The 182,322-nt window shown below is 68.0% G+C and carries 179 protein-coding genes, 6 pseudogenes and 1 riboswitch; of the genes and pseudogenes, 72 read left to right on the forward strand and 113 right to left on the reverse strand.

All coding sequences use genetic code 11. From position 1 onward, the window contains the following. Nucleotides 1-588, reverse strand: a pseudogene (locus DQP57_RS02945) (hypothetical protein); the annotation flags it as partial. Nucleotides 589-897: 309 nt separating this feature from the next. Here DQP57_RS02945 and DQP57_RS02950 point away from each other — a divergent pair. Further along, nucleotides 898-2,616 (forward strand): hypothetical protein, encoded by a 1,719-nt coding sequence (locus DQP57_RS02950; protein ID WP_112631565.1) that lies wholly within the window; start codon nt 898-900, stop codon nt 2,614-2,616. A gap of 3 nt (nt 2,617-2,619) precedes the next feature. Here DQP57_RS02950 and DQP57_RS02955 read toward each other — a convergent pair whose 3' ends face one another. Both DQP57_RS02955 and DQP57_RS02960 read right to left on the reverse strand, forming a co-directional pair. After that, nucleotides 2,620-3,648: an NAD-dependent epimerase/dehydratase family protein gene (locus DQP57_RS02955; RefSeq protein ID WP_112631566.1), complete on the reverse strand. Its 1,029-nt coding sequence runs from the start codon at nt 3,646-3,648 to the stop codon at nt 2,620-2,622. After that, nucleotides 3,645-4,421: an S-methyl-5'-thioadenosine phosphorylase gene (locus DQP57_RS02960; protein ID WP_240631659.1), complete on the reverse strand. Its 777-nt coding sequence runs from the start codon at nt 4,419-4,421 to the stop codon at nt 3,645-3,647. The genes DQP57_RS02955 and DQP57_RS02960 overlap by 4 nt, the downstream gene beginning before the upstream one ends. Nucleotides 4,422-4,504: 83 nt before the next feature. On the opposite strand from DQP57_RS02960, the gene DQP57_RS02965 reads away from it, so the two are divergent. After that, nucleotides 4,505-5,377, forward strand: coding sequence for a 1,4-dihydroxy-2-naphthoate polyprenyltransferase (locus DQP57_RS02965; protein ID WP_112631726.1), 873 nt, complete (start codon nt 4,505-4,507; stop codon nt 5,375-5,377). A gap of 97 nt (nt 5,378-5,474) precedes the next feature. Then, nucleotides 5,475-6,482, forward strand: coding sequence for a beta-ketoacyl-ACP synthase III (locus DQP57_RS02970; protein WP_112631569.1), 1,008 nt, complete (start codon nt 5,475-5,477; stop codon nt 6,480-6,482). Here DQP57_RS02970 and DQP57_RS02975 read toward each other — a convergent pair. Beyond that, nucleotides 6,479-6,862 carry a DUF4229 domain-containing protein gene (locus DQP57_RS02975; protein WP_430917771.1) on the reverse strand — a complete coding sequence of 128 codons (384 nt, stop codon included), beginning with the start codon at nt 6,860-6,862 and terminating at the stop codon, nt 6,479-6,481. The two genes, DQP57_RS02970 and DQP57_RS02975, sit on opposite strands and share 4 nt — an antisense overlap. Before the next feature lie 46 nt (nt 6,863-6,908). Between DQP57_RS02975 and DQP57_RS02980 the strand changes: the two genes are divergently transcribed. Next, a complete protein-coding gene (locus DQP57_RS02980) occupies nt 6,909-7,070 on the forward strand; it encodes a hypothetical protein (RefSeq protein ID WP_085977768.1) in 162 nt (53 codons plus the stop codon). Here the strand turns inward: DQP57_RS02980 and DQP57_RS02985 are convergent. The 7 genes from DQP57_RS02985 to hemL form a co-directional block, all read right to left on the reverse strand. Beyond that, nucleotides 7,067-8,374: a MinD/ParA family ATP-binding protein gene (locus tag DQP57_RS02985; RefSeq protein WP_112631571.1), complete on the reverse strand. Its 1,308-nt coding sequence runs from the start codon at nt 8,372-8,374 to the stop codon at nt 7,067-7,069. The genes DQP57_RS02980 and DQP57_RS02985 overlap by 4 nt on opposite strands. A gap of 61 nt (nt 8,375-8,435) precedes the next feature. Beyond that, complete coding sequence (gene ccsB, locus DQP57_RS02990) at nt 8,436-9,419, reverse strand: c-type cytochrome biogenesis protein CcsB (protein WP_112631573.1); 984 nt, start codon at nt 9,417-9,419, stop codon at nt 8,436-8,438. After that, nucleotides 9,416-11,065, reverse strand: coding sequence for a cytochrome c biogenesis protein ResB (locus DQP57_RS02995; RefSeq protein WP_165821744.1), 1,650 nt, complete (start codon nt 11,063-11,065; stop codon nt 9,416-9,418). Before DQP57_RS02995 ends, ccsB begins: the two co-directional genes overlap by 4 nt. A gap of 47 nt (nt 11,066-11,112) precedes the next feature. Then, the gene (locus DQP57_RS03000; protein ID WP_112631577.1) at nt 11,113-11,892 is read right to left on the reverse strand and encodes a cytochrome c biogenesis CcdA family protein; all 780 of its coding nucleotides are present in this window, start codon (nt 11,890-11,892) and stop codon (nt 11,113-11,115) included. Further along, nucleotides 11,889-12,476 (reverse strand): TlpA disulfide reductase family protein, encoded by a 588-nt coding sequence (locus DQP57_RS03005; protein ID WP_165821745.1) that lies wholly within the window; start codon nt 12,474-12,476, stop codon nt 11,889-11,891. Before DQP57_RS03005 ends, DQP57_RS03000 begins: the two co-directional genes overlap by 4 nt. Before the next feature lie 70 nt (nt 12,477-12,546). Continuing rightward, nucleotides 12,547-13,155 carry a histidine phosphatase family protein gene (locus tag DQP57_RS03010; RefSeq protein ID WP_112631579.1) on the reverse strand — a complete coding sequence of 203 codons (609 nt, stop codon included), beginning with the start codon at nt 13,153-13,155 and terminating at the stop codon, nt 12,547-12,549. Beyond that, nucleotides 13,155-14,504 (reverse strand): glutamate-1-semialdehyde 2,1-aminomutase, encoded by a 1,350-nt coding sequence (gene hemL / locus DQP57_RS03015; RefSeq protein ID WP_112631580.1) that lies wholly within the window; start codon nt 14,502-14,504, stop codon nt 13,155-13,157. Before hemL ends, DQP57_RS03010 begins: the two co-directional genes overlap by 1 nt. A gap of 197 nt (nt 14,505-14,701) precedes the next feature. Between hemL and DQP57_RS03020 the strand changes: the two genes are divergently transcribed. From DQP57_RS03020 to DQP57_RS03030, 3 genes are read left to right on the forward strand one after another with little or no spacing between them, the layout of a single operon-like run. Further along, nucleotides 14,702-15,097, forward strand: coding sequence for a nitroreductase family deazaflavin-dependent oxidoreductase (locus DQP57_RS03020; protein WP_112631581.1), 396 nt, complete (start codon nt 14,702-14,704; stop codon nt 15,095-15,097). Between the two features lie 10 nt (nt 15,098-15,107). Then, nucleotides 15,108-16,280: an enolase C-terminal domain-like protein gene (locus DQP57_RS03025; protein ID WP_165821740.1), complete on the forward strand. Its 1,173-nt coding sequence runs from the start codon at nt 15,108-15,110 to the stop codon at nt 16,278-16,280. Nucleotides 16,281-16,293: 13 nt separating this feature from the next. Then, nucleotides 16,294-17,214, forward strand: coding sequence for a ketopantoate reductase family protein (locus tag DQP57_RS03030; protein WP_112631583.1), 921 nt, complete (start codon nt 16,294-16,296; stop codon nt 17,212-17,214). A gap of 50 nt (nt 17,215-17,264) precedes the next feature. Here DQP57_RS03030 and DQP57_RS03035 read toward each other — a convergent pair whose 3' ends face one another. The 3 genes from DQP57_RS03035 to DQP57_RS03045 are packed head-to-tail and all read right to left on the reverse strand — an operon-like array spanning nt 17,265 to nt 21,173. Beyond that, a complete protein-coding gene (locus tag DQP57_RS03035) occupies nt 17,265-18,623 on the reverse strand; it encodes an amino acid permease (RefSeq protein WP_112631584.1) in 1,359 nt (452 codons plus the stop codon). A gap of 42 nt (nt 18,624-18,665) precedes the next feature. Continuing rightward, complete coding sequence (locus DQP57_RS03040; RefSeq protein WP_112631585.1) at nt 18,666-20,021, reverse strand: MFS transporter; 1,356 nt, start codon at nt 20,019-20,021, stop codon at nt 18,666-18,668. Nucleotides 20,022-20,027: 6 nt separating this feature from the next. Further along, nucleotides 20,028-21,173 (reverse strand): LLM class flavin-dependent oxidoreductase, encoded by a 1,146-nt coding sequence (locus tag DQP57_RS03045; protein WP_112631586.1) that lies wholly within the window; start codon nt 21,171-21,173, stop codon nt 20,028-20,030. 445 nt (nt 21,174-21,618) lie between these two features. Here DQP57_RS03045 and DQP57_RS03050 point away from each other — a divergent pair, with 445 nt between their 5' ends. Together DQP57_RS03050 and DQP57_RS03055 are read left to right on the forward strand one after the other, a co-directional pair. Continuing rightward, nucleotides 21,619-22,482, forward strand: a complete 864-nt coding sequence (locus DQP57_RS03050) for an alpha/beta hydrolase-fold protein (RefSeq protein WP_205869015.1) — start codon at nt 21,619-21,621, stop codon at nt 22,480-22,482. 51 nt (nt 22,483-22,533) lie between these two features. Next, complete coding sequence (locus tag DQP57_RS03055) at nt 22,534-24,657, forward strand: acyltransferase family protein (RefSeq protein ID WP_112631588.1); 2,124 nt, start codon at nt 22,534-22,536, stop codon at nt 24,655-24,657. A 258-nt stretch (nt 24,658-24,915) separates the two neighbouring features. Here DQP57_RS03055 and DQP57_RS03060 read toward each other — a convergent pair whose 3' ends face one another. Continuing rightward, entirely contained in the window at nt 24,916-25,602 is a 687-nt protein-coding gene (locus DQP57_RS03060; RefSeq protein WP_112631589.1) for an Rv0518 family GDSL lipase, read from the reverse strand. A gap of 90 nt (nt 25,603-25,692) precedes the next feature. Continuing rightward, a complete protein-coding gene (locus DQP57_RS03065; RefSeq protein WP_205869016.1) occupies nt 25,693-26,928 on the reverse strand; it encodes an acyltransferase family protein in 1,236 nt (411 codons plus the stop codon). A gap of 367 nt (nt 26,929-27,295) precedes the next feature. Between DQP57_RS03065 and DQP57_RS03070 the strand changes: the two genes are divergently transcribed. Beyond that, nucleotides 27,296-27,736 (forward strand): STAS domain-containing protein, encoded by a 441-nt coding sequence (locus DQP57_RS03070; protein ID WP_112631591.1) that lies wholly within the window; start codon nt 27,296-27,298, stop codon nt 27,734-27,736. Here the strand turns inward: DQP57_RS03070 and DQP57_RS03075 are convergent. From DQP57_RS03075 to DQP57_RS03105, 7 genes are all read right to left on the reverse strand, one after another. After that, a complete protein-coding gene (locus DQP57_RS03075; protein ID WP_112631592.1) occupies nt 27,720-27,980 on the reverse strand; it encodes a hypothetical protein in 261 nt (86 codons plus the stop codon). The genes DQP57_RS03070 and DQP57_RS03075 overlap by 17 nt on opposite strands. Next, nucleotides 27,977-28,522 carry a DUF3093 family protein gene (locus DQP57_RS03080; protein ID WP_112631728.1) on the reverse strand — a complete coding sequence of 182 codons (546 nt, stop codon included), beginning with the start codon at nt 28,520-28,522 and terminating at the stop codon, nt 27,977-27,979. Before DQP57_RS03080 ends, DQP57_RS03075 begins: the two co-directional genes overlap by 4 nt. A 13-nt stretch (nt 28,523-28,535) precedes the next feature. Then, the gene (gene hemB, locus DQP57_RS03085; protein ID WP_112631593.1) at nt 28,536-29,516 is read right to left on the reverse strand and encodes a porphobilinogen synthase; all 981 of its coding nucleotides are present in this window, start codon (nt 29,514-29,516) and stop codon (nt 28,536-28,538) included. Then, nucleotides 29,516-31,177, reverse strand: coding sequence for a uroporphyrinogen-III synthase (locus DQP57_RS03090; RefSeq protein ID WP_112631594.1), 1,662 nt, complete (start codon nt 31,175-31,177; stop codon nt 29,516-29,518). The genes hemB and DQP57_RS03090 overlap by 1 nt, the downstream gene beginning before the upstream one ends. Nucleotides 31,178-31,200: 23 nt before the next feature. Beyond that, the gene (hemC, locus tag DQP57_RS03095) at nt 31,201-32,148 is read right to left on the reverse strand and encodes a hydroxymethylbilane synthase (protein WP_112631729.1); all 948 of its coding nucleotides are present in this window, start codon (nt 32,146-32,148) and stop codon (nt 31,201-31,203) included. A 13-nt stretch (nt 32,149-32,161) separates the two neighbouring features. Continuing rightward, entirely contained in the window at nt 32,162-33,532 is a 1,371-nt protein-coding gene (locus tag DQP57_RS03100) for a glutamyl-tRNA reductase (RefSeq protein ID WP_112631595.1), read from the reverse strand. A gap of 124 nt (nt 33,533-33,656) precedes the next feature. Continuing rightward, nucleotides 33,657-33,926, reverse strand: coding sequence for a glutaredoxin family protein (locus tag DQP57_RS03105; RefSeq protein ID WP_112631730.1), 270 nt, complete (start codon nt 33,924-33,926; stop codon nt 33,657-33,659). A 59-nt stretch (nt 33,927-33,985) separates the two neighbouring features. Here DQP57_RS03105 and DQP57_RS03110 point away from each other — a divergent pair, with 59 nt between their 5' ends. The 7 genes and pseudogenes from DQP57_RS03110 to DQP57_RS03135 all read left to right on the forward strand — a co-directional run bounded on the left by DQP57_RS03110 (nt 33,986) and on the right by DQP57_RS03135 (nt 40,356). After that, nucleotides 33,986-34,294 (forward strand): WXG100 family type VII secretion target, encoded by a 309-nt coding sequence (locus DQP57_RS03110; RefSeq protein ID WP_112631596.1) that lies wholly within the window; start codon nt 33,986-33,988, stop codon nt 34,292-34,294. Beyond that, nucleotides 34,287-34,577, forward strand: a complete 291-nt coding sequence (locus DQP57_RS03115) for a WXG100 family type VII secretion target (protein WP_112631597.1) — start codon at nt 34,287-34,289, stop codon at nt 34,575-34,577. Before DQP57_RS03110 ends, DQP57_RS03115 begins: the two co-directional genes overlap by 8 nt. Before the next feature lie 4 nt (nt 34,578-34,581). After that, a pseudogene (locus tag DQP57_RS27415) lies at nt 34,582-37,119 on the forward strand (glycohydrolase toxin TNT-related protein). Between the two features lie 15 nt (nt 37,120-37,134). After that, nucleotides 37,135-37,767: a hypothetical protein gene (locus DQP57_RS26555; protein ID WP_133259218.1), complete on the forward strand. Its 633-nt coding sequence runs from the start codon at nt 37,135-37,137 to the stop codon at nt 37,765-37,767. 185 nt (nt 37,768-37,952) lie between these two features. Next, complete coding sequence (locus DQP57_RS03125; RefSeq protein ID WP_112631598.1) at nt 37,953-38,861, forward strand: HAD family hydrolase; 909 nt, start codon at nt 37,953-37,955, stop codon at nt 38,859-38,861. A 43-nt stretch (nt 38,862-38,904) separates the two neighbouring features. Then, nucleotides 38,905-39,426 carry an FAS1-like dehydratase domain-containing protein gene (locus DQP57_RS03130; RefSeq protein WP_112631599.1) on the forward strand — a complete coding sequence of 174 codons (522 nt, stop codon included), beginning with the start codon at nt 38,905-38,907 and terminating at the stop codon, nt 39,424-39,426. After that, nucleotides 39,427-40,356 (forward strand): cyclopropane mycolic acid synthase family methyltransferase, encoded by a 930-nt coding sequence (locus DQP57_RS03135; protein WP_112631600.1) that lies wholly within the window; start codon nt 39,427-39,429, stop codon nt 40,354-40,356. 71 nt (nt 40,357-40,427) lie between these two features. Here DQP57_RS03135 and DQP57_RS03140 read toward each other — a convergent pair whose 3' ends face one another. The 10 genes from DQP57_RS03140 to DQP57_RS03185 all read right to left on the reverse strand — a co-directional run bounded on the left by DQP57_RS03140 (nt 40,428) and on the right by DQP57_RS03185 (nt 48,165). After that, the gene (locus DQP57_RS03140) at nt 40,428-40,640 is read right to left on the reverse strand and encodes a hypothetical protein (RefSeq protein WP_112631601.1); all 213 of its coding nucleotides are present in this window, start codon (nt 40,638-40,640) and stop codon (nt 40,428-40,430) included. Between the two features lie 7 nt (nt 40,641-40,647). Beyond that, nucleotides 40,648-41,736 carry a lysophospholipid acyltransferase family protein gene (locus tag DQP57_RS03145; RefSeq protein WP_205869017.1) on the reverse strand — a complete coding sequence of 363 codons (1,089 nt, stop codon included), beginning with the start codon at nt 41,734-41,736 and terminating at the stop codon, nt 40,648-40,650. Beyond that, nucleotides 41,718-42,845, reverse strand: coding sequence for an SDR family oxidoreductase (locus DQP57_RS03150; protein WP_112631603.1), 1,128 nt, complete (start codon nt 42,843-42,845; stop codon nt 41,718-41,720). Before DQP57_RS03150 ends, DQP57_RS03145 begins: the two co-directional genes overlap by 19 nt. Nucleotides 42,846-42,896: 51 nt before the next feature. Next, nucleotides 42,897-42,998 carry a 30S ribosomal protein bS22 gene (locus tag DQP57_RS03155; RefSeq protein WP_003402602.1) on the reverse strand — a complete coding sequence of 34 codons (102 nt, stop codon included), beginning with the start codon at nt 42,996-42,998 and terminating at the stop codon, nt 42,897-42,899. Nucleotides 42,999-43,144: 146 nt separating this feature from the next. Beyond that, entirely contained in the window at nt 43,145-43,402 is a 258-nt protein-coding gene (locus DQP57_RS03160; protein ID WP_040629292.1) for a cell division/environmental response transcriptional regulator, read from the reverse strand. Nucleotides 43,403-43,540: 138 nt separating this feature from the next. Next, nucleotides 43,541-44,416: a pyrroline-5-carboxylate reductase gene (gene proC / locus DQP57_RS03165; protein ID WP_205869018.1), complete on the reverse strand. Its 876-nt coding sequence runs from the start codon at nt 44,414-44,416 to the stop codon at nt 43,541-43,543. A gap of 27 nt (nt 44,417-44,443) precedes the next feature. After that, nucleotides 44,444-45,286, reverse strand: coding sequence for a thioesterase family protein (locus DQP57_RS03170; RefSeq protein WP_112631605.1), 843 nt, complete (start codon nt 45,284-45,286; stop codon nt 44,444-44,446). Between the two features lie 24 nt (nt 45,287-45,310). Then, a complete protein-coding gene (locus DQP57_RS03175; RefSeq protein WP_112631606.1) occupies nt 45,311-46,153 on the reverse strand; it encodes a sugar phosphate isomerase/epimerase family protein in 843 nt (280 codons plus the stop codon). Nucleotides 46,154-46,168: 15 nt separating this feature from the next. Beyond that, nucleotides 46,169-47,152, reverse strand: coding sequence for a hypothetical protein (locus DQP57_RS03180; RefSeq protein ID WP_112631607.1), 984 nt, complete (start codon nt 47,150-47,152; stop codon nt 46,169-46,171). After that, complete coding sequence (locus DQP57_RS03185) at nt 47,149-48,165, reverse strand: Ppx/GppA phosphatase family protein (protein WP_007768252.1); 1,017 nt, start codon at nt 48,163-48,165, stop codon at nt 47,149-47,151. The genes DQP57_RS03180 and DQP57_RS03185 overlap by 4 nt, the downstream gene beginning before the upstream one ends. 119 nt (nt 48,166-48,284) lie before the next feature. On the opposite strand from DQP57_RS03185, the gene DQP57_RS03190 reads away from it, so the two are divergent. Next, nucleotides 48,285-49,079 (forward strand): hypothetical protein, encoded by a 795-nt coding sequence (locus DQP57_RS03190; RefSeq protein WP_112631608.1) that lies wholly within the window; start codon nt 48,285-48,287, stop codon nt 49,077-49,079. 68 nt (nt 49,080-49,147) lie between these two features. On the opposite strand, the gene DQP57_RS03195 is transcribed toward DQP57_RS03190, so the two are convergent. Then, nucleotides 49,148-49,378: a hypothetical protein gene (locus DQP57_RS03195; RefSeq protein WP_112631609.1), complete on the reverse strand. Its 231-nt coding sequence runs from the start codon at nt 49,376-49,378 to the stop codon at nt 49,148-49,150. Between the two features lie 350 nt (nt 49,379-49,728). Between DQP57_RS03195 and DQP57_RS03200 the strand changes: the two genes are divergently transcribed. The 3 genes from DQP57_RS03200 to DQP57_RS03210 are packed head-to-tail and all read left to right on the forward strand — an operon-like array spanning nt 49,729 to nt 53,716. Further along, nucleotides 49,729-50,151, forward strand: coding sequence for an MmpS family transport accessory protein (locus tag DQP57_RS03200; protein WP_276310812.1), 423 nt, complete (start codon nt 49,729-49,731; stop codon nt 50,149-50,151). After that, nucleotides 50,148-53,021 carry an RND family transporter gene (locus DQP57_RS03205; protein WP_112631610.1) on the forward strand — a complete coding sequence of 958 codons (2,874 nt, stop codon included), beginning with the start codon at nt 50,148-50,150 and terminating at the stop codon, nt 53,019-53,021. The genes DQP57_RS03200 and DQP57_RS03205 overlap by 4 nt, the downstream gene beginning before the upstream one ends. After that, nucleotides 53,018-53,716: a TetR/AcrR family transcriptional regulator gene (locus tag DQP57_RS03210; RefSeq protein WP_112631611.1), complete on the forward strand. Its 699-nt coding sequence runs from the start codon at nt 53,018-53,020 to the stop codon at nt 53,714-53,716. The genes DQP57_RS03205 and DQP57_RS03210 overlap by 4 nt, the downstream gene beginning before the upstream one ends. Nucleotides 53,717-53,737: 21 nt before the next feature. Here DQP57_RS03210 and regX read toward each other — a convergent pair whose 3' ends face one another. The 6 genes from regX to DQP57_RS03240 form a co-directional block, all read right to left on the reverse strand. Further along, nucleotides 53,738-54,421 carry a two-component sensory transduction protein RegX gene (gene regX / locus DQP57_RS03215; RefSeq protein ID WP_007768263.1) on the reverse strand — a complete coding sequence of 228 codons (684 nt, stop codon included), beginning with the start codon at nt 54,419-54,421 and terminating at the stop codon, nt 53,738-53,740. A gap of 49 nt (nt 54,422-54,470) precedes the next feature. After that, complete coding sequence (locus tag DQP57_RS03220; RefSeq protein ID WP_112631612.1) at nt 54,471-55,700, reverse strand: sensor histidine kinase; 1,230 nt, start codon at nt 55,698-55,700, stop codon at nt 54,471-54,473. 154 nt (nt 55,701-55,854) lie between these two features. Beyond that, complete coding sequence (locus tag DQP57_RS03225) at nt 55,855-56,604, reverse strand: phosphoglyceromutase (protein ID WP_112631613.1); 750 nt, start codon at nt 56,602-56,604, stop codon at nt 55,855-55,857. Between the two features lie 96 nt (nt 56,605-56,700). Further along, nucleotides 56,701-57,210: a YbjN domain-containing protein gene (locus DQP57_RS03230; RefSeq protein ID WP_112631614.1), complete on the reverse strand. Its 510-nt coding sequence runs from the start codon at nt 57,208-57,210 to the stop codon at nt 56,701-56,703. Beyond that, nucleotides 57,207-58,481 (reverse strand): D-inositol-3-phosphate glycosyltransferase, encoded by a 1,275-nt coding sequence (gene mshA, locus DQP57_RS03235; RefSeq protein WP_112631615.1) that lies wholly within the window; start codon nt 58,479-58,481, stop codon nt 57,207-57,209. Before mshA ends, DQP57_RS03230 begins: the two co-directional genes overlap by 4 nt. 59 nt (nt 58,482-58,540) lie before the next feature. Then, a complete protein-coding gene (locus DQP57_RS03240) occupies nt 58,541-59,818 on the reverse strand; it encodes an ROK family protein (protein WP_205869023.1) in 1,278 nt (425 codons plus the stop codon). Between the two features lie 236 nt (nt 59,819-60,054). Here DQP57_RS03240 and DQP57_RS03250 point away from each other — a divergent pair, with 236 nt between their 5' ends. Further along, on the forward strand, nt 60,055-60,804 hold the full coding sequence (locus DQP57_RS03250) for an SDR family oxidoreductase (RefSeq protein WP_112631617.1): 750 nt from the start codon (nt 60,055-60,057) through the stop codon (nt 60,802-60,804). On the opposite strand, the gene DQP57_RS03255 is transcribed toward DQP57_RS03250, so the two are convergent. Continuing rightward, on the reverse strand, nt 60,788-62,125 hold the full coding sequence (locus DQP57_RS03255; protein WP_112631618.1) for a L,D-transpeptidase: 1,338 nt from the start codon (nt 62,123-62,125) through the stop codon (nt 60,788-60,790). The two genes, DQP57_RS03250 and DQP57_RS03255, sit on opposite strands and share 17 nt — an antisense overlap. 71 nt (nt 62,126-62,196) lie before the next feature. Continuing rightward, a complete protein-coding gene (locus tag DQP57_RS03260) occupies nt 62,197-63,303 on the reverse strand; it encodes a UDP-N-acetylmuramate dehydrogenase (protein WP_112631619.1) in 1,107 nt (368 codons plus the stop codon). A 26-nt stretch (nt 63,304-63,329) separates the two neighbouring features. Here DQP57_RS03260 and DQP57_RS03265 point away from each other — a divergent pair, with 26 nt between their 5' ends. The 3 genes from DQP57_RS03265 to DQP57_RS03275 are packed head-to-tail and all read left to right on the forward strand — an operon-like array spanning nt 63,330 to nt 65,763. Then, nucleotides 63,330-63,854 (forward strand): DUF2505 domain-containing protein, encoded by a 525-nt coding sequence (locus DQP57_RS03265; protein WP_112631620.1) that lies wholly within the window; start codon nt 63,330-63,332, stop codon nt 63,852-63,854. Between the two features lie 35 nt (nt 63,855-63,889). Continuing rightward, nucleotides 63,890-64,723, forward strand: coding sequence for a carbon-nitrogen hydrolase family protein (locus DQP57_RS03270; RefSeq protein WP_112631621.1), 834 nt, complete (start codon nt 63,890-63,892; stop codon nt 64,721-64,723). Next, nucleotides 64,720-65,763 carry an LmeA family phospholipid-binding protein gene (locus tag DQP57_RS03275; protein ID WP_205869019.1) on the forward strand — a complete coding sequence of 348 codons (1,044 nt, stop codon included), beginning with the start codon at nt 64,720-64,722 and terminating at the stop codon, nt 65,761-65,763. Before DQP57_RS03270 ends, DQP57_RS03275 begins: the two co-directional genes overlap by 4 nt. A 23-nt stretch (nt 65,764-65,786) precedes the next feature. Here DQP57_RS03275 and deoC read toward each other — a convergent pair whose 3' ends face one another. The 6 genes from deoC to DQP57_RS03305 form a co-directional block, all read right to left on the reverse strand. Continuing rightward, nucleotides 65,787-66,464 (reverse strand): deoxyribose-phosphate aldolase, encoded by a 678-nt coding sequence (deoC, locus tag DQP57_RS03280; protein ID WP_112631622.1) that lies wholly within the window; start codon nt 66,462-66,464, stop codon nt 65,787-65,789. Further along, a complete protein-coding gene (locus DQP57_RS03285) occupies nt 66,464-66,904 on the reverse strand; it encodes a DUF2599 domain-containing protein (RefSeq protein ID WP_112631623.1) in 441 nt (146 codons plus the stop codon). Before DQP57_RS03285 ends, deoC begins: the two co-directional genes overlap by 1 nt. A gap of 4 nt (nt 66,905-66,908) precedes the next feature. Next, nucleotides 66,909-67,196: a DUF2516 family protein gene (locus DQP57_RS03290; RefSeq protein ID WP_067103121.1), complete on the reverse strand. Its 288-nt coding sequence runs from the start codon at nt 67,194-67,196 to the stop codon at nt 66,909-66,911. 87 nt (nt 67,197-67,283) lie between these two features. Further along, on the reverse strand, nt 67,284-67,898 hold the full coding sequence (hbhA, locus tag DQP57_RS03295) for a heparin-binding hemagglutinin HbhA (protein WP_112631733.1): 615 nt from the start codon (nt 67,896-67,898) through the stop codon (nt 67,284-67,286). A 271-nt stretch (nt 67,899-68,169) separates the two neighbouring features. After that, nucleotides 68,170-68,586 (reverse strand): helix-turn-helix domain-containing protein, encoded by a 417-nt coding sequence (locus DQP57_RS03300; protein WP_112631624.1) that lies wholly within the window; start codon nt 68,584-68,586, stop codon nt 68,170-68,172. 93 nt (nt 68,587-68,679) lie between these two features. Then, nucleotides 68,680-70,062: a DUF445 domain-containing protein gene (locus tag DQP57_RS03305; protein WP_112631625.1), complete on the reverse strand. Its 1,383-nt coding sequence runs from the start codon at nt 70,060-70,062 to the stop codon at nt 68,680-68,682. A gap of 167 nt (nt 70,063-70,229) precedes the next feature. Between DQP57_RS03305 and DQP57_RS03310 the strand changes: the two genes are divergently transcribed. Both DQP57_RS03310 and pcaA read left to right on the forward strand, forming a co-directional pair. After that, nucleotides 70,230-70,916, forward strand: a complete 687-nt coding sequence (locus tag DQP57_RS03310; protein ID WP_430917863.1) for a TetR/AcrR family transcriptional regulator — start codon at nt 70,230-70,232, stop codon at nt 70,914-70,916. Nucleotides 70,917-71,100: 184 nt separating this feature from the next. Beyond that, on the forward strand, nt 71,101-71,964 hold the full coding sequence (gene pcaA, locus DQP57_RS03315; protein ID WP_112631734.1) for a cyclopropane mycolic acid synthase PcaA: 864 nt from the start codon (nt 71,101-71,103) through the stop codon (nt 71,962-71,964). A gap of 60 nt (nt 71,965-72,024) precedes the next feature. Here pcaA and DQP57_RS03320 read toward each other — a convergent pair whose 3' ends face one another. The 4 genes from DQP57_RS03320 to DQP57_RS03335 all read right to left on the reverse strand — a co-directional run bounded on the left by DQP57_RS03320 (nt 72,025) and on the right by DQP57_RS03335 (nt 76,542). After that, nucleotides 72,025-72,885 carry a cyclopropane mycolic acid synthase family methyltransferase gene (locus DQP57_RS03320; protein ID WP_112631627.1) on the reverse strand — a complete coding sequence of 287 codons (861 nt, stop codon included), beginning with the start codon at nt 72,883-72,885 and terminating at the stop codon, nt 72,025-72,027. Between the two features lie 92 nt (nt 72,886-72,977). Continuing rightward, nucleotides 72,978-73,841, reverse strand: coding sequence for a 3-hydroxybutyryl-CoA dehydrogenase (locus DQP57_RS03325; RefSeq protein ID WP_112631628.1), 864 nt, complete (start codon nt 73,839-73,841; stop codon nt 72,978-72,980). A 352-nt stretch (nt 73,842-74,193) separates the two neighbouring features. Beyond that, nucleotides 74,194-75,480, reverse strand: a complete 1,287-nt coding sequence (aceA, locus tag DQP57_RS03330) for an isocitrate lyase (protein WP_112631629.1) — start codon at nt 75,478-75,480, stop codon at nt 74,194-74,196. Nucleotides 75,481-75,747: 267 nt separating this feature from the next. Then, a complete protein-coding gene (locus tag DQP57_RS03335) occupies nt 75,748-76,542 on the reverse strand; it encodes an acyl-[acyl-carrier-protein] thioesterase (protein ID WP_112631735.1) in 795 nt (264 codons plus the stop codon). Between the two features lie 160 nt (nt 76,543-76,702). Here DQP57_RS03335 and ramB point away from each other — a divergent pair, with 160 nt between their 5' ends. Together ramB and DQP57_RS03345 are read left to right on the forward strand one after the other, a co-directional pair. Beyond that, the gene (gene ramB / locus DQP57_RS03340) at nt 76,703-78,127 is read left to right on the forward strand and encodes an acetate metabolism transcriptional regulator RamB (protein ID WP_112631630.1); all 1,425 of its coding nucleotides are present in this window, start codon (nt 76,703-76,705) and stop codon (nt 78,125-78,127) included. Nucleotides 78,128-78,197: 70 nt separating this feature from the next. Next, the gene (locus DQP57_RS03345) at nt 78,198-78,758 is read left to right on the forward strand and encodes a carboxymuconolactone decarboxylase family protein (RefSeq protein WP_112631631.1); all 561 of its coding nucleotides are present in this window, start codon (nt 78,198-78,200) and stop codon (nt 78,756-78,758) included. Here DQP57_RS03345 and DQP57_RS03350 read toward each other — a convergent pair whose 3' ends face one another. Genes DQP57_RS03350 through exaC form a run of 6 tightly spaced genes read right to left on the reverse strand, consistent with a single transcriptional unit; the run spans nt 78,759 to nt 83,372 of the window. Further along, complete coding sequence (locus DQP57_RS03350; protein WP_112631632.1) at nt 78,759-79,040, reverse strand: hypothetical protein; 282 nt, start codon at nt 79,038-79,040, stop codon at nt 78,759-78,761. 10 nt (nt 79,041-79,050) lie between these two features. Beyond that, on the reverse strand, nt 79,051-80,448 hold the full coding sequence (lpdA, locus tag DQP57_RS03355; RefSeq protein ID WP_112631633.1) for a dihydrolipoyl dehydrogenase: 1,398 nt from the start codon (nt 80,446-80,448) through the stop codon (nt 79,051-79,053). A 49-nt stretch (nt 80,449-80,497) separates the two neighbouring features. Beyond that, nucleotides 80,498-81,073, reverse strand: coding sequence for a hypothetical protein (locus tag DQP57_RS03360; RefSeq protein ID WP_112631634.1), 576 nt, complete (start codon nt 81,071-81,073; stop codon nt 80,498-80,500). After that, nucleotides 81,066-81,344, reverse strand: a complete 279-nt coding sequence (locus tag DQP57_RS03365; RefSeq protein WP_205869020.1) for a putative holin — start codon at nt 81,342-81,344, stop codon at nt 81,066-81,068. Before DQP57_RS03365 ends, DQP57_RS03360 begins: the two co-directional genes overlap by 8 nt. A 19-nt stretch (nt 81,345-81,363) precedes the next feature. Next, entirely contained in the window at nt 81,364-81,849 is a 486-nt protein-coding gene (locus DQP57_RS03370) for a DUF779 domain-containing protein (protein WP_112631635.1), read from the reverse strand. Continuing rightward, on the reverse strand, nt 81,849-83,372 hold the full coding sequence (gene exaC, locus DQP57_RS03375) for an acetaldehyde dehydrogenase ExaC (RefSeq protein ID WP_112631636.1): 1,524 nt from the start codon (nt 83,370-83,372) through the stop codon (nt 81,849-81,851). Before exaC ends, DQP57_RS03370 begins: the two co-directional genes overlap by 1 nt. Nucleotides 83,373-83,438: 66 nt before the next feature. On the opposite strand from exaC, the gene DQP57_RS03380 reads away from it, so the two are divergent. The 4 genes from DQP57_RS03380 (at nt 83,439) to DQP57_RS03395 (ending at nt 87,317) form a co-directional block, all read left to right on the forward strand. After that, nucleotides 83,439-85,481, forward strand: coding sequence for a prolyl oligopeptidase family serine peptidase (locus DQP57_RS03380; RefSeq protein WP_165821741.1), 2,043 nt, complete (start codon nt 83,439-83,441; stop codon nt 85,479-85,481). 10 nt (nt 85,482-85,491) lie between these two features. Beyond that, the gene (locus tag DQP57_RS03385) at nt 85,492-85,803 is read left to right on the forward strand and encodes a hypothetical protein (protein ID WP_112631638.1); all 312 of its coding nucleotides are present in this window, start codon (nt 85,492-85,494) and stop codon (nt 85,801-85,803) included. Nucleotides 85,804-85,810: 7 nt separating this feature from the next. Further along, nucleotides 85,811-86,722 carry a crotonase/enoyl-CoA hydratase family protein gene (locus DQP57_RS03390; RefSeq protein WP_112631639.1) on the forward strand — a complete coding sequence of 304 codons (912 nt, stop codon included), beginning with the start codon at nt 85,811-85,813 and terminating at the stop codon, nt 86,720-86,722. 79 nt (nt 86,723-86,801) lie between these two features. Next, nucleotides 86,802-87,317 carry a DUF5078 domain-containing protein gene (locus tag DQP57_RS03395; RefSeq protein WP_112631640.1) on the forward strand — a complete coding sequence of 172 codons (516 nt, stop codon included), beginning with the start codon at nt 86,802-86,804 and terminating at the stop codon, nt 87,315-87,317. A gap of 278 nt (nt 87,318-87,595) precedes the next feature. Here DQP57_RS03395 and DQP57_RS03400 read toward each other — a convergent pair whose 3' ends face one another. From DQP57_RS03400 to DQP57_RS03410, 3 genes are all read right to left on the reverse strand, one after another. Beyond that, nucleotides 87,596-90,526, reverse strand: coding sequence for an RND family transporter (locus DQP57_RS03400; protein WP_112631641.1), 2,931 nt, complete (start codon nt 90,524-90,526; stop codon nt 87,596-87,598). Next, entirely contained in the window at nt 90,523-91,071 is a 549-nt protein-coding gene (locus DQP57_RS03405) for an MmpS family transport accessory protein (RefSeq protein WP_112631642.1), read from the reverse strand. Before DQP57_RS03405 ends, DQP57_RS03400 begins: the two co-directional genes overlap by 4 nt. A 72-nt stretch (nt 91,072-91,143) precedes the next feature. After that, on the reverse strand, nt 91,144-91,830 hold the full coding sequence (locus DQP57_RS03410) for a TetR family transcriptional regulator (protein ID WP_112631643.1): 687 nt from the start codon (nt 91,828-91,830) through the stop codon (nt 91,144-91,146). 110 nt (nt 91,831-91,940) lie between these two features. Here DQP57_RS03410 and DQP57_RS03415 point away from each other — a divergent pair, with 110 nt between their 5' ends. Beyond that, a complete protein-coding gene (locus tag DQP57_RS03415) occupies nt 91,941-93,680 on the forward strand; it encodes a cytochrome c biogenesis protein DipZ (protein WP_112631644.1) in 1,740 nt (579 codons plus the stop codon). A 9-nt stretch (nt 93,681-93,689) separates the two neighbouring features. On the opposite strand, the gene DQP57_RS03420 is transcribed toward DQP57_RS03415, so the two are convergent. The 3 genes and pseudogenes from DQP57_RS03420 to DQP57_RS03430 form a co-directional block, all read right to left on the reverse strand. Further along, complete coding sequence (locus DQP57_RS03420) at nt 93,690-94,544, reverse strand: hypothetical protein (protein ID WP_112631645.1); 855 nt, start codon at nt 94,542-94,544, stop codon at nt 93,690-93,692. Nucleotides 94,545-94,554: 10 nt separating this feature from the next. Then, nucleotides 94,555-95,073: a mycothiol transferase gene (locus tag DQP57_RS03425; RefSeq protein ID WP_112631646.1), complete on the reverse strand. Its 519-nt coding sequence runs from the start codon at nt 95,071-95,073 to the stop codon at nt 94,555-94,557. Nucleotides 95,074-95,083: 10 nt separating this feature from the next. Then, a pseudogene (locus tag DQP57_RS03430) lies at nt 95,084-95,454 on the reverse strand (VOC family protein). 46 nt (nt 95,455-95,500) lie between these two features. Between DQP57_RS03430 and DQP57_RS03435 the strand changes: the two are divergent. The 4 genes and pseudogenes from DQP57_RS03435 (at nt 95,501) to DQP57_RS03450 (ending at nt 98,965) form a co-directional block, all read left to right on the forward strand. Then, a complete protein-coding gene (locus DQP57_RS03435; protein ID WP_112631647.1) occupies nt 95,501-97,243 on the forward strand; it encodes an N-acyl-D-amino-acid deacylase family protein in 1,743 nt (580 codons plus the stop codon). A 38-nt stretch (nt 97,244-97,281) separates the two neighbouring features. After that, nucleotides 97,282-97,818, forward strand: a pseudogene (locus tag DQP57_RS03440) (PPE family protein); the annotation flags it as partial. A 139-nt stretch (nt 97,819-97,957) separates the two neighbouring features. Continuing rightward, the gene (locus DQP57_RS03445) at nt 97,958-98,353 is read left to right on the forward strand and encodes a pyridoxamine 5'-phosphate oxidase family protein (protein ID WP_112631649.1); all 396 of its coding nucleotides are present in this window, start codon (nt 97,958-97,960) and stop codon (nt 98,351-98,353) included. Nucleotides 98,354-98,401: 48 nt separating this feature from the next. Beyond that, complete coding sequence (locus DQP57_RS03450) at nt 98,402-98,965, forward strand: carboxymuconolactone decarboxylase family protein (protein ID WP_112631650.1); 564 nt, start codon at nt 98,402-98,404, stop codon at nt 98,963-98,965. Here DQP57_RS03450 and DQP57_RS03455 read toward each other — a convergent pair. From DQP57_RS03455 to DQP57_RS03470, 3 genes are all read right to left on the reverse strand, one after another. Then, entirely contained in the window at nt 98,954-99,778 is an 825-nt protein-coding gene (locus tag DQP57_RS03455; RefSeq protein WP_112631651.1) for an SDR family NAD(P)-dependent oxidoreductase, read from the reverse strand. The two genes, DQP57_RS03450 and DQP57_RS03455, sit on opposite strands and share 12 nt — an antisense overlap. 182 nt (nt 99,779-99,960) lie before the next feature. Further along, nucleotides 99,961-101,586, reverse strand: a complete 1,626-nt coding sequence (gene groL, locus DQP57_RS03460; protein WP_007768358.1) for a chaperonin GroEL — start codon at nt 101,584-101,586, stop codon at nt 99,961-99,963. 185 nt (nt 101,587-101,771) lie between these two features. Next, nucleotides 101,772-102,338 carry a TetR/AcrR family transcriptional regulator gene (locus DQP57_RS03470; RefSeq protein WP_165821742.1) on the reverse strand — a complete coding sequence of 189 codons (567 nt, stop codon included), beginning with the start codon at nt 102,336-102,338 and terminating at the stop codon, nt 101,772-101,774. 103 nt (nt 102,339-102,441) lie between these two features. Between DQP57_RS03470 and DQP57_RS03475 the strand changes: the two genes are divergently transcribed. Then, a complete protein-coding gene (locus DQP57_RS03475) occupies nt 102,442-103,356 on the forward strand; it encodes an SDR family NAD(P)-dependent oxidoreductase (RefSeq protein WP_112631653.1) in 915 nt (304 codons plus the stop codon). Here DQP57_RS03475 and DQP57_RS03480 read toward each other — a convergent pair. Continuing rightward, nucleotides 103,353-104,051 (reverse strand): M24 family metallopeptidase, encoded by a 699-nt coding sequence (locus DQP57_RS03480; RefSeq protein ID WP_112631654.1) that lies wholly within the window; start codon nt 104,049-104,051, stop codon nt 103,353-103,355. The genes DQP57_RS03475 and DQP57_RS03480 overlap by 4 nt on opposite strands. A gap of 29 nt (nt 104,052-104,080) precedes the next feature. Here DQP57_RS03480 and DQP57_RS03485 point away from each other — a divergent pair, with 29 nt between their 5' ends. The 3 genes from DQP57_RS03485 (at nt 104,081) to moeA (ending at nt 107,343) form a co-directional block, all read left to right on the forward strand. Continuing rightward, nucleotides 104,081-104,575: a cupin domain-containing protein gene (locus DQP57_RS03485; protein ID WP_112631655.1), complete on the forward strand. Its 495-nt coding sequence runs from the start codon at nt 104,081-104,083 to the stop codon at nt 104,573-104,575. A 603-nt stretch (nt 104,576-105,178) separates the two neighbouring features. Next, entirely contained in the window at nt 105,179-106,117 is a 939-nt protein-coding gene (locus DQP57_RS03490; protein ID WP_112631656.1) for an SDR family NAD(P)-dependent oxidoreductase, read from the forward strand. A 20-nt stretch (nt 106,118-106,137) separates the two neighbouring features. Beyond that, nucleotides 106,138-107,343, forward strand: a complete 1,206-nt coding sequence (gene moeA / locus DQP57_RS03495; RefSeq protein WP_112631657.1) for a molybdopterin molybdotransferase MoeA — start codon at nt 106,138-106,140, stop codon at nt 107,341-107,343. 6 nt (nt 107,344-107,349) lie between these two features. Here moeA and DQP57_RS03500 read toward each other — a convergent pair whose 3' ends face one another. Next, nucleotides 107,350-108,561: an MFS transporter gene (locus DQP57_RS03500; RefSeq protein ID WP_112631658.1), complete on the reverse strand. Its 1,212-nt coding sequence runs from the start codon at nt 108,559-108,561 to the stop codon at nt 107,350-107,352. A gap of 65 nt (nt 108,562-108,626) precedes the next feature. On the opposite strand from DQP57_RS03500, the gene DQP57_RS03505 reads away from it, so the two are divergent. The 3 genes from DQP57_RS03505 to DQP57_RS03515 are packed head-to-tail and all read left to right on the forward strand — an operon-like array spanning nt 108,627 to nt 112,392. After that, on the forward strand, nt 108,627-109,349 hold the full coding sequence (locus DQP57_RS03505; protein WP_112631659.1) for a phosphatidylserine decarboxylase: 723 nt from the start codon (nt 108,627-108,629) through the stop codon (nt 109,347-109,349). Next, nucleotides 109,346-110,209 (forward strand): CDP-diacylglycerol--serine O-phosphatidyltransferase, encoded by an 864-nt coding sequence (gene pssA / locus DQP57_RS03510; RefSeq protein WP_112631660.1) that lies wholly within the window; start codon nt 109,346-109,348, stop codon nt 110,207-110,209. The genes DQP57_RS03505 and pssA overlap by 4 nt, the downstream gene beginning before the upstream one ends. Continuing rightward, nucleotides 110,206-112,392 carry an AAA family ATPase gene (locus tag DQP57_RS03515; RefSeq protein ID WP_112631661.1) on the forward strand — a complete coding sequence of 729 codons (2,187 nt, stop codon included), beginning with the start codon at nt 110,206-110,208 and terminating at the stop codon, nt 112,390-112,392. The genes pssA and DQP57_RS03515 overlap by 4 nt, the downstream gene beginning before the upstream one ends. Here the strand turns inward: DQP57_RS03515 and DQP57_RS03520 are convergent. After that, nucleotides 112,366-112,962 carry a TetR/AcrR family transcriptional regulator gene (locus DQP57_RS03520; protein ID WP_112631662.1) on the reverse strand — a complete coding sequence of 199 codons (597 nt, stop codon included), beginning with the start codon at nt 112,960-112,962 and terminating at the stop codon, nt 112,366-112,368. The two genes, DQP57_RS03515 and DQP57_RS03520, sit on opposite strands and share 27 nt — an antisense overlap. Nucleotides 112,963-112,983: 21 nt before the next feature. Between DQP57_RS03520 and DQP57_RS03525 the strand changes: the two genes are divergently transcribed. After that, complete coding sequence (locus DQP57_RS03525) at nt 112,984-113,769, forward strand: DUF2867 domain-containing protein (RefSeq protein WP_112631663.1); 786 nt, start codon at nt 112,984-112,986, stop codon at nt 113,767-113,769. Beyond that, nucleotides 113,766-114,686 carry an SDR family NAD(P)-dependent oxidoreductase gene (locus DQP57_RS03530; protein ID WP_112631664.1) on the forward strand — a complete coding sequence of 307 codons (921 nt, stop codon included), beginning with the start codon at nt 113,766-113,768 and terminating at the stop codon, nt 114,684-114,686. Before DQP57_RS03525 ends, DQP57_RS03530 begins: the two co-directional genes overlap by 4 nt. Before the next feature lie 13 nt (nt 114,687-114,699). Here DQP57_RS03530 and DQP57_RS03535 read toward each other — a convergent pair whose 3' ends face one another. From DQP57_RS03535 to DQP57_RS03565, 7 genes are read right to left on the reverse strand one after another with little or no spacing between them, the layout of a single operon-like run. Further along, nucleotides 114,700-115,518, reverse strand: coding sequence for an enoyl-CoA hydratase-related protein (locus DQP57_RS03535; protein ID WP_112631665.1), 819 nt, complete (start codon nt 115,516-115,518; stop codon nt 114,700-114,702). Then, nucleotides 115,515-116,537 (reverse strand): TIGR03617 family F420-dependent LLM class oxidoreductase, encoded by a 1,023-nt coding sequence (locus tag DQP57_RS03540; RefSeq protein WP_112631666.1) that lies wholly within the window; start codon nt 116,535-116,537, stop codon nt 115,515-115,517. Before DQP57_RS03540 ends, DQP57_RS03535 begins: the two co-directional genes overlap by 4 nt. Nucleotides 116,538-116,564: 27 nt before the next feature. Next, nucleotides 116,565-117,203: an LON peptidase substrate-binding domain-containing protein gene (locus tag DQP57_RS03545; protein ID WP_112631667.1), complete on the reverse strand. Its 639-nt coding sequence runs from the start codon at nt 117,201-117,203 to the stop codon at nt 116,565-116,567. Beyond that, nucleotides 117,203-118,342, reverse strand: a complete 1,140-nt coding sequence (locus DQP57_RS03550) for a glutamate--cysteine ligase (RefSeq protein ID WP_430917828.1) — start codon at nt 118,340-118,342, stop codon at nt 117,203-117,205. Before DQP57_RS03550 ends, DQP57_RS03545 begins: the two co-directional genes overlap by 1 nt. Next, on the reverse strand, nt 118,323-119,003 hold the full coding sequence (sodC, locus tag DQP57_RS03555; RefSeq protein ID WP_112631669.1) for a superoxide dismutase[Cu-Zn]: 681 nt from the start codon (nt 119,001-119,003) through the stop codon (nt 118,323-118,325). Before sodC ends, DQP57_RS03550 begins: the two co-directional genes overlap by 20 nt. Nucleotides 119,004-119,024: 21 nt before the next feature. After that, nucleotides 119,025-119,501 carry a LytR C-terminal domain-containing protein gene (locus DQP57_RS03560; protein ID WP_112631670.1) on the reverse strand — a complete coding sequence of 159 codons (477 nt, stop codon included), beginning with the start codon at nt 119,499-119,501 and terminating at the stop codon, nt 119,025-119,027. Between the two features lie 19 nt (nt 119,502-119,520). Beyond that, nucleotides 119,521-119,829 (reverse strand): DUF3263 domain-containing protein, encoded by a 309-nt coding sequence (locus DQP57_RS03565; RefSeq protein WP_007768412.1) that lies wholly within the window; start codon nt 119,827-119,829, stop codon nt 119,521-119,523. A gap of 202 nt (nt 119,830-120,031) precedes the next feature. Here DQP57_RS03565 and DQP57_RS03570 point away from each other — a divergent pair, with 202 nt between their 5' ends. The 4 genes from DQP57_RS03570 (at nt 120,032) to DQP57_RS03585 (ending at nt 122,986) form a co-directional block, all read left to right on the forward strand. After that, nucleotides 120,032-120,625, forward strand: a complete 594-nt coding sequence (locus tag DQP57_RS03570; protein ID WP_112631671.1) for a peptide deformylase — start codon at nt 120,032-120,034, stop codon at nt 120,623-120,625. Beyond that, on the forward strand, nt 120,625-121,536 hold the full coding sequence (locus DQP57_RS03575) for an N-acetylglutamate synthase, CG3035 family (RefSeq protein WP_112631672.1): 912 nt from the start codon (nt 120,625-120,627) through the stop codon (nt 121,534-121,536). The genes DQP57_RS03570 and DQP57_RS03575 overlap by 1 nt, the downstream gene beginning before the upstream one ends. 38 nt (nt 121,537-121,574) lie before the next feature. Beyond that, nucleotides 121,575-122,381, forward strand: a complete 807-nt coding sequence (locus tag DQP57_RS03580; RefSeq protein WP_205869025.1) for an exodeoxyribonuclease III — start codon at nt 121,575-121,577, stop codon at nt 122,379-122,381. A gap of 131 nt (nt 122,382-122,512) precedes the next feature. Then, on the forward strand, nt 122,513-122,986 hold the full coding sequence (locus DQP57_RS03585) for a hypothetical protein (protein WP_205869021.1): 474 nt from the start codon (nt 122,513-122,515) through the stop codon (nt 122,984-122,986). 12 nt (nt 122,987-122,998) lie between these two features. On the opposite strand, the gene DQP57_RS03590 is transcribed toward DQP57_RS03585, so the two are convergent. Continuing rightward, nucleotides 122,999-123,265 (reverse strand): Rv1535 domain-containing protein, encoded by a 267-nt coding sequence (locus DQP57_RS03590; protein ID WP_112631675.1) that lies wholly within the window; start codon nt 123,263-123,265, stop codon nt 122,999-123,001. A 72-nt stretch (nt 123,266-123,337) separates the two neighbouring features. On the opposite strand from DQP57_RS03590, the gene DQP57_RS03595 reads away from it, so the two are divergent. Continuing rightward, nucleotides 123,338-123,613 (forward strand): hypothetical protein, encoded by a 276-nt coding sequence (locus DQP57_RS03595; RefSeq protein WP_112631737.1) that lies wholly within the window; start codon nt 123,338-123,340, stop codon nt 123,611-123,613. Here DQP57_RS03595 and DQP57_RS03600 read toward each other — a convergent pair. The 3 genes from DQP57_RS03600 to DQP57_RS03610 all read right to left on the reverse strand — a co-directional run bounded on the left by DQP57_RS03600 (nt 123,610) and on the right by DQP57_RS03610 (nt 128,621). Beyond that, the gene (locus DQP57_RS03600; RefSeq protein WP_112631676.1) at nt 123,610-127,491 is read right to left on the reverse strand and encodes a SpoIIE family protein phosphatase; all 3,882 of its coding nucleotides are present in this window, start codon (nt 127,489-127,491) and stop codon (nt 123,610-123,612) included. The two genes, DQP57_RS03595 and DQP57_RS03600, sit on opposite strands and share 4 nt — an antisense overlap. Continuing rightward, nucleotides 127,488-127,844: an STAS domain-containing protein gene (locus DQP57_RS03605; RefSeq protein ID WP_112631677.1), complete on the reverse strand. Its 357-nt coding sequence runs from the start codon at nt 127,842-127,844 to the stop codon at nt 127,488-127,490. The genes DQP57_RS03600 and DQP57_RS03605 overlap by 4 nt, the downstream gene beginning before the upstream one ends. 135 nt (nt 127,845-127,979) lie before the next feature. Beyond that, entirely contained in the window at nt 127,980-128,621 is a 642-nt protein-coding gene (locus DQP57_RS03610) for a PAS and ANTAR domain-containing protein (protein ID WP_240631670.1), read from the reverse strand. A gap of 174 nt (nt 128,622-128,795) precedes the next feature. Then, nucleotides 128,796-128,906: riboswitch (TPP riboswitch) on the forward strand. On the opposite strand from DQP57_RS03610, the gene thiC reads away from it, so the two are divergent. From thiC to DQP57_RS03640, 6 genes and pseudogenes are all read left to right on the forward strand, one after another. Beyond that, nucleotides 128,898-130,577, forward strand: coding sequence for a phosphomethylpyrimidine synthase ThiC (gene thiC / locus DQP57_RS03615; protein ID WP_112631679.1), 1,680 nt, complete (start codon nt 128,898-128,900; stop codon nt 130,575-130,577). (Overlaps the previous riboswitch by 9 nt.) 49 nt (nt 130,578-130,626) lie before the next feature. Next, the gene (gene thiD / locus DQP57_RS03620; protein WP_112631680.1) at nt 130,627-131,454 is read left to right on the forward strand and encodes a bifunctional hydroxymethylpyrimidine kinase/phosphomethylpyrimidine kinase; all 828 of its coding nucleotides are present in this window, start codon (nt 130,627-130,629) and stop codon (nt 131,452-131,454) included. 4 nt (nt 131,455-131,458) lie between these two features. After that, nucleotides 131,459-132,082, forward strand: a complete 624-nt coding sequence (locus DQP57_RS03625; protein ID WP_112631681.1) for an alpha/beta hydrolase family protein — start codon at nt 131,459-131,461, stop codon at nt 132,080-132,082. Nucleotides 132,083-132,148: 66 nt separating this feature from the next. Beyond that, nucleotides 132,149-133,399: an HNH endonuclease signature motif containing protein gene (locus DQP57_RS03630; protein WP_112631682.1), complete on the forward strand. Its 1,251-nt coding sequence runs from the start codon at nt 132,149-132,151 to the stop codon at nt 133,397-133,399. A 323-nt stretch (nt 133,400-133,722) separates the two neighbouring features. Continuing rightward, nucleotides 133,723-133,854: pseudogene (locus tag DQP57_RS03635) on the forward strand (MarR family transcriptional regulator); the annotation flags it as partial. A gap of 24 nt (nt 133,855-133,878) precedes the next feature. Further along, nucleotides 133,879-134,748, forward strand: a complete 870-nt coding sequence (locus DQP57_RS03640) for an LLM class F420-dependent oxidoreductase (RefSeq protein ID WP_112631683.1) — start codon at nt 133,879-133,881, stop codon at nt 134,746-134,748. A gap of 16 nt (nt 134,749-134,764) precedes the next feature. Here DQP57_RS03640 and DQP57_RS03645 read toward each other — a convergent pair whose 3' ends face one another. From DQP57_RS03645 to DQP57_RS03670, 6 genes are all read right to left on the reverse strand, one after another. Beyond that, on the reverse strand, nt 134,765-136,213 hold the full coding sequence (locus DQP57_RS03645) for a neutral zinc metallopeptidase (RefSeq protein WP_112631684.1): 1,449 nt from the start codon (nt 136,211-136,213) through the stop codon (nt 134,765-134,767). A gap of 254 nt (nt 136,214-136,467) precedes the next feature. Further along, complete coding sequence (locus DQP57_RS03650; RefSeq protein WP_112631685.1) at nt 136,468-136,848, reverse strand: DUF732 domain-containing protein; 381 nt, start codon at nt 136,846-136,848, stop codon at nt 136,468-136,470. 122 nt (nt 136,849-136,970) lie between these two features. Further along, on the reverse strand, nt 136,971-138,443 hold the full coding sequence (locus tag DQP57_RS03655; protein ID WP_112631686.1) for a M28 family peptidase: 1,473 nt from the start codon (nt 138,441-138,443) through the stop codon (nt 136,971-136,973). Then, nucleotides 138,440-139,930, reverse strand: coding sequence for a M28 family metallopeptidase (locus DQP57_RS03660; RefSeq protein ID WP_112631687.1), 1,491 nt, complete (start codon nt 139,928-139,930; stop codon nt 138,440-138,442). The genes DQP57_RS03655 and DQP57_RS03660 overlap by 4 nt, the downstream gene beginning before the upstream one ends. Nucleotides 139,931-139,983: 53 nt before the next feature. Then, nucleotides 139,984-140,409 carry a DUF2752 domain-containing protein gene (locus DQP57_RS03665; protein WP_112631688.1) on the reverse strand — a complete coding sequence of 142 codons (426 nt, stop codon included), beginning with the start codon at nt 140,407-140,409 and terminating at the stop codon, nt 139,984-139,986. An 18-nt stretch (nt 140,410-140,427) separates the two neighbouring features. Next, nucleotides 140,428-140,763, reverse strand: a complete 336-nt coding sequence (locus DQP57_RS03670) for a CD225/dispanin family protein (protein WP_112631689.1) — start codon at nt 140,761-140,763, stop codon at nt 140,428-140,430. Nucleotides 140,764-141,220: 457 nt separating this feature from the next. Here DQP57_RS03670 and DQP57_RS03675 point away from each other — a divergent pair, with 457 nt between their 5' ends. Beyond that, nucleotides 141,221-141,742 carry a serine/threonine protein kinase gene (locus DQP57_RS03675; RefSeq protein WP_112631690.1) on the forward strand — a complete coding sequence of 174 codons (522 nt, stop codon included), beginning with the start codon at nt 141,221-141,223 and terminating at the stop codon, nt 141,740-141,742. Between the two features lie 2 nt (nt 141,743-141,744). Here DQP57_RS03675 and DQP57_RS03680 read toward each other — a convergent pair whose 3' ends face one another. From DQP57_RS03680 to thiO, 4 genes are read right to left on the reverse strand one after another with little or no spacing between them, the layout of a single operon-like run. Beyond that, the gene (locus tag DQP57_RS03680; protein WP_112631691.1) at nt 141,745-142,512 is read right to left on the reverse strand and encodes an SGNH/GDSL hydrolase family protein; all 768 of its coding nucleotides are present in this window, start codon (nt 142,510-142,512) and stop codon (nt 141,745-141,747) included. After that, nucleotides 142,509-143,213, reverse strand: a complete 705-nt coding sequence (locus tag DQP57_RS03685) for a thiazole synthase (RefSeq protein ID WP_430917870.1) — start codon at nt 143,211-143,213, stop codon at nt 142,509-142,511. The genes DQP57_RS03680 and DQP57_RS03685 overlap by 4 nt, the downstream gene beginning before the upstream one ends. Before the next feature lie 55 nt (nt 143,214-143,268). After that, nucleotides 143,269-143,466, reverse strand: coding sequence for a sulfur carrier protein ThiS (gene thiS, locus DQP57_RS03690; protein ID WP_112631693.1), 198 nt, complete (start codon nt 143,464-143,466; stop codon nt 143,269-143,271). Continuing rightward, nucleotides 143,463-144,485: a glycine oxidase ThiO gene (gene thiO / locus DQP57_RS03695; RefSeq protein ID WP_112631738.1), complete on the reverse strand. Its 1,023-nt coding sequence runs from the start codon at nt 144,483-144,485 to the stop codon at nt 143,463-143,465. Before thiO ends, thiS begins: the two co-directional genes overlap by 4 nt. Nucleotides 144,486-144,661: 176 nt before the next feature. On the opposite strand from thiO, the gene thiE reads away from it, so the two are divergent. Beyond that, complete coding sequence (gene thiE, locus DQP57_RS03700; protein ID WP_112631694.1) at nt 144,662-145,333, forward strand: thiamine phosphate synthase; 672 nt, start codon at nt 144,662-144,664, stop codon at nt 145,331-145,333. Here thiE and DQP57_RS03705 read toward each other — a convergent pair. After that, nucleotides 145,305-145,937 carry an NUDIX hydrolase gene (locus tag DQP57_RS03705; protein WP_112631695.1) on the reverse strand — a complete coding sequence of 211 codons (633 nt, stop codon included), beginning with the start codon at nt 145,935-145,937 and terminating at the stop codon, nt 145,305-145,307. The genes thiE and DQP57_RS03705 overlap by 29 nt on opposite strands. Before the next feature lie 140 nt (nt 145,938-146,077). Here DQP57_RS03705 and glnX point away from each other — a divergent pair, with 140 nt between their 5' ends. Genes glnX through DQP57_RS03720 form a run of 3 tightly spaced genes read left to right on the forward strand, consistent with a single transcriptional unit; the run spans nt 146,078 to nt 150,665 of the window. Continuing rightward, entirely contained in the window at nt 146,078-147,397 is a 1,320-nt protein-coding gene (glnX, locus tag DQP57_RS03710; protein WP_112631696.1) for a protein kinase G-activating protein GlnX, read from the forward strand. Continuing rightward, nucleotides 147,397-148,374, forward strand: a complete 978-nt coding sequence (locus tag DQP57_RS03715; RefSeq protein ID WP_112631697.1) for a glutamate ABC transporter substrate-binding protein — start codon at nt 147,397-147,399, stop codon at nt 148,372-148,374. The genes glnX and DQP57_RS03715 overlap by 1 nt, the downstream gene beginning before the upstream one ends. After that, complete coding sequence (locus DQP57_RS03720) at nt 148,374-150,665, forward strand: serine/threonine-protein kinase PknG (protein WP_112631698.1); 2,292 nt, start codon at nt 148,374-148,376, stop codon at nt 150,663-150,665. Before DQP57_RS03715 ends, DQP57_RS03720 begins: the two co-directional genes overlap by 1 nt. A 94-nt stretch (nt 150,666-150,759) precedes the next feature. Here DQP57_RS03720 and DQP57_RS03725 read toward each other — a convergent pair whose 3' ends face one another. The 4 genes from DQP57_RS03725 to fgd form a co-directional block, all read right to left on the reverse strand. After that, a complete protein-coding gene (locus DQP57_RS03725) occupies nt 150,760-151,614 on the reverse strand; it encodes an endonuclease domain-containing protein (protein WP_112631699.1) in 855 nt (284 codons plus the stop codon). Between the two features lie 62 nt (nt 151,615-151,676). Next, complete coding sequence (locus DQP57_RS03730) at nt 151,677-152,840, reverse strand: acetate kinase (protein ID WP_112631700.1); 1,164 nt, start codon at nt 152,838-152,840, stop codon at nt 151,677-151,679. After that, nucleotides 152,840-154,906, reverse strand: coding sequence for a phosphate acetyltransferase (gene pta, locus DQP57_RS03735; protein WP_112631701.1), 2,067 nt, complete (start codon nt 154,904-154,906; stop codon nt 152,840-152,842). Before pta ends, DQP57_RS03730 begins: the two co-directional genes overlap by 1 nt. 23 nt (nt 154,907-154,929) lie before the next feature. After that, the gene (fgd, locus tag DQP57_RS03740; protein ID WP_007768513.1) at nt 154,930-155,940 is read right to left on the reverse strand and encodes a glucose-6-phosphate dehydrogenase (coenzyme-F420); all 1,011 of its coding nucleotides are present in this window, start codon (nt 155,938-155,940) and stop codon (nt 154,930-154,932) included. 97 nt (nt 155,941-156,037) lie between these two features. Between fgd and DQP57_RS03745 the strand changes: the two genes are divergently transcribed. After that, nucleotides 156,038-156,784 (forward strand): MBL fold metallo-hydrolase, encoded by a 747-nt coding sequence (locus tag DQP57_RS03745; RefSeq protein WP_112631702.1) that lies wholly within the window; start codon nt 156,038-156,040, stop codon nt 156,782-156,784. A gap of 260 nt (nt 156,785-157,044) precedes the next feature. On the opposite strand, the gene DQP57_RS03750 is transcribed toward DQP57_RS03745, so the two are convergent. The 3 genes from DQP57_RS03750 to DQP57_RS03760 are packed head-to-tail and all read right to left on the reverse strand — an operon-like array spanning nt 157,045 to nt 158,812. Then, nucleotides 157,045-157,545 (reverse strand): GNAT family N-acetyltransferase, encoded by a 501-nt coding sequence (locus tag DQP57_RS03750; RefSeq protein ID WP_112631703.1) that lies wholly within the window; start codon nt 157,543-157,545, stop codon nt 157,045-157,047. Between the two features lie 6 nt (nt 157,546-157,551). Beyond that, nucleotides 157,552-158,433, reverse strand: coding sequence for an SAM-dependent methyltransferase (locus DQP57_RS03755; protein WP_112631704.1), 882 nt, complete (start codon nt 158,431-158,433; stop codon nt 157,552-157,554). 7 nt (nt 158,434-158,440) lie between these two features. Further along, entirely contained in the window at nt 158,441-158,812 is a 372-nt protein-coding gene (locus tag DQP57_RS03760) for a DUF3054 domain-containing protein (protein WP_112631705.1), read from the reverse strand. Nucleotides 158,813-158,948: 136 nt separating this feature from the next. Here DQP57_RS03760 and DQP57_RS03765 point away from each other — a divergent pair, with 136 nt between their 5' ends. The 5 genes from DQP57_RS03765 to DQP57_RS03785 all read left to right on the forward strand — a co-directional run bounded on the left by DQP57_RS03765 (nt 158,949) and on the right by DQP57_RS03785 (nt 164,850). Further along, nucleotides 158,949-160,133: an acyl-CoA dehydrogenase family protein gene (locus tag DQP57_RS03765; protein ID WP_112631706.1), complete on the forward strand. Its 1,185-nt coding sequence runs from the start codon at nt 158,949-158,951 to the stop codon at nt 160,131-160,133. A 10-nt stretch (nt 160,134-160,143) separates the two neighbouring features. Beyond that, nucleotides 160,144-161,292, forward strand: a complete 1,149-nt coding sequence (locus DQP57_RS03770; RefSeq protein ID WP_112631707.1) for an acyl-CoA dehydrogenase family protein — start codon at nt 160,144-160,146, stop codon at nt 161,290-161,292. Continuing rightward, complete coding sequence (locus DQP57_RS03775; RefSeq protein WP_112631708.1) at nt 161,292-161,954, forward strand: TetR/AcrR family transcriptional regulator; 663 nt, start codon at nt 161,292-161,294, stop codon at nt 161,952-161,954. The genes DQP57_RS03770 and DQP57_RS03775 overlap by 1 nt, the downstream gene beginning before the upstream one ends. Nucleotides 161,955-161,959: 5 nt before the next feature. After that, the gene (locus tag DQP57_RS03780) at nt 161,960-162,586 is read left to right on the forward strand and encodes a hypothetical protein (protein WP_112631709.1); all 627 of its coding nucleotides are present in this window, start codon (nt 161,960-161,962) and stop codon (nt 162,584-162,586) included. Nucleotides 162,587-163,470: 884 nt separating this feature from the next. Then, complete coding sequence (locus DQP57_RS03785; RefSeq protein WP_112631710.1) at nt 163,471-164,850, forward strand: NAD(P)/FAD-dependent oxidoreductase; 1,380 nt, start codon at nt 163,471-163,473, stop codon at nt 164,848-164,850. Here DQP57_RS03785 and DQP57_RS03790 read toward each other — a convergent pair. From DQP57_RS03790 to DQP57_RS03810, 5 genes are all read right to left on the reverse strand, one after another. Then, nucleotides 164,847-166,073 carry an O-succinylhomoserine sulfhydrylase gene (locus DQP57_RS03790; RefSeq protein WP_112631711.1) on the reverse strand — a complete coding sequence of 409 codons (1,227 nt, stop codon included), beginning with the start codon at nt 166,071-166,073 and terminating at the stop codon, nt 164,847-164,849. The two genes, DQP57_RS03785 and DQP57_RS03790, sit on opposite strands and share 4 nt — an antisense overlap. Before the next feature lie 7 nt (nt 166,074-166,080). Beyond that, complete coding sequence (locus DQP57_RS03795; protein ID WP_112631712.1) at nt 166,081-166,521, reverse strand: rhodanese-like domain-containing protein; 441 nt, start codon at nt 166,519-166,521, stop codon at nt 166,081-166,083. 173 nt (nt 166,522-166,694) lie between these two features. Then, nucleotides 166,695-167,939 (reverse strand): formate-dependent phosphoribosylglycinamide formyltransferase, encoded by a 1,245-nt coding sequence (purT, locus tag DQP57_RS03800; RefSeq protein ID WP_112631713.1) that lies wholly within the window; start codon nt 167,937-167,939, stop codon nt 166,695-166,697. Between the two features lie 40 nt (nt 167,940-167,979). Further along, nucleotides 167,980-168,627, reverse strand: coding sequence for a PaaI family thioesterase (locus DQP57_RS03805; protein WP_112631714.1), 648 nt, complete (start codon nt 168,625-168,627; stop codon nt 167,980-167,982). Further along, nucleotides 168,624-169,922, reverse strand: coding sequence for an adenylosuccinate synthase (locus tag DQP57_RS03810; protein WP_112631715.1), 1,299 nt, complete (start codon nt 169,920-169,922; stop codon nt 168,624-168,626). Before DQP57_RS03810 ends, DQP57_RS03805 begins: the two co-directional genes overlap by 4 nt. Nucleotides 169,923-170,109: 187 nt before the next feature. Between DQP57_RS03810 and DQP57_RS26780 the strand changes: the two genes are divergently transcribed. Then, nucleotides 170,110-170,436, forward strand: a complete 327-nt coding sequence (locus tag DQP57_RS26780) for a hypothetical protein (protein WP_165821743.1) — start codon at nt 170,110-170,112, stop codon at nt 170,434-170,436. Nucleotides 170,437-170,996: 560 nt separating this feature from the next. Here the strand turns inward: DQP57_RS26780 and DQP57_RS03820 are convergent. From DQP57_RS03820 to DQP57_RS03835, 4 genes are all read right to left on the reverse strand, one after another. Next, on the reverse strand, nt 170,997-171,626 hold the full coding sequence (locus DQP57_RS03820; protein ID WP_112631717.1) for a hypothetical protein: 630 nt from the start codon (nt 171,624-171,626) through the stop codon (nt 170,997-170,999). 259 nt (nt 171,627-171,885) lie between these two features. Beyond that, the gene (locus tag DQP57_RS27100; RefSeq protein WP_240631665.1) at nt 171,886-174,660 is read right to left on the reverse strand and encodes a transglycosylase SLT domain-containing protein; all 2,775 of its coding nucleotides are present in this window, start codon (nt 174,658-174,660) and stop codon (nt 171,886-171,888) included. A gap of 361 nt (nt 174,661-175,021) precedes the next feature. Next, nucleotides 175,022-175,210 (reverse strand): hypothetical protein, encoded by a 189-nt coding sequence (locus DQP57_RS03830; RefSeq protein WP_112631718.1) that lies wholly within the window; start codon nt 175,208-175,210, stop codon nt 175,022-175,024. 1 nt (nt 175,211) lies between these two features. After that, entirely contained in the window at nt 175,212-175,823 is a 612-nt protein-coding gene (locus DQP57_RS03835) for an HK97 family phage prohead protease (protein WP_112631719.1), read from the reverse strand. A 38-nt stretch (nt 175,824-175,861) separates the two neighbouring features. Between DQP57_RS03835 and DQP57_RS03840 the strand changes: the two genes are divergently transcribed. Continuing rightward, on the forward strand, nt 175,862-176,053 hold the full coding sequence (locus DQP57_RS03840) for a hypothetical protein (protein WP_112631720.1): 192 nt from the start codon (nt 175,862-175,864) through the stop codon (nt 176,051-176,053). Between the two features lie 965 nt (nt 176,054-177,018). On the opposite strand, the gene DQP57_RS03845 is transcribed toward DQP57_RS03840, so the two are convergent. From DQP57_RS03845 to DQP57_RS03865, 5 genes are all read right to left on the reverse strand, one after another. Beyond that, the gene (locus tag DQP57_RS03845) at nt 177,019-178,641 is read right to left on the reverse strand and encodes an AAA family ATPase (RefSeq protein WP_112631721.1); all 1,623 of its coding nucleotides are present in this window, start codon (nt 178,639-178,641) and stop codon (nt 177,019-177,021) included. A 101-nt stretch (nt 178,642-178,742) separates the two neighbouring features. Then, a complete protein-coding gene (locus tag DQP57_RS03850; RefSeq protein ID WP_112631722.1) occupies nt 178,743-179,012 on the reverse strand; it encodes a hypothetical protein in 270 nt (89 codons plus the stop codon). A gap of 9 nt (nt 179,013-179,021) precedes the next feature. Further along, complete coding sequence (locus DQP57_RS27600; protein WP_112631723.1) at nt 179,022-179,219, reverse strand: helix-turn-helix domain-containing protein; 198 nt, start codon at nt 179,217-179,219, stop codon at nt 179,022-179,024. A 250-nt stretch (nt 179,220-179,469) separates the two neighbouring features. Beyond that, the gene (locus DQP57_RS03860) at nt 179,470-180,621 is read right to left on the reverse strand and encodes a tyrosine-type recombinase/integrase (protein ID WP_112631724.1); all 1,152 of its coding nucleotides are present in this window, start codon (nt 180,619-180,621) and stop codon (nt 179,470-179,472) included. A 244-nt stretch (nt 180,622-180,865) separates the two neighbouring features. Beyond that, a complete protein-coding gene (locus DQP57_RS03865; RefSeq protein ID WP_430917873.1) occupies nt 180,866-181,774 on the reverse strand; it encodes a histidine phosphatase family protein in 909 nt (302 codons plus the stop codon). Nucleotides 181,775-182,109: 335 nt separating this feature from the next. Here DQP57_RS03865 and DQP57_RS03870 point away from each other — a divergent pair. Further along, nucleotides 182,110-182,322: pseudogene (locus tag DQP57_RS03870) on the forward strand (peptidase M50); the annotation flags it as partial.

Genomic DNA, 182,322 nt, shown 5'->3' on the forward strand with positions numbered 1-182,322 from the left:
CACGCGCATGGTCGAGCCGTCGCGAAGCTCGTCGGCGACCCGGTTCAGATCCGGCGAGGCGCCCAGCAGATACACGTCCTGCGGGGCGTCCTGGTGGGCGCCGAGGCTGGCCATCATGGTGTGGAACGCGGCGGTCGCATCGCCGCCGGGGGCTTCGGCCAGCGGCTGGGTGGCCAGCACGGTCGGCGGCGCGTCAGGATCGCCGTCGCCCGAACCCACCATCGACAGCGTGGCCGTCGCCTCATCCATCACCAGCGCCGCGCCCGGTCGCCCGGCCGCGCGCATCAGGGCGGCCACCGCCTGCGACTCCGAGAGCACCGCCACGTTGTGGACGCCGGAATCCTCCAGGGCCCGCCGCAACCGGTCGGCGGCGGGGTGGTCGGTCCAGCACACCCGGGTGCCGACCAGCCGGTGGTTCTCGTCGGCCAGCAGCCGGTTCGTGCCGACCACGGTCTCGGTCAGCGTCCCGATCGGATTGCCGGCGAGGTCGACGACGGATTGGTCGATCACCTCCCCCTGCGCGCCCGGCCCGACGAGCGCCAAGCGGGCGACGGGGCCGGTGACCGCGACCCCCAAAACGACGTCCATCCCGCTTCTCCTTCACCCTGGCTACCCCGCAACCAGCATGTCCCGGCATCACTACACTTGCGATACCGTTGGCAGTGTCAGTCACTCAGGCGACAGGCTTTGCCTACTAGCGCAGCGTAACCAGCTTTTCGAACGACAGGACGGTCGCCGCGGAATCGTCTCCGCCCCAGCGGTCGCTCCCAGCCACTGCCACGGCATCCGAACGGAGAATATGTTCGCAAGCGAGCAGTGCACTTGGCTCGGCGGGGTGATTCCCGGCCGAACACCCGAAACTGCGCCACGAATGTCGGTCCTTGAATCCCTGGGGGCATGGTGAGCCAGAGCAGCGACGACACGCCTACCGGCCCCATCCGCGGTCAGGACGAGCAGGCGCCGGCGACCCGCATCATCCGCCCACACGCCACGGGTGGCGGCGTGCCGGCTCCCGCGGCGAGCGGGCGCTACCGGCACGTCGCCGGCGACCTGGCCGCGGTGGTGCTGCTGGTGCTCGCGCTGTTCCTGCCGTGGAACCTCTACTTCGGCCTGGGAATCCCGAACAGCAGCGCGACCTGGGCCGCGGTGTTGATCGCGGTGACGGTGCTGGCCGTCGCCGCCGTCGCCCTGGCGGGTTCCTGGCGCTCGAGCGGCGCGCGGTTCAACCCCGCGCGGGCCGCCCGGCTTCGCCTGGCGCTCAACGTCCCCTACCTGCTGCTGGTGCTCGGCTTCGTGGTGTTCGACGCGTACGAGACCGTCCGCCTGGGCGGCACGGTCAACGTGCCGGGCGGCGTCGGTCCGGGCGCGTGGGCCGGGGTCGCCGGCGCGCTGTTGAGCGCCCAGGCGGTGCCGGCCGGCGCACTGGCCGGACCGGTTCCGGCGGGCGACGAGTCCACCGGCTGGCACAGATCGGCGCGGGTCATCGGCGCGCTGTCGATGATCGCGGCGGTGCTCAGCTTCGGTTTCAACCTGTACTGGCGGGTGCGGTACGCCCTGCAAAGCACCGGCGGCGCGCAGGAATTCGGCAAGCAGAACATCGCGGTGATCGTGACCGCGGTGGTGTATGGCGTGGTGGCATTGGTCGCGGTCCTGGTCGCCTCCAGGTGGCTGCTGCGCAGCGCCCGGGCGAGCCGGCTGACCATCACCGCCCTCGGCGCCTCGACGCTGGCCGCCGGGATCCTGGTGTGGTTCTTGCCCGCCGGTCGTGACCTCGACGCGTTCCACGGCATCGCGCAGAACACGTCCACCGCCGGAGTCGGGTTCGAGGGCTACCTGGCGTGGGCGGCCGGGGCGGCGCTGTTCGCGCCGCGGGCGCTGTTCGGGCACCGCAACGCTTCGACGACGGAGGAATCCGCGTGGCGCGAGACCGCCCGAAATGGCTTGCTGCTGATCGCCATCTGGTGCGTGGGGTCGGTGGCGATGCGGATCACCGACCTGGTCGTCGGCGTGATTCTGAATTACCCGTTCTCCCGGTACGACAGCATCGTGCTGGCCGCGTTCGATCTCATCACGGCGGTGCTGGCGTTCTGGCTGCGCCGCAGGCTGGCCACAATGTCGGCGCGGATGGTCACGTCGCTGTGCGGGCTGGTCGCCGCGCTCAGCGTCGCCCGCGTGATCGTGGGCGTCGAGCTGGCGCCGCGGTTCGCGGACTCGCCCAATTCGCCTGCGCTGCACCCGGTTTACGGCAACAACCTGGCCCAGCAGATCACCAGCACGTTCGACGTGACGTTGTGCGGCCTGGCGCTGGGCATCCTGGTGGCGGCCATCGTCACCGGGCAGTTGCGCGGTCGGCGGCTGGCCCGCCGCGCCGCCCGCCGGCGCGCCGCCGCGGCGAACGCGGCGGCACCGACCACCCGGGTCCCCGTCCCCCACGTGGCGGGACCGTCGGCCGCGGCGACCACCCGCATCCCCAGCGGCGCCGGCGCCGACCACGAACCGCCGACCACCGAGATCCCGCCGCTGGCGGGCGGGCCCCGGATCTTCCGCGGCGACGACACCGGAACGCGGCAGATCGCCGCGCAGAAGCCGCAGATCTACCGTCCGCCGCAGGGCTAGCGCTCACCGCAGGGGCGCGAACGCGAATTCACGCAGCCCGTCCCCGGGCGTGACGGCCGCACGGAACCCCAGCACCTCGGCGGCCCGGGACGGGTCGGCGACGATGTGGCGCACGTCGCCGCTGCGGTACTGTCCGGTGACCACCGGGGACAGCGAGCCGCCGCGTGCGTCGCACAGCGCGCCGGCCACCTCCAAAATCGAAATGGGTTGTCCCGAGCACACATTGACCGCGGTGAACCCCTCGCGTCGCTGCATGGCCGCGACGTTGGCGGCGGCCACGTCGTCGACGTGGACGAAATCGCGCATCTGGCCGCCGTCTTCGAAAACCCTTGGCGGATCGCCCTTTTCCAGCGCCGAGCGGAAGATGGCCGCCACCCCGGAGTAGGGGGTGTCGCGCGGCATGCCCGGACCGTAGACGTTGTGGTAGCGCAGCGCCACCACCGAGGCGCCCGTGGCCTCCGCCCAGGCCAGGGCGTAATGCTCTTGGGCGGTCTTGCTGGCGGCGTAGAGACTTCGCGGCCGCAGGCAGGCGTCCTCGCCGACCAGGCGCCAGTCCAGTTCCTCCCCGCCGAGCGGGCAGCGGTGCTCGAAGGCCCCGGCGTCGAGGTCGGCGCGCCGCCGCGGCAGCGGATCCACGGGCCCGTGCCGCTCGCAGTGATAGCTCCCCTGCCCGTAGACCACCATCGACGAGGCCAGCACCAGGCGGCGCACCCCGGCGGCGAACATCTGGGCCAGCAGGACCGTGGTGGCCAGGTCGTTGTGGCCGCCGTAGGCGGGGGCGTCGGCGGCGTCCACGCCCGCACCCACCATCGCCGCCTGATGGCACACCACGTCCACGCCCGCCAGCAGGGGTGCCAGCGCGTCGGCGTCGCGCACGTCGACGCGGTGACATCCCCGCGGCAGCACCGCATTCGGGCCGTGCGCGGCGGGCAGCAACGCGTCCAGGGCGACCACCTCGTGTCCGGCCGCCCGCAGCGCGGCGTCCACCCGCGACCCGATGAACCCGGCCGCCCCGGTCAGCAGCACCCTCACGGCAGCTCGATGGGCAAGGTGACGCCCGCGTGCGGCAGGCAGTGCGTGCAGCTGCGCTCGGCGGCGACCCGGGCGATCGCCTGGCGCACCAGCGTCTTGAACACTTCGACGTTCTTCTCGAATTGCGCGAACACGTCGACCGTCTTCACGCCCTCGCCCGCGTTCACCCCGGCATCCAGGTCGGTCACCAAAGCGATTGCCGCGTAGCACATTTCGAGTTCACGGGCGAGCACCGCCTCGGGATAGCCGGTCATGTTCACCAGCGAGAAACCGGCCGAGGCGAACCACCGGCTTTCGGCGCGGGTGGAAAAGCGCGGTCCCTGGATCACCACCATGGTGCCGCCGTCGACGACGTCGGGCAGGCCGGTGACCGCGTCGCGCAGCGCCGGGCAGTACGGGTCGGCGAAGTCGACGTGGATGCCGCCGGAGTCGAAATAGGTGTCGGCGCGGCCGCGGGTGCGGTCGACGAGCTGGTCGGGCACCACGACGGCGCCCGGGCCGAGTTCGGGGTTGAGGCTGCCCACCGCGCACGGCGCGAGCACCCGCCGCACGCCGAGCTTGCGCAGCGCCCACATGTTGGCCCGATACGGCACGGTGTGCGCGGAGAATTCGTGCTTGGCGCCGTGGCGGGGCAGGAAGGCCACCTCGTGGTCGCCGATGGCGCCGACGGTGACCGGGGCGCTGGGCGGCCCGTAGGGAGTGTCGACGGTGACGTCGTGGGTGTCGGATCCGAAGAAGGTGTAGAAGCCGCTGCCGCCGATGACTCCGAGCATCCGACCATTGTGGTGCATGACGCCTCCGGCGATCGCCGGTGCGGGCGCGCGGGCCGCGGCCCGCGTCCTGGCAGGATGTTCGTGTGGCCAATTTCGGGCAGTGGATTTCGGGTGCGCGGCCGCGGACGTTGCCCAACGCGGTCGCGCCGGTGGTCGCGGGCACCGGGGCGGCGGCGTGGCTGGGGTCCGCGGTGTGGTGGAAGGCGTTGCTGGCGCTGGCCGTCGCGCTCGCGCTCACCATCGGCGTCAACTACGCCAACGACTACTCCGACGGCATCCGTGGCACCGACGACGACCGGGCCGGGCCGGTGCGCCTGGTCGGCTCGCGGCTGGCGGCGCCGCGCGCGGTGCTGGCCGCCGCGGTCACCAGCCTGACCGTCGGCGCGCTGGCCGGCCTCGCGCTGGCGCTGTGCAGCGCGCCGTGGCTGATCGCGGTGGGCGCGGCCTGCATCGCCGGGGCGTGGCTGTACACCGGCGGGTCGAAACCCTACGGCTACGCCGGTTTTGGCGAGATCGCGGTGTTCCTGTTCTTCGGGCTCGTCGCCGTGCTGGGCACCCAGTACACCCAGGCGCTGCGGGTGGACTGGGTGGGGCTGGTGCTGGCGGTGTCGATCGGGGCGTTGTCCTCCTCGGTGCTGGTGGCCAACAACCTGCGGGACATTCCGACCGACGCGCGCTCGGGCAAGATCACGCTGGCGGTGCGGCTGGGCGATGCCCGCACGCGGATGCTGTATCAGGCGCTGCTGGGGACCGCCGGGGTGTTGACCCTGGTGCTCATGGTGGCGACGCCGTGGTGCGCCGTTGGATTGGTGGCCACACCGCTGGCCCTGCGGGCGGCGGCGCCGGTGCGCGCCGGTCGCGGCGGGCCGGAGCTGATCCCGGTGTTGCGCGACACCGGGCTGGCGATGGTGGTGTGGGCGATCGCGGTCGCAACGGCGTTGGCCGTGGCTACCTAACGACGAGGCAAGGGCTACCCACAGTGCGGGCAAAGACCCCCGAGCGCGGCGCTTCTGGGGTACCTTTGCGTCTGCTCGGCGATAGCGGAGGACCGCAATGAACCAGATTGCCGCGACCAGCGGGCCCACGAACATCGGCTTGCTCAGCGTGGGGTCATACCGCCCCGAGCGGGTGGTCACCAACGACGAGCTCTGCGAGAACATCGACTCGTCCGACGAGTGGATCTTCACGCGGACCGGGATCAAGACCCGCCGGTTCGCCAGGCGCGACGAATCCGTCACCTCCATGGCCACCGAGGCCGGGCTGGAGGCGATCACCAAGGCGTCCCTCGAGCCATCCGACATCGATTGCGTCCTCGTCGCCACCAGCACCCATTTCACCCAGACCCCGCCGTGCGCGCCGGCGGTCGCGACGGCGTTGGGTGCCACCGGCGTGCCCGCCTTCGACATCTCGGCGGGCTGCGCGGGCTTCGGCTACGCGCTGGGCGTGGCGGCCGACATGATTCGCGGCGGGACGGCCGCCAAGGTGTTGGTGCTCGGTTCGGAGAAGCTGTCCTGCACCGTGGACATGACGGACCGGAGCAACTGCTTCATCTTCGCCGACGGCGCGGCCGGGGTGGTGGTGGGCGAGACACCCGACCAGGGCATCGGACCCACCGTGTGGGGCAGCGACGGCGCGCACGCCTCCGCCATCCGACAGGACATCGAGTGGATCGACTTCCTGGACAACCGCACCGGCGAGCGCCCGTACCTGCGCCTCGAAGGCAGCGCGGTGTTCCGGTGGGCGGCGTTCGAGATGGGCAAGGTCGGCCGGCAGGCGATGGACGCGGCGGGTGTGCGGCCCGACGAGATCGACGTGTTCCTGCCGCACCAGGCCAACAGCCGGATCAACGAGGTGCTGGCCAAGAGCCTCGATCTGCGCCCGGAAGCGGTCGTGGCCAACGACATCGAGCACACCGGGAACACCTCCGCCGCGTCCATCCCGCTGGCGATGGCCGAATTGCTGGCGACCGGCGCGGCCAAGGCCGGCGACCTGGCCCTGCTGCTCGGTTACGGCGCGGGCCTGAGCTACGCGGCCCAGGTCGTCCGGCTGCCGAGCGGCTAACCGCGCCCTGATTCTTGGTCGCCGCCCCCGTCGGGTGGCGCGTCGCCGTGCAGCCGGGCCTGGAGCAGTTCGCGCTCCCGGCGGCGTCGTTCCCCGGCGATCGCGAGCGCGGCGGTGGCCCGGCGGCGCAGCGGGGCGAACACCCAGATGCCCAGCGGCATCGCGATGATCAGCGCGAACAGCACGGCCACCACGATCGGGAACTGGCTGATGCCCGCCAGGCGGGCCACCCCGTAGATCACGCCGGTGAGCGCGGCCGCCAGCAGCACCCGCGCCGCCATGTACGCCAACACGGGCACGGCGACGCGGTTTTCGGCGCGTGGCGCCGCGCCCTCGTTCGGTGCGTTCCCGGTGCTGTCGTCGCTAGCTTCGTGTGACACAGGCTGAGCCTACGGCGCGGGTATATTCGCCCACAGGAGGTGTTGCGTGCTCTACCTGCTGCTCGTCGTGATTTTGGGGACGCTGATCTACGTTGGCTGGCGTGCTGCGCGATCGCAGGCCCATCGGCCGAAGACGCGCGTCATCGGGCCCGACGACGATCCGGATTTCTTGCGGCGGTTGGGTCACGGCGACAACAACCCGCGCTAACCCAGCACTCCCGGGTTGTGCTGGTCGCCGGGGAATCCGTCGGCGACGACGGCGGCCAGCTCGGTGAGCGCTTCGCGCGTCCCGCGCCGTAGCCGGTCCAATTCGATCTCGGCGCCCTCTTCGAGGTGCGGGTCGAACGGCACCAGCTGAACCGCCCGGCAGCGCCGGGAGAAGTGGTCGATCACCTTGTTCATGTCGACCTTGCCCGGGCGAGACTTCACCCCGTTGATGACCGCGATGGAGTTGCGGACCAGGTTCTCGTGGCCGTGGGCGTCCAGCCAGTCCAGCGTCGCCGAGGCGCTGCGGGCGCCGTCGATGGACGCCGAGCTGACCACGATGAGCGCGTCCGCCTTCTGCAGCACCGAGCTCATCACCGAGTGCAGCAACCCGGGCCCGCAGTCGGTGAGCACCAGGCCGTAGAACCGTTCCAGGATGTCGAGGATCCGCTCGTAGTCCTGCGCGCTGAACGCCTCGGATACGGCGGGGTCCGTCTCGGACGCCAGCACCTCCAGGCCGCTCGGCCCCTTGGAGGTGTAGCGGCGCACATCGCTGTACCGCTCGATGGTTCCGGCGTCGTGCAGCAGCTGGCGCACCGTCGCGGCCGTCTCCAGCGGGATCTTCTGGCTCAGCGTGCCGCGGTCGGGGTTGGCGTCCACGGCCACCACCCGGTCACCGCGGATCGAGGCGAAGGTGGCGCCCAGCGTCGCGGCGATCGTGGTCTTGCCGACGCCGCCCTTGAGCGACAGGAACGCCACCCGGTAGGAACCCCGCAGGGGCCGGTTCACCTGGGCGACCAGGTTGTTGTACCGGGTGGCCCGCGGGCTCTCGCCCAGGTTGATCAGCCCGCCGGACAGCTTGAACAGCAGCAGCCGCCATCCGTCGGAGGGCGGTGGGGCGACCGGCCGCAGCAACATGCCGGTGGACAGTTCCGGATACGGGGTGTGCGGCAGGCGCTCGGGACGCTGCGGCACCCCCTTGATCTGGGTCGGCGGCGCGTCCGGGCCGGTGTAGTAGGCGCCGTACGCCGTCGGGTCGACGCGCGGGATGCCGGTCACCGGCGTGGCGTCCCAGGGCGGCATCCCGCCCGGCCTGGGCGCCGGGGGCGGCGCGGCGGGCTGACGTTCGGGACCGGGGACGCGGCGTTCGGTGCGGAATCCGGCGAAGGCACGGGTGGGGGCGTCACCGCCGGAGTCGGCCTGCGGTGGGGCGGCCTCCGGCTGGTCCGTCGCCGACGGCGTCTGCGGGGGAATCTGGGTGGTCGGTTGTTCGGGCGCCCCCACGCCCGTCGTTGGATGCTCGGTCACTGCACTCCCCCTTGTCGTGCGTTTTTCCCGTTTCGTTCCTATTCGGGCCGGTTGTGCACCGTCACCCGACGCCCGCATACGAATGCAGGCCGACAGTGACCAGGTTAACGAAGAACAGATTGAAGACCATGGCCACGAACCCCGCCACATTGATCCAGGCGGCCTTGCGGTCCCGCCATCCCGCGGTCGACCTGGCGTGCAGGTAGGCGGCGTAAATCACCCAGGCGACAAAAGACACCGTCTCCTTGGGATCCCAGCCCCAATATCGGCCCCACGCTTCCTCGGCCCAGATGGCCCCGAAAATGACGCCGAAACCGAACACCGGAAAGGCGAAAATCGTCGTCCGGTAGGCGATGCGGTCCAGCGTCTGCGCGTCGGGGAACCGTTGCACCAGCCGGCTCAGCGCGCTGTGCGTCCCGCGGTCGGGGTCCGCCAGCGGCGACGTGCGCAGCAGGAACAGGATGCTGGCGATGCCGGCGACCAGGAAGACCCCCGACCCCAGGCTGACCACCGACACGTGGATGGGCAGCCAGTAGGACTGCAGGGCGGGCATCACCGGCGCGGCATTGGTGTAGAGCCAGCGACCGGACACCGTCAGCAGGATCAGCACCGGCAGCAGCAGGAAAACCCACAGCGGCCGGTATTGCGGGCGGCGCAGCACGACCGCCCCCGCGATCAACCCGCACAGGCACGTCAGGTTGATGAATTCGTACATGTTGCCCCACGGCACCCGCAGGGTGGCCAGGCCGCGCAGCACCAGGCAGCCCAGCAGCAGTCCGATGCCCAGGTACACCACGGCCAGCCCGGACCGACCGACGCGCTCGTCGATCGGGCGCTGGGTTGCCTCTTCCACCACGCCGGGGGTGGCGGAATCGGCGCTGACGGCGCCGGCCAGCACCCGGGCGCGCTGATCGGCGCGGCGCCCGCCGGCGTAGGCCAGCTCGAAGGCCAGCAACAGCAGCGCGATCACCAGCGCGACCACCGCGGACGTGAACGCCCAGTCGGAGTAGCGGGCCAGCTCGATGTTGACGTGCACCGTATTCATTTGACGTCCACCTCAGAACTCCTTTTGGACGCAGCGGGTGTCGCGTCGCCGTCCGACGCGGTGGGCGCGGCGCCGGCGCCTTGTAGCCCGGTCCGGGGGTACCTCCCGCTTGCGGGGGACAGCCGATCGGACAGTCGCTCGAACTCGTCGCCCCAGCCGGAGTTGTCGGTGCGCGCCAGGCCACCCAGTTCGACGTTCACCGTACCGGGCGACCCGCCGGCGTCGGGCGTCAGACGGACCCACACCCTGCGGCGGCGCACCAGCAGCGACACCACCAGACCGCCCATCATCGTGATCGCGAAGACGAGCACCCAGGTCTGGCCCGGGTCGTGCGAGACCTGCAGGTTGACGAACGGCACGGCGCCGTCGAAGCGGACCACCGTGCCCGCGGCCGGCCCCGCCTCGATCCGCACCGACTGTCCCGCACGCAGATTGACCCGCTTCTCCTTGGTCAGCCGGTGCTGCTCGATCAGGCGGGGGTCCAGGGTGAACAGCGACTGGGGCCGCCCGGTGTCCAGACCGGTGTCGCCCCGGTAGATGTCGACGGCCACCGCCGGGGCGTCCAGGGCCGGGAAGCGCGACGACAACAGCGTGCCGTCGAGCTGCTCGGTCGGCGCCAGCAGGCCCTGGATGGCGATTTCGTGGTTGCGGCGTTCGGCGGCGCCTGCGTAGCTGCCGGCGGGCGGGTCGATGCGCATCACGCCCGACGAGAGCAGGGTCTGCGGGTTGTCGGGCCGCCACTGCACGGTCGACGTGCGGATCTGCCCGTCCGGGAAGGTGACGCTGAAGGTGGGCGCGTAGCCGTGCCCCTGCAGGTACACCCGGTCGCCGCCGAGCCGCAGCGGGTGGTTGACCTCGAGCCGGTAACGCCGCCACTGGTTGGCGGTCAGGTCGTCGCCGGACTGGTAGGCGATGTGCGCGGCGAACGAGGTGGCCTGCCCCGAGGGCAGGTAGTGGGCCGTGAAGTCGTCGACCCGGATGCACAGCGGGTGCAGCGACGTGCCGTCGACGGTGTTGCCGGCCCGGAACGAGTCGAACGCGGCCGGTGAGGCCGAGCAGAAGCCGGGTCCGCCGTCGGCGATGACGATGACGTTGCCCTCGTAGCCGAACAGCTTGCCGACGGCCACCGCGACCAGCAGCCCCAGCAGCGAGAAGTGGAAGACGATGTTGCCGAATTCGCGCAGGTAGCCCTTCTCGGCGGACACCTCCACGACGTCCGGGCCGCCCCCCTCGTCGCCGTCGCGGTGCCGGATGGCGGTGCGCCAGCCGCGCAGCCGTGCGACCAGCGTGTTGGCCAGGCTGTTCAGTTCCTCGGCGCCGGCCTGGATCTGCTGACTGTGGTGCTTGGGCAGCCGGGCCAGGTTGCGCGGGGCGGCCACCGGGGTGGCCCGCAGGCTGCGGACGTGCTCGATCATCCGCGGGGTGAGGCAGCCGACCAGGGACACGAACAGCAGCACGTAGATGGCGGTGAACCAGAAGCTGGAGAAGACGTTGAACGCCTGCACCCGATCCAGCCACGGGCCGATCACCGGGTGCGCCTTCAGGTAGTCATCGACCTTGCCGGCGTTGAGGCTGCGCTGCGGCAGCAGCGCGCCCGGGATGGCGCCGAGGGCGAGCAGGAACAACAGCACCAGCGCGGTGCCCATCGAGGTCAGCGCGCGCCAGGTGTTGCGGGCCACGGCGAGAAGGCGCCTCAAATCGGCAACCTCACGTCGGACACGAACGCGTCCCGCAGCCACGAGACGAAGTCGTTCCACACCCCGGTGACCAGCAGCGCGCCGACCGTGATCAGCAGGACGCCGCCGAAGATCTGGATGGCCCTGGTGTGCCGGCGCAGCCAGCCCAGTCCGCCGACCGCGCCCGCCGAGCCGAACGCCAGCAGCACGAACGGGATGCCCAGCCCCAGGCAGTACGCGATCACCAACACGATGCCGCGCGCCACGCTGGCGCCGTCGGTGGCCGAGGCGACGGTGATCACGCCGGCCAGCGTCGGACCCAGGCACGGCGTCCAGCCCAACGCGAACACCGCGCCCAGCACCGGCGCGCCGACGACCGTAGTCAGCTGCCGCGGACTGAACCGGGCCTGGCGTTGCAGGGCCGGGATGAGGCCCACGAACACCAGGCCCATGACGATGGTCAGCACGCCCCCGGCCCGCTGCAGCAGCAGTTGGTTGGTGATCAGTGTGGTCGTCATGCCGAGGACGGCGACGGTGCCCAGCACGAACACCGTGGTGAACCCGGCGACGAACAACGCCGCGGACCCCGCGACCCGCCACCGGGCGCCCGGTGGGGCCTTGGTTGCACCGGCCGGCGGCTGTTCGTCCACCCCGACGACCGCGGCCAGGTAGGACAGGTAGCCGGGCACCAGCGGCACCACGCACGGCGAGGCGAAGGACACCAGCCCCGCCAGCAGGCACACACCGAGGGCCACCAGAAGCGGTCCGGCGGCGGCGATCTGGGTGAATCCGGTCATTGTTCTTGGGCCATCCGCTGCACCACCGGCCGCAGGTCGGTCGCCAGCAGTTCGCGCAGGAAGACCGCCGCGACGCGGTGCTGACGGTCCAGGACCAGCGTGGACGGGATCACCGTCGTCGGGTATTTGCCGCCGAACGCGATCAGGGTGCGCATCGCCGGGTCGTAGATGGACGGGAACGTCACCTGGCGGTCGTTGACGAAATCCAGCGCCGCCTGCCGGTTGTTGTCCCGGACGTCGATGCCGAGGAAGGACACCCCGGCGCCGCGGGTGGCGTCATACACCTGCTGCAGCTGGGTGACCTCGGCGCGGCACGGGCCGCACCACTGGCCCCAGATGTTGATGACCACGACCCGGCCCGCGAAGATCGGGTCGTCCAGCGAGAGCGTGTGCGCGGGGTCGGCCAGGTCGGGGCCGGACAGCGGCCCGGGGCGGCCCCGGCGCGACGGCGGGTCGTAGTAGATGTCGGTCTTGCCGCCGGGCGAGACGAATTCGAAGGTGCCGCCCTGGGCGACGGCGTCGTGCCCGGCGGAGCAGCCGCCGAGCAGGGCCGGCAGCAGCGCCGCCAGCACCACCCCGGCCATCGCCTGTGGTCGCAGGGCCAAGGCGCCACTCCTCCTCATCGCTTCGCTCTGCATCGTCGTCGGCGCGCGATCAAGGCGCCGCCGGTTCGCAGTACTCGACGTCGAGAAGCCGGTCGCCGTCGTAGACCAGGGTGGTCACCGACGCGAGCCCGCACTGCCGCCGCCGCGGGTCGTGCCACAGCCGGCGGCCGGTCACGTGCAGCCGCAGCGTCCACACCGGGAGTTGGTGGCTGACGCACACCACCTCGTGGCCGGCGGCACGGGCGCGGGCCTTGTCCACCGCCGTCTGCATCCGGGCCGCGATCTCGGCGTACGGCTCGCCCCAGGACGGCCGGAAGGGGTTGCGCAGTTGCCACCACACCCGCGGGTCGCGCCAGGCGCCGTCGCCCGGGCTGACGCGGCGGCCCTGGAAGAAGTTGGCCGATTCGATGAGGTCCGGGTCGGTGTCCACGGCCAGCCCGTGCGCGGCGGCGATGGGCGCGGCGGTCTCCTGGGCCCGCTGCAGCGGCGAAGCGATCACGGCGACGATGTCGCGGTGAGCCAGCGCGTCGGCCACCGCGGCCGCCTGCGCCCGGCCGTTCTCCGAGAGGTGGAACCCGGGCAGCCGGCCATAGAGGATGCCGGTCGGGTTGTACACCTCGCCGTGCCGCACGACGTGCACCCGGGTGCGCTCGGCCATCAGGACTTGCCCTCCTGTGCTTGCGCGGCGGCCCTGGCCGCGGCGGGCAGCGCGTCGGCGATGCGGTCGAACGCGGCGTCGTCCAGCGCGGTCGAGACGAACCACGCCTCGAACGCGCTGCACGGTGGGTACACGCCCGCGTCCAGCAGGGCGTGGAAGAACGGCGGGTAGCGCCAGGTCTGGGTGGTCCGCGCGGACGCGAAGTCCGTCACCGGCGCCTCGGAGAAGAACACGCTCAGCATGTTGCCGGCACGCGGAATCTGATGCGGCACACCGGCATTCGTCAGCGCATCGGAGAACAGCCCGGCCAGGCGATCGGCGTTGGCGTCCAGGGCCGCATACGCGGCGGCGTCGGCGCTGCGCAGGGTCGCCAGCCCGGCGGCCATCGCGACCGGGTTCCCCGACAGCGTGCCGGCCTGATAGACCGGGCCCAGCGGCGCGAGCCGCTCCATCACCTCGGCGCGCCCACCGAACGCGGCGGCCGGCAGCCCGCCGCTCATCACCTTGCCGAAGGTGAACAGGTCGGCGTCGACGGGATCGATTCCATACCAACCACTTCGGCTGACCCGGAAGCCGGTCATCACCTCGTCGATGATCAGCAGCGCGTCGTGCTCGGCGGTGATCGCACGCAGCGCCGCGTTGTAACCGGGCGCGGGTGGGACCACGCCCATGTTGCCGGGGCTGGCCTCGGTGATCACCGCCGCGATCTGATCACCGAACCGGGTGAACGTCTGTCGTACGGCGTCGATGTCGTTGTAGGGCAACACGATTGTGTCGGCCGCCGTCGCACCGGTGACTCCGGGCGAGGACGGCAACCCCAGCGTCGCCACCCCGGAGCCGGCGTCGGCGAGCAACGCGTCGACGTGGCCGTGGTAGCAGCCGGAGAACTTGACGACCTTGGCCCGGCCGGTGAAGCCGCGGGCCAGTCGCACCGCGCTCATGGTGGCCTCGGTGCCGGAGTTCACCAGCCGGATTCGTTCGACCGGCGCCACCCGCCCGATCATCTCGGCGGCCAGCTCGCTCTCGGCCGGCGTGGGCGCCCCGAACGACAGACCCGACGCGGCCGCCTTGGCCACCGCCTCGACGACGGCCGGGTGCGCATGCCCCAGGATCATCGGCCCCCACGAGCAGACCAGGTCCACGTAGCGGTTGCCGTCGGCGTCGGTCAGCAGGCACCCACGGGCGTCGGTGATGAACGGCGGCGTCCCGCCCACCGCGGTGAACGCGCGGACCGGGGAGTTCACCCCACCGGGAATGACGGCGCAGGCATCCTCGAACAACCGGGCCGAGGCCGCCGTAGCCCGGCGGGCCCCGGCGGCGTGCACGGTCGCCTGATCACTGCTTCCCATGACGACCAGTGTCCCAGCCCGCGCGCGACATTCCACTACAGGGTGTAGCAGACCGTGCTGAACGAAGCCGAGGCGGTCCCGGTGGCCGGTTACTCGGCGTCCTGCCCGCCGGCTTCCCGCGCCGCGATGAACTGGCGGCGCGCGGCCGCGCCGACAAGTGGGTTGTCCTGGCCCTGCGCCGCGAGTTGGATAGCCGTATGCAATTCCCACAAGGGCTTGCCCGGTTCAACCGGCACGTCACGAACCCGATTCAGCGGATGTGGGCCGGGTGGCTCCCGCCGTTCGGGATCGTCGAGCACGTCGGGCGGCGCTCGGGCAAGCCGTACCGCACACCGGTCACGGTGTTCAACATCACTGTCGAGGGCAAACCCGGGGTGGCCATCCTGCTGACCTATGGCCCCGACCGGGATTGGCTGAAGAACCTGAAAGCCGCGGGCGGCGGCCGACTGCGCACCAAGGCCAAGGAATTCGGCATCGCCGATCCGCGCGTGGTCACCAAGGACGAGGCCGCGGCGCACGTAACACGCAGGATGCGACCGGTTTTCGCGAGGCTGCCGTTCGAGCAGGCGGTGTTGCTCACCCGGACTTCCTGACTACCGGGTGATGCGGATCACGTCGATCGTCGAACGATCGGTCGGCCTGGACGGCGGTCGGCGCGGCGGGCCCGCCAACGCGGTGGTCGACTTCTCCCACCACACCGTCTCACTGGTCGCGGTGATCACCGACGTGATCCGGCGCGGACGGCCGGTGGTGGGCGTGGCGTTCGATTCGATCGGGCGGTTTGCCCAGGGCGGGATCCTGCGCGACCGGATGATCCCGCGGGTGCTGGCGGCCCGCCCCGACGAGCTGCTGCACGGCTCCGGATGTGTGGATCCCGCCGCGGTTTTGGCGTGCGCCGTGGCCGACGAGAAGCCCGGCGGCCACGGGGACCGGGCCGCGGCCGCCGCCGCCCTGGAACTGGCCTGCTGGGATCTGAACGCGAAACTGCGCGACGAGCCGGTCTGCGTGACCATCGCCCGCCACGCCGGACGGACGCCGGCGCCGTCGGTGCCGGTGTACGCCGCCGGCGGCTACTACTACGCCCAGGGCGGTGTCGAACAGCTGCGCCGGGAAATGCGCGGGTATCTCGACGCGGGCTATGACGCGGTCAAGATGAAGATCGGCGGCGCCCCGCTGGGCGAGGATCTCGAGCGGATCGAGGCCGTCATCGATGTCGTGGGCGACGCGGGCCGGGTCGCGGTGGACGCGAACGGCCGCTTCGACCGGGACGAGGCCACCCGGTGGGCGGCCGCGCTGGCTCCCTACGGGCTGCGCTGGTACGAAGAGCCGGGCGATCCGCTGGATTACGCGCTGAACCGGGCGGTGACGGAGTGCTACGACGGCGCGGTGGCCACCGGTGAAAACCTGTTCTCGGTGCCGGAGGTGACCAATCTGGTGCGCTATGGCGGGATGCGGCCCAATCATGATGTCTTCCAGATGGATCCGGGCCTGAGCTACGGGTTGACCGAATACCTCCGGATGCTCGACGTCGCGGCGGCCCACGGGTTCGATCGCGCCTTCGCGTTCCCGCACGGCGGTCACCTGATCAACCTGCACGTCGCGGCGGGGTTGGGCCTCGGCGGCTGTGAGGCCTATCCCGGCGTGTTCGCGCCGTTCGGCGGTTACCCCGAGGCCTGCGCGCCGACGGCCGGCCGGATCTCTCCGACCGACGCAGCCGGGTTCGGGCTCGAACAGAAGACCGGCCTGGCCGACCTGATCGCCGAGCTGACCACCTGACGGGAGAGTGCGGATGAAGATTGCGGTAATCGGCTGCGGCGCAATGGGTTCCATCTACGCGGCCAGGCTGGCCGCGGCGGGCAACGACGTGCTGGCCATCGACCGCTACCAGCCGAGCATCGATCAGATCGCCCGGCACGGGCTGCGGGTCACCGGCCCCGGTTACGACCAGGTGGTGCCGCTGCGGGCGAGCACCACCGCCCCTGCCGAGGCGATGGATCTGATCGTGCTCGCCGTGAAGGCGGCCGACGTGACAACCGGTGCGCAGCAAGCGCTTCCGATGCTGGAGGCAGCCACGCCGGTGCTGACCATCCAGAACGGCCTGGGCTCGGCGGAGACCGTGGCCGGCGTCGTCGGCCACCAGCGGGTCGTTGTCGGCATCGCCAGCGGTTTCGGCGCGGCCACCGTGGCGCCCGGGCACGTGCGCCACAACGCCATGAAGGCCATGCGGTTCGGGGCGTACTCGTCGCTGCCGCTCGCGGCGGTCGAAACGATCGCGAGGGCGTGGACCGAAGCCGGATTCGACGCGGCCGCGGTCACCGACATCGCCGCCATGCAGTGGGAGAAGCTGATCTGCAACGCCGCCTACAGCGCGCCGTGCGCGCTCACCGGCATGACTGTCGGGCAGGTGATGGACGACCCCGAGATGGCGCCGGTCAGCCAGGCCGCCGCCACGGAGGCGTGGACCGTCGCGCGGGCGTCGGGCATCGCCATCGCCGTCGCCGACCCCGTCGCACACGTCCGCGCGTTCGGCGCGCAGATGCCCGACGCGAAACCGTCGGCGCTGCTGGACCACGAGGCGCGCCGGGTGAGCGAGATCGACGTCATCAACGGCGCGGTGCCCCATCAGGGCGCCCGGGTCGGGGTTGCGGCGCCGGTGAACGCGACGCTGACCGCGCTGATCAAGTCGATCGAACGGCAGTGGCGCAGCTGAGCTTTGCCGCGGCCCGGACCGCTAAGGGCCACACCGGCGCGGGGAGGACCCTAATCCCCCGAAGCGACCCGGATGCGGCCGCGGGAGCGGGCAAGGAAGTACAGGCCGATCACCACCGCCCAGGACAGCAGGCTGAGCCATAGCTGGCTGCGCGCGGTGTGGTCGAACGCCATTTGCACCAGCACGGCGGTGATTCCGGCCAGCGTGAGCATCGACAGCACCGGGTAGCACCACATTTTCACCGTCAGTTTTTCGGCGGGTGTGCGGCGGCGCAGGATGATCTGCGAGCAGGCGATCAGCCAGTAGACGAACAAGACGATGGCGCCCGACGAGTTGAGCAGGAACAAGAACACCGTGTTGGGCGCGACCCGCGCCATGATGACGCATCCGAATCCGACGGCCGACGAACACAGGATCGCGACGTGGGGAACGCCGCGCCCGCTCAATCTGACCAACCGCATCGGCGCCTCGCCCCGCTCGGCGAGCACGAACAGCATCCGCGACGCGGTGTAGAGACCGGAGTTCAGGCAGGACAGGACCGCGGTCAACACCACCGCGTTCATCACCTGATCCGCACCGGCGAGCCCCATGTGTTTGAGCGCCGCCACGTACGGCGAGGCACCGAGTTCCACGGAGTCCCACGGCAACAGCGCCACGAGCAGGAAGACCGAACCGACGAAGAAGATCCCGATGCGCGCCACCACCGATCGGGTCGCCCTCTGGACCGCGAGCTGCGGGTCGCGGCTTTCCGCGGCCGCGACGGTGACGATCTCGGCGCCCACCATCGAGAAGATCACCACCACGATGGCGGCGAACACCGCGCCGACGCCATGCGGAAAGAACCCGCCGTGCGACTCCAGATTGGCCAGACCGCCGCGATGTCCCGGCACCAGTCCCAGCACGTACACCGTTCCCACGACCAGAAAGATCACGATGGTCGCGACTTTGATTCCGGCGAACCAGAATTCGAATTCGCCGAAGGACGACACGGAGAACAGGTTGGTGGCCGTCATCAACACCATCAGGCACAACGACAGCAGCCATAGCGGTGCGTGGAACCAGTAGTTGAGCACCTTGCCGCCGGCAACCGCCTCGAAGCCCACCACGATCACCCAGAAGTACCAATACAGCCACGCGACCGAGAATCCCGCCCAGCCGCCCAGGGCCTTGGCCGCATAGTCGGCGAAGGATCCGGTCGAGGGGTTCGCGGCAGCCATCTCGCCCAGCATCCGCATCACCAGCACGATGAGCAGACCGCACAGCGCGTAGGTGAGGAACGCGGCCGGCCCGGTGTCCTTGATCACCACTCCGGATCCGACGAACAAGCCGGCGCCGATCACGCCGCCGAGGGCGATCATGCCGAGTTGCCGCTGCGACAGTCCTTGGCGCAGTTGCGTATTGCTAGCCATGCCCGGACGCTAGCGGGCTTTGGTGCCCGCAGCAACAACGACCTACAGGTAGAGGTCGCGATCGCGGATCAGCGCCGTGGCGATCACGCTGATCACCGCCGTGGCAACCAGATACCCGCAGGCCAGCCACGGCGCACCGCCGACGGCCGCGATCAGCGAGGTGAGAATCATCGGCGTCACCCCGGACGCGTACACCCCGGAGAACTGGTAGACGAACGACAAACCGGTGTAGCGGGTGCCGGTGGGATACAGCGACGAGTACAGGGTGCCCTGGGCGCCGTAGAACACCGCGTGCACGACACCGAACACCAGGACCATCGCCAGCCCGAACCAGACCAAGTTCCTGGTGCCGAACAAGGCGAACGCCGGAAAGGCCGCCACGCCGTAGAGGGCGACACCGACCAGATACACCCGGCGTGCGCCATACCGGTCGGTCAATGCTCCCGACACGGGCAGCAGCACCGCCATCAGCAGGGCTGCGATCGTCACCACGACCAGAACCGAGACCTTGTCGAAGCCCAGGGCGCCGCTGGCGTAGCTGATTGCGAAGACGCCCCAGGTGTTGAACGCCGAACCCTCCGCCCAGCGAGACAACAACCCCAGCAAGGTGTTTCGCCGGGATCGGGGTTCACGGACGATCTCCCGGATGGGGACGGTGGACGCCGCCTCGAGCTCGCCCAACTCACGGAACGCCGGGGTCTCTTCGACCCGCAGCCGCACCACCACACCGATCGCCACCAGCAGCACGCTCAGCAGGAAGCCGATGCGCCAGCCGTAGGACAGAAAACGCGTCTGGCCCAGGACAACCTGCAGGAAGGCGAACACGCCGGTGCCCAAGGCCAGCCCCAGAGCCAACCCGACTTGCGGAATGGCCCCGTAGCGGCCGCGCCGGTCGCCGGGGCTGTGTTCGACGGCCAGCAGCACCGCGCCGCCCCACTCGCCGCCGAGCGCGAAACCCTGCAGCACCCGCAGGGCGAGCAGCAGCACCGGCGCCCACACCCCGATCTGGGCGGCGGTCGGCAACGCCCCGATCAGCGCCGTCGCGCCGCCCATGATGAGCATGGTCAGCGCCAGGCTGCGCTTGCGGCCGATCCGGTCGCCGATGTGGCCGAACACCAGTCCCCCGATGGGCCGCATGACGAACCCGACGGCGAAGGTTGCGAACGCCAAAAGCGTTCCCACCAAGGAACTCTCGTTGGGGAAGAACACCTTGTTGAATACCAGGCCGGCCGCGGTGGCGTACAGGAAGAAGTCGTACCACTCGACCGTGGTGCCCAGCAGGCTCGCCGCGACCACGATGCGCAACCGGCGGCGCCGCTGCTCGGTGGATTCATGCAAAGGCGGGTCCGCGTCGGGCGCCCGGCCGGCGGGCGCGGACGCGGGCAGGATGGCTGCCATGACCCGTTAGTGCGCCGAGGCGATCGCGAACGGCGTTCCCGCGACCGGGTGCGACTGGCGATTGGGGTGGCGCCACAACCCCATTCGCTCCAGAATCGGCAGCACGCCCTCGCCGAACCAGTAGGCCTCTTCCAGATGCGGATATCCCGACAAGATGAAGTGGGAGATGCCCAATTTGGCGTATTCGGACAGCCTTTCGGCGACCTCGGCGTGCGATCCGACCAGGGCGGTGCCCGCTCCCCCACGGACCAGGCCGACCCCGGCCCACAGGTTGGGCGCGACCAGCAATCTGCTGCTGTCACCGCCGTGCAGCTCCCGCATGCGGCGCTGGCCTTCGGATTCGCTGCGCGCCAGGCTGTGTTGCACCCGCTCGATGTCGGCCGGGTCGATCGCGGACAGCAACCTATCGGCCTCGGCCCACGCCTCGGCGGATGTATCTCGGCTGATCACATGAATCCGCAAGCCGTACTGCAGGATTCGGCCTGCGTCGACGGCCAGCCCGCGAATCCAGTCCAGCTTCTTGGCGACCGCGGTCAGCGGTTCGCCCCAGGTGAGGTACACGTCGGCGTGTTTGGCCGCGACCGGTCCGGCGGATGCCGAGGATCCACCGAAGAACACCGCCGGTATCGGGTCGGGCGGGTTGTTCAGTTGCGCACCCTCGACCTGAATGTGTTCGCCGGTGAAGGTCACCGGCTCGTTGGCGGTCCACAGTTGGCGCACCACGTGCAAGAACTCGGCGGTGCGGGCATACCGGGCCTGTTTGTCCAGGAAGTCGCCGTAGGCGCGCTGCTCGTGCGGTTCACCGCCGGTGACGACATTAAGCAGCAGCCGCCCGTCCGAGTGCCGCTGGAAGGTCCCGGCCATCTGGGCGGCCAGGGTGGGACTCAGCATCCCGGGACGGAACGCGACCAGGAATTTCAGGGTCTCGGTCGATTCGACCAGCATCGCGGTGGTCAACCACGCGTCCTCACACCACAATCCCGTCGGCGTGAGGACCGCTTCGAAACCATTGTCTTCGGCGGCCGTACAGATCTGGTGCAGGTATTTCAGTGTCGCGGGCCGGTTGCCCGACATCGGCGTGCCGTGCCCACCCGCCACGAGATTGCGCGAATCGCCGTAGGTCGGCAGAAACCAATGAAACGCGAGACTCACTTCACAATCCTCTTTCGCTCCGCTTTCGCCCTGTGCAGCAATCGCCCATCCTGCTGAAATCGCCGCCGGGAGGCGAGGGTTGAAACCTGCGAGATTGCATCCCCGTCCGGACACCGCGATCGGCACGGCGGCCCGCGGCACCGGACGCTGGGACGCCGACCTGGAGGCACCGGATCGACGCCGCGCGCGCACCGCATCTGGGCTGTCCCAGAAGGCAATACGATCGCAATGATTCGGCCGGCGGCAATCGGCGACATCGGCGCTACGATGACAACGACCCCGAGCGAGGCCGCAACCCGGCGCCACGATCGCCCCGGCCGGCGCGGACCCGACACGCGAAAAAGATCACCGCTTCGTGACCGGAAGGTCACGCCGGATCACACAATGCTTCCAATACGGCGTGGCTCGGCGGGTAATCCCCGGTCAGCGCGGCATCATTGCGATCATGCCTGACCTCACGCGCCGAGCGGTGCTCCGGATGGGCGCCGGTGGCACCCTCGGAGCCGCCGGCGTGCTCGCGTTCAGCTCCCTGCTGGCCCCCGGCCCGTCGCGCGCCGCGACGTTGCCGCAGGCTCCCGCGCCGTTCGAGCCGCCCACGGCGGGCAAGACCCTGCCGACCAAGCTGACCGGTTCGTTCGTCTCCGCCGCCCGGGGTGGCATCAAGACCAACTACGTGATCGCGGTGCCGCCGGGTCAGACCGGGATGCTGCGTCCCGTCATCGCCCTGCACGGCGTGGACGGCGACGCCAACCAGATGCTCGACATGGGCGTCCCGGACGCGCTGGCCCAGCTGGTCAAGGAGGGCAGGCCGCCGTTCGCGGTGGTCGGCGTCGACGGCGGCAACACCTATTGGCACAAACGGACTTCCGGTGAGGACTCCGGCGCCATGGTGCTCGACGAGTTGCTGCCGATGCTCTCCACGATGGGTTTCGACACCTCCCGGGTCGGCTTCATGGGGTGGTCGATGGGTGGCTACGGGGCGCTTCGCCTGGGCGCCAAGCTGGGGCCCGCGCGCACCGCCGGCATCTGCGCGATCAGCCCGGCGCTGTACACCTCGTATGCGACCAGCGCCCCCGGGGCGTTCGACAGCAACGACGACTTCGTGCAGAACAGTGTGCTGGGGCTGCCGGCGCTGAATGCGATTCCGCTGCGGGTGGACTGCGGCAACTTCGACCGCTTCTATTTCGCCACAAAGCAATTCGTCTACCAGTTGAAGACCCCACCGGCGGGCAGCTTCTCGCTGGGCGGCCATGACATCGCCTTCTGGCGAAGTCAACTGCCCGGCGAGCTGGCCTGGATGGCGACCTAGCCCACGCAGATGACACTTCGGGAGCGATCGGTCGCCAGCAGCCCACAACAGGTGGAGCGGCGGACCTCCCGAAGGGGATTCCGGCCCGACATCGAGGGATTGCGCGCCGTCGCGGTGATCGCCGTGGTGCTCTACCACGCCGGCGTCCCGGGCGTCACCGGCGGCTACATCGGCGTGGACGTCTTCTTCGTCATCTCCGGCTTCCTCATCACCGGGTTGCTGTTTCGCGAGGCGAGCGCCACGAATACCGTTGCGCTGGGCCGGTTTTACGGTGCGCGTGCCCGACGGCTGTTGCCGGCCGCGGCGATCGTCGGCACCATCACGGCGATCGCCGCGGCCGCGGTGCTGCCGCCGCTGCAGGCGCGCAGCGTGTTTCTCGACGGCATCGCCAGCGCCCTGTACGTCGGCAACTACCGGTTCGCCCTGCGCGGCACCGACTACCTGACCGCCGACGCGCCGTCGCCGTTCCAGCACTACTGGTCGTTGGGCGTGGAGGAGCAGTTCTACCTGCTGTGGCCGCTGCTCATCATCGCCACGGCCTGGGCGCTGCGTCGCATTCCACGCGTTCGCGCGGCCGCGACGCGCGCCACACCGTACGCGGTGGTCCTCGCGGTGGTGGCGGCGGCGTCGTTGACGGCGGGCGCGGTGTGGACCCGCACCTCGCCGTCGTGGGCGTTCTTCTCGCTGCCCACCCGCGCCTGGGAGCTGGCGGCCGGCGGCCTGGTGGCCCTGTCGATCCAGCAGTGGCGGCGCCTGTCGCTGCGAACGGCGGCGATCGTCGGGTGGGGCGGGCTGGCGTTGATCCTGCTGACCTGCACCCAGCTCAACTCCCACACCCCCTATCCCGGCACCGAGGCGCTGTTGCCGGTGCTGGGCACCGCGCTGATCCTCGGCGGCGGCGCCGTCACGGGCGGGCTCGGGCCCGGCCGCCTGCTGTGCCGCCCGGCGATGCGCGCGATCGGCCGGATCTCCTACTCCTGGTATCTGTGGCACTGGCCGGTGCTGCTGCTGATGCCGGCGCTGCTCGGCGAGCCCGCGGGGCTACCGGCCCGGCTGAGCGCGACAGCCGTCTCGGCCGGGCTCGCCGTCATCACGCTGCACTTGGTGGAAAATCCCGGCCGCTTCGCCGCCGCGCTGCGCCGGTCGGCGAAAGTCAGCCTGGTGGTGGCGGGCGGCGCGAGTGCCGCCACCGCGTGCGCATGCATGTTGCTGCTCAACGTGATACCGGCGCCGGTGGGCCACGGGGTGGCCGCTCCCCGCGCCAACATCATCGCCACTCCTCCGGCCAGCGTGCCCGCCGTCAGCCCGCAGGAAGCGGCGGTCCGTCAGGCCTTCGACCAGGCTCGGGTGGCGTTGGCGGCGGCCGTCGGCCTGCGGGCGGTCCCGTCGAACCTGGACCCGCCGCTGGCCAAGGCGCCCGCCGACAAGGCCGCGGTGTTCGTCAACGGCTGCGTGCGGTCCTGGCGCGATGTCGGGCAAAGCGAATGCGCGACCGGCGACACCGCCTCGCCGACCACCGTCGCCCTGATCGGCGACTCGCACGCCGCCATGTGGAATCCCGCGTTCGAGCAGCTCGCCGAGCAACGGCACTGGCGACTGGAGACGCTGGCCAAGGTGACCTGCCCCCTGCAGGACCTGCACATCGTCAGCCCGTATCTGGGGCGCGAGTACACCGAATGCGAACAGTGGCGCGCCCAGATCATGGGCCGGATGAACGCCGAACACCCACGCCTGATCGTGCTGGACATGAGCCGCCGCTACGGCGGAGACTTCGGCTTCACCTCCTACGACCCGGCGTGGATCGACACCCTCGGACGCACCGTGGCGCAGCTGCGCGGCACCGGCGCGACCGTCCTGGTGCTCGGGCCGGCACCCGACCCGCATTCGTCCGCGCCGGCCTGCCTGTCCGCCCACCTTGACGACGTAACTGCCTGTACGCCAACGAAAGTCGCCGCGGTGGATGGCGACGGGATCGCCGCAGAACAGGCGGTGACGGCCCGCAGCGGTGGCCACTACGCCGACCTGACCGACATGTTCTGCACCCCCGACCGGTGCCCGATCGTCGTCGGCAACACCCTGGTTTTCCGCGACGACAACCACGTGACAACCGAGTACGCGCAGTTGGTGGCACCGCTTTTAGGTGCACTCGCGGACCGCGCACTGACGAACGGGTGAAAAGCAATGAACTTCTCATGGCTGACCAACGTCAAATCAGTGAAGGGTTTTTGGAGGTCTTAGGGTCATGTCTCCGCTGTTGCTGGTCTGCATCGCAGTAGCCGCGCCCTTCGCCGGAATCGGCTTCCTGCATGTGCAGGACCGCTTGGAGCGCTGGGACTACGAGCGGCACGCGGACGACTGAGCCCCACGTCTGGGCCAAAGTCGCTGTGTCCTCGCGGGTTCAGCCTGCCCGGCAAGCCGCCCGCCACATCCGAGTCAGGTCGACAGCTGCGTGCGTATCAGCGGAGCGATCTTGTCCGCCATGTACTGATGCCCCGCGTCATTGGGATGCACGCCGTCCGCACCGATCAAATCGGGCCGGCCGACGAACCAGTGTTCGGCGATCGGATCGATGAACGTCGCCCCCGCCGCCCCGGCCGCAGCGCCGAGAATGTCGCGGATCAAGAACATCGAGGGCGGGACGTCGGCGGTCGGCCAGGGCGGACCGATCACCAGCAGCCGCGCCGCCGGCGCCAGCCGGCGCGCCAGATCCAAAGCGGCGTGCGTTTTTTCGGTCAGGTACCCGGGATCGACCCCTTGGTCGTTGCGGGAGCCGAAGAAGACCACCAGCGCGTCATCGGGCTGCACCGCCCTGGGGGTCAGATCCTCGAAGATGCTGCCGTGGTCCCCGGGCGTGCCGTAACCGGCCCGGCCTTCGGCCGCCACGCTGCCCGAGATCCGCGAACCGCGTGAGCCGAGCACCTGAAAAGCGCGCGACGTCCACGATCGAGAGCCCAGACCGCCCTCATCGGTTCCGGTGGTATACGAATCCCCCACCACCGCCACATGATTCAGCCGGAAGTCGAGCGTCAGTGTCTCGTAGGTGCGCACCTGCGCCGGGTATGCCAAGCCTACGCCCGCCAGAAAACTCACCCCAATGAGAAAGGTGGCCAGACGACTCACTCTCACCTCCACTGTCAACGGCATAGTCGGGTGCCGCCGCGTCCTCATCAAGTATTCCCCGTGAGTCGTGGCCGGCCGCTGAGGCGGCCATCACACCGCGCGGGCCGAAACCGCTTCCAGCGGACGGTCGATCGGATGCAGCTTACTGTTCGGCTCGCCGGGATCGCTTCTCGCGTTGATGGCCCTGACATCGACCATCTTGCGCATCCAGCGGCGGGCGGGCTCTTCGACGCCGTGATACAGCAGCACCGAGGCGCCCAGGGCGATCGCGAGCAGGCCGATGATGTTCCACTTCCACGGGTTATCCAGGGTGGGGAGCTCGAATTGCTCCACGGCCCATCCCCAGGAGGTGTGCACGAGCTCATGCACCATGTACAGGCAGAACGAGATCTTGCCGCCGTACACCATCACTCGGGTCGACAGCACCCGCGGTAGGCTTCCGAGCCCGACGGCCAGCGTTATCACCAGCGGAACGAACAACACGTCGACGACGCCGCCGCTGTCATTCTCCACGACCCCCGAGATCGGGTGCGCGCCAAACCAATACAGCACGCCCACCATCGCGGCCAGCAGAAGCAACGAGACGTATCCGGCGGCGCGGCGGCCGCGGTCGCTCAGCCGTAACCTGCGCACCGCGGCACAGGCCAGGGCGCCGGCGGTGAACTGGGTGACGATTCGCGGCAGCCAGCTCCACGGCGTGTAGAAGTGGCCGCTGGCGAGCAGCATCACCACCGGCGGCAGCGATGCCGCGAAGGCCAGGATCATCAGGCTGCGCGCCCTGGTCGCCTGTTTCATCCGCAGCAGCACCAGCACCAGGACGGCAAAGAGCACATAGGCCAGCCATTCCGCGCTGATCGACCAGGCCGGCCCGTCCCAACTCGAGTCGTCGAAGAACGGGACAAACCACAACTGCACCAACAGGATTTGGCGCACGTAGCTGATGGCGGTGAGCGACGCGGCATCCGGCGACGGCACATGACCGACGTGCAGGGTGAAGATCACCCACAGGGCGGCCAGGTGCAGGGTGACCAGGTACACCGGCCACACCCGGGCCAGCCGCAGCCACAGGAAATGCAGCGTCGCGCGGGTCGACCAGGACCGCCCCATGCGGTCGAGATAGTTGTACGTCAGCACGAACCCGCTGAGGATGAAGAACAGGTCGACGCCCTGGGCGCCGCAGTTGAGCACCGGGGCCAGGGCGTCGCGGAAATCGGGCGACACGTCGCCGAGCATCGGCCGGAAGTGGAACAGCACCACCCAGAGGGCGGCGACGATACGGAGCCCCGTCAGGGCCGTGATCTCGCCCCTGATCTCTACGCCCCGCACGCTGCTCTTCCCGTTTGAATCGTGGCCGTTCCGTCTCCCGCTACTTCGGCCGAGCGGGAAACCTCGCCTTTTCACAAGCCCCCCGACTAGAACCGGCAGCCTTGGCAGCCTAGCAGCGCAATCGTCGGCACGGGTGGACGGTTGTTGTGTGGCATACCGGGTTCCGGGGTACTACATGGGCCCGACGGCCCGCTGGGCGTTTGCTCAGCGCCCCATTCGGGGCGGGGCCGCCACCGCTTCTTAGCAAAGCGTTAGACGCGGCTTCCGGTCCCCTTAGGCTTGCGGCGTAACGTTTTAATCACACTTTGGTGAGCGTGGAGGCGCCCCCCGAAGCCGGCGCGAACGCCACGGAGAGTGAGGGGTCTGCATGACGGTCGCAGGCAACCAGACTGGCCACGACAACTGCGTGTTCGACTGCGACGGCGCACAGGTCCGGGCGCACTACCGCCACCTGGCGACGGTGGTGCACATTCGCGGCGAGATCGACGACGACAACGTCGACCGCCTCAGCGATCACATCGCGCGCTTCACGCTCGGAGAAAACCCCGTGGTGCTCGACGTGGCGGACGTCAGCGAATTTGCTGAGGCGGGCATCTCGCTGCTGTACGCGTTCGACGCCGATTGTCGCGCCGCCGGGGTGGATTGGACCCTGGTCGCCAGTTCAGCGGTGACCCAGGTGCTCGACGACACCGGTCACGACGCCAACTTCCCGATCATGCGCTCGGTTCACGAGGCGCTGCAGGACCGGGCCGACGCCATCGTTCTGCGCCGCCGGATGGCGTTGCCGCTCGTCAGAAAGCCGTCGTAGCGCGCGAGCGCGCGCGCCGCAGCCTGGCACCGCCGATGACCGCCAGCACCCCGGCCGTCGTCAACAACACCAGCGTCAGCAGCAGCAGCTGAGGGTCATAGACCACCGACGTGGTGGAGGGCTGCCCGTCCGCGATCGGCGCCACCGACACGGTGTGATGCGAGTGCCACCACGACAGCCCCGAGCACACGAACGCGGCGCAGGCCAGGCCGAGCTCGACGATCGCGCGGTAGCGGGCGTTCATTGCGCCGCCCCGGCGTCGTCGTCGCGATCCCCGTCGACGACGTCGGAGCCGGTCGGCTCCACCCGCTCCTGCACCAGGGGGGTCAGCGCGTCCCGCAGCTGACGGTGACGGCGCGCCCAGGCCTGGGCCGTGCGGTCGCCGGTGAGCTTGAGGCCGATGCCGACGCGCCCGCGCGGGACCCCGACCAGTTCGCCCAGGGCCCGGGCCGATTGCCAGCGCGCCAGGTCTTTCCCGGAGGCTTCGTGATTCTCGGGCTCGGGATACACCTTGACGATTTCGCGCACCAGAATCGTTTCGGTGCCCTGGCGCAGGGCGTCTTCGGTCAGCTCGACCGACACGTGGATCCGCGCGGCCTTCACCTGTATCCCCAGGAACGCCGAGACGAGCACCAGAAAGATCGCGGGGACCACCAGCGACACCGGGGCGCCGCTCCAAATTTCGATGAGGATCATCGCGACCGCCGCGAGCGGGCCGCACGCCAGCCACCACCAGCTAGCGCCGGGTTCGTAGAACAACGGCTTGGCTGCAGTGTCGCTGGTCATCGCAAGCCCCATCTCACGAAAGCCACCCTGCCGCATCCGCGGCCCAATAGGTGAGAACGATATCGGCCCCGGCGCGCCGGATGCTGGTCAGTGACTCCAGCGCCGCGGCGCGCTCGTCGATCCAATTGTTCGCGGCGGCAGCACAAATCATCGCGTACTCCCCCGACACCTGGTAGGCGGCGACCGGCACGGGCGAGACGTCGGCCGCGGCCGCGACCACGTCGAGATAGCCCATCGCCGGCTTGATCATCACGATGTCGGCGCCCTCGTCGAGATCGAGCTCGATCTCGCGCAGCGCCTCGCGTGCGTTGCCCGCCTCCTGCTGATAGGTGCGGCGGTCACCGGAGAGGCTGGAGCTCACGGCCTCACGAAACGGGCCGTAGAACACCGAGGCGAACTTGGCGGCGTAGGCCAAAATCGCCACGTCGGTGAAGCCCGCGGCGTCCAACCCGTCGCGGATCGCCCCCACCTGTCCATCCATCATGCCGCTCGGCCCCACCACGTGAGCGCCCGATTCAGCTTGCGCCACAGCGAGTTCCACGTACCGGGCCACGGTGGCGTCGTTGTCGACCCGGCCCCGGTCGTCGAGGACGCCGCAGTGGCCGTGGTCCGTGAACTCGTCCAGGCAGGTGTCGGCCATCAGCACGGTGGCCTCGCCGAGGTCCTTGGCCAGGTCCCGCAGCGCGACGTTGAGGATGCCGTCGGCGTCGGTGCCGGCCGACCCGATCGAATCCTTGTCCTCGTCGCGTGGCACGCCGAACAGCATCAGCCCACCCACCCCCGCGGCGACCGCACTGGCGGCCGCGCTGCGCAACGAGTCACGGGTGTGCTGCACCACGCCCGGCATGGACGTGATCGGCCGTGGTTCGTCGATGCCGTCGGCAACGAACATCGGCAGCACCAAATGCCTTGGCTCCAAGGAGGTTTGCGCCACCAATCGGCGCAATGCCGGGGTGGTGCGAAGCCGACGCGGGCGCTGCCGCGGGTACGACACTAGCGCCTGCGGCTCTTTTTGCGCGGCGGCGGCAGCGCACCCTCGGCGCGCAACCGCGCGGCGTGTTCGGCCAGCGCGTCGACCAGCGGACCAACCGCGGCGGTCTCGGGCTGGACATCCACCCGCAGACCGAATTCGGCTGCGGTCTCAGCGGTTTTGGGACCGATGCAGGCGATGATCGTCCGCGCGTGCGGCTTGCCGGCGATGCCGACCAGGTTTCGCACCGTGGAGCTGGACGTGAAGCACACGGCGTCGAAGCCGCCGGTCTTGATCATCTCCCGCGTCTCCGCCGGTGGCGGGGCGGCCCGCACCGTCCGGTACGCGGTGACATCCTCGATCTCCCAACCGCGTTCGCGCAGACCCTCGGCCAGCGTCTCGGTGGCGATGTCCGCACGCGGCAGCAGAACCCGGTTGACCGGGTCGAAAATGCTGTCGTAGGGCGGGAAGTCGTCGAGCAGACCCAGCGAGGACTGTTCACCGGCCGGCACCAGTTCGGGGCTGATCCCGAACGCCCGCACCCGGTCGGCGGTCGACTCGCCCACGCACGCGATCTTCACTCCGGAGAACGCGCGCGCGTCCAGACCGAATTCGCCGAACTTCTCCCACACCGCGCGCACCGCGTTGGTGGAGGTGAACACCACCCACTGGAAGCGGCCGTCGACCAATCCCTTGACCGCCCTTTCCATCTGAGCGGGGCTGCGCGGTGGCTCCACGGCGATGGTCGGCACCTCGATGGGCAGGGCGCCGTAGGACGTCAGGCGCTCGCTCATCTCGCCGGCCTGGTCCTTGGTCCGCGGCACCAGCACGGTCCAGCCGTACAGCGCCCGGCTCTCCCACCAGTTCAGCTTCGCCCGGCTGGCCACCGTCTTGCCAATGGTCACCACCAGCGGTCCGGTCAGCGGACCGGCGGGGTCGGTGCCGCCCAGCACCGCCGAGTCGGTCAGGCCGTGCAACGTGGTCTCGATCGAGCGCTGCTGGCAGGTCGTGCCGTGCGCGGTGACCACGCACGGGGTGTTCTCGGCGAGCTCGTGCTCGATCAGGGTGCGCGCCGCGTCGGCCAGATGCGACGACGTGGCCTGCAGGATCAGCGGACCGGGTGCGGCGGCCAGCGCCTCCCAATCCACCTGGGGGTCGCGCACGTCGGCGACGGTGTGCGAGGAGCCCAGCGGCAGCCCGGCATAGGTCGGGACGGCATCGGTGGGGGCCAGCCCGGGCACGATCTCGATGTGCAGGTGGCTGCGCGCGATGGCGTTCACCTCGGTGATGACCGCGTCGACCGTCAACGGGTCGCCGGCAACCAGCCGCACCACGTCCACGCCCGTCCGCGCCTCGGTGGTCAGCGTCTTGGCCACCTCGGCGGGGTCACCCAGCGCCGGGCGGATGTCCGGGCCACCGGAGATCACGGCCGGCTGAGCCTTGGCCTGGTCGGCACCGCCGTCACCGGTGGAGGCGGCGGGCTCCGCTGGAGCCGGGCCGGAAACCGGTGGCAGGTCTTTGCCGATCAGCGCCAGCACCGGCTCAGGCACGTCAGGGTCGGTGAACACCAGGGCGGCGTTCGCCAGCACCGTGGCGGCCCGGGTCGTCAGCAATCCCGGGTCACCCGGACCGGAGCCCACGTACGTGATGCGGCCGGGTGTCGGCTTACGCCCTCGCGTCGTCATTGTCGCTCCCACGTAACTCGCATTTAATTTCCTCGCGCCGGGTCTTGACGCGCGCCGCTCATCAGCTCTCGGGCACCCAGCTCGAACAGCTCGGCGGCTACCGAGAGCCCGAGCTCTCGTGCCCGGCCGGGACTGCCGATCCCGGACGCGCGGATCACGTCAGACCCGTCCAGCGCCGCCACGCATCCGCGCAGCGACAGCTCTTCGAAGATCCGGCCTTCCTCATCGATGGACTCGACCACTTCGGCGATCGCGCCCACCGGTGCGGAGCAACCGGCCTCCAGTTCGGCCAGCAGGGCTCGCTCCGCAGTGACCGACGCCCGCGTGTCGGCGTCGTCCAGTTCCGCCAGCACTGCCGCTAACCGGCTATCACCGGCACGGCATTCGACGGCGAGCGCGCCCTGAGCCGGTGCTGGCAACATCTGCACCGGCTCTAGCGTCTCGGTGACATCGTCGAGGCGACCGATCCGGGCCAGTCCCGCCCGGGCTACCACGATCGCGTCGAGATCACCACTGCTTACCCTGTTCAACCTGGTATCTAGGTTGCCTCGTAGGGGGCGGATTTCCAAACCGAGACCCAATGCTCTAAGCTGCGCGGCCCGCCGCGGCGACGAAGTGCCCACCAGCGAACCCGCTGGCAACTCCGCGAGCACCAGCCCGTCGCGCGCGACCACTGCATCGCGCGGGTCGTTGCGCACCGGTATGGCCGCCAGAGCAAACCTCGGGTCCTCTGCGGTGGGAAGGTCCTTGTGCGAGTGCACCGCGGCGTCGACACGGCCCTCTTCCATGGCCTCACGCAGCGCGGTGGTGAAGACGCCCACCCCGAGGTCTTCGATGGGCGCCGACGAGCGGTCCCCGGCGGTGGTGATGGTCACCAGTTCCGCCGGATGCCCCAGCGCGATCAAAGCGTCTCGGACCGTTCCGGCCTGGGTGGTGGCCAACAGGCTGCCCCGGGTGCCTATCCGGATCACGTTCGGCAATCGGCTACTCGGCGGTTTGCTGCGGAGTGCCCGCGTCGAATCCGCTTGCGATGACTGGCAATTCGCCCGCGGCCACGGCATCCACCGCGGTCTGGTCGAGCTCGAAGAGTTCGCGTAGCGCCTCGGCGTAGCTGTCACCGCCGGGCGCGCTGGCGAGCTGTTTGATCCGCACGGTCGGCGCGTGGAGCAGCTTGTCCACCACCCGCCGCACGGTGCGGGCCACCTCTTCGCGCTGGGCGCTCTCGAGCCCGGGCAGCCGGTTGTCGAGGCGCAGCAGTTCCGCTTCGACGACGTCGGCGGCGCGCTGGCGCAGCGCCGTGACCGTCGGCGTGACCTCGGCCATCCGCTGGCCGGCCAGATAGGCAGCAACTTCGGTGGCGACGATGTTGCGGGCGGCGTCGACGTCCGCGGCCGCGGCGTGCGCCGAGGGCTCATGCTGGACGCGGTCCACGTCGACCACCCAGACGCCGGGCAGGCCGGCCACCGCCGGGTCGACGTCGCGCGGCATGCCCAGGTCGCAGATCACCAGGGGGTTCGCCTCTTCGTCGCGGTGCCCGGCGGCCAGCGCGTGGTGCACGTCGGCCAGCGAGACCACCGGGGTCACCGCGCCGGTGCAGCTGACGACGAGGTCGGCACCGGCCAGGGTGTCGGCCAGCCGGTCCAACGGCAACGCGTCGGCCGGTATCCCGGTGTCGCGAATCTTGCGGACCAGGCGCTGGGCCCGGGACAGCGACCGGTTGAGTACGTGGACGTGCCCGATGCCCGCGCGGGAGAGGTGCGCCGCGGCCAGGGCGCCCATGGCTCCGGCGCCGACCAGGACCGCCTTCTTGCCGGACAGCCCGCCCAGCCGGCGTTCGGCCATGTTCAGCGCGACCGACACCACCGAGGCGCCGGCGGCGTCGATGGCGGTCTCGGAGTGCACCCGCTTGCCCACCGATAGGGCCCGCTGGGCCAGCTCATGCAGCACCCGGCCGACGGTGCGATTGGCCTCGGCGTCGGCGTACGCGCGACGGACCTGACCGAGCACCTGCTGCTCGCCGATCACCGCGGAGTCCAGGCCGCTGGCGACCGCGAACAGGTGCTCGACGGCGGCCTCGCTGTACCGCACGTACGCGTATTTGGTGAGGTCGGCCATCGACATGCCGGACTGTTCCGACAGCACCTGCCCGATCACGGCCAACCCCCCGTGGAACGCGTCGACCACCGCGTAGACCTCGACGCGGTTGCATGTCGACAGCACCATCGCCTCGGTCACCAGCGGCGACTGCAAAACCCGGTCGACGATCTTGCCCTGATCGGCCTCGTCGATGCTGAGTTGTTCCAGGACGGAGACCGGCGCACTGCGGTGCGAAACCCCGAAGAGCAAGACGCTCACGGCAGCATCACCTGGCCAGCTCCCTTGCTTCCTCCAGTAACTGAACTGCTGTCCACGGTAAACGTTTATCAGCTGGGCTACCAAATAATTGCCCGCCGCCGGCCGGCGGCCAGCTGCTGACCGGTCAGCGGGCGAGATCGGCCCGCAGCCGCGGCTCGTCGATCTCCCAGTAGCTGTGTTCGCGGCCGTCGAGCAGGATCACCGGGAGGCGGTCGCCGAACTCGGCCCGCAGCGCGGGATCACCCGCCGCGGCGGCCGCGTCGACGTCGGTCGTCGACAACTCGAAGCCCAACTCCGCGGCCAGTTCGACCAGCCGGGCGTGCACCCGCTCGCAGATGGCACAGCCGTCGCGGGTCAACAGCTCCACCTGTGGCCGGCCGGTCGCCTCAGTCATGGGCACCAGTGTGGCATCGGTGACTTGTGGGCCCATTTACCAGGCGTTATGTTCCGACTATGGCCGATGAGACGCTCCGGGTCGATCCCGTCGTGATGCAGGGCGCCGCCGTCTCGCTCGCCGGTGCGGCCGAGCAGCTTTCGGCCCAGCTGTCCCAGCTCGACGACCAGGTGGGCCAGCTGTTGGGCGGTTGGCAGGGCGCGGCCGGCACCGCGTACGGATCCGCGTGGGAGCTGTGGCACAAAGGCGCCCGCGAGGTAGAGCTGGGGCTGTCGATGCTGGCGCATCTGGTGGGCCAGGCCGGCGGGGCGTATCAGGCGAACGAGGCCGGATCCACTCAGGCGGAGCGGGCGGTGCGCGGTGGCTGAGGCGTTTCGGGTGGATCCGCAGGCGCTGGCCGATGCGGTGCAGCGGATGGCGGCTTTCCAACGCTATGCCGAAGACATGATCAACGAAATCGATTCGCGCGTAACGCGTTTGCACGCATCGTGGACGGGCGAAGCCGCGGCGGCGCACGCCGAGGCGCATCAGCACTGGGTTCGCGGCGAGGCGATGATGCGCCAAGCGCTGACGCAACTGGAGAAGGTAGCCACGACCGCGCACGGCAATTACACCGGCGCAATGTCGACGAATCTCGGCATGTGGTCGTGAATCCATGGCGCCGCTGGCGTGTGACCCGACTGCCCTAGACCGCGCCGGTGCCACGATCCTGACCACCGGCGTTTCCTTGGGCTCGGTGATCTCGACGCTGACCACGGCATTGGCCGGCACTGCGGGGATGGCCGGTGACGATCCGGTGGGCGCGGCGCTGGGCCGCGCGTACGACGGTGCTGCGGCCAAGGTGATCGAGGCGATGACCAGCACCCGCAATGGGCTGGCCAGCATTGGCGACGGGGTGCGGATGTCGGCGCACAACTATGCGCTGGCCGAGGCGATGTCGGACGTCGCGGGCCGAGCCGAAGGCCTGCCGACGCCGCCGGTGACCGCGCCGCTGACCGCGGCGGCGCATCCGCCGTCAGCCGTCGGCGCCGGAAGCAGCGCGCCAGCGGGTTGGAGTTGGGTCGCGCCGTATATCGGGATGATCTGGCCCACCGGCGATTCGGCGAAATTACGCGCCGCCGCGGCGGCATGGACGACCGCGGGCGCCAACTTCATGACGACCGAGTTCGCGGCCGGCGGCGGCACCATGGCCGCCATTGCGGCGCAACAGATTCCGGAGGGCGCCGCCATTAACAAGGCGTTGACCGACGCCTCGGGTGCCGCCATCAGCGTTGCGGCCCAATGCCAGACGATCGCGGCGCAGCTCAATAGCTACGCGGCCAAGATCGACAAGGTGCACGCGGCGATCCTGGACCTGTTGTCGCGCATCTGCGATCCGCTGACCGGCATCAAGGAGGTCTGGGACCTTCTCACCGACGAGGACGAAGACGAGATCAAGAGGATCGCCGACGACATCAAAACAGTGGTCGACAACTTCTCCCAGGAAGCCGAAACGCTGGCCGACCAGATCAAGGCCACCATGTCGGCGGCCGCCACCGCCGCAACGGATATGGCCCACTGAGCCGACAAAGAGTGGAACCACTTTTTGCACGGGACGCCGGTGGGCCGGGCGCTCAATCAGGTAGGCCAGACCGTCAAAGGTGTGGGCGTCGAGGGCTGCGACTTCCTCGAACAACTTGCGAAATTCAGCCCCAGCCGGCTCCAAAGCGATCCGGTGGGTTACGCCAAAGACGTCTTCGACATGGCCTCTGGGGCCGCGCCGCTCGTCGGACTGGGGCCCGACGGTGGACCCGGCGTCGCCGAGTCCTGGAAGGCCGTCGGTAAGGACGTCACTCATTGGGACGAGTGGGGCACGAACCCAGCGGAAGCGCTCGGGAAATCGCTCTTCGACGTGGCCACCCTGGCCTTGCCCGGTGGACCGCTCTCCAAGCTGGGAAAGGTCGGTCACGGCGCTGCCGACGCGCTGAGAGGTTTGAAGAAGCCGCCCGAGCTGAAACCCCCGACCGTTAAGCCTCCCGAGCCCGCCCCGGCCGCGCCCAAGCCACCGGAATCGGCCCAGCCGGCGCCAGCGCCGCCGGGCAAACCGGCACCCTCGGGCAAACCGGCGCCGGGACCCGCCGACGGTCCACTTCCGCACAGCCCCACCGAATCCAAGCCACCACCGGTCGAAAAGCCCCCTGCGGCCGAGCGCCCAAACCGGCCGCGGCGCCGGTAGAGCCCGCCGGTAAGGCCCCGGTGGCCGCACCTCCAGCGGACAGCCCGCTGCCCCATTCGAAACCGCCAGAACCGGTCCCCGCCCACGCGCCGGCGCCTCCCAGCGAACCTCCTGCGCCGGCTCCTCATGCTGGCCCGCCGGCAGGGCCCGCGCCGGCGGCTCCAGCGGCCCCGCACCTGCCGACGCCGCCTTCAGTCCCGATGGGCGGCGGAGCCCCGGCCGAAATGCCTCCCGGCTTAGGTGATGTGCCCCATGGCGGGGAACTCCCGGCCCACCCCGCAGAGCCGAATGGCGGAGGCCCGCACCCGGCCGGCGACGGCGGGGTGCCGCATCCACCCGGCGACGGCGGAGGCCCGCACCCACCAGGCGACGGCCATCCACCAGGCGACGGCAACGGTCACCATCCCCCCCGGCGACGGCAACGGACCGCACGATCCACATCCAGGCGACGACGGTAGTGCGCCCGGTGACCATCCCGACGGCGACGGCGGCGACCAAACGCATCCGAAGGCGCGGGATGTTTTCCCTGACGCTAAGGAATTCGGCGAGCTTACTGAAGGTGAATATCGAGAGCTCTTTGAAGACGAAAACGGTGCACTGAGGTATCCTGACGTTAATGACCCGGCAAAGCCCTACGCAATTCCTGGTACGGTTCGCGATTTAACCCCTGCTGACATTAAATCATTAGACGGCCAATGGTTCGATCGTATCGGGCATCCGGGTGGGAATTGGCTAGCTTTCGAAGGAACTCCCTATGAGGGCCGCGCACTTCCTCACACAAGTTTGGATAAAGATTATTACCGTTTTAAGGTCGATGCATCGGTGGGACTACCGCCAGGTTGGAAAATCGAGTTCTCGAGGGCAGCGCCCTGGTTTGGGCATCCCGGCGGCGAACCTCAATTTCTTATACTCGCACCGGAAGGAGAGCGTGCCGACGTTCAGACCCTGATGGATCGGTTCTTCTTGAATGAACCCTAGACACGAGGAGTCTTGATGGCAGATTTCATTGTCGATCTCACTACGTTTCCTAAATCTCTCCACAGAATTGTGAAGTGTTGGTATGTGTGGCAAGTCGTTCGTCTGAGGGGTCAAGGGCGTTACCCGGGTGACGCGCAGCGCGAGCCCAGGGGCCGCGAGACGCGCGAGGAGATATTTTGGGGACGTCGCCCGCCCCAGATGGTCAACCACAACGAATTGGCTTTGATTGACGTAGGCGACGTTTCTTATTACCTGACCTTTAAAGACGATTGCTACTTTATTGATAGCGAAGAGCGAGGTTCGCGGAAGACGTATTGGATGTTCAGGCGGTTCGAAGATGCTGAAAAATATCTTTTGTTCTTGATAAGCCAGATGAGTCGTCCCGGTCGGTATAATCAATCACCAGCCTTTCGTTGGTATCAGGAAGGCTTGGATCCGAGGGTAACGTTGAGTAAGCCTGATCCGGTTAATTTTCCGGGACGAGTTAGTTTAAGAGTTGACCAGGAAACTACGGATCGCGGATGGATGGGGCAAAATGATGCACCTGCGGGTTCTCATGTCTTAGTCATGACCTTCGAGGAACTCGATTCCGCCCTTCGCGAGGGCATTCCAGCGGATTGGTTCACCGTCAACATTCTCAGCGAGTAAGCGATCCGCAACGGGGCCTCGATCGTCGAAGGTGACTTTGGCGTCACACTCTGCGTCGAACGTGACTTAGCGTCACGCTCGCCGGCCCGGGACACGTCAACGCCCGCACGCCATCTGCCCGATAGGGTTGAAGACCGGGCACCCGCTGGGTCGCCAGGCACCACAGCGATCTAGGAGGTTTGGCGATGACTTCCTCTGACCCGGTCAACGCAGACCACGCCGGTTATGTTGATCCGGAGTCGCTGGCCGCGGACGCCAGCGCCGCGCGTGCGATCGAGGGCATGCAGGAAGCCGCCGCCTCCGAGGACCGCCCCCAGCCGCCGATCGACCTGACCGCGGCCGCCTTCTTCGACGTGGACAACACCCTGGTGCAGGGCTCGTCGGCCGTGCACTTCGGGCGCGGGCTCGCCACGCGCAACTACTTCACCTACCGCGACGTCGTCGGATTCATCTACGCGCAGGCCAAGTTTCAGATCCTCGGGACGGAAAACAGCAACGACGTCGCCGCCGGCCGGCGCAAGGCGCTCGCCTTCATCGAGGGCCGGTCGGTCGAACAGCTGGTCGCGCTGGGCGAGGAGATCTACGACGAGATCATCGCCGACAAGATCTGGCCCGGCACCCGCGAGCTCACGCAGATGCATCTGGACGCCGGCCAACAGGTCTGGCTGATCACCGCGACGCCCTACGAGCTCGCCGCGACCATCGCGCGACGCCTCGGCCTGACCGGCGCGCTGGGCACCGTCGCCGAATCGGTCGACGGCGTCTTCACCGGCAGGCTGGTCGGCGACATCTTGCACGGCACCGGCAAGGCGCACGCGGTGCGGTCGCTGGCAATTCGCGAGGGGCTCAACCTGAAACGCTGCACCGCCTACTCGGACAGCTACAACGACGTACCCATGCTGTCGCTGGTGGGCACGGCCGTCGCCATCAACCCCGACGCCCGCCTGCGCGCGCTGGCCCGCGAGCGCGGCTGGGAGATCCGCGATTTCCGCACCGCCCGCAAGGCGGCCCGGATCGGGGTGCCGTCGGCGTTGGCGCTGGGCGCCGCCGGTGGTGCGCTGGCCGCGCTGGCCTCTCGGCGACAATCACGCTGATAGGCTGCGCCGCGCAGGCACAATCGACGGAGGGCATAGCGCCATGACGACCCCCAAGGAAGCCGAAGGACTCATCGGCAGCCATTACCGCGCGCCGGATTACTTCGAGGTCGGTCGCGAGAAAATCCGCGAATTCGCCCGGGCGATCAAGGACGACCACCCCGCGCACTTCGACGAGAGTGAATCCGCGAACGCGGGGTACACCGACATGGTGGCGCCCCTGACGTTCCTCGCGATCGCCGGGCGCCGTGTGCAGCTGGAGATCTTCACCAAGTTCAGCATCCCCATCAACATCGCCCGGGTCATCCACCGCGACCAGAAATTCAAGTTCCACCGGCCGATCCTGGCGCACGATAGGCTGTACTTCGACACTTACCTCGACTCGGTGATTGAGTCGCACGGCACCGTGCTTGCGGAGATCCGGAGCGAAGTGACCGACGCCGACGGACAGCCGATCGTCACGAGTGTCGTCACGATGTTGGGAGAGTCCTCAAACCAGGAGGACGTCGAAGCTACCGCCGCGGCAGTGGCATCCATATCAGCAGGAAAGTTAGGGGCGTTGTAAATGACTGCTCAGGGGGAAACGGGAAGCACGCAACTCAAACCGCCGGTCGAAGCGGTCCGATCCCACTACGACAAATCGAACGAATTCTTCAAGCTGTGGCTTGACCCGTCGATGACCTACAGCTGCGGCTACTTCGACGAGAATCCGGACCCGCAGAATCTGACCAAGACGCTGGAAGAGGCGCAATACGCCAAGCGCAAGCTGGCCCTGGACAAGCTGAACCTCGAGCCCGGCATGACGCTGCTGGACATCGGCAGCGGCTGGGGGTCGACGATGCGGCACGCGGTGGCCGAGTACGACGTCAACGTCATCGGTCTGACGCTGAGCGAGAACCAGTACGCCCACTGCGTGGCCGAGTTCGACAAGATGGACAGCCCCCGCCGCAAAGAGGTCCGGATCCAGGGCTGGGAGGAATTCCCGGGCGACGTGCCGATCGACCGCATCGTGTCGCTGGGCGCGTTCGAGCACTTCGCCGACGGCGCGGGCGACGCCGGGTACGAGCGTTACGCCACCTTCTTCAAGAAGTACTACGACCTGCTGCCCGACGACGGCCGGATGCTGCTGCACAGCATCGTGGTGCCCAACGCCGAAGAGGGCAAAAAGCTGGGCTTGCAGGTGAACATGACCCTGCTGCGGTTCATCAGTTTCATCCTCAAGGAGATCTACCCGGGCGGGAAGCTCCCCCAGGTCGACCTGGTCGATAAGTACTCGACCGACGCGGGTTTCAAGATCGAGCGCCACCACTTCATCGGCAAGAACTACGTGCCGACCCTGACCGCCTGGGCGGACGCCCTCGAGGCGCACAAGGAGGAGGCGATCGCCCTGAAGGGGCAGGAGACCTACGACATCTACTTGAAGTACTTGCGGGGCTGCTCGGACCTGTTCCGCGACGGCTACACCAACGTCTGCCAATTCACCATGGTCAAGTAGTCGCTTGCATGCAGATGCGCCCGGGCCCCGTTCGTGGCCCGGGCGCTTTTTGTGGCGGGGATGCTACGGATTTAGTTCTTCGTTGCGTCGTACTCAGTACCAGAAACGTCGTCCCAGAATTTCGGTGAGACGTCCGTTTTGCGGTCCTCCGGCGCGACGGCGTCGACTTTGGCCTGGAACTCGTCGAAGCCCTTCCTGGCGCGGGCCAACTCCGATTCCGTCGGCACGGTCACGCCTGCCTCTTCCGGCGTCGAAAAAGTCTTGCCGGCCATCTCACTGCCCATGATGGGCTCAGCCGAAGAAGATGTTGCGACGGCCGGCGAGCAGCCGGTACAGCGTCTGCTGGATCGTCTCGCGCACCTGGTCGGTCAGCTCGAAGGTGACCATCGGATCGTCGGCGTCGGAGGCGGCGTAGTCGTCGGTGTAAATCGGTTCACCGAAGGTGATGTGCCATTTCGACGGCAGCGGCACCAGGCCGAGGGGCCCGGCCAGCGGGAACAGCGGCGTGATGGGGAAATACGGCAGCCCGAACAGCCGAGCCAGCAGCTTGACGTCGGTGAGCATCGGGTAGATCTCCTCGGACCCGATGATCGAGCAGGGAATGATCGGCGCCTTGGTCCGCAGCGCGGCCGTCACGAACCCGCCGCGGCCGAATCGCTGCAGCCGGTAGCGGTCCTCGAAGCGCTTACCCAGCCCCTTGTAGCCCTCCGGGAAGACGGCGGTGAGCTCGCCGGCGGCGAGCAATCGGTGCGCGTCCGTCGTGCAGGCCATGGTGTGGCCCGCCTTGCGGGCGGCCTCACCGACAACCGGCAGGTCGAACACCATGTCGGCGGCGAGCAGTCGCAGCTCGCGCTGCGCGGGGTGCTCGTCGTGCACGGCCACCGAGAGCATCAGCCCGTCGAATGGCAGCACGCCGGCGTGGTTGGCGACCACCAGCGCGGCGCCCTCGGCCGGCAGGTTCTCGATCCCGCTCACCTCGACCCGGAACCAGTTCCGGAAGAACACCCGCAGCAACGGCAGCACGATCGCGCTGTTGAAGTGCGGGTCGAAACCGAACTCGTCGACGCTGTAGTCACCGGTGATGCGCTGGCGCAGGAACCCGGCAACGGCGGCGACGCGCTGCGCCAGATCATTCAGCGGTGCATCGGCGGCCGCGGCGCCGGCGGCGCGGCGGTGTTCGTCGATCTCGCGAACCACCGCGGCGATCTGCTCGGCGGACGCGCGGCCATTCGGATCCGACAGCAACGAAGGATGTTGGCGAGCGGACTCCGCTCGTTGGTCTGCTCTCCGACGCGCCGCTACCCGACCCCGATTCGTATGCAGTGGAATGACATTCGCTCTGGTTTCACCCGCCACGATACCTACCTGACCCCACCCCACGGAATTGGATTTCGGCTACCCCAGCGCTGGGCCAGGGATATGGCGCGACCTTCCCAGGAGCGTACCCGATGTGGGTCGATAATGGGAGTCAGGCTTCGGCCGCGAACATAGTCGTCAAATGCTTCTGCCGTCGTCCATTTCGGTTGGAAGCCAAGTTCTGAGCGCATTCGGCTGGTATCCATGACGCGGCCATAACTCAAGTAATCAAACTGATCCCGACTGATCTCGTTGTAACGATTTGCGCGCCGCAACGAATCCAGGGCCCAGACGCCGAAACCCGGTACGGGCAAAGGAATCCGGCCGGCCCGCCGGATCGCTTGCGACAGCATGATGATGCCGTCGGCGCCGATGTTGAACGTTCCCGCCTTGCCGGCCATCGCCGCGCGCTCCAGCGCGCCCAGCGCGTCTTGCTCGTGCAGCAGCTGCAATCGCGCGTCGCGGCCGAACATGGTTGGCACCAAAGGCCCGGCCAGATAACGCGACAGCGTGGTGTCCATCGCCGGGCCGATCATGTTGGCCAACCGCAGGATCGTCACCGCGATGTCGGGCCTGCGCCGTCCCAATCCGCGCGCGTAGGCCTCGATGTCGAGGCTGTCCTTGGCGAAACCGTCGCGGAAGGGGCGACGGCTGGTGCTGTCCTCGGTGAACATCACCGGGTCGTGCGCGCTCGACCCGTACACCTCCGACGTCGACTTGAGCACCACCCGGCGCACCGAGGGCGCCTTCTGGCAAGCCGCGAACAGCTGCATCGCGCCCATCACGTTGATCTCTTTCAACGCGGCGGTACCGCCGGACCGCGGCGCGTAGGACGCAGCCGCCGCGTGCACCACCGTGTCGACGTCGCCGTTACGAATCACCTTGGCTATGAAGGGATTTCGAATGTCGGCGCGGACGAACTCGGCGCGCCCCATCCGGCGCAGCATGTCCTTGCTCGGGGCGATCGCATCCACCGCGATGACCCCTTTGATCATCGGGTTCTGCGCGAGCCGGGCCGTCAGGTACCCACCCAGGAACCGGCAGGCACCTGTGACCAGCACGATCTTGGGGTAATGCACCGTGTTGCCGGCGGTGTCGCCCGGCCCGGTGTTCTCCCCATTCGACGGATCCACCCGAACAGCCTAGCGGCCAGTCGAGATCGCGGCACTATGCCGCGGACGCGGTTACTTGCCGAGTTTTCTGCGCTGCACCCGGGTGCGACGCAGCAGCTTGCGGTGCTTCTTCTTCGACATACGCTTGCGCCGCTTCTTGATTACTGAACCCATGAACTCCGCTATCTGACCGTGACCTGCTTCAAAGATTGGACCCGGACACTTTACCCGGCGGAACGCACCGAACACCAAACCGGCGTCGGCCGATCGCCGCGCGACGGCGGAGCCTGAATGCCGCCCGCGAGCGGCACGGTTTCAGGTCAGCCGGCGTCGAAGTACGACGTCTCGAGCATGTCGTGGACGGCCTTGGCGTGCACCCGGAAGGACCGGCCCACCCGGACCGCGGGCAGCTCGCCGTTATGCACCAACCGGTACACCGTCATTTTGGAGACCCGCATCAACGCCGCCACCTCGGCGACGGTGAGGAACTGCGTCCTGCCCTGCTGGCTGTCGACGGAACTGGCGTCCCGTGGCTTACCTGCAGCATCTCGCGCTGATGGCCCGTTACTAGACGTCATCGCAACCCAATCGTGTCAGGCACGCGCATGCCAGCGGCTTCCCCTCCGCTGGCACCCACACGTGCTTACAAGAGGAGAATAGCGGGACTAATGGGGTTACTGGTACTGGTGGGGGACAATCAGTTCAAAAAACTTGGATTACTCTGATGTAATTCTTAGCTGCTCAGAGCGCATTTTTGCGGCCTGAACGGCCGCATCGACGGCCGCACGCAGGCCCCCTCGTTCCAGCTCACGCAGGGCGGCCGCGGTGGTGCCGCCGGGTGAGGTGACCGTCGCCCGCAGCTGCGTCGCGGTGGCGTCCGCCCGCAGCCCCGGCCCGTCGGCCTCCCCCACCTGCCGGTCGGCGTCCATGCGTTCCAGCAGCATCGCGGCCGAGCCCGCCATGGTCTGCGCGGTCAGGTCGGCGGCCACCTCGCGGCTCAGGCCCGCCGCCACGCCGGCGTCGACCAGGGCCTCCACCAGCAGGAAGAAATACGCGGGGCCGGACCCCGAGAGCGCGGTGACGGCGTCCATCTGACCCTCCGGAACGCTCAGCACCCCGCCGACCGAGTCGAACAGGGCCGAGACGCCCTCGAGCTGGGGCGCGGTGACGAACCTGCCCTTGGCCAGGGCCGTGACCCCGGCGCCGACCAGGGCCGCCGCGTTGGGCATGGCCCGCACCACCGGCGTCCCGGCCGGAAGCTTGGACTCGAAGTAGGTGATGGTGATCCCGGCCGCGACCGTGACGAACACCTGCTCGGCGGTGTCGCTCTCGGCGGCGCCGGCCGCGCGGGCGATCTCGGCCATCACCGACTCGACGTCGGCGGGCTTGACCGCGACCACGACGAACGACGCGTTCTCCACGGCGTCGGACACCGAGCTGATCAGCACCGAATAGGTGTCGGCCAGGTACTTGGCGCGCTCGGGAACCCGCTCGACCACCACCAGATCCTTGACCTGCCGGCCCGCCCGCAGCAGACCCGACAGCAGTGCCTCCCCGATGCTGCCGCCACCGATGATCGCGATTCTTGCCATGCCGGACAGCATCGCAGACCTCGCGCGCTAGCGAGCGGCAGGGACCAATGCCAGCTGGCGGGCCTGCACCACCAGGCGGCCCAGGCTGTCGACGACGGTGTGGTCCTCGTCGAACCAGTCGTGCCCGATCTCGGTGCAGGTCGCGATGATGCGCAGCCAGCCGTCGGCCGGCAGGCCGCGCAGAAACGCCGTCAGCTGGATCGTGGGCGCCCAGCCCGTCCGGTCCACGGCGAACGTCACCGGCGCCGACAGATCACCGCACATGAGCGCGAACAGCGCGTCCGGGGCCACCCCCCGGGGGCGCGCCCACATCTGGATCACCGGCGGGCGCCCGTCGCTGCGGGGCTGCATCGTCGACAGCACCGGCCGCACGTCGCAGCCCTCCCCCAGGTGCACGAGGCCGGCCAGCGGATGCCCGGGCCCGATCGGCTCGATGTCGTCCGGGGGTTCGGGCGCCATCACGTCGGCCACCGGGTGGGCCGACAGCAGCGGCCCGGCCGCACCGTCGACCGGATAAAGCTCGGGCTCGCCCAGGTTGACCACCGCGTGCACCGCGGTGCGATCCCCCTGGTTCAGCTCGACGTCGACGACGCTGATCCGCCGGCCGCGCTTGCGGATCGACGTCACCAACTGCACTTGCCCCGGATCGGGCGCCCACAAATAGCTCGCCGACACCGCGACCGGCTGCTGAACCGGTTCGGCGCCGTCCGCCGGGCCGCCGCAGACCGTGCGGGCGGCGTTGGCGCACAGCGCCAGCATGGCGCCGCCGTGCACCTTGGGGCCGATGGTCCAGCGCTTGTCGAGTTCGCCCTCGAACACGCCGGAGCCGACCTCCCGCAACGTCATCGCGGTGGTGAATAACGCACTCATATGTGTGGATTTCTCCTGGCTAGGTCAGCGCAGCAGATGCGTGCGGGCAAACTGCAGCGATTCGGCGAGCATGGTCTCGCGCTCGTTGGCCGACCGCGCGCTGGACGTCGACACTTCCAGGACGACGTGTCCGGCGAATTGGCTGGCGGCCAGCATCTGGCACACCTCGGCGGTGGGCTGGGTGCCGCGCCCGGGCACCAGGTGCTCGTCGGCGGGCAGACCGTTGCCGTCGCACAGGTGCAGGTGGACCAGGCCGCTACCCATCCGCTGGGCCATGTCCAGCGAGTCGGTGCCCGCCGTCGCGGTGTGGGACAGGTCCAGCGTGTAATGCGCGTGGTTGCCGTCGAGTGGGTCGTAGGAGGGCGCGAACGCCGAAATTGCCGGGCCGGGCCCGCCGCCGCGTTTGCGCATCCGTTCCAGGGACTGGCCGGCCCCGAACAAGCGGTCCGCCCGGAACGGGAACATGTTCTCCACCGCGACCAGCACGTCGCTGGAGGCCTCCAGCGCCGCCACCTGCTCGCTGAAGCCCTCGGCGTAGCGCCGCTGCCAGCGAAACGGCGGGTGCACGACCACGGTCTGCGCGCCCAGTTGTTCGGCGGCGCGCACACTGCGATCCAGCTTGGGCACCGGGTTGGCGCCCCACACCCGCTGCGAGATCAGCAGGCAGGGCGCGTGCACGGACAGCACGGGGACGCGGTAGCGCCGCGACAGCTTCTTGACGGCGGCGACGTCCTGGCTGACCGACTCCGCCCACACCATCAGCTCGACGCCGTCATAGCCGAGCCGGGCCGCGTACTCGAAGGCGGCCTCGGCCCGCAACGGGTACACCGAAGCCGTGGAAAGGCCGACTTTGATGGCAGGGCGCACTGTCTACGGTTGCCGCTAGCCCGATTGCAACGACAGCGCCAAGGGTCCCAGGGTGATCAGCGCACCCACCGCGACCGCGATCAACGTGCTGGCGATGTCCTCGGTCTTGCGGACCACCCGCACCCCGGCCACCAGGCCCAGGATGACCAGCACCGATAGCACCAGCGCCACCAGGCTGTTCCACCGCCACAGCTGGTCGAAGGCCACGAACAACCCGCCGCCGAACGCCACGGCCAGCATCGACTGCAGCACAACCACGCCACTGCGCCACAGCGCGTCGAATCTGCCGTGCTCCGGGTGAACATCCAGGTCCGCGTCCGCGTGCCGGTCCTCATCGAGGTCCTCGTGGCCCAGCACGCCGGCGCTCAGCGATCCCTCGGCGTCCTCGTCCTCGTCCAGCTCGGCATCCCCGGACCGCAAAAACGAGCGCACGTACGCGGAGTCCTCCAGCGCGGGTTCGGCCTCGCGCACTTCGGAGTCCATGACGTCCACGGGGACGTCGGCGTAGTGGTCCATGGGGTCGGGGCTCATGCCCTCGGCCCCGGAGGATTGCCCCGGCTGCCCGGTGCCGTTGCGGGACGAGCCGGGCCGGCCGGCGTCGGGCAACGGCCGCGGGTATTCGCTGCGCTCGGGCCCCGACGCCCGCTTGGGCTGCGGCGGCGACTTGGGCCAGCGCGGTTCGGGCTCCGACCAATAGGGGGTTTTGGGCTCGTCTGTGGTTACCGGCTCGGCGACGGCGTCCCGGGGCGCGGGTTCGGCCGGGGCGGGCTCGGCAACCTCGATCGTGTCGGTGGCGCCGTGGTCGGCGTCGTCGTCATCGCGGACCACCGGGATTTCGCCGGTGAGTTCGGCGACGGTCACCGAGTCGCTGTCGCCGCGCCTGCGGCGGCGCCGCCGGGTGACCGCCGGGGCGCCGATGGTTCCGTTTCTGGCCAGCAATTCGGCCACCGAGATGGGCCGAGTGCCGGGGCTCTCGGTCTCGGAGTGCGGTCCGGTCATGGTTTGTCGCCTCTCGATCGGTTCTGATTCCGATCAACTACCTGACCTCCAGCATTGCGCACCGAAGGCTCCATGAGGGCCGATCCGTCGGCTTCGCTGTCGAGTTTGCGCAAGATGAGACCTTCCCGTAATGCCCACGGGCAAATATCCACCGATTCGATCGACAGCGCTCGCATGCTTGCCTCCGCCACCAGAGCACCCGCAACGATCTGCGGTGCCCGCTCGGCGCTCACTCCTTCCAGTTCTGCCCGGTCAGCGGTCGTCATCCTAGAGATGAAAGATATGAGTTGCCTGAGGCCGTTTGCTGTGAGCGTCCGCTTGACCCGCGGTCCGGCGCCCGACGGCGCCGCGCCGGTGAGCCGCGCCAGCGACCGAAAGGTCTTCGACGTCGCCACCGTCAGGTCGGGACTACCCGCCTCCAGGATGTTCACGCTGGCTTCGGAGAGCTCGGCGTCGAGCCAGTCGCGCAGCATCGCCACCCGGCGCCGGCCGGGCGGGTCGTCGGGCAGCCACTCGCGGGTCAGCCGCCCGGCACCCAGCGGCAGCGACAACGCGACCTCGGGCTCCTCGTCCACGCCGCTGGACATCTCCAGCGAGCCGCCGCCGATGTCGAGGTTGATGATGCGGCCCGCGCTCCACCCGTACCACCGGCGCACCGCCAGGAACGTCAGCCGCGACTCGTCGACCCCGGTGAGCACCCGCAGTTCCACGCCGGTCTCCTTGCGCACCCGGCTCAGCACGTCGTCGGAATTGCCGGCGTCGCGGACCGCGGACGTGGCGAAGGCCATCAGCTCCGCGCAGCCCGAGCTGTCGGCGATCTTGGCGAATTCGTCGATGGTCGAGATCAGCTTCTCGGCACCGCGTTTGGTGATCTTGCCGGCGCTGTCGGTGGCCTCGGCCAGACGCAGGGTGGCCTTCGTCGAACTCATCGGCGTCGGGTGACCGCCCCGGTGGGCATCGACCACCAGCAGATGCACCGTGTTGCTGCCCACGTCGAGAACGCCCAATCGCACGTAAACAAACTAACGAAGCCTTCGAAGCGGTGCTTTGCGCGACCCGGTTAACCCACCGTGATCACGGCCATACGGGGCCCGAGTGTCAGCGGCTCGGATCGCCCGAATCGTGGTCTAACGTGGACCGCGTGGCGAATTCGCACCCCGCGCCGGGACAAGAGGTCGAGCTGGATTTCGCCCGCGAATGGGTGGAGTTCTACGACCCCGACAACCCCGAACACCTGATCGCGGCGGACCTGACCTGGCTGCTCTCCCGGTGGACGTGTGTGTTCGGCACTCCGGCGTGCCGGGGCACCGTGGAGGGCCGCCCGGACGACGGGTGCTGCTCGCACGGTGCGTTCCTGTCCGACGATGACGACCGCGCCCGCCTGGACGACGCGGTGCAGAAGCTGACCGACGCCGACTGGCAGTTCCGCGAAAAAGGTTTGGGCCGCAAGGGTTATCTGGAGCTCGACGAGCATGACGGCCAACCGCAGTACCGCACCCGCAAGCACAAGGACGCGTGCATCTTCTTGAACCGGCCGGGTTTTCCGGGCGGTGTCGGCTGCGCGCTGCACAGCAAGGCCCTCAAGCTGGGCGTGCCCCCGCTGACCATGAAGCCCGACGTCTGCTGGCAGCTGCCGATCCGCCGCAGCCAGGAATGGGTGACCCGGCCCGACGGCACCGAGATCCTCAAGACCTGGGTCACCGAATACGACCGCCGCGGTTGGGGTTCCGGTGGCGCCGACCTGCACTGGTACTGCACCGGCGACCCGGCCGCCCACGTCGGCGCCAAGCAGGTGTGGGAAAGCCTGGCCGACGAGCTCACCGAGTTGCTGGGCGCCAAGGCCTATTCGGAGCTGGCCGCAATGTGCAAGCGCCGCAGCAAGTTAGGGCTCATCGCGGTGCACCCGGCCACCCGCATCGCCGAGTAGCCCCGCACATTTCACGATCATCGCCGGTAAGCCGTGGAACTGCCGTACGCCTGACCGTCCTGGGTCGGTCAGCTGGCCATGCCGGCGAAGAACGCGCCGGTGATGAGGCCGATGATCATGGCCATGAGCACCTGCCCGAGAGCCGCGGCCACAAAGGTGGAGCTGACCCCCGCTATGAAGAGCAGCAAAAGCAGGCTTACCCACAGCCGGTGAGCGGTGATCAATGATCCCGCGGCGGGAGACGGACCGGCGATCGCCGCACGGTTCTGCCTTCGGATCATTGGCAGCCCCCAATCCATGAGTCACTCACAACATACCCCTCCGGTGACCTGAATCACAGCGGCGCCCGGAACGTTGCGCTCTGCGCCGACGGCGGCGGTTAACGCACGTATGGGGCCTTCGACAACCTCTCGCGGGCAGGCCGGTCGTAGAACCTCGGCGTACCCATCGCGCCGCTTGAGGCAGCCGTGGCCGGCGTGGGTGATGTCGTGCCCCCCGCGTTGGCGTGGCGTCCGTCCGTTATGGGGTAGGTTTTTTACGATCTCGTCAGGGAACCCGGGTTCCGTTGTGGCGGACGCGCGGCGACTCGATGCCAGGTGTCTTGAATGAACGAAGCGAAGGGGGCAGGGGGCATGCAGTGGTTTACCGGCTGGTGAAGCGCTTCTGGATTCCGATGCTTCTTGTGGTCGTGGCCGCGCTCGGCGCCTACGCCATCCTGCGGATTCACGGGTTCGGAGGACCGCGAGCGCCGAAGTCAGCGGAGGGGTCTGGGATTACCGCGAACTTCAACCCGAAGCACATAACGTACGAGATCACCGGGTCCGGTGGCACCGCGAACCTCAACTACCTCGATGAGAACGGTCAACCCCATCTCGTCGAAAACACGCCGCTGCCTTGGTCATTCACGATCGTGACGACGCTGCCGTCGATGTCGGCCAACATCATGGCTCAGGGTGACCGAAACGTCAGCGGCCTTCGATGCCGGGTCACGGTCGACGGTGACGTGCGCGACGACCGGGCCAGCACCGATTTGGTTAAACCGTTCATCTACTGCTTGGTGAAATCCGTATGAGCATCCAGCAATCGAAGCCCCATCGCCCGTTCTTGGGGCGGATGGTCCGGACCTTCTCGCTGCCGATCATCGTGTTCTGGGTGCTCGTGGCGATCGGCCTGGGCATGCTGGTCCCCTCCCTCGATGAGGTCGCGGCTAGCCGGTCGGTGCCCATGAGTCCGACCAATGCGCCGTCCTACCGGTCGATGCTGAACATCGGCAAGGTCTTTCAGCAGTACGACTCGGATTCTTCGGCGATGGTCGTGCTCGAGGGCAAGGACAAGCTCGGCGATTCCGCGCACAAGTTCTACGACGAGATCGTCGCCAAGCTGAAGGCCGATCACCAGCATGTGCAGAACGTTCAGGATTTCTGGAGTGATCCGTTGACCGCGGCGGGCTCGCAGAGTGTGGACGGGAAGTCCGCGTACGTGCAGATCTTCCTCAACGGCTCACAGGGCACTAGTGAGAGCCATGAGTCGGTAGCCGCTGTTCGTCAGATCGTCGCTTCGGTGCCGGCGCCGCCGGGCATCAAGGCCCACGTCGCCGGCAACAGCGTTCTCAACGCCGATACCAGCGTCGCCGGGCATCAAAGCATGGCGACGATGGAGTTGGTGTCGGTCGCCGTCATCATCGTGATGCTGCTCGCCATTTACCGCTCGGTCGCGACGATGCTGGTGTCCATGGTCATCATCGGCCTGGAACTCTTTGCCGCGCAGGGGGTTACCGCCACAGCGGGTTACCTGAAAATCATCGGCTTGACCCCGTACGCGGTGAGCATGGTAACCATGCTGGCCCTGGCCGCCGGAACGGATTATGTGATCTTCCTGCTGGGCCGATATCAAGAGGAAAGATCAAAGGGCCTAGATCGCGAAACCGCGTTCTATGTGTCCTATCACGGTGTCTCGCACGTCATTCTGGGTTCCGGCTTGACGATTGCCGGCGCCACCATGTGCCTGAGCTTCACCACGCTGCCGTATTTCAACACCATGGGTTTGCCTTGCGCGATTTCGGTCTTGGTGATCATCGCCGCGGCGCTGACGCTGGCGCCGGCGATGCTCACGGTGGGGTCCAAATTCGGGTTGCTCGACGCCAAACGTGACCTCTCGGCACGGGGCTGGCGCAAGGTGGGCACCGCTGTCGTTCGGTGGCCGATCCCCATCATTTTTGTGACCACCATGGTCGCCATCATCGGTTTCGTCAGCCTGCTGACCTATGTGCCGCAGTACAACGACCAGAAGTTCACTCCCGCCAACATGCCGGCCAACCTCGCCATGGGCGTCGCGGACCGGCACTTCTCCCAGGCTCGGATGAACCCGGAATTGTTGATGCTGCAGGCCGACCACGACCTGCGCGATCCCGCGGACATGCTCGTCATCGACCGGGTCGCCAAGAACGTGGCACACATGCGGGGCATCGATCGGGTGCAGACCATCACCCGCCCACTGGGTTCGCCGATCGAGCACAGTTCGATCCCGTTCATGCTCGGTGCGCAAAACGCCGGCACCCTGCAGTCCGCGAAATTCAACAACGACAACTCGGCTCAAATGCTCGAGCAGGCGGACGAGATGAGCAGGACGATCGCCAACATGGAACGCATGTACACCATCACCAAGGAGATGACCGAAACCACGCACAGCATGGTCGGCCGCACGCACGAGATGGTGGACACCACCAATGAATTGCGCAATAACATCGCCGATTTCGAGGATTTCTTCCGTCCGCTGCGCAGCTACTTCTATTGGGAAAAGCACTGTTATGACATCCCGATCTGCTGGTCACTGCGGTCGGTGTTTGACACACTGGACGGGATCGACGCACTCGCCGACCAAATACAAGGCCTCACAACCGATTTGGATCGTTTGGATCATTTGCTGCCGCAGATGTTGCCGGTGCTGCAGAACACCATCAGCTCGATGGCAAAAATGCGCGACTTCATGATCGCGACCCACAGCACCATGGCCGGCACCCAGGCCCAGCAACAGGAACTGGCCAAGGGCGCGACCGAGATCGGCCTGTACTTCGACCAGGCCAAGAACGACGACTTCTTCTACCTGCCACCGGATGTGTTCCAGAACCCAGATTTCAACCGTGGCCTCAAGATGTTCGTATCGCCCGACGGCAAAGCTGTCCGCTTCATCATCACGCACCAGGGCGACCCCGCCTCCACCGAGGGCATCGCCCACGTCCGGGACCTCAAAGGTGTCGTCGCGGACGCCATCAAGAACACCCCACTGTCCAATGCAAAGGTGTCCCTTGCCGGCACCGCATCGATGTACGCCGATATGCAGGACAGCGTCAAAACCGACCTGATGATCGCTGTCATCGCGTCGATGATCCTGATCTTCGCGATCATGTTGGTTATCACCCGCAGTCTGGTCGCAGCACTGGTGATCGTCGGCACGGTGGCCGCGTCGCTGGGCACCGCATGCGGGCTGTCCGTGCTGCTGTGGCAGGACATCCTGGGCTTAGGCGTCCAATGGATCGTGATCCCGCTCTCCATAGTGATCCTGCTGGCGGTCGGCTCGGACTACAACCTGCTCGTGGTCTCGCGCCTCAAAGAGGAGATACACGCAGGACTCAACACCGGCATCGTCCGCGGCATGGGGGCAACCGGACGCGTCGTCACCGCGGCTGGGATGGTGTTCGCGTTCACCATGATGTCGATGATCGTCAGCGACCTGCGCGTCATCGGCCAACTGGGTATGACCATCGGCATCGGCCTGATCGTCGACACGCTGATCGTGCGTGCGTTCATGACCCCATCGATCGCCGCGGCACTCGGCCGCTGGTTCTGGTGGCCGCTGAACACCTTCAAAATTGTGCAGAGGACGCGTCTTGGACGGCATTCCGACGACAGCACCGCGCCAATCCCGCAGGTCGCAACCACATGAATGCCACCCGAACGTCTGGCCGGCTGTCGACACCGTCGTCGACCGCCGGTCGACCCGAATGCCTGGCCGAATCCCAGTCCAAACTGCGCCAACGTACCGACGGGCGCCTGGACCGGTCGCGTGATCCCGCAATCCTCGACGCGGCCTTGGAAATGATCGTCGAACACGGCTACGACGCCACCAACATGAACGACATCGCCGCACGGGCCGGTGTCGGTAAAGCCGCCATCTATCGCCGCTGGTCATCCAAAACGGCACTGATCACCGACGCGTTGGTCTATTGGCGACCGGATCTATTGGACGACGACCCGCCCGATACCGGCAGCCTGTCGGGTGACCTGGAGGTGATCGCCGAGCGCGCAGCCCGCAACGACGACGGTCTGATCTCCAATGACCTGATCCTGCGCGTCGCGTTGGAAGCTGCTCAGGATCCCGATCTGGCTTCTGCGCTCGACGATTTGATTCTCTTCAAAGGCCGCCGGGTGATGTCAGCCATTTTCGCCCAAGCTGCCGAGCGCGGCGAGATACCCGGCGACCGCGATTGGTTACTTGTCGCCGATGTGATCGTGGCGATGGGCGTGCTACGGGCCGTGGGCGGACAGGCCGTCGACGCCAATTTCGTCCGGCAGGTCATCAATACGCTTGTGCTGCCGGCGGTCACCTGCCCGTCCACTGCTGGCCCTGATCACCAATAACTCGCCGGCGCTGCCGTCGGGCTAGCCTTCGAGCTTGTAGCCCAGCCCGCGCACCGTCACCAGGTGCACCGGGTTGGCCGGGTCGGCCTCGATCTTGGACCGCAGCCGCTTGACGTGGACGTCGAGGGTCTTGGTGTCGCCGACGTAGTCGGCACCCCACACCCGGTCGATCAGCTGTCCGCGGGTCAGCACCCGGCCGCTGTTGCGCATCAGATACTCGAGGAGGTCAAACTCCTTGAGCGGCAACGTGATCGTGTCACCGTTGACCGAGACCACATGGCGTTCGACGTCCATCCGCACCGGGCCGGACTCGAGCACACCGTCGCTGATCTCCGAATCGTCGTCACCGCCGCGGCGCAACACCGCGCGGATGCGCGCGATCAGCTCACGCGCCGAATACGGCTTGGTCACATAGTCGTCGGCGCCGAGCTCGAGGCCGACGACCTTGTCGATCTCACTGTCGCGGGCGGTCACCATGATCACCGGCACGCTGGACCGCGCACGTAGCTGCTTGCAGACGTCGGTGCCGGACATCCCGGGCAGCATCAGGTCGAGCAGCACGATGTCGGCGCCGCCCCGGTCGAACTCGGCGAGCGCGGCCGAACCGTCGGTCACCACGGTGGCCTCGAAGCCTTCCTTGCGGAGTAGGAACGCCAGCGGATCGGCCAGCGACTCCTCGTCCTCCACGATCAGCACACTGGTCATCGGCGCGATTCCTCCTCATCGCTACGCTCTGCATCGTCATGCGCGCGGGTCATCGACTTAGTTCTTCCTTTCGTTGTGAGCGGTTGGGCCGCACGTCGCGGCCCTGCGACTGCTCGGATTCACCATCGTCTTGATGAGACGCCTTTGCCGCCGGAATGGACAAAGTGAACGTCGATCCGGTTCCCGGCTTGCTCCACACGCCGATGCTGCCGTTGTGGTTGGCCGCCACGTGTTTGACGATGGCCAGGCCCAGCCCGCTGCCACCGGTGGCGCGCGAGCGGGCCTTGTCCCCACGGAAGAACCGCTCGAAAACCCGTTCCTGGTCTTCCAGGGCGATCCCGATGCCGCGGTCGGTCACCGCGATCTCGATGTTCTCGCCGCGGCGACGGCGGCTGATCGACACCGGCGAACCCGGCGGCGAATAGGCGATGGCGTTGGACACCAGGTTGGCCAAGGCGGTGACCAACAGAGTCTCGTCGCCCAGCACCCGCAAACCGCTGGGCGCGTCCGTGCGAACCTCGATGTCGGCGTTGTCGGCCCCCACCTTGTGCCGCGAAATCGCTTCGCTGACAACCTTGTCGACGTCGACCTCGATGACGTTGGGCAGCCGCTCGGCGCCCTGTAGCCGGGACAGCTCGATCAGTTCGGCGACCATGTCGCCGAGCCGGTTGGCCTCGACGAGCACCTTCTCGGCGAACCGCCGCACGGTTTCGGAGTCGTCGGACGACGCCAGCAGGGCCTCGGCGAGCAGGGCCATGGCGCCCACCGGGGTCTTGAGCTCGTGGCTGACGTTGGCCACGAAGTCCCGCCGGGTCGCCTCCATCCGCGCGTAATCGGACTGATCGTGGGCGAAGACCACGGCGAACCGGCGGTCTTCTTCGCTGAGCAACCGCGCCTGGCCGTGCACCGAGAGCCCCGACCGGCCACCCGACCGTTTCGCCGGCTGCAGGTCGAATTCGACGTCGACGCCGGTCAGCGCCTGCTGCGCCGCCTCCCAGGCCTGGTCATCGAGCTGACGGTCGCGCACCAGCCCCAGTTCCTTGGCCCGTTCGTTGAGGTAGACGACGTCGCGATGGGCGTCCACCACCGCCGCCCCCAGCGGCATCAGGGCCACGATGCGTTGCAGCATCTGCGCGACGGTGATCCCGGTCCATTCGATGCCGACGCGCTGGCGGCGTTGTACCGCCCGCGGTGATAGCCGGGTCCCGACCAAAACACCCGCGGCCAACGTCAGCGCGGACAAAACCCCGGCCAGCAACAGCGCCGAGAACACAGTCACATAGCAAATCCTACAAATCTTCCTGAACGCTGCCCTAGCGCAACGAGGCCAAAATCGGACAAGTCACACCCTGCGCAACAGGTGTTCCGCTCCCGTTCACGCGATGTTTGGCTAAATCGCCTTTATCTCGCCCAACGGCGCGTGCGCGCCGGGGTCAGGCCTGACCCTGGCTGGCAACGGCGGCGGCGCCCGCGGCGGCGGCCTCCGGGTCCAGATAGGTGCCCCCAGGAACGACGGGCCGCAGGTCAGCGTCCAGGTCGTAGCGCAGCGGGATGCCGGTGGGGATGTTCAACCCGGCGATCTCGTCGTCGGACACCTGATCGAGGTGCTTGACCAGGGCCCGCAGCGAGTTGCCGTGCGCCACGATCAGCACCGTCTTGCCGCTGCGCAGGTCCGGGACGATGACGTCGGTGTAATACGGCAGGAAGCGCACGACCACGTCGGCCAGGCACTCGGTGAGCGGCCCGCCACCGATGTCGGCGTAGCGCGGATCGGTGTCCTGGCTGTAGGTGCTGCCCTTCTCGATGGGCGGGGGCGGCGTGTCGTAGCTGCGCCGCCAGGCCATGAACTGCTCGTCGCCGTAGCGGGCCTTCGTCTCGGCCTTGTCCAGCCCCTGCAGCGCCCCGTAATGGCGCTCGTTGAGCCGCCAGGTGCGCCGCACCGGAATCCAGAGCCGGTCGGCGGCGTCCTGCGCCAGGTGCGCGGTCGAGATGGCTCGGCGCAGCAGCGACGTGTAGAGGATGTCGGGCAGCAGGTTGTTCTCGATCAGCAGCTCGCCGCTGCGCACGGCCTCGGTCCGGCCCTTTTCGGTGAGGCCGACGTCGACCCAACCGGTGAAGAGGTTCAGCGAGTTCCATTCGCTTTCGCCGTGGCGAAGCAGTACCAGCGTGGCGGTGTCACCCATGCCGGTCAGTCTCTCACGGGGTGGCTAAGGCGTCGCGAGTGTCACGCCAGAGTGACGCTGACCGCCGAGCGTCACGTCAGAGTAACGCTCGCGGAGCTAGTCCGAATCGTCGTCGATCAAGTGGGCGAACGCCTCCAGGTTCTTCAGCGACTCACCGCGCGACACCCGCCAGTCCCACTCTTTCTGGATCGACGAGCGAAAGCCCAACTCCAGCAACGTATTGAAGTCCGAATCCACCGCTTCGAGCACCTGCCCGAGCACCCGGTCGAGCTCGTCGGCGTCCACCGACGCCAGCGACATGCGCCCCACTAGATAGATGTCCCCGACATTGTCGAGCGTGTAGGCCACGCCGTAGAGGCGCCGGTTGCGCTTGAGCATGAAGCGGTAGACGCCTTCGTGGTTCTCGTCGGGCTTGCGGCACACGAAGGCCTCGACCCGCACGGAATGCTCGCCCACGCTGAGGATGGTGTTCGTCTTGAGCTTGCGCTCGCCGGGCAGCTCCACCACCAGGCCTGGCAGACCGCCATGTGCCCCAGCATGTTTCGAGTAGTTCAGCCCGCTGGCCTGCAGGGCATCCTCGATCACCTGGGTCACCGCTGGGCTCATGCTCCCACCCCGCGGCGCTCGGTGGTGTACTCGCGTATCGCGCGCCGATAGCTGGCCAACAGCGCGTCGGTGGTGTGATCCCAGGAGAACGTGGCCGCATGCGCGGCGGCCGCCCGGCCCATGGCATCGGCCTGCGGAGCGGGCAAAGCCAGCAGCCGGCCCAGCGCGTCCGCCCACTGCCCGACGTCGTGGCCCGCCACCAGAGTGCCGGTCACGCCGTCGCGCACGGCCACCGGCAGCCCACCGACCGCGGCGGCCGCCACCGGCGTCCCACAGGCCTGCGCCTCGAGGGCGACCAGACCGAACGACTCCGAATAACTCGGCACCGCAACCAGATTGGCGGCCTGGAACAACGTGGCCAGATTCGGGCGCGACTGTGGCGGCAGGAACGTGACCCGGTCGGTGATGCCGAGTTCGTCGGCCAGGCGGACCAATCCGTCCGGGGAGGCCAGGCCGCTACCGGAGGGCCCGCCGGCCACCACGATGCGCACCCCGGGCAGTTTCGCGGCCGCGCGCAACACGATGTCGGGCGCCTTGAGCGGCTGGATCCGGCCGACGAACGCGACGATGTCGTCTTCGAGCGGCAGCCCCAACGCGGCCCGGGCGGCCCTGCGGTCGCCCGGGCGGAACACATCGAGGTCCACCCCGGGATGGACGACGTCGATCCGGGGCGGGTCGGCGTGGTGAATCGAGATCAACTGCCTGGCTTCGTCATCGGTGTTGACGATCAACCGGTCCGACTCGTCGACGACCTGTTGCTCGCCGACGGTGCGCAGCGGCGGTTCGGGCGAATCCCCCTGCGCCAGCGCCGCGTTCTTGACCGCGGCCAGGGTGTGCGCGGTGTGCACCAGCGGCACCGCCCAACGGTCGCGCGCCAGCCAGCCGACCTGCCCGGACAGCCAGTAGTGCGAATGCACGATGTCGTAATAGCCCGGCTCGTGCGACGCCTCGGCGCGCAACACCCCGGCCGCGAACGCGCACAGCTGGGTGGGCAGGTCGTATTTGTCCAGGCCCTCGAAGGGGCCCGCCACCACGTTGCGCACCAGCACCCCGGGTGCCACCCGCGCGACCGGCGGGTCGGCGGAGGCGGTCGCCCGCGTGAAGATCTCCACCTCGATGCCCCGGCGCGCCAGGTGCCGCGCGGTCTGCAGCACGTAGACGTTCATGCCACCGGCGTCGCCGGTACCGGGCTGGGCCAATGGTGAGGTGTGGACCGCCAACACTGCGACCCGGCGCGGTTCGTTCAGCCGGAAAACGTCATCGTGGCGCACCCTGTCATCTTTACAGGATGGTTCGCCGGCCAGCCCACGCGCGCCGGACACCCGTCGCGTCAGGCGGAGGACTCGTCGCCGGCCACCTCGCGCAGCCGGGTGTCCAGCGCCCCGGCGCGCCGCATCGCGCCCAGCGGGTCGGCGTACAGCCCGGACAGCGAGACCGTTCCCGCGCCGGCCTCCTGCACCCGGTTGCCGAAGGCGGTGAGGCGGATGTCGCGGGGTCCGAGCACGGAGCGTTCCAGGAACGCCGCCTCCACCTGCGCCATCGCCTCGGGATACTCGGTGAAAGCCTGGCCGCCGACCACCAGTTCGTCGGGGTTGAGCATGTCGCGCAGCAACGCCACGGCCTCGCCGAGCACGCGTCCCCGCTCGGCGAGCAGGTCCTTGGCCTGCTGGTTGCCGGCTCGGGCCACCCGCAGCAGATCCGCGATGCCGGCGGCCGATCCGCTGGCGCGGTGGGTCGGGGCGAACGGCAGGATGCGCTGCTGACGTGCCGTGGCCACGACGGCTTCGTCGCTGACGGTGGACTCCAACTGGCCGGTGCCGCCGAGCAATTCGGACTGCGCCGGCAGGGTCGCGATGGTGCCCGGGCCGCTGGCCGGCACGTGCACCCGCCCGCCGATCACCAACGCGTAGCCCACGGTCTCGCGGGCGTAGACGTACAAGCTGGTCGGCGAGCTCGGCAGGAACCGCCGCATGCCCAGCAGCAACTCGGCGCCGGCCATGGCGTCGACGTGTGAGGCCACCGACACCGGCAGGCCGAGCGCATCGGCCAGCACCTGCCCGACGGGGGCCTGCCGCCAGCCCAGCCGTGGGTGGTCGACCTGGCCGGTGGCGCCGTCGACGGTGCCACCGATGGCGACCCCCACCCACAGCGGCCGCCGGCGATGCCAGCGCCGCAGGTAGCGGCGGGCGCTGTCGGCCAGCGTGGCCAGGGCGGGCCCGGCGGGGTTACGCGGTGTCGGGGTCTCGACCGTGTCGAGGGTGCGCCCGAACAGGTCGGTGGCCACGATGCTGGTGGTCCGGGCACCGATGTGGATGCCCAGCGTCACGAACGGCTCGTGGTTGACCTCCACCGGCACCCGCGGGCGGCCGATCGCGCCGGACACGGCCAGGTCGGCGCGTTCCCGCAGCAAGCCGGCTTCCAGAAGCGCGATGACCTGGCGGTTGACCGTGGCGATGCTCAGCGAGGTGACGCCGGCGATCACGTCGCGGCCGACCGGGCCCCGCAGGCGGACGGCGCGGAAGACGGAGGCCGCCGCCGAGTCGGGGATGTTCAGCGCCGGCGGCACGATCTGCCGCCGCACCGCGCGGGGGCCCTTGTGGCCCGGCAGGTGCCCGACGGCGCGGCCGGCCGAATGATGGGTATGGCTGAGGGTATTCGTGCTCACGAGTGTCCTTAGTTGTCCGAACTTTGCTGGCCGTCTCGGCCACACCTGGCTGGGTCAGGAGCGGCAGAGTGCGCAGCAACAACACACACCCGCCGCGCACAGACACGCGGTGTTGGTGGTGTTGGACAGGGCGCTGAGGAGCACAGGAAAAATCTAGCACGTTCATTAAGGTTGTTTCGATGGTTAAAACTGGCAGGAATGAACGCGTCGCAGTAATCACCGGGGCCAGCTCGGGGATCGGTGCAGCAACCGCCCGAATCCTGGCTGCGCAGGGCTTTCACGTCGTCGCGGTGGCGCGGCGAGAAGACCGGATTCAGGCCCTGGCCAGTGAAATCGGCGGTACCGCGATTGTGGCCGACGTCACAGACGAGGCGGCGGTCGAAACATTGGCGAGCAAAGTGGACCGGGTCGATGTCCTGGTCAACAACGCCGGCGGCGCCCGGGGCCTGGCGCCGGTCGCCGACGCCGACCTCGAGCACTGGCGATGGATGTGGGAGACCAACGTCATCGGCACGCTGCGGGTCACCCGTGCGCTGTTGCCCAAGCTGATCGACTCCGGCGACGGCCTGATCGTCACCGTCACTTCCGTTGCGGCCCTTGAGGTTTACGACGGCGGCGCCGGATACACGGCCGCCAAACACGGCCAGGGAGCACTGCACCGCACGCTGCGCGGCGAGCTATTGGGCAAGCCGGTCCGGCTGACCGAGATCGCCCCGGGCGCGGTCGAGACGGAATTCTCGTTGGTCCGCTTCGACGGCGACCAACAGCGCGCGGAGGCCGTCTACACCGGCATCACCCCGCTGGTGGCCGACGACGTGGCCGAGGTGATCGGATTCGTCGCCTCGCGGCCGTCGCACGTCGATCTGGACCTGATCGTGATGAAGCCACGCGACCAGGCCACGACCTCCCGGTTTAACCGCCAGGGGTAGCGGGGCCGGTGTCGGCCGGTGACGTCGACGTGGTCGGAGTGCCCGACAGGGTCGGCGCGTTGGACGGCGTGACCGGCGCGGTGACCGGGATCTGGGTTGACGGCGGGCGCGCGGTCGGTGGCGGCAGCGCCGACATGGCCACCCAGGTGTCCCAGTCCACGGCCCAGTCCCAGATGTCGCCGTCGGAGTAGGACAGCTGAATCGTGCTGCCGGTGACCTCGACCGGGTCGCCGTACATCGCGGACTGGAAGTACTGCTCGGCGTCGCCCGTCGACAGGTTGATGCAACCGTTGGTGACGTTGGTGTTGCCCTGGGCGCCCGCACTCGCCGGGTTGGCGTGGATGAACTCGCCGTTGTTGGAGATCCGGACCGCCCAGCGCTCGTGGACGTGGCTGTAGCCGGCGGCCGGGTTGGACATGTAGAAGTCGGCGTACTTCTCGCTGACCACGTGGATGCCGTTGCGGGTGACGTTGCGCGCCTTGTCGGCTTCGCCGTAGCTGCACGGGAAGTCCATGACCACGCCCTCGTCGCGGATCACCTGGATGCGGTGCGACGAGACCTCGGCCTTGACGACCTGCCGCCGGCCGATCTGGATGTTCAGCGAGATGTCCTCGGCCCCATAGGCGCTGTCGCCGAACGGCAGGCCGTACAGCTTGGCCTCGACATTGACGGTGGCGCCCGCCGGGTAGTACTCGCGGGTGCGCCAGTGTGCGCGCGCCCCGGCCGCCTCGTCGGGCAGCCAGGCCCAGCTGCCCTCGACGGGCGGGTTCGTGGTGACGGTCAGCGCCCGTTCGACGGCGGCCTTGTCGGTGATCGGCGCGTCGAACTGGATGATGATCGGCGCCGCGACCCCCACGGTCTGCCCGTCGGCGAGCTGGAAGGCGCCGCCGATCTTCTTGGTGGGAGACACCGTGGTGAACTTGCCGGCCACCGGGATCGCCTTGCCGTCGTGCCCAACGGCCGAGCCGCTCCACGTGTAGGTCTGGTCGTAGCCCAGCGGCTCGGAGGTCGTGTAGACGGTGCGGTCGGAGTTGAAGGCGCCGGCTACGGCCTTGCCCGCCGAGTTCGACAGACTGACGTGCTGGAACCAGCCGTCGCGCACCTCGACGCTGACCGGGGCGATGGGCACCACGTTCTCGGTCGCATTGGCCGGCTGGTACTTGAGCTGCGGTGCCGGCTGTTCCTTCTTCTCGGCCTGCTTCGCCGTCGTGCCGCCGCAGGCGGCCAACACGTTGGGGGCGAACACCCCCAGCCCCAGGGTCGCCAAAGCCGCACGCCGGTTGAACGGCCGCGGGGCGCTGGACGGGGTCACGAAAATCAAAGATACCGGGGAAAATCGGCCAGCCCGGCCACGACAAAACGGGGTCGGGCACGCGTCGGCGAAATTAGCGGCTACAGCCTGCAGCCGAGCAGGACGGGCTCGGGGACCAATGTGATGCCAAACACAGCCTGCACGCCGTCGCGGATGGTCCGGGCCAGCGCAATCACGTCCTCCGAGCCGGCGCCGCCGCGGTTGGTCAGCGCCAGCGCGTGCTTGGTGGACAGCCGGCACCGGGCGGTTGCCTCGTCCGGGTAGCCCTTGCCGAATCCCGCCCGCTCCACCAGCCAGCCGGCGGCCAGCTTGACGCCATCGGGGGCGGGGTAGTGCGGCACCGGCCCGTCGACGGCGGCGGCCAGCCGCTCGTAGGCGTCCGGCGCGACCACCGGGTTGGTGAAGAACGAGCCCACGCTCCAGGTGTCGTGATCGGCCGGGTCGAGCACCATGCCCTTGCGGGCCCGCAGGGCCAGCACCGCGTCGCGGACGGCCCGCGGGTCGGCGCGCTCGCCGCCGGCCACGTTCAACTCCGCGGCCAGCTCGCCGTAGCGCAACGGCGCGCTGCGCCCGGACGCGTCCAGCGCGAACTCGACTTCCAGTACGACGGAAGGGATGTCGAGTCCGCTGGCGCCGCCGCGTTTGAACACACTGGTGCGGTAGCCGAACCCCAGCTCGCCGCCCCGCACCCAGCGCACCTCGCCGCTGGCGCGATCGAGCACCCGGACGCGGGTGATGGTGTCGGAGACCTCGGCGCCGTAGGCCCCGACGTTCTGCACCGGGGTGGCCCCGGCCGAGCCGGGGATGCCGGACAGGCATTCCAGCCCGCCGAGGCCGTGCTCGATCGCGGTGACCACGACGTCGTCCCACACCGCACCCGCCTGGGCGCGGACCAGGTGGCCCTCGACGGTGATGCCGTCATTGGCCAGCCGCACCGCGGTCAGGTCGGTCAGGGCGTCGGAGATCACCAGGTTGGAGCCACCGGCGAACACCAGCACCGGATCGCGTTGCCCCCCAGCGGTTTCGGCGTCCAACCGGCGCAACGAGGCGATCACCTGCTCGCTGGTGGTGCAGGTGATCAGGCGGCGCGCGGTCGGCCCGACCCGCAGGGTGGTCAGTGGCGCCAGTGGCGCCGCGTAGGCCACCGCCGCGCCGGCGAACTCCGAACCGGCACCGCTGGATTTCATGGCCCGTAACGGTAGCCTGACCTGCTATGCCGCGTTCATTCGACTTGTCGGCCGATTACGACGGCAGTGTTGACGAGGTTCATCGCGCCTTCACCGATGAGGAGTACTGGCGGGCCAGGCTGGCCGGGTCCGGCGTCGACGTCGCCACGCTGGAGTCGATGCGGGTCGGCGGCGAGTCCGGGGACGAGGACACCGTCGAGGTCGTGACGCTGCAGGTGATCCGCAGCGACAAGCTGCCGGGCATGGTCACCCAGCTGCACGCCGGTGACCTGCGCATTCGGCGCCAGGAGACGTGGGGGCCGGTAACCGGCGGGGCGGCGACGGGATCGGTGGTGGGTTCGATCGTGGATGCGCCGGTGAACCTCGCCGGCACCGCGGTCCTCGAGCCCCTCGCAGAGACCGGCGGCGCCCGGCTGACCTTCCGCGCCACCGTCCAGGTGCGTGTCCCGATCATCGGCGGCAAGTTGGAGAACATCATCGGCGCCCGGCTGGCCGAACTGGTCGCCGCCGAACAGCGCTTCACCACGGAGTGGATCGCCAAAACGGCCTGAGGCCTTCGACGGTCGCCGGGCCTAAGCTGGCGCTCATGCGAATCGCCTTGGCGCAGATCCTCAGCGGAACCGACCCGGCGGCAAACCTGCAGCTGGTCGACGAATACAGCCGCCGGGCGGCCGACGCCGGCGCGAAGCTGGTGGTGTTTCCCGAGGCGACCATGTGCCGGTTCGGAGTACCGCTGGGGCCGGTCGCCGAGCCCGTCGACGGGCCCTGGGCCGATGGGGTGCGCCGCATCGCGGCCGCCGCCGGCATCACCGTCGTCGCCGGCATGTTCACCCCGTCCGGCGACGGGCGGGTGAAGAACACGCTGATCGCGGCCGGCACGGACGATCCCGGCCAACCGGACGCCCACTACGACAAGATCCACCTCTACGACGCCTTCGGCTTCACCGAATCGCGCACGGTCGCGCCGGGACACGATCCGGTGGTGATCACGGTCGACGGCGTTCGCGTCGGGCTGACCGTCTGCTACGACATTCGTTTCCCGGCGCTCTACACCGAGCTGGCCCGCCGCGGCGCCCAGGTGATCGCCGTGTGCGCGTCCTGGGGCGCCGGTCCCGGCAAACTCGACCAGTGGACGCTGCTGGCCCGCGCCCGCGCGCTCGATTCGATGAGCTACATCGCGGCGGCCGGCCAGGCGGATCCCGGTGACGCCGACGGATCCGGGTCGGGGGCACCGACCGGAGTGGGCGGCAGCCTGGTGGTCTCCCCCTTCGGTGACGTGGTCGCGTCGGCCGGGTCGCAACCGCAGCTGGTGGTGGCCGACGTCGACGTCGACCGGGTCACCGAGGCCCGCAAGAGCATCGCAGTCCTGCGCAACCGCTCGGACTTTGCTCAGGTTGATAGGGCAGAATCGGTCGGGTGACGAACCCACAAGGACCACCGAACCCGGACCCGTCGAAGTGGGCCCGTCCCTCCCACCAGGGACCCTTCGGCCAGCCGCCCACCGAGCGGCCGACCGAGCGGATCAGCACCGGCGGCCCGGGACACGTTCCGCCGCCGCCGCCCGCTCCCGGTCCCCCGCCGGGTCAGACCGAGCGGTTCGGCACCCCGCAGCCGAACATGCAGCAGCCCGGCTACCCGCCCCCGCCGACGCCGCCCGCCGGTCCGACCGAGCGGCTGGCCGCCCAACCCGGCGACGACGCGACGCCGGGAAAGAAGAAGCGCCGCTTCGGCCGGGACCCCGTCTCCGTCCTGCTGATCTTCGTCATCGTGTTCGCGCTGATCATCGCCGCGCTCATCGGGGCCGAGCTCTACGTGCGCCACGTCGCGGACACCAAGGTCGCCCAGGCGGTGGCCTGCGAGGTCAAGGACCAGGCGACCGCGTCCTTCGGGGTGACGCCCCTGATGCTGTGGCAACAGGCCACCAAGCACTACACCAACATCTCGGTGCAGACGGCCGGCAACAACATTCGCGATGCCAAGGGCATGAAGCTCTCAATCAACATCAACGACGTTCGCCTCAAGGACAACGGCAACTCGAAGGGCACCATCGGCGCCCTGGACGCCACCATCAGCTGGACCACCGACGGCATCAAGCAGTCGGTCCAGAACGCCATCCCGGTTCTGGGCCCGTTCGTCACCAACACCGTGACCACGCACCCCGCCGACGGGACGGTCGAGCTGAAGGGCATGTTGGACAACATCACGGCCAAGCCGGTGGTGTCGGGCACCGGGTTGCAGCTGCAGATCGTCAGTTTCAACGCGCTCGGTTTCACGATGCCCAAGGAGTCCGTGCAGTCGACGCTGGACGACTTCACCTCGAACCTGACCAAGAACTACCCGCTTGGGATCCACGCCGACAGCGTGCAGGTCACCGATACCGGTGTGACAAGCCACTTCTCGACGCGCAACGCCACCATTCCCACCGGCAACGACAACGATCCCTGCTTCGCCAACCTGTGACGGCGAGCGCCTAGCCGGACGGTTCAGCCCAGGCCGTCGAGCACTGCCCGGGTGCCCGACAGCCCCAGCCGGGTGGCGCCGGCGTCCAGCATCGCGAGCGCGTCCGCGGCGGAGCGGATGCCGCCGCTGGCCTTCACCCCGAGGCGTCCACCGACGGTCTCGGCCATCAGGGCGACCGCGCGCACGGATGCGCCGCCCGCCGGATGAAACCCGGTCGAGGTCTTGACGAAGTCGGCGCCGCCGTCTTCGGCCGCGCGGCACACCCGCGCCAGGGTGGGCTCGTCGGCGAGGGCCAGCAGCGCCGCCGACTCGACGATCACCTTGAGCACCGCGCCGCCGATGGCGCCGCGCACGGCCTGGACGTCCGAGCGCACCGCATCGATGTCGCCGGACAGCGCCGCCCCCACGTCGATGACCATGTCGATTTCGGTGGCACCGGACGCGACGGCCACGGCGGCCTCGTGCGCCTTCACCGCCGGCAGATGCTTACCCGAGGGAAAACCCGCGACGCTGGCCACCCGCACGCCGGTGCCGGCTCGCACCGCGGCGGGAACCATCGAGGGCGAGACGCATACCGCATAGACGCCCCATTCGGCCGCTTCGGCGACCAGGGCTGCCACGTCGGCGTCGGTTGCTTCCGGTTTGAGCAGCGTGTGGTCGACGCACGCCGCCAACTGCGCTCGGCTCGGTTGGGTTGCCATCAGAAGGATTCTTCCGGACCGCCGGGATTGCAGCCGGAGGCGACCATCTCGGCGTCGTCGACGACCGGGCGCCACGGCTCCAGGTTCCAGCTGAGCTTGCCGGGCTGGGCGAGTTCGGCGAACTGCCAGTGGCACAGGAACTGCGCGCGCATGCCGGGGCTGTCGGCGTCCGGGGAGGCGGCCAGCACCTCGCCCCAGGCCTCGTCGGCCAGGGCCGTGGTCGCGGGAATTCTCGAGGCGGCCCGCCCGGCCGGCGACGGGAACACCCGCAGGCTGCTGCGGCCCTGCCACTGCGCCCACTGGGTGTGGTCGATATAGGGCGGGGCCGCGGCGGGCGGGTCCACCGCGCCGCTGCCCGGATCGGGCGCGGCAACGGCGGGCGGCATCGGGCAGCGCAAAGCGACGAGCACCGCGACCGGCGCCGTCAGCAGGACCTTCATTCCGCTAGCGCGACTTACCTTGAATCTCAAGCAGTTTGGGCCGCACGTCGACCAGGTACACACCGGCGGCACAGGCCGCGATCGCCATGCCGAGCACGCCGAACACGAAACCCAAGATGGATGTCAGGGCGACGGCCCCTCCCAGGATCAGTAACCACACCGGCTTGGTCAGCTTCTCGGCGGCGGTATAGGCGTCGGGTCGTTGCAGCGCGGCATGCACGAATGCATAGATCGCCGTGACCAAGACGGCGATCTGCAAGACCAACATGACGGTTCCCACGAGGTGGCTCACGCCTTAAGCGTATGCGGGCACCCGCCAAAACGTCGACTCCGAGCCACCCGGAGGTGACTCGGAGCCGAACGTCGTGAAGTGTCGTGCTTACTTCTGGGTGACCTTCTTGGCGGCGGCCTTCTTGGCCGGAGCCTTCTTGGCCGGAGCCTTCTTGGCGGGGGCCTTCTTGGCCGGCGCGTTGACGGCCTTCTGAGCCTTCTTGGTGGCTGCTTCGGTCTTGCCGGGCAGCTCGATGCCGACCAGCTTGGCGGCGCGCTCGCCGACCGCGCGGGTCTGCGAGGCGACGGTGCCGAGCGCTTCCTGCGTCAGCTCGACGGCCTGGTCCACGTAGCCCTCGGCGCGCGCGGACGCGTCCTCGAAGGCGGTCTGGCTACGCAGCCGCTGCAGGGCCGCCTCGCCGCGCTCGACGAGCTCGTTGTACCGGCTGGTCGCGGCCTCCAGGTAGCCCTCGGCCGCCTTGCGCAGCTCCTCGGTGGTGAACTTGTCGCGCAGCTCGGTGAACTGGTCGGGCAGGTCCTCCTGCAGCTTGGTCAGGCGAGCGCGACGCTCCTCGACCCGGGTCCGGGTTTCGGCGCGGGTCTCTTCGGCGCGCTCCCGCAGGCCGGCGATCAGGTCGTTGACGGTGGCCAGGGCCAGGTCGGCCGCGCCCAGCGCAGCGAGCAGCGGGGCCCGCAAGTCTTCGATGTTCGTGTTTTCCGCCATGGTCTTTCCTTTCATTGCTTCTATCGGCGTTATTCGGTGTTATTAGCTGTCTGGTCGAGAAGTTAGGTGCAAACGTCTCCTTCGCAACTGGGGCCGCCAGTGTGGGGTGGGTCGTTCCGCAACTCAGCTGGAACCCGAAGGTCCTTTCCTTGGGGTAACCGCGACGGCCGGTCGTCTATACATCACCAACTCGCTACCGCGATGTGGCACGCCCGCTTTGTGGCGCAAAACCCCAGCGCAGTTGGTTACGGTGCCGGGTCAAGCGGGAGGGTCACTCGCAGTCGGATTCGGTCGGACACTCCTCTGGGATCGATTCGTTTTGCTGGGTGAACGATGAATAGATGTCGAGCAGAATTTGCTTTTGGCGCTCGGTGATCGCAGTGTCGGTGACGATCGCGTCCCGCACCTGACTTTTGTCGCTGGGCTCGAGAATCCCGGCGCGCACATAGAGAACCTCGGCGGAAACCCGGAGGGCCTTCGCGATCTGGTTCAGGACATCGGCGGAGGGCTTACGCAACCCACGCTCCACCTGGCTCAGATAGGGATTGCTGACCCCGGACTTTTCGGCGAGCTGGCGCACCGACACCTGCGCGAGTTCACGCTGGCTACGGATGAAACTGCCGATGTCGGAGGCCATGTCGGAGGCAGCGTTGGACACCTTGGCGGAGAGCTTCTCCTCGGGTGTCATGGCGTGCTCCTGGTCGTGACTGATCTTGACGCGGACCAGATTACTACAAGTGCTTGCTATTGCAAGCACTTGTTAGCACTGCTAGAAAATCCGCTAGATCAGGAGCTGCGCGACGGCATAGATCGCCAAACCCGCCAGCGACCCCACGACGGTCCCGTTGATCCGGATAAATTGCAGGTCACGGCCCACGTGCAATTCGATGCGCCGGCTGGCCTCCTCGGCGTCCCAACGCTCGATCGTGTCGGTGATGATCGCTGTGATCTCCACCCCATACTGCGAGACCAGATGCTGAGCCGCCCGGACCAGCCAGTTGTCGACCTTGTCGCGCAGGTCCGCGTCGTCGCGCAGCGATTCCCCGATGCGCACGACGGTGTCGGCGATCCGCGTGCGCAGGGTGCTCGACGGGTCGTCCACACCCTCGAGCACCAGCCGTTTCAGCGTCTTCCACGCGGTCGCCGCGGCGTTGGCGATCTCGTCGCGCGCCATCAGCTGCTCTTTGATCGCGTCGGCGCGGGCGATGGTGTCCGGGTCATGCTGCAGGTCGTCGGCGAAGTCGAACAAGAAGCGGGTGGCCGAGCGGCGCAATTCGTGGTCGGGGTTGCGGCGCACCTTGTCGGTGAAGTCCATCAGCTCGCGGTGGATGCGGTCGCCGACGAGGTGGTCGACGAAGCGCGGCGACCAGGTAGGTGAGTCGCGCTCGACCACCCGCTGGATGACCTCGCCGGCCTTCAGCGACCACTGAAAGGCCCGGTCGGCCAGCAGCTGGATCAGCGCCTCCTGCCGGTGCTCGGCGAGCAGCGTCGCCAGCACGCGCCCGACCGGCGGGCCCCACTGCGGCTCGGCGATGCGGCGCACGATCATCCGGTCGATCACCTGCTGGACGTCCTCGTCGCGGAGCAGTTCGACGAGCACCCGCAGCACCGTGGCCGTCTCGCTGGCCACCCGCTCGGCGTGGGCGGCCTCCGAGAGCCACTTCCCCAGCCTGCCGGACACCTGGGCGTCGCGCAGCTTGGTTTCCACCACCTCCGGCGACAGGAAGTTCTCCCGCACAAAGGTGCCCAGACCCTCGCCCAGCTGGTCCTTCTTGCGTTTGATGATCGCGGTGTGCGGGATGGGAATGCCCAGCGGGTGCCGGAACAGCGCGGTCACCGCGAACCAGTCCGCCAGGGCGCCCACCATCCCGGCCTCGGCGGCGGCGCCGGCGTATCCCACCCAGGCCCCCGGGCTGGCGTGCGCCTGGGCCCACCGGCAGGCGAGGAACACGCCGGTGGCACCGATCAGAAAACTCAGTGCCACCATCTTCATCCGGCGCAACGCCACCCTGCGCTGCGCGTCGGCCTCGGGATCGGCGCCGGCGAAGGATTCGGCCAACGATGCGCGGCCGGGGTGCGCGGCGGTCAACGGCGTCGCCGAATCGGGCCTCGCCGCCGGCGGGCCGGACGCTTCGCCTCGCACCGAGGCTCGATGTGCCACCACTCCATCATCTATCTTTCCCGCGAATTGGTGTGACGACACTGTTCGCGACGTCTCACCGACGCCCGGCCAGGCAAGAAACCGGACCCCTCACGCCGTAAGATCGGGGGCGTCTAGGGAATGGGAAATCGGCGACAGTGACAGAGCAATTCACGGCTGCGAGCGTCAAAATGGACGGGCGCAAGCGGCGCTGGCATCAACACAAAGTGGAGCGTCGTAACGAACTGGTCGACGGCACGATCGACGCGATTCGCCGACTGGGTGGCGCACTGAGCATGGATGAGATCGCCGCCGAGATCGGGGTCTCCAAGACGGTGCTGTACCGCTATTTCGTCGACAAGAACGACCTGACGACGGCCGTGATGATGCGGTTCACCCAGACCACCCTGATTCCGAACATGGCCGCGGCGCTGACGTCCAACCTCGACGGCTTCGACCTGGCGCGCGAGATCATCCGCGTGTACGTCGAAACCGTCGCGAACGAACCCGAGCCGTACCGATTCGTGATGGCCAACAGCTCGGCCAGCAAGAGCAAGGTCCTCGCCGACTCCGAGCGCATCATCGCCCGCATGCTCGCGGTGATGATGCGCCGCCGGATGCAACAAGCCGGGATGGACACCGGCGGCGCGGAACCATGGGCGTATCTGATCGTCGGCGGGGTGCAACTGGCCACCCACTCCTGGATGTCCAACCCGCGGATGAGCCGCGACGAGTTGATCGACTATCTGACCATGCTGAGCTGGAACGCCCTCAAGGGAATCGTCGAGGTCGGCGGATCGCTGCAAAAGTTCCGCGAGGAGCCCCACCCGTCGCCGATCGTGCCGCCCCGCGGGCTCGAGGGTGGGTCCGGCCCCTAACGAGGCGCGGGCAGCGGCCAGACCGTTTGGGGATTACGGCCGTTCCGTGTGAGGGTAGGACGCGCCTTGGCATGGCGACTTGCACCGTCGCAGGTATTAGCATGCAGGGGAGCGTCGGGGGACAAAACGGGGTTATTTGGTTGTCAGTCCCTGCCGCCCGCATATAGAAAGGCTCGTGTTCGACATGTCCGTGCAGCTGACGCCGCATTTTGGAAACGTGCAAGCCCATTACGACTTGTCCGACGATTTCTTTCGACTGTTTCTCGATCCCACGCAGACCTACAGCTGCGCCTACTTCGAGCGCGACGACATGACGCTCGAAGAGGCGCAGATCGCGAAGATCGATCTGGCGCTGGGAAAGTTGAAGCTCGAGCCCGGGATGACGCTGCTGGACATCGGTTGCGGCTGGGGGGCCACCCTGCGGCGGGCCATCGAGAAATACGACGTCAACGTCATCGGCCTGACCCTGTCGGAGAATCAGGCCGAGCACGTGCAGGAGTCGTTCGACCAGCTGGACACCCCCCGCACCAGGCGGGTGCTGCTCGAGGGCTGGGAGAAGTTCCACGAGCCGGTGGACCGGATCGTGTCGATCGGGGCGTTCGAGCACTTCGGCCGCCAACGGTACGGCCGCTTCTTCAAGATGGCCTACGAGGCGCTGCCCCCCGGCGGAGTGATGTTGCTGCACACCATCGTTCGGCCGTCGTTCAAAGACGCCCGCGCCAAGGGCATGAAGCTGACCCACGAAATCGTCCAGTTCTCGCAGTTCATCCTCGCCGAGATTTTTCCGGGCGGCTGGCTGCCGACGCCGCAGACCGTCGGCGAATACGGCGTGACCGTGGGCTTCGACCTGACCCGCGTCCAGTCGCTGCAGCTGCACTACGCCAGGACCTTGGACCTGTGGGCCGAGGCACTCGAGGCCAATCGCGAGCAGGCGATCGCCATCCAGTCCCAAGAGGTCTACGACCGGTACATGAAGTACCTGACCGGCTGCGCGAAGCTGTTCCGCGAGGGGTACACCGACGTCAACCAGTTCACGTTGGAGAAGTAACCGGCTCAGCAAAGCAATCAGCCCCGAACGGCTCACCGTTCGGGGCTGACGTGTCCCGCGTTACTTGACCAACGTGAATTGCCCCACATTGGTGATGCCTTTGCGGAAGAAGTTCTCGCATCCCGTCAGATAGTGCATGTACCGGTCGTAGACCTCTTGGGACTGAAGGGCGATCGCCTTTTCCTTGTTGGCCTCCAGATTGGCCGCCCAAATGTTGAGGGTTCGCTCGTAATGCTTCTGCAGCAACTGCACCCGCTCGACCGAGAAGCCGGCGGCCTCGCCGAATTTGAAAATGTCTTCCTGGGCCGGCAGCTGCCCACCGGGGAAAATCTCCTGGCCAATAAATCGCGCGAAGCGGATATCGTTCATCGTGATCGAAACGCCGCGCTCATATTGCTGTTTCTGCGTGTAGGTCAAGATGGTGTGCAAAAGCATCCGTCCGTCATCGGGAAGGATGTCGTAGGCGCGCTCGAAAAATGCCGAATAGCGCTCCATCTTGAACGCTTCGAAAGCGCCAATCGTGACAATCCGGTCGACCTTGTCCTCGAACTCTTCCCAACCCTGCAGGCGCACCTCAATGTTGCGACTCGTCGGCAATCCGGCCAGCATGTTCTTGCTGTACTCAAACTGATTGCGGCTCAGCGTGATTCCGATGACATTGACGTCATACTTCTCGACTGCCCGCTTCAGCGCGCCGCCCCAGCCGCAACCGATGTCCAGCAGCGTCATCCCGGGCTCGAGGTTCAGTTTTCCCAGCGCCAGATCGAACTTCGCAATTTGCGCCTCTTCGAGAGTCATGTCATCGCGCTCGAAGTAGGCGCAGGTGTAGCCCATCGTGGGGTCGAGAAATAACGCGAAGAATTCGTCCGAGACGTCGTAGATGGACTGCGACTCCTCGTAATAGGGCTCCAGTTTCGTCATCCTCGATACATCCCTTTCGTCCTATTTGTCGCGAGCATACTAACCGACGGCACGGCGGCCGGTCGGGGCGCGTCGCCGAAGTCGATGGCAGCTCAGTAGGAGTAGAAGCCCTGGCCCGTCTTTTTGCCGAGCCGGCCCGCCTCCACCATGCGCAGCAACAGCGGTGGCGGCGCGTAGTGCGGTTCCTTGAACTCCTCGAACATCTTGTCCGCGATCAGCTTCAAGGTGTCCAGACCGACGAGGTCGGACAGCCGCAGCGGGCCCATCGGGTGCGACAACCCGGCCACCACCGCCTTGTCGACGTCTTCGACCGTGGCAAAACCGGCTTCCACCATGCGGATTGCCGACAACAGGTACGGCACCAGCAGCGCGTTCACCACGAAGCCGGACCGGTCGGAGCAACGCACCACCTGCTTGCCCAGAACCGCGCTCGCGAATTCCTCGGTGCGCGCGGCGGCGGCGTCGTCGGTGACCAACGTGCTGACCAACTCGACCAGCGGCAGCACCGGAACCGGGTTGAAGAAGTGCAGACCCAGCACGCGTTGCGGGTTCTTGGTGGCCGCGGCGATCTTCATGATCGGGATGCTGGAGGTGTTGGAGGCCAGCACCGCGTCGGGATCGGTGATGACCCGGTCGAGCTCGGCGAACACCTGCGCCTTGATGGCGTCGTCTTCGATGATCGCTTCGATGACCAGTTGGCGGTCCGCGAGGTCCGCCAAGTCCGTGGTGAAGGTGAGCTTGCTCAATGCCCGGTCGCGCTCGCGCTCGGTCACCTTGCCGGCGCTGACGCCCCGTTCCAGCGACTTGATGATGCGGTTGCGGCCGGCCGTGATGAGGGCCTCGGTGGTCTCGAACACGGTCACGTCGACACCGGCGCGGACCGAGACCTCGGCGATGCCGGATCCCATCTGGCCGGCCCCGACAACCCCTACGCGCTGAATCGTTGCGTCACTCACTTGATCTCTCTCCGGTTCTCTCCGGTAACCCGTATCGTCTTGCACCGCAATAGGCCCCGCCCAGGATCAGCTGGGCGGGGCCTACGCTACTTCATCTCAATTTCGGGGCGCGGCTTGCGCCGAGGGCTCAGTGACGCAACCCGTCGGTTTCACCTCGTCCACGCGGGCCAAAGCCCGCTCGTCCTCAGTGACGCAACCCTCGGTTTCACCTCGTCCTCGCGGGCCAAAGCCCGGTCGTCCTCAGTGACGCAACCCTCGGTTTCACCTCGTCCTCGCGGGCCAAAGCCCGCTCGTCCTCAGTGACGCAACCCTCGGTTTCACCTCGTCCTCGCGGGCCAAAGCCCGCTCGTCCTCAGTGAAACTGGCCCTCTTCGGTGGAGCCGGTCAGCGCGGTGGTCGACGAGGTCGGGTCCACCGTGGTGGCGATGCGGTCGAAGTAACCGGCACCCACCTCGCGCTGGTGCTTGGTGGCGGTGTAACCGCGCTCCTCGGCGGCGAACTCGCGCTCCTGCAGCTCGACGTACGCGCTCATCTGGTTGCGGGCGTAGCCGTAGGCCAGATCGAACATCGAGTAGTTCAGGGCGTGGAAGCCGGCCAGCGTGATGAACTGGAACTTGAATCCCATTGCGCCAAGCTCCTTTTGGAACTTCGCGATGGTGGAATCATCGAGGTGCTTCTTCCAGTTGAACGACGGCGAGCAGTTGTACGCCAACATCTGGTCGGGGAACTCGGACTTGACGCCCTCGGCGAACTTGGCGGCCAGCTCGAGGTCCGGGGTGCCGGTCTCCATCCAGATCAGGTCGGAGAACGGAGCGTAGGCCTTGGCCCGCGCGATGCAGGGCTCCAGGCCGTTGCGGACCCGGTAGAAGCCCTCCTTGGTCCGCTCACCGGTGATGAACGGCTGGTCGCGCTCGTCGACGTCGGAGGTGATCAGCGTGGCGGCCTCGGCGTCGGTGCGGGCGATGACCACGGTGGGGACGTCGCACACGTCGGCGGCCAGGCGGGCCGAGGTCAGGGTCCGGATGTGCTGCTGGGTCGGGATCAGCACCTTGCCACCGAGGTGACCACACTTCTTCTCCGAGGCCAGCTGGTCCTCCCAGTGCGATCCCGCCACACCGGCGGCGATCATGGCCTTCTGCAGCTCGTAGACGTTGAGGGCACCACCGAAGCCGGCCTCACCGTCGGCGACGATCGGCGCCAGCCAGTTCTCCACCGAGGTGTCGCCCTCGACCTTGGCGATCTCGTCGGCGCGCAACAGCGCGTTGTTGATCCGGCGCACCACCTGCGGCACCGAGTTGGCCGGGTACAGGCTCTGGTCGGGGTAGGTGTGGCCGGACAGGTTCGCGTCACCGGCAACCTGCCAACCCGACAGGTAGATGGCCTTGAGGCCGGCGCGCACCTGCTGCACGGCCATGTTGCCGGTGAGGGCGCCCAGCGCGTTGATGTACTCCAGGTCGTGCAGTTGCTCCCACAGCACCTCGGCGCCGCGCCGGGCCAGGGTGGCCTCCTCGACTACGGTGCCTTGCAGGGCGACGACGTCCTCGGCCGTGTAGGTCCGGGTGACACCCTTCCAACGCGGGTTGGTGTCCCAGTCCTTCTGGATCTGTTCGGCGCTCTTGGGGGTGCCAACGACAGACATTGGGCATGCTCCTTCACGATCTTCACTACTGAGTTGCGGACGCCCCACCGGCGGTAGCTAGCGGCTCAACTTCGCTGGTGTGCTAACTCGAAGATGGCACAGCTCATAGGGGCCGGTCCACCCGTTTCAGTTGCCAATTTAAGCAACGGGACGGGCCGATTTTGCGAAGCTTGCGAAGTCGCGAACAAACTTAACCGTTTCAGAAGCTACCCGTCAGTAACCCCAAAGCCGCAGGTCACGCGCAATTTAACCGGGACGCTTGTCCTGTTAGCGAGCAAAGATCGCGGCGACGGCTTTCGCCTCGTCACCGACGGCATATGTGAGCGTTGTAACAGTGCGATCGGCCAGCCCGGGACCGAATTGTTCGGTGGATCCTGCCGGGTGAACGTGCGAGATGATCTCCAGCTTGTCGCCCAGCGCCACCGGCGCCTCGTGCTCGATGGTGATGCGCAACGGCAACTGCATCAGCTCCAGGTGGGAGGCCAGGTAGTCCTCGATGACGCTCCAGTACACGGAGTTGTTCATGTGGTCGAACAGGTCGATGTCGGTGACCCGGACCGGAAACTCGTGGATCTCGACCGCGTCGTCGCGGCTGCCCGGCTTCAGATACGACTTCCACCGCAGCCGGTCGACGGAGGTGGTCTTGTGCAGGCCGGCCAGGAAGTCGTCGGAGATGCGCGAGGGCATCTGGGTGTCGCGGTTGATGTTGATCCAGAAGGCTTCGGACTCGATGAGCCCGCCCTTGCGGCCGTCGATGCGGACCCGCATCTCGCACCACCGGTTCGAGGTGCCCGAACACCACCTGCGACACCGCAGCATGTCCTGGAATTCGATCGGGCGGATCACATCGACCATGGTGCGGCGGACGATCCACAGCGGGTGGGTCTCCTCGAAGCCCATCTCGCGCAGCTGGTCCTGCCCGATGTCCTGGATGTGCCGGCAGGCCGCGTCCAGCCGCAACCGGCCCGTGCGATCGATATCGGCCACCCGCAGCGGCCATTCGCGGTCGAACACGTCGGGGTGACCGTCGGGCACCGGCATCAGTTGTTTGTCCAGGCTCACGGCCTCGCTCCCCATTTCCTCCTCGTGGTCACCCCAGGCTAAGGCCTGCGGCCCCGGTCGCATCATGCCAACGGGGTGCGCCGAACACCAATCCCGGCGCGACTGCCACCGATGCCAAGTCTGCGAACCGCATCTTCGCATCGCCGGTAACCTCGGTGAAGTGTCCAAAACGTTCGTCGGGTCACGCGTTCGCCAGCTCCGCAACGAACGCGGGTTCTCCCAGGCCGCGCTGGCCCAGATGCTGGAGATCTCGCCCAGCTACCTCAACCAGATCGAGCACGACGTTCGCCCGCTGACGGTGGCCGTGCTGCTGCGCATCACCGAGGTGTTCGGGGTGGATGCGACGTTCTTCTCCTCGCAGGACGACACCCGGCTGGTCGCCGAGCTGCGCGAGGTCACCATGGACCGGGACCTGGACATCGACGTCGACCCCACCGAGGTCGCCGAGATGGTCAGCGCCCATCCCGCGTTGGCCCGCGCGGTGGTCAACCTGCACCGGCGCTACCGGATCACCACGGCGCAGCTCGCGGCGGCCACCGAGGAGCGGTACTCCGACGGCAGCGGCAGCGGGTCGATCACCATGCCGCACGAGGAAGTGCGCGACTACTTCTACCAACGGCAGAACTACCTGCACGAGCTGGACACCGCCGCCGAGGACCTGACCATCAAGATGCGGTTGCACCACGGCGATCTGGCCCGCGAGCTGACCCGCCGGCTCACCGAGGTGCACGGCGTGCACATCAACCGGCGGATCGACCTGGGCGACACCGTGCTGCACCGCTTCGACCCCACGACCAAGACGCTGGAATTCAGCAACCACCTATCGTTGGGGCAGCAGGTGTTCAAGATGGCCGCCGAATTGGCCTACCTCGAGTTCGGCGATCTGATCGACACTTTGGTGGAGGAGGGCAAGTTCACCAGCGACGAGTCACACACCCTGGCCCGGCTGGGGCTGGCCAACTACTTCGCCGCGGCCACCGTGCTCCCCTACCGCCAGTTCCACGACGTCGCGGAGAATTTCCGTTACGACGTCGAGCGGCTGTCGTCGTTCTACTCGATCAGTTACGAGACCATCGCGCATCGGCTTTCGACGTTGCAGCGGCCGTCGATGCGCGGCGTGCCGTTCTCGTTCGTCCGGGTCGACCGCGCCGGGAACATGTCAAAACGTCAGTCCGCCACGGGTTTTCACTTCTCCTCCAGCGGAGGCACCTGCCCGCTGTGGAATGTGTACGAGACCTTCGCCAATCCGGGCAAGATCCTGGTGCAGATCGCGCAGATGCCCGACGGCCGCAACTACATGTGGGTGGCCCGCACCGTGGAACGGCGCGCGGCCCGGTATGGTCAGCCGGGTAAGACCTTCGCGATCGGCCTGGGCTGCGAGCTTCGCCACGCTCACCGGCTGGTCTACTCGGAGGGACTCGACGTCTCGGGGGAACCAGGAACAGTGGCCACACCCATCGGCGCGGGCTGTCGGGTCTGCGAACGCGACAACTGCCCCCAGCGCGCATTCCCCGCGCTCGGCCGCGCACTGGATCTCGACGAGCACCGCAGCACGGTGTCCCCCTATCTGGTGACCCAACCGTGAACCCGCCGACGACGATGCAGAGCGAAGCGATGAGGCGGGGGCACCTCCCGCTTGCGGGGGAGAGCGGCGCATGAACGCCGTGTCGGACGGCCGCATCCCGCCGGGGCGGCTGCGCGAACTCGGGCCCATCAACTGGGTGATCGCCAAGCTCGGTGCGCGCACCGTGCGGGCACCGGAGATGCACCTGTTCACCACCCTGGGTCAGCGCCGCCTGCTGTTCTGGACCTGGTTGGCCTACGGGGGCCGGCTGCTGCGCGGCAAGCTTCCGACCATCGACACCGAACTGGTGATCCTGCGGGTCGCGCACCTGCGCACCTGCGAATACGAGTTGCAGCACCATCGCCGGATGGCGCGGGCGGCCGGCCTGGACGCCGAGCTGCAGGCCGCGATCTTCGCATGGCCGCAGCAGCTGGACCCGGTCGACGCCCGCCTGACCGTGCGTCAGCAGGCGCTGCTGGCTGCGACGGATGAGTTCGTCAAGGACCGGACCGTCACCGCCGAGACCTGGCGGGCGCTGGCCACCCATCTGGATCGGCGGCAGCTGATCGAATTCTGTTTGCTGGCAAGCCAATACGATGGCCTGGCCGCGACCATGTCAGCGCTCGAGATTCCGCTGGACCATCCGCGCTAGCTACAGGTAGACGTCGGCGAGGATGGCCAGCGTCAGTATCACGGGAAGCACCGGCAGCGCGAACGCGAACGCCGCCCACGGCCGCTTGCCACGCCGGCGCTGCCGCAATCCCCAGAGCGCGGCGACGATCCCCAGCACCACCGATGCCAGCAACACCAGGGGGCCCCACTGGCCCGCGGTCGAGTTGTCGCCGTTCGAAATGGCCAGCAGCCACAGGACATAACCGGTCGCCAGGCCACCGGCGGCACCCGCGACGGCATCAGGACGGACGACGGTGCGCATATCTCGTGGCTCAGAAATTGATCATGTGCCCGGTCAGGCCGTGGAAGCATTCCTGCAGCGCCTCGGACATGGTCGGATGGGTGTGCACGTTGCGGGCGAGCTCGGTGGCGGTCAGGTCCCACTTCTGGGCCAACGTCAGCTCCGGAAGCAGTTCGGAGACATCGTGGCCCACCAGGTGTCCGCCAAGCAGCTCACCGTATTTCGCGTCGGCGATCAGCTTGACGAACCCGCTGGGGTCGCCCACGCCGTGGGCCTTGCCGTTGGCGGTGAACGGGAACTTCGCCACCACCACGTCGTGGCCTTCGTCGCGGGCCTGCTCCTCGGTGAGCCCGAAGCTGGCGACGTTGGGCTGGCAGAACGTCGCGCGCGGCATCATCCGGTAGTCACCGAGCGCCAAAGTTTCTGCGCCGGCGATGGTTTCGGCAGCCACCACGCCCTGGGCCTCGGCGACGTGGGCCAGCTGCAGCTTTCCGGTGACGTCGCCGATGGCGTAGATGTGCTCGATGTTGGTGCGCATGTAGTCGGTGATCCCGATGGCCTTGCGGTCGGTCAGCGCGACGCCGGCCGCCTCGAGGCCGAACCCCTCGACGTTGGGTGCAAAACCGATGGCCTGCAACACTTTTGCGGCTTTGAGTTCCTGTGAGTTCCCGTCCTTGCTGACCACCACGGTCACCTCGGACCCGTTGTCTGAGATGGACTCGACTTTGGTGTTGGTCAGGATCTTGACGCCCAGCTTCTTGAACTGCCTCTCGACTTCCTTGGAGACCTCGGCGTCCTCGTTCGGCAGGGCGCGCGCCAGGAACTCGACGACGGTCACGTCGACGCCGTAGTTGCGCAGCACGTAGCCGAACTCCATGCCGATCGCCCCGCAGCCGGCGATGATGATCGACTCCGGCAGCTCCCGGGACAGGATCAGTTCCTCGTAGGTGACCACGTTGACCGACAGTGACGTGCCGGGGACCAGGCGGGTGCTGCTGCCGGTGGCGATGATGGCGTTGTCGAACGTGACGGTCTCCGTGCCGCCCTCGTTGAGCTCGACCGAGATCGTGTTGGCGTCGGTAAAGCGGCCGTAGCCATGGATTTCGGTGATCTTGTTCTTCTTCATCAGGAAGTGCACGCCGGCGACGCGGCCCTCGGCCACTTTGCGGCTGCGGTCAAAAGCGGCGCCGTAGTCGAAGGTCGCCTCGCCGCTGATTCCGAACGTCTTGGCCTCTTTGGTGAAGATGTGGGCGAGTTCGGCGTTGCGCAGCAGCGCCTTGGACGGGATGCACCCGACGTTGAGGCAGACGCCGCCCCAGTACTTCGGTTCGACCACCGCGGTGGACAGGCCGAGCTGGGCGGCACGAATGGCTGCGACATATCCGCCGGGACCGGCCCCGAGGACGACGACGTCATAGTGAGAAGTCACGAGCCCACCCTAGTTGGCCATGGCCCCCGACGGCCGCCCGGGCGAGCCGTCAATACGGAATGACGCCGACGAGACAGTGCCCCATTCGTTCGCAGTGGTAGTAGCCGTACAGGGGCGCCGCGGCGACCAGCGCGGCGAACGGGCCGGACATCATTGCCACCGAGAGCGCCGAGACCAGCGGCCGGCCTTCGGTCATCGCCAGCATCACCCCGCCGACGATGCACGCCACCACGTAGACCAGGACCACGAAGAGCGCCGCGGTCTTGTCGGCCGAGTGATACCACCAAGAGAACAACCCCAGCCCGATCACCGCCGCCGCGGACCACACGCCCAGCAGCACCAGGGCCAGCTTCCACCATTTGAGGTAGAGATATCGGCCGGGCACATTGATCGGTTGCACCGGTCCGGCGGGCTCGGGCGGCTCCTGCTCGCCGGCCTCCGGCGTGGGCGTCGCGCCCGCCGGTGCGGCGGCGGGCTCCGGCACGGGCACCGCGGGGTGCTCGCCGGTGTCGTCGTCGAAATCGGGCACCCAGGATTGGGTGCCGGTGTGCTCGGAGTCGTCGTCGGAGAAGTCCGGTACGAACGCCTCGGTGCCGGGGCTCGAGGCGTCCTTGTCGTCAGCCACCGGCGGTCACCCGCAGGGCGACGAGCACACCGAACCAGCCCGGCGCCACCGACAGCAGGAACGCACCGAGCATCGTGACCCACCGGCGCCCGGAGAACAGGATCGTCGCCAGCCCGGCGACGCTGGGGATGCCGACCACCGACGCGATGGCGAGGCCGGGGCGGACGCCGGCGTGCGTCGCCACGGTGCACGCCACGCCCGCCAAAAGTCCGACCGCACTGCCGATCAGCATGGCGCTGGCCAACACCCAGGGACGCGGAAGGGGGATCACTTTCTCGACTGTACTGCGGCTACCGGCGCGGGGCGCAGGTTCGAAACGCCGCGTCGGTCACCACCGGGCCCCGGGCCGGTGGGCGTTCACCGCGTTCGTAATCCGCGCCGGTGATCACCGCCGCGGCGGCCAGGGCGGCCTGTTCGTCGTCGCTGAAGACGCGGCCGCGGGACAGGAACCGCACCCCATCGGGGGCCTCCAGGCTGAACCCGCCCCCGCGGCCCGGCACCACGTCGATGACCAGTTGGGTGTGCTTGTCGCGATAGTGGGCGGCGTACTGCGGACCCGAAATCCATACCGGCACACCGTCTGTCCCGACGTCGAGGACGCCGAGCAACACGTCACGGTCACCGACCAGGAAATCGCCGAGCGGGTAACACATCGGCGACGACCCGTCGCAGCAGCCGCCGGACTGGTGGAACATCACCGGGCCGTGCGTGGCCTGCAGCCGCGTCAGCACCTCGGCGGCCGCGGCGGTGATGGCCACCCCGGCGGGACAAACCATCAGAAGAAGCCCTGCGCCTTCTCGGAGTAGGACACCAGCAGGTTCTTCGTCTGCTGATAGTGGTCCAGCATCATCTTGTGGTTCTCCCGGCCGATGCCGGACTGCTTGTAGCCGCCGAACGCCGCGTGGGCGGGATAGACGTGGTAGCAGTTCACCCACACCCGGCCGGCCTGGATGTCGCGCCCGGCCCGGTACGCGGTGTTGCCGTCGCGGCTCCACACCCCGGCCCCCAACCCATAGAGGGTGTCGTTGGCGATCGAGATGGCGTCGTCGTAATCGGCGAACGACGTCACGGTGACCACCGGCCCGAAGATCTCCTCCTGGAACACCCGCATCTTGTTGTTGCCGCTGAAGATGGTGGGCTGCATGTAGAAGCCGCCGGACAGGTCACCGCCGAGCTCGGCGCGTTCGCCGCCGGTGATCACCTTGGCGCCCTCGTCCTTGCCGATCTCGATGTAGGACAACACTTTTTCCAACTGGTCGTTGGACGCCTGCGAGCCCAGCATGGTCTCGCTGTCCAGCGGATCGCCCTGGCGGACGGCCTTGGTGCGGATCGCGGCCAGCTCGAGGAACTCGTCGTAGATGTCGGCCTGAACCAGGCTGCGCGACGGGCACGTGCAGACCTCGCCCTGGTTCAGGGCGAACATGGTGAAGCCCTCCAGCGCCTTGTCCTGGTAGTCGTCGGCCTTGGCCATCACGTCGGAGAAGAAGATGTTGGGGCTCTTGCCCCCGAGCTCCAGGGTGACCGGGATGAGGTTCTGCGAGGCGTACTGCATGATCAGCCGCCCGGTGGTGGTCTCGCCGGTGAACGCGATCTTGGCGATCCGGTTGCTCGACGCCAGCGGCTTGCCGGCCTCGGCACCGAACCCGTTGACCACGTTGACCACTCCCGGCGGCAGCAGGTCGCCGATCAGCGACATCAGGTAGAGCACCGAAACCGGTGTCTGCTCAGCGGGTTTGAGCACCACCGCGTTGCCGGCCGCCAGCGCCGGCGCCAGCTTCCAGGCCCCCATCAGGATCGGGAAGTTCCACGGGATGATCTGTCCGACCACCCCGAGCGGCTCGTGAAAGTGGTAGGCCACGGTGTCGTCGTCGATCTGGCTCAGCGAGCCCTCCTGCGCGCGCAGCGCCCCGGCGAAGTAGCGGAAGTGGTCGGCGGCCAACGGAATGTCGGCGGCCAGCGCCTCGCGGATCGGCTTGCCGTTGTCCCAGACCTCGGCTACCGCCAGCGCCGCGGTGTGCTCCTCGATGCGGTCGGCGATCTTGTTCAGGATCGCGGCCCGTTCCGCCGGCGCGGTCTTGCCCCACCCCGGGGCGGCGGCGTGCGCGGCGTCGAGCGCCTTGTCGATGTCGGCCTCATCGGAGCGGGCCACCTCGCAGAACGTCTGGCCGGTGACCGGGGTTGGGTTCTCGAAGTAACGCCCCTTGGCCGGCGCAACCCACTGCCCGCCGATGAAGTTCTCGTAGCGGGATTCATACGACATCAATGCCCCGGCAGAACCCGGACGTGCGAAAACAGTCATCTGCTCTCACCCCTCGTTCGGCTGTGTAATTCACCTCACACTACCGCCGACGCCACAATGGCTTCCATGACGTCGCAAGCACCGGCCGGCCCCGAAACCAATGACGATCCGTACCTGTGGCTCGAGGATGTCACCGGCGCGGAGGCGCTGGGCTGGGTGCGGGCGCGTAACGAGCCGACGCTGGCGCGCTTTCGTGACGAGAATTTCGAGCGGATGCGCATCGAGGCGCTCGAGGTGCTCGACACCGACGCCCGCATCCCCTACGTGGTCCGCCGCGGCGAGTACCTCTACAACTTCTGGCGCGACGCGGCCAACCCCCGCGGGCTGTGGCGGCGCACCACACTGGACAGCTACCGCACCGACTCCCCGGAGTGGGACGTGCTGATCGACGTCGACGAACTCGGTCGGGCCGACGGCGAGAAATGGGTGTGGGCCGGCGCCGGCGTCATCTATCCGGAATACACCCGCGCGTTGGTCAGCCTCTCGCGCGGCGGCTCCGACGCCTCGATCGTGCGCGAATTCGACATGGAGACAAGGGAATTCGTCGACGACGGATTCGATCTGCCGGAAGCCAAGTCGCAGGTGAGCTGGGCCGATCCGGACACCGTGCTGGTCGGCACCGACTTCGGCGACGATTCGCTCACCGACTCCGGCTATCCGCGGGTGGTCAAACGGTGGCGCCGCGGCACCCCCCTCGCCGACGCCGAGACGGTCTTCGAGGGATCCCGTTCCGACGTCAACGTGGTGGCGAGCGCCAGCCGCATCCCCGGTTTCGAGCGCACCCTGATCGGCCGGGCCTTGGACTTCTGGAACGAGGAGGTCTACGAGCTGCGCGGGTCGGAACTGATCCGCATCGATGCGCCCACCGACGCCAGTGTGAGCCTGCACCGCGAGTGGCTGTTGATCGAGCTGCGCAGCGACTGGTCGGTGGGCGAGGCCACCTACACCGCCGGGTCGCTGCTGGCCGCGAAATACGAGGAATTCCTCGCCGGCACGGCGCAATTGCAGGTCGTGTTCGAACCCGACGAGCACACCGCGCTGAACCACTACGCGTGGACCCGCGACCGGCTGCTCATCGTCTCGCTGGTCGACGTGGCCAGCCGCGTGGAGATCGTCACGCCCGGTGACTGGCGGCGCGAGCCGGTGGCCGGCATTCCCGCCGCGACGAACACGGTAGTCGTCTCCGCCGACGACACCGGCGACGAATTCTTCCTGGATTCCAGCGGATTCGACACGCCGTCGCGGCTGATGCGCGGAACCGACGACGGGCGCCTCGAGCAGATCAAGTCCGCGCCGGCGTTCTTCGATGCCGAAAACATCTCGGTGACACAGAACTTCGTCGCATCGCGGGACGGCACGTCGATCCCCTACTTCGTGGTGCGGCCCGGCGGCCCACAGGCCTCCGAGGGACCGGCGCCCACCCTGCTCTATGGCTACGGCGGCTTCGAATCGTCGAACACGCCGGGCTACAGCGGCGTGCTGGGCCGGCTGTGGCTGGCCCGCGGCGGAACGTACGTGCTGGCCAACATTCGCGGCGGCGGCGAATACGGCCCCGGCTGGCATACCCAGGCGATGCGGGAGGGCCGACACAAGGTGGCCGAGGACTTCGCTTCCGTCGCAACGGATTTGGTGGACCGCGGCATCACAAGCGTCGAGCGGCTCGGGGCGCAGGGCGGCAGCAACGGGGGCCTGCTGATGGGCATCATGCTCACGCAGTATCCAGAGCGGTTCGGCGCGCTGGTGTGCAGCGTGCCCCTGCTGGACATGAAGCGCTACCACCTGCTGCTGGCCGGCGCCTCCTGGGTCGCCGAGTACGGCGACCCCGACAACCCCGACGACTGGGCCTTCATCTCCGAATACTCGCCGTATCAGAACATTTCGGCGACACGCCGCTACCCGCCGGTGCTGATGACCACCTCCACCCGCGACGACCGGGTGCACCCCGGGCACGCCCGCAAGATGACGGCCGCACTCGAGGCGGCCGGTCATACCGTCTTCTACTACGAGAACATCGAGGGCGGCCATGCCGGCGCGGCGGACAACGAGCAGGTGGCGTTCAAGTCCGCGCTGACCTACTCGTTCCTATGGCAGATGCTCGCGCGGCCATAGGATCGTCGATGTGTCAGCGATCCAACGCATCGAACTCACCCTGCTGGCGACCGGGCTGATCTTCATCCTGGCCTCAGCGGCGCAGGCGCGGTACCGGTTCGTCAAGCACCGCAGCGCCGGACGCCGGTTCTACTGGGCGACCGCGATCATCGGCATCGTCTGTTTTGCGTTCGGGACGGGCCGGCTCTGGCCGAACGGCGTGCTCTCGGCGGCGGTGTTTGCCGCCATCATCGCCTTCTCGGCGTACCTCACCACGCCGTATCTCAAGATCGGCGGGCGCATCTACGCATCCTCACCGGAAAACCGTCAGCCCGACCCGTAAGGACGCTATGCCGACCCGTGACTTCGAGACGCTGCTGTACAGGACGGCCGGCCCGGTGGCCACCATCACGCTGAACCGCCCGGAACAGCTCAACACCATCGTGCCGCCGATGCCCGACGAGATCGAGGCCGCCATCGGCCTGGCCGAGCGCGACCCGGCGGTCAAGGTCATCGTGCTGCGCGGCGCGGGCCGCGCCTTTTCCGGCGGCTACGACTTCGGCGGCGGCTTCCAGCACTGGGGCGAGTCCATGATGACCGACGGGCAATGGGATCCGGGCAAGGACTTCGCGATGGTCAGCGCCCGCGAGACCGGGCCCACCCAGAAATTCATGGCCATCTGGCGGGCGTCCAAGCCGGTGATCGCCCAGGTGCATGGCTGGTGCGTGGGCGGGGCCAGCGACTACGCGCTGTGCGCCGACCTCGTCATCGCCAGCGAGGACGCGGTGATCGGCACGCCCTACAGCAGGATGTGGGGGGCATACCTGACCGGGATGTGGCTCTACCGGCTCAGCCTGGCCAAGGCCAAGTGGCACTCGCTGACCGGCCGCCCGCTCACCGGCGTGCAGGCCGCCGAGGTCGAGTTGATCAACGAGGCCGTGCCGTTCGAGCGGCTGGAGGCGCGGGTCGCCGAGGTCGCCGCCGAGCTTGCGCAGATTCCGTTGTCGCAGCTGCAGGCCCAGAAGCTGATCGTCAACCAGGCCTACGAGAACATGGGGCTGGCCTCCACCCAGACGCTGGGCGGCATCCTCGACGGCCTGATGCGCAACACCCCCGACGCGCTGGCCTTCATCAAGGCCGCCGAAGCCGACGGTGTGCGGGCGGCGATCGAGCGCCGCGACGGTCCGTTCGGCGACTACAGCCAGGCCCCGCCGGAGCTGCGGCCGGATCCCAGCCACGTCATCGTCCCTGATCGCGACTGATACTGAGATGCGCTAGCCAAATTCTGGCAGTGAGCTGGGAACTGTTCCCGGCCGGACAAAAAGTGCTACCGTAACTGCTATGTCTCGGCTGAGTACTGGCCTGCGTGCAGGCGCCGCGTTCCTTGCTCTGGGTATCACCGCTGCGATCTTTCCGTCGACCGCGGTAGCCGATTCCACGGAGGACTTCCCGGTCCCCCGCCGGATGATCAACACAACGTGTGACGCCGAGCAGATTCTGGCGGCCGCCCGGGACACCAGCCCGGTGTACTACCAGCGCTACATGATCGACTTCGACAACCACCCGAACGTCCAGCAGGCGACCATCGACAAGGCGCACTGGTTCTACTCGCTGTCCCCGCAGGACCGCCGGAACTACTCCGAGAACTTCTATGCGCCCGTGTCCGACCCGCTGTGGGTGGCCTGGCCCAACCACATGAAGATCTTCTGGAACAACAAGGGCGTGGTGGCCAAGGCCACCGATATCTGCAACCAATACCCGCCCGGCGACATGTCGGTGTGGGACTGGGCCGAGCCGACTGGTCCACCTGGGTGGCCAGGGCCGGTAAAGGGCAGGGTCGACCCGCCCCAAGGCTGAGGCCGGGCAATCGCGCTGACGGCGCCCGCAACCGATCGTTGTCCGGTGCGTCGCCCCCTGGTCTGCATTAGCGCACGAGCCGCTGGTCTTCATTGCGGTGGCGGGTTGTGCGTCTCGCGACCGCCGAGCTTCGGCCACTGCGTAAAGCCGGCGTTGCACCGACATAAAGGCGGACGCCGCATCGACACTTCTCGCCGCGAAGTGATTTACCCACGCCCACAAGCCGATCCGCAGTTCTTCACGCCGGCGGGAATCTCGACACTCGCGTGAGGTGAAGATCAGCGCGGCTGTACCACTCCGCCCGCCGGGTGCTCGTCGACGTCGTTGAGGATGAGTTCGCGCACGGCGCGGCGCGGCCCGTACGGTCGCAGCATGGTGCTGGCCGGCCGTGGACGCACGTGCTGCGGCCACCAGAACCAGCGCCCGAGCAAGGTGGCCAGCGACGGCGTCATGAACGACCGCACAATCAACGTGTCGAACAGCAGACCCAGCGCAATCGTGGTGCCCACCTGGGCCATGACACGCAACGGGCTGAACGCGAACGTCGCCATGGTCGCGGCGAACACCAGACCGGCTGAGGTCACCACCGAACCCGAACCGGCCACGGCGCGGATGATACCCGTCTTGAGTCCGGCGTGGATCTCTTCTTTGAACCTCGATATCAGCAGCAGATTATAGTCGGACCCGACCGCCAACAGCAGGATGATCGCCATGGCTAGCACCATCCAGTGCAGGTGGATGCCTAGGATGTACTGCCATAACAGCACGGAGAGCCCGAACGATGCGCCCAGTGACAGCAACACGGTTCCGACTATGACGAACGCCGCGACCAAGCTTCGGGTGATGACCAACATGATGATGAAAATCAACGTGGTCGCGGCGATTCCGGCGATCATCAGGTCCATGTTGGATCCGTCGCGCATGTCCTTATACGTTGCGGCGGTACCGCCCAGGTAAACCTTGGCGCCCTCCCACGGGGTGCCCTTGATCGCCTCGTGCACGGCCTGCTTGATTGGGTCGATGTGTTTGATACCTTCAGGACTCGCCGGGTCGCCCTCGTGGGAGATGATCAGCCGGACGGCGTGCCCGTCGGGCGAGATGAATTGTTTGAGACCCCGGGCGAAATCCGGGCTCTTGAACGCCTCCGGCGGCAGGTAGAACGTGTCGTCGTTTTTCGCTCTGTCGAAGGCGTCGCCTTCTGCGGTGGCGTTGTCGGACTGCGCTCTCGCCTGTTCGTTGAGACCCATGGTGGTCGCGTAGTTCGACATGATGGTGTCGAGGTTGCGCTGCTGGCTTTCGATCTGCGGCGGTATCAGCGCCACCAGCTTCGGCTGGATGCGATCTAGCTTGTCGAGGTTCGCGCTGAGCTTCACAATGTTCTCAGCCACCTGGTCGATCCCGTCGAGCGCATTGAAGACCGACCGGAGCGCCCAGCACACCGGAATGTCGTAACAGTGCTTCTCCCAGTAGAAGTAGCTACGAATCGGCCGCAGGAAGTCGTCGAAGTTGGCGATGTCGTCGCGCAACGCTTCCGTGATGTGCACGGTTTCTTTGGTGAGCTTGGTGGTTTCGTGTGTTGTGTTGCTGAGATCCTGGGTTACCTGCATCTGCTCATGCAGCGTTGCCATCGTCTTACGGAGCTCGTCCGCCTGCTTGAGCAGATTCGCCGCCTGCTCGTCCTGATAGTGCTGGGTCTGGATCCGCCCTGCGGCCTGGGCACTCATCTGAAACCCGAGGGTGCTGTGGTCGAGCGGCGTGCCCAGCGGCCGGGTGATGGTCTGCACTCGGCCGATGCCGGGGATGTGGAACACCGCCTTGGCGACCTTTTCCAGAACCAGGAAGTCAGCTGGGTTACGCAAGTCGTGATCGGTCTCGATCATCAACAGCTCTGGATTCAACCGGGCCTGGTCGAAGTGCCGGTCGGCTGCCGCGTAGCCGACGTTGGCGGGAGTGTCCGGCGGCAGAAAGTGGCGGGTGTCGTAGTCCGTCTTGTACCCGGGCAGCGCGAGCAGACCGACGAGGGCGATCCCAATTGTGACCGCCAGGATCGGGGCCGGCCAACGCACAACTGCGGTCCCGATTCGGCGCCAGCCCCGCGTCTGCAACTTTCGCTTCGGGTCCATCAGCTTGAAGAAAGTGGCAATCGTGAGCACCGCCGGGCCCAAGGTCAGCGCAGCGAAGACCGCGACCAGCATCCCGACGGCGCAGGGCACGCCCATGGTTTGGAAATATGGCAACCGGCAGAAACTCAAGCAGTACATCGCGCCGGCGATGGTCAGGCCCGAACCCAATACCACATGCGCAGTGCCATGAAACATGGTGTAGAACGCTTGTTCACGCGTCTCGCCCAACCCGCGTGCCTCGTGGTAGCGGCCTACGATAAAGATCGCGTAGTCGGTGCTGGCAGCGATCGCCAACAACACCAGCATATTGTTGGCAAAGGTGGACAGCCCCATGATCCCATAATTTCCCAGCGTCGCGACGACGCCCCTTGCCGCAGCCAACTCGATGAAAACCATGGTCAGCATGATCACTACGGTGCTTACCGACCGGTAGACGAACAACAGCATCACGATGATCACCAGGATCGTTACCATGGTGACTATTGCGATGCCTTTCTCACCCGCGTGGGACTGATCGGCGATCAGTGGACCCGCCCCGGTGACGTAGGCTTTGATCCCGGGTGGTGCGGGCACCGAGTCCACAATCTTCCGCACGGCTTCGGTCGACTCGGAGGCCAGGCTGCCGCCCATTCTGCCGGAAAGATAAACCTGGACATACGCCGCCTTTTGGTCGTGGCTCTGGGAGCCCGCGGCGGTCAGCGGATCACTCCAGAAATCCTGGACGTGCTGAACGTGCTTGGAGTCGCGCTCAACCCGCTTGACGATCTCGTCGTAGTAGCGGTGCGCTTCGGCCCCCAGCGGCTGGTTGCCCTCCAGCACGATCATGGCCGAGGCATCGGAGTTGAATTCCTTGAACGTCGATCCGACGTGCATCAACGATTGGAACGAGGGCGCATCCGTCGGACTCTGCGACACCGCCTGATGCTTGGAGACGACCTCCAGCTGCGGGGCCACGGTGTTGGTAACGAACACGATGCCCAACCACACCAGGACGATCGGCAGGGCCAGCCGATGTATCATCCGCGGCAGGAACGGCGGGATAAGCGGCTGGTCGACGCGCGGCGGAACCTCGCCCGGCTCGCTCATGCGGACTTGTCCAGGCAATAGACGAAGGCGTTCACGGTTTGGCTGGGATCTGATCGGTTCGGAGTCTTGATGACGTCACCGCTCCCGTCGTGTTTGTTCACCACGAACTGGCACGCGATCCAACTACCGTCTCCTTGCGCTACGAGGTTTGCCGGGATGCCGGGCTTCGTCGAACTCAATACTTTGCTCCAGGGCAAGGGAACGTTGAGGGCCTGCTGAGGGTGGGAGTTTTCGTCGAGGTAGTTGATGGTTGCCGTGCTGCCCGGTGGGCCCCAGACCTGAAGCGTGATGGTCTTGGCGTTGAACTCGTCGAGGACCTCGCCCGAGGTGCCACCACCGAACGAACCCTTGTGAACGCCGAAGACGCCGTGCAGCCGGTACACGACGAATCCCGACAGCGCGATTACAGCGGCGATCGTGAGTACCAGCCAGAAACGCGCCAAGAGCCCCTTTTTCCCAGCGCGCCGCGGAGCGACCTCGTTGCCCTCCCTACCCGCGGAGCCCTGCGTCATAAGCGGCTCCGTCGTCGGCTCAATCGTCCTCATAAGCGCTCCAAGTCCTCCCCGTATTCACCGTTGCAGTCCGCCAAGCCACAGCCCCCGGCCTCCCCTCTGCGTTCATTGCGACCCCGAGATGAGCCCGACGCACGTGGCGGTCAGCAAGCGAGTGAGGGCGGCTGCAAAATCCAGGTTCCACTCCGGGGGGACCACTCCCGGCTGCTCGGCATAGGCATCGTTGAGGCGCTCCGGCGGGTTGGCGACCTGCCACAGCGTGGCCGCCAGCGAGTACGCGGCCAGCAAGATGTCCAGCGATCCCGGACGCCCAAGCGCCGGCAGTGCGCACTCGATCGAGTCGGCGAGCGACAGCGTGGCGGCGGTTCTGATCCGTTTGACCTCGATCACCCGGTCAGCGTCCACCTCGTGTTCGAGGTGCAGGTGCAGGTTGGCCAGCAGGTCGCAAAACAGCGGGTCCTCAGCCAGGGCATTGGCCAGTGTCTCGGCGATTAGCGACGGCGACTTGGGGCCCGGCTCCGCCAGCTTCTCCGACACCGTGGTCGACCAGCGCACCCACCCCTCCGCGGACAGACGCAGCAGGACTTCCTTGTGCGAGGTGAAGTAGCGGCGGACGGCGGAGTAATGAATGCCGGCCCGGTTGGCGACGGCTGTCAGCGTGACCGAGGCGACACCGGCCTCGAGCGCCAGCGAGCGTGCGGCTTCCACGAGGGCCTCCGCACGTTGACGCTTCTTTTCCTCGGTGCGGGCGCGCTGGAATGTTAGTTGCGCCACCGGCTGAGCGTAACGCACGTTGTGTGATTTGCATAACGCACGTCCCGTGATTTGTGCGCGGGTCACAGCCGGGCGCCAAAACAGGTAAAGGTGTAGCCATGCTCATCACCCGGCGTCTCGAATAGCCCGTGCAGACCATCGCCCTGATCGGGTTTCTCGGCGGCCTGATCACCGGTATCTCGCCGTGCATCCTGCCGGTGCTTCCGGTCGTGCTGTTGTCCGGCATGGACAGCGGACGAGCCGGCGCGCGCGGCGTGAGGTCCGCGGCCCGGCCCTACCTGGTGATCGCGGGCCTGGTCTGCAGCTTCAGCCTGGCCACGTTGATCGGTTCCGCGCTGCTGACGGCGCTGCACCTGCCGCAGGACGCGATCCGGTGGGCCGCATTGGTGGTGCTGATACTGATCGGCGTGGGGCTGATCTTCCCGCCCGTCCAGCACCTGCTCGAGCGGCCGTTCGCGTATTTTCCGCAACGCCAAATCGGTTCCGGGACAGATGGTTTCGGGTTAGGACTGACGCTGGGTGCCCTGTATGTGCCGTGCGCGGGGCCGGTGCTGGCCGCCATCGTGGTGGCCGGCGGCACCTCGTCGATCGGCCCCGGCGCACTGGTCTTGACCGCGACCTTCGCCCTCGGCAACGCGCTGCCGCTGCTGGCCTTCGCGTTGGCCGGGCGGCGCGCCGCCGATCGAGTGGCCGCGTTCCGCCGACGGCAGCGCGCAATTCAGATCGCCGGCGGGATCGCGATGATCGTGCTGGCCGTGGCGCTGGTGTTCAACCTGCCGGCGATGCTGCAGCGCGCCGTGCCCGACTACACGACGGCCATGCAGAACAGGTTGGGCGCCAACGATATCGAGCGCAGCCTGGGCCCGGCCCCCGCGCAGCCCTCGACCCAGGGCGGGCTGCAGCTGAGCCACCCCGGCACCACCATCGACGGCGCGCTGAGCGACTGTTCGAGCGGTTCCGCCGAACTGCAGCAGTGCGGACCGGCCCCGGCCCTCACCGGCGTCACCGGGTGGCTCAACACCCCCGACGGCAAACCGCTGGACCCGGAATCGGTGCGCGGCAAGGTGATTCTGATCGACTTCTGGGCCTACTCGTGCATCAATTGCCAGCGCGCCATACCGCACGTGATCGACTGGTACAACCGGTACCGCGACAACGGGCTCCTCGTCATCGGGGTGCACACCCCCGAGTACGCCTTCGAGCGGGTGCCCGCCAATGTGGCCAGCGGCGCCGCGGACCTGCACATCACCTATCCCATCGCGCTGGACAACGACTACGCGACATGGAACAACTTCCAGAACCTGTACTGGCCCGCCGAGTACCTGATCGACGCGAACGGGCAAGTGCGGCATACCAAGTTCGGCGAGGGCGACTACGACGGCACCGTGAAGCTGATCCGCACGCTGCTCGTCGACGCCCACCCCGGTGCCCGGTTGCCCGCACCGGCGAACTCCGCCGACATGACCCCGCAGACCAGGCTCACACCCGAGACCTACCTGGGTGTCGGCAAATCCGGAAACTACGGCGGCACAGGGGATTACAAGCAGGGACCCGCCACGCTGAGCTACCCACCGAACCTGGCCGAAGACAAGTTCGCCCTGCGCGGTCGCTGGACGCTCGACGACCAGGGGGTCACGGCCGACGGCGACGACTCCGCCGTCCGGCTGAACTACACCGCGAAGGACGTCTACGCCGTCGTCGGGGGAACCGGCACCATCGCCGTGACCCGGGACGGCAAGACCACCACGACGCCGATCGGCGGGGCGCCCACGCTGCACCGGATCGTCGCCGACGACACCGCGCATCGCGATCAGTTCGAGATGCAGGTCAGCAAGGGCCTGCAGGTGTTCTCGTTCACGTTCGGCTAGCCGGCGGGCTCACGACTTCTTCGCGAGGCTGCCCAGCATGGCAACGACCACGCCGAGTGCGACCAAGGCGGCACCGGCGAGCAACGTGACGTTGAGCCATTGGCGCAGAACGGCTTCGGCGTGCCCGGCCATCACCTCGGCCACCGCCCGCACGTTGCCGGTGGTGTGGTTGAGCGCGGCATTCAAGTAACGCGCGGCGACCTCGATGCCCGCCCATCCGGCCGCACCGACGAGCAGCGCCGAGACGCCCAGGCTGCTCAGCGCCTTGCCGCGGCGGCGCGCGGCGGCCAGCGTGAGCAGCGCGCAGACACCGCACAGCGCCGCCGCACCCACGCTCACCCAGGGGCACCAGGTGGCCAACGGGCTCAGCCGTCCCTGCCGCAACGAGTGCGGCACCGAAACGGTCAGCGGGACAGTAATTTTCGCGGGCACCGTCACGTTGTGTCGGTTGAGCAGCGGCTGGATCGAGGGGTCCCTGAGCATCGGCGCCACGTCGACCGCCCACTGGTTGCCGTTGTCGGCGGCCGCCGGATCGCTGAACAGCCAGCCGTGAGCCGCCCGGTTCGCCCGGGCGAACAGCGGCGGAAAGTCCGGGCCGGCGGTGAAGGCGCCGGCCGCTTCGCGCACATCGGCAGTGTCGAGCGGGTAACGGCCCCCGCCATGCTCGGTGACCAGAGTCGTTGCCCGAGCGGTCAATTCGCCCGCCATGGCGGACTGCAGGGCCGGGTCGGTGGCCGCGCGCTGCGCCAGCGCGGCGTAGCCGTCGGCGTCAACCACATGCAGCTGCGTCCACGCCGCGGGGATCGCCAGCGCCAGCGCTAGCGTGGTGATGAGCCACAACAGCACGGTCGCCGCGAATCGCACCCCTGCGAATCTACGCAATCCCCCGCACGTACGCGGCCTGACCGAGGTGCTGGGCGCAGTCGTCGATGATGCTCACCAATCGCGCGCTGGCCGTCACCGGGGGATCCCAGTTGGTGTCCACGACGCGGGCCAGTTCCTCGGCGGTCACCCCGGCGACGTACTCGCAGGTGAGCTTGTGCACCGCGTGGTAGTAGCCGGACAGCAGGTCAGCGGGCGCCTTCACCTTGGCCACGTCGCCGGGCCCGTGCCCGTAACCGGTGTCGTCGCGCGGCAGGTCCAGCCCGAATCGGTCCACCCAGCCGTCGCGGAACCACACCTGCTCGACGGCGGCGACATCGGCGAGCTGGAGGTCCTGTATCCGGGCGCTGTGCCACAGCAGCCAGGCGATGCTGTTGGCGTCCGGGGCCGGCCGGTAGCCGGACACCTCGTCGGTCAGCCCCTCGGTGATCTCGTCGACGTGTTCGATCAGCCGGGTGAACGCGTCGCGCAGGAGCTCTTGCAACACGGCGGCATCGTCGGTGCTGGCCATGTTCGCGACACTACGGGAGGATCCCGTGGAAGACCGCTTCGACGTTGTTGCCGTCGGGATCGCGCACGAAGGCCCCGAAGTATCCGGGGTGGTATTCGGGCCAGAGCCGCGGCGCGTGCAGCGGCTCGGCGCCCAATTCGACGGCCACCTCGTAGAAGGCGCGCACCGCGTTCTCGTCGGCCGCCTCGAAAGCCAGGTGGACTTCCCGATTGGGCCCGCCCAGCGCGCCCGAGACCAGAACGTCGGCTTGCCCGCCCGCCCGTAGCCGATGGCGCGACCGACATCCAGCTGCCGGGAGAAGCCCAGCGTCCCCAGCACCGCGTCGTAGAACCGCTGAGATTTGGCGTAGTCGGCGCAGTTGATGCCCACGTGATCGATCACGGGAAGATCCTGGCACGAGTCAGCGCGACGGTCGTAGATTGTTTGGATGACTTACGACCTCATCATCCGCAACGGCACCATCGTCGACGGGTTGGGCGGTGAGCCGTTCGTCGGTGACGTGGCGGTGCGAGACGGTGTCATCGCGGCCGTCGGGAACGTCAACGGAGCGACCACCGCGCGGGAGATCGACGCCACCGGGCTGCTGGTCACGCCCGGCTTCGTCGACCTGCACACGCATTACGACGGCCAGTCCATCTGGTCGGAACGCCTGACGCCGTCCTCGGCGCACGGCGTGACGACCGTGGTGATGGGCAACTGCGGGGTCGGCTTCGCGCCCTGCCGGCAGTCCGACCACGACGTGCTCGTCGACGTGATGGCCGGTGTCGAGGACATTCCCGGCGTCGTCATGACCGACGGCCTGCCGTGGACGTGGGAGACGTTCCCCGAATACATGGACGCGCTCGAGTCAGGCAAGCGCGACATCGACGTGGCGGCGTATCTGCCGCACTCGCCGCTGCGGGTGTACGTGATGGGCCAGCGCGGCGCCGACCGGGAGCCGGCCACCGAGGACGACCTGGCCAAGATGCGCGAGCTGGCCAAGGAGGCGATCGAGGTCGGCGCGCTGGGCTTCGCGTCGTCGCGGCTGACCATCCACAAGACCGAAAGTGGTTCGCCCATCCCGAGTTACGAGGCCGCCCGCGAGGAGATCGAGGAGATCGCCCGCGGCGTCGTGGACGGCGGCGGCGGGTTGTTGCAGTTCGTCCCGGACATCCCGTCGGGCGGCTATCAGCCGGTGCTGCAGACGGTGTTCGACGTCGCCGAGGACGTCGGGTTGCCGGTCACCTTCACCCTCGTCGTCGCCAACTCCGGCGACCCGTCGTGGCCGGACGCCATCACGATGATCGAGAAGGCCAACAGCTCCGCCGACGGCGGCGATGTCCGCGTCACCGCGCAGCTGCTGCCGCGCCCGATCGGGTTGATCATCGGCCTGCAGCTGACCGCCAACCCGTTCGTCCTCTACCCCAGCTACCGCGAGATCGCGCACCTGCCGCTGGCCGAGCGGGTCGCCGAGATGCGCAAGCCCGAGGTCCGCGCCCGCATCCTGGCCGACAAGCCCGGCCAGGGGCATCCGATCCTGTACGTGGCTCAGATGTGGGACTGGATCTTTCCGCTCGGCGAGGACCCCGACTACGAGCCCGACCCGTCGACCAGCATCGGCGCCCGCGCCCGCGCCCGCGGCGTGGACCCGATGGAGGAGGCGTACGACCGGCTGCTCGACGACGAGGGCCGGGCCATGCTGTTGGTCGCGACCAGCAACCTGCAGAACAACTCGCTGGACACGGTCGGCGAACTGCTGCACCGCGACGACGTGGTGCTCGGTCTCGGCGACGGCGGCGCGCACTACGGGATGATCTGCGACGCCAGCTACTCGACCTACTTCCTGACGCACTGGGCCCGGGACCGCAAGACCGGACGGTTCACGGTGCCCGAGGCGGTTCGCGAGCTCACGTCGGTGCCGGCCCGCGTCGCCGGGCTGGGTGATCGCGGCCGAATCGCGGTGGGCTACAAGGCCGATCTCAACGTCATCGACCACGCCGCGTTGCGGCTGCACAAGCCGGTGATCAGCTACGACCTGCCCGCCGGGGGGCGGCGCCTGGACCAGACCGCCGAGGGGTATGTCGCCACGATCGTGGCCGGGCAAGTGATCGCCGAAAACGGCGTTCCGACCGACGCCCGCCCAGGCAAGTTGGTCCGTGGGCGCCAGCCCATCCCCGCAGCCTCGCGATAACGCCACCAAAAGTGGCATATACCAGCTAAGTTGGGTCCGTGACGAACCCGCATTTTGCGTGGTTGCCGCCAGAAGTCAACTCGGCACTAATTTTCTCCGGTCCTGGTCCCGGGCCGCTGCTTGCTGCCGCGGCGGCGTGGGACGGGCTGGCCGAAGAGTTGGCATCGTCGGCATCGTCATTTTCTTCGGTGACGTCAGATCTCGCCAGCGGGTCGTGGCAAGGCGCGTCGTCGACGGCGATGATGTCGGTCGCCAGCCAGTACGTGAGCTGGCTGTCTGCGGCGGCCGCCCAGGCCGAAGAGGTGTCACACCAGGCGTCGGCCATCGCGACCGCATTCGAGGTGGCGCTGGCGGCCACCGTGCAGCCGGCCGTCGTGGCGGCCAACCGCGCCCTGGTGCGCGCATTGGCGGCCAATAACCACCTCGGCCAGAGCACCGCGGCCATCGCCGACATCGAGGCCGCCTACGAGCAGATGTGGGCCTCGGACGTGGCGGCGATGTTCGGCTACCACGCCGACGCGTCGGCGGCCGTGGCCAAGCTGCCGCCCTGGAATCAGGTGCTGCAAAACCTCGGCTTCTCCAACACCAGCACCGCCGTGACGCGCCCGGCCAGCTCCGGCGCCGTCGCCCGCGGCTACACCTCACGCATCGCCGGGTTCTTGCGGCCCTCGGCGCCGCAGTAGCGCGCGGCAGCCGCGCCTATCCTGGAAGATCATGCGGACCAAGAAGAAGGTCGACCTCAAGGCGCTGGCCGATGCGTTGGCCGACTACCCGTACGCGTACCTGATCACGGTCGACGACGCGTACCGCGTGCACACCGTGACGGTCGAACCGCGGCTCGAGGACGCCACTCTCGACGTCGGACTCATCGGCGGCCGGACCCGCAACAACCTCGCCCGGCGCGCCGACGTGACCCTGCTGTGGCCGCCCGCCGAGCCGGGCGGCTACTCGCTGATCGTCGACGGCAACGCCCAGGTGACCGACGCCCGCGAGGAGACCGCCCGCCTGGCCGTGATCCCCACCCGCGCGTTGCTGCACCGCGACGCCGACTCGCCGGACGCGGCCAAGGGCTGCCTGCACGACTGCGTGGTGTTCTCGCTGCCGGCCTAGCGGCGATCGCAAGCGCGGCCGTCAGGCCAGGCCCGTACAGTCTCATCCGTGAGCCGCGTCGCACCGCTCGCTCCGCCCTGGAGCGAAGAAGATGCCACTGGCATCAACAGCTGGGGTCACCCCGACCGCACCTATGAGCCGCTGCTGTTGGTGCGTTGCCTGCAGCGCCATCCGGCGCTGGCCTCGCGGCTGCGCAAGCTCGGCGAATCCCTTTATGTCGCGGCGCTTTTGCCCGCCCGCACGCGGACCATCGCCATCTTGCGGATCTGCGCGCTGGTCGGCTGCGCATACGAGTGGGGCGGGCAGGCGGCGTTCTGGGGTCCGATCGCGGGGGTCAGCGACGACGAGTGCGACGCGCTGGTCACCGGCGGACCGGACGACCCGCGGTGGAGCGTTGCGGAGCGGACGCTGATCGAGGCGGTGGACGAACTCGAACGCACGGGCTCGTGGTCGGAGGCGACGTGGACCGCGCTGGGCCGTGACCTCGACGACGAGCAGCGCATCGAATTGCTCACGGCCGTCGGCTGGTATCGCACGATCTGCACGCTGTGCAATGCGCTCGCGCTTCCGGTGGAGGGCTGGATGCGGCCCTGGCCTGGGTCAGCGCGCTGAGCGGTCCCTGCGCAGGCTCGGATGCTGATTCTTCAATAGCGGCAAAAGGATTCGCCGCGGCATGAACTGAAACACGCGGGTGCTGACTTGGCTCGGCAGCCCGGGGATCACCGTTCCGCGGTCGTGCTCGAGCGCGTCGACTCCGGCGCGCGCCACCTCGCGCGACGGCTTCCACCTGAACTTCGGGAACGCGTCGGCGAAGTCCCGCTCGTCCATGCCGGCGCTCTGCACAAACTCGGTGCGCACCGGGCCCGGGCACAGCAGCGCGACGGTGACGCCGGTGCCGGCGAGTTCACCGCGCAGCCCCTGGGTGTAGTTGTTGACGAACGCCTTGGTGGCCGCGTAGCCGACCTGCCCCGGAAAGGGTTGGTAGCCCGCGGTCGAGCCGATGTTGAGGATCGCGCCGCGCCCGCGCGGCACCATCTGCTGGACCGCGCGGGTCGACAGGTCGATGACGGCCTCGACGTTGACCCGCACCTGCGCGATCTCGGCGTCGACGGGCGTCTTGGTGACCGAACCCATGGTGCCCATGCCGGCGTTGTTGACCAGGATGTCGGCGGTCAGGCCGCGGCGTCCCATCTCGTCGAGAAGGCCGGCGCGGGCGGCGGAATCGGCGACGTCGCAGGCGATCACCTCGACGCGCACCCGGCCGGCGAGTTCGTCGGCCAGCTCGCGCAGCCGGTCCTCCCGGCGGGCGACCAGTGTCACGCCGTGCCCGCGGTCGGCCAATTCGCGCGCGATGTCGGCGCCGATGCCCGATGATGCGCCGGTGACGACGGCGGTGCTGGCGGGTGAGGGAGTCGGAAGGGCCACGCGTTCACCCTAGAGCGCCGCGGGTTCGGAGCGCTCACCGCCGCCGAACGTGAAACTGGCCGCACGCTCGCCGTCGAACGTGCGGCTAGCTTCGCACTCGGTAAAGGCGGACCGGCAGTCGCAACGAAAAAGCCCGGCCCCTGATGGGGGGCCGGGCTTTTCCCGTACTTGAGTCGTCGGACTTAGAAGTCCATGCCGCCCATGCCACCGGTCGGGTCGCCCGCGGGTGCGGCCGCCTTCTCCGGCTTGTCGGCGACGACGGCCTCGGTGGTGAGGAACAGGCCCGCGATGGACGCCGCGTTCTGCAGCGCCGAACGGGTCACCTTCACCGGGTCGGCGACGCCGGCCTTGAGCAGGTCCTCGTACTCACCGGTCGCGGCGTTCAGGCCGGTACCGGCGGGCGAGTTGCGGACCTTCTCGGCGACCACGCCGGGCTCCAGACCACCGTTGAAGGCGATCTGCTTCAGCGGAGCCTCGAGCGCCACGCGGACGATGTTCGCGCCGGTCGCCTCGTCACCGGTGAGCTTCAGCTCGTCCAGCGACGGGGTCGCGTGCAGCAGGGCCACGCCACCACCGGCGACGATGCCCTCCTCCACGGCGGCCTTGGCGTTGCGGACCGCGTCCTCGATGCGGTGCTTGCGCTCCTTGAGCTCGACCTCGGTCGCGGCTCCGGCCTTGATCACCGCAACACCGCCGGCCAGCTTGGCCAGGCGCTCCTGCAGCTTCTCGCGGTCGTAGTCGGAGTCGCTGTTCTCGATCTCGCTGCGGATCTGGGCCACCCGGCCGGCGATGGCGTCGGAGTCACCGGCGCCCTCGACGATGGTGGTCTCGTCCTTGGTGACGACGACCTTGCGGGCCTTACCCAGCAGGGCGACGTCGGCACTCTCCAGCGACAGGCCGACCTCTTCGCTGATGACCTGGCCACCGGTGAGGATGGCCATGTCCTGCAGCATCGCCTTGCGGCGGTCACCGAAGCCGGGGGCCTTGACGGCCACCGACTTGAAGGTGCCGCGGATCTTGTTGACGACCAGGGTGCTCAACGCCTCGCCCTCGACGTCCTCGGCGATGATCAGCAGCGGCTTGCCGGCCTGGATGACCTTCTCCAGCAGGGGCAGCAGGTCCTTGACGGTCGAGACCTTGGAGCTGACCAGCAGGATGAAGGGGTCCTCGAGGACGGCTTCCTGACGCTCGGCGTCGGTGACGAAGTAGCCCGAGATGTAGCCCTTGTCGAACCGCATGCCCTCGGTGAGCTCGAGCTGCAGGCCGAAGGTGTTGGACTCCTCGACGGTGATGACGCCCTCGTTGCCGACCTTGTCCATCGCCTCGGCGATCAGGTCGCCGATCGACTGGTCGCCCGCGGAGATGGCCGCGGTGGCAGCGATCTGGTCCTTGGTCTCGACCTCTTTGGCCGACTTGAGCAGGGTCTCCGTGACCTTCTCGACGGCCTTCTCGATGCCGCGCTTCAGACCCAGCGGGTTGGCGCCGGCCGCGACGTTGCGCAGGCCCTCGCGGACCAACGCCTGGGCCAGCACCGTGGCCGTCGTCGTGCCGTCACCGGCGACGTCGTCGGTCTTCTTGGCGACTTCCTTGACCAGCTCGGCGCCGATCTTCTCGTAGGGGTCCTCCAGCTCGATCTCCTTGGCGATGGACACACCATCGTTGGTGATCGTGGGGGCGCCCCACTTCTTCTCCAGGACGACGTTGCGGCCCTTGGGACCCAACGTCACCTTTACCGCGTCGGCGAGGGCGTTGAGCCCCCGCTCGAGGCCGCGACGGGCCTCCTCGTCGTACGCAATTGTCTTGGCCATTGCGAAGTGATTCCTCCGGATTGGGGATGACACGTTCTGGCCGGGTGCAGTGCCCGCGACGGACGGCTAGGTGTCTCCCGCTTGGCGCGGCCCTGGCCTCACCGTCCCGACCTAGCACTCACTGGTCGCGAGTGCCAACGTCATTCTTAGCACTCGCCCATGTCGAGTGCAAGAAGCGGTCAGCCCTATCGCCCAGCGCGTAAACCGTCGACGACGACGTCGGTAACCCGCTCGGCCAACGCCGAGTTGTATGCCTCCATCGCCTGGCAGCCGACCATGATCGCCTTCACTTCGCGGACCCCGACATCCCGGCGCGCGGTGCCCGCCCGCTGCGCGGCTCGCAGCAGCTCGTCGAGCATGGCCAGGAAGGCGTCCTCGGCGTCGGGGGCGGCGGTGGCGATGTCGACGCCAAGCCCGGCCAGCGCGTCGGCCAGACCACGATCCGTCGCGCCCCACTGCAGCACCATCGACCGCAGGAAGGCGAAGAGCGCCTCGCCGGAGCCTTCGGAGTGCAGCAGTGCGCGGCCGTCGTCGACCAGCCGCTGCATCCGGTCCTCGATAACCGCCTGGAACAGCGCTTCCTTGGTCGGGAAGTGCCGGTAGACGGTGCCGGCCCCGACGCCGGCCCGGCGCGCGATCTCGTCGATGGGCACCGACAGGCCCTCGGCCGCGAAGGTGTCGTAGGCGACCTCCAGCACGCGCGCGCGGTTGCGCGCCGCATCGGCGCGTAACCGGCGTTCGGGCTGTGCCATCTGTTCATCACCCATCGGTTGACAAAGCGGGGCGTGCGTTCCGTATAGTCGGAGTCAACCGGAGCGCCCGCCCCGTTTACTCTACAAGTTCAAGGAGCCTGTCATGGCGAAGTGGACCACCGCGGACATTCCCGACCAGACCGGCCGGGTCGCCGTCATCACCGGGGCCAACACCGGCCTGGGCTACGAGACCGCCAAGGCGCTGGCCGCGCACGGCGCCCACGTGGTGCTGGCCGTGCGCAACCTGGACAAGGGCAAGGACGCCGTCGCGCGCATCACCGCCGAGAGCCGCGACGCCGACGTCGCTCTGCAGGAACTCGACCTCACCTCGCTGGAGTCCGTCCGCGCGGCCGCCGAACAGCTGCGCTCCGCACACGACCGCATCGACCTGCTGATCAACAACGCCGGGGTGATGTACACGCCGAAGTCGACCACCAAGGATGGCTTCGAGCTGCAGTTCGGCACCAACCACCTGGGCCACTTCGCCCTCACCGGTCTGCTGCTGGACCGGCTGCTGCCGGTCGCCGGCTCGCGGATCGTCACGGTCAGCAGCGTCGGCCACCGCATCCTCGCCGACATTCACTTCGACGACCTGCACTGGGAGCGCCGCTACAACCGCGTCGCCGCCTACGGGCAGGCCAAGCTGGCCAACTTGCTGTTCACCTACGAACTGCAACGACGGCTCGCCCCGCACGGCACGACGATCGCCGCCGCCGCGCACCCCGGCGGTTCGAACACCGAATTGGGTCGCTACACGCCCACGCTGCTGAAGCCCGCCGTCGACCTGTTCTTCTCGCGGATTGCTCAGGACGCGGCCATGGGCGCGCTGCCCACCCTGCGCGCGGCCACCGACCCGGCGGTGCTCGGTGGGCAGTACTACGGTCCCGACGGCCTCGGCCAGACCCGCGGCTACCCGACGATCGTGGGCTCCAGCAAGAAGTCGCACGATGCCGACCGGCAGCGCCGGCTGTGGGCGATTTCCGAGGAGCTCACCGGGGTGGTCTATCCCCTCGATTAACTGAGGTCGAGCAGCTGTTCGTAGAAGCCGCCGAAACCGCGTGCGCGATCGACGAGGTGGATCTCGAGGATCCAGTGACAGATGCGCCCGCGCGGATCGGTGCGGCGCATCGGCTTGGTCGATCCGGGCATGATGTACCACTGGACGCCCGGGCCGGCGATCTTCTTGTGCGGGAATTCGCCGATCAGGTGGCCCGCGATGCGGCTGCCCCAGTCGAAGCCCTCGGCGCGGGCCACGCCGACGACGTAGTCGAACAGCTCGGCGCCGGTGATCTCGGGATTGCTCGCGAAGTGGTCGCGGCCGGCCTGCCACACCCGCGGCAGCGCGTCGCGAACGGCCATCTTGTGCGGGTCGTCGCCGAGCACGAACGTCCGCCCGAAATCGGCCTCCCAGTCCTCGAAGATCGGCCCCAGGTCCAGGAAGACGATGTCGTCGTCGACGATCACCCGGTCCGGCGGGCGTTCGTGGAACGGCTGCAGCGTGTTCTCCCCGGCCCGCACGATCCGCCGGTGCCAGTGCCGCGTCACCCCGAACATCTCCCCGGCGAGGTCGTGGATCTGGTCGGAGAGTTCCTTTTCGGCCAGCCCGGGGCGGATCATGGCCCGCCGCTCGATCTCGTCGAACAGCCGCCCGGCCTTGTCCTCGGCGTCCAGCAGCCGTTGCACGCGAACGTCTTCGGCGCTCGATCCCTTCACACCGGCGATGTTATGCGCACACTGGAACCATGTCCCTCGTCGTGCCGCCCTACCCGCCAGCCCGCTACACCAAGGACGAACCGGAGATCAGCGCCTGGCTCAAGCGGGCCGAAGAGCCCCCCGACTACGAGACCACCGGGGTCAAGTACCACTACCTGGCCAACCAACAGGACACCGCCGGCGACTACGGGCTCTACCGGGTCGATATCGCCCCGGCCGGCGGCGGCCCGCCGGCGCATTTCCACCGCGCCATGTCCGAGGCGTTCTTCGTCCTGTCCGGGACGATGAAACTCTACGAGGGCACCCAGTGGACGGACGGCCACCAAGGCGACTTCCTCTACGTGCCACCCGGGGGCGTCCACGGTTTTCGCAACGAGGCGGACGAACCGGCATCGATTCTGATGCTGTTCGCGCCCGGCGCACCGCGCGAGGCATACTTCGAAGCCTTTGCGGCACTGGCGGATATGACCGACGACGAACGCCGGGAATGGTTCATCCGCCACGATAATTTCTGGGTGCAATAAACCCTGGCGTTAACCCGAAATTCGTTCCGCCGTAACGTTTCTGACGGTGACGCCGAGCGCGGGAACAGTGGGCGTAGGGTGTGTCCGTGCGAACGCGGAAGCCGTCGAAACGGGCTGCGGCCTGGATGCGGCAGAGGATCGATTGGTCGATGAGCGCCCCGGTGATGATCAGCCTGCGGATCAAACGCCCAAAACCCCGCAGCACACCGGACTTTCGGCCCCGCCCACCCACGCCCGTCGCCGTGCGGGAACGCAGCACCCGGGTCGGCGGCTATCAACGGGGCGGGCGAGGAGTGCGCGATCGCGCCCGGGCACGCCTGTCGCTCGCACCGGCCGCGATGACCCGAGGGCCGCGCGTACAACGCGCGCCGGGCCGCCGTTACGTCACGCCCCTCAGGTCGCCGTCGACGTAGCGCTGCACGTGGGGCGCGATCGCGGCGAGCGTGCGACTCCCCCACCCTCGACGAGCCCCACGAGCGCGTCGGATCCGGTGGAAATCGCCGTCCGGGTAACGGTTTTTCGCAAAGGACACGACACGCCGAACCGTCACAGGGCCGTCGCCCAACCCGACCGGGTCGACCGCCGATGAGTATGTTTTGGGCCATGGCTTCCAACGACACAGAGAACCGCAACTGGTCGGAGGGCGACGTCCCGGACCAGAGCGGCCGCGTCGTCGTCGTCACCGGCGCGAACACCGGCATCGGGTATGAGGCGGCCGCCGTGCTGGCCTACCGCGGCGCCCACGTCGTGCTCGCGGTGCGCAACCTCGAGAAGGGCAACGCGGCGCTGTCGCGCATCGTCGCCGCCAGCCCGCGCGCGGACGTCACGCTGCAACAGCTGGATCTGACCTCGCTGGACGCGATCCGGTCGGCCGCCGACGCGCTGCGCACGGCCTACCCGCGCATCGACCTGCTGATCAACAACGCGGGCGTGATGTGGACGCCCAAGCAGGTCACCCGGGACGGTTTCGAATTGCAGTTCGGCACCAACCATCTGGGCCACTTCGCGCTGACCGGGCTGCTGCTCGAAAACCTGCTGGTGGTGCGGGATTCGCGGGTGGTGACGGTCAGCAGCCTGGGCCACCGGCTACGCGCCGCGATCCACTTCGACGACCTGCAGTCAGAACGCCGGTACGACCGGATGGCGGCCTACGGGCAGTCCAAGCTGGCCAACCTGCTGTTCACCTACGAGCTGCAGCGACGGCTGGCGGCCAAGGCCGACGCGAAGACCATCGCCGTCGCCGCGCATCCCGGCGGCTCCAACACCGAGTTGGCCCGCAACCTGCCGAGCGTGTTCCGGCCGGTGAAGGCCGTGCTGGGGCCGGTGCTGTTCCAGAGCCCGGCCATGGGCGCGTTGCCGACGCTGCGGGCCGCCACCGATCCGGCCGTCGTGGGCGGGCAGTACTACGGCCCGTCGGGATTCCTCGAACAGCGGGGCCGCCCGAAGCTGGTCGAGTCCAGCGCCCAGTCCCACGACGAGGAACTGCAGCGCCGGCTCTGGGCCGTGTCCGAAGAGCTCACCGGCGTCAGCTTCCCGGTCTGACCCGGGACATAATGGCTCCGATGCGCTCAGTCGCCGAACATCAGCGGGTGGTCACCGAGTTGATTCGCCCCCGCCCGCCGGTCGCGGTCCCGCTCACCGAGGCCCAGGACCTGGTGCTGGCCGAAGACGTGGTGGCGCAGCTGGCGTTGCCGGTCTTCGACAACTCGGCGATGGACGGCTACGCGGTGCACGCCGAAGACATCTCGACCGCCACACCCGAACACCCGGTGGTGCTGCCCGTCGCCGAAGACATTCCGGCCGGGCGCACCGATCAACTGACGCTGCAGCCCGGCACGGCCCACCGGATCATGACGGGCGCACCGCTGCCCGCCGGGGCGACCGCCGTCGTGCCGGTGGAGGACACCGACGGCGGCGTGGACGTCGTGTCGATCCGCGCGCCGCGCGAGGCGGGCAGGCATATCCGGCACGCGGGCGAGGACGTCTCCCCCGGCACCACCGTGTTGAGGCAGGGGCAGGTCGTGACGCCCGCGGTGCTCGGCCTGGCGGCGGCGCTGGGAATCGCCGAGCTGCGGCTGATTCCGCGTCAGCGGGTGCTGGTGATCTCGACCGGATCGGAGCTGGTGACGCCGGGCACCGCGCTGCAGCCCGGGCAGATCTACGAGTCCAATTCGATCATGCTGGCCGGCGCCGTCCGGGATGCGGGCGCCGAACTGGTCGCCGTCGCGACCGCGGAAGACGAAGTGGCGCAATTCAGTTCGATCGTCGACCGATACGCGGCTGACGCGGACCTGATCATCACCAGCGGCGGCGTCAGCGCCGGCGCCTACGAGGTGGTCAAGGACGCCTTCGGCCGCGAGGGCGACCAGGGTGTGGAATTCGTCAAAGTCGCGATGCAGCCGGGCATGCCCCAAGGCGTGGGACGGGTGGCCGGCGCGACGATCGTCACGCTGCCCGGCAACCCGGTCAGCGCGCTGGTGTCCTTCGAGGTGTTCATCCGTCCCGCGCTGCGCCGGGCCATGGGTCTGCCGGACCCGGACCGTCCGCATCGCACCGCCGTGCTCGCCGAGTCGTTGACCTCACCGCGCGGCAAGCGCCAATTCCGGCGCGCGGTGCTGAGCGACGACGCCGGCACGGTCACCAGCTACGGGCCGCCGGCGTCGCATCACCTGCGGTGGCTGGCGTCGGCGAACGGGCTGCTGGACATCCCCGAGGACGTCGTCGAGGTGCCCGAGGGCACCCCGTTGCAGGTCTGGGATCTGCGCTAGGGCTCACTAGGCCGCGGGCGTGGCCACGTCGCGATGGAACTCGTCGGCCTTGTCGAAAGCCGGGGTGCAGCGGATGGCGATGCCGACGATCGCCATCATCACGGGAATGGTGACCAGCGCAGCCGACAGCCCCACCCGACCGGACAGGTGCCCGATCAGTGGCGGCCCGAGCAGATAACCCAGCCAGCCGGTCGCGGCCACGATGGCGATCGCCGATCCGGCGCCGCTCGCGCCGTAGGCCGCGCTGAAGGCGGTCGGCACCAGCAACGCCACGCCGGCGCCCAACGCCGCGAAACCGAGCACGCCGATCCAGGGGTTGGGGCTCGCCAGCATCACGCTCATGCCCACCACGGCCACCAGCGCCAGCGCGGGCAGCAGCCGGCGACTGGGCGCCCGCGCGTGCAGCCGCGGGGCGCCGAACCGGGTGACCACCATCGCGCCCGTGTAGGCGGCGTAGCTCACCGCGGCGACGCTCGGGCCGGCGCCGAGGACGTTGCGCAGGTAGTTGGCCGACCAGTCGGTGGCGGCGCCTTCACACAGAAACGAGGCGAACGACACGGCCGCCAGGATCGCCACCGTCGGCGTCAGCCACGCGCGGTTGCCTTCCGGCCGGCCCGACGGCGCCGCCCTCTCCGCCGCGTCGGGGATCAGGCGCCGGGTCAGCGTTTCCGCCACGATCAGGACGACCAGTCCGAGCGCCGCCAGCTGGACCGTCAGGCCGACGCCCGCGGTGACGCACCCCGCCCCGATCACCGCTCCCACCAGCGCCCCGACACTCCACATGCCGTGGAAGCGCGCCATGATCGGAGCCTCGGCGAGCCGCTCCACCGTGCCGGCCTGGGTGTTCATCGCGACGTCCAGCGCACCCTGGAACAGTCCCCACAGCGCCAGCGCCGCGAACAACCAAGCCCCGGATCGGGCCAGGCCCACCGTCATTCCGGCCGCCGCATAGCCGGCCACCGTGACCGGGATCAGCCGGTGGCTACCCCAGCGGGGCAGCGCCCAGTGGCACAGCGCGGTGGCCACCACCGATCCCAGCGGCGCACCGAACAGCGCCGTTCCAAGCGCCGCGTCGGAAAGGCCGAGTTCGGCCTTGACGTGGGGAATGTGGGCGGCCCAGGACGAGAACATCGTCCCGTGGGCGACGAAGACCGCCGTGACCGCGACTTTCGCCCGGCGCACTCGTACTGCCGGTCGATCGGCGCTGTGCGATTGCATGTCGAAGGTGGGCGTTCCCCCTGCGGGCCGCTACGAATCAGTCGCGGGCTCCGTAAGATGGCCGCGTGGCACGCCGCCCCCGCACTGTCGGCCCCTCCGCTCAAGACCCGGGCTTCAGCCCGCAGCATGCACTGGAATTGGTGCGCTCCGCCGTCCCACCGGTGCATCCGGCCGGGCGACCGTTCGTCGGCGCCGGGCTGGCGCTGGCCCTGGTCGGCCGCAGGCATCGATGGCTGCGACGGGCGGGCCTGCTGGCCGCCGGTGCCTGCGCGGGATTCTTCCGGCATCCCCCGCGGGTGCCACCCACCCGGCCGGGCGCGATCGTCGCACCCGCCGACGGCGAGATCTGCGTGATCGACTTCGCCGCCCCGCCCGCCGAATTGAACATGGGCGACGCGCCGCTGCCGCGGGTCAGCATCTTCCTGTCGCTGCTGGACGCGCACGTGCAGCGCGCGCCGGTCAGCGGCGAGGTGATCGCCGTGCAGCACCGGCCGGGCCGCTTCGGCTCGGCCGACCTGGCCGCCGCGAGCACCGAGAACGAGCGCACCAGCCTGCGCATCCGCACCCCCGACGGCGCGGACGTCGTCGCGGTGCAGGTCGCCGGGTTGCTGGCCCGGCGCATCATCTGCGACGCGCACGTCGGGGACAAGCTGTCGATCGGGGACACCTACGGCCTGATCCGGTTCGGCTCCAGGCTGGACACCTACCTGCCGCCGGGCGCCGAGCCGCTGGTGAAGGTCGGCCAGCGCGCGATCGCCGGCGAGACCGTGCTGGCCGAGCTGCCATGATCAGCAAGCCGCGCGGACGGCCGGCGGTCAACCTGCAGATCCTGCCGAGCGCGATGACGGTGCTCTCGGTCTGTGCGGGCTTGACCTCGATCCGGTTCGCCCTCGAACACCAGCCCAAGGCGGCCATGGCGCTGATCGCGGCGGCCGCGATCCTGGACGGGCTCGACGGGCGGGTGGCCCGCATCCTGGACGCCCAGTCGCGGATGGGTGAGGAGATCGACTCGCTGGCCGACGCCGTGAACTTCGGCGTGACGCCGGCGATCGTGCTCTACGTGACGCTGCTGACCAAGTCGCCGGCCGGCTGGGTGGTGATCCTGCTCTACGCGGTCTGCGTGGTGTTGCGGCTGGCACGGTTCAACGCCTTGCAGGACGACGGCAGTCAGCCGTCCTACGCGCACGAGTTCTTCGTCGGCATGCCCGCGCCGGCCGGCGCGATCTCGATGATCGGCCTGATCGGACTCAAGCTGCAGTTCGGGGACGGCTGGTGGACGTCACCGCTGTTCCTCTGCAGCTGGATCACCGGGACGTCGATCCTGATGGTCAGCAAGATCCCGATGCGTAAGATGCACGCGGTCGCGGTGCCGCCGAGCTGGGCGGCACCCCTGCTGGCGGTCTTGGCGATCTGCGCGGCGGCCGCCGTGCTGGCGCCCTACGTGTTGATCTGGGTGCTCATCGTCGCCTACCTGTGCCATGTGCCGTTCGCCATCCGCAACTCGCGCTGGCTGGCCGCGCATCCCGAGGCGTGGGATCACGAGCCCAAGCAGCGCCGCGCCGCGCGGCGGGCGATCCGCCGGGCCCAACCCAACCGCCGGTCGATGGCGCGGCTGGGCCTGCGCAAGCCGGGCAGGCGCCTGCCTTGAGTCGCTCCGGCGACGACGCGGGCCCGGCCCGTCAACTCACTCTGACCGCCCGGCTGAACACCTCCGCCGTGGACTCCCGCCGCGGTGTCATCCGAATGCACCCGAATGCCATTGCCGCACTGGGCATTCGGGAATGGGACGCGGTGTCGCTGATCGGCTCTCGGACCACGGCGGCGGTCGCCGGCCTGGCCGGCCCGGACACGCCGGTGAGCACCGTGCTGCTCGACGACGTGACGCTGTCCAACGCGGGCCTGCGCGAGGGAACCCCGGTGGTCGTCGGCGCGGTCACCGTCTACGGCGCGCGATCGGTGACGCTGGCCGGCTCGACGCTGGCCACCCAGTCGATCACGCCGGTCACGTTGCGACAAGCCTTGCTGGGCAAGGTGATTACCGTGGGGGACGCCGTATCGCTGCTGCCCCGCGACCTGGGCCCGGGCACCTCGACGTCAGAGGCCACCCGCGCGCTGGCCACCGCGGTGGGGATCAGCTGGACCTCGGAGCTGTTGACGGTCACCGGCACCGACCCCGAGGGCCCGGTGAGCGTGCAGCCCAACTCGCTGGTCACCTGGGGCAGCGGTGTTCCGTCGAGCGCCGGTGCCGCGTCGCGGATATCGGTCGAGAACGCCAGGCCGGAGATGGTCGTCGAGGAACTCAAGGGCACCCAGCCCCAGGCCGCCAAGCTGGTCGAGTGGCTCAAGCTCGCGCTCGACGAACCGCATCTGCTCAAGACGTTGGGCGCCGGCGCCAACCTCGGCGTGCTGGTCTCGGGCCCGGCCGGCGTGGGCAAGGTGACCCTGGTGCGCGCGGTCTGCGGCGACCGCAGGCTGGTCACGCTCGACGGCCCCGAGGTCGGCGCGCTGGCCGCCGAGGACCGGCTCAAGGCGGTGGCGTCGGCGGTGCAGGCGGTCCGCGACGGAGGCGGGGTGCTGCTGATCACCGACGTCGATGCCCTGCTGCCAGCCACCGCCGAACCAGTGGCATCCCTGATCCTCGGCGAGCTGCGCGCCGCGGTGGCCAGCGAGGGCGTCGCCTTGATCGCCACCTCGGCGCGGCCCGACCAGCTCGACGCCCGGCTGCGGGCCCCCGACCTGTGCGACCGTGAGCTGGGCCTGCCGCTTCCCGATTCCGGCACCCGCAAGGCGCTGCTGGAGTCGCTGCTGCGCAACGTGCCCATCAGCGACCTCGACCTCGACGAGATAGCCTCTCGCACACCGGGTTTCGTGGTCGCCGACCTAGCCGCGCTGGTGCGTGAGGCGGCGCTGCGGGCGGCGTCGCGGGCCAGCTCCGACGGCCTGCCGCCGGAGCTGAAACAGGAGGACCTGGCCGGTGCGCTGACCGTGATCCGGCCGCTGTCCCGCTCGGCCAGCGAGGAGGTCAGCGTCGGCAACATCACCCTCGACGACGTCGGCGACATGGCCGAGGCCCGCCAGGCGCTGACCGAGGCCGTGTTGTGGCCGTTGCAGCATCCCGACACCTTCGCCCGCCTGGGTGTGCAACCGCCGCGCGGGGTGCTGCTGTACGGGCCGCCGGGCTGCGGCAAGACCTTCATCGTGCGCGCGCTGGCCAGCACCGGTCAGCTGTCCGTGCACGCCGTGAAGGGCTCCGAGCTGATGGACAAGTGGGTGGGCAGCTCGGAAAAGGCGGTGCGCGAACTGTTTCGGCGCGCCCGCGATTCGGCGCCCTCGCTGGTCTTCCTCGACGAGGTGGACGCGCTGGCGCCCCGACGCGGGCAGAGCTTCGACTCCGGTGTCACCGATCGCGTGGTGGCGGCGCTGCTGACCGAACTCGACGGCGTCGACCCGCTGCGCGACGTGGTGGTGCTGGGCGCCACCAACCGGCCCGACCTCATCGACCCCGCGCTGCTGCGCCCGGGCCGGCTCGAGCGGCTGGTGTTCGTCGAACCGCCCGACGCCGCGGCCCGCCGCGAAATCCTGCGCACCGCAGGCAAATCCATTCCGTTGAGCGCCGATGTCGATCTCGACGAGGTGGCGGCCGGACTCGACGGCTACAGCGCGGCCGACTGCGTGGCGCTGCTGCGCGAGGCCGCACTGACCGCGATGCGCCGCTCCATCGACGCCACCGACGTGACGGCCGCCGACCTCGCCGCGGCGCGCGAAAACGTCCGTCCCTCTTTGGATCCCACGCAGGTCGAATCGCTACGGGCGTTCACCAAAGCTTTGTAGCACGGCCCGCGCCGACGCCGCCACGTCCTTTTCCAGCCAGGACGGCATCGGGTCGTCGTGCGCGTGACGCCGCACGACGGCGTAGGGCAGATCGGCCACCGCGCGCGCGACCGCGTCGACGGATCGCGGCCGGGAGTTCCCATAGAGTTCGCGCGCCAGCGTGGCGACGCGGTCGGTCAGCGGGGCGTTCATCTCGGCGAGTGTGTGCCGGAACGCCGCGTCCGGCTCGTCGTCGAGCAGGTCGCCGGGCCGGATCGTCAACAGCAGCCGGGCGTCCTCGGGCAGGGCCCGCGCGAAGCCGACGGCGGCCACGGCCATCGCGACGGCGGCCTCCATCGGGGTCTGGCCGTCGGCGGCCAGCGCCCGCTCCTGGAAGCGGCGCAGCGCGCGCAGCCAGGCCGCGGTGAGGATGCCGTCGCGGTTACCGAACCGGTGATACAACGTGCCCGCCGGTGCGCCACTGGCTTTCGCGATCGCGGCCACGCTGGCGGCTCGCGGACCGCCGTCGAGCACCAGCATTCGGGCGGCGTCGAGAATCACATCGGTTTCGTGCTTCCGCGGAGGGGCCATGATCTAGTACATTCCTTCTATATGGAACGATTACCCTATATCGATGAGCATGCCATAACCATCGACGCGAACCGCGACGACACGTGGTCGGCGCTGCTGCGGGTGATGTGCCGCGACCCGCACGACCCGTCGACGGTGCCGGTCGGCTTCACGCTGGACAAGGCCCGGCCGCCGGCGCGGTTCGCGCTCAAGGGCCGCCACCCCTTCGCCGTCTACCGGTGGGCGTTCGAGTTGGACCCCGTCGCCGGCGGCCGCACCCGCGTGCGCTCGGCGACCTGGGCGGCCTTCCCGGGCCTACACGGCAAGGTCTACCGGGTGCTCGTCATCGGCACCGGGGGGCACCGCCTCGCCGTCCGTTGGACGCTCAAACGCATCGCGGCGGCCGCCGAGCGGGCCGATTACACGGACGTCTTCGAAGTCCCTCTCCCGCAAGGCGACTCACGCACCGCCGAACAGACCTTCCGCGATGCGGTCGGGCGGAGCGGGGGCGGTGGCGTCGTCCCGTGGATCCACCGCCACGTGCTGAGATTGCGCCTCGGGCCGCATTCGTCGGCCGAGCACATCATCGGCTGGACGATCGCGCGGTCGGATCGCGACGAGCTCGTGCTGACGGCGCGCGGGCCACTCATGCTCGGCGAGTTGACGCTGCGCCGCCAGGACGGTCCGCGTGCCAGCCTCACCACTCGCGTGCAGTACTGCCGCAAAACCGCCGGCCGAACGGTCTGGGCTTTCGTCGGCCCGCTGCACCGGGCCGTGGCGCCGCGGCTGATGAAGCGCGCCGCGGTGTGGCAGCGTGTGCCGGCATGACCGAACGCCCGACCGCGCTGCAGATCGTCGACGGGGTCGACCTGTCCCCCATGACGTGTGTGATCACCGGCGCCTCATCGGGCCTGGGTCGCGAGGCCGCCCGGGCGCTGGCCGCCGCCGGCGCGCACGTCATCTTGGCCGCCCGCAACGCCGACGCCCTCGCGGAGGTGGCGCGGTGGATCGCGGCCGAGGTCGCCGGCGCGCGGACGTCGACGGTGCCGCTGGACCTCACGGCGCTGTCCAGCGTGCGCGCCGCGGCGGCCGCGATCGCCGAGATAGCCCCGGTCCTCGACGTGCTGATGAACAACGCAGGAGTCATGTTCACGCCGTTCGGGCGCACCCAGGACGGCTTCGAATTGCAAATCGGGACAAACCATTTCGGCCACTTCGAGCTCACCCGGTTGCTCATCCCCCAGCTCGCCGCCGCCGGCGGGGCCCGGATCGTGTCCCTGTCATCGGGCGGCCACGTGATGGGCGACGTCGACTTCGACGACCCCAACTGGGAGCGCCGCGAGTACGACAAGTTCGCCGCCTACGGGGCGTCCAAGACGGCGAACGTCCTGCACGCCGTGGAAGCCGACCGGCGCCTGCGCGGGGACGGAATCCGGTCCTACGCCGTGCATCCGGGCACCGTGGCCACCTCCCTCGCGCGGTACATGTCGCGCGCGGATTTCTCGCAGCTGCGCGCGCTCGCCGCCGAGAACCGGCCCGAGCCCTCCGACGGTTTCCTCGACTTCGTCATGCCCGAACAGGGTGCGGCCACCCAGGTGTGGGCCGCAATCGCCCCGGAGCTGGCCGACCGGGGCGGCCTCTACCTTGAGGACTGCCGGATCAGCGAGGCCGCGCCACACGCCCGCGACCCGCGGCGCGCGGCCGAACTGTGGGAGCTCTCCGAAAGGCTCTGCGCGACACGGTGACCGCGCGCCGGGTTCACGGATCGGGAAGCGGCGTCCACTCGCGGGACAGCCGCGCGGTGAAGTTCGGCGGCCGGTGCTCGAGGAACGCGGCGACACCCTCCCCGGCGTCGTCGCCGCCCATCACCCGCTCGTGCAGGGCGGTTTCCAGCGCGGCGACCTGTCGCGGCGTGTAGCGATGGATCGCGGTGTCCCACAGCAGGCGTTTGCACAGCGCGGCCGACAGCGGCGCGACGTTGTCCGCGATGTCGCGGGCCACGGTCAGCGCGTGGTCGAGCACCCGGTCGGCGGGCAGCGCACGGTTGGCGACGCCGAGCGCGGCGGCCTCGGCGCCGCCGAAGGTCCGCCCGGTCAACATGATGTCGGCGGCCACGCCCAGGCTGGTCAGCTGGGTCAAGGTCCAATGCGCCATGCAGTCGGGCAGCACGCCCCGGCGGACCTGCACCACACCGTATTTCGCGTCCTCGGCGACGATGCGGAGGTCGGCCTGCAGCGCGATGGTTAGGCCGATTCCGATGGCGTGGCCGTTGACGGCGGCGATCACCGGTTTGCGCAATTCGAAGGCGGCCGGCGTGATCGGCGACGCCGAGAACGCGCCTGGATCGGCGGGCGCATCGAAAGGGCTTGTGTCGCCGGAGAAATCGGCCCCGACGCAAAAGGCGCGTCCGGCCCCGGTCACCACGATGGCCCGCACGTCGTCATCGTCGTCGCACTCGCGGTACGCGCGGCTCAGCAGCGCGCCCATCTCGGCGGTGTAGGCGTTGAGGTGTTCGGGCCGGTTGAGGGTGAGGACCGCCACGCCCGAGTCGATGTCGACCGTCAGGTCCTCGCTCATGGCAGCGCGGGCACCCGGTGCAGGGCGCCGATCATGTCGGCGACGTCCGCGCGGCGCGGCGTGTAGCCGGGGAAATAGCAGCACACCTCGTCGGCGTGCGCACCGAACCGCGCGGCGATCTGCTCCGCGCATTGCTCGGGCGTGCCGACGATCCCGATCCGCGCGACCATCTCGTCGGTGATCAGCCGCCGCATGTCGGCGAAGCGGCCCTGCTTGGACAGCGCGTTGAGTTCGGGCTGCGCCTCGGCCCAGCCCTCGACCTCGAGCACGGGGAGGTAGGCCGGTGTCGAGCCGTAGAACGCGATCAGGGAAGCCACCCCGTTGACCGCGGCCTCCAGGTCGGACTCGTCGCGCCCGACGGCCACCATGGCCTGGGCGATGACCTGGAACTCATCGAACCTGCGCCCCGAGCGGCGCAGCCCCTCGGCGATGGCGGCCACGGTGCGGTTGGCGAAGTGGCGGGCGCTGTTGAACGGCATCACCAAGAGGCCGTCGGCGACCTCGGCGGCGGTGCGCGTCATCACCGGACCCAGCGCGCCCAGCAGCACCGGGGGCGGCCCGAACGGATTGGGCCCGGGGTTGAAGTTGGGCGCCATGATGGTGTGGGTGTAGAACTCGCCGCGAAAGTCCAATCGGGCCTGGCCTTCCCACGCGGCGAAGATCGCCTTGATCGCGGCGATGGCTTCGGCCATTCGCGGGGCCGGAGGTTCCCATCTACCGCCATAACGCTTTTCGATGTGCACCTTGATCTGTGAGCCGAGGCCGAGGCGGAACCGGCCGCCGCTGTAGAGCTGCAGATCGTACGCGGAGTGCGCCATGTGCAAGGGGCTGCGCGGCGGGGCGATCGCGACGTTGGTCATCAGGTCCAGGCCGGTCGTGCCTGCGGCGATCAGCAGCGGGAAGAAGACATCGTGTTGGCCCTCGAAGGTGAACAATCCGTCCGCGCCCGTCGCGGCGATCTCGGCGGCGCTTGCGGCCGCCTGCGCCGGCGAACCGCTGACCTGAAGCTGTACCTTCATGCACCGCCCTTCTGCGAAACCCGCCCGTCATTCGGAAAGCTGAAACTCCACCACTTCGGCGACCGCGTCCACGGCCTCGCGCAGCGCGGCGAGGCGGGCGGCGGCCGTCGGCGCGGACAGCACCGAATAGCGATCGGCCGTGCCGATCGGGATGCGAGATGCCAACGCGAGCAGGCGCTTTCCGGCCGGACCGCCCCGCTCGTCGCCCAGGATCACCTCGCGGCCCGGCAGCTTGATGTCGCGCGCCTGCGCGATCCGCTCGAACAGCGCCATGGCCCGGTCTTCGACGTCGAGCAGCTGGGCGTCCGAGACCGCGTCGCCGGGCTCGTCGGGCCACGGCGTGACCCTCGCCCGGGGGTAGGGCTCGTCGGGCAGCCATTCGATCACCCGGATTCGTTCCCCGGTCCGGCAATTCAGTGAATACCGGCCGGCGCCGTGGTCGACGCATTCGGTGATCCGCGACAGCACGCCGACGTCGCAGCGCGCATCGCCGCCGCCGACCTCACGCCCGCGCGAAATCAGGACCACCCCGAACGGCTCACCGGTGTCCGTGCAATGACGCACCAGCGCGACGTAGCGCGGCTCGAAGATCCGCAGCGGCAGGTCCTGGTCGGGCAGCAGCGCCGACTCCAGCGGAAACATGGCCAGCTCAAGGGGTTCCGTCATCAGATTTCCAGTTCGGCCACCAGCGCGTCGACGACCGCGCGCAGGTCGCCGTCATGTTCTTCGGCCACCCGCCGCTGCCGTTGGTAGGAGGCACCCTGGCGGGGTATGTCGGCCACCGCGGCCAGCTCGTCGACGCAATTCAGCTTTCTGGCCACCGGCTCCAGCCGGTTCAGCACGTCGTCGAGATCCTCGGTGACCAGTCGCTCGTTGCTGTCGGCGTCCAGGATGATCACCGCGTCCAGGCCGTAGCGCGCGGCGCGCCACTTGTTCTCCTGGTTGTGCCAGGGCGGCATGCTCGGCAACGACTCGTCGGCTTCGAGCCGGCGGTCCAGGTCGACCACCAGGCAATGGGTCAACGCGACCAGCGCGCCCAGCTCGCGCAGGTTGGACACGCCGTCGCAGATCCGCATTTCCAGCGTGCCCAGGTGCGGTGAAGGCCTGATGTCCCAACGGACTTCGTCGACATGGTCGATGATGCCGGTCTTCTTCTGGTCGTGGACGAAGCGTTCGAACTCCGCCCAGGTCTGGAATTGGAACGGCAGCCCGGCGGTGGGCAGCTGCTGAAACATCATCGCCCGGTTGCTCGCGTAACCGGTGTCCACGCCCGCCCACCACGGCGAGGAGGCGGACAGCGCCAGCAGGTGCGGGTAGTAGTTGAGCAGTGACGTCATGATCGGCATCACCTTGTTCGGCGAGGACAGGCCGACGTGCACGTGCACGCCCCAGATCAACATCTGCCGTCCCCACCACTGGGTGCGCTTGATCAGTTCGGCATAGCGCGGGGCGTCGGTGAGTTTCTGAGAGGTCCACTGCGCGAACGGGTGTGCGCCGGCACAGAACAGCTCCATGCCGCGATCCCGCACGATGCGGCGCGCGGGCCCCAGGGTCTGGCGCAGATCCTCCATCGCCTCGCCCGCGGATTGGCAGATGCCGGTGACCACTTCGACGGTGTTGCGCAGCAATTCCTTGTGCACACGCGGGTTTTCGCCGATCTCGGCGATCACGGCGGTGGCTTCGTTGCTCAGGTCGCGGGTGTGGGCGTCGACGAGGGCGAACTCCCATTCCACCCCGAGGGTCGGCCGCGGTGAACGGGCGAAGTCGATGCGGGAGACGGCCCGTTTAGCCTGCACCGATGACACCGCACGCCACCCGCTTGCCGGGGTCACCGGTGCTCATCGTCATGTCGTCCGGGCCCGGCGTGCCGCTGGTCTGGTTGGTGCGCCCCGATGGGGCATTGGCGGAGCTGGCTGCACCGGCGTGGATGATGATCGCGGTCTTCTGCCCGGTGAGCAGATCGTCCATCGCGAAGGCGTCCGTGGTCGTGACCAACATCCCGGAGCCGTCCTTGCGCACCTGCAACGAGGGCAGGGCCCCGCTGGCGGGCTCGCCCGCGTGCCCGGGCGCCTGGAAGTGGTCGCCGGCGGACAGGAAGTCGCCCGCCGCGCCGCCGGTCGGGGCGACCGAGTTGGGCTCGCACTTGCCGACCTGGTGGACGTGCACGTCGTGGAAGCCGGGCGCGAGCACACCGTTGGCGGTCGTCTCGATGGTGACGGTGGCATAGCCGTTGTTGAATTCGAACGTCGCGGTCGCCACCTGGGTTCCGTCCGGCGCCTTGAGGTGCGTGATGACGCTCGGCGCCGCCGCGGGCCCGGCCTCGGAGGCCTTGGCGCCCGACGGCGAGGGCGATCCCGTCCAGATCGCGGGGGTGGTGCCCGGCACCGACGACGCCTGCTGGGGCGACGAGCAGGCGCCTAACAGCACGACGCAACCGGCCAGTACCAACGCGGGCAGCTTGGGCATAGCCAGCAGCCTAGCGCGGAGTTAGCCCGCGACGAGGACGATGACACCCGGCGGCTCGCCGCTGAGCGCGGGAATTCGGGGTTCGACGGGCACGCCCAGGTTTTTGCCCACCGCGTCGGCGGTGGCGTGCTCGTCGCCGGCGTCGGTGTAGTACACCGTGGTGGCCGAGACGTCGGGCACGGTCATGTTGTCGACCTTGGTGACTTTGAAACCGGCGGAGGTCAGTTGGTCCTTGGTGCGTGCGGCCACACCCTCTTTCGAGGAGATGTTGTAGATCTGCACCTCGGCCTGCGTGCTCGCCGGCTTGGTGGTCGGCGACGCGGACGTGGAACTGCTGGCGCTCGCGCTGGAGGCCGGCGATGCCGAATCGTCGTCGGAGCTCCCGGACGAACCCAGAGCCTGCCAACCGAGCAGCAGGAAAATGACGCCGAGGAACAACAGCACCATCACCATGGCCCGTAGGGGCAGCCCAGTGGAGTCGGGAACTCGTTCTTTCATCGAGCCCTACTGTAACGAGTCAGGTCACCTCGAAGCCGAGGCGCCGCGCCGCGCGCGCCTTCTGCCTGCTGGCGCGCAGCCTGCGCAGCCGTTTCACCAGCATCGGGTCGGCGGCCAGCGCCTCGGGCCGGTCGACGAGCGCGTTGAGCACCTGGTAGTACCGCGTCGCCGACATCGAGAACAACTCTTTGATGGCGTCTTCCTTCACACCCGCGAACTTCCACCACTGGCGCTCGAAGGCCAGGATGTCGTGCTCGCGGCGGGTCAGCCCATCTGCGATCTCAGAGTCGTCCCCCGATCGATTTGCCCGCGCCATGGCGCTGTCCATATCGCTTCCCCTGGACCCTTTCGGCGAATTCCGAACTGCTCGAATGACTTGACTTAGCTAAGGGCGTGTTTCGGCGATAATTGAAACACGCGCCAAACCCTCAAGCCGTCATCCAGACCCGCGAGTCGGCCGATTGACCAAGATTGCCCAGACGCCGATCGCCGGCCGAACAGCTCGCGGGCGTGCGGTAGCTTAGCCGACCATGGCAGTCGTTCCGATCCGCATCGTGGGAGATCCCGTCCTGCACACCCCGACACAGCCGGTGCCGGTCGCTGCCGACGGTTCACTGCCGGCGGATCTGGCCGAGTTGATCACCAACCTGTACGACACCATGGACGCCGCGCACGGGGTGGGGTTGGCCGCCAACCAGATCGGGGTCGGGTTGCGGGTCTTCGTCTACGACTGCGCCGACGACCGGGGCCGCACCGACCGGCGGCGCGGCGTCGTCGTCAACCCCATCCTGGAAACCTCCGAGATACCCGAGACCATGCCCGATCCGGAGAACGACGACGAGGGTTGCCTGTCGGTGCCCGGCGAGTCGTTCCCCACCGGGCGCGCCAAGTGGGCGCGGGTCACCGGACTCGACGCCGACGGGACGCCGATCTCCATCGAAGGCAGCGACCTGTTCGCCCGGATGCTGCAGCACGAGACCGGGCACCTGGATGGTTTCCTCTACCTGGACCGTCTCATCGGCCGGCACGCGCGCAGCGCGAAACGCGCCGTCAAATCCCACAACTGGGGCGTTCCCGGCCTCTCCTGGATGCCCGGGGAGGGACCGGACCCGTTCGGTCACTGATGCTCTCGTGGCCCGAGCCCGGCACCCGGGTGACCGTGCGCTACCGCCGCCCGGCCGGTTCGGTGCCGCCGTTGACCGACGCGGTCGGACACCTGTTGGCGGTCGACCCGCTGGTGCGGGTGCGCACGAAGACCGGCGCGGTCGTCGAGTTCGCGCCGTCCGACGCGGTGGCGCTGCGGGTGCTCACCGACGCCCCCATTCGCACCTCACAGATCCGCGCGCTCGAGCATGCCGCCGGCGCGGCCTGGCCGGGCGCGGAGCGCACCTGGCTGGACGGCTGGCTGCTGCGCGCCGGCCATGGCGTCGATGTGGCCGCGAATTCCGCTGTGCCGCTTGATATTTCTGCCCAGGTGAGCACGGTTCCGGCCATCGTCGACTGGTACGAGCGCCGCGGCCTGACGCCGCGGCTGGCCCTGCCCGACCGGATGCTGACGCCCCCGCCCGGGCTGGCCGACGAGTGCACGGAACAGCTTGTCGTGCGCGACCTTTCCGAGGTGAGCGCCCCCGAGGCCGACCCGTCCATCACGTTGACACCGCTGCCCGATGACGGCTGGCTGCGCATCCACGACGGCCACGTTCCGGTCGACGTGCTCACCGCCGTCGTCGACGGGGAGCTCATGTTCGGCACGCATCGCGGCATCGCCGTCGCGCGCGCCGCGGTGACCGAGGCACCCGATGGCGCGCGGTGGGTCGGCATCTCGGCGGTGGGCTCGGTGGCCGGCGCCGACGAGCACGCGGCGGCGCAGCTGTGCGAGGCGTTGTTGGCGTGGGGCGCGAATCGCGGTGCGACGCGCGGCTACCTGCGGGCGCCCGACGCCGGCGTGGCGACGCTTGCCGGGGCGCTCGGCTTCCGGCTGCACCACCGCCGCCGCTACGTCCCGGTGCGCCCGGGCGTCTGGGATAGCGTCTAGCCATGCCCGAAGGCACGATCGACGCCGGCGACCGGCCGCTGCGGCTTGCCACCTGGAACGTGAATTCGATTCGCTCCCGGCTGCCCCGCGTCATCGACTGGTTGTCCCGCGCCGACGTCGACGTGCTGGCGATGCAGGAGACCAAATGCTCCGACAGCCAGTTCCCCACCCTGCCGTTCTTCGAACTCGGCTACGAGGTCGCCCATGTCGGTTTCAACCAATGGAACGGCGTGGCGATCGCCTCGCGCGTCGGTCTCGACGACGTGCAGATCGGATTCGACGGGCAACCCAGCTGGAGCAGCAAGCCCGAAGTCGCCGCGGCGGCGGAAGCCCGCGCCCTCGCGGCGACGTGCGGCGGCGTGCGGATGTGGAGCCTCTACGTTCCCAACGGCCGCGCCCTGGGCGACCCGCACTACGTCTACAAACTCGAATGGCTTGCTGCACTGCGTGATTCGGCATCGGGCTGGCTCCGCGACGATCCCACCGCCGCGATCGCACTGGCCGGCGACTGGAACATCGCCCCGCAGGACGACGACGTGTGGAGTATGGACTTCTACGCCGGCGCCACGCACGTCTCCGAGCCGGAGCGCCGGGCGTTCGCTGCCATCGTCGAGGCGCAATTCACCGATATGGTGCGCCCTTTCACGCCGGGCCCGGGGGTCTACACGTACTGGGACTACACCCGGTTGCGGTTCCCGAAGGGCCAGGGCATGCGCATCGATTTCATCCTCGGCTCACCGGCTTTGGCCGGCCGCGTGACGGACGCGCAGATCGTCCGCGACGAACGCAAGGGCAAGGCGGCCAGCGATCACGCGCCGGTCCTCGTCGATGTGCGGCGCGACTGACCGGGTCCCTCGCGCCCGGGCCGGGCGCAACATGACATCAAGCTCCGGCAAATTTTGATGCGGCTTCGCGTTGTCTGCGCGATGGCTTGGTGGCAGGCTTTAAAAGTCAGTAGCAAGAGCAGGGAGTCATCATGAGTGTCATCGGCGGAGCAGTCCGAGGCGTGAGTCAGGCGGTGAACCGCGCGGCGAACGCGACGACCGCGGCCGCCGGTGCCGTGGGCGGCGCAGCGGTCAACGGAGTCATCGGCGGCGTCACCGGGGCCGCCGAGGGAGTCAAGCGCGGCATGAACAGCGGCAGCCACTCGGCGCCCGCGGCCGCGTTGGCCATCGGCGCGCTGGGCGTCGCCGGATTGGTCGAATGGCCGCTGCTGCTGGCGGTCGGCGGCAGCGCGCTGCTGTTGCAGAGGTTGAGCCGCAAACAGGAGCCCGAACCGCGGGCGGTCAAAGCGAATCTGAAATCGGTGCCGGTGGATTCGGCGCCGCAGAAACCGACGCCGCAGGGATCCGCGCCCGCGAAAGCCGCGCCCGCCAAGGCCGCCAAGTCGACGGCCAAGAAGACGGCCGGACGCCGGGCGGGCACCACGCGGTTGCGCAGCACCAACTAGGCGAACCCGCGATCAGCCGATCGCCCGGCTGATCACCGCCGGGGCCAACTGCTGCGACGTCCAGCGCAGCACGCGATCCGGCTGATGGGCGCTCGGATCCGGGCAGACCGCTCCCCGCACCGCCCGGGAGGGCGACACCGCGCCGCGACGAGGCGCCCGATCGCTGTGCCGAATCTCGACAACCCCGACGCGCCACAACAACGCATAGAGTTCGACTAGCGGCACCCTCAGCACCGAAGCGAACGATGAAACTAACGGATCGCCCCCGGTGTCGGTCATCGTCGACATAAGTCCGACGGTGGACGCGCGAACCAGCGAGACGGGAAACCCTTCGTTACCGAAAGGCAAATGATGGCGGAAAAGAAGTCGCGGCGCGGCACTACCCAGCGCGAGGCGGTGGACAAGATCCGCGAGGGTGAGACCTTTGCGGTGAACCTGCCGGCGATCGGCCAGGTGGAAATCCCCAGGCCAGAGCAGTTGGCCTACTTCGGCGGGCTGGCGGCCCTGGCGGCCCTCGAACTCATCGACTGGCCGGTGGCGCTGGTCATCGCCGCCGGACACTTCCTGGCCAGCAACCACCACAACAAGCTGTTGGAGGAACTCGGCGAGGCGATGGAGGAGGCCTAGCCGGTCCGAGTCGCCGTGGCGCTTCCCGCGACCGCGCGATCGAACCGCAAGGTGACCCGGGTGCCGGACGCGGTCCGCAGCGTTTCGACGCCGTCGGCCAATCCGCTCATCAGCGTGAGCCCGCGTCCGCGGCGGCGGCTGCGCAGGCTGGCCGACGAATCGCCGCTCCACTGGCCCGTGTCGCTGACGGTGATCGTCACGGTGTCCTGATGCAGGAAGGCCTCGATGGACACCGTTTGGCGGGCATTGTTGCGGCTGCCGTGTTCGATCGCGTTGGTGACCGCTTCGCCGGTGGCCAACAAGATGTCGGTCTCGCGATGCGGCGCGACGACGATGGTGCTCAGCCATTCGCGCAACCGTTCGCGCGCGGCGGGAATCTGAGCCGGCGCGGCCGGCAGCACGGTGGCGAAACTGGCCCGGGCGAGGTGGCTCGGCCGCAGCGCGAGCACGACGACGTCGTCACGGTAGCCCGTCGGCGGGGCCATTCGGGACAGCAGTTCCGCGCAGATCGATTCCGCGGGCAGTCCGGCGCACTGCGCCGCCGCCGCCTGCAAACGCGCGAACCCGTCGTCGAGCGTCTCGCCGGGCCGCTCGATCAGCCCGTCGGTATAGAGCAGGATCAGCCCGCCGGGCGGCAGCTCCGCCGTCGCCGTGTGGCCCGGGGGCTGGTCCGGCGCATGGTGGGCGCCGGTCGCCGTCACCGTGACCGGGGCGCGGCGGCCGGACTCGAGGAAGATCGCGCGGCCGTCGGGCAGCACCAGCAGCGGATAGGGATGCCCGGCGCAGCTGTAGCTGACGGTGGCGCCTCCGCCGTGGCCGTCCGTGTCGATCAGGGCGTAGGCCACCGTCGCACAGCGCGCGCCGTCGACGCTGGCGCCGTATCGGTCCAGCGAACCCAGCACCGCGTCGGGTTCGCCCGCGGTGAGCGCCAACGCGGCGACCGCGGCGCGCAACCTGCTCATCACGATCGCCGCGGACAGGCCGTGGCCGACCACGTCACCGACCGATATCGCGATCCTGCCGGGGTGCTCCAGCGGGGTGACCGAATACCAGTCGCCGCCGACCCGCATGGCCTCCCCCGCCGGCTGGTAGACGGCCGCGACGACCGCGGCGGTGGAGCCGCGATCCAGGTCGAGCAGGTGCTCCTGGAAGTCGATGGCGATCTCGTGTTCGCGGGCCATCAGCCGCACTCGGTCCAGGGCCGCCGACGTCAGCTCGGTCACCCGCGCGAAGGCGTCGAGGTCGGCGGCCTCGAAATGGCGCGGCTGCGGCCACAGCAACGCCAGCACGCCTAGCATGCGACCGGACCCGTCCCGCAGCGGATGGCTGACGCAGGCGCGGATGCGCGCCGCGCTGTCCTGCACGGCGTGCTCGTAGCGCGGGGGCAGGTCGAACGTGTCGGCGACGATCATCGACTCGCCGGTGCGCGCGACGTCGGCGCCGATCAAGGGCGCGTCGAGCGCGACGACGTGGTAGCGGTCCCGAAACTCCGCGGGTAGGTCACCGGCGTATTCGAACCGCAGGTAGTCCTCGCCGTCGAGGACGCCGATCGCAACGGCACCGGCGTCACCGGAACCGAAGGAGGAGCCGAGCAGTGCGTCCATGATCCCGGCCACCGAGCTGGTGCCCTGCAGCGCCGAGTCGAGGTGCACTAGCTCCGAGGCCAGCCGCGACTGCGCCTCGCGACGCTGCCGGTCACGCTCGCGGCCCACCGCAGACAGCCTCGACGCCAGCCGGTCGATCAGCTCCTGCGATCGGAACGGCTTGGGCAGGTAGTCGTCCGCGCCACCGGCGTAGCCCTCGTTGACGGCCTCCGCGCCGGCCCTCGCGGACAGCATCAGGATCGGCGTCGCCGCCAGGTCCGGGTCCGCGCGAACGGCGGCGACGTATTCGAAGCCGTCGAGCCCGGGCATCATCACATCGGTGACGATCGCGTCCGGACGCAGGCTGCGGGTCGCGGCCAGCGCCGACTCGCCGTCGGCGACCGACACCGTCTCCCAGTGCGGCGACAACACCCGCTCGAGGTGGGCACGCATGTCGGCGTTGTCGTCGGCGATCAGCACCACCTGGCGGGTCATCGTCGGTGTGGCGGCGACGGGTTCGGCGACCGGCATTACCCACTGGCTAGCCTCGGCGACATACGGATTGGTCTCGTCCGGCCCCGCCGGCGACGGGTCGACGACCGCGCCGGAGGCCGATCGCGGCACGCGGATCGTCACGGTGGTGCCCTGGTCCACTTCGCTATCGATCTCGACCATGCCGCGGTGCAGGTCTACCAGCCCGCGGACCAGAGACAACCCGATCCCGGTGCCCTCGACGCTGCGGCCGCGAACGTTGTCGGCTCGGTAGAAGCGCTCGAACAGCAGCTTCAGATCCTCGGCGCCGATGCCGACGCCGGTGTCGCGCACCGCGATCACGCACTGCGCGGCCTCGGTGCGCACCCGCACCGAAATCGTGCCCTGCAGCGTGTATTTCACCGCGTTGGACAGCAGGTTGAGGACGATCGTCTCCCACATCGCCGGATCGACATCGGCCAAAGCCGGCGCGCAGTCCAGCTTCAACTCCAGCCCGGCGCGGTGACACAGCTCGGTGAACGACGACGCGATCTGCGCGGTGAGCGCGCCGACGTCGGTGCACACCAGCTTCGCGTTGGCCCGGCCGGCCTCGATGCGCGAAAAGTCGAGCAGCGAGTCGACCAGGCGCTGCAGCCGCCGCGCGTTGCGTCCCGCGGTGGTAAGCCGCTCCGCGAGAACGCTTTCCGGCTTCGCGTCCGACAGCGCGTCGTCCAGCGGTCCGAGCAGCAGGGTCAACGGGGTGCGGAACTCGTGGCTGACGTTGGTCAAGAATGCGGTCTTGGCCCGATCCAGTTCGGCCAGCACGTCGGCTCGGTGCCGCTCTTGCTCGTAGGAAACGATCGAGGCGAAGGTCGACGTCAACTGGTCGGCCAGCAGCTGGCAGAAACCCTGGAATTGGGCGTCCATGGGACGCCGGGGGTTGGCGGCGACCACCAGCGCCCCCGCCGTAGAGGCCTCCCCGAGGGGCACCACAAGAGCTTCCTGCGGGCAGTCGCCACCCAGCGCCTCTTCGATGGCGGGGATCGCGGCAGCCACGTCGTCGATCAGCTGCACCTCGGCCCGGGTCCGCGACGCCGCATCCCACGCGGTCAGCTGGGCCAGTTCGCCCGGCAGCAACGGCAGAATGGCGGGCGTCGCCCCGCGCACCGTGACCCTTCCCGTCGCGCCGTCGTCGGCGTACACGGCGATGAACGCCAGGTCGGCGGGCTGGCCGGCACAGATCCTGACAGCGACGCCGACCGCGTCGTCGATGCTGCGGCTCTCGACTATCGCGGAGGCGACCGTGTTGAGCAGGTGCAGGCGGCGCTCGCTCAGCACCCGCTCGGTGGTTTCGTAGGAGGGGCAGAAAATGCCGAAGGGCTTGCCGTCGCCGTCGATCAGGGGGCTGTAGGTGAAGGTGAAGTAGCGCTCGACGCGCCGCCCGGTGGTCACCATCGGCAGCATCAGGTCTCGCGACCAGGTCGCCTCACCGGTCGCGACCACGCCGGCGAGCATCGGGGCGATCGAATCCCAGATGTCCCACCACACTTCGCGGCCGGGCTGCCCCAGCGAGTGGGGGTGCTTGTCGCCCAGGATCTCGATGTAGGCCTCGTTGTACACCACGAACAGGTCCTCGGTGCCCAGCCACAGCACCAGCGGGAACCGCGACGCCAGCGTCGTGGCGACCGCCGCCCGCATCTCGCTGGACCAGCCGCTCGGCGGCCCCAACGGATGAGTGTCCCAGTCGTATTCGGCGAACCGCCGGCCCATCTCACCGCCCAACGAAACGGCAGCGGCCAGATCGGCCGGCAGTCGCGAGTTCATTGCGGTCGTCTTCGGTGCAATGCCGCGGACCGGGACGGGTAGATGTCGAAGACCCGGTCCAACTCGGTGACCTGGATAGGCCTAAGCACTTGGTCATGGTCGGCGACAAGCCGGACCGCGGTCCCGGCGGCTTTGGCGCCCTCATGACAATCGAGCACCACGTTCAGCGCCGCGCTACCGAAGAACTCGACAGCCAGCAGGTCGATCACCACCGCGCGCACCGGCTGCGTCGAGGCCAGCCCGAGCGCGGTGGTCAGGTGAGCGGCAAGCTCACCGACGTTACTGGAGTCGACATCGCCTTTGACGCTGACGATCACTGCGTCGTCGTTAGCCTCGTGTTCGACCGCCAACAAACTTCATGCCTTTCGCCGCAGCCAACGTTGGGATCTGCTGCCGCTAAGCCCGACGACGCGGCGTAGATGCGCGGTCGCGCATCGCAGATGACCCGAGAGTAACCCGTACCCGAACTGCCCGTTTGCCGATTCAGGTTACCCGGCGGGCTCGGCCGGAATCCTCTCGTGCGCGGTCAGCAGCAAATGATCGAACTGACTCTGCAGAGCGGCCGCCGGCACCGGCAGGGCGGCCACGTCGGTCAGCAGCTGCTTGGCCAGCGCCCGCAGCTTCACATTGGTCTCCTGCGAGCGCCACTGCAACACCCGGAACGCCTGCGCGGCGCTGACCCGGTAGACGTACATCAACACGCCCTTGGCCTGTTCGATGGCCGCGCGGCTCTCGAACAGGTCGGGCAGTGCCGTGTCGAGCACCTCCTGGCGGGCCTCGTCGAAGGTGTTGGTGAGGTCGATGTAGTAACCCGCGGTGCCCTGCACGGCGCCCGACTCGTCCAGCATGCGGTCGGCGACGACGATCGCGTCGTGCACCGCGCCGGCGGTGTCGATGAACCGGTGTCGGCTCGAGAACGACTCTTCGGATTGCAGGGCGTAGTCGAGCAACTCCTGCACATGCGCGCGATCGTCGGGATGCTTGTGCGACAGCAGCAGTTCGGTCGTCGGCTCGACCTCGCCCGGTTCGTAGCCGTGCATCCTGGCCACCTCGTCGGACCATTCCCAGCGCTGGCCGACGAACCAGAAGCGGAACGCGCCGATGTTCAGGTATCCGGGGGCCTGTTTGATCGGGTCGGAAACTCGGGCGCCGTCCCCGTTGGATGACGATTCCCCTGCTCGCCTGCGCTGTTGCACGTTTGCATTTTTCCACTAGGGGAGCGCCCTCGGCTACCGCCCCGGGTGAAAAGGCCGTCGCACCCTGCCGTGCGGTCGGCCGTGGGGGTAACGTCGCGTGCGGACCCATCCATACGACGCGGGAGCGCACGCCCAGTGCGCTGAGAGGACGGCTCGGGGCCGTCGACCGTACGAACCTGACCGGGTAATGCCGGCGTAGGGAGATGAAAAATGACTGACGTCCTTTCCGGAACCGCGTCGGGCGCCGCCTCGCCCAGCGTCGAACCGGCCGTCACGACCGGACCCATCTGGGGCAGCAGCAAGGCCTACCGCGAGGTCGAGGGACCGGGCGGGCTCACGTTGCGGGTGCCGCTGCGTCGGGTGCACCTGTCCACCGGCGACGACTTCGATCTGTACGACACCTCGGGGCCCTACACCGATCCGGAGGCGACGATCGATCTGACGGCCGGACTGCCGGCGCGGCCCGGCGTGGTCCGCGACCGCGGCACCCAGCTGCAGCGCGCCCGCGCCGGGGAGATCACCGCGGAGATGGCGTTCATCGCGGCCCGCGAGGGGATGCCCGCCGAGCTGGTGCGCGACGAGGTCGCCCGGGGCCGTGCGGTTATCCCGGCCAACCACAACCACCCCGAGATCGAGCCGATGATCATCGGCAAGGCGTTCGCGACCAAGGTGAACGCGAACATCGGCAACTCGGCAGTCACGTCGTCGATCGCCGAGGAGGTCGACAAGATGGTGTGGGCCACCCGGTGGGGCGCCGACACCATCATGGACCTGTCCACCGGCAAGAACATCCACGAGACCCGCGAGTGGATCCTGCGCAACTCGCCGGTGCCGGTCGGCACCGTGCCGATCTATCAGGCGCTGGAAAAGACCAAGGGCGACCCGACCGAACTGACTTGGGAGCTCTACCGCGACACCGTGATCGAGCAGTGCGAGCAGGGCGTGGACTACATGACGGTGCACGCCGGCGTGCTGCTGCGCTATGTGCCGCTGACCGCCAAGCGGGTCACCGGCATCGTGTCGCGCGGCGGTTCCATCATGGCGGCGTGGTGCCTGGCGCATCACCGGGAGTCGTTCCTGTACACCAACTTTGACGAGCTCTGCGAGATCTTCGCCCGCTACGACGTCACGTTCTCCCTGGGCGACGGGTTGCGGCCGGGGTCGATCGCCGACGCCAACGACGCCGCTCAGTTCGCCGAGCTGCGCACCCTGGGCGAACTGACGAAGATCGCGAAATCGCATGGCGTGCAGGTGATGATCGAGGGCCCGGGCCATGTCCCGATGCACAAGATCGTCGAGAACGTGCGGCTCGAGGAGGAGTGGTGCGAGGAGGCCCCGTTCTACACGCTGGGGCCGCTGGCGACCGACATCGCACCGGCCTACGACCACATCACCTCGGCGATCGGCGCGGCCATCATCGCCCAGGCCGGCACCGCGATGCTGTGCTACGTCACCCCCAAGGAACACCTGGGGCTGCCGGACCGCAAGGACGTCAAGGACGGGGTGATCGCCTACAAGATCGCCGCGCACGCAGGCGATCTGGCCAAGGGGCACCCGCACGCGCAGGAGCGTGACAACGCGTTGTCGACGGCACGGTTCGAGTTCCGGTGGAACGACCAGTTCGCGCTGTCGCTGGATCCGGACACCGCGCGCGAGTACCACGACGAGACGCTGCCGGCCGAACCGGCGAAGACCGCTCACTTCTGCTCCATGTGCGGACCGAAGTTCTGCTCGATGCGCATCACCCAGGACGTTCGCGACTACGCCGCCAAACACGGGCTCGACAGCGAGGAGGCGATCGAGGCGGCCATGTCCGAGGGCATGGCGGAGAAGTCTCGCGAGTTCGCCGAGCACGGCAACCGGGTGTATCTACCGCTGGCCCAGCAATGATCGCAAGCGCGGCGCAGCCGGGCGCAGCGGGTCGCTGCCATCTCGCCCTGTGAGTTTCCTGCCGCTGCCCGCGCCCGGGACGACGCCGCGGCGGGTGCTGACCATCGCCGGGTCGGACTCCGGGGGCGGCGCGGGCATCGAAGCCGACATGCGCACCATGGCGCTGCTGGGCGTGCACGCGTGCGTCGCGGTCACCGCCGTCACCGTGCAGAACACGTTGGGCGTGCAGAGTTTTCACGAGGTGCCCGGTGATGTCGTCGCCGGGCAGATCGAGGCCGTCGTCGGCGACATCGGCATCCAGTCCGCCAAGACCGGGATGCTGGCATCGCCGCGCATCATCGACACCGTGGCCACCACCTGGCGCGCGCTGGGTTTGTCGGTTCCGCTCGTCGTCGACCCCGTGGCCGCGTCCATGCACGGCGACGCGCTGATGGCGCCGGCGGCCCTGGATTCGCTTCGCAACCAACTGTTTCCGTTGGCGACGCTGGTGACGCCGAACTTGGACGAGGTGCGGCTGCTGGTCGACATCGACGTGACCGACGCCGAGTCGCAGCGGGCGGCGGCCAAGGCGCTGCGTGCGCTGGGCCCGCAGTGGGTGCTGGTGAAGGGCGGTCATCTGCGGTCATCGGATCGCAGCTGCGACCTGCTCTATGACGGCGCCGATTTTTACGAGTTCGACGCCGAGCGGGTCGCCACCGGCAACGACCACGGCGGCGGGGACACACTGGCCAGCGCCGTCGCGTGCGCGCTGGCGCACGATTGGCCCGTGCCGGAGGCCGTCGGGTTCGGCAAGCGCTGGGTCACCGAATGTCTGCGCGCCGCATACCCGCTGGGTCACGGCCACGGACCCGTCTCCCCGCTGTTCCGGCTCACGTGATCGCATGAACTTCGATCGGATCGCCGGCCTAGCGCACCAACCGGACGGTACGCCGGAGGGCGTGGTGGTGCTGACCCACGGCGCCGGCGGCAACCGGGATGCCGTTCTGCTGCAACAGGTTTGCGACGAGTGGGCGCAACGCGGCTGGCTGGCGGTGCGTTACAACCTGCCCTACCGGCGCCGCCGGCCCAGCGGGCCGCCGTCGGGTTCCGCCGCCACCGACCGGGCCGGAATCGTCGAGGCCATCGCGGTGTGCCGCGGCCTGGCCGACGGGCCGCTGATCGCCGGTGGACATTCCTACGGCGGCCGGCAGACGTCCATGGTCGTCGCGGCCGGGGAAGCAGCGGTGGACGTGCTGACGCTGTTCTCCTATCCGGTCCATCCCCCGGGCAAACCCGAACGGGCCCGCACCGAGCACCTGCCCGACATCACGGTACCGACGGTGTTCACGCATGGGACGTCGGATCCGTTCGGCACGCCCGACGAATTGCGCGCCGCGGCGGCGCTGGTCAGCGGGACGACGGCCGTCGTCGAGATCGCCAGTGCCCGCCACGATCTGCGGTCCAAGACATTGAACGTGCCGGCGCTGGCCGTCGATGCGGCGCTACAGCTGCTCGGCCGGAAATAGATGGCTTGACCTGAGCGGGGATCGCCGCGGGCCGAACTTGTCGGTGGTGGCTGCGATGATGGCGTCATGTCCCCGACCGCGAACGCAGCCAGCGTCGACGTGTCCCCGAAGGAACGTCTCGCGGTGCTCTTCGACGAACTGGCGGAGTTGAGCGGTCAGCGCAACGCGATTGATGGGCGCATCGTGGAGATCGTCGCCGAGATCGAGCGCGACGAGCTCTGCGGCCTCACCGGGGCGCGGTCGGTGCCGGCGTTGGTGGCATGGAAGCTCGGTTCGTCCTCGGGAACCGCGCACACGATCGCCACCATCGCGCGCCGGCTGCAGGAGTTTCCCCGCTGCGCCCAAGGCATGCGAGAGGGCCGACTATCGGCCGATCAGGTCGGCGTCATCGCCGCGCGCGCCGCTGACGGATCCGATGCCCACTACGCGCAGCTGGCCGCGGTGGCCACGGTCAACCAGCTGCGCACCGCGGTCAGGCTCGAACCACGACCCCAACCCGACCCCGAATCCCGACCCGAGGCCGAGCGTTCGATCACCCGGACCACCGACGACCAAGGGGCGTGCTACCGAATCAGGCTTCCGCACCTCGATGCGGCGAAGTTCGACGCTGCCTTGGCCTCTCATCGCGACGCGCTGATCGCCGAATGGAAGGCCGATCACGCTGACCACACCAGCGATCAGGCGCCACCAATGCCGAGGCTTGACGAGGCGTTTATGCGTCTGGTCGAGGCCGGCTGGGATACCGAGGCGGCCCGGCGCCCGCACGGGCAACACACCACCGTGGTCGTACATGTCGATGTCGAGCAACCCGCCGCGGCACTGCATTTGGGTCCGCTGCTCACCGATGCCGAACGCCGCTACCTGACCTGTGATGCCACGGCCGAGGTGTGGTTCGAACGGTCCGGAGAGCCCATCGGGGCGGGCCGGGCGACCCGGCTGATCAGCCGGCGGCTGCGCCGCGCGCTCGAGCATCGCGACCGCGCCTGCGTGGTCCCCGGCTGTGGGGCCACCCGTGGTCTGCACGCCCACCACCTGCGGCACTGGGAAGACGGCGGCCCCACCGAGTTGGCCAACCTGGTGCTGCTGTGCCCCTATCATCACCGGCTGCACCACCGTGGGGGCCTGGAGATCACCGGACCCGCAGACGCCCTCGTGGTCACCGACGACGCCGGCCGGTCACTGAGCCCGGGATCGCTGGCGCGCCCACCCACCACACCCCCACCCGCGGTGTCGCCGTGCCCCGGACCCATCGGCGAGCGCGCCGACTGGTGGTGGTACACACCCTTCCAACCCCAACCACCACCGACAACCAATTAGCCCGGCTATCGGAGCGTCGTAAACATTGGGGCGAAACGACATTCGTTCACCCCATCCGGCCGACCGCCACGTCACGCGCAATCGCAATCGCAATCGCAATCGCAATCGCAATCGCAATCGCAATCGCAATCGACGATTACCCGTGCGCCGTGATCCACGTCGGCCGCAACCGCTCCGGTCTCTATCCTAGGGTGGTGGCGTGGATGGTGTCAGCGACTCCGCGGTGGAGTGCAGCAGGCGGTGTCCGGGTGGTTCAGCCGGCTACGCCGTCGGCTGAAACCGAATGGCGTTCGGCGCCGGGGAGTTTCGCCGGCGTCTGCGGAAAGCGTGCCGAGCATGACCGGCGCGCCCGCGAGGAGTGGCTGGCCCGCGCCATCCAGGAGCGCTACACCGAGCGCGAGCGGCGCGTCATCGTCGACGCGTTGTCGCTACTCGAGCGCTTGACCGAGCAATGAGGACGCGAAAGGACGGCATCGGCAATGGAATTGGGATTGCATTTCATAGACTTCCTACCCGGAGACCCGGCCAAGCTGGGCCCGGCGCTGGCCGAGTCGGCCAGGGCGGCCGAACAGGGCGGCGCCACGCTGTTCACCCTGGCCGACCACTTCTTCCAGATGGAAGCCATGGGACGGGCGGAGGATCCGTTCCTCGAGGGGTACACGTCACTGGGATTTCTGGCGGGGCAGACGTCGCGAATCGACCTGAGCCTGTTGGTCACCGGCGTCACCTACCGATATCCGGGGCTGCTGGCCAAGGCGGTCACGACGCTTGACGTCTTGTCGCAGGGCCGGGCGATGTTGGGACTCGGCGCGGCCTGGTACGACCGGGAGCACGCCGCGCTGGGCTTCCCCTATCCGCCGGTCAGCCGGCGCTTCGAGATGCTCGAGGAGACGTTGCAGATCTGCCGGCAGATGTGGAGCGACAACGACGGCCCGTACGAAGGCAAGCACTATCAGCTGGCCGAGACAATCTGTGCGCCACAACCGATTCGGCGTCCCCCGGTGCTGATCGGCGGGGACGGTGAGAAGAAGACGCTGCGTCTGGTCGCGCAATACGCCGACATCTGGAACTCCACGGTGACCGAAGTCGACGCGATCAGGCACAAGATCGAGGTCCTGCACCGTCATTGCGACGCGGTCGGCCGCGATCCCGGCGAGATCCGCAAGACGGTCGGCTATTTCGTCGATCCTTTCGAGGACCTCGACGGCTATTTCAGGACCGTCGAGGGCTACGCCGCACTCGGCGTCAAGCTGGTCAACGCCGGCCCGTTCCCCGGCAATCCGGATCCGGTCGGCTTCGTTCGGCGCCTGGGCGACGAGGTGATTCCCCGGCTCGCCGAAATAGGCTGACCCGGTTGGTGCTCGGTTATCCCGGATAGCGCGAGTAACAGGCGTCCGCGTTGCCGGTCACTCCGCCGCGGAATGCAGCGATCCGCGTGAACCCGGCCGGGACGCTGGTGCCGTCCGCGTCGCTGGCGACCAGATGGTTGGTGAGCAGGCCGGCGACCGCCTCGTCGAGATCGCCTGCGGTCAGCAGTAATTGGTTGTGCGAGGCCAGGTCGATCGGTTCGGCCATCTTGCGATGCACCACACCGGTCAGGCATGCGGTGCGCAGCGCGGTCCAGGGGCTCTGCATCGGCAGGCCGCGTTCATGCTGCACGGCGAGCGCGTATCTCGACATCACGACCGACAGCGCGGTGTCGTCACCCTGCGGCAGGGTCTGTTGTTTCTCGTCGGCGACCGTGCCCATGGCGGCGAGCCCGGGCAGGTCGATCACAATGGTGTTGGTGCCCGGGCAGTAGGACGCGGGCGGGGTGGCCTTGGCGTCCGGGCACGCTGCCGGTTGGTAGGACAGCGCCGGCGGGCTGGTCGGCGCGAAGATCTTTCCCAGCAGCTCCATGAGGTTCGACATGGTGTCCTGATTGATGGGCACCTCGCCGGTTTCGGGTGCGCCGGTGGTGGAGTCGACCCGCAGGGCGTTCGGCAGGTCGCCGCGGCGCTTTTCGATTTCCTTGCGGTTGATCGCCGCGCAGGCCGAGGCGCCGTTGAGAAATCCCATTTGGAAGGCGCTGATCCGATCCAGGGCCGACCCGTGGGCGTCGTCGTTTTCGGTCTCGCTGTCCATGACGGGATCCCGCGTGGTGATGATCCCGGCCAGCACGTGGTCGAGCCCGTCGGCGGTGCTCAGCGTGAACCGCGGCGACTTGCCGTCGGCGACCCAGTACAGATAGACACCCGCGAAGCAGTCGGCCTGCTGCTCGCGGACGATGGTCGCGTCCCGTCTGGTCACCAGCTTCGCCATCTGTTGCAGCGCATGACCGAATTCGTGTGCGAGCACGCCGGTGACGGACATGTCACCGAAGTACTTCTGCGCCATGGGCATGAACACGCCGCGGTCCCAGGCGATCAGGTTGCACTTGCCGGTGTAGAAGGCGTTCACGAGCTTGTAGGTGTCGTTGTGGCACACGATCGGGCTGCTCGGATCGGTGGAGTTGTAGGACACCATCTTGCTGACCGGAACGAACTTGCCCTGCAGCGATTGGTCGTACACCGACTGCCAGTAGTCCTCGATGTCGTTGACCGACAGCAGCGCCAGGGTGTCGATGGGGCCGTTGTCGGTGTTGAGCACCTTGCCGGTGGGACTGGGTGCGTTCGAACGGATTCCGCTGGGTCCGTTGGTCGCGGGCAGGCCGCCGACCAGAAACGGGTCGTTGAGCATCGACAGCGCGCGTCCGTCGACGAACGTCGTGCAGCCGGCCACCACCAGCGCCGTCACCGCCCACACGAGTGCCGACCTGAACGCATGGCTATTCATGACCAACCTCATCCCGACCGGCTACGGCGCAGCATCAAGGAAACTCATCCTAGAGGCATCGACCACACCCGGCAGCAAGAATCGAGCGACCCAGCAAACGCGGGCCACGCAGGTACCCGAGCGGCGGTGCGGCACACCGCGCAGGGGAAAGGGTTCACACGAACCCCTCAGCCAACTAGGGATTGCGAGCCACAGTGCCAGTGCGATTGGCGCGCCGATGCCGACCTCGCATGGTGCGGACGTATGTCCATCACCTACGCCGCCCCCGGCGGCGGGAAGGGAATCCACGGAATATTCCACCAGGCGATCGGGGGCGGCGGCTCGGTGGTCGGCTCGCCCAGGTGTTGTGGGCAATAGGCACTGACGGCGCTGGTCGTGAAGCGGGTCGCGTCCGCCACGGTGTATCCGGCATTTTCCGACGACACGCTTTGGATGACGTCGGCCTGGGAGTGACCCTGGTCCATCAGTTCACACGCCCTCTTGCCGACCTGAATGGCGACCGTGCCGTTGCGGTAAGGGACGCCGGCCTGATCGAGCGCCGCCAAGAAGTTCGCATCCGGGTTGTCACCCGGCTCGGCTTGGGCCGGCGTGGCCGCACCGATCACCGCGGCGAAGCTCGCCAGCACGAGACGCATTCGCACCGCTTCATCCTTCTACAGAAAGCCGGTGTTGTCCTGTTGCGAATTCGGCTTGACGTTGCGCGGCGTCTCCCGCACGTCCATCCGGTTGTAGCAGCCGGGTTCGACACGCCGCGCCGTTACGGCACCCGGGTGCGATGCCGCTTGTTGTGCGGCGGCACCCCGTTGACGCCCCCGATGGATTCCGCGTAACTGCCGACCACGAAAGCGACGCCAGAACCCATGACCGCCAACGCTTCCCGATTGATGTTGTCGACGGCGTCGCGAGGTGTCTGGAAATCGGGATCGAACGCCACGCCGGTCTGCCCGCCCCACAACCTGGCCTGCACGGGGCTCTTCGGCTGCGAGGCACCGGTCGTCATGCCCCCGACCGGCACGCCGGCCACCATGAACGGGTGATAGTCGGCCCGGGTGTCCAACGGCATGTCGGCGGGACGCTTGCCGGCGAGGTTCAGATATCCGGCCAGGGTGCGTTCGATGCCGGCCGATCCCTCGGGCACGTCGGCGGCGGAGATACCGGGCGCGGGCGGCCCGGACTGATCACCGTCGTCGGTGAAGAATCCGGCATTCGGTGAACCCAGCATGGTGAAGTTCAGGTACAGCGCGATGTCGTTGAGCTGGTCGCGGTCCATGCCGAACACGTAATCCATGACGCCGTTGCGGCCGTCCTCCTCGGCACCCCAGAACACGAACCGCACCGCGTTGTTGACCGGCGCGAGCGGGCCCAGCTGCAACGCCGTCTCCAGCACGGCGGCCACCGCGGAGCCGTCGTCGTTGATGCCGGGCCCGGCGCGGGAGCCGTCCAGGTGCGCGCCGACCACGACGACATCGTGGGCCGACCCGGTCTTGGTCTGCGCCACGACGTTTCGCGAAGTGATCTTGACGTTCTGCGCATCGAGCACCAGGCGTACCGGTGCGGTCGAGCCGCTCAGCGCGGCGGCGCCGTAGGAACCCAGCACGGCGACGGGCACGGTCAGCTGCTTGAAATAGCCGGGGGTGAACAGCGTGGGCGGCGCGCCCCGCCCGGTGGGCGCGCTGAGCACGATCAGTGCGCTCGCGCCCTTGGCCACCGCGCTGTTCTGTTTGTCGACCACCGAACAGTGCGCGTCGTCGACGACGGCGATCGACCCCTTGGGCAGGGTCGCCGGGTAATCGTTGGCCGCGCAGCCCGAGGGCTGGGCCGGCCGGATCGGCTGGCCGGTCAGTCCGCCGGGCGGCGTCTGGACCAATAGCGAGGCCTGGTCGACGGGAAAGGCGCGGCCCGCGACCGTCAACGCCGGCTTGCCCAACGACACGGTGTAGAGCCGGTCGAACTGCGGCGTCTGGACGTCAAAACCCTTGTCGCGCAGTGCTTTAGCCACGTAGTCCACACTGGCGTTGAAGCCGGGTGTGCCGTCTGCACGGTTGCCGCCGTTGGCGTTGGCGATGTTCTGCAGGGCTCGCAGGTGGGTCAGCAGGCCCTCGACGTTCACCCGCGTGGCCAGGCCGTGCGCCAGGTCCGGAGTGGCCGTCGGCGGCCCCGGCCGGGTCTGCGAACACCCGGCCACCAGCCCGGCGATCAGCAGCAGTGTCGCGGCCAGCCGGGACATCATGATTTGACGAGCACGTGCCGGACGCGATCCGCCATGGCGGGGACACCGTTGTGCCCGCCGAGGTCCTGCGCGTACAGCCCGATCGCGTAGGCCACACCGCCACCGTTGATTCCCAGTGCGGTGCGGTCGATGTGGTCCAGGGTGTCGGTCTTTTGGTGGTAGTTCGGGTCGAACGGTTGATCGGCGGTGCCGCCCCACAGCTTGGCCTGGTCGGCGGACATCTTCCCTTCGGCCCCCGAGAACAGGCCGCCGGACGGGATGCCCGCCAGCGTGAACCCGTCGTAGTCCGACCTACCGTCGAACGCGGTGTCCTGCGCGGTCTTTCCGGCCGACTTCAAGTAGGCGACCAGCGTGCGTTCGATACCGGCCGAACCTTCGGGCACCACCGGCTGGCCGCGCGCGTCCGCGGGCAGCGATTGGTCACCGTCGTAGGTGAAATAGCCGGGGTTAGGCGACGCGAGCATGTCGAAATTGAGATACAGCGCAAGGTTTTTCAGCGCTGTCAGGTCCAGCGATTCGACGTAATTGCGCGAACCGATCAGTCCGAGCTCCTCGGCACCCCAGAAGCCGAAACGCAGCGCATTGTGCACGGGCGGCGAATTACCCAGCCGCACAGCGGTTTCCAGGACCGCGGCCACACCCGATCCGTTGTCGTTGATGCCCGGGCCATCGGGCACGCTGTCCAAGTGCGCCCCGGCCATCACCACGCCGGTCGCCGAGCCGGTCTTGGTCTGCGCAATCACGTTGCGGGCCCGGAAGCTTTGGGCGCTCGCAGTGAGCTTGATCGTGGTGGGGCCGGGCTGGCCGCGCAGCTGAACCCCCACCGACTTGGTCACGCTCAGCACCGGAATCTTCACCTCGGTGGCCGGACCGAGCGTGCCGCCCATCTGTTGTTCGTCGACATTGTCGGCGATGATCATCGCCACGGCACCGCCCTGCGCCGCGGCGTCCTCTTTCTGGGCGAACGGGCAGGTGCCGCGATCCACCAGCACCACGGCGCCCCGCAGCGGCAGGCTGGCGTAATCGGAGGCCGCGCAACCCAGGTTGTTCGGCGGTGCGCTGACAAGCGGCCCGCTCACCCCGTCCGGCCCGGTGCCTAGGCTGAAGTCCAGCGCGTGCGCCTCGACCGACTTGCCGCCGACGGTGAGCACCGGCTTCTCGGCGTGGAACACGCGTGCCGAGAATTCGGGGGTTTGCACGTCAAATCCGCTGCCGCGCAGCACGTTCACCACGTAGTCGACGCTGGCCTCGTACCCGGGTGTACCCACCGCCCGGGTGCCGTTGTTGGCGTTGGCGATGTCTTGCAACTTGGACAGGTGGGCCATCATCGCGTCGGCGGTGACCTTGTCACGCAGACCCGCGGCGAATTCGGCGGCGGCGGGATGCGTTTGCTGCGAGCCGGACGACCGATGCGCGCAGCCGGTCGAGAACGCGGTCAGGGCGATCACGGCCACCATCGCCGGAATCGTCGTGGATTTGTTCACCATCGCGCCCCAGGTTAGACCGCGGCGCAACCGGCCCGGATCAGGACACGGCGGTATCAGACATACAGTGCGCTGAAGGGCGCAAAGGGGATATTGCGCACCACGAACCACGCCAGCACCAGTGACAGCGTCAGTGCGGCGGCCCATCGTCGGTGCTGCCAGCTGCGGATGCGCCGACCCACCAGGCGCCCGTAGGTCCAGGAAAAGTAGGCCCACGTCAACAGCACGACAGCCGCCAGGCCCAAGGCGTTGAACCTGGCGGCCGCCAACAGATTGCCGTGCAGGAGCGAATACACCATGCGCAAGCTGCCGCAGCCGGGACAGTCGATCCCCAACAACGCCTTGGTGGGGCATACCGGCAGCGGGCCGTGCGGGGTGGTCGGGTCACCCGCCCAGATGGCGGCGCACATCAGCGTCGTGGATGCGGCCACCACCAGTGGTGCGCCCATGCTCGCGTGCGCCGCCCCCCAGCGGGTCACCATGATTGAACTCTAGAGGCTTTAGAACATCGCGGCGAGTGCCGCGTTGGTGTCCGTGTTGAGCGCGCCCACCGCCATCAGGATGCCGTAGATGATGCCCACGACGATGCCGATGGCCACCGACCAGATCACCCATTTCTTGGCGCTGTCGGCGGACGCCTGCGCCTCCGCGTACCGGCCCTGCGCCCACAACCCATTGACCTGGCTCGACTTGACGATCGCCACGATTCCGAAGGGCAGACAGCAGAACAGGGTCGCCAGAATCGACCACACCAGATAGTTATTCGGCTGCGCGGCTGCCGGCTGCTGCGGCGGATAACCGGGGGGAGGCGGCGGCGGAGGAGGGGGTTGTGTCATGGATTCTCCAGTCAAGAGAAGTTAGCTGGCGTAAAGCGGTGCTAACCATACCCGAGCGGGCTCTGATCGGCACTAGCAATGCAAAAATCTGGTTTAGGCCGGGCCAGTCGCGACCCGTCGGCAACACGACAGCATTCGGCGGCGGGCTCGATAAACCCCGCACCTCAACATAATTCGATACCCCACGCGACGGCCCGCACGGCACTATCATTTGCCTGGTCCGGCGCGGGTTCGGCCGGGGAAGGATGCCCACACAGACAATTGCCTGCGGAATGTATTGCTTTACCACGACATAGCCCTACTATCCGTGTTTAGAAGACGCCGTTAAGGAGCCATTCATGTCCGATTTCAGCAACGTGCTGAGGACAGCGGTGGCGGCGGCATTCACCGCCGGTTTGGCCTTAGCGGGCAAACGTTCGCCCCTCTTTATTTCCATCAACCGCAGGGAGTCAGGAAAATGTCACATCTCAACACCGCGCTGCGCGTCGTGTCGGCCGCAGCCTTCACGGGCAGTTTGGCTTTCGCGGGTTGTGCCACCGCTAACGCCGAGCCCAACACCGGTAACGCGGCGGACATGAACACGCTGGCCGCCTCGCTGTCGAAGGGCTACGGCCTGAACAACTGCAAGTCCCAAGAGCTCACCGAGGCCGGCGAACTGGCCGAACTGGTGTGCGGGCAAAGCCCCGACTCCAGCGGACCCGGATCGGGTGTCTACGCGCTCTTCTCCAACAGCACGAACCTGGGCTCGGCGTTCAGTTCCACCATCAAAGACGTCTCCCTGGCCGCGTGTGGGGACGCCGGTCAGTCACCGGGAACCTGGAAGCAGAACGGCCAGACCGGCGGCCAGATCGCCTGCGGAACGTACAAGAACTACGCGACGCTGACCTGGACCACCGACGCCAAAAACGTGCTGGGACACCTGACTTCGTCCAATTCCGATGTCAACGCGCTCTACCAGTGGTGGCGCACCAACGGCTGACGTTACAGCGCGGCCGCCAGCAGATCCGCCACCGCGCGCATCCCCTGGGCGTTCGGGTGTAGCGGGGCGGGGCGACCCGGCAGTGACACACCGAGGCGCGACGGCAGCGTCGTCCAGGGCTGTGCCGACCACGCGTGGTGTTCGCGGCTGGCCGCGGCGGCGCGAATGAGTTCGCAACCGGTCGCCGCGGCGGCATCGGCCGTCATCGTTTCCAGCGTCGCGGCCACGTGTCGACCCAGGTCGGCATCGGTGGGCGACAGGGGCGCGGCCGGCACGCCCGGCGGCGGCAGCATCGTCAGGTAGTCGACGAAGAAGATCCGTGCCCTCGCGGACCGTCGGCGCACTTCCCGGCCGACCGCGCACAGCGATTCAAACACCGCGTCCAGCGCCCGATCTCGGGCCTGGCGGTCCATCAGTTCGGCGATGCGCTCCCCCAGCACCGGCAGGTGCCGCAGCGCCCGCGGCAGCGACGCGGCCATCAACAGCGGGATGTAGCCGACATCATTGCCGCCGATGGTGACGGTGACCAGATTCTCGGTGCCGTCCAGCGCCGCGATCTGGGGTGGCGCCCCGCGCTGGCTCTCGGCGAGCACGTTGGCGGTGGTCGCCCCGGAGAAGGTGACGTCGACCAGGTCGTAGCGGTAACGCTGCGCGATCAGGTGCGCGTAGTTGCGCGCCGATCGGCCCGACCATCGCGGAGCCCCCGCCGCGCGCGGACGGATGCCCGGGCCTGCGGCCATCGAACTACCCAGCGCGACATAACGATTCATCGTTGCGGGCTCGAAGCCTGCGCCCAGAATCGCTTGGGGATCCGCCCGGCGCGCCGGGCCAGATATCCCGCGGTGACGGCGGCGGCCATCGCGGCGGCCATCGCCGCCGGGTCGGCGGCCCGGGTCACCGCCGTGGCCAATAGCACCGCGTCGCAACCCAATTCCATCGCCAGCGCGGCATCGCTGGCGGTTCCGATGCCGGCGTCGAGCACCACCGGAACGCCGGCCCCGGCGACGATCATCTCGATGTTGTGCGGGTTGGTGATGCCCAGGCCGGTGCCGATCGGCGAACCCAGCGGCATGACGGCGGCGCAGCCGGCGTCCTCGAGCCGGCGCGCCAGCACCGGATCGTCGTTGGTGTAGGGCAGCACCACGAACCCGTCGTCGACCAATTGCTCTGCGGCTCGCACCAATTCGACCGCGTCGGGCAGCAGGGTGCGTTCGTCGGCGATCACCTCGAGCTTGATCCAGTTGGTGTTCAGCGCCTCGCGCGCCAACTGCGCGGTGAGCACCGCCTCGGCCGCGCCGCGGCAGCCCGCCGTGTTGGGCAGCGGGGTGATGCCCAGCCGGTTGAGCAGATCGAGTAATCCGGTGCCGCCCTCGGCGTCGACGCGGCGTATCGCGACGGTGGTCAGTTCCGTGCCCGAGGCCACCAGCGCCTCTTCGAGCACCGCGAGGTTGCTCGCTCCCCCGGTCCCCATGATGAGCCGCGACGCGAAGCTGCGGTCAGCGATGGTCAGTTTGGGCAATTCGGATTTAGCCACCTTGCACCGCCGTCACGACCTCGAGCCGGGCACCGTCGAAAAGCTCGGTGGTCCAACGTGATCGCGGGAGAACCGCGTCGTCCATGGCCACGGCCACGCCGCGGTCCGGGAAGCCCAGGGAGTCCAGTAACGCCGCGACCGTGATGCGCGCCTCGACGTCGACCTTCTGCTCGTTGACCACGACGATCATTGGTGCGCTCCCACCGGGGCCAGTTCGGAAACGATCTGTTCTGCCGTCCAGGGCGCCAACAGGAATCCCGACCGGCCGTGGCCGGCGGCGACCAGCGTGCGCGCATCCAGCCGGTGCACCAACGGCAGATTGTCGGGGGTCATCGGGCGCAGCCCCGCGGCGCACTCGGCCAACTCGTATTCGCCGAGGGCCGGCAGCACCGCGCAGGCGTCGTCGAGCAGGTCGCGCACCCCCGAGACCACCGGCGCGGTGTCACGCCCGTGCTCGTACTGGGTGGCGCCGACGACCACCCCGTCCGCGCGGGGCACCAGGTACACCTGCCGGCCGTGCACGCGGGCGCGAATGACCCTCCGCGGCAACGGCATACAACCCCTTCGCCACCGCAGCCGCAGCACCTCACCCTTCACCGGGCGCACCGGCAGGCCGGGCCACAACGCGGGGGCGTCGATGCCGTTGGCGATCACCACCGCGTCGGCCTCGACGCGCGACAGGTCGTGCACCGGCGGCGCCCACCGCACCCCGAGGCGCTCACACTCCGCGGCCAGCGCGTCCAGCACCGCCCGGTTGTCGACGGCCAGTTCGGTGGGCGCCCGGAAGCCGTGCCGGATGCCCTGCGCCAGGAGGGGTTCGACGTCGCGGGCCGCCGACTCCCAGACCACCGGGTGGCCTTGGCCGGACAACCACTCCGCGACGGTACGCAGGTCGGCGACGTCGGCGCGGTCGACGGCCACCACCAGCGACTCGCGGGCGGTGACCACCCCGCCCGGCAGCCCCTCGAGGAACCCGCCCTCGCGCCACAGCCGCAGCGATTCCAGGCCCAGCCGCAACAACCGCTCTTCGCCCGGCCAGCCTTCGCTGTGCGGCGCCAGCATGCCGCCGGCCACCCAGGATGCGCCCTGGTGGTCGCTGCGATGCACGCGCACCGACCAGCCGGCCTGTGCGGCGCGGCGCGCCACCGCGAGCCCGATGACGCCGCCGCCGATGACGGCCAGGGACCCCGATGGGGGTCCCGCGGGCATCCCGGTCATTTTCGAGCCTCCCTTCGCCGGCATGATCCGGATCAGGTGTGACGGTAAGGGCAGGTCCGGAACGCTCCGGCTGTGCCCACTCTCAGCCCCGCAGTCGCCTCGACCACCCGGGACTCCCGTGTCTGGTAGTTCTCTTCGGCTCCACGCTAGCGCGCTAGCGTCTCGGTGTGCATCAACCTCTTACCCGGCTGGCCGCGGCGCGACTCTATTTGTGCACCGACGCGCGCCGTGAGCGCGGCGATTTGGCCGAGTTCGCCGACGCCGCCCTGGCCGGTGGCGTGGACGTCATCCAGCTCCGCGACAAGGGGTCGGCCGGTGAGCAGCGGTTCGGTCCGCTGGAGGCGCGCCAGGAGTTGGCGGCGTGCCAGATCCTGGCCGACGCGGCGCGCCGGCACGGCGCCCTGTTCGCGGTCAACGACCGCGCCGACATCGCCCGCGCGGCCGGCGCCGACGTGCTGCACCTCGGCCAGGGCGACCTGCCGCTGGCGATCGCGCGCGACATCGTCGGGCCGGGCGTGCTGCTCGGGGCGTCCACCCACAGCGCCGACCAGGCCGCCGCGGGGGCGAGCGGCGAAGCGGATTACTTCTGCGTCGGCCCGTGCTGGCCCACGCCCACCAAACCGGACCGCGAGGCGCCCGGCCTGCCGCTGGTGCGGGCGGCCGCCGCGCTGGGAACCGACAAGCCGTGGTTCGCCATCGGCGGCATCGACGAGCGCCGGCTGCCCGAGGTGCTCGAGGCCGGCGCCCGGCGCATCGTGGTGGTGCGGGCGATCACCGCGGCCCCCGACCCGCGGGCCGCGGCCGCGCGGCTCAGTTCGGCGCTGGCAGCAGCGAGCTGATCCGGCGGGTCAGCTGCGAAGGCTCGTGGCCGGCGTCACCGGGCATGCACCACACGAAGACGCCGGCCTCGATCTCGATCGTGCGCGGCAGGTATCGCCGTCGTTCGTCGCCCTCACCCAGCGGCAACACCGCCGGCGCGGTACGCAGCCGCTGCCAGCTGGCCGCGAAGCCCGGATGCAGCGGCAGGTCGGCCACCTCGTTTTCGGCGACCCAACGGATCTCGGCGCTCTCCCCATTGGGCACGGTGTGCAGCAATTCATCGGCGTCGGCGATCACGGTGGTGTAGCTCCACTGCGTGCCGGCGATGCCGGCGACCTCGGCCGTGACCACGGTCGCGCGCACCGTCAGCCGCTCGCCGAGCAGCCCGGCCTCCTCGTTGGCCTCGCGGACCGCGGTCTCCTCCGGTGTTTCGTGGCTGTCCCGGGCGCCACCCGGCAGCCCCCAGGTTCCGCCCTGATGACTCCACACGGCGCGATGCTGCAGCAACACGGCCGGGGTACCGTCGGACTGCGGGGCCCGCAGCAGCAAACCCGCCGCGCCGTAGCGGCCCCAGTAATGGGCGCCGCTGTCGGAGATCACCCAACCGTCACCGTCGCCCTGCACCGATTCAGGATATGCAGACTTGGTTGGGGCGTCGCCAATTGCGTCTGCCTCCACCCATCCACCCGAACATGCTCTTAGACTTCGCTTATAGAGGTCCGTGCAGCGAAATCGAGTGGCCGAGAGATGAGGGCTGATCAAACGTGACGGTTGAGCTGGCACACCCGTCGACCGAGCCGCAGGGATCGCGGTCGCCGGCCGAACCGGCTCATCCACGCTGGTGGTTCATCTCGACGACGCCGGGGCGCATCTTGACCATCGGCATCGTGCTGGCCGCGCTCGGCGGCATCAGCGCCTTCGCCACGTCGACCACCATCAACCACCGCCAGCAGGTGCTGACCACGGTGCTCAATCACACCGAGCCGCTGTCGTTCGCCGCCGGGCGGCTCTACACCACCCTGTCGGTGGCCGACGCCGCCGCGGCGACCGCGTTCATCGCCGAGGCGGAGCCGCAGCCGGTGCGCCAGCGCTACGAGCAGGCCATCACCGACGCGTCCGTCGCCGTGACCCGGGCCTCGAGCGGGCTCACCGACGAACCGCTGGTGCAGCTGCTGGGCCGGATCAACGCCGAGCTGGCCGTCTACACCGGCCTGATCGAGATCGCCCGCACCAACAACCGGGAGGGCAATCCCGTCGGCTCGTCGTACCTGTCGGAGGCGTCGGGCCTGATGCAATCGACGATCCTGCCCGACGCGGCGCGGCTGTATCAGGCGACGTCGGAGCGGGTGGACGCCGAAACCACGGCGTCGACGCAGATCCCCGCCCCGGTCATCATGGTGGTCGGGGCCACCGTGGTCTTCGGGGCGTTCTCCCACCGCTGGCTGGCGCGGCGCACCCGGCGCCGAATCAACCCGGGCCTGGTGGTGGGCGCACTCGCTATTCTCGTCATGGTGGTTTGGGTTGGAACTGCACTGACCATTTCTACGACGGCCAGTCGTAGCGCGAAGGACACTGCCGCGGAATCCCTCAAGACCGTCACCAACGTCGCGATCACCGCCCAGCAGGCGCGCGCCGACGAAACCCTGTCACTGATCCGCCGCGGCGACGAAGAAAAACGCAAGCAGTCGTTCTACCAGCGCATCGATTCCATGCACCGCCAGCTCGACCAGTACATGTCGCGCAGCGACGCCGTGGACAAGCCGGACCTCGAGGGCGCCGACCAGCTGCTGCTGCGCTGGCGGCAGGCCAACGACCGGATCACCTCCTACATCTCGGTGGGTAACTACCGGGCCGCCACGCAGGTGGCGCTGGGCAGCAGCGAAGAAGACTCCACCCCGGCGTTCGACAAGCTGGAAGACGAGCTGGCCAAAGCCATGGATCAGGGCCGCATCACGTTGCGCAACGACGTCATCAACGCGCGCAGCGGACTGTCCGGCGCCCAGGTCGGTGGCGTCGTGCTCAGCCTCGGCGCCGCCATCGCGGTGGCGCTGGGCCTGTGGCCGAGGCTGAAAGAGTACCGATAGTGATCCGCCTGCCCCTGCTTCGCCGGGCGTGCACCGTGGCCGCCGCCGCGGTGGTGCTCGCGGGTTGCGGACACACCGAATCGTTGCGGGTGGCCAGCGTGCCGACGCTGCCGCCGCCGACACCGGTCGGCATGGAGCAGTTGCCGCCGCAACCCCCGCTGCCGCCCGACGGCCCGAACCAGAACTGCGATCTGACGGCCAGCCTGCGTCCGTTCCCCACCAAGGCGGAGGCCGACGCCGCGGTCGCCGACATCCGCGCCCGCGGCCGGCTGATCGTCGGCCTGGACATCGGCAGCAACCTGTTCAGCTTCCGCGACCCGATCACCGGCGAGATCACCGGTTTCGACGTCGACATCGCCGGCGAGATCGCGCGCGACATCTTCGGGGCGCCGTCGCACGTCGAGTACCGGATCCTGTCGTCGGACGAGCGGGTCACCGCGCTGCAGAACTCCGAGGTCGACGTCGTGGTCAAGACCATGACCATCACCTGCGACCGGCGCAAGCTGGTGAACTTCTCGACCGTCTACCTCGACGCCAACCAGCGCATCCTGGCCCCGCGCGACTCGTCGATCGTCAAGGTCTCCGACCTGTCCGGCAAGCGGGTCTGCGTCGCCAAGGGCACGACGTCGCTGCACCGCATCCAGCAGATCGACCCGCCGCCGGTCGTGGTGTCCGTGGTCAACTGGGCCGACTGCCTGGTGGCGATGCAGCAGCGCGAGATCGACGCGGTCAGCACGGATGACTCCATCCTGGCCGGGCTGGTCGAGGAGGACCCCTATCTGCACATCGTGGGGCCCAACATGGCCACCCAGCCCTATGGCATCGGGGTCAACCTGAACAACACCGGACTGGTGCGGTTCGTCAACGGCACCCTGGAACGGATCCGCCGGGACGGCACGTGGAACACGTTGTACCGCAAGTGGTTGACGGTGCTCGGTCCCGCGCCGGCCCCGCCCACGCCGAGGTATCTGGACTGATGGCCGAGCCGGACAAGCAAACCGAGCAGCCGGAACCCGGCCCGGAAGACGTCGCGGACGTCGCCCCGGGCACCCAACCGGCCGACGCCCAGACCGGCGCGGCGACCGGGCGGCTGCAGGCCACCCAGGCGCTGTTCCGTCCCGATTTCGACGACGACGATGACGACGACTTTCCGCACATCTCGCTGGGCGCCCTGGACACCGACCCGCAGGACCGCTTGACGGTGGCGACGCGATCGCTGCCGGCGGTCCGCCAGCTCGGCGGGGGCCTCGTCGAGATCCCGCGCGGGCGCGACATCGATCCGCGCGAAGCCCTGATGACCAATCCGGTGGTGCCGGAGTCCAAGCGATTCTGCTGGAACTGCGGAAAGCCAGTCGGCCGGTCCAGCAAGAAATCCAAGGGCACCTCCGAGGGCTGGTGCCCGTCCTGCGGAAGCCCGTATTCCTTTCTGCCGCAACTCAATCCGGGCGACATCGTCGCCGGCCAGTACGAGGTCAAGGGCTGCATCGCCCACGGCGGGCTGGGTTGGGTCTACCTGGCGGTCGACCACAACGTCAACGACCGGCCGGTGGTGCTCAAGGGTTTGGTGCACTCCGGTGACGCCGAGGCCCAGGCGATCGCCATGGCCGAACGACAGTTCCTGGCCGAGGTGGTCCACCCGCAGATCGTGCAGATCTTCAACTTCGTCGAGCACAAGGATCAGCACAACAATCCGGTCGGCCTCATCGTCATGGAGTACGTCGGTGGGCAGCCGCTCAAGCACGGGAAGGGCGAGAAGCTCCCCGTCGCCGAGGCCGTCGCCTACCTGCTGGAGATCCTGCCCGCGCTGAGCTATCTGCACTCCATCGGCCTGGTCTACAACGACCTCAAGCCGGAGAACATCATGCGCACCGAAGAGCAGCTCAAGCTGATCGACCTGGGAGCGGTGTCGCGGATCAATTCGTTCGGATACCTTTACGGCACACCGGGTTTCCAGGCGCCCGAGATCGTGCGGACCGGGCCGACGGTGGCCACCGACATCTACACGGTGGGCCGCACGCTGGCCGCGCTCACGCTGAACCTGCAGACCCGCAACGGCCGCTACGTCGACGGCCTGCCCGAGGACGACCCGGTGTTGACCACCTACGACTCCTTCCGCCGGTTGTTGCGTCGCGCCACCGACACCGACCCGCGGCGCCGGTTCTGCAGCACCGAGGAGATGTCCGCGCAGTTGATGGGCGTGCTGCGCGAGGTCGTCGCCCACGACAGCGGCATCCCCCGGCCCGGCCTGTCGACGATCTTTTCCCCCAGCCGCTCGACCTTCGGGGTGGACCTGCTGGTCGCGCACACCGACGTCTACCTGGACGGCCAGGTTCACTCGGAGAAGCTGACCGCCCGCGAGATCGTGACCGCCCTGCCCGTGCCGCTGGTCGATCCCGCCGACGTCGCGGCTCCGGTGCTGCAGGCGACGGTGTTGTCGCAGCCGGTGCAGACGCTGGATTCGCTGCGCGCCGCCCGGCACGGGACGCTGGACGCCGACGGGGTCGAGGTGTCCGAGTCGGTGGAGCTGCCCCTGATGGAGGTGCGCGCGCTGCTGGACCTCGGCGACGTGGCCAAGGCCACCCGCAAGCTCGACGACCTGGCCGAGCGGGTCGGCTGGCAATGGCGGCTGGTGTGGTACAAGGCCGTCGCCGAGCTGCTCACCGGCGACTACGATTCGGCCACAACACATTTCATCGAGGTGCTGGACACCTTCCCCGGCGAGCTGGCGCCCAAGCTGGCGCTGGCCGCCACCGCCGAGCTGGCCGGCGACGTGGACAACCACAAGTTCTACGAGACGGTGTGGAAGACGAACGACGGCGTGATCTCGGCTGCGTTCGGGTTGGCCAGATCGCTGTCCGCGGAAGGGGATCGGTCCGCCGCGGTGCGCACGCTGGACGAGGTGCCCGCCACCTCCCGGCACTTCACCACCGCGCGACTGACCAGCGCGGTGACGCTGCTGTCCGGCCGGACCAAGAGCGAGATCACCGAGGAGGACATCCGCGACGCGGCGCGGCGGGTGGAGGCGCTGCCGCCCACCGAGCCCCGCGTGCTGCAGATCCGCGCCCTGGTGCTCGGCTGCGCCATGGACTGGCTGGAGGACAACAAGGCCAGCACCAACCACATCCTCGGCTTCCCGTTCACCGAGCACGGGCTGCGGCTCGGCGTCGAGGCCGCGCTGCGCAACCTGGCCCGCGTTGCCCCCACCCAGCGGCACCGCTACGCGCTGGTGGACATGGCGAACAGGGTGCGCCCCACCAGCACGTTCTAGCGTGTGGCGCCTTAGCCGGGCCTGGCCCGGCCGGGGCCTTCGAGTGTGAACGCTGGGCGGCGACACGCCGAGAAACGCCGCCGTGGATTCACACTCAAAGCCAAGGATTCACAGTCGATTTCGCCAGCGCCGCCCGCACCCGGCGGATGATCGCGGCCGGCGGGTCCTCCGCGACCACCCGGACCACGATCCACCCCAGCTGCTCGAGCATCTCCAGCCGCCGAATGTCCTTGACGTATTGCCTTCGGTCGGTGCGATGTTGATCGCCGTCGTACTCCACCGCGACCATCGATTCCGGCCAGCCCATGTCCAAGTAGGCGACCGGAAGGCCGTCGACCCCCGGCACCGGAATCTGGGTCTTCGGCCGGGGCAGGCCCGCGTCGATCAGGAGCAGCCGCAAGTAGCTTTCCCGCGGCGACTGTGCGCCTGGATCGACCAGGTCGAGCGCGGCCTCCAGCCGCCGCAGCCCGGGCGTACGGGGGTGTGTCATGGCGACCCCCAACACGTCCTCGGCCTTGAAACCCGTTGCGCGGGCGAGCGCGTCGAGCCGGACGACGGCCGAGCGGACCGCGCCCCGCCGCCCGATGTCGAAGGCGGTTCGCGCCGGTGTGGTGACGGCGAGCCCGTCGCGCAGCTGCGTCTCGCCGGCACGCAGCGTGTCCCGGCGCGTCAGCACCCCGCCCGGAGGGCGGGTGTTGGTGTGGATCAGCTCAACCGGAACACCGTCGGGAATCCAGTCGGCACCGTGCAGCGCCGCCGCGGCCGCTCCCCCGATGACCGCCCTGCGGCCCGACCAAAGCCAGGCGGCCCGGGTGCGCACCGGCAGCGACGCCTCCACGTGTGCGGGCAGATAGACGTTCGGAAACACCGCGCGATAGGCCGCCCGCAGCTGGTGGCGACTCAGCCTTCCCGACGTCAACTCCTCGCTGCCGATGAAGGGTTCCTCCATGCCGGGCACACTCGCACCCGGAAGTCGGTCGGGGTGTGCGGCTATCCACAGGGCCGCTAGGGCTAGGTGGCGCCTAGCACACTCACGCAGTCGCGGGCGATGGCCAGTTCTTCGTTGGTCGGCACCACCAGCACGGCGATCGGTGAATCGTCGGCGGAAATCTGGCGCGCCCCTTTGCCGCCACCGAGGTTACGGCGCTCGTCGAGCACGATGCCCAGTTCTTCCATGCCGGCCACCGCGTCGCGGCGCACCGCGGGGTCGTTCTCGCCGATGCCGGCGGTGAAGCTGATGACGTCGGTGTGCCCCAGCACCGCCAGGTAGGCGCCGACGTACTTGCGCAGCCGGTGGGTGAACACGCTGTATGCCAATTGCGCTGCCTGGTCGCCGGATTCGATCATGGTGCGCAGCCGGCGAAAGTCGCGCTGGCCGGACAGCCCCAGCACTCCCGACCGCTGGTTGAGCATCGACTCGATGTCGTCGACTCCCATGTCGGCCGCGTGGGACAGGTAACCGACGACGCTGGGATCGATATCACCGCTGCGGGTGCCCATCACCAGCCCCTCCAGCGGGGTCAGCCCCATCGAGGTGTCCAACGGCCGGGTGCCGGCGATCGCCGAGGCGGAGCAACCGTTACCCAGGTGCAGCACAATCTGTTTCAGGTTGCCGACGGGCCGGTCCAGGAAGCTCGCGGCCTGCTCGCTGACGTAGCGGTGCGACGTGCCGTGGAAACCGTACCGGCGGATCTGATATCGCTGAGCCAGGTCCCGGTCGATCGCATAGGTGGCCGCCGCGGGCGGCAGGTCGTGGAAGAACCCAGTGTCGAACACCGCGATGTGGGCGATGTCGGGCAGCAGCTTTCGCGCGACCTCGATCCCTGTGAGCGCGGGCGGATTGTGCAGCGGGGCCAGCTCGGACAATTCGTGCAGCCGGCCGATCACCGCATCGTCGAGCAGCGTGGGCTGATAGAAAGTGTTGCCGCCGTGCACCACCCGATGCCCCACCGCGACGATACCGCTGTTCTTCAGGTCGATGCCGTCGTCTGCCAGCGCGTCGAACGCGCGGCGCAGCGCGGCATCATGGTCGGGAACCGACGACGATTCCTCCCCGATCCGCTCCACCAGGCCGGTCGCCCGCGCGGCGCCCGAATCCGGATCTACCACTTGGTATTTCAGCGACGACGAGCCGGAGTTGATCACCAGCACCAGGCGCGAGCCGCTCGCTTCCATCACGGCTGTCCCTGCGCCTGGATCGCGGTGATGGCCACGGTGTTGACGATGTCTTCGACCAGCGCGCCCCGCGACAGGTCGTTGACCGGCTTGCGTAGGCCCTGCAGCACCGGGCCGATGGCGAGCGCACCCGCGCTGCGCTGCACCGCTTTGTAGGTGTTGTTGCCGGTGTTGAGGTCGGGAAAGATCAGCACGGTGGCGCGACCGGCCACCGGCGAGTCGCGCAATTTGGTGGCCGCGACCGACGGTTCGATCGCGGCGTCGTACTGGATGGGCCCCTCCACCGGCAGATCGGGATCGCGTTTGCGCACCAATTCCGTTGCCGCTCTGACCTTGTCGACGTCCGCACCGGTACCGGAGTCGCCGGTAGAATACGACAGCATCGCCACCCGCGGTTCGATGCCGAACCGCGCGGCGGTGCGCGCCGAAGAGATGGCGATGTCGGCCAGCTGCTCCGGTGTCGGGTTCGGGATGATCGCGCAGTCACCGTACGCCAGCACCCGGTCGGGCAGGCACATCAGGAAGATGCTGGACACCGTCGAGACATCCGGGACCGTCTTGATGATCTCGAATGCCGGCCGCACGGTGTGCGCCGTGGTGTGCGCGGCCCCGGACACCATGCCATCGACATGGGAGTTGTACACCAGCATGGTGCCGAAATACGTCGCGTCGCGCATGGCCTCGCGGGCCTGCTCGACGGTGACGCCCTTGGCTTTGCGCAATTCGGCGTACTGGTCGGCGAATTCGTGGCGCAGCGGGCTGCTGCGCGGATCGATGACGGTCGCGTCGCCCAGATCCACACCGAGCTCTCCTGCCCGCTGGCGGATGTGGCCTTCGTCGCCCAGGATGGTCAGGTCGGCGACGCGGCGCTGCAGCACCCGGCCGGCCGACCGCAGGATACGGTCGTCGTCCCCTTCGGGTAGCACGATGTGCTTGCGATCCGCCCGTGCCTGCAGCGTCAGCTGGTGAATGAACATCTGCGGCGTGACCACGGTGGGAATCGGAATAGCAAGCTGCGCAAGCAGATCGGCGATATCGACGTGGCTGTCCATCAGCTCCAGCGCGGTGTCGATCTTGCGTTGCGAGGTCGCCGTGACCCGGCCGCGGGCCGAGGCCGCCGCGCTGGCCGTGTCGTAGGTGCCCAGCGCCGTCGCGACGATCGGCAGGCGCAGCCGAAGCCCGGCGACCAGGGCGGCGATGGACGGATGCAGCGCAAAACCCCCGTTGAGCACGATGCACGACAGCGACGGGAAGCCTTCCGCCGCATGGGCGCTGGCGACGGCGAGCACCACGTCGGAGCGGTCACCCGGCGTGATGACCGCCATGCCGTCGCGCAGGCGTTCCAGGACGTGGTCGGCGGTCATTCCGGCGACCAGCACGCCGGTGACCTCGCGCTCGCGCAGGGACTCCTCGCCGCTGACCGGCGTTCCACCGACCGCCTTTTCCAGCTCGGCCACCGTCGGCGCGGACAGCAGCGGCGCGTCGGGCAGCACGTAGCTGCGCTGCGGGAAGCTACGCAGGGCCTGGGCGACGTCGGCGAGCTCGGCGGGCTCACAGCGGTTGGCCACCACGGCGGCGGTGTGGGCGTGCTGGGCGTCCAGTTCGGCCAGGCAGACCTCGACGACGCTGGCGACCTCGGCGGGCGTGCGCCCCTTGCCGCTGACCGTCAGCAACAGCGGCGCACCGAGATTGACCGCGATGCGCGCGTTGGTCGAAAGCTCGGCGGGCCGGGTCACGTCGGTGTAATCGCTTCCGACGATCACCACCACGTCGCACGCGTCGGCCACCGCGTGGTAGGCGTCGACGATGGCGGCGATGGCCGCGTCGCCGTCGGCGTGCAACTGCTGATAGGTGACGCCGACGCATTGTTCGTACGTCAGCCCCGCGGTGGTCCGCGACAACAACAATTCGAGGATGTAGTCGCGGTCCTCGCCGTCGTCGGAGCGCGTAATGGGCCGGAACACACCGACTTTGGCGACGGTCGCGGTCAGCCGGTGCAGCAACCCCAGCGCGACCGTCGACTTGCCGGTCTCCGGCTCGGGGGCCGCGATGTAGATCGCTGTCACTGGATGGGCACGGCGGCGCAGACCTATGCCAGCCGCCGCAGCCGCGGCGCCAGGTCCTTTTCGAAGAGCTCCAGGAACCGGCGCTGGTCGTGGCCGGGCGCGTGGAACACCAGGTGGTTGAGGCCCCATTTCACGTACTGGCCGACCTTTTCGACCGCCTCGTCGGGATCCGACGCCACGATCCAGCGCTTGGCGACCTGCTCGATGGGCAGCTCGTCGGCGGCCTTCTCCATTTCCAGCGGGTCGTGAATGCTGGTCTTCTGTTCGGCCGTCAGCGACAGCGGCGCCCAGAACCGGGTGTTCTCCAGCGCCTTGTCCGGGTCGGTGTCGTAGGAGATCTTGATCTCGATCATGCGGTCGATGTCGTCGGGATTCTTGCCGGCCGCCTCCGCGCCCTCCTTCATGGCGGGCATCAGCTTGTCCTTGTACAGCTCCTCGCCCTTGCCGGAGGTGCAGATGAAGCCGTCACCGGCGCGGCCGGCGTACTTGGCCACCTGCGGACCGCCCGCGGCGATGTAGATCGGGATGCCGCCCTCGGGCACGTCATAGATGGAGGCGCCCTTGGTGTGGTAGTACTCGCCCTCGAAGTCGACGCGGTCGCCCAGCCACAGTTCGCGCATCAGCCGCACCGATTCACGCAGCCGGGCATAGCGTTCCTTGAACTCCGGCCACTCGCCCTCGTATCCGGTGGCGATCTCGTTGAGCGACTCGCCGGTGCCGACACCGAGGAAGATGCGATCCGGATACAGGCACCCCATCGTGGCGAACGCCTGCGCGATGACGGCGGGGTTGTACCGGAAGGTCGGGGTGAGCACCGAGGTGCCCAGCACCAGCCTCTTGGTGCGCTCGCCGACGGCGGTCATCCAGGCCAGCGAGAACGGGGCGTGTCCACCCTCGTGCCGCCACGGCTGGAAGTGGTCACTGACGGTGGCGCTGTCCATGCCGTGCCCCTCGGCGGCGACAGCGAGTTCGACGAGCTCGCGCGGTGCAAATTGTTCAGCGGACGCTTTGTATCCGAGTTTCAGTTCAGCCACTCGTTCTTTCTACTCCTGTCTTGACCGTCGCGATCCGCCGCGGCCCGGCTGCGAAGCGCTTGCGATCGCTCCTCGCGCCGCTCCTACACTCGCGGGCATGGGATCGGCCCCGACGCTTGTTCAAGTGACCGACACGGTGTACCTCGCCCAGGGCGAGGCCGTTAACTGGACGCTGGTCGTCGACGGCACTGGCGTGCTGCTGATCGACGCCGGGTACCCCGGCGACCGCGAGAACGTGCTGTCGTCGCTGCGGGAGCTGAGCTACGGCCCCGGCGACGTGCGCGCCGTGCTGCTCACCCACGCACACATCGACCACCTGGGTTCGGCGATCTGGCTCGCCCACGAATACGGCACCGCCGTGTACTGCCACGCCGAGGAAGTGGGCCACGCCAAGCGCGAATATCTGGAGCAGGCATCCGTTTTCGATGTGGCGCTGCGTATTTGGCGGCCACGCTGGGCGGCGTGGGGCCTGCACGTGCTGCGCAGCGGCGGCCTGATCCGCGACGGCATCCCCTCCACCCAGCCGTTGACCGCCGACGTGGCGGACGGGCTGCCGGGCCGGCCGAGGCCGGTGTTCACCCCGGGGCACACCAGCGGGCATTGCTCGTACGTGGTGGACGGGGTGCTGGTCAGCGGCGACGCGCTGATCACCGGGCACCCACTGCTGCGCCGGGGTGGTCCGCAGCTGCTGCCCGCGGTGTTCAGCCACAGCCAGCAGAATTCGCTGCGCAGCCTGGACGCGCTGGCGCTGCTGGACACCGAGGTCTTGTTGCCCGGGCACGGCGACGTGTGGCGCGGCCCGATCCGGGAGGCGACCGCTCGGGCGATCTCGCTGGCTCGGTGACCGCCGATTCGGGGCCCGATCTCGCTCCGGTGACCGATCGACGGCAATAGGCCAAAGACGGTCGTCCGGCGGGCACGAGCAGCCCTGGCGAAACTGGCTGTGAATTCACGGCTTTGAGTGTGAATCGTCGGCGTTGAGTGTGAACCTAGGGCGGGTGCTGTCGGCGTGTCGCCGCCAAGAATTCACACTGAAAGCCGACGATTCACACTCAACCGGCGACGGCGAAGGCGACCCGGCGACGGCCAAGGCCACGCACACGCTCAGGTCAGCCACTTCTCGAACGCGATCGGAACGAACGGGCCCCACGACGGCAGCGGGTCCGGTGGTATCCGGGTGTATCCCGTCGCGTCGTAGAGCGCCTCGGCCTCGGGCTGCCGGTTGCCGGTGATCAGGTAGAGCCGCCGATAGCCGCGCGCCAGGGTTTCGGCCTCCAGCGCCGCCAGCAGCGCCTTCGCGTAGCCGCGGCGCCGGTGCGCGGCGTCGGTCCAGATCCGCTTCAGTTCCGCGGTGTCGGCGTCGTAGCGGCGAAACGCGCCGCCGGTCACCGGCACGCCGTCCACCACGCCGATCAGCAGGCCGCCGTCCGGCGGCGCCAACTCGGCCTCCGGCACGGGCAGCCAGGTCAGGTGGGTGCTCGGCGTGCCGCCGTACCGTTGCGCATACTCGACGGCCAGTTCGGCCAGCAGCGGTTGCGCCAGCGGGTCGTCGTGGGCGGCCGAGAAGAACCGCAGCTGGCCGTGGGGCGTTGATTCCGGCATCACCAAGCATCAAACGCGTGTCGCGGTGACGTATTCCGGGATGAACTCCGAGTCGCCGGGCCCGGTCCGTCGCCGGCCGCCCAGGCCCATCGCACCCAACAGTTCGGCGATGCGGCGGCCGGTCGTTTCCCAACCGTGGGACGCCAAATAGTCTGGCACATAATGGTATTCACCGGGATAGGTCAGGCTGGCCAGGTCGACGTCCAGACCGCGCTGCCGCCAGCCCTCGACGAAGGCGCGCTCGGCCCCGAGCTGCAACGGATTCCACGTGGGCATGTGGTCGGCGGTGAACCGGCTACCGGGAGCGCTCGACGCGGTGACGGCGTCGAGCAGTTGATTCTGTTCGCCCGGTGGCAGGTACCCGACGAGCAACTGCTCGGCGACCCAGACCGTGGGCTCGGCGGCGTCGAACCCGACCCGGCGCAGCGCCGCCGGCCAATCCTGGCGCAGCTCAACGCCGACCGCGCACCGGCGGGTGGCCAACGCGGCGTCCAGTCCGCGCAGCACCTCGGCCTTGAAGTCGAGCACCTGCGGCCGATCGATCTCGTAGACCGTGGTGCCCTTGGGCCACCACAGCCGGTACGCCCGGGTGTCCAGGCCCGCCGCCAGGATGACCACCTGCCGGATCCCCGCCAGGCCGGCGCCCGCGAGGAATTCGTCCACGAACCGCGTGTGCGCCGCCAGCACGTCCATCAGCGCCGTCATGGCCGGGTCGTCGCCCTCGTCGGCCGCGAAGACGTGATCCTTGATCGCGCGGGTGAGGTAGTCGATGCCGACGGCGGTCACCAGCGGCTCGGCGAACGGATCGTTCAGCAGGCCCTGGTGGGTGGCCACCGCCCGCGCCGCCGCCCCGAAGGTCGCGGTCACCGCCAGGTCGGCCGTCTGCGCCATGGTCGTCTCAGACCCCGGAGCGGCGCCGCAGGGTCAGGCCGGCGACCACCCGCCAGCCCAGCAACAACAGCGCGGTGACGGTCGTCGCCACCACCACGAAACTTGCCGCCACGCCCGCGGAGCTCGCCTTGCGCAACAGCATGCCGACGACCACGGTGGACAACCACACGACGACCCCGGTCGGCGCCACCGCGGTCGGCCGCCGCCACGCGCGGGACACGAGCCACCCGACGACGGTGCCGGTGAGAAACGGCCACGCCGTCACGGCGACGCCGGTGATGTCGAGACCTTCGTCGTGGCTGCGGCGCCCCACGGCGCAGAACACCAGCACGCCGATGACGTCCACCGCGAGCCAGGCCGGCCGTTGGAGCCTAAGCATGCAGCGAGACTACCGGGACGACGCACAATCCTTGACCGTGCAGCGGTGGTGAACCTAAATTCGTCCGCAATGAATGTCCATTCACTGCGGCGGTCCGGCGTGGTAACCGGCGGCCCGGCGGTGGCAGGCTGAGGGCATGAGCACTCAGACACCGCCCGCCTTCGACCGCGACGACCCGCTCGGCCTCGACGCCTCGCTTTCCAGCGACGAGCTCGCGGTGCGCGACACCGTCAGGGAATTCTGCGCCGAGCACGTCCTGCCGCACGTGGCGGAGTGGTTCGAGATCGGCGACCTCCCGGTGCGGGAACTGGCCAAGGGCTTCGGCCAGCTCGGCCTGCTGGGCATGCACCTGGAGGGCTACGGCTGCGGCGGCGCCTCGGCCGTGCACTACGGGCTGGCGTGCGTGGAGCTGGAGGCCGCCGATTCCGGCCTTCGATCGATGGTCTCGGTGCAGGGTTCGCTGGCCATGTTCGCCATTTGGAATTTCGGATCCGAGGAGCAGAAGCAGGAATGGCTGCCCGGCATGGCCACCGGCGAGGTGCTCGGCTGCTTCGGGCTGACCGAACCCGACGTCGGCTCCGATCCCGCGGCCATGAAAACCCGGGCGCGCCAAGACGGTTCGGACTGGGTGCTCAACGGCCGCAAGCTGTGGATCACCAACGGCTCGGTGGCCGACGTCGCGGTCGTCTGGGCCGCCACCGACGACGGGATCCGCGGCTTCATCGTGCCCACCAAGACACCGGGCTTCTCCGCCAACACGATTCATCACAAGCTGTCGCTGCGGGCCTCGATCACCAGCGAGCTGGTGCTCGACGACGTGCGGGTGCCCGCCGAGGCGATGCTGCCCGAGGCCAAGGGGCTGCGCGGCCCGCTGTCCTGCCTGTCCGAGGCGCGCTACGGGATCGTCTGGGGCTCCATGGGGGCGGCGCGCTCGGCGTGGCAGGCGGCACTGGATTACGCCACGCAACGCACCCAGTTCGGCCGTCCCATCGCCGGATTCCAGCTGACCCAGGCCAAGCTCGTCGACATGGCGGTCGAGCTGCACAAGGGCCAGCTGCTCTCGCTACACCTCGGCCGCCTCAAGGACAGCGTCGGGCTGCGACCCGAGCAGGTCAGCTTCGGCAAGCTCAACAACACCCGCGAGGCGATCAAGATCTGCCGCACGGCGCGAACCATATTGGGCGGCAACGGGATATCGCTGGAATACCCCGTCATCCGGCACATGGTCAACCTGGAATCGGTGCTGACCTACGAGGGCACACCCGAGATGCACCAGCTCGTCCTCGGCCAGGCGTTCACCGGCAGCGACGCCTTCCGCTGACAGGAGACCGATGGCCACCCGCCTGGAATACACGTCCGAGCATCACCAGTTCCGGGAATTGGTGCGCGATTTCGTGCGGCGGACGGTCGTGCCCAATCACGAGAAGTGGGAACGGGACGGCCAGTGGGATCGCTCGCTGTTCATCGAAGCCGGAAAGCTTGGGCTGCTGGGGTTTTCGGTGCCCGAGCAACTGGGTGGCCCGGGCGTGGCGGACTTCCGCTACAACGCGATCGTCATCGACGAGTTGCAGCGGGCGGGGGCGGCCGCCGAAGCCATCGCCTTCACGCTACAAAACGATGTGGTGCTGCCCTATCTCACCGATCTGACCACCCCCGAGCAGCAACGGCGCTGGCTGCCCGGCGTGGTCAGCGGCGAGACGGTGCTCGCCATCGCGATGACCGAGCCCGGTACCGGCAGCGATCTGGCCGGGATCCGCACGACGGCGGTGCCCGACGGTGACGACTACGTCGTCAACGGCGCCAAGACGTTCATCTCCAACGGACAGATCGGCGACCTCTTCGTCGTCGCGGTGCGCACCTCGCCGGACCGCCACCACGGGCTGTCGCTGCTGGTGGTCGACCCCGCCACACCCGGCTTCTCCCGCGGCCGCAACCTGGAGAAAATCGGCCTGCACGCCCAGGACACCAGCGAGCTCACCTTCACCGATATGCGGGTGCCGAGGGCCAATCTGCTCGAGGGAGAGGGCAAGGGCTTCTACCAGCTGATGAACAACCTGCCCCAGGAGCGGCTGGCGCTCGGGGTGGGGGCGGTGGCCGCCGCCGAAGCCATCCTCGCCGAGACGCTCGACTACGTGCGTGACCGCACGGCGTTCGGCTCGCCGATCGCCAGCTTCCAGAACAGCCAATTCGTCCTGGCCGAACTGGCCACCGAAATCGACATCGCCCGCACCTATCTCGACGACTGCCTCGCCGAGCACCTGGCGGGCGAGCTGACCGCCGCGCGCGCCGCGCGGCTGAAGTGGTGGACCACCGACCTGCAGGTGCGCACCGCCGACCGCTGCCTGCAGTTACACGGCGGGTATGGCTACATGCGCGAATACGGCGTGGCGCGCGCCTTCGTCGACGCCCGCATCCAAACCATCTACGGCGGCACCAACGAGATCATGAAGACGATCATCGCCAAGGACCTGGGCATCTGATGGCCGTCGACTACAGCGAGCTTCCGGTCGAGGTGGCGGTGCGTGCGGCCCGGGCCGAGTCGCGGCGCCGCCAGGTGCTCGACGCCGCGGTCAAGGTCATGGGCCGCAACGGGTTTCACCAGATGTCCATGCAGGAGCTGGCGGCCGAGGCCAAGGTCTCCGTCGGCCTGATCTACACCTACTTCGGCGGCAAGGAGGACCTGCTGCTCGCGACGATCGTGCGGATCCTGGACGCGTTCCGCGATCAACTGGCACCGGTCATCGCCGCGGCCGGCGACGACGTCGTCGACCAGCTGAGGGCGGGCGTGCGCCGCTACATCGAGATCGTCGACGCCAACCTCGACGGCGTGGTGCTGACCTACCGCGAGAGCCGCACCCTCGGGTCGCCCGGCCGCAGCCAGATCAAGGACCTCGAAATCGCCACCGCCGCACCGCTGCGCGCGGTGATCGAGGCGGGCATCGCGCGGGGCGTCTTCCGCGGCGTCGACGTCGATCTCACCGTGTTCGACATCCTGCTGCTCGCCCACGGCTGGGCGCTCAAACACTGGCACTTCGGGACGAACTACAGCCTCGATCAGTACATCGCCCTGCAGACGCGCCACGTGCTGACCGGATTGATCGCCGACGACCGCCGCGCCGACTACGCAGACGTGCTGAAATAAAGGTCATGAGACTCACCGCGCGCCGGATTCGCAGCACGATCGCGCTGCTGGCCCTGGGCGCCGCCGCCGGCGTGCCCGCGGCGGGCGCCGACCCCACGGCGGCCCTGCCCGCGATGACGTCCAGCGGCAGCGGGCCGATCATCGGCGGCGGCTCGACGGCCGGACAGGGAATCTCCCAGCAGCTCTTCAGCTTTGGCAACCCTAACGTCGTGCAGGAGGTGGACGGTTCGGACGCGGCGCAGTTCATCAACGCCGCGGCCGGGAACGCCAACCAGCAGCTGTCGGGCCCCTTCGCCCTGCTGCGCAGGGCGCTGACCTGCCAGACCAACAACGCCGGCTTCGGCGCCCGCGCCTACCGGCGCAACGACGGCCAGTGGGGCGGCGCGATGGTGGTGGCGGCCAAGAGCGCCACGCCGAACGTCGACGGCCTGGTCGCCTGCGCCAAGACCAACTGGCGCAAGTCGTCGGCCGGTGGCGAAGCCGCGATGTGCAACAACGGCTGGACCACCCCCACCTCGTACGAAAGCCGCCGCGGCGAGACGTATTACATCCTGCTCGCCGGCACCGCCGCCGACTTCTGCAGCGACCTCAACGGCAAGTACAAGACCGACGCCAACGCGTGGCCGTTCTAGGCCCCGAGCGCGGGTACCACGGCCCCTGCGGTGAAACCAATTGCCGGATCGACACTTTCGCCGCGACCCGGACACCGCCGGCCCGCGCGCTCTTTTGAATTCATATCCGCTGTGCGCACGCCGCCCCCGAGTAGCGGTTGAATAGCGACCCAATATAGCCCCGCCGGGATAGCGGCGCAGGATATTTCCATTTCTCGCCGGTGCCCGATTTTGCTGAAATTGAATTCACGCCACCGCCGCCGCGTACCGCCGGCGATCGCGAATCGTCGGTTTGACGAATCGAGCGGCAATATTCACGAAATCCCTTAGCCGCGAGCGGTTGACCGCGTAAACTCGCCCGCGTCGGGCATCAGACAATCGTCTCCCAGACGAAGGGGGTTCTTATGTCACGTCGTACCGGCAAAATCGTCCTCGCCTTGGTCATTGCTCTCGCAGCACCGATGACCTCGGCTTGTACGGTTCCGCTAGTTATCGACTGCGGACCCGGTTTGACCTGCACCGGATAGCGGTGCAGTAACCGAAAAGCCACAAAGCAATTTGTGGCTTTTCGTTCGCATAAAACTTCGCGTAGCGAAGATCAACGGGTGACCGGCCGGGGCCGCGACACGCGCCGCTGGCACGGCGCGGCTCCGGTCGGGATCCCGTAGTACACAGGGCCTTTCGGGTGGTCGCGGGGCGCCTTGGCGCGCAGCCGCTCACCTGTGATCTCCAGACACGTTCTCCTGCAACGGGTTTCACCACGTGGCAGAGGGCCGCCGGCCATCTGTGGTCGTCGCGCGCGGCGTACGCCTTCGGTCCGATGCTCGCCTTTCTGCGGGGTGGCGTCGTACGGTGGACATGCGCTGGGGAAGATCGGCACCCAGGCCCACGCAGAAGGGACAGGCATGTCGCGCCATCGCGTCGTCATCATCGGAAGCGGCTTCGGCGGGCTGTCCGCGGCCAAGGCGCTCAAGCGCGCCGACGTCGACATCACCGTCATCTCGAGGACCACCACGCACCTTTTCCAGCCCCTGCTGTATCAGGTGGCCACCGGCATCCTCTCCGAGGGCGACATCGCGCCGACCACCAGACTGATCCTGCGCCGTCAAAAGAACGTCCGGGTGTTGTGGGGCGACGTCTCGGCCATCGACCTCACCGCGAAGACCGTCAGATCCCACCTGATGGGCATGGAGACGGTGACGCCCTACGACAGCCTGATCGTGGCCGCCGGCGCGCAGCAGTCCTATTTCGGCCACGACGAGTACGCCGCGTTCGCGCCCGGGATGAAGAGCATCGACGACGCCCTGGAGCTGCGCGGCCGTATCCTGGGCGCGTTCGAGGCGGCCGAGGTCGCGACGGACCCGGCCGAGCGCAAGCGCCGGCTGACCTTCGTGGTGGTCGGGGCCGGGCCGACGGGTGTGGAGTTGGCTGGTGAAATCGTGCAGCTGGCCGAGCGCACCCTGGCCGGCGCATTCCGGACGATCACTCCCAGCGAATGCCGCGTCATCCTGCTGGACGCGGCGCCCGCGGTGCTGCCCCCGATGGGACCGAAACTCGGCCTCAAGGCGCAACGGCGGCTGGAGAAGATGGATGTCGAGGTGCAGCTGAACGCGATGGTGACCGCGGTCGACTACATGGGCATCACCGTCAAGGAAAAGGATGGCAGCGAGCGCCGCATCGAATGCGCGTGCAAGGTGTGGGCGGCGGGGGTGCAAGCCAGCTCACTGGGCGCGATGCTCGCCGAACAGTCCGACGGAACCGAAACCGACCGCGCCGGCAGGGTAATCGTCGAGCCCGACCTCACCGTCAAGGGACACCCGTACGTCTTCGTCGTCGGCGATCTGATGTCGGTGCCCGACGTCCCCGGCATGGCGCAGGGCGCGATCCAGGGCGCCAAGTACGCGGCCACCCTCATCAAGCGCGCCGTCAAGGGCGACGACAACCCGGCCGAACGCAAGCCGTTCAAATACGTCAACAAGGGCAGCATGGCGCTGATCTCGCGCTACAGCGCCGTCGCGCAGGTCGGCAAGGTGGAGTTCGCCGGATTCATCGCCTGGCTCGCGTGGCTGCTGCTGCACCTGTACTACCTGATCGGCCACCGCAACCGGCTGGCCGCCATGTTCGCCTGGGGCATCTCGTTCCTGGGCCGCACCCGCGGCCAGATGGCCATCACCAGCCAGATGATTTACGCCCGGCCGGTGGTGGACTGGCTGGAGCGGCAAGCGCAGGACGGGACGCTGGCGGCCGCCGAGCACGTCGACTCCGCCGAAAAACAGGCCGGCTAGCCCAACGCCCGGTCGATGTCGGCGATCAGATCGTCGGTGCCCTCCAGCCCGACGGAGATGCGCACCACGCCGTCGCCCAGCCCGATCGCCGCGCGACCCTCCGGGCCCATCGCCCGATGCGTGGTGGTCGCCGGGTGTGTCACAAGGGATTTGGCGTCACCGAGGTTGTTCGAGATATCGATCAGCGCCAGCTTGTCCAGCACCTCGAAGGCCCGCTGTTTGGCCACGCCGTCGGGGCAGTCGAGCGCGAAGGTGATCACCGTTCCCCCGCCCGACATCTGGCGCTTGGCCAGGTCGTATTGCGGGTGCGAGGACAGGTACGGGTAGCGCACCCAGCTCACGGCCGGATGGCTTTCCAGGAACTCGGCGATCCGCAACGCCGACGAATTGCTGTGGTCCACCCGGACCGCCATCGTCTCAAGCCCTTTGACCAATACCCAGGCGTTGAACGCGCTCAACGCCGGGCCGGTGTGCCGCATCAGCTTCTGCACCGGGCCGTCGATGTACTCCTTGTCGCCCAGAATGGCCCCGCCGAGCACCCGGCCCTGACCGTCGATGTGCTTGGTGCCCGAATACACCACCACGTCGACGCCCAGGGGAATGCCCTGTTGCAAGAGCGGTGTGGCAAAAACGTTGTCCAACACCACCTTTGCACCCGCGGCGTGGGCAAGCTCGCACACCGCGGCGATATCGACCAGCGACTGCATCGGATTCGACGGCGTCTCGAAGAACACGGCCGTGGTGGGCACCGACAATGCCTGCTCCCACTGGTCCAGGTCGTCGCCGTCGACGAAGACGGTCTCGACCCCCCACCGCGGCAGGATCTCGTTGCACACCACGAAACAGGAACCGAACAGGCTGCGCGAGGCCACCAACCGGTCCCCCGCCCCCAGCAACGCGCCCAGCGAGGTGAACACCGCCGCCATGCCGCTCGCGGTGGCGAACGCCGCCGGCGCCCCCTCCAACAGGCGCAGCCGCTCCTCGAACATCGTCACGGTCGGGTTGCCGTAGCGCGAGTAGACGAAGTGGTCCACCTCGCCGGTGAACGACTGCTCGGCCACCGCCGCCGACTCGTAGACATAGCCCGACGTCAGATACATCGCCTCGGCGGTCTCGTCGAATCCCGAACGCAACAGCCCGCCGCGCACACCGATGGTCGCCTGGCTGACTCCCTCGGGCAACGCCGCGGGCGTGCGAATGGAATCGTCGTCGGCCGGGGTCATCGCCGTGTCAGCCCTGCTTCCAAGGCAATCCGATGGCCCGCCAACCGGTTTCGCCCCGGTGACCGTTCGCGTCGAGTTGGCCCTCGAAGCCGTCCAGGATGTTGTAGGCCGGTGTGATGCCCAGCTCCGTGGCCACCTCGGCGGCGCCGATGGAGCGGTTACCCGAGCGGCACAGGAACAGCACCGGACGTTCCGCCTCGCCCTGCGCCGGCGCCACCTGCTCGCGCAGTTGCTCGCCGAATTTCTCGTTGCGCCGCCCGTCGGACGAATTCCACTCCAGGAACAACACCTCGCGCCCGAGGCTGGACAGATCCGGCACACCGACGAACCGCCATTCGGCGTCGGTCCGCACGTCGACCAGCACGGCGTTGGGGTTGTCGCTGAGCATCTTCCATGCCTCCAGGGGCGAGATGTCCCCCGCGTAGGAGTGTGCGCGCTCTGTGCTCATGCTCGTTTCCCTCGTTCTTCGTACGCGTTGTCAGCCACACTATCCGCGCCCGGGCGGTCCAGCCCCGGCCGGATTCCCCCCGGACCCACAGCGATTACCTGACCTGAGATGGTATCGAGGCCCCCGCCGTACCCCGCTGGCGGCGGTGCATTCCCGCCCAACGCCGGCCGGGCTCAGGCGGGTGAGCGCGGCGCCGCCAGCCGGCCGGCGACCTGGCCCGCGCGCTCTCGCGCCGCCGTCACCTCCGGGGCGGTGGCCAGGGCCCGGTAACCGCGCCCGAGGACGCGCAGGTCGCTTTCGGGCACGCTCAACGCCCCGCTCAACGCGGCGCGGTCATGGGAGTCGACCGGCTCGATCGCGCGGGTGGCGGCCGGCGACACCATCATGGTATCCACCGGCAGGCCCAACACGGTGCGGGCCTGCAGCTCGAAGGCCGACAGGCGCTGGCTGCGCAGCGTCACCCAGGCGCTCTCGGTCGGGTGTGCGGTGACATCGACGAAATACACCTCGTCGCCGTTGATCATCAATTCGACCGCGAAGACGCCGCGGCCGCCCAGCGCCTTGACGATCCGCGCGGCGATCGACCTCGCGGCGTCCGTCGCCGCCGCGCTCAACTTCTGGGGCTGCCAGGATTCCAGCACCTGACCGCCGGAGTCGCGATGACCGATGGGCGAACAGAATTCGATCGCCGGGCCCGCCGGGCCGTCGCTGCGCACCGCCAACAGCGTCACGTAGCACTCGACCTCGACCACGGTTTCGGCCAGCACCCGGGGCTGGCCCGGCCCCGCATGACCGCCCACCGCCCGCTGCCAGGCCGGCCCGAGGTCTTCGCGGCGCGCCGCCACCGACTGTGCGGATCCAGTCTGACCGGCCACCGGCTTGACCAATAACGGATATCCGGCGTGCGCGCCCACCGCCTCGAGTTCGCCCAGCGACCCGACGAACCAGAACGGCGCGGTGGGCAGCCCCAGCTCGTCGGCGGCCAAGCGGCGCAGGCCCTCGCGGTCGGCGCTGAGCCGCACGGCGCGAGCGCTGGGCACCAGCACGGGGTGGTCGCCACCGGATCCGGCGGCGAGCTTCTCGAGGGCCTCGACCGCGACGGAGTCGGTCGCGGTCACCACGAAGTCGGGGTGCAGCCGCTGCAGCGCCGCGGACAGCTCGGTGGCGTCGCCCAGCGCGAGCACCAGCGCCTCATCGGCCACGCCGTGCGCGGGCGCGTGCGGGCGGGCGTCGACGGCGACCACCCGGGCGCCGAGGCGCCCCAGGTCGATCGCCAGCTCCCGGCCGATCTCGCCGGCACCCAGGAGCACCACCGTGGGCCTGCCGTCGGCGGGGGCCTCGGCGCGTGCCGGGGCTTGCTGGGGCACGACGAGCGCCGTCGTTTCGTCGTCCCGTCCGTCGCTCACGCCGTCAGTCACGGGTCAAGGATAGGTCGGTTGCCGCCGCGGGCCGCCGATCTCAGGGCTGGCCTGGGAGTAACTGCACCATCAGGCCGTTGGCCTCGGCCAGCAGCGCGTCGTCGGCGTCGGTCAATTCCGCGGACACGAACGCCTTGCGCCCCTCGGTGCTGGTGACCCGTCCGCGCACCACCAGCGGCGCATCGATCGGGGTGATCTTGCGGTAGTCGACGTGCAGGAACGCGGTCCGGCTGATCGGGCGGTTCGAGGCGTGGGAGACCATCCCGAACATGTGGTCGAACAACAGCGGCAGCACGCCGCCGTGCACCGCGTAGTTGCCTCCGACGTGAAACCGGGTGAAGCGGCCCCGCATCTCGCAGCCGTCGGGCTCGTAGCGCGTCAACGTCCAGGGCGGCAACAGCAGGCTGCCCATGCCGGGCAGGTCGGGTGTGCGCCCCGCGGGCGCCTGGCCTTCCACGGCGGCCTGGAACGGGCCCAGCAGGTCGGTCAGCGCCGTGACACGGTCGGCCGCGTCGTCCCACACGTCGTCGTCGGGGTCGGCCGACACCGCGAGGTCCTGCAGGCGCCGCATGGCCGCCACGAACCGCCCGAAGCCCGGGCCCGGGCTGGCCACCCCGTATTCGGGGAAGCCGCCGTGGTGTTCGTAGTCGGGGTCGAGGTCTTTGGGGTCCTGGGCGGCATCCGTCACGGGCGGGCTGCCAGCACGTCGCGGCGCACGATGGTCTGTTCCCGCCCGGGGCCCACGCCGATGCACGAAATGTGGGCTCCCGCAAGCTCTTCCAGCCGCAGCACGTAGTCGCGCGCCTTGGCGGGCAGGTCGTCGAATTCCCGCGCGTGCGAGATGTCCTCCCACCAGCCGGGCAGCTCTTCGTAGATGGGTTCGGCGCGCGCCAGGTCGCTTTGCGTCATCGGCATCTCGTGGATGCGCGCCCCGTCGATCTGGTAGCCGACGCACACCGGGACCGTCTCCAGGCTGGACAGCACGTCGAGCTTGGTCAGGAAGAAGTCGGTGATGCCGTTGACCCGGGTGGCGTAGCGGGCGATGACGGCGTCGAACCAGCCGCAGCGCCGGCGCCGTCCGGTGGTGACGCCGAATTCCCCGCCCGTCTTCGACAGGTATTCGCCGTTCTCGTCGAACAGCTCGGTCGGGAACGGGCCCGACCCGACGCGGGTGGTGTAGGCCTTGAGGATCCCCAGCACGGTGGTGATCCGGGTGGGGCCGATGCCCGACCCCACGGCGGCGCCGCCGGCGGTCGGATTCGACGACGTCACATACGGATAGGTGCCGTGGTCGACGTCGAGCAGGGTGCCCTGCGAGCCCTCCAGCAGGACGGTCTCGCCGGCCTCCAGCGCGGTGTTGAGCAGCAGGCGGGTGTCGGCGATGCGGTGCCGAAAACCCTCGGCCTGCTCCAGCAGCGCCTCGACCACCTGGTGCGGGTCGAGCGCCTTGCGGTTGTAGATCTTGACCAGGATCTGGTTTTTGAGCTCCAGCGCGGCTTCGACCTTATGCGTCAGGACCTCCCGGTCGAGCACGTCGGCGACCCGGATGCCCATGCGGGCGATCTTGTCCTGGTAGCAGGGACCGATGCCGCGGCCGGTGGTGCCGATCTTCTTGTTGCCCATGTAGCGCTCGGTCACCTTGTCGATGGCGACGTGGTAGGGCAACAGCAGGTGCGCGTCGGCGGAGATGAGCAGCTTGGAGGTGTCCACCCCGCGGTCCTCGAGGCCCTTGAGCTCGTCGAGCAGGACGCCCGGGTCGACCACCACACCGTTGCCGATGACGTTGGTGACGCCGGGCGTGAGCACCCCCGACGGGATCAGGTGCAGCGCGAAGTTCTCGCCGGTGGGCAAGACGACCGTGTGCCCGGCGTTGTTGCCGCCCTGGTAGCGCACCACCCACTGCACTCGCCCACCGAGCAAATCGGTGGCCTTCCCTTTGCCCTCGTCACCCCATTGGGCGCCGATGAGGACGATTGCCGGCATGACACGCTCCCACCTGATCTCGCCTGCGTATTGTGGTCCAGCCGGTAAGACGGACATACAAGCAGGTCAACATGGTAACTAGCCCAGCAAAACAGGCTCGGTGCTATCCCGATGTTATCTGCTTCGCCCGTTCGCCCCGGTTCTCCGTTAGTTGTCAAGCCCATCTCGAAACAGGAGAACCCTAGCAATGAACACCACCGAATTATCTCAACAACCCGAACCCGGCTACACGGCGGCCACGGCAGCGAGCGACGGCCTATGCACAGCCCTGAACGACCTTGCCGACATCGGGAGCCTCATCGACCTAGCCGCCTCGCGCGCATCCAGCGCAGCGACGCTGCTGGAAGACTCTCGCTGCTCGCGGGCCATCGAGCTACTAGAACTACTGGACGTCGCGCGGCGCCACGCCGAACGGCTTAAGGCGGTCGTCCTCGGGGACATCCGCGCCCTCGGAGCCGATGGGGCAGTTGACGCCGCCGTGCAGCGCCAGCACCCAGCGGGCGGTGCGCGATGATTCTGGCGGCCATCGTGTTCGGGCTCTGGCTCGTCGCCTCGCTGGCGTCAGGGTCACTTCGCACCGCAGAATCGCGCCGCAAGATGGCGCGGGACGGGGCCATCGTGCTCGCGGTGATCGCGGCCATCGTGGTCGTCTCATCGTTGGTGGGGGTAGCTCACGCGGACCCCGGCCCGCCGACACCTGGACCTGGCTTCGCGCAATGTGGGGACCAGCTCGTGCCACTCGATCCACGGGTGTCGACACGTGACCCATGGGGGACGCTGATGTACGAGCAATTCCTGCGAGCTTTTTGCGGACCAACCACCTGAGTCATCCCGACTCACGACAGAGGCACCCGGCCAGATTGACCGGGTGCTCTCTTTTAAGCGGAGACTAGGGCGTCCGTGCGTACGAATCGGTCAATGGACTCATCAGCGTCATCCGTCACGACGCTGATGGTCATGTAATCACCGCGCACACGGAGCACCGTGCCCTCGATGACACGAGGTCCGAACTGGACACGTACGCGGTCCCCGGGGCGTGGCTGTCGTCTTTGGCTCACAGTCCTCTCCCTTCCCTTACCACGGCTTAGTGCCCGTTAAGTCCAACAAGTATGCACCTACAACCCTATCCATGCCGACAGAAGCGCCGTTCAGAGAGCTGCGCCACCGACGGAAGGTTGCCAGAGTGAGCCCATGGTCGCGGTCGGAACTAGCCAACTTTTGCGCGTCGCTATGCGCGATGCCGTTTCTCGCGTCATTCAGAGCTTCCAGCGTCCGCACCCACTTCGGACTTTTCCTCGGGTAACGCGCCTTCAGTTCGTCACTTATCAGGATACCTAGGGTCGCAAAGTCTGTAACCAAAGCGCTAAAGTCCGCATTCCCCTTGTCCAGTCGGCGGTCCTTACTTGGTCCCCTGGTTGACGAGATGGTGCGCTCCCTAACCAGCGCGTCCAGGACTACGGGGACGGCCTTTGCGTTACCTGGGACGGTTTGCAGACTGTTCGCGATGTGGATCGCGGCGTCCTCATGCAGATCACGGCAGAACCCTTGAAATTCAGCTGCGAGCGCAACAAAGAGGGCACGATTCAGGTGCTTCGTGTTGTACTTCCGGCCACGCTTACGGCCTGTGATCTTGCCATGGATTGAGTCCAGGCTATCCAGCGCTTCAGCGCGCTCCACCTGCCACCTATCCAGAGCGTCGGACATGAGAAGACAGTAGAACTTACGCGACGATCACATGGCCGATTATGAGCGCAATTTGCTTTTTTCTAGCGTAACCGCGCCCCTACCCTTGCGGCTCCCCGGAAAGCGCAGCGGCGACGTCGGCAAGTTGGTTGGCCAGCCAGATAGCCTCGGTACGGGTCATCACGAGTTTGACTGTTCCGACGAGCATTTGAGCTCGGTGGGCGTCACACTTGCTGATGACGGGATTGACTTTCGCCGATGTCCATCTCATGGCATTTCCTCACGGCCTTCCGGCATGGCGCATCATCTGTAGCCGCTGACGTGAACTTGCTTCGTTCATAAGCTCATTCACATCCTTAACGGTGACGTTCTCGATAACCGTCCGATAGTCATACGAGGCGCCCTGTGTGGGATCGGGCCTCATGTTCGCGCCCTTGGCGACCGCGCCGAGTGCACCCCACTGCTCTGGAGTGAACACCGCCAGCGGCTCGGGAGCATTGGACTTATTGATGCCGATCTGGCCAGGCATCAGCCATCCACCATCGTCATAGACATTGGGCATATCCAGGGGCAGAAAGTCCAACGGGCCAGGCGGATTTGAAGGCTTCGGCGCGGGAGCCGGTGCAGCAGGTTGCACACCGGCCGAGGCAGGCCCCTTTGGCATAGGACCGGCATTGATATCAGGGACCTGGGGCGCCGTCTGATTAGTTCCCGACAAGGCCGGTGTGCCCACCGCCGCAGGCGTGAAGTCCCCCGTGCCCGGTGAAGCGATCTGCGCGGGCGAGCCAACTGGCTGCTGACCGGGTAACTGTCCTGGCTGCACCGGCCCTGCTGGGTTCATGCCCGGCTGGTTAGCGGCGGCCGGATTGTCCTGCGACTGTTCGGCCTTTTCGCCCGTCGTCACTGCTGCGGCCTGGCCCGGAAGTTGAGGCATGAACTGCGTAGGGTCGGTCTGGAAGAACCGGGGAACACCGAACGGCATCAGGATTTCAGTGGCAGCGTCCCCGGCAATGCCCGCCATCTGGAAGCCGTATTGCACACCACGCTTGGCCGCCTGGGTACCGATACCGATAGCCGAACTGGCCGCCGCACCCGCCGCGCCACCAGAGCCCGGAGCGAACGCATTGGCACCCATGGACGCCGCCTGGGATGCAGCGGACGCGGCCTGATCGATCAGACCGTTGATGGCCTGGGCGCCCATCTGCAGCGAGCCCGAAATGAAGCTGGTGCCGGCCGCACCGCCACCGCCCGCTCCGGCCGGGATGTAACCCTGAGTGCGCAGGTCTTTTCCGCCCGGCGCACCGAACAGGCCTTGCATCGCGTCGTTACCCTGACCCTGCCCTTGGCCGAGCAGCGCCCCCATATCGATACCCTGCGGCGGCGCCTGCGACCCGGCCAACTGATCCTGAGTAAGCACTAGCTCAGGCTTTCCGGTTTCATTGTGCGCCAACGTTAATCCGGGCGGAAGCAAACCGCCATCATCGTATCCCTTGGGAACCAAGTTCGGATTGGCTTGCTGCACATTGGAGATACTTCCGTAATTGGCTTGGATGTAACGGATTCCAGCCGCGATATTCGCTACAGGATCATTGATGTCACCCGCAGTTCCAGGCACATGGTAGGTCTGAAAATTGCCTGGGATGAGCTGCATCAAGCCCTGCGAAGGGTGGCCCGCCTTCGCGTTACTGTCCCACAGATTGATAGCGGACGGGTTACCACTCGACTCACGACCGATCAAGGTTTTCAGCCCTGGCGTCCACGATGCATCAACGCCAGTGATGGCCTGCGCTTGCGCAATCCACTGGTCCAAACCGCCGCCGCTATTTCCGCTCGGCGCGGCTTTCGGGGCACCTGGGCTACCCAGGGCGGCAAATGGGTCCATCGAGCCCGTGGCGGCCGTATAGCCCGGTTCCACGGCCGGGGCAGACCCCGGCAACGGAATCGCTGACACCCCCGGCTTGGCAGTAATAGGGCTCCGGAAGCCCTTGGTGGGGTCGGGGCCATTCGTTACCGGGCCTAATGCCTGGTCGATGATTCCAGTTCCGGGGGTCAGGGTGTGGAACCAGTCTTGCGCGTTGAAGCCCTTCTTGCCCTGAATCTGATCGAGCACACCACTCGCACCCTCTGACCATCCGGGGATGGCCTGCAGCATGGCGAACGTTGCCGCGAGCGGACCAGCAGCCGCCGAAATCGCTTCCAGACCACCCGCGATCTTGCCCGAGTTGCCCGCCAACGACATTAGGCCTTCAGCCGTACCCTCGATGCTGCCCTTCAGGCCCAGGAACTCGTCTTGCAGGGGCTGCGCCTTCTCAGCCAAGTCCTGGACCGTTTTCGCGGCATCGCTTTGGCCGATCTTCGTCAAACCGTCCGCGACACTGGACAGTCCCCCGGCAACGTCGTGGCTTTGCAACGCCTTGAAGCCATCGGCAAGGGAGAGCACCCCGTCGACGGCAGGGGTTATGTAATCATCCTTGAAGCCCTGGACAGACTTGCCCATGTCCTGCAGCCAGTGGCCGACACTGGATTCCCCAACCATAGTGCCGAGCGCCCGGCCACCTTCAGCAGCCGCATGGACCAGTGCATCAGATAACGACTTACCGCCATCCTGAGCGGCGTTCGAGATGCCATCGCGAATGCTGTCCGCTATGCCCTGGGAGGATTCCTTTGCGGCGCCGGTCATTTCGTCCGTGATGGACTCGATGACATTGATGGTCGCCTGCTTGACGCCCTCGTAGAGGACATCGCCAATCTCACCAGCGGTCTTTTTGGAATTGCTTAGCTTTTTGTCCAGCTCGGTGACAGATTTGTTACTCTCATCGAGTTTCTTGCTAGCCTTAGTTAGCTCGTCGCCAAGCTCTTTGGTCGACTTCTTCGCTGCCTCAATGGATTTGGCGGTGTCGTCAGTGCCCTTGGCCAGGTTTTTACCAGTCTCGTCACCGGCCTTTTTGGACGCCTTTTCCAGGTCGGTGAGATCCTTGGTAATTTTCTTCAGCGCATCGGTGTACTCGATATCAAGCTCGATGTACCCGGAAGCTAGCTTCGTACCCTTGGCCACGATCAATCCCCTTGTATTCCAACGCTTTTCGCAGCCAATTGAGCGGTGAAAGTTGTTGTCTTTCTTTGTTTTTCGTTTTGTTTTGCCGTTTTCTTTTGGTATATAGATGCAGCGCGACCCGGCCTCGCGCTCATTGCACCGTCAAAAAATCGAATCCCGTTGTGCTGCAAGCATTCCCGATTTCCAATTGTGTTGTCGCACAACAACTTACGATTGGTTCGCCGCCCGATGGCAAGGCGCTCCGAGCTGGGCAGGTGGTTCCTCAAGCCACCAGCTAAGCTGTGTGCGCCCGACCGCGCGATGCACCGCACTAGGCTGCGGTCTGCAGTCGCCCCGGACGGTCGTCCCTCGGGCGGCGAAGTCATTTGTCTTCCGCCTTGATCAGCGGCGGCAGCTCAAGTTGTTCAGCAACGATTACCAGTTGCTTCGCGAAGTCCAGAGTTTCGATTTTGTTCATGCTGAAGCGGAAGCCGGCCAGGGTGACCACGGCGTAACGCTGGTTCTGCGCTACCTTCACGCTAGGGCTGTAGTTGCCCATGATGCGCGCCACGTCAGAAGCCCAGCCGTTTGCGCGCCCAGCGGTGAACGGGATCTAGTCGTTGCTCGGCCCATGTAAATATCGGGGCGTTGATGATGCTGTCCATGTTTGGGGTGCCGACGCTGCGGCTGCGCACTGCCAGCACTTCGGCACCGCTGTATGCCGGGTTCTCTACCAGTGCAACGTGATCGAGGAATGCCTCAACCACACGCCGTGTCCGGTTGTAGCGGTCGCTGATGACGCCGCTGGGACGGTTGTACGCACCAATCGACGCGGATAGACACCCCTCAGCAGCCAATCCGAGACTGTCGTCACCAAGAGCAGTGTTCGCAATCCTGATGTCTGCCACCAAGCCGCGTGGATCATTGGGGTAGAGAGCGACAACTTTTCCGATGGTCTTCGTCTTGTCGTGGCCCCTGTTGACTCTGATGCTAGTTGGGTCAACGTTTTTCAGTGTGTTGTCGAAGGCGCCGCGAGCAAACGTCTCCGTCCACAGTTCGCCGCGATGTTCGACGGGCGTGGGCTGCTCGTAGGGGACGACGCAAACGGTGATGATCCGCTCGTCAAAGCTCACCCCGAGGACTTCGGCGCCCTCTGTGGCACTGCGGAGTTGCAGAGTGCTCATTGGCGCCAACCTGCGCCAGTCCGAGCCAACGTCTCTGCGTGTGGATCGCCCGTGCGGGCGGCCGCGAGTTCGCGTTCACGTCGTCGCTGCTCACGGAGTCGGGCGTGGTGCTCGGCTTCCGCGCGACGCCGCTCGGCTTCAGTGGCCTTCGCCGCGTCCCTGTCGGTAATGAGCTGCTTAACGAGGGGCGCCGGGACGTAGCGCATGCCCGCATCATCTCGGATGAGTGAGCCGTTGACTTTACGCTCAACTTCCTTTGTGCCACAGCCCAATTCGGCAGCGACGTAGACCAATGGGTAGGCGTCGTCATTCACTTGATTTCCTTCCAGGGGGTTGCCGCTGGTCATGGAAATCCAGCAGTGCTTATTCGCTGATCCGTCTGAATGGACGAATCGATCAATGTCTAGGGAATACATCGAGGGTTTACCACACGCTGGGCAATATGGCGGTTCTTCGTTTCGAAGGTCTTCGCGACGGCGGCACGTGAGGCACTTAAATTGGCCGTTGCTGTTTCGATCACTGCGCCTGCGATGGCGCGCTACCGATAATGCGTTCATGTTGATTTCCTTTTATTGAGTTTTGCGATGAAATCGCATTTCGTGCGCAGCCACATCCAGAATATCCGAAGTTGTCAAATAGCACGCCGACGTGTAGCGATCTGCTTACGCCACTGCAGCGCCAAGGAATCGGCTACCTCTGCCAGCGTGGGCGTCAGTGGGGCAGCCTGCTCAACGGTGCGGCAGGATTTCTTCCGCACTGCAGTGACCTTGCCAGCGACCACCGTTCCGGGCGTGAAGCTCTGCCCGGCCGCCCACTGCTCGCAGCGTGCCAGGGACGGGCACCGTTGGCAGATTCCTAGCGCCTGTGTTCGTTCTGGGCCATCTTTCTCGGCAGCCCGGTCGAACAGCTCCCACCGGCCGGTACAGGCGGCGCCTGGAAGCTCTGGGGAAGAAATAGCGGCGAGGAAAGCTGAGGCGGCCGCCATGACGCCGAGTATGGCGCGCCATTCACCCGCGCGCGTAGACGTTCTGTCGAACTGTCGAACTGTCGAACTTGGCTGAAGATCGACAGATAGACAGTTAATTGTTTACACGCGTAGCTGCTATACATACTGGTAGAGGCTGAGTTCGACAGGTTCGACAGTTCGACACATCTACGCGCGCGTGAGAAATGAGTTCGACAACTGTGGCACGCGTCACTTAACCGGCTTGGTCGTCTTCGGGCAATAGAAGCCATACGTCGGGTTATCTATTTCGCCACGCTTGTAGAGCCGCTCAAGCATTTTGCTCGCAGAGTTACTGCTGGTGGCTATCCCGCTTTCGACAACGGCTGCAGCGCCGGTCTCACTTCGCGAGTTCACCAAATCGAGCAACTGGCGCATCTTGGCCGACAACCGCCGCTTGCCATCACCGGCCGCCAGAATGTCGCCCACCGTCGTATCTGACTCCCCGGTGATCGTGAAACGGGGCATGGACGCGCTGCGCCCGCTGTCAGCAGTAAACCATTCCTCTGCAATTTCATAGGTGAGCGATAAATTTCCAGGTCCACATGAATTCTTCACTTGCGACATGACGCGTTCGGGCTCGGCCTCGGGGTCTTTTGCAAAGCCGAATACGCAGCGCGCCACTTCCCCGAATGCGCTAGACCCATTCACCGAGGCGACAACATCGCGCCCGTTCCCCTTATTCAGGTGGACGACGCCAACGACGGTGCCGTTGATCCGGTTTGCGATGCGTACCCACGGCGCGACCGCTTGCCGCAATTCGTTGTTCCGGTAAATATCGACTTTGGCGCCGATGGTGGCCATGATCGGGTCCACGATGACGACGGTGACACCGGCCGCCAGCAACTGCTCTGACAGCTTCTGCTCGTCGGCGCCAGAGAGTAGGGCGACGGCTTCGCCGTTAATCTCGACCTCGGGAAAGAGGATGTTGTCTAAGTTGGCGCCGATGACCTGCAGGCCGGGCTTTACAACGAAGTCAAGCGCTTCCTCTGGTGCGATATAGGCGATCCTCTGCGGCTGACCTTTCCAGCATCCGTCAAGCTCACCCTTGCTCCACTGCGCCGCGAACCACCGGGCGGCTGTTGATTTCCCGGCTTCCGGGCGCCCGGCGAATAGGGTGAGCACTGCGCGTTGAATGCGTCCAGCGCCCTCGTACTCCCACACCCAATCGGGGATATCGCTTTCAATGTCCTTGGCCGGGACGAGTCGCAACACTCGCTCGAAAGCGTTCGGCTCACCTGAGTCATTTGACTCAGCCCGCTGAGGCGTCGTGTTATCTGTTGCGTGCCAATCGACTTCGGACCAATCGACATGATGCGTCGCTTTATCTAGTCCGCGGTGTACGTCCCTGACGATCTGGCTGAGGGTTTTGTTCCCTCCGGCGTGGCCGTTGGTATTTGATGCGCCGATGATGGCTTGCTCCACTTCATCGCGGTTCAGCAAGCCGTCATTGACGAATCCCCCCAGGCGCCAGATGGCTGTGTTGGTCGCGTCGTCGCGGGTGCCCATGGTGGTTCGCGACAGATCGTCAGCGATCCGATTGAGCGCCCCAACGGCGTACTTGCGTTTCAGGTTGTCGTTCGGCTCTGCAACGATATTGACGCGCTTGGCTTTTCGTTCTTTATGCCAGGCTTTGAGCGCCCCCACGTTGTACGTGGCCACTTCGGGTGGCTCAGGCCCCAGGTATAGCTCAATGCCGTCCTTGACGGCGGATTCAACTAGGTGCCATTGCTTGGCCCTGGTCCCAGGGAGTATGTCCCACACCATCAACTGCCTGCTGTCGGGAACTGGCCGCCAATCGCTCTTATCATTCATGTCGTCAACTCCGGTTCAACCCCCGGTTGGGAAGTGGTGAGCCCAGTCGGGGGTTGAACTATTTCCAGGTGCAGCCGGAACCAATTATGGTGCAGGAACGCCTAATTCAGGAAAAGCTCGCATGTCTGCACCGCGAGTGCCACGACATCAAGCCCGGGCTCAGCGTCGAGCGCCTGCGTTATTCGATCCAAGACCGTGGCGGGAATGTCGGCGTTGGGTAGCGGCCGGATCTGATCGCGCGGATAGCGTCGCCGATGCTCGTTCAGCATTTCAACTTGCTTGTCCGTCAATACGTTTCGAAATGCGGTGATGACGGTTTCGCCCGTGTCGCCGTGGCGTACCAGATAGGCGTTGATGATGTCGCTACTCAAATAGCCGAATCACCGGATAACCGGCTGCATCAGCGCCTCTAGGTCGTCGCGCTTGATTCGGATGACCCGAGACCCGTTGATACGGAACGCTTTCAACTCTCCGCTTGCAATGCACTTCCGGATGAGCTTTTGGGAGACGCTGAATTCTGTTGCAGCGTAGGCAATGCCGATAAACCTCGGCTCAGGGTGTCTAGTGTGGCTCGACATGACCTCAGGTTGACTCCAATGCCCCCGAGGCGCAAACGTCCCTCACCGAGCCGGTTTATCTATATCGGAATGAGTTACAGATACTTTGACCCCGTTGCAGCTGATCAAAAATCAGCGGTTCCGATGAATCAAAGGCTGGTCAATACTTTTGGTGAGACACGACTGCAGCTAACCTCTAGTCACACCAAATCCGTTGCAGTTGAGTCACAATGACTCACCTGCCGTGGAGTCAGAGTGGTGCATATCACATTTAGTCAGAGTCGGATGGTTGCTTTTCGGCCAGCCTGGACAGCGCTTCAGCCACGGCAGCGTCCCTCCCAGAGACGGCCTGCTGATAGATCAGCGATGCTTGGACGGTACTGTGACCAAGCCTTTCCATGGTCTCCACCAGGTTGCCGACACGCGCAGTCTGCGTGCCGCAGAAATGGCGCATGTCATGTACCGTGACGCCCTCGCGGCCAATGGATTTCAAGGCCCTCATAAAGTGCGTCCGAAATGTCTTGTCGTTTAGGTGGTCACATACCCCGCCGCGCGGAGCGGTGAAAAGCAATGCCTCGCCGTCCCTCGCCACATGGGTCTTCAGGTGAAGTGCGATGTCGTCGCGAATATGGGGCGGAACGATCACCGGCCGACCTAAACCGCTCTTGGGCGTATCGATGAAGCAGCCGCCACGATGGGTGACTCCGCGCGCCACGGTGATCACGGCGCAGTCCTTATCGATGTCTTTACGTCGCAGCTCGGTCACCTCGCCATACCTCAGGCCGCACCAGGTGCTGATCAGAATGAGCGCGCGGAACCGCTGCGGCTCGATCACCTCGGCCAGCTTGGCAACCTCGGGCACAGTCAGGATCACGGGCTTGCGTTTACGCCGGACCTTCGTCGCGCCCCTGATCGTGCAGGGGTTGGCCGGGATCAGTTCGTCGGCCACCGCAGTCGCCAGCATCGCGTGCAGCAATCCGTATGCGTGAGAGCGCATCGTCGGACTGTCCTCCCCCAGCGCTGCGTGCCAGGAACGCACTGCGGCGGGCGTCAGACTGCTGATCGGCACGGCGCCGAGCGGCTTAAGGTGCCCCTCTAGCAGAGCCTCGTATTGCGCCCTGGTCCGCGCCTTGAGGGGCTGGCCGTTGACTGTGCGCTGTTCTATCCATGTCTTGCCGTATGTGGCCAATGTGATCGGTTTGGCCTTGCGTGCGGCGGTGCGCTCGGCGGGTGGCGTCCATGCATCCAAGTCGATCAGTCGGCGCTCAGCGGAGAGCCAGTGTTCGGCGTCGAGCTTGGTTCCGAAGGTGTGCGGCGCGTTGTGGCGTGCGCCGTCGTGAAGGTAGCTTGCATGCCAACGTTTCTTGCTGCGACCACTGGGGCGTATCCATCCCCAACCGCGACGGCCTTTCTTGCCAGCCATATCAGCGCTCCCGGTGATGTTATCTGTGTGTCATGTCGCCAGGGTCAGCCACGGTATCCCAGGGCACTAGCGGACATTGCCACTGCTGCCGTACAGTCTGCTTTGTGGCTGGTTAAAGCGTCAAACACGCTGCTACGGCCATAGCGGAGAATTTACCGGGCCGGCTAATTGTGGTCCAGCCGGTGACCCACCCTAGCCTGGCGACCACGCGGGCCGCCGGTGGCCGGCTGCGGAGCCGGGCAAATCAGCTTAAGCCAGGAGACGCCCCGACCGGTGCACTTGCCGACGCGGGCGGTTTGGTCGCGCACACACCGGTCCGAGAAGACGCGTCCAGCATCAGGCACAGGCCGTTGGCGCCGCGGGCGCTCCTTGCGCCCGACCAGCCCGCGTGCACCGGTTTCCCGTTCCAGCTGATCAGCGTCCAGCCATCGTGGGGGCTGCCCTCGATCACGACGATGCCCGTATTGGGCAGCGGATCGAAAAGCAGGAGCAACGGATCGGGGTTCTTCACGCTCATCATCGTGCCGACGCCGATGGCGAACTCGCTGGAGAACGCCACCTCGGTGATCCTGCCGTTGGCGGCGCGGACCGGGTTGGCCACCGCGCTCGTGTACATCGTCTGCAGCGCGTCACCGAAGCCGCCGGCGTTGGTCGCGGCGTTCCCGTACACGGTTTGCAGCGCCCCGTTGAAACGCCTGCGGAACTCGAAGCCGTTGGAGTCGGTGGAGCCGGGGGCCAGCATCGGCACGATCCGCAGCCCGAGCAGCCACGCGACCGGGGCCAGCAGATAGGCCAGCCCGCCGAGGCTGATTTGCGGCTGGCCGTTGAAAGCGCCGGCGTCGATCTCGTTGAGCCCCGGCAACGCCTGCACATTCATCCCCAACGCGGAAGCCAGCGGCGCCGCGGTCTGCTGCGTCCTGATCAACTGCGACGCGAAGATCGCGGCGACCGGACCATTGGCCGCGAGGACGCCGGCGACGGCCTGAGCCTGTTGCTGACCAAGCGCGGTGAGCGATGCCCCCGGCGGCGCCGTGTCGATCAGGCTCGCCGCGTTGGCCGTCGACTGCCCGTGCCGCACCAAGTCGATCACGATCGATTCGTCCGCCGAGGCCGTCGCAGATCCACTGCACGCCAGGACAATCGAAAGCCACACGGCCCCGACGCGGCGCAGTTGCCTCTTCAGCACCGCAAGTGCGTGGGGCCGGCACCCGACGCGACCAATGCGGTTCGCGCGGTTGACAAGACGACGGTAAATCGGCGAATGGTAGTTCTCCGTTCCCTTAACCACTCGTGGCGGGATTCCGCGCAACGCCGGCCCTGTGGCAGGAGTAAAGTATCCGGTTGTTTACCGGCAGCGTTGCAACAACTTTCGCAGTCGACACCATGTTGTGACTGTGTCGTTATCGCGAGCCCTTCCGGCGCCGCGGCCATCTTTGGCCAGAGATGCTGGTAGACAACGGCATTGAGCACCGCGTGATTGGATGGACTGTGACGCAAGGAGATCGAGCCGTCGCGGCCCTGCTGTTCGGCCAACGGCCCCGCTACCGGGCCTTGCGGGGCATGCACACCCACCGGGTGGTCAGCGAAACCGACATCGATGCCGCCATCGGCCCGCATCGGCGGCTGGTCGTGGTGGGCGACGACGCCGGGCTGGCCGCGGTGCTGACCCGGCTGCTGCGCGCCGAGCGGCTCGACATCGAG

Source organism: Mycobacterium colombiense (genome assembly GCF_003284935.1).
Taxonomy (GTDB): Bacteria; Actinomycetota; Actinomycetes; order Mycobacteriales; family Mycobacteriaceae; genus Mycobacterium; species Mycobacterium arosiense_A.

What these genes read in the sequence shown, in the direction of transcription:
- DQP57_RS02950 (WP_112631565.1), top strand. Translation starts at nt 898, where the DNA reads ATGGTGAGCCAGAGCAGCGACGACACGCCTACCGGCCCCATCCGCGGT.
- DQP57_RS02960 (WP_240631659.1), bottom strand. Translation starts at nt 4,421, where the DNA reads ATGCTCGGAGTCATCGGCGGCAGCGGCTTCTACACCTTCTTCGGATCC.
- DQP57_RS02970 (WP_112631569.1), top strand. Translation starts at nt 5,475, where the DNA reads ATGAACCAGATTGCCGCGACCAGCGGGCCCACGAACATCGGCTTGCTC.
- ccsB (WP_112631573.1), bottom strand. Translation starts at nt 9,419, where the DNA reads ATGAATACGGTGCACGTCAACATCGAGCTGGCCCGCTACTCCGACTGG.
- DQP57_RS02995 (WP_165821744.1), bottom strand. Translation starts at nt 11,065, where the DNA reads ATGGGCACCGCGCTGGTGCTGTTGTTCCTGCTCGCCCTCGGCGCCATC.
- DQP57_RS03000 (WP_112631577.1), bottom strand. Translation starts at nt 11,892, where the DNA reads ATGACCGGATTCACCCAGATCGCCGCCGCCGGACCGCTTCTGGTGGCC.
- DQP57_RS03005 (WP_165821745.1), bottom strand. Translation starts at nt 12,476, where the DNA reads ATGGCCGGGGTGGTGCTGGCGGCGCTGCTGCCGGCCCTGCTCGGCGGC.
- DQP57_RS03010 (WP_112631579.1), bottom strand. Translation starts at nt 13,155, where the DNA reads ATGGCCGAGCGCACCCGGGTGCACGTCGTGCGGCACGGCGAGGTGTAC.
- hemL (WP_112631580.1), bottom strand. Translation starts at nt 14,504, where the DNA reads ATGGGAAGCAGTGATCAGGCGACCGTGCACGCCGCCGGGGCCCGCCGG.
- DQP57_RS03020 (WP_112631581.1), top strand. Translation starts at nt 14,702, where the DNA reads ATGCAATTCCCACAAGGGCTTGCCCGGTTCAACCGGCACGTCACGAAC.
- DQP57_RS03025 (WP_165821740.1), top strand. Translation starts at nt 15,108, where the DNA reads ATGCGGATCACGTCGATCGTCGAACGATCGGTCGGCCTGGACGGCGGT.
- DQP57_RS03030 (WP_112631583.1), top strand. Translation starts at nt 16,294, where the DNA reads ATGAAGATTGCGGTAATCGGCTGCGGCGCAATGGGTTCCATCTACGCG.
- DQP57_RS03035 (WP_112631584.1), bottom strand. Translation starts at nt 18,623, where the DNA reads ATGGCTAGCAATACGCAACTGCGCCAAGGACTGTCGCAGCGGCAACTC.
- DQP57_RS03040 (WP_112631585.1), bottom strand. Translation starts at nt 20,021, where the DNA reads ATGGCAGCCATCCTGCCCGCGTCCGCGCCCGCCGGCCGGGCGCCCGAC.
- DQP57_RS03050 (WP_205869015.1), top strand. Translation starts at nt 21,619, where the DNA reads ATGCCTGACCTCACGCGCCGAGCGGTGCTCCGGATGGGCGCCGGTGGC.
- DQP57_RS03070 (WP_112631591.1), top strand. Translation starts at nt 27,296, where the DNA reads ATGACGGTCGCAGGCAACCAGACTGGCCACGACAACTGCGTGTTCGAC.
- DQP57_RS03075 (WP_112631592.1), bottom strand. Translation starts at nt 27,980, where the DNA reads ATGAACGCCCGCTACCGCGCGATCGTCGAGCTCGGCCTGGCCTGCGCC.
- DQP57_RS03080 (WP_112631728.1), bottom strand. Translation starts at nt 28,522, where the DNA reads ATGACCAGCGACACTGCAGCCAAGCCGTTGTTCTACGAACCCGGCGCT.
- DQP57_RS03090 (WP_112631594.1), bottom strand. Translation starts at nt 31,177, where the DNA reads ATGACGACGCGAGGGCGTAAGCCGACACCCGGCCGCATCACGTACGTG.
- DQP57_RS03105 (WP_112631730.1), bottom strand. Translation starts at nt 33,926, where the DNA reads ATGACTGAGGCGACCGGCCGGCCACAGGTGGAGCTGTTGACCCGCGAC.
- DQP57_RS03110 (WP_112631596.1), top strand. Translation starts at nt 33,986, where the DNA reads ATGGCCGATGAGACGCTCCGGGTCGATCCCGTCGTGATGCAGGGCGCC.
- DQP57_RS26555 (WP_133259218.1), top strand. Translation starts at nt 37,135, where the DNA reads ATGGCAGATTTCATTGTCGATCTCACTACGTTTCCTAAATCTCTCCAC.
- DQP57_RS03125 (WP_112631598.1), top strand. Translation starts at nt 37,953, where the DNA reads ATGACTTCCTCTGACCCGGTCAACGCAGACCACGCCGGTTATGTTGAT.
- DQP57_RS03130 (WP_112631599.1), top strand. Translation starts at nt 38,905, where the DNA reads ATGACGACCCCCAAGGAAGCCGAAGGACTCATCGGCAGCCATTACCGC.
- DQP57_RS03135 (WP_112631600.1), top strand. Translation starts at nt 39,427, where the DNA reads ATGACTGCTCAGGGGGAAACGGGAAGCACGCAACTCAAACCGCCGGTC.
- DQP57_RS03140 (WP_112631601.1), bottom strand. Translation starts at nt 40,640, where the DNA reads ATGGGCAGTGAGATGGCCGGCAAGACTTTTTCGACGCCGGAAGAGGCA.
- DQP57_RS03155 (WP_003402602.1), bottom strand. Translation starts at nt 42,998, where the DNA reads ATGGGTTCAGTAATCAAGAAGCGGCGCAAGCGTATGTCGAAGAAGAAG.
- DQP57_RS03160 (WP_040629292.1), bottom strand. Translation starts at nt 43,402, where the DNA reads ATGACGTCTAGTAACGGGCCATCAGCGCGAGATGCTGCAGGTAAGCCA.
- proC (WP_205869018.1), bottom strand. Translation starts at nt 44,416, where the DNA reads ATGGCAAGAATCGCGATCATCGGTGGCGGCAGCATCGGGGAGGCACTG.
- DQP57_RS03170 (WP_112631605.1), bottom strand. Translation starts at nt 45,286, where the DNA reads ATGAGTGCGTTATTCACCACCGCGATGACGTTGCGGGAGGTCGGCTCC.
- DQP57_RS03180 (WP_112631607.1), bottom strand. Translation starts at nt 47,152, where the DNA reads ATGACCGGACCGCACTCCGAGACCGAGAGCCCCGGCACTCGGCCCATC.
- DQP57_RS03195 (WP_112631609.1), bottom strand. Translation starts at nt 49,378, where the DNA reads ATGGATTGGGGGCTGCCAATGATCCGAAGGCAGAACCGTGCGGCGATC.
- DQP57_RS03205 (WP_112631610.1), top strand. Translation starts at nt 50,148, where the DNA reads ATGAGCATCCAGCAATCGAAGCCCCATCGCCCGTTCTTGGGGCGGATG.
- DQP57_RS03210 (WP_112631611.1), top strand. Translation starts at nt 53,018, where the DNA reads ATGAATGCCACCCGAACGTCTGGCCGGCTGTCGACACCGTCGTCGACC.
- regX (WP_007768263.1), bottom strand. Translation starts at nt 54,421, where the DNA reads ATGACCAGTGTGCTGATCGTGGAGGACGAGGAGTCGCTGGCCGATCCG.
- DQP57_RS03225 (WP_112631613.1), bottom strand. Translation starts at nt 56,604, where the DNA reads ATGGGTGACACCGCCACGCTGGTACTGCTTCGCCACGGCGAAAGCGAA.
- DQP57_RS03230 (WP_112631614.1), bottom strand. Translation starts at nt 57,210, where the DNA reads ATGAGCCCAGCGGTGACCCAGGTGATCGAGGATGCCCTGCAGGCCAGC.
- DQP57_RS03250 (WP_112631617.1), top strand. Translation starts at nt 60,055, where the DNA reads ATGGTTAAAACTGGCAGGAATGAACGCGTCGCAGTAATCACCGGGGCC.
- DQP57_RS03260 (WP_112631619.1), bottom strand. Translation starts at nt 63,303, where the DNA reads ATGAAATCCAGCGGTGCCGGTTCGGAGTTCGCCGGCGCGGCGGTGGCC.
- DQP57_RS03265 (WP_112631620.1), top strand. Translation starts at nt 63,330, where the DNA reads ATGCCGCGTTCATTCGACTTGTCGGCCGATTACGACGGCAGTGTTGAC.
- DQP57_RS03270 (WP_112631621.1), top strand. Translation starts at nt 63,890, where the DNA reads ATGCGAATCGCCTTGGCGCAGATCCTCAGCGGAACCGACCCGGCGGCA.
- deoC (WP_112631622.1), bottom strand. Translation starts at nt 66,464, where the DNA reads ATGGCAACCCAACCGAGCCGAGCGCAGTTGGCGGCGTGCGTCGACCAC.
- DQP57_RS03285 (WP_112631623.1), bottom strand. Translation starts at nt 66,904, where the DNA reads ATGAAGGTCCTGCTGACGGCGCCGGTCGCGGTGCTCGTCGCTTTGCGC.
- hbhA (WP_112631733.1), bottom strand. Translation starts at nt 67,898, where the DNA reads ATGGCGGAAAACACGAACATCGAAGACTTGCGGGCCCCGCTGCTCGCT.
- DQP57_RS03300 (WP_112631624.1), bottom strand. Translation starts at nt 68,586, where the DNA reads ATGACACCCGAGGAGAAGCTCTCCGCCAAGGTGTCCAACGCTGCCTCC.
- DQP57_RS03310 (WP_430917863.1), top strand. Translation starts at nt 70,230, where the DNA reads ATGGACGGGCGCAAGCGGCGCTGGCATCAACACAAAGTGGAGCGTCGT.
- pcaA (WP_112631734.1), top strand. Translation starts at nt 71,101, where the DNA reads ATGTCCGTGCAGCTGACGCCGCATTTTGGAAACGTGCAAGCCCATTAC.
- DQP57_RS03320 (WP_112631627.1), bottom strand. Translation starts at nt 72,885, where the DNA reads ATGACGAAACTGGAGCCCTATTACGAGGAGTCGCAGTCCATCTACGAC.
- aceA (WP_112631629.1), bottom strand. Translation starts at nt 75,480, where the DNA reads ATGTCTGTCGTTGGCACCCCCAAGAGCGCCGAACAGATCCAGAAGGAC.
- DQP57_RS03345 (WP_112631631.1), top strand. Translation starts at nt 78,198, where the DNA reads ATGAACGCCGTGTCGGACGGCCGCATCCCGCCGGGGCGGCTGCGCGAA.
- DQP57_RS03350 (WP_112631632.1), bottom strand. Translation starts at nt 79,040, where the DNA reads ATGCGCACCGTCGTCCGTCCTGATGCCGTCGCGGGTGCCGCCGGTGGC.
- DQP57_RS03370 (WP_112631635.1), bottom strand. Translation starts at nt 81,849, where the DNA reads ATGGTTTGTCCCGCCGGGGTGGCCATCACCGCCGCGGCCGCCGAGGTG.
- exaC (WP_112631636.1), bottom strand. Translation starts at nt 83,372, where the DNA reads ATGACTGTTTTCGCACGTCCGGGTTCTGCCGGGGCATTGATGTCGTAT.
- DQP57_RS03380 (WP_165821741.1), top strand. Translation starts at nt 83,439, where the DNA reads ATGACGTCGCAAGCACCGGCCGGCCCCGAAACCAATGACGATCCGTAC.
- DQP57_RS03390 (WP_112631639.1), top strand. Translation starts at nt 85,811, where the DNA reads ATGCCGACCCGTGACTTCGAGACGCTGCTGTACAGGACGGCCGGCCCG.
- DQP57_RS03395 (WP_112631640.1), top strand. Translation starts at nt 86,802, where the DNA reads ATGTCTCGGCTGAGTACTGGCCTGCGTGCAGGCGCCGCGTTCCTTGCT.
- DQP57_RS03400 (WP_112631641.1), bottom strand. Translation starts at nt 90,526, where the DNA reads ATGAGCGAGCCGGGCGAGGTTCCGCCGCGCGTCGACCAGCCGCTTATC.
- DQP57_RS03405 (WP_112631642.1), bottom strand. Translation starts at nt 91,071, where the DNA reads ATGAGGACGATTGAGCCGACGACGGAGCCGCTTATGACGCAGGGCTCC.
- DQP57_RS03425 (WP_112631646.1), bottom strand. Translation starts at nt 95,073, where the DNA reads ATGGCCAGCACCGACGATGCCGCCGTGTTGCAAGAGCTCCTGCGCGAC.
- DQP57_RS03435 (WP_112631647.1), top strand. Translation starts at nt 95,501, where the DNA reads ATGACTTACGACCTCATCATCCGCAACGGCACCATCGTCGACGGGTTG.
- DQP57_RS03445 (WP_112631649.1), top strand. Translation starts at nt 97,958, where the DNA reads ATGCGGACCAAGAAGAAGGTCGACCTCAAGGCGCTGGCCGATGCGTTG.
- groL (WP_007768358.1), bottom strand. Translation starts at nt 101,586, where the DNA reads ATGGCCAAGACAATTGCGTACGACGAGGAGGCCCGTCGCGGCCTCGAG.
- DQP57_RS03470 (WP_165821742.1), bottom strand. Translation starts at nt 102,338, where the DNA reads ATGGCACAGCCCGAACGCCGGTTACGCGCCGATGCGGCGCGCAACCGC.
- DQP57_RS03475 (WP_112631653.1), top strand. Translation starts at nt 102,442, where the DNA reads ATGGCGAAGTGGACCACCGCGGACATTCCCGACCAGACCGGCCGGGTC.
- DQP57_RS03485 (WP_112631655.1), top strand. Translation starts at nt 104,081, where the DNA reads ATGTCCCTCGTCGTGCCGCCCTACCCGCCAGCCCGCTACACCAAGGAC.
- DQP57_RS03490 (WP_112631656.1), top strand. Translation starts at nt 105,179, where the DNA reads ATGGCTTCCAACGACACAGAGAACCGCAACTGGTCGGAGGGCGACGTC.
- moeA (WP_112631657.1), top strand. Translation starts at nt 106,138, where the DNA reads ATGCGCTCAGTCGCCGAACATCAGCGGGTGGTCACCGAGTTGATTCGC.
- DQP57_RS03500 (WP_112631658.1), bottom strand. Translation starts at nt 108,561, where the DNA reads ATGCAATCGCACAGCGCCGATCGACCGGCAGTACGAGTGCGCCGGGCG.
- pssA (WP_112631660.1), top strand. Translation starts at nt 109,346, where the DNA reads ATGATCAGCAAGCCGCGCGGACGGCCGGCGGTCAACCTGCAGATCCTG.
- DQP57_RS03520 (WP_112631662.1), bottom strand. Translation starts at nt 112,962, where the DNA reads ATGGCCCCTCCGCGGAAGCACGAAACCGATGTGATTCTCGACGCCGCC.
- DQP57_RS03525 (WP_112631663.1), top strand. Translation starts at nt 112,984, where the DNA reads ATGGAACGATTACCCTATATCGATGAGCATGCCATAACCATCGACGCG.
- DQP57_RS03530 (WP_112631664.1), top strand. Translation starts at nt 113,766, where the DNA reads ATGACCGAACGCCCGACCGCGCTGCAGATCGTCGACGGGGTCGACCTG.
- DQP57_RS03535 (WP_112631665.1), bottom strand. Translation starts at nt 115,518, where the DNA reads ATGAGCGAGGACCTGACGGTCGACATCGACTCGGGCGTGGCGGTCCTC.
- DQP57_RS03540 (WP_112631666.1), bottom strand. Translation starts at nt 116,537, where the DNA reads ATGAAGGTACAGCTTCAGGTCAGCGGTTCGCCGGCGCAGGCGGCCGCA.
- DQP57_RS03545 (WP_112631667.1), bottom strand. Translation starts at nt 117,203, where the DNA reads ATGACGGAACCCCTTGAGCTGGCCATGTTTCCGCTGGAGTCGGCGCTG.
- sodC (WP_112631669.1), bottom strand. Translation starts at nt 119,003, where the DNA reads ATGCCCAAGCTGCCCGCGTTGGTACTGGCCGGTTGCGTCGTGCTGTTA.
- DQP57_RS03560 (WP_112631670.1), bottom strand. Translation starts at nt 119,501, where the DNA reads ATGAAAGAACGAGTTCCCGACTCCACTGGGCTGCCCCTACGGGCCATG.
- DQP57_RS03565 (WP_007768412.1), bottom strand. Translation starts at nt 119,829, where the DNA reads ATGGACAGCGCCATGGCGCGGGCAAATCGATCGGGGGACGACTCTGAG.
- DQP57_RS03570 (WP_112631671.1), top strand. Translation starts at nt 120,032, where the DNA reads ATGGCAGTCGTTCCGATCCGCATCGTGGGAGATCCCGTCCTGCACACC.
- DQP57_RS03575 (WP_112631672.1), top strand. Translation starts at nt 120,625, where the DNA reads ATGCTCTCGTGGCCCGAGCCCGGCACCCGGGTGACCGTGCGCTACCGC.
- DQP57_RS03585 (WP_205869021.1), top strand. Translation starts at nt 122,513, where the DNA reads ATGAGTGTCATCGGCGGAGCAGTCCGAGGCGTGAGTCAGGCGGTGAAC.
- DQP57_RS03590 (WP_112631675.1), bottom strand. Translation starts at nt 123,265, where the DNA reads ATGACCGACACCGGGGGCGATCCGTTAGTTTCATCGTTCGCTTCGGTG.
- DQP57_RS03595 (WP_112631737.1), top strand. Translation starts at nt 123,338, where the DNA reads ATGGCGGAAAAGAAGTCGCGGCGCGGCACTACCCAGCGCGAGGCGGTG.
- DQP57_RS03600 (WP_112631676.1), bottom strand. Translation starts at nt 127,491, where the DNA reads ATGAACTCGCGACTGCCGGCCGATCTGGCCGCTGCCGTTTCGTTGGGC.
- thiC (WP_112631679.1), top strand. Translation starts at nt 128,898, where the DNA reads ATGACTGACGTCCTTTCCGGAACCGCGTCGGGCGCCGCCTCGCCCAGC.
- DQP57_RS03625 (WP_112631681.1), top strand. Translation starts at nt 131,459, where the DNA reads ATGAACTTCGATCGGATCGCCGGCCTAGCGCACCAACCGGACGGTACG.
- DQP57_RS03630 (WP_112631682.1), top strand. Translation starts at nt 132,149, where the DNA reads ATGTCCCCGACCGCGAACGCAGCCAGCGTCGACGTGTCCCCGAAGGAA.
- DQP57_RS03640 (WP_112631683.1), top strand. Translation starts at nt 133,879, where the DNA reads ATGGAATTGGGATTGCATTTCATAGACTTCCTACCCGGAGACCCGGCC.
- DQP57_RS03645 (WP_112631684.1), bottom strand. Translation starts at nt 136,213, where the DNA reads ATGAATAGCCATGCGTTCAGGTCGGCACTCGTGTGGGCGGTGACGGCG.
- DQP57_RS03650 (WP_112631685.1), bottom strand. Translation starts at nt 136,848, where the DNA reads ATGCGTCTCGTGCTGGCGAGCTTCGCCGCGGTGATCGGTGCGGCCACG.
- DQP57_RS03655 (WP_112631686.1), bottom strand. Translation starts at nt 138,443, where the DNA reads ATGATGTCCCGGCTGGCCGCGACACTGCTGCTGATCGCCGGGCTGGTG.
- DQP57_RS03660 (WP_112631687.1), bottom strand. Translation starts at nt 139,930, where the DNA reads ATGGTGAACAAATCCACGACGATTCCGGCGATGGTGGCCGTGATCGCC.
- DQP57_RS03665 (WP_112631688.1), bottom strand. Translation starts at nt 140,409, where the DNA reads ATGGTGACCCGCTGGGGGGCGGCGCACGCGAGCATGGGCGCACCACTG.
- DQP57_RS03670 (WP_112631689.1), bottom strand. Translation starts at nt 140,763, where the DNA reads ATGACACAACCCCCTCCTCCGCCGCCGCCTCCCCCCGGTTATCCGCCG.
- DQP57_RS03675 (WP_112631690.1), top strand. Translation starts at nt 141,221, where the DNA reads ATGTCACATCTCAACACCGCGCTGCGCGTCGTGTCGGCCGCAGCCTTC.
- DQP57_RS03680 (WP_112631691.1), bottom strand. Translation starts at nt 142,512, where the DNA reads ATGAATCGTTATGTCGCGCTGGGTAGTTCGATGGCCGCAGGCCCGGGC.
- DQP57_RS03685 (WP_430917870.1), bottom strand. Translation starts at nt 143,213, where the DNA reads ATGGGGACCGGGGGAGCGAGCAACCTCGCGGTGCTCGAAGAGGCGCTG.
- thiS (WP_112631693.1), bottom strand. Translation starts at nt 143,466, where the DNA reads ATGATCGTCGTGGTCAACGAGCAGAAGGTCGACGTCGAGGCGCGCATC.
- thiO (WP_112631738.1), bottom strand. Translation starts at nt 144,485, where the DNA reads ATGCCCGCGGGACCCCCATCGGGGTCCCTGGCCGTCATCGGCGGCGGC.
- DQP57_RS03720 (WP_112631698.1), top strand. Translation starts at nt 148,374, where the DNA reads ATGGCCGAGCCGGACAAGCAAACCGAGCAGCCGGAACCCGGCCCGGAA.
- DQP57_RS03725 (WP_112631699.1), bottom strand. Translation starts at nt 151,614, where the DNA reads ATGGAGGAACCCTTCATCGGCAGCGAGGAGTTGACGTCGGGAAGGCTG.
- DQP57_RS03730 (WP_112631700.1), bottom strand. Translation starts at nt 152,840, where the DNA reads ATGGAAGCGAGCGGCTCGCGCCTGGTGCTGGTGATCAACTCCGGCTCG.
- DQP57_RS03745 (WP_112631702.1), top strand. Translation starts at nt 156,038, where the DNA reads ATGGGATCGGCCCCGACGCTTGTTCAAGTGACCGACACGGTGTACCTC.
- DQP57_RS03755 (WP_112631704.1), bottom strand. Translation starts at nt 158,433, where the DNA reads ATGGCGCAGACGGCCGACCTGGCGGTGACCGCGACCTTCGGGGCGGCG.
- DQP57_RS03760 (WP_112631705.1), bottom strand. Translation starts at nt 158,812, where the DNA reads ATGCTTAGGCTCCAACGGCCGGCCTGGCTCGCGGTGGACGTCATCGGC.
- DQP57_RS03765 (WP_112631706.1), top strand. Translation starts at nt 158,949, where the DNA reads ATGAGCACTCAGACACCGCCCGCCTTCGACCGCGACGACCCGCTCGGC.
- DQP57_RS03770 (WP_112631707.1), top strand. Translation starts at nt 160,144, where the DNA reads ATGGCCACCCGCCTGGAATACACGTCCGAGCATCACCAGTTCCGGGAA.
- DQP57_RS03775 (WP_112631708.1), top strand. Translation starts at nt 161,292, where the DNA reads ATGGCCGTCGACTACAGCGAGCTTCCGGTCGAGGTGGCGGTGCGTGCG.
- DQP57_RS03780 (WP_112631709.1), top strand. Translation starts at nt 161,960, where the DNA reads ATGAGACTCACCGCGCGCCGGATTCGCAGCACGATCGCGCTGCTGGCC.
- DQP57_RS03785 (WP_112631710.1), top strand. Translation starts at nt 163,471, where the DNA reads ATGTCGCGCCATCGCGTCGTCATCATCGGAAGCGGCTTCGGCGGGCTG.
- DQP57_RS03790 (WP_112631711.1), bottom strand. Translation starts at nt 166,073, where the DNA reads ATGACCCCGGCCGACGACGATTCCATTCGCACGCCCGCGGCGTTGCCC.
- DQP57_RS03795 (WP_112631712.1), bottom strand. Translation starts at nt 166,521, where the DNA reads ATGAGCACAGAGCGCGCACACTCCTACGCGGGGGACATCTCGCCCCTG.
- DQP57_RS03810 (WP_112631715.1), bottom strand. Translation starts at nt 169,922, where the DNA reads ATGCCGGCAATCGTCCTCATCGGCGCCCAATGGGGTGACGAGGGCAAA.
- DQP57_RS26780 (WP_165821743.1), top strand. Translation starts at nt 170,110, where the DNA reads ATGAACACCACCGAATTATCTCAACAACCCGAACCCGGCTACACGGCG.
- DQP57_RS03820 (WP_112631717.1), bottom strand. Translation starts at nt 171,626, where the DNA reads ATGTCCGACGCTCTGGATAGGTGGCAGGTGGAGCGCGCTGAAGCGCTG.
- DQP57_RS03835 (WP_112631719.1), bottom strand. Translation starts at nt 175,823, where the DNA reads ATGAGCACTCTGCAACTCCGCAGTGCCACAGAGGGCGCCGAAGTCCTC.
- DQP57_RS03845 (WP_112631721.1), bottom strand. Translation starts at nt 178,641, where the DNA reads ATGAATGATAAGAGCGATTGGCGGCCAGTTCCCGACAGCAGGCAGTTG.
- DQP57_RS27600 (WP_112631723.1), bottom strand. Translation starts at nt 179,219, where the DNA reads ATGTCGAGCCACACTAGACACCCTGAGCCGAGGTTTATCGGCATTGCC.
- DQP57_RS03860 (WP_112631724.1), bottom strand. Translation starts at nt 180,621, where the DNA reads ATGGCTGGCAAGAAAGGCCGTCGCGGTTGGGGATGGATACGCCCCAGT.